General features: G+C 70.5%; 210 protein-coding genes, 3 tRNA genes, 4 pseudogenes and 1 riboswitch (2 of these 218 only partly in view). Of the genes and pseudogenes, 91 read left to right on the forward strand and 126 right to left on the reverse strand.

Features of this window, described 5'->3' with window-relative positions:
• The 5 genes from OHB04_RS13345 to OHB04_RS13365 form a co-directional block, all read right to left on the reverse strand.
• On the reverse strand, positions 1-318 hold the 5' portion of the coding sequence (locus OHB04_RS13345) for an ABC transporter permease (RefSeq protein WP_326807504.1). Its footprint begins 498 nt before the window's first position; the window shows 318 of its 816 coding nt (coding positions 1-318); its start codon is at positions 316-318; its stop codon lies beyond the left edge, outside the window.
• A gap of 1 nt (position 319) precedes the next feature.
• Complete coding sequence (locus OHB04_RS13350) at positions 320-1,222, reverse strand: ABC transporter ATP-binding protein (protein WP_326807505.1); 903 nt, start codon at positions 1,220-1,222, stop codon at positions 320-322.
• 198 nt (positions 1,223-1,420) lie between these two features.
• Complete coding sequence (locus OHB04_RS13355; RefSeq protein ID WP_326807506.1) at positions 1,421-3,856, reverse strand: ATP-binding protein; 2,436 nt, start codon at positions 3,854-3,856, stop codon at positions 1,421-1,423.
• A gap of 101 nt (positions 3,857-3,957) precedes the next feature.
• Positions 3,958-4,374 carry an STAS domain-containing protein gene (locus OHB04_RS13360; RefSeq protein ID WP_405805590.1) on the reverse strand — a complete coding sequence of 139 codons (417 nt, stop codon included), beginning with the start codon at positions 4,372-4,374 and terminating at the stop codon, positions 3,958-3,960.
• Between the two features lie 265 nt (positions 4,375-4,639).
• The gene (locus OHB04_RS13365; protein WP_326687907.1) at positions 4,640-5,488 is read right to left on the reverse strand and encodes a 3-hydroxyacyl-CoA dehydrogenase family protein; all 849 of its coding nucleotides are present in this window, start codon (positions 5,486-5,488) and stop codon (positions 4,640-4,642) included.
• Between the two features lie 480 nt (positions 5,489-5,968).
• Here OHB04_RS13365 and OHB04_RS13370 point away from each other — a divergent pair, with 480 nt between their 5' ends.
• The 3 genes from OHB04_RS13370 to OHB04_RS13380 are packed head-to-tail and all read left to right on the forward strand — an operon-like array spanning position 5,969 to position 8,063.
• Positions 5,969-6,541, forward strand: coding sequence for a cob(I)yrinic acid a,c-diamide adenosyltransferase (locus tag OHB04_RS13370; protein WP_326687908.1), 573 nt, complete (start codon positions 5,969-5,971; stop codon positions 6,539-6,541).
• Positions 6,538-7,152, forward strand: coding sequence for an HAD family hydrolase (locus OHB04_RS13375; protein WP_326807507.1), 615 nt, complete (start codon positions 6,538-6,540; stop codon positions 7,150-7,152). The genes OHB04_RS13370 and OHB04_RS13375 overlap by 4 nt, the downstream gene beginning before the upstream one ends.
• Before the next feature lie 35 nt (positions 7,153-7,187).
• Positions 7,188-8,063 (forward strand): hypothetical protein, encoded by an 876-nt coding sequence (locus OHB04_RS13380; protein WP_326687910.1) that lies wholly within the window; start codon positions 7,188-7,190, stop codon positions 8,061-8,063.
• A 76-nt stretch (positions 8,064-8,139) separates the two neighbouring features.
• Here OHB04_RS13380 and aac(3) read toward each other — a convergent pair whose 3' ends face one another.
• Both aac(3) and OHB04_RS13390 read right to left on the reverse strand, forming a co-directional pair.
• Positions 8,140-8,991: an aminoglycoside 3-N-acetyltransferase gene (gene aac(3), locus OHB04_RS13385; protein ID WP_326807508.1), complete on the reverse strand. Its 852-nt coding sequence runs from the start codon at positions 8,989-8,991 to the stop codon at positions 8,140-8,142.
• 371 nt (positions 8,992-9,362) lie between these two features.
• On the reverse strand, positions 9,363-9,959 hold the full coding sequence (locus OHB04_RS13390; protein WP_326692714.1) for a hypothetical protein: 597 nt from the start codon (positions 9,957-9,959) through the stop codon (positions 9,363-9,365).
• A gap of 308 nt (positions 9,960-10,267) precedes the next feature.
• On the opposite strand from OHB04_RS13390, the gene OHB04_RS13395 reads away from it, so the two are divergent.
• From OHB04_RS13395 to OHB04_RS13405, 3 genes are all read left to right on the forward strand, one after another.
• Entirely contained in the window at positions 10,268-11,647 is a 1,380-nt protein-coding gene (locus OHB04_RS13395; RefSeq protein ID WP_326687912.1) for a sensor histidine kinase, read from the forward strand.
• Between the two features lie 43 nt (positions 11,648-11,690).
• Complete coding sequence (locus OHB04_RS13400; protein WP_326687913.1) at positions 11,691-12,389, forward strand: response regulator transcription factor; 699 nt, start codon at positions 11,691-11,693, stop codon at positions 12,387-12,389.
• Positions 12,390-12,604: 215 nt separating this feature from the next.
• The gene (locus OHB04_RS13405) at positions 12,605-13,525 is read left to right on the forward strand and encodes an AEC family transporter (RefSeq protein WP_326687914.1); all 921 of its coding nucleotides are present in this window, start codon (positions 12,605-12,607) and stop codon (positions 13,523-13,525) included.
• Positions 13,526-13,621: 96 nt separating this feature from the next.
• Here OHB04_RS13405 and OHB04_RS13410 read toward each other — a convergent pair whose 3' ends face one another.
• From OHB04_RS13410 to OHB04_RS13525, 24 genes and pseudogenes are all read right to left on the reverse strand, one after another.
• Positions 13,622-14,080 carry a DUF2550 domain-containing protein gene (locus OHB04_RS13410; RefSeq protein ID WP_326687915.1) on the reverse strand — a complete coding sequence of 153 codons (459 nt, stop codon included), beginning with the start codon at positions 14,078-14,080 and terminating at the stop codon, positions 13,622-13,624.
• Between the two features lie 152 nt (positions 14,081-14,232).
• The gene (locus tag OHB04_RS13415) at positions 14,233-14,616 is read right to left on the reverse strand and encodes a F0F1 ATP synthase subunit epsilon (protein WP_326687916.1); all 384 of its coding nucleotides are present in this window, start codon (positions 14,614-14,616) and stop codon (positions 14,233-14,235) included.
• A gap of 152 nt (positions 14,617-14,768) precedes the next feature.
• The gene (gene atpD, locus OHB04_RS13420; RefSeq protein ID WP_326687917.1) at positions 14,769-16,211 is read right to left on the reverse strand and encodes a F0F1 ATP synthase subunit beta; all 1,443 of its coding nucleotides are present in this window, start codon (positions 16,209-16,211) and stop codon (positions 14,769-14,771) included.
• 2 nt (positions 16,212-16,213) lie between these two features.
• Entirely contained in the window at positions 16,214-17,146 is a 933-nt protein-coding gene (locus tag OHB04_RS13425) for a F0F1 ATP synthase subunit gamma (protein ID WP_326687918.1), read from the reverse strand.
• Between the two features lie 2 nt (positions 17,147-17,148).
• Positions 17,149-18,720 (reverse strand): F0F1 ATP synthase subunit alpha, encoded by a 1,572-nt coding sequence (gene atpA, locus OHB04_RS13430; protein WP_326687919.1) that lies wholly within the window; start codon positions 18,718-18,720, stop codon positions 17,149-17,151.
• Positions 18,721-18,840: 120 nt separating this feature from the next.
• Complete coding sequence (locus OHB04_RS13435; protein WP_326687920.1) at positions 18,841-19,656, reverse strand: F0F1 ATP synthase subunit delta; 816 nt, start codon at positions 19,654-19,656, stop codon at positions 18,841-18,843.
• Positions 19,653-20,192, reverse strand: a complete 540-nt coding sequence (locus OHB04_RS13440; protein WP_326692715.1) for a F0F1 ATP synthase subunit B — start codon at positions 20,190-20,192, stop codon at positions 19,653-19,655. The genes OHB04_RS13435 and OHB04_RS13440 overlap by 4 nt, the downstream gene beginning before the upstream one ends.
• Before the next feature lie 61 nt (positions 20,193-20,253).
• A complete protein-coding gene (atpE, locus tag OHB04_RS13445) occupies positions 20,254-20,511 on the reverse strand; it encodes an ATP synthase F0 subunit C (protein ID WP_016469811.1) in 258 nt (85 codons plus the stop codon).
• A gap of 75 nt (positions 20,512-20,586) precedes the next feature.
• Positions 20,587-21,417, reverse strand: a complete 831-nt coding sequence (gene atpB, locus OHB04_RS13450; protein ID WP_326687921.1) for a F0F1 ATP synthase subunit A — start codon at positions 21,415-21,417, stop codon at positions 20,587-20,589.
• A 246-nt stretch (positions 21,418-21,663) separates the two neighbouring features.
• A complete protein-coding gene (locus tag OHB04_RS13455) occupies positions 21,664-22,131 on the reverse strand; it encodes a hypothetical protein (RefSeq protein WP_326687922.1) in 468 nt (155 codons plus the stop codon).
• Positions 22,132-22,398: 267 nt separating this feature from the next.
• Positions 22,399-23,763: an MraY family glycosyltransferase gene (locus tag OHB04_RS13460; protein WP_326807509.1), complete on the reverse strand. Its 1,365-nt coding sequence runs from the start codon at positions 23,761-23,763 to the stop codon at positions 22,399-22,401.
• Between the two features lie 205 nt (positions 23,764-23,968).
• The gene (locus OHB04_RS13465) at positions 23,969-24,631 is read right to left on the reverse strand and encodes an arsenate reductase/protein-tyrosine-phosphatase family protein (protein ID WP_405805584.1); all 663 of its coding nucleotides are present in this window, start codon (positions 24,629-24,631) and stop codon (positions 23,969-23,971) included.
• A complete protein-coding gene (locus tag OHB04_RS13470) occupies positions 24,631-25,278 on the reverse strand; it encodes an L-threonylcarbamoyladenylate synthase (protein ID WP_326687924.1) in 648 nt (215 codons plus the stop codon). Before OHB04_RS13470 ends, OHB04_RS13465 begins: the two co-directional genes overlap by 1 nt.
• On the reverse strand, positions 25,278-26,123 hold the full coding sequence (gene prmC / locus OHB04_RS13475; protein WP_326687925.1) for a peptide chain release factor N(5)-glutamine methyltransferase: 846 nt from the start codon (positions 26,121-26,123) through the stop codon (positions 25,278-25,280). Before prmC ends, OHB04_RS13470 begins: the two co-directional genes overlap by 1 nt.
• Positions 26,124-26,151: 28 nt before the next feature.
• Positions 26,152-27,228 carry a peptide chain release factor 1 gene (prfA, locus tag OHB04_RS13480; RefSeq protein ID WP_326687926.1) on the reverse strand — a complete coding sequence of 359 codons (1,077 nt, stop codon included), beginning with the start codon at positions 27,226-27,228 and terminating at the stop codon, positions 26,152-26,154.
• A gap of 127 nt (positions 27,229-27,355) precedes the next feature.
• A complete protein-coding gene (gene rpmE, locus OHB04_RS13485) occupies positions 27,356-27,577 on the reverse strand; it encodes a 50S ribosomal protein L31 (protein ID WP_326687927.1) in 222 nt (73 codons plus the stop codon).
• A gap of 293 nt (positions 27,578-27,870) precedes the next feature.
• Positions 27,871-29,040 (reverse strand): LCP family protein, encoded by a 1,170-nt coding sequence (locus OHB04_RS13490; RefSeq protein ID WP_326807510.1) that lies wholly within the window; start codon positions 29,038-29,040, stop codon positions 27,871-27,873.
• 485 nt (positions 29,041-29,525) lie between these two features.
• Positions 29,526-31,643 (reverse strand): transcription termination factor Rho, encoded by a 2,118-nt coding sequence (rho, locus tag OHB04_RS13495; protein WP_326807511.1) that lies wholly within the window; start codon positions 31,641-31,643, stop codon positions 29,526-29,528.
• Between the two features lie 538 nt (positions 31,644-32,181).
• A pseudogene (thrB, locus tag OHB04_RS13500) lies at positions 32,182-33,099 on the reverse strand (homoserine kinase); the annotation flags it as partial.
• Between the two features lie 295 nt (positions 33,100-33,394).
• Entirely contained in the window at positions 33,395-34,510 is a 1,116-nt protein-coding gene (thrC, locus tag OHB04_RS13505) for a threonine synthase (RefSeq protein ID WP_405805580.1), read from the reverse strand.
• Between the two features lie 73 nt (positions 34,511-34,583).
• Positions 34,584-35,882 carry a homoserine dehydrogenase gene (locus tag OHB04_RS13510; RefSeq protein WP_326809443.1) on the reverse strand — a complete coding sequence of 433 codons (1,299 nt, stop codon included), beginning with the start codon at positions 35,880-35,882 and terminating at the stop codon, positions 34,584-34,586.
• Between the two features lie 123 nt (positions 35,883-36,005).
• Entirely contained in the window at positions 36,006-37,424 is a 1,419-nt protein-coding gene (lysA, locus tag OHB04_RS13515; protein WP_326687931.1) for a diaminopimelate decarboxylase, read from the reverse strand.
• A gap of 14 nt (positions 37,425-37,438) precedes the next feature.
• A complete protein-coding gene (locus OHB04_RS13520; RefSeq protein WP_326807513.1) occupies positions 37,439-38,332 on the reverse strand; it encodes a DALR anticodon-binding domain-containing protein in 894 nt (297 codons plus the stop codon).
• Positions 38,333-38,474: 142 nt separating this feature from the next.
• Positions 38,475-39,053, reverse strand: a complete 579-nt coding sequence (locus OHB04_RS13525; protein ID WP_442814833.1) for a response regulator — start codon at positions 39,051-39,053, stop codon at positions 38,475-38,477.
• A gap of 141 nt (positions 39,054-39,194) precedes the next feature.
• On the opposite strand from OHB04_RS13525, the gene OHB04_RS13530 reads away from it, so the two are divergent.
• Positions 39,195-39,266, forward strand: a tRNA-Arg gene (locus OHB04_RS13530).
• A gap of 221 nt (positions 39,267-39,487) precedes the next feature.
• On the opposite strand, the gene OHB04_RS13535 is transcribed toward OHB04_RS13530, so the two are convergent.
• The 6 genes from OHB04_RS13535 to OHB04_RS13560 form a co-directional block, all read right to left on the reverse strand.
• Entirely contained in the window at positions 39,488-40,906 is a 1,419-nt protein-coding gene (locus tag OHB04_RS13535) for a tyrosine-type recombinase/integrase (RefSeq protein WP_326692720.1), read from the reverse strand.
• Positions 40,903-41,094 carry a helix-turn-helix transcriptional regulator gene (locus OHB04_RS13540; RefSeq protein ID WP_326687933.1) on the reverse strand — a complete coding sequence of 64 codons (192 nt, stop codon included), beginning with the start codon at positions 41,092-41,094 and terminating at the stop codon, positions 40,903-40,905. Before OHB04_RS13540 ends, OHB04_RS13535 begins: the two co-directional genes overlap by 4 nt.
• Positions 41,084-42,442, reverse strand: a complete 1,359-nt coding sequence (locus OHB04_RS13545) for a replication initiator (RefSeq protein WP_326687934.1) — start codon at positions 42,440-42,442, stop codon at positions 41,084-41,086. Before OHB04_RS13545 ends, OHB04_RS13540 begins: the two co-directional genes overlap by 11 nt.
• Before the next feature lie 369 nt (positions 42,443-42,811).
• The gene (locus OHB04_RS13550) at positions 42,812-43,006 is read right to left on the reverse strand and encodes a hypothetical protein (RefSeq protein ID WP_326687935.1); all 195 of its coding nucleotides are present in this window, start codon (positions 43,004-43,006) and stop codon (positions 42,812-42,814) included.
• A gap of 20 nt (positions 43,007-43,026) precedes the next feature.
• Positions 43,027-44,412, reverse strand: a complete 1,386-nt coding sequence (locus tag OHB04_RS13555; RefSeq protein WP_326687936.1) for an FtsK/SpoIIIE domain-containing protein — start codon at positions 44,410-44,412, stop codon at positions 43,027-43,029.
• Complete coding sequence (locus tag OHB04_RS13560) at positions 44,409-44,786, reverse strand: SCO3933 family regulatory protein (protein ID WP_326687937.1); 378 nt, start codon at positions 44,784-44,786, stop codon at positions 44,409-44,411. The genes OHB04_RS13555 and OHB04_RS13560 overlap by 4 nt, the downstream gene beginning before the upstream one ends.
• A gap of 170 nt (positions 44,787-44,956) precedes the next feature.
• Here OHB04_RS13560 and OHB04_RS13565 point away from each other — a divergent pair, with 170 nt between their 5' ends.
• The 3 genes from OHB04_RS13565 to OHB04_RS13575 all read left to right on the forward strand — a co-directional run bounded on the left by OHB04_RS13565 (position 44,957) and on the right by OHB04_RS13575 (position 49,020).
• A complete protein-coding gene (locus tag OHB04_RS13565) occupies positions 44,957-45,709 on the forward strand; it encodes a GntR family transcriptional regulator (RefSeq protein ID WP_326687938.1) in 753 nt (250 codons plus the stop codon).
• A 1,025-nt stretch (positions 45,710-46,734) separates the two neighbouring features.
• Complete coding sequence (locus OHB04_RS13570) at positions 46,735-47,385, forward strand: DUF4145 domain-containing protein (protein ID WP_326687939.1); 651 nt, start codon at positions 46,735-46,737, stop codon at positions 47,383-47,385.
• Between the two features lie 201 nt (positions 47,386-47,586).
• Positions 47,587-49,020 carry a hypothetical protein gene (locus OHB04_RS13575; protein WP_326687940.1) on the forward strand — a complete coding sequence of 478 codons (1,434 nt, stop codon included), beginning with the start codon at positions 47,587-47,589 and terminating at the stop codon, positions 49,018-49,020.
• 333 nt (positions 49,021-49,353) lie between these two features.
• Here the strand turns inward: OHB04_RS13575 and OHB04_RS13580 are convergent, their stop codons facing one another.
• The 3 genes from OHB04_RS13580 to OHB04_RS13590 form a co-directional block, all read right to left on the reverse strand.
• Positions 49,354-49,614 carry a hypothetical protein gene (locus OHB04_RS13580; protein ID WP_442814834.1) on the reverse strand — a complete coding sequence of 87 codons (261 nt, stop codon included), beginning with the start codon at positions 49,612-49,614 and terminating at the stop codon, positions 49,354-49,356.
• Between the two features lie 86 nt (positions 49,615-49,700).
• On the reverse strand, positions 49,701-50,003 hold the full coding sequence (locus OHB04_RS13585) for a hypothetical protein (protein WP_326807514.1): 303 nt from the start codon (positions 50,001-50,003) through the stop codon (positions 49,701-49,703).
• Positions 49,993-50,532, reverse strand: a complete 540-nt coding sequence (locus tag OHB04_RS13590; RefSeq protein WP_326809446.1) for a bifunctional DNA primase/polymerase — start codon at positions 50,530-50,532, stop codon at positions 49,993-49,995. Before OHB04_RS13590 ends, OHB04_RS13585 begins: the two co-directional genes overlap by 11 nt.
• 399 nt (positions 50,533-50,931) lie before the next feature.
• On the opposite strand from OHB04_RS13590, the gene OHB04_RS13595 reads away from it, so the two are divergent.
• On the forward strand, positions 50,932-52,185 hold the full coding sequence (locus OHB04_RS13595) for a hypothetical protein (RefSeq protein ID WP_326809447.1): 1,254 nt from the start codon (positions 50,932-50,934) through the stop codon (positions 52,183-52,185).
• Here OHB04_RS13595 and OHB04_RS13600 read toward each other — a convergent pair whose 3' ends face one another.
• The gene (locus OHB04_RS13600; RefSeq protein WP_326807515.1) at positions 52,186-53,082 is read right to left on the reverse strand and encodes a phosphotransferase family protein; all 897 of its coding nucleotides are present in this window, start codon (positions 53,080-53,082) and stop codon (positions 52,186-52,188) included.
• Between the two features lie 1,132 nt (positions 53,083-54,214).
• Between OHB04_RS13600 and OHB04_RS13605 the strand changes: the two genes are divergently transcribed.
• Both OHB04_RS13605 and OHB04_RS13610 read left to right on the forward strand, forming a co-directional pair.
• A complete protein-coding gene (locus tag OHB04_RS13605; RefSeq protein WP_326687944.1) occupies positions 54,215-54,370 on the forward strand; it encodes a hypothetical protein in 156 nt (51 codons plus the stop codon).
• A gap of 232 nt (positions 54,371-54,602) precedes the next feature.
• Positions 54,603-56,375, forward strand: a complete 1,773-nt coding sequence (locus OHB04_RS13610) for a serine/threonine protein kinase (protein ID WP_326807516.1) — start codon at positions 54,603-54,605, stop codon at positions 56,373-56,375.
• Positions 56,376-56,582: 207 nt separating this feature from the next.
• Here OHB04_RS13610 and OHB04_RS13615 read toward each other — a convergent pair whose 3' ends face one another.
• The 3 genes from OHB04_RS13615 to OHB04_RS13625 all read right to left on the reverse strand — a co-directional run bounded on the left by OHB04_RS13615 (position 56,583) and on the right by OHB04_RS13625 (position 58,463).
• On the reverse strand, positions 56,583-56,714 hold the full coding sequence (locus tag OHB04_RS13615; RefSeq protein WP_326687946.1) for a hypothetical protein: 132 nt from the start codon (positions 56,712-56,714) through the stop codon (positions 56,583-56,585).
• 457 nt (positions 56,715-57,171) lie between these two features.
• On the reverse strand, positions 57,172-57,543 hold the full coding sequence (locus tag OHB04_RS13620) for a hypothetical protein (protein ID WP_326687947.1): 372 nt from the start codon (positions 57,541-57,543) through the stop codon (positions 57,172-57,174).
• Between the two features lie 380 nt (positions 57,544-57,923).
• Positions 57,924-58,463 (reverse strand): HAD domain-containing protein, encoded by a 540-nt coding sequence (locus OHB04_RS13625; protein WP_326807517.1) that lies wholly within the window; start codon positions 58,461-58,463, stop codon positions 57,924-57,926.
• A 428-nt stretch (positions 58,464-58,891) separates the two neighbouring features.
• Here OHB04_RS13625 and OHB04_RS13630 point away from each other — a divergent pair, with 428 nt between their 5' ends.
• The 3 genes and pseudogenes from OHB04_RS13630 (at position 58,892) to OHB04_RS13640 (ending at position 60,653) form a co-directional block, all read left to right on the forward strand.
• Positions 58,892-59,416 carry a hypothetical protein gene (locus tag OHB04_RS13630; RefSeq protein WP_326807518.1) on the forward strand — a complete coding sequence of 175 codons (525 nt, stop codon included), beginning with the start codon at positions 58,892-58,894 and terminating at the stop codon, positions 59,414-59,416.
• A gap of 161 nt (positions 59,417-59,577) precedes the next feature.
• A pseudogene (locus OHB04_RS13635) lies at positions 59,578-60,063 on the forward strand (alpha/beta fold hydrolase); the annotation flags it as partial.
• A 221-nt stretch (positions 60,064-60,284) separates the two neighbouring features.
• Positions 60,285-60,653: a hypothetical protein gene (locus OHB04_RS13640; protein ID WP_326687950.1), complete on the forward strand. Its 369-nt coding sequence runs from the start codon at positions 60,285-60,287 to the stop codon at positions 60,651-60,653.
• Between the two features lie 97 nt (positions 60,654-60,750).
• Here the strand turns inward: OHB04_RS13640 and OHB04_RS13645 are convergent, their stop codons facing one another.
• The 4 genes from OHB04_RS13645 to OHB04_RS13660 form a co-directional block, all read right to left on the reverse strand.
• Positions 60,751-61,110 (reverse strand): hypothetical protein, encoded by a 360-nt coding sequence (locus OHB04_RS13645; protein WP_326687951.1) that lies wholly within the window; start codon positions 61,108-61,110, stop codon positions 60,751-60,753.
• Positions 61,107-62,453, reverse strand: coding sequence for a hypothetical protein (locus OHB04_RS13650; RefSeq protein ID WP_326807519.1), 1,347 nt, complete (start codon positions 62,451-62,453; stop codon positions 61,107-61,109). The genes OHB04_RS13645 and OHB04_RS13650 overlap by 4 nt, the downstream gene beginning before the upstream one ends.
• Before the next feature lie 183 nt (positions 62,454-62,636).
• The gene (locus OHB04_RS13655; protein WP_326807520.1) at positions 62,637-63,710 is read right to left on the reverse strand and encodes a universal stress protein; all 1,074 of its coding nucleotides are present in this window, start codon (positions 63,708-63,710) and stop codon (positions 62,637-62,639) included.
• Between the two features lie 210 nt (positions 63,711-63,920).
• Complete coding sequence (locus tag OHB04_RS13660; RefSeq protein WP_326687954.1) at positions 63,921-64,160, reverse strand: chaplin; 240 nt, start codon at positions 64,158-64,160, stop codon at positions 63,921-63,923.
• A 361-nt stretch (positions 64,161-64,521) separates the two neighbouring features.
• Here OHB04_RS13660 and OHB04_RS13665 point away from each other — a divergent pair, with 361 nt between their 5' ends.
• The 5 genes from OHB04_RS13665 (at position 64,522) to OHB04_RS13685 (ending at position 67,508) form a co-directional block, all read left to right on the forward strand.
• Positions 64,522-64,923, forward strand: a complete 402-nt coding sequence (locus OHB04_RS13665) for a rodlin (RefSeq protein ID WP_326687955.1) — start codon at positions 64,522-64,524, stop codon at positions 64,921-64,923.
• A gap of 348 nt (positions 64,924-65,271) precedes the next feature.
• Positions 65,272-65,508 (forward strand): chaplin, encoded by a 237-nt coding sequence (locus tag OHB04_RS13670; RefSeq protein ID WP_326687956.1) that lies wholly within the window; start codon positions 65,272-65,274, stop codon positions 65,506-65,508.
• 157 nt (positions 65,509-65,665) lie between these two features.
• A complete protein-coding gene (locus OHB04_RS13675; RefSeq protein WP_326807521.1) occupies positions 65,666-66,343 on the forward strand; it encodes a chaplin in 678 nt (225 codons plus the stop codon).
• A gap of 312 nt (positions 66,344-66,655) precedes the next feature.
• Positions 66,656-66,958, forward strand: a complete 303-nt coding sequence (locus OHB04_RS13680) for a hypothetical protein (protein ID WP_326687958.1) — start codon at positions 66,656-66,658, stop codon at positions 66,956-66,958.
• 139 nt (positions 66,959-67,097) lie between these two features.
• Positions 67,098-67,508, forward strand: a complete 411-nt coding sequence (locus OHB04_RS13685; RefSeq protein WP_405805570.1) for a rodlin — start codon at positions 67,098-67,100, stop codon at positions 67,506-67,508.
• 103 nt (positions 67,509-67,611) lie between these two features.
• Here OHB04_RS13685 and OHB04_RS13690 read toward each other — a convergent pair whose 3' ends face one another.
• Positions 67,612-68,055, reverse strand: a complete 444-nt coding sequence (locus OHB04_RS13690; RefSeq protein WP_326807522.1) for a hypothetical protein — start codon at positions 68,053-68,055, stop codon at positions 67,612-67,614.
• Between the two features lie 263 nt (positions 68,056-68,318).
• Here OHB04_RS13690 and OHB04_RS13695 point away from each other — a divergent pair, with 263 nt between their 5' ends.
• Positions 68,319-68,816, forward strand: a complete 498-nt coding sequence (locus tag OHB04_RS13695; protein ID WP_326687960.1) for a DUF5949 family protein — start codon at positions 68,319-68,321, stop codon at positions 68,814-68,816.
• On the opposite strand, the gene OHB04_RS13700 is transcribed toward OHB04_RS13695, so the two are convergent.
• On the reverse strand, positions 68,817-69,362 hold the full coding sequence (locus OHB04_RS13700; protein ID WP_326687961.1) for a carboxymuconolactone decarboxylase family protein: 546 nt from the start codon (positions 69,360-69,362) through the stop codon (positions 68,817-68,819). It abuts the gene before it with no gap.
• A 77-nt stretch (positions 69,363-69,439) separates the two neighbouring features.
• Here OHB04_RS13700 and OHB04_RS13705 point away from each other — a divergent pair, with 77 nt between their 5' ends.
• A complete protein-coding gene (locus OHB04_RS13705; protein ID WP_326687962.1) occupies positions 69,440-69,922 on the forward strand; it encodes a MarR family winged helix-turn-helix transcriptional regulator in 483 nt (160 codons plus the stop codon).
• A 63-nt stretch (positions 69,923-69,985) separates the two neighbouring features.
• On the opposite strand, the gene dnaK is transcribed toward OHB04_RS13705, so the two are convergent.
• Positions 69,986-71,986 carry a molecular chaperone DnaK gene (gene dnaK, locus OHB04_RS13710; protein WP_326687963.1) on the reverse strand — a complete coding sequence of 667 codons (2,001 nt, stop codon included), beginning with the start codon at positions 71,984-71,986 and terminating at the stop codon, positions 69,986-69,988.
• A gap of 47 nt (positions 71,987-72,033) precedes the next feature.
• Complete coding sequence (locus OHB04_RS13715) at positions 72,034-73,164, reverse strand: ferritin-like domain-containing protein (RefSeq protein WP_405805566.1); 1,131 nt, start codon at positions 73,162-73,164, stop codon at positions 72,034-72,036.
• Positions 73,165-73,344: 180 nt separating this feature from the next.
• Between OHB04_RS13715 and OHB04_RS13720 the strand changes: the two genes are divergently transcribed.
• The 7 genes from OHB04_RS13720 to OHB04_RS13750 all read left to right on the forward strand — a co-directional run bounded on the left by OHB04_RS13720 (position 73,345) and on the right by OHB04_RS13750 (position 79,456).
• Positions 73,345-74,292 (forward strand): AurF N-oxygenase family protein, encoded by a 948-nt coding sequence (locus OHB04_RS13720; RefSeq protein ID WP_326687965.1) that lies wholly within the window; start codon positions 73,345-73,347, stop codon positions 74,290-74,292.
• A gap of 148 nt (positions 74,293-74,440) precedes the next feature.
• Positions 74,441-75,166, forward strand: coding sequence for a TetR/AcrR family transcriptional regulator (locus OHB04_RS13725; RefSeq protein WP_326687966.1), 726 nt, complete (start codon positions 74,441-74,443; stop codon positions 75,164-75,166).
• 149 nt (positions 75,167-75,315) lie between these two features.
• The gene (soxR, locus tag OHB04_RS13730; protein ID WP_326687967.1) at positions 75,316-75,849 is read left to right on the forward strand and encodes a redox-sensitive transcriptional activator SoxR; all 534 of its coding nucleotides are present in this window, start codon (positions 75,316-75,318) and stop codon (positions 75,847-75,849) included.
• Positions 75,850-75,853: 4 nt separating this feature from the next.
• On the forward strand, positions 75,854-76,147 hold the full coding sequence (locus tag OHB04_RS13735; RefSeq protein WP_326687968.1) for a hypothetical protein: 294 nt from the start codon (positions 75,854-75,856) through the stop codon (positions 76,145-76,147).
• A 182-nt stretch (positions 76,148-76,329) separates the two neighbouring features.
• Positions 76,330-77,229, forward strand: a complete 900-nt coding sequence (locus OHB04_RS13740; protein WP_326687969.1) for a protein kinase domain-containing protein — start codon at positions 76,330-76,332, stop codon at positions 77,227-77,229.
• Positions 77,142-78,140: a protein kinase domain-containing protein gene (locus OHB04_RS13745; protein WP_326807523.1), complete on the forward strand. Its 999-nt coding sequence runs from the start codon at positions 77,142-77,144 to the stop codon at positions 78,138-78,140. Before OHB04_RS13740 ends, OHB04_RS13745 begins: the two co-directional genes overlap by 88 nt.
• 194 nt (positions 78,141-78,334) lie before the next feature.
• Complete coding sequence (locus OHB04_RS13750; RefSeq protein WP_326687971.1) at positions 78,335-79,456, forward strand: C40 family peptidase; 1,122 nt, start codon at positions 78,335-78,337, stop codon at positions 79,454-79,456.
• Between the two features lie 152 nt (positions 79,457-79,608).
• Here the strand turns inward: OHB04_RS13750 and OHB04_RS13755 are convergent, their stop codons facing one another.
• Positions 79,609-80,436, reverse strand: a complete 828-nt coding sequence (locus OHB04_RS13755; RefSeq protein WP_326807524.1) for a protein phosphatase 2C domain-containing protein — start codon at positions 80,434-80,436, stop codon at positions 79,609-79,611.
• Between the two features lie 480 nt (positions 80,437-80,916).
• Between OHB04_RS13755 and OHB04_RS13760 the strand changes: the two genes are divergently transcribed.
• From OHB04_RS13760 to OHB04_RS13785, 5 genes are all read left to right on the forward strand, one after another.
• The gene (locus OHB04_RS13760) at positions 80,917-84,252 is read left to right on the forward strand and encodes a nitrate- and nitrite sensing domain-containing protein (protein ID WP_326807525.1); all 3,336 of its coding nucleotides are present in this window, start codon (positions 80,917-80,919) and stop codon (positions 84,250-84,252) included.
• Complete coding sequence (locus tag OHB04_RS41805) at positions 84,249-84,917, forward strand: roadblock/LC7 domain-containing protein (RefSeq protein ID WP_405805559.1); 669 nt, start codon at positions 84,249-84,251, stop codon at positions 84,915-84,917. Before OHB04_RS13760 ends, OHB04_RS41805 begins: the two co-directional genes overlap by 4 nt.
• Before the next feature lie 4 nt (positions 84,918-84,921).
• Positions 84,922-85,323 (forward strand): DUF742 domain-containing protein, encoded by a 402-nt coding sequence (locus tag OHB04_RS13775; protein WP_326687974.1) that lies wholly within the window; start codon positions 84,922-84,924, stop codon positions 85,321-85,323.
• Entirely contained in the window at positions 85,304-85,915 is a 612-nt protein-coding gene (locus tag OHB04_RS13780; protein WP_326687975.1) for a GTP-binding protein, read from the forward strand. Before OHB04_RS13775 ends, OHB04_RS13780 begins: the two co-directional genes overlap by 20 nt.
• A gap of 101 nt (positions 85,916-86,016) precedes the next feature.
• Positions 86,017-87,246, forward strand: coding sequence for a styrene monooxygenase/indole monooxygenase family protein (locus OHB04_RS13785; RefSeq protein WP_326807526.1), 1,230 nt, complete (start codon positions 86,017-86,019; stop codon positions 87,244-87,246).
• A 9-nt stretch (positions 87,247-87,255) separates the two neighbouring features.
• Here the strand turns inward: OHB04_RS13785 and OHB04_RS13790 are convergent, their stop codons facing one another.
• Positions 87,256-87,726 carry a MarR family winged helix-turn-helix transcriptional regulator gene (locus tag OHB04_RS13790; protein ID WP_326687977.1) on the reverse strand — a complete coding sequence of 157 codons (471 nt, stop codon included), beginning with the start codon at positions 87,724-87,726 and terminating at the stop codon, positions 87,256-87,258.
• A 272-nt stretch (positions 87,727-87,998) separates the two neighbouring features.
• On the opposite strand from OHB04_RS13790, the gene OHB04_RS13795 reads away from it, so the two are divergent.
• Complete coding sequence (locus OHB04_RS13795; protein ID WP_326687978.1) at positions 87,999-88,865, forward strand: lysozyme; 867 nt, start codon at positions 87,999-88,001, stop codon at positions 88,863-88,865.
• 290 nt (positions 88,866-89,155) lie between these two features.
• Here the strand turns inward: OHB04_RS13795 and lon are convergent, their stop codons facing one another.
• The 3 genes from lon to OHB04_RS13810 all read right to left on the reverse strand — a co-directional run bounded on the left by lon (position 89,156) and on the right by OHB04_RS13810 (position 93,192).
• Positions 89,156-91,570, reverse strand: a complete 2,415-nt coding sequence (gene lon / locus OHB04_RS13800; RefSeq protein ID WP_326687979.1) for an endopeptidase La — start codon at positions 91,568-91,570, stop codon at positions 89,156-89,158.
• A gap of 239 nt (positions 91,571-91,809) precedes the next feature.
• A complete protein-coding gene (locus OHB04_RS13805) occupies positions 91,810-92,667 on the reverse strand; it encodes an SUKH-4 family immunity protein (protein ID WP_326807527.1) in 858 nt (285 codons plus the stop codon).
• 255 nt (positions 92,668-92,922) lie between these two features.
• Positions 92,923-93,192 carry a DUF6406 domain-containing protein gene (locus OHB04_RS13810; protein WP_326687981.1) on the reverse strand — a complete coding sequence of 90 codons (270 nt, stop codon included), beginning with the start codon at positions 93,190-93,192 and terminating at the stop codon, positions 92,923-92,925.
• 275 nt (positions 93,193-93,467) lie between these two features.
• On the opposite strand from OHB04_RS13810, the gene OHB04_RS13815 reads away from it, so the two are divergent.
• Positions 93,468-93,677, forward strand: coding sequence for a hypothetical protein (locus tag OHB04_RS13815; RefSeq protein ID WP_326687982.1), 210 nt, complete (start codon positions 93,468-93,470; stop codon positions 93,675-93,677).
• Positions 93,678-93,750: 73 nt separating this feature from the next.
• Here OHB04_RS13815 and OHB04_RS13820 read toward each other — a convergent pair whose 3' ends face one another.
• Positions 93,751-94,161, reverse strand: coding sequence for an RNHCP domain-containing protein (locus OHB04_RS13820; RefSeq protein WP_326687983.1), 411 nt, complete (start codon positions 94,159-94,161; stop codon positions 93,751-93,753).
• Position 94,162: 1 nt separating this feature from the next.
• Complete coding sequence (locus OHB04_RS13825; RefSeq protein ID WP_326692724.1) at positions 94,163-94,516, reverse strand: RNHCP domain-containing protein; 354 nt, start codon at positions 94,514-94,516, stop codon at positions 94,163-94,165.
• A gap of 364 nt (positions 94,517-94,880) precedes the next feature.
• On the opposite strand from OHB04_RS13825, the gene OHB04_RS13830 reads away from it, so the two are divergent.
• The 4 genes from OHB04_RS13830 (at position 94,881) to OHB04_RS13845 (ending at position 101,765) form a co-directional block, all read left to right on the forward strand.
• Entirely contained in the window at positions 94,881-95,621 is a 741-nt protein-coding gene (locus OHB04_RS13830; protein ID WP_326687984.1) for a spermidine synthase, read from the forward strand.
• Positions 95,622-95,689: 68 nt separating this feature from the next.
• Positions 95,690-96,484, forward strand: coding sequence for a response regulator transcription factor (locus OHB04_RS13835; RefSeq protein ID WP_326687985.1), 795 nt, complete (start codon positions 95,690-95,692; stop codon positions 96,482-96,484).
• 28 nt (positions 96,485-96,512) lie between these two features.
• A complete protein-coding gene (locus OHB04_RS13840; protein ID WP_326692725.1) occupies positions 96,513-97,628 on the forward strand; it encodes a sensor histidine kinase in 1,116 nt (371 codons plus the stop codon).
• 225 nt (positions 97,629-97,853) lie between these two features.
• Positions 97,854-101,765 (forward strand): multifunctional oxoglutarate decarboxylase/oxoglutarate dehydrogenase thiamine pyrophosphate-binding subunit/dihydrolipoyllysine-residue succinyltransferase subunit, encoded by a 3,912-nt coding sequence (locus OHB04_RS13845; protein WP_326807528.1) that lies wholly within the window; start codon positions 97,854-97,856, stop codon positions 101,763-101,765.
• Between the two features lie 237 nt (positions 101,766-102,002).
• On the opposite strand, the gene fxsT is transcribed toward OHB04_RS13845, so the two are convergent.
• The 15 genes from fxsT to OHB04_RS13920 form a co-directional block, all read right to left on the reverse strand.
• Positions 102,003-105,014 (reverse strand): FxSxx-COOH system tetratricopeptide repeat protein, encoded by a 3,012-nt coding sequence (gene fxsT, locus OHB04_RS13850; RefSeq protein WP_326807529.1) that lies wholly within the window; start codon positions 105,012-105,014, stop codon positions 102,003-102,005.
• 79 nt (positions 105,015-105,093) lie between these two features.
• A complete protein-coding gene (locus OHB04_RS13855) occupies positions 105,094-106,395 on the reverse strand; it encodes an aKG-HExxH-type peptide beta-hydroxylase (protein ID WP_326807530.1) in 1,302 nt (433 codons plus the stop codon).
• On the reverse strand, positions 106,382-106,723 hold the full coding sequence (locus tag OHB04_RS13860) for a hypothetical protein (protein WP_326807531.1): 342 nt from the start codon (positions 106,721-106,723) through the stop codon (positions 106,382-106,384). Before OHB04_RS13860 ends, OHB04_RS13855 begins: the two co-directional genes overlap by 14 nt.
• A gap of 208 nt (positions 106,724-106,931) precedes the next feature.
• On the reverse strand, positions 106,932-110,216 hold the full coding sequence (locus OHB04_RS13865) for an SAV_2336 N-terminal domain-related protein (protein ID WP_326807532.1): 3,285 nt from the start codon (positions 110,214-110,216) through the stop codon (positions 106,932-106,934).
• 7 nt (positions 110,217-110,223) lie between these two features.
• Positions 110,224-111,282, reverse strand: coding sequence for an AAA family ATPase (locus OHB04_RS13870; RefSeq protein WP_326687991.1), 1,059 nt, complete (start codon positions 111,280-111,282; stop codon positions 110,224-110,226).
• Positions 111,279-113,504: a VMAP-C domain-containing protein gene (locus tag OHB04_RS13875; RefSeq protein ID WP_326687992.1), complete on the reverse strand. Its 2,226-nt coding sequence runs from the start codon at positions 113,502-113,504 to the stop codon at positions 111,279-111,281. Before OHB04_RS13875 ends, OHB04_RS13870 begins: the two co-directional genes overlap by 4 nt.
• Positions 113,505-113,676: 172 nt before the next feature.
• Positions 113,677-117,357, reverse strand: a complete 3,681-nt coding sequence (locus OHB04_RS13880) for an SAV_2336 N-terminal domain-related protein (protein WP_326807533.1) — start codon at positions 117,355-117,357, stop codon at positions 113,677-113,679.
• Positions 117,357-118,517, reverse strand: coding sequence for an AAA family ATPase (locus OHB04_RS13885; protein WP_326687994.1), 1,161 nt, complete (start codon positions 118,515-118,517; stop codon positions 117,357-117,359). Before OHB04_RS13885 ends, OHB04_RS13880 begins: the two co-directional genes overlap by 1 nt.
• Before the next feature lie 193 nt (positions 118,518-118,710).
• Positions 118,711-121,167, reverse strand: a complete 2,457-nt coding sequence (locus tag OHB04_RS13890) for a VMAP-C domain-containing protein (protein ID WP_326807534.1) — start codon at positions 121,165-121,167, stop codon at positions 118,711-118,713.
• Positions 121,164-121,670, reverse strand: a complete 507-nt coding sequence (locus OHB04_RS13895; protein ID WP_326807535.1) for a CU044_2847 family protein — start codon at positions 121,668-121,670, stop codon at positions 121,164-121,166. The genes OHB04_RS13890 and OHB04_RS13895 overlap by 4 nt, the downstream gene beginning before the upstream one ends.
• 206 nt (positions 121,671-121,876) lie before the next feature.
• Entirely contained in the window at positions 121,877-122,986 is a 1,110-nt protein-coding gene (locus OHB04_RS13900; protein WP_326687997.1) for a PadR family transcriptional regulator, read from the reverse strand.
• A 1-nt stretch (position 122,987) separates the two neighbouring features.
• Positions 122,988-124,037, reverse strand: a complete 1,050-nt coding sequence (locus OHB04_RS13905; protein ID WP_326807536.1) for a DUF4097 family beta strand repeat-containing protein — start codon at positions 124,035-124,037, stop codon at positions 122,988-122,990.
• 265 nt (positions 124,038-124,302) lie between these two features.
• Positions 124,303-124,485: a DUF6104 family protein gene (locus OHB04_RS13910; RefSeq protein ID WP_326687999.1), complete on the reverse strand. Its 183-nt coding sequence runs from the start codon at positions 124,483-124,485 to the stop codon at positions 124,303-124,305.
• Positions 124,486-124,605: 120 nt separating this feature from the next.
• Positions 124,606-125,052 (reverse strand): pyridoxamine 5'-phosphate oxidase family protein, encoded by a 447-nt coding sequence (locus OHB04_RS13915; protein ID WP_326688000.1) that lies wholly within the window; start codon positions 125,050-125,052, stop codon positions 124,606-124,608.
• A gap of 85 nt (positions 125,053-125,137) precedes the next feature.
• Complete coding sequence (locus OHB04_RS13920) at positions 125,138-125,350, reverse strand: hypothetical protein (protein WP_326688001.1); 213 nt, start codon at positions 125,348-125,350, stop codon at positions 125,138-125,140.
• A gap of 156 nt (positions 125,351-125,506) precedes the next feature.
• On the opposite strand from OHB04_RS13920, the gene OHB04_RS13925 reads away from it, so the two are divergent.
• Entirely contained in the window at positions 125,507-126,703 is a 1,197-nt protein-coding gene (locus OHB04_RS13925; RefSeq protein ID WP_326807537.1) for a sensor histidine kinase, read from the forward strand.
• 74 nt (positions 126,704-126,777) lie between these two features.
• Here the strand turns inward: OHB04_RS13925 and OHB04_RS13930 are convergent, their stop codons facing one another.
• From OHB04_RS13930 to OHB04_RS13940, 3 genes are all read right to left on the reverse strand, one after another.
• Positions 126,778-127,290, reverse strand: coding sequence for a GNAT family N-acetyltransferase (locus OHB04_RS13930; RefSeq protein WP_326688003.1), 513 nt, complete (start codon positions 127,288-127,290; stop codon positions 126,778-126,780).
• 254 nt (positions 127,291-127,544) lie between these two features.
• Positions 127,545-129,395: a ribosomal protection-like ABC-F family protein gene (abc-f, locus tag OHB04_RS13935; RefSeq protein WP_326688004.1), complete on the reverse strand. Its 1,851-nt coding sequence runs from the start codon at positions 129,393-129,395 to the stop codon at positions 127,545-127,547.
• 355 nt (positions 129,396-129,750) lie between these two features.
• Positions 129,751-130,383: a DUF6928 family protein gene (locus OHB04_RS13940; RefSeq protein ID WP_326807538.1), complete on the reverse strand. Its 633-nt coding sequence runs from the start codon at positions 130,381-130,383 to the stop codon at positions 129,751-129,753.
• A 314-nt stretch (positions 130,384-130,697) separates the two neighbouring features.
• On the opposite strand from OHB04_RS13940, the gene OHB04_RS13945 reads away from it, so the two are divergent.
• Complete coding sequence (locus OHB04_RS13945) at positions 130,698-131,525, forward strand: alpha/beta fold hydrolase (RefSeq protein ID WP_326809448.1); 828 nt, start codon at positions 130,698-130,700, stop codon at positions 131,523-131,525.
• A gap of 56 nt (positions 131,526-131,581) precedes the next feature.
• Here the strand turns inward: OHB04_RS13945 and OHB04_RS13950 are convergent, their stop codons facing one another.
• Positions 131,582-132,223, reverse strand: a complete 642-nt coding sequence (locus tag OHB04_RS13950; RefSeq protein ID WP_326692727.1) for a hypothetical protein — start codon at positions 132,221-132,223, stop codon at positions 131,582-131,584.
• An 82-nt stretch (positions 132,224-132,305) separates the two neighbouring features.
• On the opposite strand from OHB04_RS13950, the gene OHB04_RS13955 reads away from it, so the two are divergent.
• Together OHB04_RS13955 and OHB04_RS13960 are read left to right on the forward strand one after the other, a co-directional pair.
• Positions 132,306-132,668, forward strand: coding sequence for a PadR family transcriptional regulator (locus OHB04_RS13955; protein WP_326688006.1), 363 nt, complete (start codon positions 132,306-132,308; stop codon positions 132,666-132,668).
• The gene (locus tag OHB04_RS13960; protein WP_326688007.1) at positions 132,665-133,348 is read left to right on the forward strand and encodes a permease prefix domain 1-containing protein; all 684 of its coding nucleotides are present in this window, start codon (positions 132,665-132,667) and stop codon (positions 133,346-133,348) included. Before OHB04_RS13955 ends, OHB04_RS13960 begins: the two co-directional genes overlap by 4 nt.
• 55 nt (positions 133,349-133,403) lie before the next feature.
• On the opposite strand, the gene OHB04_RS13965 is transcribed toward OHB04_RS13960, so the two are convergent.
• From OHB04_RS13965 to OHB04_RS41810, 3 genes are read right to left on the reverse strand one after another with little or no spacing between them, the layout of a single operon-like run.
• A complete protein-coding gene (locus OHB04_RS13965; RefSeq protein WP_326807539.1) occupies positions 133,404-134,453 on the reverse strand; it encodes an acyl-CoA dehydrogenase family protein in 1,050 nt (349 codons plus the stop codon).
• A 7-nt stretch (positions 134,454-134,460) separates the two neighbouring features.
• On the reverse strand, positions 134,461-135,738 hold the full coding sequence (locus OHB04_RS13970; protein ID WP_326807540.1) for an acyl-CoA dehydrogenase family protein: 1,278 nt from the start codon (positions 135,736-135,738) through the stop codon (positions 134,461-134,463).
• Positions 135,739-135,745: 7 nt separating this feature from the next.
• Positions 135,746-136,144: a hypothetical protein gene (locus OHB04_RS41810; protein WP_442814837.1), complete on the reverse strand. Its 399-nt coding sequence runs from the start codon at positions 136,142-136,144 to the stop codon at positions 135,746-135,748.
• A gap of 195 nt (positions 136,145-136,339) precedes the next feature.
• Here OHB04_RS41810 and OHB04_RS13980 point away from each other — a divergent pair, with 195 nt between their 5' ends.
• The 6 genes from OHB04_RS13980 (at position 136,340) to OHB04_RS14005 (ending at position 141,980) form a co-directional block, all read left to right on the forward strand.
• Positions 136,340-137,134: an SDR family oxidoreductase gene (locus OHB04_RS13980; protein ID WP_326807541.1), complete on the forward strand. Its 795-nt coding sequence runs from the start codon at positions 136,340-136,342 to the stop codon at positions 137,132-137,134.
• Positions 137,135-137,228: 94 nt separating this feature from the next.
• Positions 137,229-137,936: a TetR/AcrR family transcriptional regulator gene (locus OHB04_RS13985; protein WP_326688011.1), complete on the forward strand. Its 708-nt coding sequence runs from the start codon at positions 137,229-137,231 to the stop codon at positions 137,934-137,936.
• 64 nt (positions 137,937-138,000) lie between these two features.
• Positions 138,001-139,164: an acetyl-CoA C-acetyltransferase gene (locus OHB04_RS13990; protein WP_326688012.1), complete on the forward strand. Its 1,164-nt coding sequence runs from the start codon at positions 138,001-138,003 to the stop codon at positions 139,162-139,164.
• Positions 139,165-139,268: 104 nt separating this feature from the next.
• A complete protein-coding gene (locus OHB04_RS13995) occupies positions 139,269-140,495 on the forward strand; it encodes a DUF1266 domain-containing protein (protein ID WP_326688013.1) in 1,227 nt (408 codons plus the stop codon).
• A gap of 9 nt (positions 140,496-140,504) precedes the next feature.
• The gene (locus tag OHB04_RS14000; protein ID WP_326807542.1) at positions 140,505-141,338 is read left to right on the forward strand and encodes a hypothetical protein; all 834 of its coding nucleotides are present in this window, start codon (positions 140,505-140,507) and stop codon (positions 141,336-141,338) included.
• A gap of 117 nt (positions 141,339-141,455) precedes the next feature.
• The gene (locus OHB04_RS14005) at positions 141,456-141,980 is read left to right on the forward strand and encodes a DinB family protein (protein ID WP_326688015.1); all 525 of its coding nucleotides are present in this window, start codon (positions 141,456-141,458) and stop codon (positions 141,978-141,980) included.
• A 40-nt stretch (positions 141,981-142,020) separates the two neighbouring features.
• Here the strand turns inward: OHB04_RS14005 and OHB04_RS14010 are convergent, their stop codons facing one another.
• Both OHB04_RS14010 and OHB04_RS14015 read right to left on the reverse strand, forming a co-directional pair.
• On the reverse strand, positions 142,021-142,935 hold the full coding sequence (locus OHB04_RS14010) for an SDR family oxidoreductase (protein ID WP_326807543.1): 915 nt from the start codon (positions 142,933-142,935) through the stop codon (positions 142,021-142,023).
• Between the two features lie 44 nt (positions 142,936-142,979).
• A complete protein-coding gene (locus OHB04_RS14015; protein WP_326807544.1) occupies positions 142,980-143,792 on the reverse strand; it encodes an SDR family oxidoreductase in 813 nt (270 codons plus the stop codon).
• A 176-nt stretch (positions 143,793-143,968) separates the two neighbouring features.
• Between OHB04_RS14015 and OHB04_RS14020 the strand changes: the two genes are divergently transcribed.
• Genes OHB04_RS14020 through OHB04_RS14035 form a run of 4 tightly spaced genes read left to right on the forward strand, consistent with a single transcriptional unit; the run spans position 143,969 to position 147,504 of the window.
• Positions 143,969-144,721 (forward strand): enoyl-CoA hydratase family protein, encoded by a 753-nt coding sequence (locus OHB04_RS14020; protein ID WP_326807545.1) that lies wholly within the window; start codon positions 143,969-143,971, stop codon positions 144,719-144,721.
• Position 144,722: 1 nt separating this feature from the next.
• Positions 144,723-145,652 carry a CoA transferase subunit A gene (locus tag OHB04_RS14025; protein WP_326688019.1) on the forward strand — a complete coding sequence of 310 codons (930 nt, stop codon included), beginning with the start codon at positions 144,723-144,725 and terminating at the stop codon, positions 145,650-145,652.
• Entirely contained in the window at positions 145,649-146,425 is a 777-nt protein-coding gene (locus tag OHB04_RS14030) for a CoA-transferase subunit beta (protein WP_326807546.1), read from the forward strand. Before OHB04_RS14025 ends, OHB04_RS14030 begins: the two co-directional genes overlap by 4 nt.
• On the forward strand, positions 146,422-147,504 hold the full coding sequence (locus tag OHB04_RS14035) for an NAD(P)H-dependent flavin oxidoreductase (protein ID WP_326807547.1): 1,083 nt from the start codon (positions 146,422-146,424) through the stop codon (positions 147,502-147,504). The genes OHB04_RS14030 and OHB04_RS14035 overlap by 4 nt, the downstream gene beginning before the upstream one ends.
• 110 nt (positions 147,505-147,614) lie before the next feature.
• Here OHB04_RS14035 and OHB04_RS14040 read toward each other — a convergent pair whose 3' ends face one another.
• Positions 147,615-148,202 (reverse strand): NADAR family protein, encoded by a 588-nt coding sequence (locus OHB04_RS14040; protein WP_442814838.1) that lies wholly within the window; start codon positions 148,200-148,202, stop codon positions 147,615-147,617.
• Positions 148,203-148,429: 227 nt separating this feature from the next.
• On the opposite strand from OHB04_RS14040, the gene OHB04_RS14045 reads away from it, so the two are divergent.
• On the forward strand, positions 148,430-149,257 hold the full coding sequence (locus OHB04_RS14045; protein WP_326807548.1) for a class I SAM-dependent methyltransferase: 828 nt from the start codon (positions 148,430-148,432) through the stop codon (positions 149,255-149,257).
• Here the strand turns inward: OHB04_RS14045 and OHB04_RS14050 are convergent.
• Positions 149,248-149,655, reverse strand: coding sequence for a VOC family protein (locus OHB04_RS14050; RefSeq protein WP_326807549.1), 408 nt, complete (start codon positions 149,653-149,655; stop codon positions 149,248-149,250). The two genes, OHB04_RS14045 and OHB04_RS14050, sit on opposite strands and share 10 nt — an antisense overlap.
• A gap of 113 nt (positions 149,656-149,768) precedes the next feature.
• Between OHB04_RS14050 and OHB04_RS14055 the strand changes: the two genes are divergently transcribed.
• On the forward strand, positions 149,769-150,308 hold the full coding sequence (locus OHB04_RS14055; RefSeq protein ID WP_326688024.1) for a DUF6624 domain-containing protein: 540 nt from the start codon (positions 149,769-149,771) through the stop codon (positions 150,306-150,308).
• A gap of 58 nt (positions 150,309-150,366) precedes the next feature.
• Here the strand turns inward: OHB04_RS14055 and OHB04_RS14060 are convergent, their stop codons facing one another.
• From OHB04_RS14060 to OHB04_RS14085, 6 genes and pseudogenes are all read right to left on the reverse strand, one after another.
• Positions 150,367-151,329: a zinc-binding dehydrogenase gene (locus OHB04_RS14060; RefSeq protein ID WP_326688025.1), complete on the reverse strand. Its 963-nt coding sequence runs from the start codon at positions 151,327-151,329 to the stop codon at positions 150,367-150,369.
• A gap of 71 nt (positions 151,330-151,400) precedes the next feature.
• Positions 151,401-151,986 (reverse strand): annotated as a pseudogene (locus OHB04_RS14065) (Uma2 family endonuclease).
• Between the two features lie 120 nt (positions 151,987-152,106).
• Complete coding sequence (locus tag OHB04_RS14070; protein ID WP_326807550.1) at positions 152,107-153,018, reverse strand: TIGR03620 family F420-dependent LLM class oxidoreductase; 912 nt, start codon at positions 153,016-153,018, stop codon at positions 152,107-152,109.
• 102 nt (positions 153,019-153,120) lie between these two features.
• Positions 153,121-153,882 (reverse strand): amino acid ABC transporter ATP-binding protein, encoded by a 762-nt coding sequence (locus tag OHB04_RS14075; protein WP_326692729.1) that lies wholly within the window; start codon positions 153,880-153,882, stop codon positions 153,121-153,123.
• An 8-nt stretch (positions 153,883-153,890) separates the two neighbouring features.
• Positions 153,891-154,844 carry an amino acid ABC transporter permease gene (locus OHB04_RS14080; protein WP_405805518.1) on the reverse strand — a complete coding sequence of 318 codons (954 nt, stop codon included), beginning with the start codon at positions 154,842-154,844 and terminating at the stop codon, positions 153,891-153,893.
• 40 nt (positions 154,845-154,884) lie between these two features.
• A complete protein-coding gene (locus OHB04_RS14085) occupies positions 154,885-155,829 on the reverse strand; it encodes an ABC transporter substrate-binding protein (protein ID WP_326688028.1) in 945 nt (314 codons plus the stop codon).
• Between the two features lie 686 nt (positions 155,830-156,515).
• Between OHB04_RS14085 and OHB04_RS14090 the strand changes: the two genes are divergently transcribed.
• Positions 156,516-157,712 carry an NAD(P)-dependent malic enzyme gene (locus OHB04_RS14090; protein WP_405805515.1) on the forward strand — a complete coding sequence of 399 codons (1,197 nt, stop codon included), beginning with the start codon at positions 156,516-156,518 and terminating at the stop codon, positions 157,710-157,712.
• Between the two features lie 167 nt (positions 157,713-157,879).
• On the opposite strand, the gene OHB04_RS14095 is transcribed toward OHB04_RS14090, so the two are convergent.
• Positions 157,880-158,665 (reverse strand): class I SAM-dependent methyltransferase, encoded by a 786-nt coding sequence (locus OHB04_RS14095; protein WP_326688029.1) that lies wholly within the window; start codon positions 158,663-158,665, stop codon positions 157,880-157,882.
• A gap of 77 nt (positions 158,666-158,742) precedes the next feature.
• On the opposite strand from OHB04_RS14095, the gene OHB04_RS14100 reads away from it, so the two are divergent.
• The gene (locus tag OHB04_RS14100; RefSeq protein ID WP_326807551.1) at positions 158,743-159,414 is read left to right on the forward strand and encodes a CGNR zinc finger domain-containing protein; all 672 of its coding nucleotides are present in this window, start codon (positions 158,743-158,745) and stop codon (positions 159,412-159,414) included.
• Positions 159,415-159,506: 92 nt separating this feature from the next.
• Here the strand turns inward: OHB04_RS14100 and OHB04_RS14105 are convergent.
• Positions 159,507-159,779, reverse strand: a pseudogene (locus tag OHB04_RS14105) (S24 family peptidase); the annotation flags it as partial.
• Positions 159,780-159,941: 162 nt separating this feature from the next.
• Here OHB04_RS14105 and sodN point away from each other — a divergent pair.
• The 3 genes from sodN to OHB04_RS14120 all read left to right on the forward strand — a co-directional run bounded on the left by sodN (position 159,942) and on the right by OHB04_RS14120 (position 162,451).
• Positions 159,942-160,337 carry a superoxide dismutase, Ni gene (gene sodN / locus OHB04_RS14110; RefSeq protein ID WP_326688031.1) on the forward strand — a complete coding sequence of 132 codons (396 nt, stop codon included), beginning with the start codon at positions 159,942-159,944 and terminating at the stop codon, positions 160,335-160,337.
• 264 nt (positions 160,338-160,601) lie between these two features.
• Entirely contained in the window at positions 160,602-161,678 is a 1,077-nt protein-coding gene (locus tag OHB04_RS14115) for a phosphotransferase (protein ID WP_326688032.1), read from the forward strand.
• The gene (locus OHB04_RS14120) at positions 161,672-162,451 is read left to right on the forward strand and encodes a hypothetical protein (protein ID WP_326688033.1); all 780 of its coding nucleotides are present in this window, start codon (positions 161,672-161,674) and stop codon (positions 162,449-162,451) included. Before OHB04_RS14115 ends, OHB04_RS14120 begins: the two co-directional genes overlap by 7 nt.
• A 37-nt stretch (positions 162,452-162,488) precedes the next feature.
• Here the strand turns inward: OHB04_RS14120 and OHB04_RS14125 are convergent, their stop codons facing one another.
• Together OHB04_RS14125 and OHB04_RS14130 are read right to left on the reverse strand one after the other, a co-directional pair.
• Complete coding sequence (locus OHB04_RS14125; protein WP_326809450.1) at positions 162,489-163,724, reverse strand: class I SAM-dependent methyltransferase; 1,236 nt, start codon at positions 163,722-163,724, stop codon at positions 162,489-162,491.
• A 61-nt stretch (positions 163,725-163,785) separates the two neighbouring features.
• The gene (locus tag OHB04_RS14130) at positions 163,786-164,772 is read right to left on the reverse strand and encodes an EamA family transporter (protein WP_326807552.1); all 987 of its coding nucleotides are present in this window, start codon (positions 164,770-164,772) and stop codon (positions 163,786-163,788) included.
• Positions 164,773-165,035: 263 nt separating this feature from the next.
• Here OHB04_RS14130 and OHB04_RS14135 point away from each other — a divergent pair, with 263 nt between their 5' ends.
• Positions 165,036-165,269: a hypothetical protein gene (locus OHB04_RS14135; protein ID WP_326688035.1), complete on the forward strand. Its 234-nt coding sequence runs from the start codon at positions 165,036-165,038 to the stop codon at positions 165,267-165,269.
• A gap of 54 nt (positions 165,270-165,323) precedes the next feature.
• Here OHB04_RS14135 and OHB04_RS14140 read toward each other — a convergent pair whose 3' ends face one another.
• Both OHB04_RS14140 and OHB04_RS14145 read right to left on the reverse strand, forming a co-directional pair.
• The gene (locus OHB04_RS14140) at positions 165,324-165,854 is read right to left on the reverse strand and encodes an NUDIX hydrolase (protein WP_326688036.1); all 531 of its coding nucleotides are present in this window, start codon (positions 165,852-165,854) and stop codon (positions 165,324-165,326) included.
• 85 nt (positions 165,855-165,939) lie between these two features.
• The gene (locus tag OHB04_RS14145) at positions 165,940-167,295 is read right to left on the reverse strand and encodes a transcriptional regulator (RefSeq protein ID WP_326688037.1); all 1,356 of its coding nucleotides are present in this window, start codon (positions 167,293-167,295) and stop codon (positions 165,940-165,942) included.
• 248 nt (positions 167,296-167,543) lie between these two features.
• On the opposite strand from OHB04_RS14145, the gene OHB04_RS14150 reads away from it, so the two are divergent.
• The 3 genes from OHB04_RS14150 to OHB04_RS14165 all read left to right on the forward strand — a co-directional run bounded on the left by OHB04_RS14150 (position 167,544) and on the right by OHB04_RS14165 (position 171,801).
• Positions 167,544-169,202 (forward strand): hypothetical protein, encoded by a 1,659-nt coding sequence (locus OHB04_RS14150; RefSeq protein WP_326807553.1) that lies wholly within the window; start codon positions 167,544-167,546, stop codon positions 169,200-169,202.
• A 76-nt stretch (positions 169,203-169,278) separates the two neighbouring features.
• On the forward strand, positions 169,279-169,869 hold the full coding sequence (locus tag OHB04_RS14155) for an N-acetylmuramoyl-L-alanine amidase (RefSeq protein WP_326688039.1): 591 nt from the start codon (positions 169,279-169,281) through the stop codon (positions 169,867-169,869).
• Positions 169,870-170,163: 294 nt separating this feature from the next.
• Positions 170,164-171,801, forward strand: coding sequence for a recombinase family protein (locus OHB04_RS14165; protein WP_326807554.1), 1,638 nt, complete (start codon positions 170,164-170,166; stop codon positions 171,799-171,801).
• Positions 171,802-172,471: 670 nt separating this feature from the next.
• Here the strand turns inward: OHB04_RS14165 and OHB04_RS14170 are convergent.
• Together OHB04_RS14170 and OHB04_RS14175 are read right to left on the reverse strand one after the other, a co-directional pair.
• Positions 172,472-172,675, reverse strand: a complete 204-nt coding sequence (locus OHB04_RS14170) for a DUF397 domain-containing protein (RefSeq protein WP_326688041.1) — start codon at positions 172,673-172,675, stop codon at positions 172,472-172,474.
• Positions 172,662-173,546: a helix-turn-helix domain-containing protein gene (locus tag OHB04_RS14175; protein ID WP_326688042.1), complete on the reverse strand. Its 885-nt coding sequence runs from the start codon at positions 173,544-173,546 to the stop codon at positions 172,662-172,664. The genes OHB04_RS14170 and OHB04_RS14175 overlap by 14 nt, the downstream gene beginning before the upstream one ends.
• Before the next feature lie 613 nt (positions 173,547-174,159).
• Between OHB04_RS14175 and OHB04_RS14180 the strand changes: the two genes are divergently transcribed.
• The 4 genes from OHB04_RS14180 (at position 174,160) to OHB04_RS14195 (ending at position 177,506) form a co-directional block, all read left to right on the forward strand.
• Positions 174,160-174,525, forward strand: coding sequence for a hypothetical protein (locus OHB04_RS14180; RefSeq protein ID WP_326688043.1), 366 nt, complete (start codon positions 174,160-174,162; stop codon positions 174,523-174,525).
• 131 nt (positions 174,526-174,656) lie between these two features.
• Complete coding sequence (locus tag OHB04_RS14185) at positions 174,657-175,634, forward strand: 1-aminocyclopropane-1-carboxylate deaminase/D-cysteine desulfhydrase (protein WP_326688044.1); 978 nt, start codon at positions 174,657-174,659, stop codon at positions 175,632-175,634.
• 511 nt (positions 175,635-176,145) lie between these two features.
• Positions 176,146-176,559 carry an anti-sigma regulatory factor gene (locus tag OHB04_RS14190; RefSeq protein ID WP_274040747.1) on the forward strand — a complete coding sequence of 138 codons (414 nt, stop codon included), beginning with the start codon at positions 176,146-176,148 and terminating at the stop codon, positions 176,557-176,559.
• Positions 176,560-176,579: 20 nt separating this feature from the next.
• Positions 176,580-177,506, forward strand: a complete 927-nt coding sequence (locus tag OHB04_RS14195) for an RNA polymerase sigma factor SigF (RefSeq protein WP_326692732.1) — start codon at positions 176,580-176,582, stop codon at positions 177,504-177,506.
• A 64-nt stretch (positions 177,507-177,570) separates the two neighbouring features.
• Here OHB04_RS14195 and OHB04_RS14200 read toward each other — a convergent pair whose 3' ends face one another.
• Complete coding sequence (locus OHB04_RS14200) at positions 177,571-178,014, reverse strand: hypothetical protein (RefSeq protein ID WP_326688045.1); 444 nt, start codon at positions 178,012-178,014, stop codon at positions 177,571-177,573.
• Positions 178,015-178,086: 72 nt separating this feature from the next.
• On the opposite strand from OHB04_RS14200, the gene OHB04_RS14205 reads away from it, so the two are divergent.
• Both OHB04_RS14205 and OHB04_RS14210 read left to right on the forward strand, forming a co-directional pair.
• The gene (locus OHB04_RS14205) at positions 178,087-179,055 is read left to right on the forward strand and encodes a diacylglycerol/lipid kinase family protein (protein ID WP_326688046.1); all 969 of its coding nucleotides are present in this window, start codon (positions 178,087-178,089) and stop codon (positions 179,053-179,055) included.
• A 316-nt stretch (positions 179,056-179,371) separates the two neighbouring features.
• Positions 179,372-179,635: a WhiB family transcriptional regulator gene (locus tag OHB04_RS14210; protein WP_016469673.1), complete on the forward strand. Its 264-nt coding sequence runs from the start codon at positions 179,372-179,374 to the stop codon at positions 179,633-179,635.
• 157 nt (positions 179,636-179,792) lie between these two features.
• Here OHB04_RS14210 and OHB04_RS14215 read toward each other — a convergent pair whose 3' ends face one another.
• From OHB04_RS14215 to OHB04_RS14250, 8 genes are all read right to left on the reverse strand, one after another.
• Complete coding sequence (locus OHB04_RS14215) at positions 179,793-181,283, reverse strand: PAS domain-containing sensor histidine kinase (protein ID WP_326692733.1); 1,491 nt, start codon at positions 181,281-181,283, stop codon at positions 179,793-179,795.
• A 377-nt stretch (positions 181,284-181,660) separates the two neighbouring features.
• Complete coding sequence (locus OHB04_RS14220; RefSeq protein WP_326807555.1) at positions 181,661-182,308, reverse strand: class II aldolase/adducin family protein; 648 nt, start codon at positions 182,306-182,308, stop codon at positions 181,661-181,663.
• The gene (locus tag OHB04_RS14225) at positions 182,305-183,321 is read right to left on the reverse strand and encodes a sugar-binding transcriptional regulator (RefSeq protein WP_326688049.1); all 1,017 of its coding nucleotides are present in this window, start codon (positions 183,319-183,321) and stop codon (positions 182,305-182,307) included. The genes OHB04_RS14220 and OHB04_RS14225 overlap by 4 nt, the downstream gene beginning before the upstream one ends.
• Before the next feature lie 64 nt (positions 183,322-183,385).
• Positions 183,386-184,447, reverse strand: coding sequence for an SIS domain-containing protein (locus OHB04_RS14230; RefSeq protein ID WP_326688050.1), 1,062 nt, complete (start codon positions 184,445-184,447; stop codon positions 183,386-183,388).
• Positions 184,448-184,597: 150 nt separating this feature from the next.
• On the reverse strand, positions 184,598-186,124 hold the full coding sequence (locus OHB04_RS14235) for a glycoside hydrolase family 3 protein (protein ID WP_326688051.1): 1,527 nt from the start codon (positions 186,122-186,124) through the stop codon (positions 184,598-184,600).
• A gap of 54 nt (positions 186,125-186,178) precedes the next feature.
• A complete protein-coding gene (locus tag OHB04_RS14240) occupies positions 186,179-187,018 on the reverse strand; it encodes a carbohydrate ABC transporter permease (protein WP_326688052.1) in 840 nt (279 codons plus the stop codon).
• A complete protein-coding gene (locus OHB04_RS14245) occupies positions 187,015-188,037 on the reverse strand; it encodes a carbohydrate ABC transporter permease (protein ID WP_405805500.1) in 1,023 nt (340 codons plus the stop codon). The genes OHB04_RS14240 and OHB04_RS14245 overlap by 4 nt, the downstream gene beginning before the upstream one ends.
• Before the next feature lie 200 nt (positions 188,038-188,237).
• A complete protein-coding gene (locus tag OHB04_RS14250) occupies positions 188,238-189,506 on the reverse strand; it encodes an extracellular solute-binding protein (RefSeq protein ID WP_326807556.1) in 1,269 nt (422 codons plus the stop codon).
• A gap of 327 nt (positions 189,507-189,833) precedes the next feature.
• On the opposite strand from OHB04_RS14250, the gene OHB04_RS14255 reads away from it, so the two are divergent.
• The 8 genes from OHB04_RS14255 (at position 189,834) to OHB04_RS14290 (ending at position 199,710) form a co-directional block, all read left to right on the forward strand.
• Positions 189,834-190,625, forward strand: a complete 792-nt coding sequence (locus OHB04_RS14255) for a GntR family transcriptional regulator (protein WP_326692735.1) — start codon at positions 189,834-189,836, stop codon at positions 190,623-190,625.
• 309 nt (positions 190,626-190,934) lie between these two features.
• Positions 190,935-193,013 (forward strand): carbon starvation CstA family protein, encoded by a 2,079-nt coding sequence (locus OHB04_RS14260; protein ID WP_326692736.1) that lies wholly within the window; start codon positions 190,935-190,937, stop codon positions 193,011-193,013.
• On the forward strand, positions 193,010-193,210 hold the full coding sequence (locus OHB04_RS14265) for a YbdD/YjiX family protein (RefSeq protein ID WP_326688054.1): 201 nt from the start codon (positions 193,010-193,012) through the stop codon (positions 193,208-193,210). The genes OHB04_RS14260 and OHB04_RS14265 overlap by 4 nt, the downstream gene beginning before the upstream one ends.
• A gap of 158 nt (positions 193,211-193,368) precedes the next feature.
• Complete coding sequence (locus OHB04_RS14270) at positions 193,369-193,662, forward strand: DUF3311 domain-containing protein (protein WP_326688055.1); 294 nt, start codon at positions 193,369-193,371, stop codon at positions 193,660-193,662.
• Positions 193,659-195,341, forward strand: a complete 1,683-nt coding sequence (mctP, locus tag OHB04_RS14275; protein WP_326688056.1) for a monocarboxylate uptake permease MctP — start codon at positions 193,659-193,661, stop codon at positions 195,339-195,341. The genes OHB04_RS14270 and mctP overlap by 4 nt, the downstream gene beginning before the upstream one ends.
• A gap of 62 nt (positions 195,342-195,403) precedes the next feature.
• On the forward strand, positions 195,404-195,904 hold the full coding sequence (locus OHB04_RS14280) for a GNAT family N-acetyltransferase (protein ID WP_326688057.1): 501 nt from the start codon (positions 195,404-195,406) through the stop codon (positions 195,902-195,904).
• Between the two features lie 74 nt (positions 195,905-195,978).
• A riboswitch (cobalamin riboswitch) is annotated at positions 195,979-196,111 on the forward strand.
• Between the two features lie 114 nt (positions 196,112-196,225).
• Positions 196,226-198,673, forward strand: a complete 2,448-nt coding sequence (locus tag OHB04_RS14285) for a ribonucleoside-diphosphate reductase subunit alpha (RefSeq protein WP_442814840.1) — start codon at positions 196,226-196,228, stop codon at positions 198,671-198,673.
• Positions 198,673-199,710 (forward strand): ribonucleotide-diphosphate reductase subunit beta, encoded by a 1,038-nt coding sequence (locus OHB04_RS14290; RefSeq protein WP_405805492.1) that lies wholly within the window; start codon positions 198,673-198,675, stop codon positions 199,708-199,710. The genes OHB04_RS14285 and OHB04_RS14290 overlap by 1 nt, the downstream gene beginning before the upstream one ends.
• Before the next feature lie 71 nt (positions 199,711-199,781).
• Here OHB04_RS14290 and def read toward each other — a convergent pair whose 3' ends face one another.
• The 8 genes from def to OHB04_RS14330 form a co-directional block, all read right to left on the reverse strand.
• A complete protein-coding gene (gene def / locus OHB04_RS14295) occupies positions 199,782-200,426 on the reverse strand; it encodes a peptide deformylase (RefSeq protein WP_326688059.1) in 645 nt (214 codons plus the stop codon).
• 84 nt (positions 200,427-200,510) lie between these two features.
• The gene (locus OHB04_RS14300) at positions 200,511-201,512 is read right to left on the reverse strand and encodes a tetratricopeptide repeat protein (RefSeq protein ID WP_326688060.1); all 1,002 of its coding nucleotides are present in this window, start codon (positions 201,510-201,512) and stop codon (positions 200,511-200,513) included.
• A gap of 184 nt (positions 201,513-201,696) precedes the next feature.
• A complete protein-coding gene (locus OHB04_RS14305; RefSeq protein WP_326807558.1) occupies positions 201,697-202,941 on the reverse strand; it encodes an HD-GYP domain-containing protein in 1,245 nt (414 codons plus the stop codon).
• A complete protein-coding gene (locus tag OHB04_RS14310; protein WP_326807559.1) occupies positions 202,938-204,338 on the reverse strand; it encodes an HD-GYP domain-containing protein in 1,401 nt (466 codons plus the stop codon). The genes OHB04_RS14305 and OHB04_RS14310 overlap by 4 nt, the downstream gene beginning before the upstream one ends.
• Positions 204,339-204,503: 165 nt before the next feature.
• Positions 204,504-204,854 carry a mycothiol system anti-sigma-R factor gene (rsrA, locus tag OHB04_RS14315; protein ID WP_326688063.1) on the reverse strand — a complete coding sequence of 117 codons (351 nt, stop codon included), beginning with the start codon at positions 204,852-204,854 and terminating at the stop codon, positions 204,504-204,506.
• Entirely contained in the window at positions 204,851-205,522 is a 672-nt protein-coding gene (locus OHB04_RS14320; RefSeq protein ID WP_405805488.1) for a sigma-70 family RNA polymerase sigma factor, read from the reverse strand. The genes rsrA and OHB04_RS14320 overlap by 4 nt, the downstream gene beginning before the upstream one ends.
• Before the next feature lie 237 nt (positions 205,523-205,759).
• The gene (locus OHB04_RS14325; protein WP_326688065.1) at positions 205,760-206,437 is read right to left on the reverse strand and encodes an alpha/beta hydrolase family protein; all 678 of its coding nucleotides are present in this window, start codon (positions 206,435-206,437) and stop codon (positions 205,760-205,762) included.
• Positions 206,438-206,591: 154 nt separating this feature from the next.
• Positions 206,592-207,428 (reverse strand): SOS response-associated peptidase, encoded by an 837-nt coding sequence (locus OHB04_RS14330; RefSeq protein WP_326688066.1) that lies wholly within the window; start codon positions 207,426-207,428, stop codon positions 206,592-206,594.
• A gap of 105 nt (positions 207,429-207,533) precedes the next feature.
• Here OHB04_RS14330 and OHB04_RS14335 point away from each other — a divergent pair, with 105 nt between their 5' ends.
• The 4 genes from OHB04_RS14335 to OHB04_RS14350 all read left to right on the forward strand — a co-directional run bounded on the left by OHB04_RS14335 (position 207,534) and on the right by OHB04_RS14350 (position 211,236).
• Complete coding sequence (locus tag OHB04_RS14335; RefSeq protein WP_326688067.1) at positions 207,534-208,247, forward strand: M50 family metallopeptidase; 714 nt, start codon at positions 207,534-207,536, stop codon at positions 208,245-208,247.
• 184 nt (positions 208,248-208,431) lie between these two features.
• Positions 208,432-209,805, forward strand: coding sequence for a 3-phosphoshikimate 1-carboxyvinyltransferase (gene aroA, locus OHB04_RS14340; protein WP_326688068.1), 1,374 nt, complete (start codon positions 208,432-208,434; stop codon positions 209,803-209,805).
• 13 nt (positions 209,806-209,818) lie between these two features.
• Positions 209,819-210,838, forward strand: a complete 1,020-nt coding sequence (rsgA, locus tag OHB04_RS14345) for a ribosome small subunit-dependent GTPase A (protein WP_326688069.1) — start codon at positions 209,819-209,821, stop codon at positions 210,836-210,838.
• A gap of 74 nt (positions 210,839-210,912) precedes the next feature.
• Positions 210,913-211,236, forward strand: coding sequence for a DMT family transporter (locus tag OHB04_RS14350; protein WP_326688070.1), 324 nt, complete (start codon positions 210,913-210,915; stop codon positions 211,234-211,236).
• An 80-nt stretch (positions 211,237-211,316) separates the two neighbouring features.
• On the opposite strand, the gene OHB04_RS14355 is transcribed toward OHB04_RS14350, so the two are convergent.
• A complete protein-coding gene (locus OHB04_RS14355) occupies positions 211,317-211,991 on the reverse strand; it encodes a TetR/AcrR family transcriptional regulator (protein WP_326807560.1) in 675 nt (224 codons plus the stop codon).
• 134 nt (positions 211,992-212,125) lie between these two features.
• Between OHB04_RS14355 and hisN the strand changes: the two genes are divergently transcribed.
• Both hisN and OHB04_RS14365 read left to right on the forward strand, forming a co-directional pair.
• Complete coding sequence (gene hisN, locus OHB04_RS14360) at positions 212,126-212,920, forward strand: histidinol-phosphatase (RefSeq protein ID WP_326688072.1); 795 nt, start codon at positions 212,126-212,128, stop codon at positions 212,918-212,920.
• 267 nt (positions 212,921-213,187) lie between these two features.
• The gene (locus OHB04_RS14365; protein ID WP_326688073.1) at positions 213,188-213,610 is read left to right on the forward strand and encodes a CBS domain-containing protein; all 423 of its coding nucleotides are present in this window, start codon (positions 213,188-213,190) and stop codon (positions 213,608-213,610) included.
• Between the two features lie 102 nt (positions 213,611-213,712).
• Here OHB04_RS14365 and OHB04_RS14370 read toward each other — a convergent pair whose 3' ends face one another.
• Entirely contained in the window at positions 213,713-215,149 is a 1,437-nt protein-coding gene (locus OHB04_RS14370) for a catalase (protein ID WP_326692738.1), read from the reverse strand.
• 162 nt (positions 215,150-215,311) lie between these two features.
• Here OHB04_RS14370 and OHB04_RS14375 point away from each other — a divergent pair, with 162 nt between their 5' ends.
• The 4 genes from OHB04_RS14375 (at position 215,312) to OHB04_RS14390 (ending at position 218,732) form a co-directional block, all read left to right on the forward strand.
• Entirely contained in the window at positions 215,312-215,728 is a 417-nt protein-coding gene (locus OHB04_RS14375; protein ID WP_326688074.1) for a Fur family transcriptional regulator, read from the forward strand.
• Positions 215,729-215,891: 163 nt separating this feature from the next.
• Entirely contained in the window at positions 215,892-216,686 is a 795-nt protein-coding gene (locus OHB04_RS14380; protein ID WP_326688075.1) for an ABC transporter ATP-binding protein, read from the forward strand.
• Positions 216,683-217,549, forward strand: coding sequence for an ABC transporter permease (locus OHB04_RS14385; protein WP_326688076.1), 867 nt, complete (start codon positions 216,683-216,685; stop codon positions 217,547-217,549). The genes OHB04_RS14380 and OHB04_RS14385 overlap by 4 nt, the downstream gene beginning before the upstream one ends.
• Positions 217,550-217,568: 19 nt before the next feature.
• Entirely contained in the window at positions 217,569-218,732 is a 1,164-nt protein-coding gene (locus OHB04_RS14390) for an ABC transporter substrate-binding protein (RefSeq protein ID WP_442814843.1), read from the forward strand.
• A gap of 49 nt (positions 218,733-218,781) precedes the next feature.
• Here the strand turns inward: OHB04_RS14390 and OHB04_RS14395 are convergent.
• The 4 genes from OHB04_RS14395 to OHB04_RS14410 all read right to left on the reverse strand — a co-directional run bounded on the left by OHB04_RS14395 (position 218,782) and on the right by OHB04_RS14410 (position 224,223).
• Positions 218,782-218,855: transfer RNA gene (locus tag OHB04_RS14395), tRNA-Met, on the reverse strand.
• 235 nt (positions 218,856-219,090) lie between these two features.
• Positions 219,091-220,944, reverse strand: a complete 1,854-nt coding sequence (locus OHB04_RS14400) for a tetratricopeptide repeat protein (RefSeq protein ID WP_405805477.1) — start codon at positions 220,942-220,944, stop codon at positions 219,091-219,093.
• 172 nt (positions 220,945-221,116) lie between these two features.
• A tRNA-Met gene (locus tag OHB04_RS14405) sits at positions 221,117-221,190 on the reverse strand.
• 159 nt (positions 221,191-221,349) lie between these two features.
• Entirely contained in the window at positions 221,350-224,223 is a 2,874-nt protein-coding gene (locus OHB04_RS14410; protein WP_326692741.1) for a UPF0182 family membrane protein, read from the reverse strand.
• Positions 224,224-224,365: 142 nt separating this feature from the next.
• On the opposite strand from OHB04_RS14410, the gene OHB04_RS14415 reads away from it, so the two are divergent.
• Positions 224,366-224,938 (forward strand): PPA1309 family protein, encoded by a 573-nt coding sequence (locus OHB04_RS14415; RefSeq protein ID WP_326688078.1) that lies wholly within the window; start codon positions 224,366-224,368, stop codon positions 224,936-224,938.
• Positions 224,939-224,997: 59 nt separating this feature from the next.
• Here the strand turns inward: OHB04_RS14415 and OHB04_RS14420 are convergent, their stop codons facing one another.
• The 4 genes from OHB04_RS14420 to OHB04_RS14435 all read right to left on the reverse strand — a co-directional run.
• On the reverse strand, positions 224,998-226,113 hold the full coding sequence (locus tag OHB04_RS14420; RefSeq protein WP_326807561.1) for a YlbL family protein: 1,116 nt from the start codon (positions 226,111-226,113) through the stop codon (positions 224,998-225,000).
• A gap of 25 nt (positions 226,114-226,138) precedes the next feature.
• The gene (locus OHB04_RS14425) at positions 226,139-226,363 is read right to left on the reverse strand and encodes a hypothetical protein (protein WP_326688080.1); all 225 of its coding nucleotides are present in this window, start codon (positions 226,361-226,363) and stop codon (positions 226,139-226,141) included.
• A gap of 277 nt (positions 226,364-226,640) precedes the next feature.
• Positions 226,641-227,117 carry a molybdenum cofactor biosynthesis protein MoaE gene (locus OHB04_RS14430; protein ID WP_326688081.1) on the reverse strand — a complete coding sequence of 159 codons (477 nt, stop codon included), beginning with the start codon at positions 227,115-227,117 and terminating at the stop codon, positions 226,641-226,643.
• Between the two features lie 40 nt (positions 227,118-227,157).
• Positions 227,158-227,244, reverse strand: the 3' portion of a protein-coding gene (locus OHB04_RS14435) for an SDR family oxidoreductase (RefSeq protein ID WP_326688082.1). The gene runs 1,014 nt beyond the window's last position; only the last 87 of its 1,101 coding nucleotides appear in the window; the start codon falls outside the window, past its right edge — the gene reads right to left on this strand; it ends in the stop codon at positions 227,158-227,160.

Consider the following 227,244-nt stretch of genomic DNA (forward strand, 5'->3'; position numbering starts at 1 on the left):
TCCGGTCAGGACGCCGGGCATCGACTGGATCCCCGCAACGATCATGGCGAGCAAGGCCGTCACGGAGACGTAGAGGTCCACCACCCGCCGCCCACCGAGGTCCTCGGAGGCTTCGCGGAAGGACGGGATCAGCCCGAGGATCGTCAGCAGGGCCGCAGGGAAGACCACGATCCCGAAGAGGGCACCGGGCTCGCGCAGAAAGAGCCGGAACTCCACACGTTGCACGGCCCGCGCCGATGTGACAGCTGAGGAGGCGCCCTCGTCCGGGCGGGGGCGGGGCGAGCGGGCGGGGTCGGCGGAAGGGCGGGTCGTGGTCATATCAGACGTCCTGTTCGGTCAGGTCGAGGAACGCGTCGTCCAAGGTCGCGTCCATGACGCGGAGTTGGCCTGCGGTGATGCGGCGTATTGCCAGCAGGGACAGGAGTGCTTCGACCGTCTCGTCCGTGCCGTTGAGGACCGTCCTGCCGCCTTGCGCACGCACCGAACGGGCCCCCGGCAGACCGGCCAGCTCCGCGTCCTCCAGTGGCTGGGAGGGCGCGAAGGAGATGACTGTGGGGTTCGCGGTGCGGCTGATCAGCTCGGCCGGGGTGCCCTGCGCCGCGATACGGCCCCGGTCGATGACCGCCACCCGGTCACACAGCCGCTGTGCCTCCTCCATGAGGTGGGTGACCAGCACGACCGTGACCCCGGAGGCGCGGATGTCCTCGACCAGCTCCCACACATCGCGGCGGGCGCGGGGGTCGAGACCCGTCGTCAGCTCGTCCAGCACCACGGCGCGGGGGCTGCCGACGAGGGCCAGGGCGATGAACAGCCGCTGCTTCTGGCCCCCCGACAGCTTGCCGAAGCGGGCGTCGAGCCGCTCGCCGAGCCCCAGCCGCGCCGCGAGCGGTCTCCAGTCGGCCGGCCTGCGGTAGAAGGAGGCGTACAGCTGAAGGGCCTCGCGCACGGTGAGCTTGGCCTGAAGCTCGCTCTCCTGGAGCTGGGCGCCGAGGAGCTGGGTGACCTCCGCGTGGTCGGCCACGGGGTTGAGGCCTGCGACGCTGATCTGTCCCTCGTCGGGACTGCGCAGGCCCTCGACGCACTCGACCGTGGTCGTCTTCCCCGCGCCGTTCGGCCCGAGGATGCCGAAGATCTCGCCTTCCTCCACGGCGAAGCTGACGCCGTCCACGACCGCCTTGCCGCCGTACTCCTTGCGCAGCCCGCTGACTTCGATAAGTGGCATGTCACGAGCGTCGCCGAGCGGGCACCTCCCCCACATCGCCCAACCCGATCGTCCTGGCATCAACCATTCGGCGGATGCCGGAACTCCCACCCCCACCACGCACGCGGCTCAACGCTCCCCTGCACCGCCCCCGGTGCGCCTACGCGGCCACGCCCGCCACGCCGTCTTCGCACCGCATTCGCGCCGCCTACCCGCTGCCTACGCCGCCTCGTCCGGCGTTCCCTGCCCGCTCGGCACGTCCCCGCGTCGGGTGCCGCTGTCCGCGCCACCGCCGCCGCCACTCCCGCCGGCGTCACCGCCCGACGTCCCGGACGGCGGCTTCTGCGTCGTCGGGTCGTCGGTCGGCGTGGGCGTGGGGTCGGGGGAGGACGGCGGGTCATCCGGTGAGGACGGCGGGTCGTCGGGGGAAGAGGGCGGGTCGTGGGGCGAGGACGGCGGCTTGCCGGGGTCGTTCGAGGGATCCTCCGACGCGCTGGAGGAATCACGGGGCGAACTCGGCTCACGCGTGTCCGGATTGCTGCTCCCGGCCGAGGTCCGGCCCGCCCCGGGGACGCGCGAGCCGGGTCCGGCCGCGGGCTGCCCAGAGGTGCTGCCGGAGCCGTCTTCCTTGGGCGGGCGGTCGGCCGTGACCCCGTCCTCATCGTCCTCCTGGGAGGTCGAGTGGTCGGGCCGTACGGTGTCGGGCTTACCGTCCTCGGAGGCGGCGCCCAGGGTGACGATGGTGCCGAGCACGGCGGCGAGCAGGGCGCCGGCGCCCGCCGCCGCCACGTTCCGCTTGCTGCTCGTGAAGGCCGCCCAGCGCGACGGCCCTCCGTGCGCCCCACCGCGCTTCCCGGCGCCGCCGGCCGCCATACCGCCCGCCGTGCCACCTGAAGCGGCGACCAGCGTCTCGCTCTCCGGATGCCGGGCGGCAGCGGACGGCACCGAGGCCGTTACTCCGGTGGTCGCGCTGACGGGCACGCCGTCGTGGGGCGTCGGGGCCGTCCCTCCCGCGCCCCCGGGGGCGTCAGCAGCGCTGCCCGTCACCGCCCCGGACGAGTATCCGGACGACGGCAACGAGGCACCGGAGGATGCCGGACCTCCGGTCCGCGCCCCCGCCGTACCGCCCGCGAGCCGGTCGGTCACCAGCGCCAGGGCCCGGCGCCCCGCGACGATGCCGCGCTGTTCCGCGAGCGTCCCGCGCAGCGCTATGGCGGCCTCCAGCTCCGCGCGGGCCCGCTCGGGGTTGCCGGTGGTCAGCGCCAGGACGCCCAGCTCGTGGTGGAAGTACGCCTCTTCGGCGATCTCTCCGGATGCCCTGGCGGACTCCTGGCCGCAGCGCAGCGCGCGCTCCCAGGCACTCCACCGCAGCCCCGCTGCGAGCACCGGCGCCGCGGTGCGGGACAGCAGCACGGCCGCGTTGGGGTTGCCGCCGCGCTGTGCGCCCCGTATGGCGGCGAGAACGGGTGCCGACTCGATGGCGACGCGGCCCGCTGTGACCGAAGGATGGCCCGCCCACCAGGTGTAGTGCTGGGTCGCGGCGAGCGCGTAGTCCTCGGCGCCTTCGGCGTAGCCCGCCTCGGCGAGCTGCTCGGCGACTCCCGGGGCGATCCTGAAGTGGTCCCCTGCCGGGCTGATGAGGCCGTGGGCCAGCAGTTCGGGCAGGCAGTCGTCCGCCTGCTGGTCGCCGGTGAGGGCGGGCAGGTGGGTGGCGTGCGGCAGCTCGCCGCCGAGCGCGAGGGCCAGGCGGAGGGTCTGGAGCCCGGACTCCGGCAGCGCCGCGGCCAGCAGGGGCGCGAGCGCGGTGTCGTCGGTCAGCGCGGGGATGACGCCGGAGCTGCCCTGGAGGCGCAGCAGCGCTCCGGCCTGCACGAAGCGCAGCGCCAGCCCTTCGGAGCCGAACCACAGGTCGCCCGCCCAGTCCGCCTCCTGGTCGGTGAGCGGGCGGTGCACGGCGTGCTCCAGCAGCTCCAGGCAGGCGGTACGGCTCAGCCCGGCGAGGAAGAGCTCCTCGACGCGGGAGTCGGCCGCGGGTGCGGCGACGTCCGGGGTGGCGGCCAGCAGGAACGCGCATTCGGGTGTGGAGCGCAGCACCTCGTCCAGCGCGGCGCCGCCGAATTCCAGGTCGTCCACGACGACGACGGCACCCACGGTGCTCAGCGCCTGGAGCAGTTCGGCCTTGCCAGGGCGGTACAGCGGGGCGCGGTGGACGGCGGAGTACAGCTCGTACAGCAGGTCGCTGGGGGTGCGGTGGTAGCCGCTGAGGCGGACGACGCCGTCGGGGGCGAGGGCGGCGACGTCCTCGGCGACGGCATCCAGCAGGGTGCTGCGCCCGGAGCCGGCCGGGCCGGTGAGCCGTACGGAGCGGCCCCGCGAGAGGAGCCTGGTGAGCCGCTCGCGCTCCTCGTCGCGCTCCAGGAAGGGCGGGGGCGAGGGCGGCACGGGGAGAGCGTGGGCCCCGGCGGGGGCGGGGCGCTGGTCCGGGGGAAGTTTGACGGGCCGGTCGAGCTGTTCACCGGGCGGGCACGGCTCGATCTCGCTGCCGTCGACGGGGTTGACCGTCAACAGGTATTCGTCAGCGACGAGTTGCACGGCTCGTGCGCGCCCCTGGCTGCCCGGTCCGTGCTCGTAACGCTCGCTGCCTTGTGGATCCATGGTGTCGCCCCCAGAGAACGGTGCCGCGCCTCAACAGCCGGGGCGGCGCAGCTCGAGGACCATTGTCCAGGAACCGGCGGCACGCGGTGCGGGCCCGTACGTCATGGCTTTGTGAGGATTCGGACGTCGGACTTCCGGGAACCGGACGAAACAGCTCCGGCCCTTCCGCCGGGTTCCTCCGGTGCCGCGGTTCCTTCCGGCCTCCTCCGGCCGGAGGGTACCGCCGCTGATTCGATCGCGAGAATCCGGTGGAGCCGTGTGGCCATCAGCAGGCGCTGCATCTGCGGGGGCACTTCACGCAGTACGAGCCTCCTGCCACAGCGTCCGGCGCGGCGGTGTGCGCCCATGATGACACCGAGGCCCGTGGCATCCCACGAGTCCAGCTCGGCGAGGTCGAGCACGAGATCGCCGTCGCCCGAGTCGACGGCGGCGTGCAGGACCGTTCGGGCGTCCGCCGCGCTGCGGACGTCGAGACGACCTCCGACGACCAGCTCGGCGTGGTCGCCCCTGATGTGCATATGCGCTCCTGGGTTGATATCCGGTTGGTTTGTTGTCCGGTGCGTGGACCTTTACACGTTGTTGTCCCACCACAACTGACTGCGGCAGCGGCAGTGAAGTTGCCGTCCGTGTCCAGACCGATACCGACTTTCACCCTCGTGGGCGAGGACGGCGGACGGCTGGCGCGGCGGGACACCGGAGTGTCCCGCCGTGCTCGTGGTCTCGGTGCTCGTGGAACGTGGTCTCTGTGCTCGCGGAAGGTCTCAGTGCTCGTGGAAGGTCTTCTCAGTGCTCGTAGAAGCCCTGTCCGCTCTTGCGTCCCAGGTCACCCGCGTCCACCATCCGCCGCATCAGCTCGGGCGGCGCGAACTTGCCGTCCTTGGACTCGGTCCAGATGTTCTCGGCGGCGTGCAGCAGGATGTCCACGCCGGTGAGGTCGGCGGTGGCCAGCGGACCCATGGCGTGGCCGAAGCCGAGCCGGCAGGCGGTGTCGATGTCCTCGGCCGAGGCGACCCCGGACTCGTAGAGGCTGGCGGCCTCGACGACGAGCGCGGAGATGAGGCGGGTGGTGACGAAGCCGGCGACGTCACGGTTGACGACGACGCAGGTCTTGCCGACGGACTCGGCGAACTCCCGTGCGGTGGCGAGGGTTTCGTCGCTGGTCTTGTGGCCGCGCACCAGCTCGCACAGGCCCATCATGGGCACCGGCGAGAAGAAGTGCGTGCCGACGACCCGTTCGGGGTGTTCGGTGGCCGCCGCGATCTTGGTGATCGGGATCGCGGAGGTGTTGGAGGCGAGGACGGTGTGCTCGTCCACCAGCTTGTCGAGGGTGGCGAAGATCTCCCGCTTGACCTCGATCTTCTCGAAGACGGCCTCGACCACGAGGTCGGCTCCGGCCGCGGCCTCCAGGTCCGTGGTGGTGGTGATACGGGCGAGCGCGGCCTCCGCGTCGGCGGATTCCAGCTTGCCCTTGCTGACGAACTTGTCGTATGACGCCTTGATTCCGTCGGTGCCCCGGGCGAGCGCCTCGTCCGTCACATCGCGGAGGACCACGTCCCAGCCCGCCTGTGCGGAGACCTGCGCGATTCCGGAGCCCATGAGTCCGGCCCCGATGACGGCGAGCTTCTTCGCCACGTTCTTCACCCTCACTTCGTCCCACCGGGCGGTCACACCCGCCACGCGTACTCGCTGCGCGCTTCCCGGCCGTACACACCCGTGAATAACCGTCCGTTGGGCGGACATTAGCGCTTCCCGGTAGGGCGTGGGCGGGGAAGAGACACGTATCACGTCTCACATGGCGGACATCACACCGGGGGGCGCTCAGGATGTGCGTGCCGCGTCAGCCGGGCGTGGTCGCGTACTTGAGCGTTTGCCGGTGGCCGGTTTGCCGGCGACCGGCGACCCGGGGCGGCGACCGGCGCCCCTCACCAAGCTCGAAGACGTCGAGCTTGGCGAGGGCTCACGTCCTGCCTGTCCGGGTGAAGCGCTCGCGGCGACGGCGCCCGCCCCGGGCAGCGAGTCCTCGATCACGGGACGCACGCGGCCCGGCACCGCCTCGGCCGTCGGCTGGCCAGGCGCCCTTCCGTGACCGGCCCGGCGGGCTACGCTCGCCTCATGGTTAACCTCACGCGGATCTACACCCGAACCGGCGACAAGGGCTCCACGGCGCTCGGCGACATGAGCCGCACCGCCAAGACCGACTCGCGCATCGCGGCGTACGCGGACGCCAACGAGGCGAACGCCGCGATCGGGGTCGCCCTCGCGCTGGGTGACCTCGGTGAGGAGATGCGCACGGTCCTGGTGCGGGTGCAGAACGACCTGTTCGACGTGGGTGCCGACCTGTCCACACCGGTGGTCGAGGACCCGCAATACCCGCCGCTGAGGGTCGAGCAGAGCTACGTCGACAAGCTGGAGGCGGACTGCGACCGCTTCCTGGAGGACCTGGAGAAGCTGCGCTCCTTCATCCTGCCCGGCGGCACGGCCGGCGCGGCCCTGCTGCACCAGGCGTGCACGGTCGTCCGCAGGGCCGAGCGTTCCACCTGGGCCGCGCTGGAGGAGCACGGCGAGACGATGAACCCGCTGACCGCGACCTACCTCAACCGCCTCTCCGACCTGCTGTTCATCCTCGCCCGCGCCGCGAACAAGGCCGTGGGCGACGTGCTGTGGGTGCCGGGCGGCGAACGGTGAGCGCGGGACGTGCGGCGCTGCTCATCGACCTGGGCGGAGTGCTCGTCGCGGACAAACTGCCCGCCACCGCGGCCAAGTGGGCCGCCAGGCTGGGCATATCCGAGCGGGACTTCATCACGGCCGTCTACGAGGGCAACGACGACCAGGTGCTCATCGGCCGGATGAGCAACGCCGACTGGTGGGCTCTCGTACGCGAGCGCCTCGGGCTGGACGAGGCGGCCGTCGCCGAGGTGCGGGAGGACCTGGCGGGCCGGCCCGTGTGGGACGAGCAGCTGCTGGCGGCCGTGGCGGGGCTGCGGGGCAGGGCGCGCACCGCGTTCGTCAGCAACGCGTGGCCGGATGCCCGGCCCAACCTCGCGGACCGGCTGGGGGCCGCCGACGAGGCCGTGCTCTCCTGCGAGGTGGGATACGCCAAACCGGACCCGCGCATCTACACTCACACTCTGGAGCTGCTGGGCGCCACCGCCGCCGGCTCACTCTTCGTGGACGACGTCTCCGCAAACGTGGAAGCGGCGCGCGAACTGGGCATGGCGGGGCATGTACACACTGATGCCGTCGGCACCCTCGCCGCGCTCGACGCCTTCGCCTCGGGGCTTTCCGAAAACCGCTGAGCCGCCTTGCGGGGTGAGCGGGTAGATTTCGGCGCATGTCGATACCGGGGGCCCAGCCGCAGCAGCCGTACGCACAACAGCCGCCCACTTCCACGGCGATGCCCGCGTACCCCAACCCCTACGCGGGACCTCCTGCCGTCCCCGGTCCGCCCGGTCCGCCCACGCCGCCCCCCGGCCCCCCGTCGCCGCCGTCACAGGGCATGGGGCCGCGCTGGCTGTGGGCGCTCGGCGGTGCGGTGCTCGCCTCGGTCACCTGGGCGGCGACCTTGATGGCGACGGGTACGCCGGCCGACGACAAGGGATCCGGCCGGACCTCGGCCTCAGCTCCGGCCTCACACCCGGATTTCCGGGGCTACCGCTTCCACCGCAACATGTGCGAGGCGGCGGAAATCACGTCGTTCCGTGCGAAGTACGAGATATCCGAGCGGTCGGGTAGATACCCGGACGCCGGCTATTCCTCGCGGCAGAAGGGGCTGGACGTCAGCGACTGCTCGCGCACGCTCGGCAAAGCGGCACGCACTCCCGCGGTCGCGGCGCTGGCCGCTTCCGCGACCTGGCACAAACGGTCGGACCCGAGCCGGGAGTTCGCCTCCGAGCAGCGCACTTGGGAGGACCAGGACACCGGCCCCTACGACTACACGGTCACACCGGTCGGGGGTTTCGGCGACGAGGCGTATCTCGTACGGGAGAAGCGGGAATCGACGCTGGGCAGCGCGACACTGGCCGTACGCGCGGGCTGGATGACGTACGAGATGCGGTGGAGCTGGGTCGGCAGCGGACCGGACGAGAAGATCAAGCCTCCGACGCCGGCAGCCGTGGTCCGGATGCTCAAGACGGACACCCGCGCGACGCTGGCCGCGCTGAAGAAGCCGGATTCCAAGGCGCCCCCGGCCCGCGATCCCAGCGCGTGACCGGGGCCGGCTCGTGAGGAGGGTTGGCGAGTGATGGGGCCCGGCGCATGAGTGGGGCCCGGCGATGGCTCGCCGGTCAGCGCTGGATGTGCCGTTCGATCCAGGCGACAGCGAAGCGGACGAGGTCCGGCGCCTCGAACAGATGGCTTTCGGCGGCACCGACCGTGCCGCGTATGCCGATTCCCGCCGCGAGCGCCTCGCGGGCGATGGCGGTGAACGGCCACTCGCCCTCTGGCACGGGCGCCAGGGTGTAGTCGAACGCCTCGTCCTCCGTGTCGACGTCCCAGTAGCGCTGCCACACCCGTCGGCCCTCCGCGTCCAGGACGGGTACCTCGTAGCTGAGGTACCGCTTGCCGGGGGCGTTGGCCAAGGATTCGGCGTGGTGCAGCACCGTGAGGGTGTCCAGCGGTGCGCCCAGCAGCAGGACCCGGCCACCGGCGGCGACCAGCCGGCCCAGGGCGCCCTTCGGCCCGTACGGGTCGTCCCAGGGCACCTCGCCGACCAGCGCCTCGGCCCGCGTGCCGAGCGCCACGAAGCTGTCGGGGTGCCTGGTGCGCAGCGCACCGGGGGTGTGGCGCAACGCCTCGGGAAGCCGCCCGTTGTCGTGCGTGCCCTCGCTCAGCTCCGGGTCGAAGGCGGGGTGTTCGGCGCGCACCGCCTCCCGCCAGGGCTCGGGCCAGTCCACGAAGTCCACGGGCGGCGCGTCGTTCCAGCCGCTGTAGGCCAGCAGTGTGCCGCTCTCGCCGAGGGCTTCGCGGAGCGCCGCGATGACGGTGAGGGGGCCGCCGGGCACGTAACCGAGCGCCGAGAGGCGGGTGTGGAACATGACGGTGTCACCGCGGGTGAGGCCCAGCGCGGTCAATTCCCGTACGAGGCGGGAGCGGGTGACGAGTCCGTCGGAGAGGGCGAGCAGCGCCCGTTCGTCCATGCGTACGGCCTCCGGATCGGTCGGCTCGGCCAGGCTCGCCGGGTGCGACTCGGCCGGTTCCCCGGCGCGCGCCGGAGCCGGCCGGGCGCCGTGAACGGATCGTGAGCCTACGTGGCCGGACGCCGGATACGCACCGGTTTTCCCCGGTCCTTGGCAGCCGGCGCCCGCCACACCCGGGGCCCGCCACACCCGTCACCCGGCGCCCAGCGCCCAGCACCCGTCACCCAGCACCCGTCACCCGGCGCCCAGCGCCCAGCACCCGTCACCCAGCACCCGTCACCCGGCGCCCAGCGCCCAGCACCCGTCACCCAGCACCCGTCACTCGGCGCCCAGCATCCGGACACACACCGCCCGGCGGAGGAACTCGCCGCCTACCGGAGGACCTTGGCGGAGGAGGGCCGCTCGGCGGGGGGCTCGGCCGCGCTGTCCGCACCGCCCTTGGTCCGCTTCGGCCAGATCGTGTAGCTCATCGCGATGATGACGGCGATCACGCAGACACCGCCCATGCGGGTCTGCCACTCGTGCAGGGGTTCGGTCTGACCGGGGTCGCCGACGTACCAGACCGCGAGCTGGAGCAGCCCGGCGGCGATGGCGGCCCCGCCGATCGCGCGTGCCGACATCTTCCACTCGTGCCATGCGCGCGCCATTCCGTAGCGCGGGGGCTTGGCCGGGCGCGGGCCGCCGCCGAGGCGGTGGGCGGCGTGGCCGTCGGCCCACTTGATCATGTAGTGCCCGTGGGTGGCGGTGAAGCCGACGTAGACGGCGGCCATCCCGTGCTTCCAGTCCGGCTCGGCGCCGTTCTTCAGGTCGATGGCCGTCACCACGAGCAGCACGACCTCCACCAGGGGCTCGCACAGCAGCACGACGGCGCCCGTGCGGGGCATCCGCGCGAGATAGCGCAGCGCGAGCCCCCCGGCGAGCAGCACCCAGAAGGCTGCCTCGGAGATGATGATCAGCGTCACGATCATGGTGAGCGCCCCCTGGTTCTTCCGGTGTCGGTATCCGCCGCTGATCAGCGTCCGGCCTCGGTCGAGCGATGTCCGGTGCGGATCAGGCATCTACAGCGTCACCCGTGAGAGACCCCTCGCACGTCGTCGCACGTGACGATCCCCGGCGCGGCCCACTGCATCGAAGGATGCAGTCGCTCCCTCCCCCGTTCGACCGGGCGAAGGACGATCACCGCACCGGCAGCCGCCTAGTCTGACCACGTCGTACCGCCCGCCCGTTGGGCGCGAGCCGCAGGGGCACGCGCGGGTCCGGGCACGAGGATGGGGCCATGACCGCAGCCGCAGCCGTACGCGCGCTCCGCGCGTACCGCCCGCACCGCGACGACGCGCTGATCGCGCTCGCCGGTGCGGCGGGTGGCCTGCTGCTGTGGTCGTTCGGCCTCACCAGCGCCCCTGCCCTGGAGCGCGGCCCGCGCTGGCTGGTGCTGGTGCCGCTGGCGGCGATGTGCCTGGCGGCGCTCGGGCGCCGTACGTCGCAGCCGTACGCGCTGATACTCGGCATCCTGGCGGAGGTCGCCGACCTGCTGGTGGGCTCGCTGCTGGCGACGCTGGGGCTGTTCACGGACGTGCTGTACGCCGCCGTGCTCTACGGCTCGGCCCGGCTCTCACGGGTGGTGCTGCGCGGCTCGGTGGTCTTCACCATCGTCGTCTCGGCCGGTCTGCTGGCCGCCTTCCAGCGGGCCGACATGCTGCTGATCGCCGGGGCCTGCGGCGCTGTCGTCCTCTTTCCCGCCTGGACCGGTGTCATCATCCGCGATCACCGGGACGAGGCGGCCACCGAGCGGCTGCGGGCCGAACAGACCGCGCTGCTGGCCGAGATGGACCGCACCCAGGCGATCAACGCCGAGCGCTCCCGCATGGCCCGCGAGCTGCACGACGTGGTCGCCAACCACCTCTCGGCGATCGCCATCCACTCCACGGCGGCGCTCTCCTTCCAGAAGGCCGCACCGGAGACCGCAGGCGGGCCCGACGGGCCCGATGGGCTCCACCGAGCCGAAGGCCCCGACGCGACGGGCGACGCCACCAGGGAAGCGCTCGGCGTCATCCGCGAGAACAGCGTGCAGGGCCTCGCCGAGATGCGCCGTCTCATCGGTCTGCTGCGCGACGCCGAGGGCGCGGACGAGCCCGCCACCACCCCCTCCCTCGACGGCCTGGAGGCCCTCCTGGAGCGGGCCCGCGCCGCGGCGGGCGACGGCCGTACCTTCACTCTCCGGGACCGGCGCGCCAAGGCCGGCAGGCTGCCCGCACCCGTGGAGCTGGCGGCCTACCGCGTCATCCAGGAGGCGGTCACCAACGCGCTCAAGCACGCCTCACCCGGACCGGTCACCGTCGAACTCGACCGTACGGACGCGCTGTACCTGAAGGTCACCAGCCCCCTGGACCCGGCCCTCACCGGCAAGGGCGGCGACGGCGATCCCCGCGCCCCGGGAGCCGGCGCGGGGCTCATCGGCATGCGCGAACGGGTCGAACTGCTGCACGGCGAGCTGGCGGCGGGCCCCATGACGGAGTCCACGTCGCAGGCCGCGGCGGAAGCCACAACGGGCGCCGACGAGGGCCCGGCGACCGGCCCCGGCGGCAACCACCTCTGGGAGGTGCGAGCCGTACTGCCCGCCCCCGAGGAGACACCCGAGAGGATCCAGCAGCAGTGAGACCGTCCAACATCGCAGGCCATCAGCACAGGGAGGGGACCCAGTGACGGACTCCGGCGCCGAACACACCGAACGCTCCGCGGTCATCCGCGTCCTGGTCGCCGAGGACCAGCAGTCCGTACGTGCCGGTCTCGTCCTCATCCTCCGCAACGCGCCGGGAATCCAGGTCGTCGGCGAGGCGGGCGACGGCGAGGAGGCGGTGCGGCTCGCGGGCGAACTCTCCCCAGACGTCGTACTGATGGACGTCCAGATGCCCCGCCTCGACGGGGTGACCGCCACCCGCCGCATCACCGGTGACGAGCTGGCCGATGTGCTGGTGCTGACCACCTTCGACCTGGACGAGTACGTCTTCGGGGCGCTGCGTGCCGGCGCCTCGGGATTCCTGCTCAAGGACAGCGAGGCCGCCGCCGTGGTGGAGGCGGTGCGTACGGTCGCCCGGGGCGAGGGCATGATCGCCCCCGCCGTCACCCGCCGCTTGATCGCCGAGTTCGCCTCGGGTGCCCAGGGTTTCGCACGCCCGTCGGCCGAGGCGCCGCCCGGCCTCGACGACCTGACGCGCAGGGAGCGCGAGGTGCTCGGCTGCCTGGGTGAGGGACTGTCCAACGCCGATGTCGCCCGCCGCCTCAGCATGGCGGAGGCCACCGTCAAGACCCACGTCAGCAGGCTCCTCGCCAAGCTGGAGCTGCGGAGCAGGACCCAGGCCGCCGTACTGGCCCAGGAGTTGGGCATCCCAGCGCCCTGAACCACGTCCCGATCCACGCCTCCAGCGGGTCCCGATCCGTCACACCTCCAACGGGTCCCGATCCGCCACAGGCCAACTCACAATCCACCACAGACCGGCCCCTGACCAGCGGCGAACCGGGGGCCCCTGCCGCGGCCCCCTCCCCCGAGCGGACAATTGAGCGAGTCTCGTACGCCGCAGAGGGGTCTCGTACACCGCACAGGGGGAGGTCAGCCGTGTCCGGCGTGATCACCGGCTTCGCCGTCATCGCCGCCGTCATCGGCACCGGCTACGTTCTCGGCCGCTATCGCCTGCTCGGCGACAACGGCCGCGAGGTACTGACGAAGCTCGCGTTCCATGTCGCCAGCCCCGCGCTGATGTTCGAGACCCTCGCACAGGCGGACCTGTCGCTGCTGGTCTCCGCGCCGCTGGCCATCACCGCGCTGTGCACCTTCGCCATGGCCGGCCTCTACGCCGCCGTGGGCGCGCTCCGCCGCTGGCCCCTGGGGCGGACGACGGTGGGCGCGCTGTGTGCCAGCTATGTGAACGCCGGAAACCTCGGCATCCCCGTCGCCGCCTATGTGCTGGGCGACGCCTCGCTCGTCGCCCCGGTGCTGCTCTTCCAGCTGCTGCTGATGACGCCCATCGGCCTGGCCGTTCTCGACGTCTCGGCCTCCGGCGGGGGCGGCAGCGTGCTGCGCCGCGTCACCAGCCCCTTCCGCAACCCGATCGTGCTGGGCTCCCTCAGCGGGGTGGCCGTGGCGGCGACCGGCCGCGAATTGCCCGACCCCGTCATGGAGCCCTTCCAGCTGATCGGCGCGATGTCGGTGCCTGCGGTGCTGCTCGCCTTCGGCATATCGCTGTACGGGAGCGCGCTGCCGGGGCGCGGGAGCGACCGGGGGCCGATGCTGCTGTCCGTCGCGCTCAAGGCCGTCGGCCAGCCGGCCACCGCGTGGCTCCTGGGCACGGCCCTGTTCGGGCTGCACGGCCGGGCCCTGTTCGCGGTGGTCGTCACCGCCGCCCTGCCCTCGGCCCAGAACCTCTTCACCTACGCCAGCCGCTACAACGTGGCCACCCGCCTGGCCCGCGAGTCCATCCTGCTCTCGACGATCCTCTCGGTGCCCATGCTGGTAGTGATCGCGGCGCTGCTCGGCTGAAGGCCGGGCGGGCACAGCGCGCCAGGGACCGGTCGGAAACAACCAGGGACAGCCAGGAACAGCCAGAGATCGCCGGCCGCAGGCCGCCTCGCCTCATCAGGCCACGTTCACGCGCTGCCCGGGAGGCGCCGCCTCCAGCCAGGCCAGAAAGCCCGTCAGGGCGTCCTCGCTGAGCGCCAGCTCCACCCGCGTGTGCTCCGGCCCGACGGCGCAGGCCAGCACGATGGCGTCCGAGAGGAGCGCCTGCTCCTCCTCGCCGAGAGGCGACCTGCGCTCAAGAACGTCAATGGCCCCGCGCACAAGATGGCGGCGGGGCCTGGGGGCATAGGAGAAGACGCGGAACCACTCGATCCGGTCACCGTTGTAGCGGGCGATTCCATAGGCCCACCCTTTGCCGGAGGGCTCCTCCGCCTCCTGCTGGGACACCTCCCACCGCAGGTTGCAGTCGAACGTTCCTCCGGAGCGCTGGATGAGCCGCCTGCGTACCCCGAAGGCGAAGAGCCCCGCCAACACCAGCAGGACGACCGCGCCGCACAGCAACAGAGCGAGGACCATCTTCACCGACCTCCTCGCTTACTCCGGGACCCCGAAACCCGCGGGTCGCTCAACCGCTTCTGTATGGCGTCAGCCGCGGACGGCCCCGGAGAATTCCGGAACCACCCGCGGCTGAGTGTCGTCGTGACGCGACAGTGACGACGCGACAAACGTCAGCGAACGGCCGTCACCGCTCGCAGCCGGACATCGGCACGCAACTCCGCGTCGGCGTCCGCCTGGGACTTGGCCTGTTCCAGCGCGCGCTCCGCCCGCTCGACATCGATCTCGTCGGTCAGCTCCGCGACCTCGGCCAGCAAGGAGAGCTGGTTTTCGGCGAAGGAGATGAAACCGCCGTGCACTGCGGCGACGACGGTGCCGTCGCCGCTCTCACCTGTCGTGCGGATGGTGACGGGGCCGGACTCCAGCACACCGAGCAGCGGCTGGTGGCCGGGCATGACGCCGATATCACCCGAGGTGGTGCGCGCGACGACCAGGCTGGCCTTGCCCGACCAGACCTTACGGTCGGCGGCGACCAACTCGACGTGCAGCTCAGCCACTGTGGCTCCTCAGACTGGGATGGGGAAAGGATAAGGGGTGCGGCGCGGGGGCAGGTACTCACACCCGCCCCCGCAGCGGAGCACAGCCCGCGCACGGCCGCGCACCACGGCGCGCTGAGGCGCGCGGGTGCACGGCTGTGCGCGGAAGGGCGTCAGGAGACGCCCAGCTCCTTCGCCTTGGCCTTGAGGTCGTCAAGGCCACCGCACATGAAGAACGCCTGCTCCGGGAAGTGGTCGTACTCACCGTCGGCGATCGCGTTGAAGGCCGTGATCGACTCGTCCAGCGGGACGTCGGATCCGTCGAGGCCGGTGAACTGCTTCGCCGCGTGGGTGTTCTGCGACAGGAAGCGCTCGATACGGCGCGCACGGCTGACGGTGAGCTTGTCCTCCTCGGACAGCTCGTCGATACCGAGGATCGAGATGATGTCCTGGAGATCCTTGTACTTCTGCAGGATCCCCTTGACGCGCTCCGCGCAGTCGTAGTGCTCCTGCGAGACGAAGCGGGGGTCCAGGATCCGGGACGTCGAGTCCAGCGGGTCGACCGCCGGGTAGATGCCCTTCTCGGAGATCGGCCGGGACAGGGTCGTGGTCGCGTCGAGGTGGGCGAACACGTTGGCCGGGGCCGGGTCGGTGAGGTCGTCCGCGGGGACGTAGATCGCCTGCATCGAGGTGATCGAGTTACCGCGGGTCGAGGTGATGCGCTCCTGGAGCACACCCATCTCGTCCGCCAGGTTCGGCTGGTAGCCCACCGCGGAGGGCATGCGGCCGAGCAGGGTGGAGACCTCGGAGCCGGCCTGGGTGAAGCGGAAGATGTTGTCGATGAAGAACAGCACGTCCTGGTTCTGCACATCGCGGAAGTACTCCGCCATGGTCAGACCGGCCAGCGCGACCCGGAGACGGGTGCCCGGCGGCTCGTCCATCTGACCGAAGACCAGCGCGGTCTGCGGCAGCACGCCGGACTCGGCCATCTCCTCGATCAGGTCGTTGCCCTCACGGGTGCGCTCGCCGACACCGGCGAACACGGAAACGCCCTCGTGCAGCTTGGCCACACGCATGATCATTTCCTGGATGAGCACCGTCTTGCCGACGCCGGCGCCGCCGAACAGGCCGATCTTGCCGCCCTTGACGTACGGGGTCAGCAGGTCGACGACCTTCAGGCCGGTCTCGAACATCTCGGTCTTGGACTCGAGCTGGTCGAAGGCGGGGGCCTTGCGGTGGATGGACCACCGCTCGGTGATCTCCGACTCGGCCTCCGGCTCGTTCAGGATCTTGCCCAGGGTGTTGAACACCCGGCCCTTGGTGACGTCGCCGACCGGCACGGTGATGCTCTCGCCGGTGTCGGTCACCACGGCCTGGCGGACCAGACCGTCGGTGGGCTCCATCGAGATCGCCTTGACGAGGCCCTCGCCCAGGTGCTGCGCGACCTCCAGCGTGAGGGTCTTCTTCTTGCCCTCTTGTGCCGGGTCGGCGACCTCGACGTGCAGGGCGTTGTAGATCTCCGGCATGGCGTCGACGGGGAACTCCACGTCGACGACCGGGCCGATGACCCGGGCTACGCGGCCCGTCGCAGCGGCCGTCTCAACTGTGGTGGTCATGGTTAGCGGTCACTCCCCGCGTTAGCGTCAGCCAGCGCGCTCGCCCCACCGACGATCTCGCTGATTTCCTGGGTGATGTCGGCCTGGCGGGCCGCGTTGGCAAGCCGCGTCAGCGACTTGATCAGATCTTCGGCGTTGTCGGTCGCCGACTTCATCGCCCGGCGCGTGGCAGCGTGCTTGGAGGCCGCCGCCTGGAGCAGGGCGTTGTAGATCCGGGATTCGACATAGCGCGGCAGCAGCGCGTCCAGCACGTCCTCGGCCGACGGCTCGAAGTCGTACAGCGGCATGATCGCGGAGCCGGACTTCGCCGTCTCCACGTCCGCCTCCTGGGCGTCCTTCCCGAAGCTCAGCGGCAGCATCCGGTTGTCCACCGGGGTCTGCGTGATCATCGAGATGAACTCGGTGTAGACGATGTGCAGCTCATCCACACCGCCCTCGCCGGTCTCCGCCGTGATCGCGTCGATCAGCGGCGCGGCGACGGCCTTGGCATCCCCGTAGGTCGGGTTGTCCGTGAAGCCGGACCACGACTTCTCGACCGGCCGGCCGCGGAAGCCGTAGTAGGACACGCCCTTGGAGCCGACGATGAAGCTGACGATCTCCTTGCCCTCGTCGGTCAGCCGCTTGTTGAGCCGCTCCGCCGCCTTGATGGCGTTGGAGTTGTAGCCGCCCGCCAGACCCCGGTCGCTCGTGATGAGCAGCACGGCAGCCCGCGTGGGACGCTCCGCCTCGGTGGTCAGCGGGTGCTTGGTGTCGGAACCCTGCGCGACGGCGGTGACCGCACGGGTCAGCTCCGTCGCGTACGGCTCGGAGGCCGCCACCCTGCGCTGCGCCTTGACGATGCGCGAGGCGGCGATCATCTCCATCGCCCGGGTGATCTTCTTGGTCGCAGTGACGGACTTGATCCGCCGCTTGTAGACCCTGAGCTGGGCACCCATGCTCAGCCCTCGCCCAGGAGCTTGCCGTCCGAGGTCTCGAACTGGGTCTTGAACGCCTCGACCGCTTCACCGAGGGTCTGGACGGTGTCGTCCGACATCTTCGCGCCCTCGCGGATGCTGGTCAGCAGGCCCTGGTTCTCGCGGTGCATGTAGTCCAGCAGCTCGCGCTCGAAGCGGCGGACGTCCTCGACCGGGACATCGTCCATCTTGCCGTTGGTGCCGGACCACACGGACACGACCTGGTCCTCGGTGGCGAACGGCGCGTACTGCGACTGCTTGAGCAGCTCGACCATCCGCTTGCCGCGCTCCAGCGCGCCCTTGGAGGCGTCGTCCAGGTCGGAGCCGAAGGCGGCGAACGCCTCCAGCTCGCGGTACTGCGCCAGGTCCACCCGGAGCGAACCGGTGATCTGCCGGATCGCCCTGTGCTGGGCCGAGCCACCGACACGGGAGACGGAGATACCGACGTTCAGCGCCGGCCGCTGGCCCGCGTTGAACAGGTCCGACTCCAAGAAGCACTGGCCGTCGGTGATGGAGATGACGTTGGTCGGAATGAACGCCGACACGTCGTTCGCCTTGGTCTCGACGATCGGCAGGCCCGTCATCGAACCCTTGCCCATCTCGTCGGAGAGCTTGGCGCAGCGCTCCAGCAGCCGGGAGTGCAGGTAGAAGACGTCACCCGGGTACGCCTCACGGCCCGGCGGGCGGCGCAGCAGCAGGGAGACGGCGCGGTAGGCGTCGGCCTGCTTGGTGAGGTCGTCGAAGACGATCAGGACGTGCTGCCCCTGGTACATCCAGTGCTGGCCGATGGCCGAGCCGGTGTAGGGGGCGACGTACTTGAAGCCGGCCGGGTCGGACGCCGGGGCCGCCACGATGGTGGTGTACTCCAGCGCGCCCGCCTCCTCCAGCGCGCCGCGCACGGACGCGATGGTGGAGCCCTTCTGGCCGACGGCGACGTAGATGCAGCGGACCTGCTTGTCGGGGTCGCCGGAGCGCCAGTTGTCGCGCTGGTTGATGATCGTGTCGACGCACAGCGCGGTCTTGCCGGTCTGGCGGTCACCGATGACGAGCTGACGCTGGCCGCGGCCGATCGGGGTCATGGTGTCGACGGCCTTGTAGCCCGTCTCCATCGGCTCGTGGACCGACTTGCGCTCCATGACCGTGGGCGCCTGGAGTTCCAGGGCACGGCGGCCCTCGGTCTCGATCTCGCCGAGCCCGTCGATCGGTGCACCCAGCGGGTCGACGACACGGCCGAGGTAGCCGTCGCCGACCGGGACCGACAGGACCTCGCCGGTACGGTGCACCGGCTGGCCCTCTTCGATGCCGCTGAACTCACCGAGGACGACGGCACCGATCTCGCGCTCCTCGAGGTTGAGGGCGAGGCCGAGGGTGCCGTCCTCGAACTTCAGCAGCTCGTTCGCCATGACCGAGGGCAGCCCCTCGACCTTCGCGATGCCATCGCTGGCAGCGCTGACCGTACCGACCTCTTCGCGCGAGGCCGCGTCCGGCGTGTACGACTGGACAAAGTTCTCCAGCGCGTCCCGGATCTCATCCGGCCGGATCGTGAGCTCCGCCATCTGGGTTCCCTGCTCTCCTTGTTGGGCCCGTAAGTTCCTTCGGGCTCCGGGGGGCGTCTTCTCCCCCGTCTCCCTTGTACGGCCCAACTCGGGCCGCGTTCATGCTTGTTGAGTTGGTTTTCAGCCGGCCATGCGCCGTTGTGCGTCATCAAGACGGTCGGCGATGGAGCCGTTGATGACCTCGTCGCCCACCCGCACCGTGATGCCGCCGAGGACCTCGGGGTCCACGTCGAGGTTCAGATGAACCTGGCGGCCGTACATCGTGGCGAGTGCGTCGGCGAGGCGCTGCCGCTGGCGGTCGCTGAGCGGCACCGCCGAGGTGACGACGGCGACCGAACGATTGCGACGCTCCGCGGCGAGCCGGGTGAGGGCATCGAATCCACCCTCCAGGCTACGTCCCCGCGGCTGTGTCACAAGGCGCGTCACCAGCCGCTCCGTGGCCGGCCTGGCCCTGCCGCCCAGCAGCGTGTGCAGCAGTGCGGCCTTCGCCTCGGTCCGCGCCGTCCGGTCGGACAGCGCAGAGCGCAGTTCGGTGGAGGAGGTGACCGTCCGGGCGAACCGGAACAGCTCGTCCTCCACGTCGTCCAGCGAGCCGTCCCGCTCCGCGGCCACGAGGTCGGCGTAGTCCGCCAGCTCCTCGACGGCGTCGACCAGGTCGCGCGACGACGACCAGCGGGAGCGCACCATGCCGGCCACCAGGTCGACGGCGGGGCCGCCGACCTGCTCGCCCAGCACGCGGGTGACGAGGCCGGCCTTGGCCTCCCCGTCCCGCGCCGGGTCGGTGAGGACCCGGCGCAGCGAGACCTCGCGCTCCAGCAGCGTGGTCACGGCCGCGAGCTCGTCGGCGAGCGTGGTGGCGTCGACCGGTGTGGAGTCGGTCAGCGCGGTCAGGCTCTCGCGTGCGGCGGCAAGCGCCTCACGGCTCGCTCCGTTCATCGGGCGGCTCCGCCGGCCTCGGCCTTTTCCTCGAGCTGGTCGAGGAAGCGGTCGATGGTGCGGCTCTGCCGGGCGTGGTCCTCAAGGGACTCGCCGACGAGCTTGCCCGCCAGGTCGGTCGCGAGCTTGCCGACGTCCTGGCGCAGCGCCTGCGCGGCCTGCCTGCGGTCGGCCTCGATCTGCGAGTGACCGGCGGCGATGATCTCCTCACGCTGCCGCTGGCCCTCGGCGCGCATCTCCGCGATGAGGGCCGCACCCTGCTCCTGCGCCTCGGCACGCAGCCGCGCCGCTTCGTGGCGGGCCTCCGAGAGCTGGTCCTTGTACTGCTGGAGTACGTCGGACGCTTCCTGCTGAGCCGCCTCGGCCTTCTCGATGCCGCCCTCAATGGCTTCACGACGCTCTTCCAGCACCTTGTTGATGGTGGGGAGGAGCTTCTTCCACAGGAAGAAGAAGACGATGGCGAAAGCGATCAGGCCGATGACCAGCTCGGGAATCGGCGGGATGAGCGGGTTCTGCGGAACCTCGGTCTCCGCCATGTGTACCCAGGCGTTCACGTCAGTGCCTTCCGTCGGAATGTGAGTCAGTGCGCTCGGTGTCTCAGCTACGGAAGATGAAGCCCATGACGATGCCGATGAGGGCCAGCGCCTCACAGAAGGCGAAGCCGAGGATCTGGTTCTGACGGATCAGACCGGCGGCCTCGGGCTGACGGGCCAGGGCCTGCGTGCCGTTACCGAAGACGATGCCGACGCCGATGCCGGGGCCGATGGCCGCGAGGCCGTAACCGACGGAACCGAGGTTGCCGGTGACGCCCTTGGCCTCGGCGGCGAGGTTGACCATTTCGAGAGCAGCGGACATGCCGTTACTTCCTTCTCTGTACGGACCGGCGGGGGTTGGCCGCCGGACATCTAGGGGTGTACGGGGAGGGGTTGCTCAGTGTTCCTCGACGAGCGCGCCCTGGATGTAGGTGCAAGTCAGCAGGACGAAGACGTACGCCTGGATGACCTGGATGAACAGCTCGAAGGCGATCATCACGACCGTCATCACGAAGGAGACGGCCGAGTAGGCGATGCCGATGCCGTTGAGCATGTACCAGGTCGCGATGGTGAAGAGGACCACCAGCATGTGACCCGCGAACATGTTCGCGAAGAGCCGGACCGCGTGGGTGAAGGGGCGCACCAGCAGGTTCGAGAAGAACTCGATGGTCATGACGAGCGGGCGCACCGCACCGGGCAGCGACGGGTCGTAACCGGTGAAGTTCTTGAAGGCGCCGACGAATCCGTGGCGCTTGAAGGTGAGCCCGACCCAGAGGATGTAGACGACCAGCGCGAGACCGAGCGGAATCGAGAAGATCGACGTCACGGGGAACTGCGCGAGCGGGATGACCGACCAGAGGTTCATCACCCAGACGAAGAAGAAGAGCGCCACCACCAGGGGGACGTACTTCTCGCCTTCCTTCTTGCCGATCGTCTCGTAGACCACGCCGCGGCGGATGAAGTCGTAGCCGGCCTCACCGACCATCTGGATCTTGCCGGGCACGAGCTTGGGCTTGTTGAACGCGGCCCAGAAGAACCACACGATGGCGAGCGTGCCCACAAGAGCGAGCAGCATCGGCTTGTTGAAGTCGAATCCGGCGACGCTGAACATCGGCTCGAAGACGAACGAGTGGAGCCCTGGAGCCTCGAAGCCGCAGCCACTGAAAAGGTGGCAGTCGGTCTCAAAGGCGAGCATCTGGTCAGCACTCACCGCGGGCTCCTTCTGCATGGCGCATGAAAACGGCTACCTCGTTGTGTCGGCGCGGCGTGCTGCCACGGAACGGCACTGGTCTGGGTCTTACGAATCGGGGGCGGCGGCTGATCAGGGTGCGAGGGTGTCCGATCCGTCCCGTGTGATCCGGAACTGGTGGAAACCCCGCGGCCCCCGTCTGCTGCGCCGCAGTTGGCACCGGACGATAGCAGTTGCTCGAACGAGCGCTTATCCCGCCCCTACGTGGCCCTGGCGTCAGGGGCCTCACGAATTCGCCCCCGAGGCGGCGGCCTTTGCACCGCCGTCGGTCGCGTTCGCGGCCTTGCCGCCGTTGCCGGAGTCCGGCTCCACGTACATGATCTTCGCCTTCATATGCGCCCTGCCCTGGGCGGCAACCCATACAACGGTGCCGCCGAGCAAGGTGAGAGCGAAGGTCTGGGTGTCGAAAAGGGTCGTATCCCTGAAGACCACCAGCACGACGAAGAGCAGCAGGATCTGCGTCGTATAGAGCAGCAGGCCCATCGCCTGAAAGAGGTGAGGAAAGGATTTGGCTGTCCGCTGGAGGACGTAAAGGCCCAGGCCCATGAAGAGGATCACCACCAGCGCTCCAGCCGCCGCGCCAATCGCTCCCTTACCGCCTGCGAACACGCCGCTGAACACTGCGGCCACGACACCGGCTACGGCGGTCGGGACGGCGCAATGCAGCAGCATGCGAGCGTCGTTCGACTGCATGTGGTGTACTCCGGGGAAATCGGGGGTCGTCTGTCGTCGAGGGACGAGCGTAGCCCCGGCACTGAGGACAAACCTCCCGTCGAAGCGACCGCGAGAGTGCGGTACTTCGGTTGGTCACCGGGTTTCGTGAACGGTATCACAAACTATTTGATGAGGTCTTTACCTACATGGTGTGCCTCCTGTCACACGCACGTGTGAGGAGGCGAGCACGGGCTGACGCCAGTACTTATGTCTGGTATTGCCGGAATGCCGGGGCCACCACCCGTGTCAGCGGCGGTTGTTGATCTTTTTCGGCCGGGTGAAGCTGCGGCGGTCGCCGATGGCGGTGGCACCGTTCAGACCGGCCAGAGCGGGCTCCCGCTCGCCACCGTCCGCCCTCCCTTCCGCGCCGTCCTCGCCCTTCTCCCCGCCGTCCGCGCCCGCCGCCGCGTCCTCGTCCGCCGCGTGTTCCGGCAGCACATCACGCGCACGCCGGTACCGGGGCGGCAGCACCGCCTGGGCCCAGCGGGGCACCCGCGGCGTGAAGCGCGGCAGCAGCAGGATCACCAGCCCCGCGGCGCTGAGCAGCACGATGGCGAGCACGATGGCCAAGCTGGAGGAGCGCACCGAGAAGGCGACGGCTCCGAAGGCGATCAGCGCCGACCAGAAGTACATGATCAGCACGGCACGGCTGTGCGAGTGCCCGATCTCCAGCAGCCGGTGGTGCAGGTGCCCACGGTCCGCGGCGAACGGCGAGCGGCCGTTCCAGGTGCGCCGCACGATCGCCATCACCAGGTCCACGAACGGCACCGCGATGATCGTCAACGGCAGCAGCAGCGGCATGTAGAGGGGCACCATCGTGTGCACGGCCGACTTCTCCGAGCCGGCGTGCTCGACCAGCAGGTCCGGGTCCACCTGACCCGTGATGGAGACCGCGCCGGCGGCCAGCACCAGCCCGATCAGCATCGACCCCGAGTCACCCATGAAGATGCGCGAGGGGTGCATGTTGTGCGGCAGGAAGCCCAGGCACATGCCCATCAGCACGGCCGCGAACAGCGTCGCGGGCGCCGCCGCCTCGACGCCGTAGCCGTACCAGATGCGGTACGCGTACATGAAGAACGCCGCGGCGGCGATGCACACCATGCCCGCCGCCAGCCCGTCGAGGCCGTCCGCGAAGTTCACCGCGTTGATGGTGATCACCACCAGCGCGACGGTCAGCAGCGTGCCCTGGAGGGGGGTGAGCGAGACGTTGCCCACGCCCGGCACCGGCAGCCACAAGATGGTCAGGCCCTGGAGCACCATGACGCCGGCGGCGATCATCTGCCCGCCGAGCTTCACCAGGGCGTCGACGCCCCACTTGTCGTCCAGGACGCCGATCAGCCAGATCAGCCCGGCTCCGGAGAGCAGCGCGCGCGGTTCGTCGGAAAGGGTGAACAGCTCGCCGATGTTGGTCAGTTGCGAGGCGACGAGCAATCCGGCGCACAGCCCGCCGAACATCGCGATGCCGCCGAGCCGCGGCGTCGGCTCACGGTGCACGTCCCGGGCCCGGACGGGCGGCATCGCACCAGCGGCGATGGCGAATTTCCGCGCGGGCCCCGTCAGCAGATAGGTCACCGCAACCGTGACGCACAGCGTCAGCAGATATTCACGCACGGGCTCCCCAGGGGTTTCGCGGGCTGCTCGGACTCACACGATAGGACACGACGACCTGCTCGGTTGCTGTGCGGCGGCCCGCACAGCGGGGCACGACGGCCTGCTCAGCCGGTGTGCGGCGGCCCGCACAGCGGGAGGCGACGGCCTGCTCAGCCGGTGTGTGGCAGCCCACACGGTAGGACACGGTATTTCCTGTCTGCTGGTTCTACGTGTGCGCCGGAACGCCCGTCAAGGCGGTCACCACAGGGTCGAGCGCTCTGCTGATCTCGTCGCCGACCGTGCGGAAGTACGGGATCGGAGCGCCGTAGGGATCGTAGATCTCGTCGGCCTCCGGACTGGGCGCCAGCAGCCAGCCGCGCAGCGCGGCGGCGGCCTGGACCAAGGCGCGGGCCCGCTCCACCACATCTTCGGCGGTGCGCGCGTCGGGCAAGGTGGCTGGATCTATGGCCCGAACGAGCCGGGTGAACTCCTTCAGCGTGAAGGTGCGCAGGCCCGCCGAATGGCCCATGGAGATGACCTGCGCGCGGTGATCACGCGTAGCGGTCAGCACCAGGTCGGCCCTGATCACATGCTCGTCCAGCAGCTCGCGCCCGGTGAACCCCTCGGCGTCCGCGCCGTGTTCGAGCAGCACGGCCACCGCGTTCTCCTCCATGGGCGCGCCCTCGTGTCCCCACGTACCGGCGCTCTCCACCAGGAGTCCGCCCGTGCGGCGGTCTCCGAGCCTGTCGGCGAGGGCATGCCGCGTCAGCCGCTCGGTGATCGGCGAGCGGCACACGTTGCCTGTGGAGACGTGGAGGATACGGAACGCGCCATCGGCGCTGCTTATGCCGCCGGACTCCGCCGGGCCACGCCCTTCGGGGGCGGTCACTACGGGGCCACCTCCAGGCCCGGTACGACCTTGCGCAGCTCGTCCGCGTCGATGGCGCCCGCGCGCAGCAGGACCGGCACCTCGCTGGTGACGTCGACGATCGAGGACGGCACGGAATCGGGGGTCGGCCCGCCGTCGAGGTAGACGGCGACGGACTCGCCCAGCATCTCCTGCGCGGCGTCACAGTCCATCGGCGCCGGGTGTCCCGTCAGGTTCGCCGAGGAGACGGCCATCGGGCCGAACTCGCTGAGCAGCTCGATGGCGACCGGGTGCAGCGGCATCCGTACGGCGACCGTGCCGTGGGTCTCCCCCAGGTCCCAGGTCAGCGACGGCTGGTGGCGGGCGACGAGGGTGAGCGCGCCGGGCCAGAAGGCGTCGACCAGCTCCCAGGCCATCTCGGAGAAGTCCGTGACCAGCCCGTGCAGGGTGTTCGGGGAGCCGACCAGCACGGGAGAGGGCATGCCTCGGCCCCGGCCCTTGGCCTCCAGCAGGTCACCGACGGCGTCGGTGCTGAACGCGTCGGCGCCGATTCCGTAGACGGTGTCCGTCGGCAGCACGACGAGTTCCCCGCGCCGGACCGCCGAGGTGGCCTCGCGAAGGCCGGTCCTGCGGTCGGTCGCTTCGGTGCAGTCGTATCGCCGTGCCATTACGGCACCTCCCTGCGTGCTGTGGCAAAACGGGGCCGGTTGTTCAGGTCGGGGTGGTCCGCGGCGTCAGCCCAGCCGCGGTCCTCGGTGAAGATCCAGGGCACCTGGCCGCCCTGGGTGTCGGCGTGCTCGATGACCACGACACCGCCGGGTCGCAGCAGCCGGTGTGCCGCGCGCTCCAGGCCGCGGATGATGTCGAGGCCGTCCTCGCCGGAGAACAGCGCCATACCGGGGTCGTGGTCGCGGGCCTCGGGAGCCACATACTCCCACTCGGTGAGCGGGATGTAGGGCGGATTGGAGATCACGAGGTCGACCTGGCCGTCCAGCTCAGGGAGCGCGGTGAGCGCGTCGGCGTGGTGCAGGGTGACCCGGGAGCCCTCGACGTTCTTCCGCGCCCAGCCGTACGCTCCCTCGTCCAGCTCGACGGCGTGCACCCGCGAGCGCGGCACCTCCTGCGCGAGCGCCAGCGCGATGGCGCCCGAGCCGCTGCACAGGTCGACGATCAGCGGCTCGGCGACGTCCATGGCCCGTACCGCGTCTATCGCCCAGCCGACCACCGACTCGGTCTCCGGGCGCGGCACGAAGACACCCGCGCCGACCTGGAGTTCGAGGTAGCGGAAGAAGGCGCGCCCGGTGATGTGCTGGAGCGGTTCGCGGGCCTCGCGGCGCGCCACGGCCTCCCAGTAGCGCGCGTCGAAGTCGGCGTCGGCCACGCGGTGCAGCTCGCCGCGTCCGACGCCGTGCACGAAGGAGGCCAGCTCCTCGGCGTCGAAGCGCGGCGAGGGCACGCCGGCGTCGGCCAGCCGCTGTGTGGCCTGGGCCACCTCGGCGAGCAGCACGTTCACTCCGATCCCCCTTCCGGGGCCTGCCGGGTCACTGTGCGGCGGCCAGCTTGGCGGCCGAGTCCGCGTCGACGCACGCCTGGATGACGGGATCCAGTTCGCCGTCGAGCACCTGGTCGAGGTTGTAGGCCTTGAAGCCGACACGGTGGTCGGAGATCCGGTTCTCCGGGAAGTTGTAGGTGCGCACCCGTTCGGACCTGTCGACGGTACGGACCTGGCTGCGGCGCGCGTCGGACGCCTCGCGCTCGGCCTCCTCCTGGGCCGCGGCCAGCAGCCGGGCGCGCAGGATGCGCAGGGCCTGCTCCTTGTTCTGGAGCTGGCTCTTCTCGTTCTGGCAGGAGACGACGATCCCGGTCGGCTCGTGGGTGATGCGCACGGCGGAGTCGGTGGTGTTGACCGACTGCCCGCCGGGGCCCGAGGAACGGTAGACATCGATGCGCAGGTCGTTCGGGTTGATCTCGACATCGACGTCCTCGGCCTCGGGGAGGACGAGGACACCGGCGGCCGAGGTGTGGATGCGGCCCTGCGACTCGGTCGCGGGCACCCGCTGGACGCGGTGCACCCCGCCCTCGTACTTCAGCCGGGCCCACACGCCCTGGCCCGGCTCGGCCTGGCCGCTCCCCTTGGTCTTCACGGCGACCTGGACGTCCTTGTAGCCGCCGAGGTCGGACTCGTTGGACTCGATCAGCTCGGTCTTCCATCCGTGGCGCTCGGCGTAGCGCAGATACATCCGCAGCAGGTCGCCCGCGAACAGCGCGGACTCGTCGCCGCCCTCGCCCGCCTTGATCTCCAGGATGACGTCCTTCTCGTCGCTGGGGTCCCGGGGGACGAGCAGCAGCCGCAGCTTCTCCGTCAGCTCCTCGCGGCGGCGCTCCAGGTCTTTGACCTCGTCGGCGAACTCGGGGTCCTCACCGGCCAGTTCACGCGCGGTGCCGATGTCGTCCCCGGTCCGCTTCCACTCAAGGTAGGTGGTGATGATCGGGGTGAGCTCGGCGTAGCGCTTGTTGAGCCGGCGCGCTCCCGCCTGGTCGGCGTGGATCGCGGGGTCCGCGAGCTGCTTTTCGAGGTCGGCGTGCTCGCCGATGAGTTCCTCGACCGCCTCGAACATCGTGGCCATCCTTAGTGAAGAAGTGAGACGCCCTGACCGGAGGAGGGGCGCCGGAGCGCGGAACACCAAAAGAGCGCCGGCCGGGCTGCCCTACGAGGGGCAGCCGCGGACCGGCGCTGCGGTGTCGCTACTTCTTGGTGCCGGCGCTCTTGCCGAAGCGGGCCTCGAAGCGTGCCACACGGCCACCGGTGTCGAGGATCTTCTGCTTGCCGGTGTAGAAGGGGTGGCACGCGGAGCAGATGTCCGCGCGGATCTGGCCTTCCGACATGGTGCTACGCGTGGTGAACGAGTTGCCACAGGTGCAGCTCACCTGGGTCTCGTAGTACTCCGGGTGGATCTCGCGCTTCAAGGGTCTCTCCTAGGTTCTGGAGGGCACCGGGTCGGGAGACGGGTTGTCACCCGTGAACCGGGGCCGACGGTCCAGTTTGCCACTGGTGACCGCACCCCCCAAAACCGGGGGGAGGAGCCCGTTATTCCGGACTTCCCGGCCTTCGGCCGGGAGGTGCCCCCAGAGCAGGGGAGACCCCGATCAAGGACTTCCGGCCGCCTTGCGATCGCACGCTCCCCCACGCTCGGCTCCGCTCGCACGGGCGGTGCCCCCACGACGACGCTCCTTCCGGGCAAACATTGCCGGTCACGGCACTAGTCCCGAGCCCCTTGCGTCTTCTTCTGGCCATTCTTGTCCTTGACGACGCCCCCTATGTCGGTCTGGTCGCCCGCCGAGCCCTTGGTCGCGGACTTCGGGACCGGCTTGTCCGCCTTGAGGGCCTTCCAGACCTTCTTCGTCTTGGCTTCCAGCGGTATGACGCGGTTCGGGTCGTTGGGGTCGTAATCGACCGGCAGCGTCGTCATCTGGATGTCGTCGGACTTGATGCCCTTGAGCATCTTCGCCATTCCGGTCAGCTCGCTCACCGAGTCCAGGTCGGAGTCGGTGGTGATCGCGGAGGTGGAGGTGTCGGCCAGGTCGTAGAGCTTCTTGGGACTGCTGAAGAGGCCGATGCTGTTGACCTGGTCCATGAGCGCCTTGACGAACGCCTGCTGGAGCTGGATACGGCCCAGGTCGCTGCCGTCGCCGACACCGTGCCGGGTGCGCACCAGGCCGAGGGACTGCTCACCGTCGAGGGTGTGGGTACCCGCCTTCAGGTTGAGGTGGCTGTCCTTGTCCTTGATCGGCTTGGTCGTGGTCATCTCGACGCCGCCGAGGGTGTTGATGAGCTTCTTGAAGCCGGAGAAGTCGACCTCCAGGTAGTGGTCCATACGGACCCCGGAGATGGACTCGACGGTCTTCACGGCGCAGGCGGGCCCGCCGACCTCGTAGGCGGAGTTGAACATCGCGCGCTGTGCCGGAACCTTTTTGTTGCCGACGCTCTCGTCGCCCTGGCAGCTCGGCCGCTGGATGAGCGTGTCGCGCGGTATCGAGATGACGCTGGCCTTGTCGTGCTTCTCGTTTATGTGCACGACCATCGCCGTGTCCGAGCGGGCCCCGCCCTGGTCCTTGCCGTACTTCGCGTTGTCACCCGCGCGGCTGTCGGACCCCATGACGAGGATGTCCATCGAGCCGTTCGGGACGTCCTGGGGCCGGTTCGTGCCCAGGGCCGCGTTGATGTCTACGCCGGAGATGTTGCCGTCCAGCTTGAAGTAGACGAAGCCGAGGCTTCCGCCTCCGAGCACCACGGCACCCGCGACGGTCCAGGCGGCGGCGCGCATGGCTCGCGTGCGCCCGCTGCGTGGCTTGCGACGGCGGCCACTGGCACGTATGCCCCTGGCGCGGCGCTCGGCTGCCGTGTCGCCGTCGTTACTGTCGCCCGCCATGTCACTTCCCTCAGTCCTGCCGTTTGGCGCTGTTGTCCGGTGTGGACGCTGAATCCTCGCGGAAGGGTTGCACAACGAGTCATCAGCACGCGCGAACCACGCATCACGGGACACGGGCACTCCGACGGGGCCGCTACTCCGTACTGGTCCCGTTCTACCTGCGACGACGTACCCGCGCCTGGCGAAAACACGCGGGTTGTCCGGCCCGCCCCTCTGTGGTCAAGCTCTCAGCAGGGAAAACAGACGGCGAGGGCCGTTCCACCGTGTGTGGTGGAACGGCCCTCGCCTGACCCGTCCGGGCGACAGCCCCCCTTCGGGGGGCCTTCCGGGGGCTTGCCCTGGGGCTCTCGGCCCTCAGTCCCGGCCGTTGCCCGGAGCCGGGGTCGCCTTCTGGAGCGACTCCTCCTACCGCGCCCCTCGCAGTGCGAGGCCCCAGGGGGCCTCCCACGCTTCGGGACGCTGCTCCGGGCTCCGACCGTCGACCCTCAGTCCTGGCCGTTGCCCGGAGTCGGGGTCGTCTTCTGGATCTGGAGCAGGAACTCCGCGTTGGACTTCGTCTGCTTCATCTTGTCCAGCAGCAGCTCGATCGCCTGCTGCTGGTCCAGGGCGTGCAGGACGCGGCGGAGCTTCCAGACGATCTGGAGCTCGTCGCTGCCCATGAGGATCTCTTCCTTACGGGTACCGGAAGCGTCCACGTCGACAGCGGGGAAGATCCGCTTGTCGGAGAGCTTGCGCTCCAGCTTCAGCTCCATGTTGCCGGTGCCCTTGAACTCCTCGAAGATCACGTCGTCCATGCGGGAGCCGGTCTCCACCATGGCCGTCGCGACGATCGTCAGGGAGCCGCCGTCCTCGATGTTGCGCGCCGCGCCGAAGAACTTCTTCGGCGGGTACAGCGCCGTCGAGTCCACACCACCGGACAGGATCCGGCCCGAGGCCGGCGCCGCCAGGTTGTAGGCGCGGCCCAGACGGGTGATCGAGTCGAGCAGGACGACCACGTCGTGCCCCAGCTCCACCAGCCGCTTGGCCCGCTCGATCGCCAGCTCGGCGACCGTGGTGTGGTCCTCGGCCGGGCGGTCGAAGGTCGAGGAGATGACCTCGCCCTTGACCGACCGCTGCATGTCGGTGACCTCTTCCGGACGCTCGTCGACGAGGACGACCATCAGGTGGCACTCGGGGTTGTTGTGGGTGATCGCGTTGGCGACCGCCTGCATGATCATGGTCTTACCGGTCTTCGGCGGGGCCACGATCAGCCCGCGCTGCCCCTTGCCGATGGGCGAGACCAGGTCGATGATCCGGGTCGTCAGCTGGCCGGGCTCGGTCTCCAGCCGCAGCCGCTCCTGCGGGTACAGGGGGGTCAGCTTGGTGAACTCGGGCCGTGCCTTGCCGCCTTCGGGCGCCATGCCGTTGACCGAGTCGAGCCGCACCAGCGCGTTGAACTTCTCGCGGCGCTCGCCCTCACGCGGCTGGCGCACAGCGCCGGTGACGTGGTCGCCCTTGCGCAGGCCGTTCTTGCGGACCTGCGCCAGCGAGACGTAGACGTCGTTCGGGCCCGGCAGGTAGCCGGAGGTGCGCACGAACGCGTAGTTGTCGAGGATGTCGAGGATGCCCGCGACCGGGATCAGGACGTCGTCCTCGGCGATCTGCGGCTCGCCGCCGCCACCACCGAAGTCCTCACGGCCGCGCCGGCCGCGCCTGTCGCGGTAGCGGCCCCGACGGCCGCGGCGCCCGCCGGCACCGTCGTCCTCGAAGTCGTCCCTGCGGTTGCCGCCGCCGCCCTGGGCGTTGCCCTGGCTCTGCTGGCCGCCGCCACCGCCGCCGCCCGTGCCGCCGCCCTCGTTCTTGCGGCTGCGGTCGCGGTCGCGCTGGCGGTCGCGCTTGGACTGGCGGTCCTGCTGCTGCTTGCCGTCGGCCTGGCCGCCGCCCTTGTCGGAACGCTCGCCCTTGCCGTCGGACTTGCCGCCCTCGGACTTCGCGTCCGTGCGGCCCTCAGCCGTGTCGGCTGCGGCTTCGGCCTTGGAGTGACGCGGGCGGCCCTCCTGGGCCTTGGCCGCGTCACCCTCGTGCTGGCCGGGGATGTCGATCTGCTGGCTGTCCTGCGCGTCCTGCTGGGCCTCGCCCTCGCCGGTGCGGGCACGGGAGGTGCTGCGGCGCTTCGGCCGGGCCTCCTCGATGCTCTCGTCCGTCTTGGCGGCTGAAGTCTTGGGCTCCTTGGCGCTCTTGGCGTCCTTTGCGTCCTTGGCCTCGGCGGCCTTGGCGCCGTTCGCGCCCTTGGCGTCGCCGGAGGCGGCCTTGGTGCTCTTGGCGGACGCTGAAGTGGCGGCGGCGGAACCGGACTTGGGCTCCGCGCCCCCGCCTGCCTGGCGCTCCTTGATGACCTCGATCAATTGGCTCTTGCGCATGCGCGCTGTGCCCTTGATACCGAGGCCGGAAGCGACCTGCTGCAGCTCGGCCAGAACCATGCCCTCAAGCCCCGTGCCGGAGCGCCGACGCCTGGGTGCGGCACCGGAGGCAGTCGAGGCGGAAGCGTCCGTAGCAGCAGGCGCCGCGGCACCGTCGGCTGCGGCATCGGCGTTCACGCCCATCAGATCGGTGGTGTCGCTCACGAAGGGTCCTTCCCTGGAGCGGACGTCGGCCAGTCTGGCTCGGCGACCGGTTGTGCTGTCCGGCTAGAGTCCTGTGCTCGCGGACCTGACCGGGGCGGTGGTCCCGCCTGGATGTACGGCGGGGAGATCAGTACATGGGTTCGGCGTGAAGCGTAGACAGGGGTGTCTTTCACGTCGGCTCCGGAGCGTGTTCGGCACTGCCCGGCAGTAGTCCAAGCAGTGCGGGAAGCTCTGGGGAGAAGAGGTGGTCCCGACTGGGGCTACCAGGGGAACACTCAAGCACCGCACTCTTCGGACCGTCACACATTTCCGCGTGCGACCCACGAGACTGCGAGTGCAGACTTGAGGTTAACACTACCGGATCCAACAAACATTCCCCCTCTCGAAGACCGGCAATCGACTGTCACCGGGGCGCGCTGCCCGTGCCTCCCGGCGCGCTCCGGTCGTTTTCCGCGCCCCCGGAACGGCCTGTTCCGGAGCCGCCCCCGACCCCTGTTCCGACCCCCGTGCCGGCAGCGGCCGTACCCCCGCCACCTGCGGCGTTGAGCGGCAGCACGCTCGCTCCCACGGTGTCGAGGGCCAACGGGTTCGCGGTCCAGCCCTCGCCCGCGAGGCGGGAGACCTTGTCGGCCTCACCCTGGTTGCCGGCCAGCGCCAGCACCGTCGGTCCGGCGCCGGAAATCACCGCGGGGACCCCGTCGGCGCGCAGCCGGCTCACCAGATCGGCGCTCTCGGTCATCGCCGGGGCCCGGTATTCCTGGTGCAGCCGGTCCTCGGTGGCCGCCAGCAGCAGCTCCGGGTGGCGGGTGAGCGCCTCGACGAGGAGCGCGGCGCGGCCGGCGTTGAAGGCGGCGTCGACATGCGGCACGGTGCGCGGCAGCAGGCCCCGCGCGGTCTTGGTGAGCAGCGGTTTCGCGGGGACGAAGACCACCGGGACGAGGGATTGCGCCGGGTCCAGTCGCAGGGCACGGGCCGCGCCCGCGTCCGTCCAGGCCAGGGTGAAGCCGCCCAGCAGACAGGCCGCGACGTTGTCGGGGTGACCCTCGATCTCGGTGGCGAGCTCCAGCAGCGCGGTGTCGTCGAGCCTGGCCTCTCCCCCGGTGGTCACGGCGCGGGCCGCCATCACGCCCGCGCAGATGGCGGCGGAGGAGGAGCCCAGGCCCCGGCCGTGCGGGATGCGGTTGGCGCATACGACCTCAAGGCCGCGCGGCTGCCCGCCCAGCAGGTCGAAGGCGGTGCGCAGGGAGCGGATGAGCAGGTGGTTCTCGTCGCGGGGCAGGGTCTCGGCGCCCTCGCCCGCGATGTCGATGTGCAATCCGGCGTCGGCCACCCGGACGACCACGTCGTCGTAGAGCCCCAGGGCAAGACCCAGGGCGTCGAAGCCGGGGCCGAGGTTGGCGCTGGTGGCGGGGACGCGCACCCGGACGGCGGCGGCGCGGAACGCGGGACCGGCCATCTCTCGATGACTCTCCTTGGTTTGGTTGCGGAGCACCCCTTTGGACCGCGGCTGTGCCGGACCGGTCACCACTTCCCGCACGGTCCCAGGGTGGACGTACGAGAGCGGGGGTGAAACTCAGCCTATCGAAGGTGGGTTCACTGGCGACATAGGGCGCACAGGAGGCGCACGATGCGTGTCGTGAGCCGCCCTGTGCCCCCCTTGTCCGAACGCGCTCGCCGGACCCGGAAAGAGCAGGTCACCCGGGTGCGGCGGGAGGCCGGGACGGCGGCAGCCGAGGCGCCCGGCCGCGGCGTCAGGCCAGACCGAGGCGCTCGGCTGCGGCATCCGCGTCGACGGGGACCGTGACCGGCTGCGGGGCGCCCGCGACGGCCCAGTCGGGGTCCTTGAGGCCGTTGCCGGTCACGGTGCACACGATGCGCTGACCGGGATCGACCTTGCCCTCCTCGGCCGCCTGGATCAGACCGGCGACGGAAGCCGCCGAGGCGGGCTCCACGAAGACGCCCTCCTGCGCGGCCAACAGCCGGTAGGCGCGCAGGATCTGACGGTCGGTCACCGAGTCGATGAAGCCGCCGGACTCGTCGCGCGCCTCCTCGGCGAGCGTCCAGGAGGCCGGGTTGCCGATACGGATCGCGGTGGCGATGGTGCTCGGCTCCTTGACCGCCTCACCACGCACGATCGGCGCGGCACCGGATGCCTGGTAACCCCACATACGGGGGGTGCGGGCGGCCATCCCGTCCTGCGCGTATTCGCGGTAGCCCTTCCAGTACGCCGTGATGTTGCCCGCGTTGCCGACCGGGAGGACATGGATGTCGGGGGCTTCGCCGAGCATGTCGACGATCTCGAAGGCCGCGGTCTTCTGCCCCTCGATACGGGAGGGGTTGACCGAATTGACCAGCGCCACCGGGTACTTCTCCGACAGCCCGCGCGCGAGGCTGAGGCAGTCGTCGAAGTTGCCCTCGACCTGGAGGATCTTGGCGCCGTGCACCAGCGCCTGGCCCATCTTGCCGAGCGCGATCTTGCCCTGCGGCACGAGGACGGCGCAGACCATGCCGGCCCGTACGGCGTAGGCCGCGGCCGAGGCCGAGGTGTTGCCCGTGGAGGCGCAGATGACGGCCTGGGCGCCGTTCTCCTTGGCCTTGGTGATGGCCATCGTCATGCCCCGGTCCTTGAAGGAGCCGGTGGGGTTGGCGCCCTCGACCTTGAGGTGGACGTCGCAGCCGGTCAGCTCGCTCAGCACCTGCGCCGGGACCAGCGGGGTGCCGCCTTCACGCAGCGTGACGGGGGCCGTGTCCGCGCTCACCGGGAGGCGGTCGCGGTACTCCTCGATGATGCCGCGCCACTGGGGGCGGCCGGCGGTCCGGCCGGGCCGCGCTCCCACGTCGGGCATCTGGGACATCGGAGGTTCCATGACGGTCACTTTTCCTTGGCTCCCTTACTCACCTTTTCCGGTGCCGCTCGGTGCCGCTCACCGGTGTGCGGTCTCATTCGCCCTCGACGCGCATGATGCTCGCGACCCCGCGCACGGTGTCGAGGCCGCGCAGCGCCTCGACCGTCGCGCTGAGCGCGGCGTCGCCGGCGCGGTGGGTGACGACGACGAGCCAGGCTCCGCCGTGCGTCCCCTCCTTGCCCTTCTGGCGCACGGTGTCGATCGAGACGCCGTGCTCGGCGAAGACCGTCGCCACCTGTGCGAGGACGCCCGGCTTGTCCGCGACGTCCAGGCTGATGTGGTAACGGGTGACCACCTCGCCCATGGGGGAAACGGGCAGTTGGGCATAGGCGGACTCGCCCGGCCCCCGGCCGCCGCTGAGCTTGTTGCGGCAGGCGGCCACCAGGTCGCCCAGCACCGCCGAGGCGGTGGGAGAGCCACCCGCGCCGGGCCCGTAGAACATCAGCTGGCCCGCGGCCTCGGACTCGACGAAGACCGCGTTGTACGCCTCGCGCACGGAGGCGAGCGGGTGGCTGAGGGGGATCATCGCGGGGTGCACACGTGCGGTGACCGAGCGTCCGTCGGCGGCGCGCTCGCAGATGGCCAGCAGCTTGACGGTGCATCCCATACGCCGCGCCGAGGCGATGTCGGAGGCGGTGACGTCCGAGAGGCCCTCGCGGTGCACATCGTCCAGGCGTACGCGGGTGTGGAAGGCGATGCCCGCGAGGATGGCGGCCTTGGCGGCGGCGTCGAACCCCTCGACGTCGGCCGTCGGGTCGGCCTCCGCGTACCCGAGCGCGGTGGCCTCGTTCAGCGCCTCGCTGTACCCGGCGCCGGCGGAGTCCATGCGGTCGAGGATGAAGTTCGTGGTGCCGTTCACGATGCCCAGGACCCGGTTGACCGTGTCCCCGGCCAGGGACTCGCGCAGGGGCCGCACCAGCGGGATCGCGGCGGCTACGGCGGCCTCGTAGAAGAGGTCGGCGCCGTGTTTCTCGGCCGCCTCGTGCAAGGTGGCGCCGTCCTCGGCCAGCAGCGCCTTGTTGGCCGTCACCACGCTGGCGCCGTGTTCGAAGGCCGAGGTGATCAGGGCGCGGGCCGGCTCGATGCCGCCGATGACCTCCACGACGACGTCGATGTCCTCGCGCGCGGCGAGCGCGGCGGCGTCGGTGGTCACCAGCTGCTGGTCGATGCCCTCGCGGACCCGGTCGGGACGCCGGACGGCGACCCCGGCCAGTTCGACCGGGGCGCCGATGCGCTGTGCGAGGTCGTCGGCGTGCGTCGTCATGATGCGTGCCACCTCTGAGCCGACAACCCCACAGCCCAGCAGCGCCACCTTCAGCGGACGCGTACGCATCATCTGACCTCTTCTTCCGTCTGGCTCGTCACAGCGCGTTCTTCACAGCGTTTCGTGGTGTCAAGTCTCACTTACCGGAACGGAGATTCCACGCCTGGTCCAGTATGTGGGACATATATCTCGCTAGCCGACATCGAGTCGCAGGAGATCTTCCTCCGTCTCGCGCCGCACGATCGTCCGCGCCTGACCGTCCCTGACGGCCACGACGGGCGGGCGCAGCGCGTGGTTGTAGTTGCTGGCCATCGAACGGCAGTACGCACCGGTCGCCGGTACGGCCAGCAGGTCACCGGGGGCCAGGTCCGCGGGCAGGAAAGCGTCCCGTACGACGATGTCGCCGCTCTCGCAGTGCTTGCCGACCACGCGGCTGAGCATGGGCGGCGCCGCGGAGGCCCGCGAGACGAGAGCCACGCTGTACTCCGCGTCGTACAGCGCCGTGCGGATGTTGTCGGACATGCCGCCGTCCACGCTCACGTAGGTGCGCAGGCCCTCCAGCTCCTTGACGGTGCCGACCTCGTAGAGCGTGAAGGCCGTCGGCCCGACGATGGCGCGGCCCGGTTCGACCGACAGTCGGGGCACGGCCAGCCCGGCCGCCTCGCACTCGCGCGTGACGATGTCGCCGAGCGTCTTGGCGATCTCGTGCGGCTCACTTGGGTCGTCCTCGGGTGTATAGGCGATACCCAGACCGCCGCCGAGGTCGATCTCGGGCAGCTCGACGCCGTGCTCGTCGCGGATCTGGGTGAGCAGCCCCACCACGCGCCGCGCCGAGACCTCGAAGCCCGCCATGTCGAAGATCTGCGAGCCGATGTGCGAGTGGATGCCGATCAGCTCCAGGCTGTCCAGCATCAGCACCCGCCGCACGGCCTCCGCGGCGGGGCCTCCCCCGGCCTCCGGGTGGGAGCTGCCCCCGGCGAGCGCGAGGCCGAACTTCTGGTCCTCGTGCGCCGTCGCGATGAACTCGTGCGTATGCGCCTCGACGCCGACCGTGACCCGGATCTGCACGGGCTGCCGCCGCCCGAGCCCCTTGGCGATGTGCGCGACCTTCGCGATCTCCTGGTACGAGTCGAGCACGATGCGCCCGACCCCCGCCTCGACGGCCCGGGTGATCTCCTCGGTGGACTTGTTGTTGCCGTGCAGCGCGATGCGCTCGGCGGGCATACCGGCGGCCAGCGCGGTCGCCAGCTCGCCGCCGGAGCACACGTCGAGGTTCAGCCCTTCCTCGTGCAGCCAGCGCACGACGGCGCGGGAGAGGAAGGCCTTGCCCGCGTAGAAGACGTCGGCGCCGGGCCCGAACGCCTCGCGCCAGGCCCGGCAGCGCGCCCGGAAGTCCGTCTCGTCCAGCACATAGGCCGGGGTGCCGAACTCCTCGGCGAGCTCTCGGACGTCCAGGCCACCGACGGTGACCGGGCCCTCGTCGGTGCGCCGGACGGTCTGCGCCCATACGTGGGGGTCGAGGCCGTTGAGGTCGGCGGGCGGAGCGGTGTAGTGGCCCTCCGGGAATACGTCACCGTGACGGGGCCCGGCGGGGTGTGCTGAACGGCTCATTTCTGTTCGTGTCCCTAGATGTGTGCGGGTGCGGTGACGCCGAGCCGGGACAGGCCGCCTGCCAGCACCGCTCCGGTGGCCTCGGCGAGGGCCAGCCGGGCGCGGTGGGCGGCCCCGGGTTTCTCGTCGCCGCTGGGCAGCGGCGGACACGCGTCGTGAAAGTCGGCGAAGGCGAGCGCGACGGCATCGAGATGCCGCGCGAGCGCACCGGGCGCGGTGATGCGGGCCCGGTCGGCGAGGAGGGAGAGGAGACGGCGGGGCGCGGGGTGGGTGGCGGTGCCCGAGGAGACGGCGCATGAGGAGACGGCGCCGACCGCCGAGGCCTCGGGGCCGAAGCCGAGGCGCTCGGCACCACGGAGGAGGGAACGGGCACGGGCGTGGGCGTACTGCACGCGGAAGAGCGAGCTGGCGCGCTCGGTGCGTACGGCGAGGACGGCGGGGTCCTCGCCGGTGAGGGCGGCCCAGCGGGGGATGTCACGGGCGGGATCGTCGGCGTCGACGGTGTGCGGCGCGTGTGGCCCTTGCCGTGCCCCTGGTCCTTGGTACTGGCCCTGGCCCTGGCCCTGGTCCGGCTCCGGCTCCGGCCCCGTGACGAGGGAGCGGAGCAGGTCGGCACACGCGCCCGCGTCCAGCGTGACGTTCACGAACCCGCCCCCGACGACCTCGGCGCGCTCGATCCCCGGCTCCTGGCCGAGCCGCTCACACAGCACGACGGCCACCTCATGCGCCGGCCGCCCGGTGTGCGCGGCGACCTGGAAGGCGACGCCGGTCGCGTAGTCCCCCGCGCCCCTGCGAGGCGGCGACTCGACAACGACACGCTGGCTCTCGGGGAGGCTCTGCACCTCCCCTGCCGAGAGCGCGCGGCGCAGCGCGTGCTGAACGGTGCGCGAGAGCTGTGCGGGGGTCACAGAGCAAGCGTATGGGAGACGGGGTGGGTGCACGCGAACAGGTTTCGGCACCTGGACCAACGGGGTGCCGGGCACCCCCGGGAACCGCGTGGATACCGCGGTGCGGCAAGGGCGGTGCGGGCAGGGGAGGCGGAACGCCGTCCTACGGCTCAACGGTCTCGGAGACGGCTCCGAGGGAGTCACCGGCACTGAGGGAATCGTCGGCGCGGGCGGAATCGCCGACGTTGCGAGAATCACCGGCGCTCCGGGCGTCCCCGGCACCGCGAGGGTCGCCCGCACCGCGAGGGTCACCGGCGCTGAGCGAACCGGAGGCCCCCGCTCCGTGGCCGCCGTCCTCCCGGCGGCCTTGCAGCAGCCGCCGAACCAACCGCACCAGCTCCGCGGGCTCGAACGGCTTCGCGAGAAAGGCGTCCACCCCGTGCGACGAGCCGACTCCTCCCCCGCCCTCCAACTCGGTGCACGCGCTCACGAGCGCCAGCGGCAGATGCCGCGTACGCGGATCGGCCCGCAGCCGCTCCGCCGTCCGCAGCCCGTCCAGCCGCGGCATCATGGCGTCGAGTGTGACGACATCGGGCCGGGCGCGATGCACCACGTCCAGGCACTCGGCGCCGTCGACGGCGGTCACCACCTCGAAGCCCTCAAGCTCGAGGTTGACCCTGATCAACTGCCGGATGACCTTGCTGTCGTCGACGACAAGCACCCGGCCGGACATACCTGGCACGCTCCAAAGACTAGGCGCGCCCCTCCACCTGCGTCCGGGTTTTGCCCATTTCCGCCCCGCCCTCCCCCACCCCCACAAACCCGTTCCGGCCCACCCCCACCAAGCTGATAGTGTTCTACCCGTCGCCGCCACAGCGGCCACGCCCCCGTAGCTCAGGGGATAGAGCAACGGCCTCCGGAGCCGTGTGCGCAGGTTCGAATCCTGCCGGGGGTACTTTTCTTTAAGTGCCGAAACGCCTCGTGACCAGGTTGGATGCTGGTCCGGGGCGTTTGTCGTTGTGCAGGGGGATGCGGCTGGGAGCCGCCGTTTGTCGGTGGTCGCGGCGTATTCGCGGGATGAATCTGGGCCCGTTTTCGCAGGTCAGCCCGGCCAACGAGAAAACCCCCGGGATGGCTCCCGGGGGTCTGACTGTAGCTGCTCAGCCCTTAGCTCTCTCAGTCACTCTTATCCGCCTCTGTCTCTGACTCCGCGTCGCCGGGGCCGTCGTCCCAGAGCGCGGCAATCCGCTGGTTGGCCACCTCCTGTCGGCCGTCGAGACACTTCGCGTAGCGGGTCAACAGAACGTCCACGCTGTTGCCCGCGCGCTCCGCCACCTCGGTCGGATCGACCCCGGCGTTCAGCCAGGAGGACAGGGCCGCGTGCCGCAGGTCGTACGGCGTACCGGCCAGGGGCGAGGCGACCTGTTCCGGAGTCAGGGCCAGGGCGCGCGCTTCCTCCCAGGTACGGGAGTACGACGACGAGCCGATGACGCCGCCCCGCTCGTTGAAGAACAGCCGTCCGTCGTCAGCAGTGCCGAACTCGTCCATGTGCTGCCGGACGATGCGCACGAGTTGGGGCGGTACCGGCACCGGCCGGACTTCGTCCTCCGAACGGTTCTTGAGTCCACGGTGATCATGTACCGCACCGGTCCCGGTCCAGCGCTTCCCCACCGTGGGACGAGTTCGGTGCAGATTGAACCGTCCCCATCCCCTCTCCGGAAGTTCGCAGTCCTGGAGGCGGAGGCCGACCGCTTCCGCCGGACGCAGTCCGCCGTAGTACATGCAGGCAAAGAGCGCGACCATTCGACGGCCCCGCGCCCGCTTGTAGAGGCCCACGTATGAAAGCGCGGTCAACAGCTCCCGAGCCTGTACAGGATTGATCACGACCCGGCGGTCCACCTCCTTGGCGAGCTTCGGTGGCTTCCACTGGACCGACGCCACTGGATTCTCATTCAGCTCTCCGAGTTCGACCGCGTACCGGAGCACGTTGGACAGCACCGCGCGCTTACGGCGCACCGTCTCCGGCGCGGCCGGAGTCCCGTCCAGTTTCAGCGTGAGCGCGTTGAGAACACTCCGCATCACAGCCGGTTTCTTCAGGTCGACGAGCGGCAGCGACGCCTTGGCCACCCAGGCGAGCGCGTTACTCACCTTGGCCGGTGGTTCTTCCTTGTCCGCATTCGGCGAGTGCACGAACGCCCAGCCTCGCAGTGCCTTGCGCAACACCGCATCCGCAGGCCGACCAGGCTTCTTGCTCACGAGAACCGTGCTCACCAGCGTCAGCGTCTCGTTCATGCTGTCGCGTGAGTTGGGGGCCGCATGCGGCCACTTCATCGCGAGGTACTTCAGCGCGAACTCGTACCAGGTGAGGGAGGGAGCAGCTTCGATCAACGAGTCCGGAAGACCGGTTTCAGTGTCGAACCCCTCCCCTGCCCGAGACGCCTTCACGAGGCTGGAACGGAAGCTGTCGGCCAGCGCCTTGGTACGGAAGGTCCTGGAGAACGATTTTCCGGCTACCTTCCACCGCACCTCGTAGGAGGGTCGCTTGCTCGACTTGTTCCGTCGGATCTCCCAGATCCGTACGTCTTGCGATTTCATGCGATCTCCTCCTCTCGGTGCCGGAGCCATGCGGTGAATTCGCTGCGCCAGATGCGGATTTCACCGTTCGGCAACTTGAGAGAGGCCGGGCCACGCCCCACCTCGCGCCAGCGGTAGAAGGTGCGTCGGGAAACGCCGCCCAGTTCGGCGAGAACCTGCGGAACGGTCATCAGCTCGTCACGCGCCATATCCGTCACCGCCTCCCCGGACGGAGGCCGCGAGCAGGGCCGCCTCCGGGCTGTAGCCGCGCCCGGCATACCGCCACTGGCCGACGAGGATCGCGTCCCGGTCGTCCAGGCCGAGGGCCGCCCGCTGTTCCTGTGCGCGGTGCTCCGCGCGGGATGAGCGGAGTGCACCCAAGGTGGTGGAGTAGTGGCGGGACTTGGTTGAGAAGTGGCCCCGGTAGCCGAGCATGTGTGCCCAGCGCCGCAGCCTCAGCTCTTCGAAGGACGGCAGCGCGCCGAGCCACCAGCACGTACCGATCATGCGAAGGACGTGATCCCGTACGGGCAGCGTGGCCAGGTCCTTGCCGTGCCGGATACGCCCGTCAACAGCCCCCGCGGACTCCGCGCCCTTGGTGGCGTACTTGGCGATGTAGCCCGCGACTGCCGACGAGGAGAGACCGTCCGCCGAGTCGGCTGGCGGGACCGGGCGAACGTCCACCTGGGAGCCGAACCGCAACACGCGGGGGCCGACTACATCGGAGCCGTACGCGGCGACCCAGACGCGACCGACCGCTTCCCGTACCGCGTCCTCCAGGAGCGCCGAGGTAGCCCAAGCGGGAGGCGGCTCCCCCGGACCGTCCGGCCCGTCGAGACGGACGACGGCATGGAAGTGGACGAGGCCGCGCCGCTGGTACTCCGCCACCTTGGCGTACGAGAGGCGCGCCGCCTCCGCCAGCGCCGTACGGGCCAGCCCGGCACGCCGGGCCAGCACGCGCCGCAGCTCCAGTGTGAAGCGGTGCCACAGCTCACCTGCTTGCGCCTGCCAGAGCACGGCGCCGGCATAGTCGTAGCAGCGCGGACACAGCGGCTCCCCAAGTCGCGGATCATCCGCCGCGTGCCGGACGTGGCACCCCGCCGGGGCACCGTGCGGACAGCGCTCCCCCGCCTTTCGAGGGCGGCAGGCCAGCATCTTGCCGCCCCGCTCCCGCCGCGAGTGGACAGGGCCGAAGCCCGGAGCGGTGAGGGTGACGAACACCCGAGGGTGCCCGCTCACCGTCCCCGCGACCGCCTTACCGCCGACCAGTCCGGCCCGGATGAGCTGGTACGTGTCCGCGCGGTAGAGCTGAGCGCAGGTCGGGCAGACCGTTGCCCGGCGGTTGCCGCACGCGACCAGGAGCCGACCGCCGAGAGCTTCCGAGGTGTACGCGTGGAGCGCTGCCCCGGTGGCCGCATCCACGTACGCGGCGGAGCCGACGAGGTGGATAGGGTTTGTGCACCCGCCGAGGCGAAGGATGGTCCGGCGCCAGGCTTCGAACTCCGGCCGCCCAGCCCGCTCGACCAGGGCCGTGACTGCCTCACTTTGCACGGTCATCGGCCACCCCCGAACGCCTGCCGCATCACAGCGGCGATGGCTTCCGGCGGAGTCTTCGCGGAGAAGCGCAGACTTGGGTCCGTCAGCCAGAGCGAGGCAGCGTGCGCAGGGCAGACGCGCCGCTCAGCGCCCTCACGGTCGGCCAGGACAACCTGTTCCCGTCCCTGGCACGTCGGGTAGCCGTCTTCTTTCAGGTCGCACCAGGGACGGCGCGACGGTTTGCGCGAACGATGCGCGATGGACAAGGTAGGACTGCTCCTTTCACTGCTGACGTAGCGGATGGAGTGGGTTCCTGACGGGGTCGGGTTTGGCGACTTCGCGCCCCGTCGGGAGCCCTTTTTCGTGGAGATCACTTGGCGACTCCTCCTCTCAGAAGCTCAGTTCGCTGAGGAGCCCGCCGACGCCGTCCAGCACTGCTGTGATGACCGGCCCGGCGACGGTCTTCGCCAGGAGAAAGCCGAAGGTCGAACAGATCAGCACTTCGGCCCATCGGAAATACCGGATGCGCAGGAGAAACCAGATCAGGAGGCCGAGCAGCACCACGGCGGACATAGAAACGATCACGGTGATTCACCCCCTCTCTCTCACTCGTTCTCTTCGCCGTCGAGCCGTTCGAGTCGCACGCTGGGAACGTCGTCCGGCGAGGAACCGCCGACCGCAGCGACCAGTTCCGGCAGGTAGGGCGTCAGATGCGCCGACTCGGCCGCCACCCGCTCCGCCTCCGATTCCGAGACCAGGTGCGATCGCGCGCGGTCCCAGCCGTCGGCCGAGGCGAGCACCGCCGTACCGGCCTGTTCGGGCGTGATCGACTGCGCCGCGTGCAGGGCATCCGGATTGAGATCACCCAGCGCCATTTCCGCCGTACCGGGATCGGCCACCCGGTGGCAGACCCGCCCGCCGAGCTGAGCACGGAGGGAGGTGACGCCTGGCCCGAGGTCGGATCCGACCCGCTGCCCGGCGACCACGAGGAACACGCCGAGCGCCGCCCCCAGTTGCGCCAGCCGGATCAGCGCCGTACTCGCCGCCTGCGCTTCGTCCTTCTCGCTGCGACTCGCGACAAGGAAGAGCTCCGCCAACTCGTCCACGATCACGACGATCGGAACGGGCCGCTCGTCTTCCGGCAGTCCCCAGACGTTCCGCACCCGGGCCGCACGGCAGACGGTCATCCGGTCCAAGGTCAGATCGACCAGCGCACCGAGGAGCTTGACCGCTTGAGCGCGGTTGGTCGCCAGCGCGGACAGCCGAGGCCCGTAGAGCGAGAGTTCCATCCCGCCTTTGCAGTCGATGCCGACCAGCGCGACGGGTTGCCGAGCAAGGCCCGCGACGAGGGCATTGATCAGCGTCGATTTACCGGAGCGAGTAGCACCGACGATCAGCCAGTGCGGCACCTTCCGCAGGTCGATGACCCACTGTGCGCCGGTCTCCAGTGCCCCGACTGCGACACGCAGCAGCCGACCCGCACCGCGCTGCTTCGGCATCTGCGGCGCCTTGAGCGGATCACTGGCCGAGGCCACCACCCGAACGAGGCCCGGCTTCCAGGTCGTCACGCGGACCGCGTGCACTTCCCAGTCGTGCGCCATGGCGGGGGCCGCCTTGACGAAGTCCTCCGGCACCTGTCCCGGCAGGAGCCGGACGAGGAACCAGAAGCCGCCCCGTGTCGGCCGCATAAGCCCACGACGGGGCACACAAGGCTGAGGCGGAGGCGCACCATTCCCGACGAGCCCGGAGACGACCATCAACGCCGCCTTACGGCTGACCGCCAGCCCGCACCCGGCCATCAACGGCCGCCAAGTGCGCGCGACGCGTATGCAGGCGAGCGGAAACCCGAGGCACGCCCACCAGGCCACCGGGTAGCGGCGGCGCAGGGCCGGGCCCGCCAGAAGCAGACCCGACACCAGCACTGCGGCCACTACGAGCACCCAGCTCAGCCCAGCGGAATCCGCCGAACGTGTGGAGGCCATGAGGATCACTGTCCGGCCCCCTTCCCGGAGGCCGGCACCGACGAGCCGGAACCGGACGAAGCCGCCGGAGCGGCGAGAGGCTTGATCTCGGTGGCCCGGAACGAGACACCATGCCGCCCCTCGTTCTCCCACGGCGTGGCCACCAGGTCCCGCACCTGAACGGGCACCCCGTTCTGCACGCCCGACGGCTCCCCCGGCACGTTCACCGTGACGACATCCGCTGACCGCCCCGACATGAGGCAGAGGCCCACCTGATAGACGGTCTGGCCGGTGTCCCGGTCGACGCGAACCTGTCCGGTCTCCCGGTTGGCGATGCGGGGTGTAGGGGCTACGGCGCAGATCATCCCCGTGAACTTCGCCGTATCGATCGGTAGAGCTACCACTGTCTGAACTCCTTGTCTGTCGCATCCGAAGGCCGACCCTTCGGATTGCTTTACAACCCGTAGTACGGGTTGCGAGAGTCCAGAGTGACCACCCGTAGTACGGGTTGTCAACCGTGTTGGGATGAGAGACGCTGTGCGAGCTGACGACGAGCCCGAGAACCGGAGACCCGATGCCGAAGCAGAAGCCGCACGAGCAGCAGAAACAGCCCAAGTACCGCCAGATCGCGCACTACTTGCGTGCCGGCATCATGGACGGCACATACCCGTCAGGCCAGCCGCTGCCGTCAGAGGAGACCCTGGCAAAGCAGTTCGGCGTAACGCGCCCGACCGTGCGGCAGGGCATCGCAGAGCTACGGGCATCCGGGCTGGTGGAAGTCATGGCCGGCCGAGGCGGCTTCGTCCGCTCCCCTCACAGCCGCCCGAGCCTCACTCGCCCGCGTGGCGTACGCCGCGAGCCCGACGGCCGCTACGTCGAGGCTGATGGCATCCGCTGGAGCAACGCCGAAGAGCCCACGGCCACGCGTACGGACGCCCCGGTCGCACTCGCGGACCTACTCCGCATCCCGCCGGGCGAGCCGTTGTTCACGTATGACGTTCTTCAGACGGCCGACGGGGGCCGCCTACGCCAGCTCCACCGCACATACGTGCCGTTCTCCGTCTTGACTGGTACCAGGTACGAGGAGAAGCCTCCGCCTCCGGCGCCGGAGCTGTACGGGGCTCTTGCCAAGCTGGGGCATGAACTTCACTTCACGGAGTTCGTACGAACACGGATGCCACTGCCAGACCAGGCGGAGACGCTGCGGTTGCCCGAGGGAGTTCCCACCCTTCACCTCGTCCGTGTGACCCTGGCTTCTGGCAAGCCCCTTGCTCTAGAAGAACTGCACGTCTCTGGTAGCGACTTGGAACTCAGCTATAGATTGTAGGCGGCTTGCTAAGCTGAAGAGGCGATGCCCGGGGGCGGGAATCTCCGGGCTTGCCGCTGTGCTACCGCCTGTGAGTAGAACAGCGAACCACACCGAAAGCCTCAACGTTCTAAATACGCACGCGAGTGCGTCACACCTTGAAGGCCCGGATCACAGGCACGGGAGCTTCAGTTCTAGCGGACCGTTTCGGTCGGCGCGGGATGTCCCGCCACCGAGTTATGGAGCTCTAACTGATGCCCCCTGCTCTTGTTTTCTGGTCGTTCGCCATCATCGTGGCAACCGCTCTGGTGGCCTTCACGATCGTTGCTGTGCTCTCTCTGACAGGTGCCCAGCCAGCCGACCGCCCCGCGATCCTCCGGGCCCTTGCGGAAGTACTCCGAGCGCTCCGAGGCCAACGCCGTTAACCTATCTGGCTCAGACTTTCTCCACGTCTTCAAGGCGGCCCCCTGAAGGGGGCCGCGCGCACTGGCGGGCCGTGGCCGCCGCCCGCTCTTGTCCCCGCTCATGGCGGCCCCAGGCCGCTCAGCGCGCAGCCCCACGCAGCGGCCTTCTTGACCAACACAAGTTGGTCCACCAGGGGACCCCGCCCGTGCCCGAAAGACCACACGCGCGAGGCCAACCAGCCCAGTCCCCAAGGGCGCATCACGCCGCCAAGGACCGTGATGCGGCGCCCACGTTTTCGTCGCGGGCTGCGGATCGGACCCGCCATCGCCCGGTGATCACCTGGGGCTGCGCGGAGGCGTCTGCGAGTCAAAGATCAGAAGCTCAGAAACGTGGCCGATGACGGTGGGTGGCTGAGGGAACCACGTGCGGGTGCTTAGTCAACTGTCCCAGCGCTGTGGCTGACTTTCCCCACCTGAGGTATCAGCAGCACTCGAAGCGCGCGGCCACGTCGGGCACTGCGGGCAGGCGGGCAGCCAGCCCGATCCGCTCGCCAGCGTAAGGACCCCAGCCCTCGGTCCCACACCAAAGCCGCCTCGCCCAAACCCACGCCGCCGGCCTGTTCGTCACGCTAGGCTCTCGGGATGGCTGCTAAATCCGGGGGAAGCAGCGCTTCCCCTCCAGTTCTGATCAATTGCTCGCATTGTAATTCGGCCACCCTGGGAACCCAACGTGGCACCTATGAGCTAATGCCTCAAGGCGAGGAAGAGTTCGAGCCGACGCTCTTTTCTCTTGTCTCCTGCGACGGGTGTAGATCCGCACAGGTGGTCTCTCAAACAGGCGATTTGTTTGGAGACCGCTGGAGTTGGGGCGACTCCCGCACAGAGTGGCCGGATGATCGCGTGGCACCTCTGCATCCCAATATTCCAAAGGCGATAGCGCGTGAGATGCGCGAGGCACAAGAGTGTTTTGGCGCGAAGCTATATACGGCTACTGCTGTCATGGTGCGCCGCAGCCTTGAAGGCATGTGCGAGGACCAAGGGACGACAGAGAAGACTCTATTCAAGGCACTTCACGAGCTTCGAAATTCAGGAAAAATCGAAGGGCGCCTCTTCGACTGGACGCAAGCACTCAGAGTCATCGGGAATCAGGGTGCCCATTTCAGCAAAGAATCCGTGAGCCGTGAGGACGCAGAAGATGCTCTAGCCTTGGCGGAAGCGCTCCTGAATTACATTTATGTATTCACGGCCAAATACGAGGAATTCCAGAATAGGCGAGCAGGGAAATCCAAATAAGCGATCAGTTCGAGATTGATCGGGGCGCGACCACAGACTGCCCGAGACGCCGGACACATTAGATGCAACAGGGCTTACGTTCCGCCCCTAAAAATGACAGCGCGCATAGAATACCGGAGAGGAATCCGAGGCAGACTTTACTTGGCCTCCCATGCAGCTTGATAAACTAGCCACAAAAACTGGCAGAAGTTAGGTATTCAAGTGGATATACCCATCGAAATGTCGACCAGTTCTCCTGCAGAAGATATACTTTGGAATTCCGTTCAGTCTCCCACTCTAGACGCAATTACCAAGATAGGCAAGTACGCACAAGAAGTGGCATCCGGACTGAAAATTAGCGTTAGCGCCACAGAAAAGGAGGGCTACAAAACACTATTCAGTGCACCTTCATCTGGCAGTCACCTAGCCGCCCTTTATGCATATCAAGATCTAACCGGTCTGGGCGAACTGTATCGGCAAGTGCAATCGACCCCCCTAGTGGCACGAAAATTTCTACTTCCAGCAGACCGTGAAGAAGAGCCTCTGGACTCAGGGAAAGTTATGCTCCATGAGGTTGCTATGATTCCGATTCTTCTGGCGGACATGTACGTAGCGGAAACAGGCGACGCCAACAGCGTCGACGTTGGCCTCCTGGAGCTATTGTTCCGGGAACTTGAGAAATACTTATTCGCAGACGATCTGCGAATGGACGTGTTTGTTCCCATATTGGGGGCTGAAGTCGCCGAAGAGGCAGAGTTTGACAGCTTCTCTATTGTGCAAATAAGCGATAACCAACGGCGGCTTCTGTGTGCCACACCGCATGTAGCGCCTCACGATGCGCATAAGCTAAGTGACGCTACGCATGCATTGAATCTCAAGAATGTGCCTGCACTGGCAGGAGGCTGCGGCTCACACTTTGAAGTCGAACCGTACGGACCGACATTCGACATCGTGGATCGGTTCCTGGAGGCGGCTGCGCTGGAATTACCGGGTGCCGTCGGATGCGCACAAATGATTCTCGATCCGAATGGCTGGTTCGGCAATGTGGACACCGAAGGAAATACCAGCTCGGTCTATCTATTCAGGGATTATCCAACCCGCTTGGACACGCTTACACGCCATACCGCAGAGTTGGACCACGACATCCTTGCCCGCATTCACGATCACTTCGATAAACTATCGCGAAGTCACCCTAGCCTAGGCGTCGCCGCACGCCGTCTTAATAGCGCATGGAGTCGTGACAGTGACGAGGACTGCATAGTCGACCTATGCATAGGTTTGGAAGCGCTCCTAGGCGGCGGGTCAGGCTCTGGCGAAATTGTCCACAAGATTTCTATGCGTGCAGGCGCAATCTTGTCTCAGTCAGGGTGGGGCAGTAGCGGAGAGATTCTGAACGCCGTGAAGCATATATATGCTTACCGGTCGCGAGTTGTGCATGGAGTGCCGGGACCGCATAAGAAGCAACTACTACACCTCAACGACATGCCGATACATGCGTCTCGTTACGCACTTTCGGCCCTGCGTGCGGTTTTGCTCATAGCATTGGATGTTGAAGGATTCCATCCGGAAAAAGTAGACGCTATGTTCGTTTACGCTGCGCTTGATATGGCTGCGGATCATCTGCAAGCAAGCGATGCCTCCGCTGACTCTCCGTAGCGGATGTCCGGATGGCATTCAACCGGTGTGGTCATGGCGTTTGAGGCCGCTGATGCGGACCGGTCGCGCTGCACCTAGTCTGAGTTCCGCACCACGACCGCACCAGATCGAGCAGTAAACGCGAGGAATCACGGTGAATTGCAGCCGAGACTCCATAGGTTGGCCATTCGCTTAGGTCAGAGTTTGTAGCCGTTGCAATTGATCGCGGCTTCCCAAGCTCATAGCTCAGTAGACCGGTGGCTCGTCGTTCGGCTCGGGCTGCGGCGCTGGGGCGCCGGTCCCGGCCGACGACGAGCCACCCTTGTCACTGTCAGGCTTACTCAACAGCGGTAGCTACGCCGCAGAGGCTCCAGGAACGCCTCCAGCCCCAGGCCGGCCGCGTTCCTGCCGTGCCATCTCCGCCGTCAGCCCCGTCGTCAGCAAGTCGGCCAGGAGCCGCGCCGCTTCCGGGCGTACCGCGCCGAGGGTGACGACGCCGTCCCCGAAGACGTTCACATCTGCCTTGAGCCCGGGGAAGTCCGCTTCCAGTCCCACCGCGCGCAGCATCTCCGCGAGACCGTCTGCGCCGCGCTTCCCCTCCGCCCAACCACGCACGTAGGCCACACCTGGGGTCAGGCAGTCTGCCGATCGCGCGCATACGCCCGTGGGGTCCGTCACGTCGTCCACCTCATCTACTCTGCTCAGTCGTTCCGCTGCTGACGGCCGCTCGTTCCCGTGCCCGGTTCCTCGTACGTGCTCTCCAACGACCGCCGCAGCAGCTCCGCCAGCCTGCGCGCCGTCTCCGGCGAGATCCGGCCGAGTTCGATCAGCCCGTGCCCGAACGCGTTCAGGTCAGCGCGAAGGTACGGGAAGTCGCATTCCATCCCGGCCGCGATCAGCACGTCCCGGAGCCCGGCGACCGCGTCTCGCGCCGCGTACCACTCCTCGCTGTCGAGCGGTGACCAGCTCGCGCCATCAGGGTCGTACTCCCTATCAGTGGGCATGGGTCGCTCCACCATCTACGGAAGCGGCCGACTGCTCACGCCCGTACCGGTCCGCGCGAGCCACGACTGAGGACGCGGCGACGAACATCGCGGCCAGCGCGGCGATTCGGGGAAGCGATGCCTCCGGCCGCCGCATCGGAGCCCGAAGCCAGATGTAACGGTCTCCGGCCAGCGGCATCGGCCCCGGCACGACCACCACGGAGTTCTCACCCAGGTACCGGTACTCAGGCGCCCGATCTGCCGTCTCCTGCCGGACCATGCGATCGAATGGGCTCTTCGCCCAGGTGGGGAGGAAGAATCCGACCTGTTCGGAAGCCCGGTCTGCCATCACGGGCCCCAACGGCATTCCATGGCGCTGAAGCTGATCGAACGTCTCCAGCCCAACCCGCTGCCCGACCGCCACAACGTCGAAGTAGCGCCCGGCCGGAAGTGCGTGGGGGCTCCGGGGGTCAAGTGCCCAGTGCTCCCGGCACTCTTCCGGGTCATCCGCTGCGGAGGAGATCCACTGAACGCCCCTTCTTGTCATCATCTGCACGTCGAGTCACCTCAGTTGGTCCATGCCTCAGCCGTTTGGCCGCGTGGAACCACCTTCGATCGCACGGCCCTGAACTGGGCAGATGACGAGAGATGACGAGGGGTGACGTGCTCCCCACATCCGCGTCACCCCGGATCACCTGTCAGTGGGGGCGGGTACCTTCGCATTACGACCAGACAGCGAGGGCTCACTGTCCGTAGATTCGAAGAAGGCAGCAGGACAGTGCACGCCACCGATCAGACGGGGGAGGCGATCACGATGACAGCGAACCGGTCCTTCGGGGTCGCACTACGCGAGACCCGTATGGCCCGCGGCTGGGGCCAGCTCCGACTCGTCAGCGAGCTACGGCGGTGCGCGACGCGCCACGGGAAAACGCTGCCCTCCGATGCCAGCGTGAAGCGCCGCATCGCGAGCTGGGAAAACGACCACAGCGTGCCGGATGAGTTCTACGTGCCGCTGATCTGTGAAGCCCTGAACGTCGACCCGGCAGAGCTTGGCTTGAGTTCCGCCACGGGCCAGGATTCCGGCTTGCTGGAGACGCGCTACCCGCCGACCCCAGAGGAGGCGTTTCGAGCTGTCGGCCAGCTATGGCGCGCGGACCTCCACGGCTTCGAGCCTCTATTGCTCTCCGAAGCGTCACAGCACGCGTGGAGCGAAGCGTCGTTGCGTTGGCTGGTTGCTCCGGAACCGTCGTTCCCGTCCGCTCCCAAGACGAATGGCGTATGCGTTGGCTTGACCGACGTGGCGATGATCAAGACGACCAGCGACATGTTCGCGCAGATGGACGACCGGTTCGGCGGCGAGCACGCGCGCCAGTCCGTTGTTCAGTACCTCAGCCGGGATGTGGCGCCACTGCTCACCGGCCAGTACTCGGAATCGGTCGGCCGAGCCCTGTTCTCCACCGTCGCGGAGTCCACGCTGCTGGCCGGATGGATGTCGTACGACGCGTGTCACCACGGCCTTGCCCAGCGGTACTTCCTCCAAGCTCTCCGTCTCGCCCAGGACGGCGACGACCGCCGGCTTGCGGGAAGCATATTGTCCGCGATGAGTCATCAAGCCACCTTCCTCGGCAACTACACCGAGGGCGCAACGCTCGCACGGGCCGCCCGCATGGGCATCTCGGGGGTGGCGACGCCGACGCTGATGGCGCAGTTCCACGCGATGGAGGCGCGCGCACTTGCTCGTACAGGCGATACCCGCGCGTGCGAGATGGCTCTGAGCGAAGCCACCAAGGCGCTGGAGAGCAGCAACCGTAGCGACGAACCGGAGTGGATCACCTACTTCGACGAGGCCGAGCTGGCGGCCGAGGCCGCCCACTGCTTCCGAGACGTGAATGCTGCCCGCCGCGCCGTCGCCCACGCCGAGAACGCTATGAGCGGGAGTCACATCAGGAGCGACTTCTTCGCCACCATGGTTCTCGCGGACGCACATCTCCACGCGGGAGACGCCGAGGAGGCGTGCCGTGTAGCGCTCGATGCTCTCGACCTCGGCGAACAGCTCAAGTCGGCACGGTGCGTCAGTTATCTCCGAGAGTTCCGCAACGGCCTGAAAACGGCGGGAGACACAGCCGCCGTCCGGACGTTCCGGGAGCAAGTCAGCGAGCACCGGCTATGGGTCGCTGCGGAGAATCGACCAGAGAAGCGCTGATCAGAAAGGCTGCCAGTCGGCCCGGCTGCCTCCCGTGCGGATGGTCTCCACGCGTCGTGCAAACTCCTCCGCCGACTTGGCGCTAGTCGTCACTTGCTGTCCGAGCCACAGCGTCATCATCAGTTCGCGCACATCAGCCAGCACCGGGTACCCCGGCCAGTTCATGAGGTCGAACCCATAGTGATGGACGAAGGATTCGTACTCCGACCGTGTGTGCCAGCCGAACCGCTCGTAAAAGAGCGCGGATTGCACCAGGTCCCATTCGCGCGGAGCGAGCGCGAAGCCGTCGAGGTCGATCAGGACGGCCTGTCCCGTACGGCTGCGGAGGATGTTGCCGATGCTCGCATCACCGTGGATCAGGCCGAAGGGAAGGACGAAATCCAAGCGGTCGTACGCCTTATTCAGCTCTCCGGCGCGCTCCTCCAAGAACGATCGGTCCGCTTCGGCCACGCCGTCCAGCGCGCGCAGCGAATCCCGTACCTTGGCGAACGGATCGAAGTACGGCAGCCCCAGCGACTTCGGCTCTTCCAGCCAGTGCAGCCGCTTCAGCAGGTCCGCCAACTCGTCCAGGCGCGCGTACTCGATCTCGTCCTGAAGGTTCTCCCAGTAGGTGACGACCCGGCCACCGAGCACGGTCGGCTGCTCCACGTCGCCCAGCACCCGTGTGGCAGGAAAGTCTTCGGTCTCCAGCCAGCGAGCGACCCCGACGGCCCGCTGCATCTCCTCCAGGGCGTCAGTGTCCCGCGCGATGCGGACGATGACGGAAGCCGTCGACAGCCGGTACACCGCGTTGGAACCGAGGCGCAGCAGCTCCGCGCCCGCAGGGTCGAGCCCCGCCGAACGGCACGCCTCCCCTAGCACCGCACCTGCTGACTCTGCGGTGAACTCCTCCGGCATGCCGTGCGCCTCCCCGGTCCTAGATCACTTGCGACCGTACTACCCCTGACCACCCCCGGGGGCTCCCCCACTGTGCCCCTACAACAGGCCGCTCAGTAGCGGGTTGCGGCGTATTCGCGGCGTGAGTTGCGCGACACAAGGCGTTGCACATCGTCTGACCAGGCCCTCAGTCCCACATCGCGTCGGCCTCCGGAGCCGTGTGCGCAGGTTCGAATCCTGCCGGGGGTACTTTCCTTTAAGTGCCGAAACGCCTCGTGACCAGCCTCTTCGCTGGTGCGGGGCGTTTGTCGTGTGTGCGGGCGGAGGCGGCTGGCTGGGCGCCGCCAACAGCAGGCCGATGACAGTGATCACGCTGTAATAGCGTCATGATCTTGATGGGCCTTGATGGGCATCGGTGCAGTTCAGCTCCGCTTTTCGGCGCATCCGGCACAGTGGCCCGAGCATGACGAAAGCCCCGGATCTCTCCGAGGCTTGGGTCGGTCGCTCACTCGCCGCTCTCTCGTCCTCTGCCACTGAGGCACAAAAAACAGTCCCCGGAGTCCTCACCGTTGCCATCTACCTCAGTCGTCGCTGAAGCTCCGGTAGCGAGGGGCTTCGGGGGCCTGGCCAGAGCCTGCGGGAATCTCTTGTCGGTAGACGTCTCTACCGACGGTGCAATTCTCCGGTTTTCTGGTCTATTGCCCAGTTTCCACGCTATATGGCCTGTGTCAAGGGGTCGCCGTGCTGGTGGGCATCGGTGCAGGTCAGCGCGCTTTCCGCAGATCCGGCGTAGGGGCCCGAGCATGGCGAAAGGCCCGGATCTCTCCGGGGCTTGGGTCAGTCGCTCACTCGCCGCTCACTGGCCGCTCACTCGCCCTCTGCCGCTTCCTCCTCTTCCCAGACCCGTCATGATCCGTTCGTTCATCTCGGCTTCCTGGCCGTCGCCCCACTTGGCGTAGATCTTGAGCAGCACCTCCACCGAGTGACCGGCCCGCCTGGCGACGTCCGGCGTCGGGACGCCGGAGGTGAGTCACTGGGACACACAGGCATGGCGAAGGCCGTACGGCTTGGCCGCCAAGACCGCGGAGGTCTGTTCGGGCCGAAGTCCCATTCCGCGGGCTCGTCCATACGCGATAAAGACGGCAGCACCGCCGTGACCATCCGTACCCAGCACGCCGCAGTGCTGGCCGACGCCTATGCGACCGACCCCCACCGATTCCGCCGGCCCTCGCCCCCGCCCCACCTGCCCAAAGCAGCCTGGATCAACGAACCCACGGAGGAGGAAAACCAGGAAGAACCAGCAGCCTGACCCGTCTCACCAGATTTGACAGGCTCCGCGCCGTCACGCCGGGTACAAAGAGCTCCGTCAATGGGCGACAGCCACGCATTGCGTCACACGATCGAAGTATGATCACCCCTTCGACTGACAGTGCTTCCTTCAACACGCGCTGATCCAGGAGTCGTTGTGCGGCTCTCCGGCCTGATGGGCCCCGTGGTGCCGCTGGCCGGGTCGGTCCTGCGGCAGCAGAAAGGAAACCACGGTGTCCGACGAAGGACGGCTGATCGCCGGCCGGTACCGCATCCTTGACCGGATCGGCCGAGGCGGCATGGGCACCGTCTGGCGCGCCCACGACCAGCTCCTCACCCGCCAGGTCGCCGTCAAAAGGCTCCATCCCCAGCCGCACCTGGAAGACGACGAACTCGCCACCCGCTTCGAGCGAGCCCGGCGCGAGGCCCGCAGCGCCGCTCTGATCAGCCACCCCAATGTCGTTGTCGTCCACGACGTCGTGGACGACGAGGGCCTGCCCGCCATCGTCATGGAGTACGTGCCCGCGACCACCCTCGGTGACCTGATCGAGGCGCACGGCCCGGTCCCGCTCGAAGAGGTCGCCAGGATCGGCCGTGGTGTGATCGCCGCGTTGCGGGCGGCTCACCGGGCCGGGATCCTGCACCGGGACGTGAAGCCGGCCAATGTGCTGCTCTCCGAGGACGGCCGGGTGGTCCTCACCGACTTCGGCATCGCCCGGGCCTCCGACTCCTCGACTCTCACCCGTACCGGCAATCTGGTGGGGTCGATCGACTTCATCGCCCCCGAGCGCCTCATGGGCGCCAAGCCCGCCCCGGAGGCCGACCTGTGGGCGCTGGGCGCCATGCTTTTCCAGGCGGTGGACGGCCGCTCACCGTTCCTGCGGGACACGCTGACACAGACGATGTACGCCATCACCATGGAGCCGGTCCCCGATGTCCGGGGCGCCGGGCCGCTCACCCCGCTGATCCAGGGTCTGCTCGCCAGTAACCCGGCCGAGCGACTTTCGGCCGAGGACGCCCAGCGACTACTGCGGATGCCGGCCGCCGAAATGAGCTCGATCGTCACTCCGCCCGCCGCCCGCGCGGCGGGCGGCGACAACCCGACTCCGACTCCGGCTCCAGCTCCAGCTCCGACTCCGACTCCAGCTCCAGCTCCAGCTCCAGCTCCAGCTCCAGCTCCAGCTCCAGCTCCAGCAGCGGAGCCGGCAGCGGAGCCGGAGCCGAGGCCGGAATCGGGGCACGGAACGCATGAGGCAGCCGCTGCCGGGGCCGCCGGGAAAGGCCCGCAGCCCTCTTCGACCAGCCCACAGGCACAGCGGCCCCCGGCCCGTTCGAGGAAGCTGGTCGTGCTGGTCGCAGCGGTCGCCACGGCGATACTGATTTCGATCGCACTGCTGATCCCCACGACGACGGAGAAGAACAGCACCGTCTCCACGGCGTCGAACGCCCCGATTGTTCCCAACGACACCACCACGCCGCAGTCCCCGGGCACATCCGTGACACCCTCTCCCAGCTCCTCCGCGAGTTCCGGCGCCACGTCGCGGGCGGCGTCCAAGCCCTCGCAAGAGGACGCCGAGCCGGAATCCGGGGGCAAGAACGCGTCCACGAAGAGCGAATCCGGCACATCGGCCGCCCCGGCCGGCCGTGCGCTGACGGTCGCCGCCTCGCGGAAGTGCCTGAGCAGCGGCGACGGGACCGAGGGGACGCAGCTGTTCCAAGCCGCGTGCGACGGCTCCGCGGCCCAGCGATGGCGGACCGGAGCGAATGGGACGCTCAGGTCATCGGGGAAATGCATGACCGTGGCCGGAGGGGCGACCGACGACCGCACCGAGATCCAGCTGTCCGGCTGCGACGGCACCGCCGGCCAACGATTCCACCTCGCCGGTACGGAACTGAGGGCTGATCAGTCGCGGAAATGCGTCGACATTCTTGGGGGCGCGAGCGGAACGGTGGCGGTCCTCTGGGAATGCAACGGGAGGGACAACCAGATCTGGACGCTTCGATGACCGCGCGGTCCACGGGGGCACACCGGGTGCGACACCCAATTCATGCCGTCAGCCACGGCCACCACCGTCCCGGCCGCCGACATCAGCGCCCTGCCCGGCATCCACGCCCGGCTCAAGCGGCGCCGCCTGCTGCCCGCCACGCAACGGCGGGTCCGGGGGTGGCAGGAATGCTGCGCACGTGGTGCTGGTGAACGCCCTGCGTAGGTGTCACATATATGCCTGGATATCGAGCTGCACGTTTTCGAAGTTTCCTTCGGCCAGGTCCCGGGGGTGGATCAGCCAGGATGCGGCGCAGCTGAGGGGAGTGTCCACGAACTGGTAGTCCGCGTGTGCCAGCATGATGACTGCTTCGTCATCGGTGACGGGCCAGGGGGCGGGGTCGTGATGTATCACGGATGGGTATCCGCCCAGGGTGAGTTCGCCGACTCTCCGGAGCACAGGGCAGACCATTGAGCTGCTCGCCGAGATCGATGCCGAGGTGACCCGGCTGTAGGCCGCCGAGGTGGTGATCGTCAGCCGGCGGTTCGTGGCGAAGGAGTCCGTGCCAGACGCGTGCCAGGTCCTGTAGGAGACACGGGGAACACCGAGCGGCAGGCGAGTTGTCTTCGGACAGCGAAACGGCTCCGCGCAGTTCAAGCAGTCAACAAGCCGCAGGGCACCCGAGCTTCCCAAGCTGAGAGCCCGAGTTGCTGAGCGACGCGCGTGGCAACGACGAGCCCGTCGCTCAGTTCCCGTCACCCCGCTCCAACACGAACCCCCGGGTCAGAGGACCCGGGAATTGGCAACCTGATCAGGATCATTCGGTGCCGGCTTCGGCCTTGTACAACATATGGGCCAACAGCAGGGCGCCTCCGGTCGCCGCCCCTGCCGCTCCCGCGGCAAGAAAACCGCGAGAGGAACGCCAGGACAGCACCGACCACCGGGACTGCGCGGAAAACAACGATCCTGTACTCAGCCACGATCCGGTTGAGATCAGCGACAGTGAGGAACCGATCGAGCCGACCGACAGGGCACTTCCGATCGAGCCTACCGACAAGGCCGAACCGACGGACCCCACGGACAGCACCGATCCCACTGAGCCGATCGACAACACGGAGTCCTGTGACCACAACGACAGCACTGAGCCAGAGGGGGCACGACGGACCGGCCGTACGGACAGTTTTGTCATGAGGCCATCTTGCCCGCTGGTCGCTCTGTCCCGGGAGATTGTGGACGGATGACGCGGGTCTCGGGTGAGGACCTTCCGGCAGCCGGCTCGCTGCGCGGCCCAGTCGGGACAGCTCCCCTTGGAAGCAAGGTGTCTACGACAACGCCCTGGCACCCCCAAGCGGTGTCAGGACTGCGGGCTGGAAGCCTTCGCTTCAGAACAGGACGGGTACGGCTACCGTGCGGTGAACACCGTGCCTCGGCCTGCCTGACACCCATACCTGGCCTCAACGACGGCGCACCGCCGCGGCCCTCCGCAACTCGCTGCGCCTTCACATCCTCCAGCGCGGCATGCAGCGAGGCCCCCTTCATCGAACTCCTCATCCGTTTTCGATACACGGCCTAAAGCGGTGCCCAGGGGGGATTGGGCAGGGTGCACCGGAGCCAGCGGGCGAGCTCGGTGAAATCCTCGTCGGTAAGGGCCTCATCCGGGTCAACGCGGTACAGCAGCGACTGTCCTTCGTGCTGCGCGGAAACCCAGAGGCGGTCCATGGCACTGATCTCGTCATCGACCCAAATGAACGAGCGGTGGCCGGCCCACTCGACAATATGGCGAGTCTTCCAGTGCAATCCGCCTGGACCCTCGTCGGCGAGCTCCTCCGGCCACCTGACCACAGGCAGCGGCGGCAGCCCGATCCGCGGGGCGATCACCTCATTCGCCTCGTCCATCCATGTCGAGGCCCACACCAAATCGCACCCCAGAGCCAGCAGGCGCGGCCCAACGGCGGGGTCGAGGCGCTCCAGCAATGGGTTCCCCGAACAGGAGGAAACCTCAGATCTGGAAGTGCGGGCCTTTCGAGGACGACCGGACCGCGACCCGAACGGGATGAGTGGTCCGTCGACGTCGAGGAAGAGAATCGGACGCTCCGCTGAGCCAGTCACAGCGGAACGATAGCTTGCGGCGTCGATGAGGGGGGTGGAGCGTCGACGAGGGGTGGAGCACTGACAGCGCCCCCGCGTCTGCGGTCGGCACCAACTCCGGCGCGTGCGCCAGACGCGCGCCGGGAGGCCGTTCGCCGTCACCTTCGTTCGTGACCTTCTACCGCTCAGGCCGTACGAGCTTGTCCAGCCCGGCGGCGACCTCGGTTCGTAGCTCTCTCACGAAAGAAAGTCGGCTTCCGTACGTGAGTGGCGTCATCGCCGCGGCGAACTTGCTGGATAACGCTGTACAACCCCTTGCCTGTGGCGCGTGTCTTCTCAGGTGATCGGAGTTTTTCGGGCCGGTGTCCCCTTCGGACGCGTACGGAGGGATGACCTACACCTGTGCCCCGCTCCGAGGACAACGCACAACAAGAGGGGAAGATCAACACATGCGTTCACGCATGATCGCAACGGCGGCCATCGCCGCTGCCTTCGTCATGGTCCCGGCAGGCAACGCTCTCGCGGGCAGCGGACCGGCTCCCGCACCTTCCGAGCGTTCCGCGCCGGGGTCCACCGCCCCCACACCCAAGGGCAATCCCTTGAGCGCGAAGGCACAGGCCAGCGACGTCTGTGGCGACGCCTACCAGATCGGCAAGACCGGCTACGTCAAGCGCGGCGGCGAGACCATCGCCTCGGTGAAGCAGTTCTACTCGCCCGAGTGCAAGGAGAACTACAGCTACGTCTGGCTCTGGCAGGACTTCGTCGACAAGGAAGACACCTACACCGTCAGCGCCGGTGTCTACAGCCACACCCGGGGCAAGGAGCTCGGTACCGTGAACTGGGCGGCGGACAAGGGCCAGGAGTACTGGTCCGAGGGCACCGACACGGTCGACGACTGCACCTCCGCGGTCGGCACCGTGATCCCGGAAGGATCCCCGGACAGTTTCACGGGATCCAGCGACAAGCGCTGCTGACCGTTCGCTCAACCGCGCGCGCCAGAGCGCACGTGCAACTGAGCCCTTGACCGCGCGCGTAGGACCACCAGAGCCCCCCGGCTGTCCGCCAGACGGCCGGGGGGCTTCGCTGTGCGGCTCATGCCGGGGCGGCCTGGTCCACCACATCGGCCACCGGGCGGCAGGTGGGCCTGCGCTTCTTCGCCTGGGTCTTCGTCAGTCTCTTCGCCAGCTTCGCCCCCAGGGCGCTGCGTCCGCGCCTCGCCTCCTGGCTGGAGCAACCGGCCATCGCCGTTCCCGAGTTGCGGACATGGATCCAGGCGGGCGCCCGCGCCTTCCGGATCCGCCGCCCCGCGCCGCTGCCTCTGACCGAGGACGCGCTGCGCTCCATCCGGACCCCGCTCTACCTCATCATGGGCAGGCGCAGCCTGCTGGTACACCCGCAGCGGCAGCTGGAACGGGTGCCGCCGCTGATCCCCGGAGCCCGCGCCGAGATCGTCGCCGCGACGGGCCACGGCCCGCAGATCGACCACCCCGACGTGGTCAACGCCCGGATGCTGGGCTTCATGGGAGATGTCGACACCCTCGCCCCGGCCGCGGTCGACGGCGTGGTCTCAGCAGGTCGGCCGACAGCCGTACCGCCTCCGGACGTGCCGCACCAGGAGTGACGACGCCGTCCCCGTCCCCGTCTCCGAAGACGTTCACGTCGCCAAGGAGTTCCCCGCCTCGCCAAGGCGCGGCCATGACCGATGTCGACGTACCTGTCCTGATCGTCGGCGGAGGGCGGGTGCGGGGGCTGGGCTGGGCTGGGGCGTTGTCGTGTGGTGGGGGCGTCACCCCTCGCGCCCCGACCGCCGGGCGGGCTTCGGGTCCATGGAAAAGTTGCGCCATGTTTCTACCGCGAGAGAACGTCCGCTTCGTGTCCGGCTCCACCCCGGTTCTGCTGTTGGAGGGCGCGCCGATCAATGAGGCGTTGCCTGTGCTGCGTGTCGCTGACGGTGTGATGCCGGCGTGCGAGGGGTGGCAGGTCGACGCGAAGCTGACCATGTCTGTTGTGGACGGGCCGGGGGATGCGGGATGTCTGGTGCAGGGAGCTCGTTCGGCGGAGGAAGCCGAGGAGATGTCCGCCTGGTGCGGTGCCGTGGAGGAGGCCGGCGGGGCGGTTGTGATCTCGCTCGGCACTCTTCCCGAGCAGCTCGACTGGGACCACCTCTTCAGCAGCGGCCAGTCCCGCGGGGGCTTCATGACCTCCGCCTGACCTCCACGTGCCACCCGCACCGCTGAGCGGTTCGGGCCCGGCGGGTCGGCGACTCAGCGGCTCAGCGGTCGTGGCATTGGTGCGGTCGTGGCAGTGGTCAGCGGTCGTAGCAGTGATAGGAGCCGTCCGTCTGACGGGCCACCGCCGTGTGGCCCGCACAGTCGAGCAGGGGCTTGAGGGTGTACGCGCGGTAGGCGGAGCCGGCCGTCAAAAGCACGCACAGTACGACCACCGGCACCACAAAGCGGCGCCTGGCGCGGCGCACCAGAAACAGCGCGAGCACCGTCGCGACCACCGAGAAGCGGAGCCCGAAGAGCGCGACATCTCCCGTGTTGTCCCGCAGTCCGGGAAAGTCCTCCGGTGACTCGGCCTCGGTCGTCACCATGCAGCTGAAGCCCAGCAGCAGCGCGGCGAACGGCAGCAGCAGGACGGCCAGACAGCCTGCCGGGCGGCTCAACGGGATCCCACCAGCGCGTACTTCGCAGCCAGCACCCTGGGCAGACCGTGCCGGGGCAGCTGGGCGAGGGCCTGTCCGTGGAAGGTGGTGAGGATGGCGGTACGCGGCGCCGCGTCGTAGACGGCTTCTTCGGCGGACGGGGTGATCTGGAGCCCCGGGCGGGTGACGCGCAGCCGCTGTTCGTGCGCGAGGGGCACGAGCGCGAGTACTCCCCCGTCGGCGGTGCGCAGCGCGTAGCTGTCGTCGTAGCGGGGCGCGCGTGGAACGAAACGCTTGTGCGCTCCCTGCGCGCCAAGTGCCTCGTCGCGGTTCCGGTAGGTCGAACGGGCCTCCCTGGTCACGGGGTTCCGTGCCAGCGCCGCCGCCTCCTTCTTGCCGCCGGTCTGCCAGAGGTCTTCGTACGCGGCGGGGATGTCGTCCGCGCTCAGCTTGCCGATCTTTGCGGTGGCGGGAACGGCGGTGGCCAGGCCTCCGTCGTTCCTGGCGATACGGGGGAGCCGCCCGGTCTGGAGTTCGAGCGCCGCGCGCAGCCGCCAGTGGCCGTTCCGCTTGGCGAACAGGAGCACGCTGCTGGGCCGGGAGGCCGCTGTCGGCGCCGCCGACGACGGCTCGGCGTAGGACTTGGCGTGGGACTTGCCGTGGGACTTGGCGTGGGAGGCCTCGCTCTTGTGGAAGGCGTCGGGCTCGCGGGAGGCGTCGGACTTACGCGGGTCGCGAGGTTGGGGTGCTTGGTGATTCTGGTGTCTCTGATGCTTCTGGTGTCTCTGATGCTTCTGGTGTTTCTGATGTCTCTGGCTGTGGCGACGTGATTCACGCGGCTGACGAAGCTTGCCCGACGGCTCAGCAGCGTCATAAGGCGCTCGGCCCTCTCCCGCCCCACGCGTCCCCCGCGCACCTCCCTCGTTCCGGGCCACCCGTGTGGCGGTGGCCAGGAACCAGTTGGTGCCGGAGGGGATGTGGAAGGCGCGGTGCCGATAGCTGAAGGGCCGTACTCTCTCCGCCCGTTCGCGCCGTGAAAGGGTCTTGTGCTGCTCGTATCCGGCCCGGGAGCGCTCCAGCGCGTTGCCCGCCTCGGCCTTGGCCAGGAGAGCGGGATCCCGGGTTCTGTTGGCCTTGTTGACGAACTGCTCGTAGCGGTCGAGGAGCCGGTCGGCCTGGGTGACGGTCACCACTCCGCGCGCGCGGTCCTGCCCACTGGCGCGGGGCGCCCCGTGCCGCTCGGTGTCCCGCCCCGACGCGCTCCGCTCCGTCCGGCCCTCGCTCCCGCCGTCGCAAGCGGCCATCCCCAGGGCGACGGTGACCACGAGGACCACGGCGAGCGCGGGGAGACGTCGGCGCGGCATGGCGTAGCTCCTGTGTCCTGGGACGTGGCAGGTGGGGGGAGGCAGGACGGTCGGGTTCCGGATCCCGGAACCCCAGAGTCCGCGTCCCGGCAGAATGCCTCACCTGTGCCGCGTGTTCAGGGGATCAACGAGAATTGACCTACTCGTGATCAACTCCGCTCCGCCCCTGGGACGTCCGGCCCCTCACCCCTCCTCGTTGTCCCCGCCCTCCCCACTCCCGCCGCGCCCTTCCCGGACCCCGCGCCCCCTGCGCCCCTCGCCCCCGCCGTGCCACGGGCCGCGCCGGTGGCGCTCCTCCTCGTGCCCCCGCCCGCCCTCGTGACCATGGGAGCGCCCACTCCCCTCCCCCTGTCCACGCCCCTCCCCGTGTCCGTGCTCCCTGTGCACGCGCACGACCGCCACGGGGCAGTGCGCGTGATGCAGGACCGCCTGGCTGACCGAGCCGAGCAGCAGCCCCATAAACCCTCCCCTGCCGCGCGCGCCGACGACGATGAGCTGGGACTCCTCGCTGGCCTCGATCAGGGCCTGCCTGCTGTAGTCCTGTACGAGGCGGGACGTGACCGTCACCTCCGGGTATTTCTCGCGCCATCCGGACAGCGCCAGCGACAGGACGCGTTCTTGCTCGTCCCTGAGCTTGACGGGGTCGTAGACGGAGGGCACCTGGACGCCGGGGCCGACCGCCACCGGAAGACCGGTCCAGTTGTCCCAACTGTGCAGCGCGACGAGTTCCGTCTCGCGCCGCGCGGCCTCGGCGAAGGCCCAGCCGACCGCCTCGTCACCGGCCTCGGAACCGTCCACGCCCAGCACCACCGGCCCCGTCGGGCTCTTCCTGCCCCGGGCGACCAGCACAGGACAGGCCGCGTGCGCGGCGAGATGTACCCCCACGGATCCGACGAGCAGGCCGGTGAAGCCGCCCAGGCCACGGGTGCCGACGACGACCAGACAGGCATCCTGCGACTCCTCGGTGAGCACGGACACCGGCGCACCCGGGACGACGGAGTAGGTGACCCCCACCTCCGGCTGGGCCTTCCTGGCCCGTGCGACGGCATCCTGTGCGGTCTTGTCGGCGAGATTGCGCAGCCCGCCTTCGGGCGAGCCCATCACGGAGGGGCCCAGCGGCACCTTCAGCATGGGCCAGACGAACGCGTACACGACGCGCAGCGAGGTCCCACGGAGCCTGGCCTCGCGGGCGGCGACGTCCACCGCCTCCAGGCTCGAAGAGGAACCGTCCACGCCCACCACGACTGACGCGCTCACGACCGCCCTCCTCCCGCGCCCGTCCCTGCCGTACGGCCGCTCTTCTCAGGCTTACAGCCCCGCGAGCCGTCCAGCAGGTACGGATGAGCCGAACGGGGCGGGTGACAAACACGGCGGTGGACCCGCGCCCGGAAAACCCGAAGGGCCCCGCACCTGGTGCGGAGCCCTTCCCCGTCCGTCCGCTCCCTCAACGGGGAGCGCGGGCACTGATCAGTGGTTGATCCCGGTGTTCCCGAAGGCCGGGTTCAGCAGCCCGATGACGTCGATGGTGTTGCCGACGACGTTCACCGGGATGTCGATCGGTACCTGAATGTCATTGCCGGAGACCGCGCCAGGCGATTTGACGGCCGCTCCGGAGGCACCCGAGTCGGCGGACGCGGCACCGGCGGCGGCGCCCACGGCCATGCCCGCGGCTGCCATGACCAGAGCGGCCTTCTTCGTGGTCTTCATGGAGTGCTCCTCCAAAATCAATCGCGGCCCCTACCTGGCGCCGCGATCTGCTGAACGCGGCGCCCCGGGTACGGGCACGGCCATTCGGCCGCCTTCCGCCGATCGGCCCAGCCGCACACCAGAGCGCGTAAAAGCGTGACCGGATGCCACGAACCTGGTGTCGCCAACCGGATGCCGCGAGAAAACAACTCCGCGGGGTCCGGCGGCCCAAGGGAGAAACCCGGGGCGGAAAAAATCCGGGGTAATGAACGGATGTATCGGATCACCTCATGTCGTCCGGGTGAACCTGCGCAACCAACCGCGTCCGGTCGAGTTGTCCAGTGCGCTCCGCGTCTGAGCTCCACATCAGGAGGACTAACTAATGATCAAGAACGCGCTGGCCGCCGCAGCGGCTGCGACCGCCATCGTCGGCATTGCCGCCCCCCAGGCCATGGCCGTGGGCAACGACCACGGCACCACGACGGTCAACGGCAATGGCGCGGCCCAGACATACGGCAACTCCGCCACGCACGGCAACATGAGCCCTCAGTTCGCGCTGATCCAGGGTTCGCTCAACAAGCCCTGCATCGGCCTGCCGGCCAAGATCAACGCTGGGTCGATCGCGGGCGCCGTGCCGATCGCGGTCCAGGACATCAACGTCCTGTCCAGCCCGCAGAACCAGCAGTGCACCGAGAACTCCACCCAGGCCAAGGGTGACGAGCCGCTCTCGCACATCCTGGACGACATCCCGATCCTCTCGGGCAACGGCGCCGGCAACCACTGAGCCCACCCCGGCACAGGCCGGACAGAAAACGCGGGCGAGGCCCGGAGCGCTTCAGGCGCTCCGGGCCTTCCGCCATTTCTGCGTACATATTTCACGCGCATCGCCCGGAAATAGCACTATCCCAATTCCCGGTCATCCGCCGGGCGCTCCGCATCGCATTGAGTAAGGAGTCGCCGAAATACCATTACGCCATCTGAGCGAGACGGCTGGGAATCCCGCATTATTCGTGTCGTACGGAACCTGGCCTCGTTACGAATGGCGACAGCGGAGTTGCGGGCGATCAGCCAGCACTCGTGGACCTGCGAAATCCGTGGTCCTACGAAACCCGCTCACGAAAGGACTCCCCACGTGAAGTACACGAAGATCGCGACCGTCGCCGCAGGCACCCTGATGGCCCTGGGCACCGCCGCTGCGCCGGCCCTCGCCGACTCCGGCGCCCAGGGCGGCGCCGCGAACTCCCCCGGCGTCATCTCCGGCAACGTCGTCCAGGTTCCGGTGCACGTCCCGGTCAACGTCTGTGGCAACACCATCAACCTGATCGGCCTGCTCAACCCGGCGTTCGGCAACACCTGCGTCAACGACTGACGCTCCCCCGCCCCTCGTGCGCGGGACCAGCTCGGACCGGCTCCGGTGCGTGGGGCGTGGAGCCCACGCACCGGAGCCGTCCGGTTTCCTGAGACGCGGATACGGGACATCTGAGGATTCCGCGCCTTCCGCAACACACTGAGAGCAGGAAGAGACCATGCGAAAGGTCTTGAGCAGGAGCCTTCTGACCGCCGCGGCCACCACCGGCGTTCTCGCCGGGGTCGCCGGATACGCACAGGCCGACTCCCAGGCCGACTCCGGCGCTGCGGGCTCCCCAGGAGTACTGTCGGGCAATTCCGTCCAGACGCCGGTGCATCTCCCGGCGAACGCCTGCGGAAATTCCGTGAGCGTGGTCGGGCTGCTGAACCCGGCATTCGGCAACAGCTGCGTCAACCACTCCTCCGCCCAGCACACTTCCGGGCACCACCAGCGCGAACACGGTCAGGGTGGGCACCACCAAGGCGGACACCACCAACGCGAACACCACCAGGGCCAGGAGAAGCCCGTCGGCGATCCCGCCCAGGACCCCGCCGCAAAGCCCGCGGAAGCGCCGGAGCGCACGCGGGAGCAGCCTGCGGACAAGCCCGCGACGCAGTCCCCCGGGCACCCGGACACCGAGCGCGCCCCGGCCGCCCAGCCCGCGCAGGAACGCCCTGCCGACCCCGCGCAGCAGGCCGCGCCCCGCGCACCCGAGCAGCCGGAAGAGGTGGGCAGCGCCGGTGATGTCCTCGCCCGGACGGGCTCGTCGGGCACCGGTATCGCGGCGGCCCTCGGCGCCGGCACGCTGCTGGGCGGCGTGCTGCTCTACCGTCGCTCCTCCCACCGCCGGGGCTGATTCCCTCCCCGCGTCCGGGCCTTGGCCGCGATCGCGGAACGGGCCCCCCGGGGACCGTTCCGCGACTCTTCGCACCGGGATCTCTTTCCGGCCGCCAAGCCCTCTGCAAGTACGAGAAGTTCGGGTGCCGCCTCCCGCGTACGGATACTCCCCCGCTTGGGGGTTCCGGCCGAGAAAAGCGGGGACGCACAGTTTCCGGCAAGCTGTGGAGTCGTTATCAAGGGCGACGCCGGAGGCGCCGGGCCTGCGAATTCCCGGATTGTTCCGTCGTATTGCTGGACACTCGATACTTCTCCGGGGAGAAGCGCCAATATGAAGCACCAGAAGACCGCCGCCGTTGTCGCCGGGTCCGTGATGGCCCTGGGCTCCGCGGTCCCCGCCTTCGCGAACGAGCCAGCCCCAGGACCGGGCTTCAGCCTCAACGGTGGTCTCGACAAGGCACTCCGGAGCGACACCCTGGATGTGGCTCCGGTGGACGGGCCGCAGTTCGACGCCGTGGTGAACACCGTGAAGGGCGCCACCAAGAGCGGTGAACTCCAGACGGGCAAGAGCCTGCTTGGCGCCGAAAAGGCCCCGCAGCTTCCCCTGCTGGGCGGTCTTCCCCTCGGCGTGTGAGCGGCCCCGCCCGGCGCGAATTCCCCGCGGTCGCGGCGCATTCACCATTCAGGTGAAAAAGAAAAACTCAGCGGGCGGAAGATAGTTGAACCCGACGTCCCAGGCTTCCGCCCCCCTTCAAGGAAGAACGGTAGAACTCATGATGAAGAAGGCACTGTCCACCGCCACGGTGGCAGTTTCGCTCGTCGGCATCTCCGCGATGGCTGCCCCGCAGGCGCTGGCCGTCGGCAACGACACCGGCACCACCTCGGTGAATGGCAACGGCGCCAACCAGAGCTTCGGCAACGCCGTCACCAAGGGCAATGGCAGCCCGCAGTTCCAGGCCGTCCAGGGCTCCCTGAACAAGCTCTGCCTCGGTCTGCCGATCAAGGCCAACCTCGGTTCGCTCCTGGGCGCCGCGCCGATCGCGGTCCAGGACGTCAACGTCCTGTCCTCGCCGCAGAACCAGCAGTGCGCGGACAACTCCTCGCAGGCCAAGGGCGACGAGCCGCTGTCCCACCTCCTCAACGACATCCCGGTCCTGGCCGGGAACGGTGTGGGCAACCAGTAAGCATCCCCGGGCTCTCCAGCCCGCATGAAGAAGCCACCGGCCGGGCGCCGGTGGCTTCTTCGTGTGCGCTCGCGCACGACCGTGCGCGAGCGCGGCAGTGGATTCAGTGGGGCAGCGTGTCGATCGCCGTACCGACCACGGGGCCCACCAGGGGGAGTTCGGTCAGCGTGGCACCGCGCGCGAGCGGTCCCGTGAGGGCCGCCGTGCTCACCTCGCGGAAGTCGGCGACCTGGGTGGCGACGGCGTTGTTGAGCGGGTCGGAACCGGTATTCGCCATGGGGTTGAGAGGCAGCTTCTTGACCACGGTGAGGGACTCGCCCAGTCCGCGCCCGGTGCCGGACACCGTTCCGGAGACCGGCGCCGTGAGGCCTTCGGCCGCGGCCTTGAACCCCGCCGCGGTGTCGGACGCGCCGCTGCCCTGCTCGGCTGCCGTGGCCGCCGGCCCGCTGGAGGCGAGGGCGGCTCCGACGACCGTGGCGAGCAGCCCCGCGCGCAGGAAGGCGCGCTGGGCCGGGATTTTCTGAGATGCGGGGCGGGAGTTCAACATGTGTCACCACCGTGTACGAGTAAGGAGAACGCGGCACACGATGTGTAACCGCTTGACTCCATACCGTAGTCCAGTGGTGTGCGGGGTTCCAGCGCGCCGGGCCATGGCGACAGCACGCGCGACACCGGGAGGACGGGCGTCAGCACGGCGACGACGCACGGATGAGCGAATGTGCCCCCGGTGGCGTACTCGCGCCACGAGTGTGGTCATTGAGGGTGATTCGGGTGCTGTCGTCACCCGTTTCGCCGCTAGGGTGCCGGTCCATGACCACCCCCCAAACCGCCCAGGGCGGCCTTCGGCAGCAGCAGTTCGGCACCCTCACTGTGATCGGCTGGACCGGCGCGTACGCGGATGGAAGGGATATGTCATTCCTGCTGGCCTACTCGCTCGGCGACGGACCGGCGGGCCCCGAGGGCACCCGGGCGGCGACCCGGCAGATCCTGGCCGAGGCGGGGCTGCCCGTGGGCGGGGAACTGGTGGACGGCTCGGTACAGCGACGGCTTCCGGTGACCTTGCTGGTCGAGGCCGGGCAGGCGGTGCTGACGATGCCGAAGCTGACCGCGCAGTATCCGGCACCGCCGGAGTGGGTGATCGCGGCGCGTGAGCGTGGGCAGGTCTACTTCATGTTCTCGACCGAGCCCTGGCCCGAAGCCGCACCGGGCGCCGCCGTCAGCGAGGACGCGCTCCGGGCGTTCGTGAGCGAGGAGATGATGACCTCCGCCGCGCACTGCATGCTGCCTGTGCGCAGCCTGGCCGGCTGATCAGGCGAAGGGCACCAACCCGGGGTCGACGGGCGCACCGGTGAGCTTGTTGGCGAGCGTGGAGAGGGTGTAGACCCCGATCCCGAGGACGACTTCGAGCGCCTGCTGAGATGTGTGGCCCTGCGCGAGGAAGGCGTTCAGCCGCTCCTCGCCCACGTCTCCGGACCGGTCGAGCACCTCGCACGTGAAGACACGCACCGCTTCGAGGCGTTCGTCGGGCAGGGGCGACTGGGCGCGCAGGGCGCGCGTCAGCTCCTCATCGGCACCCAGCGCCTGGAGCTTGCGGGTGTGCATGGCGACGCACACATGGCACTCGTTGCGTACCGCGACAGTGAGGATGACGGTCTCCCGGGCGAGCGGCTCCAGACTCGTGGTCTCGAAAAGCGCGCTCATCCGGTGGAAGGCTTCCAGCAGTTCGGGCGAGCCGGCCAGGCGGGCCATCGCGGCGGGAAGGAAGCCGAGCTGCCGGGTGGTGGCCTCCATGATGCGGCGGGCGCCCTGCGGTGCTGACTGGGGGGTGTGATCGGTGAACGCGGTGACGGACACGGAGGATCCCTCTCCTAGAGTGGACAACGTGGTTGTCGAAAACGTAAACCAGGTTGTCGAGTTTGTCGAGGGCTCTCGTGGCTGAGCGGAACGAGCATCCGGAGCGCTGGGGGTTCGAGCTGCCGCTGCTGCTGTTCGCCGGATTCCGCTCGCTGATCGACCAGTTGCACGAGGAACTGGCCGACCACGGGCATCCCCAGCTGCGCCCGGCCCATGGCTTCGCGATGCAGGCGATCGGGCGGGAGGGGGTCACCGCGAGTGAACTGGGCCGTCGACTGGGGGTCTCCAAGCAGGCCGCCGGCAAGACCGTCGACAAGCTCGCCTCGCTCGGCTATGCCGAGCGCGTCGCCGACCAAGGCGACGCGCGGCGCAAGCTGGTACGCCTCACTCCGCGCGGGGTCGACGCGCTGGTCCTCTCCGGCGCCGTCTTCGAGGAGCTGCGCGGCCGGTGGGCCGACCGGCTGGGAGAACAGCGGCTACGGGAGCTGGAGGAGGGCCTGGAGGCGGTTGTCGGCAAGGCGGCGTTCCGACTGGACGCCGCGGGGTGGTTCGGGGACTGAGGGACCCGGGGCCGCCGCTGTCGGCCCCGGGCCGTGCATGACGCCGGGCGGGGTTCGCCGTCCTCAGCGCTGACCGGGGCCCTGGGCCGAGCCCGGCTCCGGACCGGGGCCGGGCTGGTCGGCGGGGCCCCCGGACGTGCCGTCGTCGACGATTTCAGCCTCCACGACCTCATCCTCCGGCCTCGCTCCGCCGCCCCCGCCCGGGGGTGCGCTCTCGCCGTCTGCGCTTTCGGTGCCGCCCGTGCCGCGCGGCTCCTCCGGGCCGTCCGCCGGGCCCTGTTGGTGCTCGCGGGACTGGGCGTACATCGCGGTGCCGGCCTTCTGGGCCGCCGCGGCGGTTCGGTCGGCGGCCTCGCGCAGTGCCACGGTGTAGGCGTGCGTCGCCGCCGCGTCCTGAGGGGACTCGGCCAGCTTCGCCTTGAGCTCCGCCAGGGCCGCCTCGACATCGGTGCGGGACTCGGCCGGGATCCGTTCGGCGTGGTCGGCCAGCAGCCGTTCGGTCTGGTAGGCGAGCTGTTCGGCCTGGTTGCGGGTCTCGGCGGACTCGCGGCGCTTGGCGTCGTCGTCGGCGTACTGCTCGGCCTCGCGCATCATGCGCTCGATGTCGTCCTTGGGCAGGCTGGAGCCGCCCGTGACCTGCATCTTCTGTTCCTTGCCCGTGCCCAGGTCCTTCGCGGACACGTGCATGATGCCGTTCGCGTCGATGTCGAAGGTGACCTCGATCTGCGGCACGTTGCGCGGCGCAGGCGGCAGCCCCGTCAGCTCGAACATGCCCAGCTTCTTGTTGTACGCCGCGATCTCCCGCTCACCCTGGAAGACCTGGATCTGCACCGACGGCTGGTTGTCCTCCGCCGTCGTGAACGTCTCCGAACGCTTCGTCGGAATCGTCGTGTTCCGCTCGATCAGCTTCGTCATGATCCCGCCCTTGGTCTCGATACCAAGCGACAGCGGAGTGACGTCCAGCAGCAGGACGTCCTTGACCTCGCCCTTGAGGACACCCGCCTGGAGGCCGGCACCGATGGCCACGACCTCATCCGGGTTCACACCCTTGTGCGGGTCGCGGCCGGTGAGGTCCTTGACCAGCTCCGTGACGGCGGGCATACGGGTCGAGCCGCCCACGAGGATCACGTGGTCGATGTCCGCCACCTCCACGCCCGCGTCCTGGACCGCCTGCCGGAAGGGGGTCTCGCAGCGCTCCAGCAGGTCCTGGGTGAGCTGCTGGAACTGAGCGCGCGTCAACTGCTCGTCCAGGTGCAGCGGGCCCTCGGCGGACGCCGTGATGTAGGGCAGGTTGATCGTCGTCTCGGTGGACGAGGACAGCTCGATCTTCGCCTTCTCCGCCGTCTCGCGCAGGCGCTGGACGGCCATCTTGTCCTTCGACAGATCCACGCCATGGCCGTTCTTGAAGCGTTCGCTCAGGTGGTCGACGATCCGCTGGTCCCAGTCGTCGCCGCCCAGACGGGTGTCGCCCGCGGTGGCCTTGACCTCCAGAACGCCGTCGCCGATCTCCAGCAGCGAGACGTCGAACGTGCCGCCACCCAGGTCGAAGACCAGGACGGTCTGTTCGTCCTGCTTGTCGAGCCCGTAGGCGAGCGCTGCGGCCGTGGGCTCGTTGATGATGCGCAGGACCTTCAGACCCGCGATCTCGCCGGCCTCCTTGGTGGCCTGGCGCTGAGTGTCGTTGAAGTACGCGGGGACGGTGATCACCGCGTCCTTGACGTCCTGGACGAGGTAGGACTCCGCGTCCCGTTTGAGCTTCTGGAGCACCCGCGCGGAGATCTCCTGCGCGGTGAAGGTCTTGCCGTCCACGCTGCCGGTCTCCGGGAAGCGCCAGCTGGCCTCTCCCACATGACGCTTGACGGAGCGGACGGTGCGCTCGACGTTGGTGACGGCCTGACGCTTGGCGATCTCCCCCGTCAGGATCTCGCCGCTCTTGGCGAAGGCGACCACGGACGGTGTGGTCCGGGCGCCCTCCGCGTTGGCCACGACCGTGGGGTCGCCACCCTCCAGAACGCTGACAACAGAATTGGTCGTACCGAGGTCGATGCCGACAGCTCGTGCCATGGTCGTCCCCCTTCAGAGGAGCCGCCCGGGGCCGCGCGGCTGTACCGCTACATCTGACTCCTGCCCTCCTCGATGGCCTCGGCCACCTCCGCGGTGCGTTCAGCCTCTTCGGCGGCGAAGCGCTCGGCGTCCAGCTTCTCCGCCATCTCCTCGTCCTGGGCCATGAGCAGGTCGAGATTCTGGTTGCCCATCTCGAAGACGCCCATGTCGACGTAGGCGCGCTGGAGGCGCTCGCCCCACAGTCCGATGTCGCGGACACAGGGCACGATGCGGCTGAAGAGCAGCTGGCGGAACAGCTTGAGGTGCTCGGACTGCTCGCTGAAGGACTCGGCCTCGGCCTTGGGGATGCCGAAGTTCTCCAGCACTTCGGCTCCCTTGAGGCGGTCGCGCATCAGATAGCAGCCCTCGATGACGAACTCCTCGCGCTCCCGCAGTTCGGCCTCGGACAGCTGCTTGTAGTAGTCGCGCAGCGCCATCCGGCCGAAGGCGACATGGCGTGCCTCGTCCTGCATGACATAGGAGAGGATCTGCTTGGGCAGCGGCTTGTCCGTGGTGTCGCGGATCATGCCGAAGGCGGCCAGGGCCAGCCCCTCGATGAGTACCTGCATGCCCAGGTACGGCATGTCCCAGCGGGAGTCGCGCAGCGTGTCGCCCAGCAGCGACTGGAGGCTGTCGTTGATCGGGTAGAGCATGCCGACCTTCTCGTGGAGAAAGCGGCCGTAGATCTCGGCGTGCCGGGCCTCGTCCATCGTCTGGGTGGCGGAGTAGAACTTCGCGTCCAGGTCGGGTACGGACTCCACGATGCGTGCGGCGCACACCATCGCGCCCTGTTCGCCGTGCAGGAACTGGCTGAACTGCCAGGAGGTGTAGTGCCGGCGCAGCTCGCCGCGCTCGGTCTCGTTCATCTTGTCCCAGTAGGACGTGCCGTAGAGGGTCATGGCCTCATCGGGCGTGCCCAGGGGGTCGTACGGGTCGACCTCCAGGTCCCAGTCGATGCGCCGTTGGCCGTCCCACTGCTTGTCCTTGCCCTTCTGGTAGAGGGCGAGGAGGCGGTCGCGGCCAGAGCCGTCCTTCTGACCGGGGAACATGGCTTCCCAGCTGAAGCGCGCGTTCCCCGAGGCAGGCACCTGCCAGAGAGGGCTGTCGGTTCTGTGCACATAGAGATCGTGTGTGGACACGGACATCTCCTTCGAGTCACGGACCGCCCGCTAGGGGTGAGTAGTTGGCAGGCTCACACGCGTGTTACCGCGCGGTCAACAAGGGGCACGAGGGGGATTGACGTCCTTGCTGACAAGCAGTCTCATAAGAGCGAGCAGCAGACGTGACCGCCGGTAACACCGACAAAGAGGTGCCCCAGCATGACGACAGCGCCTGACATCGCCCCCGAGGAACGCGAGGTGCTCAGGGACGCCCTCGGCCTGCTCAAGGACCGTGAGCAGGTCGCCGAGCGGCTCCTCGAATCCTCGAGGAAGCACTCCTTCGACCCGGACACCGAGCTGGACTGGGGCGCGCCGTTCGAGGACGGCAAGTGGTTCTGGCCCCCGGAGCTGGTCTCGCTCTACGACACCCCGCTGTGGAGGCGGATGTCCGAGGAGCAGCGCTTCGACCTGGCCCGCCACGAGGCGGCCTCGCTCGCGTCGCTGGGCATCTGGTTCGAGGTGATCTTGATGCAGCTGCTGGTGCGCCATATCTACGACAAGCCGCTGACCAGCAACCACGTGCGCTACGCACTCACCGAGATCGCGGACGAGTGCCGCCACTCGATGATGTTCGCTCGCATGATCAAAACCGGCGGCGCGCCCGCGTATCCGGTCTCGCGGCTGCACCACAACCTCGCGCGGGTCCTCAAGACGGTCTCCACGACGCCCGGTTCGTTCACCGCGACACTGCTGGGCGAGGAGATACTCGACTGGATGCAGCGGCTGACCTTTCCCGACGAGCGGGTGCAGCCGCTGGTGCGCGGGGTGACGCGTATCCACGTCATCGAGGAGGCCCGGCATGTGCGCTACGCGCGCGAGGAGCTGCGCCGCCAGATGGTCAAGTGCCCCCGCTGGGAGGCCGAGCTGACCCGGGTCAGCTCGGGCGAGGCGGCCCGGGTCTTCTCCATCTCCTTCGTCAACCCACAGGTCTACGAGAACGTCGGCCTGAACAAGCAGGAGGCCATGGCCCAGGTCAAGGCCAGCGGCCACCGCCGCGAGGTCATGCAGTCCGGCGCCAAGCGCCTGACGGACTTCCTGGACGAGATCGGCGTCCTGCGCGGGGTGGGCCGCAAGCTGTGGGTCAGCTCGGGGCTGCTGCCCACGTGAGGGCGGGCTTTCCGAGAATCGTGGTGAGGCGGTTTTCGGGGAGCATCCGGTGGAGGGATTTTCCGGTGAGCATCCGGTGAAGCGCGCGGGCGGGGCCCGGGGCACAGGGGAACACCTGTGCGCCTCAAGGGCGGATACGCTGCTTTCCATGAGCAGCAGCGGCGCCCCGGCCTATCGCAGACTGAGCGTGGACGAGCGGCGCAGCCAACTGCTCGTCCACGCACTGGGCCTGTTCGCTCACCGCCCGCCCGAGGACGTGTCGCTGGACGACGTGGCGACCTCGGCCGGGGTCTCCCGGCCGCTGGTGTACCGCTACTTTCCCGGCGGCAAGCAGCAGTTGTACGAGGCGGCGCTGCGCAGCGCCGCCGACCAGCTGGAGCGGTGCTTCGCCGAGCCGCACACCGGGCCGCTCACCACTCGCCTGGCCCGTGCGCTGGACCGCTATCTCGCCTTCGTGGACGAGCACGACGCGGGCTTCATGGCGCTCCTCCAGGGCGGCAGCGTGGTGGAGACCTCGCGCACGGAGGCGATCGTGGACGAGGTGCGCAGGGACGCGGCGGAGCAGATCCTGGCCCATATGGGGGCGAGCGGACGCCCCCGCTCCCGGCTGCGGATGGCCGTGCGCACCTGGATCGCGGCGGTGGAGGCCGCGTCCTTGATCTGGCTGGACGAGGGGAAGCAGCCGCCGCTGCCCGAGCTGCGGGACTGGCTGGTGGACCACTTCGTGGCCGTACTGACCGCGACGGCGGCCGGGGACGCGGAGGCCGCGGCGGTGACGCGGGGCGCGCTGGAGATGGAGCTGCCGGAGGGCCCCGTAGGGGACCTGGTGCGCAGAGTGCTGCCGGTGGTCGCGGACGCCACCCACCTCCTGTGACGGAGGCTCGCCGTGCGGATACCTCCGGGGGCGCTGAGGCTCCTGGGGGTTCGGAGGACTCGAAGGCCGTGAAGACCTCGGAGGACAGGACGAAGCTCATGGAGGACAGGACTTAAAGGCTGCTTGAAGGCCGGGCTAGGCTGGGACCCATGGCGACTCAACTGTCCTGGAAGGCCAAGGAAGCCACTGTCGGAGAGCTGGCGGAGCGGGCGGGCGTGGCCACCTCCGCGCTGCGTTTCTACGAGCGCGAAGGGCTGATCAAGAGCCGGCGCACCTCGGGCAACCAGCGCCGCTACAGCCGTGACACCCTGCGCCGCGTCGCCTTCATCCGGGCGTCCCAGCGGCTCGGCATCCCGCTCGCCGCCATCCGGGACGCGCTCGCGTTGCTGCCCGAGGGGCGTACGCCCACTCGGGACGACTGGGCGGCCGTCTCCGAGTGCTGGCGCGAGGACCTCAACCAGCGGATCGCGCTCATGGAGCAGCTGCGCGACCACCTCACGGACTGCATCGGGTGCGGCTGTCTCTCGCTGACGACCTGCGCGCTGGTCAACCATCACGACCGCCTCGGCGAGGAGGGCCCGGGCGCCCGCGCGCTCGCCCAGCCCTGCGGGCCCGACACCGCGCGGACGGGCGGCGGGCCGGGCTGCCTGGCCGGGGACACCCCCGACGACAAGGCGGTCTGAGCGGATGCGCAGCGAGGACACCTCCTTCAGCGGCGGGCCGCTGGACGGCCGGACGCTGCCCGTACCGCTGGGCCCGACCGGCAGACCGCCGCGCAGCTACGAGGTGCCCGTCCCGGACACCGACGGCGGCACTCCGACGGTGTACGTGTACCGGCTGGAGCCCGCGAGGGTGAACCGGCTGGGTCTGCCGCGCGGCTGGAAGTACGTCTACGAGCCGGACGGGCGCCCGGACGGTGGGCCACTGTCGCGGCTGCCGTGGCGGATGCGGCAGCTCCGGGCGAGGGACCGGCACCCCTGACGGCCGTCACCCTCTTTAGTCCATACCATTGACAACAGTGGTCTAGTCCGATTTCCTCGCTGGGCGGGTGGCGCCGCCCCGGCCCCCTCCCCCGCTTCGTCACTTCACTACGGGCGGCGCCCCTTTCTTCTGTTGCGCCGTGACCTGGACAGGGCGGCGCATGACGCGCTTACCTGCTGAACGTGATCGATCCCATCGTCCGCCTAAGCGAGACCGACCCGTCCCATTTGGGCCCGTACCGGCTGTACGGCGTCCTCGGCGGCGGCAGCGCGGGCACCGTCTACATGGGCAGAGGCGCCCCCCGGCGGGGAGCGCGCAAGCAGCTGGCCGCGATACGCGCCGTACGCCCCGAACTGCTGCGCGACCGCCAGTTGCGGGCGCTGGTGCGACAGGAGACCTCGCGGGTCGCCGACGCGGTGGACAGCCCCTTCGTCGCCGGTGCGCTCGGCTGTGAGCTGGACAGCGAACAACCCTGGATCGCGAGCGCGTTCGCACCCGGTCACTCGCTTGCGACGCTCGTATCCCATTTCGGACCGCTGCCCGAGATGTCGGTACGCGCCCTTGGTGGCGCCCTTGCCCGCGCGCTGATCGCACTGCACGCGGCGGGGGTCGCGCACCGGGATCTGCGAGCCGCGAACGTACTGCTGACGGCGGACGGACCGCGCCTCGTCGACTACGGCACCGGTCTGGGACGTCCGGCGGCCGGACCGCCGCCGGGCGGTGCGCTCGCCGGAGGCTTCGGCGGACTCGCGCGCTCGGCCGACGACGTGTTCGAGCTGGGCGCGCTGCTGGTGCTGGCCGCCTGCGCGCGGCAGCCCTTCGCGGGGAGCCCGCTGCCCGCGGCGCGCGAGGCCCCCGACCTGACGGGCGTGCCAGATGCCCTGCACACACCGCTGCTCTCCTGTCTCCACAAGACCCCGGAAGCCCGGCCGGGCCCCGAATCCCTGGCCCGCATCCTCGACCTGTCCGCCACCGCGGACCGCCCGGCCACGGAATGGCTGCCGGACTCCTACCTCCACGAGATCGGCAACCGCGCGGAGGAGGCCCGGACGCTGGCGGGGCGGCGGCTGTTCGGGCGGTGACGGGGGCGGGGCGGGAGACAGCGGTGGGAAGGGAGACGGGAGCGCGGCCGGAGGCGGGCGCGGGGGCGGAGAAGGGGGCGTGGCCGGAAGCGGGGCGGGTGGGGCCCTATCGGCTGTGGGGGCGGTTGGGGGTGGGGGCCGGCGGGAGCGTTTTTGTGGGGCAGGCGCGGGGGCGCGGCCGGCTTGTCGCGGTGAAGGCCTTGCACGGTGGGGCCGAGGGGCTCGGCGAGCGGGTCGCGAAGGTGCGTGAGCTGCTCGCCGAGAGCGAGGTCGCCGCGCGCTGCTTTCCCGCTGTGGACGGTGCGGAGGCGGCGGGCGAACGGCCGTGGGTGGCCTCGGAACTGGTGGATGAACCCGGGCTGGAGGCGACTGTCGTGTCGGCCGGGCCCTGGCCCGTGCATGCCGTGCGGGCGCTGGGAGCCGCGCTTGCCGCCGGACTGGCGGCGGCGCACCGGGTGCGGCTCGTGCACGGCGGAGTGCGGCCCTCACACGTTCGGGTGACGGAGGATGGGCCGCGGCTGCTGGACCTTGGTACCTCGGATCTGGAGACGGGCGTATCAACCCGCGTTTCGGATCGCCTTCGGGCCTACACCGCGCCGGAACAGCTCGCGGGACACCGTCCGACGCCGTACGCCGACGTGTTCGCACTGGCAGGCGTGCTGGTGTTCGCGCTCTCCGGGCACCCGCCGTCCGAGCAGGAGAGCGACGGCCGAGCGGTGCGGGACCCTGCGCTGCGGAGGCTGCTGACGCGTTGCCGTTCGCACACCTTGACGGACCGTCCGACGGCGGCGGAGCTGTCGCGGTTGCTGCTGCCCGACGATGTGGACGCACCGCCGTTCTCGGCGCTGCTGCCGCCATCTGTGCGCGAGGCCGTCGCCCGGCGCCGCTCAGGCGGTCCAACTATCGGGTGAGGGCTGTGCACCCACCCGCTTCGTTCGCCCTGAGCAGGTGTGCTTGCCCGTGCCACGATCGCCACAGAGCGGCCGAGTACGGGGAGCCCGGATACGGGAGCAGCCGCTCGGAAACGAGGTGTGCGGTGTCGAGGACGAAAGCGGTACGGGGGCCGGGGCCGACTCGTGCGGGGTGCGTGGGGCGCCCAAGGTGTGTGGGGCGCGCGGGGGCTGAGGGGCTGGCGCTGCTGGTCGCGGTGTGCGCGGTGCTGGGGGTGATGGCGCCGCCGGGGCTGGCCGCGCCCGGCACTCCACCACCGGGACCCGGTCCCTCACGGAGGACGGACGCTCCGGCGCCCGGGCCGGGGGCAGCGGGGGGCAAGTCGGTCAGCACGCTGCTGGGTGAGCTGCGCTCGCTGTATCAGCGCACCGAGGCCGCTTCGGAGGCGTACAACGGGACGGAGGAGAAGCTGAAGGCGCAGCGTGCGGAGGTGCGGCGGGAGCAGTCAGGGCTCGCGCGGGCCCGGGGTGCGCTGGCGGCGGGGCGCTCGCGAGCGGGTGAGCTGGCGCGGCAGCAGTACCGGGGTGACGGGGCGGGGCTGCCACCCACGCTCCAGGTGCTGCTCGCACCCGACCCCTATCGCCTGCTGGAGCGGGGCCATCTGCTCAAGCGCGCGGCCGGCGACCAGGCAGTGACGATGCGACGGCTGTCCGGCGGGGAGCGCAGGCACGCAGCGGCGGTCCAGCGCGAACAGAAGGCGCTGGACCGCCGGCGAAAACTGACGGAGCGCAAGAAGAGCCAGCGCGATCAGGTGCGGGAGCGGCTGAACGAGGTCGAGAAGCTGCTCTCCTCCCTGAACGGGGATCAGCTGGCCCAGCTGCGCAGGCTGGAGCGGGACCGTACGGACGCGGCGCAGCGCAAACTGCTGGCCTCCGGCGCGCTGGGGGATCCACAGGGCGGGACCCGGGACCCGTCGGCGCAAGGTAAGCGGGCACTGGACTACGCGCTGGGGCAGCTCGGCAAGCCCTACGTCTGGGGCGCGGAGGGGCCGGGCTCCTTCGACTGCTCGGGGCTCACCTCGCAGGCGTGGCAGCAGGCACGCCGGGCCATCCCCCGCACGAGCCAGGAGCAGTGGCGACGGCTCCCCCGAGTTGCGCTGGACAAGCTGCGTCCGGGCGACCTGGTGATCTATTTCGCGGGCGCGACGCATGTGGGGATGTACGCGGGAGCGGGGCGCGTGGTGCAGGCGCCGAGGCCCGGAGGCGTCGTCAAGATCACGCCGCTGGCGGCCAACCCGCCGATCGGCGCGGTACGCCCCGACGGCAGCCGGGCGTGAGCCCACTCCTCGGCGCGGGTCCAGCCGGCCGACGCCCGCCCCGTCCTCCCGTCATGGCCGGCTCAGCTGAGGCCAACCGGGCTCAAGCCGGCTCGGCTCACGTCAGCTCGACTCGGATCGGCCCAGCTCAAGTCGGCTCAGCCCAGGTTGGCTCAGCTCAAGTCGGCCAGGAGGACGGTGGCGTCGTCGTGGGGCTTGCCCCGGGGCTGCCGGACCGCGGCCTCCGCCGTGCGGACCCGGGCCACCAGCGCGCGGGGGCCCTCCTTGCGGACGAGGGTGAAGAGGGCGGACCAGTCGCCGAGGTGGAAGGTCTCCGTCCAGCGCGTGGCCCCGTCGGTGAGGGCGAGCAGGGTCCGCACCTCCGGCCGTGGGTGACTGCCTGTCACCGCGCGTGCGGCGACGGAGGGTTCGGCCGCGGCCGTATAGAAGCCACTGCCGTCGGCAGCGTTGCGCAGGCCCTCGACGGCGCGGACGTAGGCGTCGCGGTCCGCCGCGTCACCGGTCGCCCGCACACGGTCGCGCAGGCTCCGCACGGAGGGCGGGAGTTCGGCGAGACGCCGGTCGAGGACGGGGAACACAGTCCCGTTGTCGGTCTCGACGAGGAGCGCGGAGTCGGAGAGAACGAGATGTTCGACCTGATGGTCGTCCCAGCGAGCGACGACCACGGTCGCCTGAGGGGTACGCGGGTGAGAAAGATCACAGGTCTCCCGGTGAATATCGGCCACCCGTCCGATCGCGGCGGCGAGGCATTCGGCCAAGGTCAGGTCCCGGCGTGCGCCGGACAGTTCGACCAGGGAGCCGCCGAGCCGGGCCACGAACCAGGGCACTCCGTGCACACAGCCGTCCTCGCCCACCGGCGGAGTGACCCCGTCGAGCACCACGAGCGCTCCCCCGGAGCCGGAGGCGGGGAGGGCGGCCGACGCGTAGTCCTCGTTGGGACGTTGAGGATCACTTGGCTCGGAGATCATCTCGATACGCATGGCAGCAGTCTGCCGGAGGGGCGGATGCCGACTCCCTCCACCCGCCGAATGCCGGGTGGAGGGAGTCGGCGGGCGGGACATCCGGAGCACGCGGCGGGTCGGCCGGGGCTCCTGCCTCATTCGGAGCAGCGCGTACCGCGCACACGGCAAAGAGGCTCCACAACGACCGGAATCAAGTCCTCCGAAGATGTGCGGCGGGCATCCTGCCAGGACGTCGCAAGGATTTCCAACCCATGCCCGGGAGGCGGACAGCGCCCGTCTCAGGCTGAGTTGTTCCTCAACTGAGGAGTGATGTTCACTCCTTCGGGTGGCCCGGCAGGGGATTCACACCCGCCTCATGAGCGCGCTGCAATGGTCTGTCGTCGAGTCAGGCGGAAGGTCGAAGGAGTGCCGGAGCGGGCGGGGTCAATCTCTTGCCACACACGTTGGACTGTGCCCCCCGGGCCCTCCGGGACAGGCGGGACGAGATTGCGAGCACGGGTGCGGAAGAAGCAACTTCGGAAACCGGACGTTCTCCAGGCCACGGCCACCACGACTGACGCCACGAGCGCCAAGGACGCCAACGCCGCCGCCGAGGCGGCTGCCACCGCGGACACCACCGGAGCCACCTCCGCCACACCCTCTCCGGGGCCCGCGTCACCGACCGGTGCGACGCCCACGACGGGCGCCACGCCCACCACTGGGGCCGGTCACACCACAGAGACCGCGCCCTCGGCAGCCTCGCCCGCCGCCGGGGTCGTGTCATCCGCCGGAGCCGGGGCGGGAGCCGTCCCTGCGAGTGGTGCCGGGCCGCTGGGCGATGCCGCGCACACCACCCCCACCACGGCTGCCTCCGAGGCCGCACCCGCAGCGGAGTCCGGGCTCGCTTCGCAGGCCGCTCTTGCGTCACAGGCCGCGCTCGCCGCTGAGGTCGCGCCGCCGGCCGGCGCCACGTCCCCGGCGGATGTCGCGCCCCCACCCGGCGCGGGCGCGGGCACGGGCGCGGGCACGATTCCCCCGCCCGGTGGAGGCTCACCGGAGTCGTCGGCCTCGCCGGTCTCATCAGGCGCGCCCGCCTCATCAGGCGCGTCCGCGCCCCCGCGTAAGCGCGCGCGGGTGCGCAACAGGCTGCTCGGCTCCGTTCTCCTGTGTGCCGTCGCCGTCATCGCGGCGGGTACGCCGAACGTCGTGGCGGCCTCGCGTGATGCCGCCGACGCGCAGGAGCTGGTCTCCCTCGCGCGTCTTAACCAGCAGGCCATCGCGCTCTCCCACTCCCTGGCCGACGAGCGCGACGGGATGGTGGAGTACGTCGCGGCCGGCCGCACCAGCAAGGGCGGAGCCGGGGTCAGCGAGGCCCAGCGTGCCCGGGTCGACCGTCAGGCGCGGGAGATCCGCGCCTCGACACCCCCCGCGTATGTCGGCAAGGCCCTCAAGAAGCTTCGGGGGACACGGCAGCAGGCGATAGCGGGGCACGGTGGCGCGTTCGACGTGCACGAGTCGTACACCGACGTCATCCGGGCCCTGCGCGGCGTCACCCAGCAGGTGGCCAACGACCTGCCCGCGCGCGCCCAGGACCCGACGGCCGCCGCGCTGCCCAGCCTCGCTCGCGCCATCGACCAGGCCTCCGCCACCCGCGGCCTGCTGCGCGGCGCGCTCGCCGGCCGTGGGACGCAGCACCAGCTGACGGCGCAGGCGCAGCAGGCGCGCGTGCGCGAGGAGGCTGCCCTCGCCGACTTCGACGAGTCGGCGGGTGCCAAGGCGCGCGACAGCTACAGCACGACCGTCAACGGCACGGACGTCAACGTCGCGGAGCGCTACCTCAAGCGCGTCACCGCGCGTGCCTACCTCACGCCCTCGGTGCGCTCGATGAACCGGGACAGGATCGACTCCTCGGTCTCGGCGCGTATCGCTCATATGCGCGGCGTGCAGTCGTCGTTCGCCGCCGAGGAGATCAAGCGGCTGGAGGGACTGCGGGACGACGATGTGACGGCGTTGCAGTTGCGGGGGGCGCTGCTGGGTGTCTGTGTGCTGCTCGCGCTCGGCGTCAGCATCTCGACGGCGCGTTCGCTGACCCGTCCGCTGTCCGTGCTCAAGCGGGGCTCGCGGCGGCTGGCCGGCGACCCGGCCGGTGAGGAGCCGATCACCTTCAAGGGCAGGAACGACGAGTTCGCGGATGTCGTCAGCTCACTGAACTCGCTGCGCGCGGCGGCAGCCGACCTGCGCCGCCGGGCGGCCTGTGCGGAAAGCGAGCAGGACCAGCTGGCCGTGGAGAAGGCCGAGCTGACCGAACGCCACCAGCTGCTGGGCGACGATTACGCCGCTCTCATGGCCGAGCTGGAGGAGGCGCGCGAGGAGCTGATCGCCGCGCTGGACGCCCCGCAGGGCACCTTCGTCAACCTGGCCATGCGCACCCAGGGACTGGTGGAGCGGCAGCTCGGCGTCATCGAGGGGCTGGAGGAGAAGGAGACCGACCCCGACCGGCTCGCCACCCTCTTCAAGCTCGACCACTTGGCTACCCGGCTGCGCAGGCACAGCGAGAATCTGCTGCTCCTCGCGGGCGCCGAGCACTCCGGCAGCCACCAGCAGGGCCCGGTCGCGCTGCTGGACGTCCTGCGCGCCGCGGTCAGCGAGATAGAGCGCTACGAGCGCGTCGAGCTGGGCTCGCTGCCCCCGCACACCCAGATCAGCAGCTTCGCCGCCGACGATCTGAGCCACCTGGTCGCCGAACTCCTCGACAACGCCGCGGCCTTCTCCGCTCCCGACTCCGAGGTGCGGCTTACCGGCTGGATGCTGGAGAACGGCGAGGTCATGCTGTCCGTCCAGGACGACGGCATCGGGGTGAGCGATGAGCGGCTCGCGGGGCTGAACGCACGTCTGAGCGAACCCGAGACGCAGCGCCCGCCGTTCGCCCCGGACGGCAGCCCCACGGAGGAGGACGAGACCGACGGGCTCGGGCTGGGACTGTACGTGGTCGCCAAGCTGGCGGCGCGGCACCGGCTGCGGGTGCAGCTGCGCAAGCAGAAGCAGGGCGGGCTCGCCGCCGTCGTCATCGTCCCGCGCACGATCCTCCCCGACCGTCCGGTCCCGGCCGCGGCTCCGGCCGGAAACACGGGCCGGGCCGACGCGCCCCGGCTGCCGGGCTCGATGGCCGAGGCCAACTCGAACACGCTCCCGGGTCGCAGAAGGCGCCATGCGGCGACGCCGTACGAGGCCGACGACGACGCCCGGGAGCCGGAGAGCCCCCAGGGGCCGGGGAGCCCCGAGGAGCCGGAAGGCCACGAGGAGCGCGGGGGCGGCGCAGAGGGGGATGCTTCCGTCCCGACGGAAGCACAGCACGAGCCCGAAGCCGGGCCGGAGACTGAAGCCGAGCCCGAAGCCGAGCCCGAGCCTGACGCCAGGACCGGGACCGGGAACGAGCCCGGAAGCGAGACGGAAGCCGGGCCCGAGACTGGACCCGAGCCCGAGGCCGGACCCGAGCCCGGGGCCGCCGACGAGCACTCCAAGGTTGCGGACGAGCACCCCAGGGCCGACGACCAGGCCCCTGCCCCCCACAGCGACGGCGAGGACGACGCGCAGCCGGTCATCACGGACAAGGGCCTGCCCAAGCGCACGCCCAAGGTCACGGCGCCGGAGGCGACCGCTCCGCGGCAGCGCAAGGCCGGGCCCAACGCCGAGGAGCTGCGCCGCAGGCTCGGCGGCTTCCAGCAGGGCGCACGAGAGGGTCTGCGTGACGCGGCGGCGCAGGTCGCCGCTGAAGAGGGTGCGACTGAAGAAGGTGCGGAAGAGCGAGCGGGGGCGCAGGTTGACGGTGGTACTGCCGAGGAGGCACGCAAGTGAACGCGCCCGCCACGCGTACGGCCAGCAGTTCGGAAGCGCGAAATCTGCGCTGGCTGCTGGACAATCTGGTCGAAGAGGTGCCCGGGGTCCGCTCCGTGGCCGTCGTCTCGTCCGACGGTCTGCTGCTGCTGGCTTCCGATCCGACGCTCGGTACGGAGTACGGCGACATCGGATCGGGCAGCCTCGGTTTCGGCGGTCCTGGGACCGGCTTGCCGGACACCGGATCCGCTCCGGGGCAGAGACCGGCCCAGGCGTCGCCAGCGGACCAGGCATCGGCACCCGCATCGGCACCGGCCCCCGGTGAGGAGCCCAGAGAGAAGGCCCCGACGAGACCGTCCAACGACGGGCCGGACGAAGCGGACAGCGGGCCGAAGGGCTCCAGCGCCGATCTGGCCACCATCGTCTCCGGCCTCGGCTCACTGACGCTGGGCGCCGCCAAGCTGATCGACGGCGGTGAAGTGCGCCAGACGATGGTCTCCATGGAGGAGGGCTCACTCTTCGTCATGACCATCGGGGACGGCTCGCTGCTCGGCGTCCATGCCACCCCGGACTGCGACATGAACGTCGTCGGCTATCACATGGCGCTCTTCGTCGGCCGCGCCGGACACGTCCTCACCCCCGAACTCCGCAGCGAGTTGCGCGAGTCCATGGAGCTGGAGCAGTGAAGCAGTGAAATCGCACTCTCCCTTGCCGATACGCAAGGCCCCCGGCAGAGCGAAACGCGTCCGCCCGTACGCGCTGACGGGCGGACGCACCGACTACGGCCCCGTGCTGCTGGTGGAGACGTTCGTCGCCGCCATCGAGGCCCCCGAGGAACTGCCCGAGCTGACCTCGGGCGGGCTGCGGGACCGCGTGCTGCCCGAGATGCGGGCCATCGTGGAGCTGTGCCGCAAGATGCGTTCCGTCGCGGAGATCTCGGCGCTGCTGAGGATGCCGCTCGGCGTGGTGCGCGTGCTGCTCAGTGACCTCGCCGAACAGGGAAGAATTCGGGTCTTCGGCACCGGCCACGGCGCCGAAAGCCCCGATCGCGCGCTGTTGGAAAGGGTGCTCGGTGGACTTCGCAGGCTCTGAACCCGACCGGGGCCGGGCCCCCGCATGGCAGACGGATCTGAGTCGCGCCCCCATATCCACGAAGATCGTGGTGGCCGGCGGCTTCGGGGTCGGCAAGACGACTTTCGTCGGTGCCGTCTCGGAGATCGAGCCGCTCAAGACCGAGGCGCTGATGACGCAGGCGAGCGAGGAGACCGACGACCTCACGGCGACGCCGGGGAAGACCACGACGACGGTCGCGATGGACTTCGGCAGGATCACCCTCGACGCCGATCTGGTGCTCTATCTCTTCGGCACCCCGGGTCAGCAGCGGTTCTGGTTCATGTGGGACGACCTGGTGCGCGGCGCGATCGGTGCCGTCGTGATGGCCGACACCCGCCGCCTTGAGGACTGCTTTCCCGCACTGGACTATTTCGAGAGCTGCGGTCTGCCCTACGTCGTCGCGGTCAATCACTTCGAGGGGACACCGGCCTACGACGCGCAGGACGTACGCGAGGCCCTGTCGGTGCCCGGTTACGCCCCCATTGTGAACATTGACGCGCGCAAGCGGGAGAAGGTCACCGAGTCGCTCCTCTCACTCGTCGCGCACGCGCTGGACGCGGCCCCCGCCTGAGCGGGCGGCGGGGACCCCGGTGCCCGAGTGTTCGCGAGGCGGCGTCCATGCGCCGGGTGCGCCCGCCGACACGTACGAAACGGAAGATGGAGAGCGCCGCCATGCGGAAGATACTCATAGTCGGAGCTGGGCAGGCCGGCCTTCAGCTCGCCCTCGGGCTCCAGCGGCACGACTACGACGTGACACTGATGTCCAACCGCACGGCGGACGAGATCCGGGGCGGGCGGGTCATGTCGACCCAGTGCATGTTCGACACGGCGCTCCAGCACGAGCGTGACCTGGAGATCAACTTCTGGGAGAGCCAGGCCACGAAGATCCGGAAGCTCGGCGTCTGCGTCGCCGCGCCCGACCACTCCCGTGCCATCGACTGGCTCGGCGAGTTGGACGGGTACGCGCAATCGGTCGACCAGCGGCTGAAGATGGCCGGCTGGATGGAGACCTTCGCGCAGCGCGGCGGACAGCTGGTGATCCACGGCGCCGCGGTCTCCGACCTCGACTTCTTCGCCCGCAACTACGACCTGGTGCTCGTCGCGGCGGGCAAGGGCGAGCTGGTGTCGATGTTCGAGCGGGACGCGGAGCGCTCCCCGTACAAGACGCCGCAGCGCGCGCTGGCGGTCGCCTATGTGAACGGATTGGGCCCGCGCCCCGAGCACCCCGAGATGGAGGACGCATACTGCAACATGGTGCCCGGCGTCGGCGAGCTGTTCGTGACGCCGACGCTCACGACGACGGGCCGGGCCGACCTCCTCTTCTGGGAGGGCATTCCCGGCGGTCCCCTGGACGCGTTCCAGGGCATCAAGGACCCCCAGGAGCACCTGGCCAAGACGCTTGAGCTGATGGAGGAGTACCTCCCCTGGGAGTACGCGCGCTCCACGAAGGTCGAACTGACTGACGCGGGCGGCACACTGGCCGGCCGCTACGCGCCGACCGTGCGCAAGCCGGTCGGGCGGCTGCCCGGAGGCGGCACGGTGCTCGGTGTCGCAGACGTGGTCGTCGCCAACGACCCGATCACGGCTCAGGGCTCCAATTCCGCTTCCAAGTGCGCCGCCTCCTACCTCGACTCCATCCTGGAGCGGGGGGACCGTGACTTCGACGCGGAGTGGATGCAGGGCGCGTTCGACCGGTATTGGGACATTGCCCGGCACGCCACGAAGTGGACCAACGCGATGCTGGCGCCTCCGCCGGAGCATGTGCTGCGGATCATCGGGGCCGCCGGGGAGGCCCAGGCGGTCGCCGACCGGTTCGCCAACGGGTTCGACAACCCGGCCGATTTCGAAGAGTGGTTCTTCGAGCCTGAGAAGGCCGAGGCGTATCTGTCGCGGGTCAGCTGAGCCGGGCGCTCACTCTTCCTGCTCCGCCGTGACATTGAGGCGGTGGAGGAGGCGGGCCAGTTCGGCGATTTCGCCGCGGTCCCAGGCGGCGAGTTTGCGGGCGTAGGAGAGGCGGCGGGCGTCCCGTACCCGGGTGAAGCGGGCCCGCCCCTCTTCCGTGAGCCCCACCAGGGAAGCGCGCCGGTCGCCCGGGTCCGGTACGCGGTCCACGAGGCCGAGTGCCACGAGCGCGTGCAGCTGCCTGCTCATGGTCGCCTTGCCGACCCCGAAATACGCCGCCAGATCCGTCGCCCGCTGCGGGCCGGCGTCCTCCAGCCGTACGAGAAGGCCGTATGCGGCGGGCTCCAGGTCGGGGTGGACCTGCCGCGCCATCTCGCCGGAGGAGGCACGGGCCCGGCGGAGGAAGACCGCCAACTCGCGCTCCACGTCGAGACATTCGGGCCCGAAGAGCCCGTCGGGGTCCGTGTCGGCCTTGTGCACGTAAGCGCCCTCTCCGGCGTTTTCCTTGAAGAAACTTTCTGCCAGCGTCCGCGATCGTCGCAGCTCCTCCAGTATTTCGCAGGATTAGACCAACGGCAGACGGCGGGGCACCTTCCGCCTGCCCGGTCTACGCGCGTACCTTCAGCCTGACATGACCACACCAGTGGCATGCCACCTCTCGCGCGTCGCAGTATGAAAACCCCCCACATAGCGACATACTTCGCACGTACGCACGTACCAGACCCCCACCACCAGAGGCTCCGGAGGCAGCGATGCCCAGCTTCAGATCCGGTACGGCCCGTCGCAGACGCGGAATCGCGGCTGCCCTCGGGATGATCTTGTCCCTGCTCGCTCTCGTCCTGGCTCTGCCGGGCACCGCCTCGGCATCCCCTGACGCCGGTGCCAAGGCCCCGGTCAAGCCCGGTGAGGCATGGATGGGCGCGGGCATCCAGATGCACGAGGGCGACTCGACCGACGGGACCCCGCCCAACAGGGAGCGCGCGGGACTGGCCGCGACGGTCCACGGCGTGGATGTCAGCAGCCACCAGGGCAACGTCGCCTGGTCGACCCTGTGGAACAGCGGCGTCCGCTTCGCCTACACCAAGGCCACGGAGGGCACCAGCTACAAGAATCCGTACTTCGCCCAGCAGTACAACGGTTCGTACAACGTGGGCATGATCAGGGGCGCGTACCACTTCGCGACGCCCAACTCGTCCAGCGGCGCCACCCAGGCCAACTACTTCGTCGGAAACGGCGGCGGCTGGAGCAAGGACGGCAAGACGCTGCCGGGCGTGCTCGACATCGAGTACAACCCCTACGGCGCGACCTGTTACGGCCTGAGCAAGAGCGCGATGGTCAACTGGATCAAGGACTTCACCAGCACGTACAAGGCCAAGACCGGGCGTGACGCGGTGATCTACACCACCACGAGCTGGTGGACGCAGTGCACCGGCAACAGCGGCGCCTTCGGCAACACCAACCCCCTGTGGATCGCCCGCTACGCCTCCTCGCCGGGCACGCTCCCGGCCGGCTGGGGCTTCTACACCTTCTGGCAGTACACCTCCACCGGCCCGACCGTGGGGGATCACAACTACTTCAACGGAGCGATCGACCGCCTGAAGGCGCTGGCCAACGGCTGAAACAGCCACCACCCCCGGCCGGGGGCGTGGGGGTCGCCCCCCACACGACAACAGCAACGGAGCGATCGACCGCCTGAAGGCCCTGACCAACGGCTGAAACAGCCACCACCCCCGGCCGGGGGCGTGGGGGTCGCCCCCCACACGACAACAGCAACGGAGCGATCGACCGCCTGAAGGCCCTGGCCAACGGCTGAAACAGCCTGACGGCCACTCGCCAACGGCTGCCGCTGTCGCACGAGTGGCCCCCGCCCTGGAGGCGGGGGCCACTCTCTGTGCGCCGGGCGCGTCCGTCACGCCGCGACCGGCGTCTCCCGGGCGGGGGTCTGCGCGGGGGTCAGCGCCAGCTCCAGGACCTGGCGGACGTCGGAGACGGGGTGGACGTCGAGGCCGTCCAGCACCTCCGCGGGGACGTCGTCCAGGTCGGGCTCGTTCCGCTTGGGGATGATCACGGTGGTCACCCCGGCGCGGTGAGCCGCCAGCAGCTTCTGCTTGACGCCGCCGATGGGCAGCACCCGCCCTGTCAGTGAGACCTCGCCGGTCATCGCCACCTCGGGCCGCACCTGACGCCCGCTCAGCAGCGAGGCCAGCGCGGTGGTCATGGTGACACCGGCGCTCGGTCCGTCCTTTGGTACGGCGCCCGCGGGAACGTGCAGGTGGATGCCGCGTTCCTTCAGGTCGCCGACGGGCAGCTCGACCTCGGCGCCGCGCGAGCGCAGGTAGGAGAGCGCGATGTGCGCGGACTCCTTCATCACGTCGCCGAGCTGTCCGGTCAGGGTCAGCCCCGAGGCTCCCGTCTCGGGGTCGGACAGCGACGCCTCGACGAAGAGCACGTCGCCGCCCGCGCCCGTGACGGCCAGGCCGGTGGCCACGCCCGGCACCGCGGTGCGGCGCTCGGCCGGGTCCTGTGCGGACTCGGGGGTGTGGTGCGGGCGGCCGATGAGCTCGCGCAGCTCTTCGGTGCCGACGGTGTAGGGCAGCTCCAGCTCGCCGAGCTGCTGCTTGGCCGCGACCTTGCGCAGCACCCGTTGGACGGCGCGCTCCAGGCTCCGTACGCCCGCCTCGCGGGTGTACTCGGCGGCCAGCTTGCGCAGGGCCTCCTCCTCGAAGGTCACCTCGCCGCTCTCCAGCCCCGCGCGCTCCAGCTGACGGGGCAGCAGGTGGTCGCGGGCGATGGTGATCTTCTCGGGCTCGGTGTACCCGTCGAGCTGGACGACCTCCATACGGTCGAGCAGCGGCTGCGGGATGGACTCCAGGACGTTGGCGGTCGCGAGGAACACCACGTCGGACAGGTCGAGCTCGACCTCCAGGTAGTGGTCGCGGAACGTGTGGTTCTGGGCCGGGTCCAGGACCTCCAGCAGCGCGGCGGCCGGGTCGCCCCGGAAGTCGGAGCCGACCTTGTCGACCTCGTCCAGCAGGACGACCGGGTTCATGGAGCCGGCCTCCTTGATGGCGCGGACGACGCGGCCGGGCAGCGCCCCGACGTAGGTGCGCCGGTGGCCGCGGATCTCGGCCTCGTCGCGGACGCCGCCGAGCGCGACGCGGACGAACTTGCGGCCCATCGCGCGGGCGACGGACTCGCCCAGCGAGGTCTTGCCGACGCCGGGCGGGCCGGTCAGCGCGAGCACCGCTCCCCCGCGCCGCCCTCCGACGACGCCGAGGCCGCGCTCCTCGCGCCTCTTGCGGACGGCGAGGTATTCGGTGATGCGCTCCTTGACGTCCTGAAGGCCTGCGTGGTCCTCGTCCAGGACGGCCTGGGCGCCGCTGATGTCGTACGCGTCCTCCGTGCGCTCGTTCCAGGGCAGCTCCAGGACGGTGTCGAGCCAGGTGCGGATCCAGCTGCCCTCGGGGGACTGGTCGCTGGAGCGCTCCAGCTTGTCGACCTCCTTGAGGGCCGCCTTGCGGACCTCCTCGGGCAGGTCGGCGGCCTCGACGCGGGCGCGGTAGTCCTCGCCCTCGTCCTCGGGGTCGCCGTTCAGCTCGGCCAGCTCCTTGCGGACGGCCTCCAGCTGACGGCGCAGCAGGAACTCGCGCTGCTGCTTGTCGACGCCCTCCTGGACGTCCTTGGCGATGGACTCGGCGACGTCCTGCTCGGCGAGGTGCTCACGCAGCGCCTCGGTGGCGGCCTTGAGCCGCTCGACGGGGTCGGTGGTGCGCAGCAGCGCCAGCTTCTGTTCGGTGCTCAGGAACGGGGAGTATCCGGCGTTGTCCGCGAGCTGGGAGACGCCGTCGATCTGCTGCACCCGGTCCACGACCTGCCATGCGCCGCGCTTGCGGAGCCAGTCGGTGATGAGCGCCTTGTACTCCTTCATCAGCTCGCTCACCGCGCCGGGCAGGGGGTCTGGCACGCTCTCCTCGACCTCGGTGCCCTCCACCCACAGCGCGGCGCCCGGGCCCGTCGTACCGGCGCCGATCCGGACGCGGCGTACACCGCGGATCAGCGCACCGGGGTCACCGTCGGCGAGCCTGCCGACCTGCTCGACCCGGCCGAGCACGCCGATGCCGGGGTACTGCCCCTCCACCCGGGGAACAAGCAGCACCCGTGGCTTGTCTCCCTGGGGTGCGGCGGCCTGCGCGGCCTCCACAGCCGCACGTACGTCGCTCTCCGAGAGATCCAGCGGCACCACCATTCCCGGCAGAACGACGCCGTCGCTCTCGGCATCCAGGGGCAGCACGGGCAAGGTGAGCGGGGTGGACTCGGTAGCCATGATCTCTCCCTCTGCAAGCAACTTGAGTAATACCCACTCAATGCTTGTGAGGGCGAGGATGTTCCCCCGATTCCGGGATGAGGCGTTCGCCGTGAGCGATCAGCGATCAGCTGTCCTTCGCAGGTGCACCTTGCGAGGTCCGGTTCAACATTGCGAGGGGTCTCGCATGCCCCGGGCTGCTCCGCCCGGCGGCAGGACGGGGCGGCGATGGTGGTCGGCTGCCGTCCGACCGATCGACGTCACTCGTTGTGGAGCACGTACGACCAGGCGGGCTGCTCACTGCCCGGCTCGTCGACTTCGGCCAGCGATCCCAGGACCCAATAGGTGATCTGTCCTCGCTCGGAATTGGCCGGGGGCAGAATACTGCGCGTACGCAGCCCGGTGACCCACAGTGCGACCATGGTGAGGAAATCTTCGAGGCTGTGCGCGGCGGGAAGGCCGGCGAGGTGGTCCTGGCGCGGCTTCGTGGGAACGCGCAGGACGTGTCCGGTGGACCCGTCGACGACGAGCTTGCCGCCCATCCACTTGCCGATCTGGAAGAAGGGCCCGCTTTCCGGGACAGGCTCGATTCCCTCGGGCCAGGAGGGCAGTTCGTCGAGAATGCCGATCTCCCAGTCGCCGAACGGGAAAAGCCCCATGGCTCCTTCGCGCAGGTATGGCAGCCCGAATTCCAGGAGAAGTTCGCGGGTCGCCGCATGGGTGAGCCGATCCGGGAAATCCTCGACCTCGATGGGATAGATCGCGTCCTCGCCGAACAGGGTGATGACGTCCTCGTGACTCGGGGCCGGCGCGTCGCTCGGACTGCTCGCGCCCGCGTCCGTGTAATCCCAGCTCAGGGGCTGCTGCCGGGCACCGAAGTCGGAGATGTCCACACCGTCAGCAGGCCGGATGGCGAGCAGTCCCAAGCCGCCCCCGAAAACGACGACTTCATCCACGGCCAATGGGGCGCAAGGCAGTACAACAGCCTGCTCGCTTCGCCGGGGGGACGACGAGCCGAACAGTTCCCGGGCGAGAGCGGGCGAAGCGGAGCCGTCCGTGGGTGACGCGGGCCAGGTGAGATCCGCACGATGCTCCTGCGGAATCTCGTCGTTTTCCATGGAGACAAAAAGGCCACTTGGCCACCGAGCCCACCCTCACGCCACCATGCGCCGACGCGACCGGCGACCTCTTCCTCGGGGATTCCGGGGGTGCCGGTGGTTGGCTCGGGCATGATCCCCCTCAGTTGCGCGATGACTCCTCGACCCTGTGCGTGGCTGCGTGCGAATGGCCTGGCCTATTTGCGCATGGCCTGGCTATTGCTGTCGCATGACCCGGGCAGGCGGTGTCGCCCGCAGAAGTGGGCGGTGGCGGTCTCAGGCCGGGGCGGTCGCGACGCGGCACAGCACCACGATCCAGTCGTCCTCGCTCGGCCAACCCGTCAAGTCGGCGAGCTGCCACGTCTCGTCGCCCACGGGGAAGTTCTCACCAACGCGGAGGATGTGAGTCTGCTCCTCGGTGGCGAAGGTCACGAGCCGAACCCTGACCGCGGCGTCGGACTCCCTGTAGATGTCGTTCACTGAGAAGCTGGCGTGCTCAAGATTTCGCTGAATTCCGTGCCAGAGGTGAATCGTGTCAGCACTCACTTCTCATGCTCCAAAGATGCGCACTGGTTGCTGCGGTATTTCATGAATTCCTTGATGGTCAGCGGCTGGGGACGCCTCGAGTTGCGCGGACTGCGCAACTGAATCAGGCCCTTGTCGTCGACCGAGACGATCTCGTAGGCGTGGGAACTCAGGAGGTCCGTCTCGATCTTGTTCTCCGCACCAGTGCCCCTGGGAGGGTGCCGACAACGACCGGTCTGCTGGCATTCCGTGAGCTCCCGCAGGTGGGCCGGGAGTTGCTTTCCCGGGCTGCGGCCGTGCGTATCGTACTGCGTCGGGAATTCGTGACGGACGCGGAATGGGCGGGCGTCCGGCCGCTGCTGCCGATGCCGGCCTGGCTCCAGGGACATGGCAGACGCGCCGTTTCCTCCTCCGCCCCGGTCACGGCCGTCGTCTCTGCCGATGAGGCGGCCAACGCCTCGGACAGCTCCTACCAGTCGATCCCCTCCCCCAAGGGGATCGACTGATCGGCCGAGGACGGCGGAGTGCGGACAGGCCGTAGCGGACGGACAGCAGCGGCCGGGCGAGTGGGCCTGGCCGCTACAGCGCCAGCAGCGCCCGAACCGGTATCCGGGGGTCCGAGAGGGGGCGGACGGCCATGCGGAGCAGGGCCAGCGGGTTGTCGTCGCCCGCGATGCGGTTGGCGCTCAGTTCGCCGCAGGTGTGGCAGAGGTGGATCAGCATCCACTCCCCGTCGTCCCGCGCCGACAGGCACAGCGCGGCCATCCGCCCCCGGCACCCGGCCGCCCTGTCGCCGGGCACCCGCCGGTCGACGTGGAGGCTGGTCAAACAGTGCGGGCAGTGGTTGCGGTGGGCGGTGCCCGGCGCCGCCATGGGAACGTCCAGCCGGCAGCCCGCACAGCGGAACGCGTCGCCCCGCTCGCCGGGCAGCGCGTGCGCGGGCTCCTTGCGCCGCTGGGGGCGTGCGGTACGGGTGTGACGTCTGGCCATGTCACACCTCCCCGAACACTTCGAGCGGGAAGGGCGGCTGGGCAAGCGGACGCACGGCCATCCTCATCAGGATGAGGTGGTTGTCGTCCGGCGAGACGGGACTGGAGGTCAGCTCGTCGCAGCGGGTGCAGCGGTGGATGACCCTCCAGTCGCCGCCGCGCAGCACGGCGATGGCGATCGGACTCATCCGCGAACGGCAGTCCGAGAGCCCGCCCTCGACGTGGTCGGTGACGTGCTGGGAGTACAGACAGCTGGGACAGTGGTGACGCAACTCGCCGTCGGGCCCGAACTGAGTGACAGTCAGGCCGCAGCGTACGCAGGTGAAGGTGTTGGTCCGCAGGGACGCCGACGCCATGGAGGCGGGGCGTGCGGAACCGGAGTCGCTGGTGGACACCGGAGGTCTCCTTGCTGGGAGTGGTTTCTCAGGGCAGCAAGGGAGCGCCGAGCGGTCCTCGGTCGGATTCTGGCTCAGGCACCACGCGGGTCGGGGACATCACGCGGGGCGTGGAGCTGAAGAGGCGCGCTCGGCGCTTGCGGGAACATCAACACCGACTTCCAGGGTGCGGGCACCCGGTACGAGGTGGACGAGACGCCGGAACCGTAGCAGCGGGCCGGTCCGCTGAGCGAAGGAATTTCCGCCCGCACCGCGCCGTCGCGGGGGCCGGAAGCGGGCCCCAAGTCGATTGCCCCGCCGCCCGCCTCCGGCCGAGGATGGCCGCATGCTCGACCACACGCATCAGCCGGACCGGTCCTCTCAGCCCTACCGCTCCTCACTCCAGCCGGTGCCCGACGAGCCCGTGCTGCTCGACCGCCGGGAGGGCCCGTACGGCGAGGTGGTGCTGCGCCGACGGGGCGAGCACCACGAGATCATCGCCAACGGGTGCTTCCTGATGGACACCTCCGACGGCCGCTCCGAGCGGCTGCTCGTACGGGCCGCGCTGGCTGAGCTGGACGGGCGGGAGCGCCCGCATGTGCTGATCGGCGGCCTCGGCGTCGGCTTCTCGCTCGCCGAGGCGACGGCCGAGCCACGCTGGGGCCGCATCACCGTGGTCGAGCGCGAGCCCGCCGTCCTCGACTGGCACCGCGAGGGCCCGCTGGCCGCCGTCTCGCGCGACGCGCTCGCCGACGGGCGCACCGAGCTGGTGGAGGCCGACCTCGTCGCCCACGTACGAGAAGCTTCCGGCACAGGGTGCCGTTTCGACGCGCTGTGCCTGGACATCGACAACGGTCCGGACTGGACGGTCACAGAGGACAACACCGGCCTCTACTCCCCCGAGGGGCTCGCCGCGTGTCTTCGGGCCCTCACTCCGGGTGGTGTGCTGGCCGTCTGGTCGGCCCAGCCGTCGTCCACATTCGAAGGTTCCCTGTGGAATGCGGGGTTCTGCCGTGTTCGGACCGATGAGATCCCCGTCGCCCGAGGCGTCCCCGACGTGGTCCACTTCGCAGCACGACCGGCGTAGCCTAGGCCTGTAGCAGGCCCTTACGCTGCATTCCGAAGAAGTCGGAAAGAGCCACAGGGCGGGGTCGCATGGACCAGAAGAACACCACTCAGACACCTGGCGGAGCAGCCGCCGCGACCACCCCCGGCGCCCAGCGGCGCATCCTGGTCGTGGAGGACGACCCGACCATCGTGGACGCCATCGCCCGACGGCTGCGTGCGGAGGGCTTCCAGGTGCAGACGGCCGGTGACGGTCCCGCCGCCGTGGACACCGCCGAGGCCTGGCAGCCCGACCTGCTCGTGCTGGACATCATGCTCCCCGGCTTCGACGGCCTGGAGGTCTGCCGCCGCGTCCAGGCACAGCGCCCCGTTCCGGTGCTGATGCTGACCGCGCGGGACGACGAGACGGACATGCTGGTCGGCCTGGGAGTCGGCGCGGACGACTACATGACCAAGCCGTTCTCCATGCGCGAGGTGGCGGCCCGCGTGCACGTCCTGCTGCGCAGGGTCGAGCGCGCGACGCTGGCGGCACACACGCCCCGCAGCGGGATACTCAGGCTCGGGGAACTGGAGATCGATCACGCCCAGCGCCGGGTGCGGGTGACCGGCGAGGACGTGCACCTGACCCCGACGGAGTTCGATCTGCTGGTGTGCCTGGCGCACTCCCCCCGCGCCGTCCTCTCGCGCGAGCAGCTGCTGGCCGAGGTGTGGGACTGGGCCGACGCGTCGGGCACCCGCACGGTCGACAGCCACATCAAGGCCCTGCGCCGCAAGATCGGCGCCGAGCGCATCCGCACCGTCCACGGCGTGGGATACGCGCTGGAGACCCCGGCTCCGGGCGGCGCCGCCGCGCCGGTGACGGGTGCCGCCGCCGAGGGTTCCTGAGAACGCGGGCGGACGGCACGAGGTGTCCATTTCCGAGGGCCGCTGGCAGCGCGCCGCGACCCGGCTGTGCAGCAACGCGTGGGACCGCCTGTGGGAGGGCCTGCGCCCGCTGGATCCCTACCGTTCCGTGAAGGCGGCGCTCGGCGCGCTGGTGATCGTCTCCGTGGTGATCACCACGCTGCTGGCGCTGTTCGCCGTGCAGTCGGCGACCGAGCTGCGGGTCATCACGATCATCTCGATCGTCGCCTCACTGCTGATCACCCAGTTCGTGGCGCAGTCGCTGACGGCGCCGCTGGATGAGATGACGGACGCCGCGAAGGCGATGGCACACGGTGACTACTCGCGGCGGGTGCGCGGCGGGCGGCGGGACGAGTTCGGGGAGCTGGCGGAGAACTTCAACCGGATGGCCGCCGACCTGGAGGCCGTCGACCAGCACCGCAAGGAGCTGGTCGCCAACGTCTCGCACGAGCTGCGCACCCCGATAGCGGCGCTGCGGGCGGTGCTGGAGAACGTCGTGGACGGCGTCTCGGACGCCGACCCGGAGACGATGCGCACCGCGCTGTCGCAGACCGAGCGGCTGGGCCGGCTGGTGGCCCACCTGCTGGACCTCTCCCGGCTGGACAACGGCGTGGTGCCGCTCCACTCGCGCCGCTTCGAGGTGTGGCCGTACCTGGCGGGCGTGCTCAAGGAAGCCAACATGAGCAAGGGCTCCGGGCACGCCCGCAAGGACGTCCACCTGCACCTGGACGTCTCCCCGCCGGAGCTGACCGCCTACGCCGACCCCGAACGGCTGCACCAGGTGGTGGCCAATTTGATCGACAACGCGGTCAAGCACAGCCCGCCGCACGGCCGCGTCACGGTCCGGGCCAGACCCGGCGAGCCGGCCGTCGGCGAGGGCAGCATGGAGGTCGAGGTCCTCGACGAGGGGCCCGGCATCCCCGAATCCGAGCGCCACCGGGTCTTCGGGCGCTTCAGCCGTACCCAGAGCGCCGAGGCGCTGGGCGGCGCGGGCGGCACCGGCCTGGGCCTGGCCATCGCGCGCTGGGCGGTGGATCTGCACGGGGGCTCGATCCGGGTGGCCGAATCTCCCCGCGGCTGCCGCATCCAGCTCACCCTTCCGGGCGCGGGCAGGAGCCAGGGTTGACGTAGGGTCGCCGGTGGGGCCGCGCGGACGCGGAATGAGGGCCGTCCGGTTCCGGGACAAGGCCGAAACCGTGAGTGATTCCCGCCAAATCCACGACTGAAACCGCGCCTTTGATGTGACTTGCGCGACCAAGAGGCGGCCCGGACTCCACCAATCGTCCAGAGACGAGTAGCCTTTATTTCCGCTGTCCACCATCTAAGGAAGCGGAAGAGGGCGGTTGCCGCCGTGTCGTCACAGTCCCCCAATAGCTCACCGAGCACCTCTACGGAACGGAAGGACGCGCAGGGCACAGATCCTGCCGCCACGTTCGGACCGAACGAGTGGCTCGTCGACGAGATCTACCAGCAGTACCTCCAGGACCCCAACTCGGTAGACCGAGCCTGGTGGGACTTCTTCGCTGACTACCAGCCGGAGTCCTCCGACGGGGCCACGACGCCGGCCGGCGCCGGTACCCCGCGGGACACCTCCCCGGCTCCCGCGCCCAGCGGCGCGCAGCCGGCTCCCGCCGCACCGGCGCAGAGCGCCACCGAGGCCCCCGCGGCACAGCAGGGCGCGCCCGCACAGGGTGCCCCGGCCGCCTCCGCGGGCGCACCGGCCAAGCCGGCGCCCGCGAGCGCGCCTGCCGCCAAGCCCGCCGCACCGGCGCAGCCCCAGGCCAAGCCGGCACAGCCCGCCCCCTCGGGCGGCGCCAAGACGGCGAAGGCGGCAGGGGAAGCCGGGGAGGCCCCCGCGGAGGGCCCGGAGTACGTGGCTCTGCGCGGTCCGTCCGCGGCCGTCGCGAAGAACATGAACGCTTCCCTGGAGCTGCCCACGGCCACGTCCGTGCGCGCCGTCCCGGTGAAGCTGCTGTTCGACAACCGCATCGTCATCAACAACCACCTCAAGCGCGCCCGCGGCGGCAAGGTGTCCTTCACGCACCTCATCGGCTACGCGATGGTGCAGGCGCTGAAGGCGATGCCCTCGATGAACCACGCGTTCACCGAGAAGGACGGCAAGCCCACCCTGGTCAAGCCCGACCATGTGAACCTCGGCCTGGCCATCGACCTGGTGAAGCCGAACGGCGACCGCCAGCTGGTCGTGGCCGGGATCAAGAAGGCCGAGACGCTGACCTTCTTCGAGTTCTGGCAGGCCTACGAGGACATCGTCCGGCGCGCGCGGAACAACAAGCTGACGATGGAGGACTTCTCCGGCGTCACCTGTTCGCTGACCAACCCCGGCGGCATCGGCACCGTGCACTCGGTGCCGCGTCTGATGCCGGGCCAGGGCCTGATCATGGGCGTCGGCGCGATGGAGTACCCCGCGGAGTTCCAGGGCACCTCGCAGGACACCCTGAACCGCCTGGGCGTCTCCAAGGTCATGACGCTGACCAGCACCTATGACCACCGGGTGATCCAGGGTGCGGCCTCGGGCGAGTTCCTGCGCCAGGTGGCGAACCTGCTGCTGGGCCAGAACGAGTTCTACGACGAGATCTTCAAGGCGCTGCGCATCCCCTACGAGCCGGTCCGCTGGCTCCAGGACATCGACGCCTCGCACGACGACGACGTCACCAAGGCGGCCCGGGTCTTCGACCTGATCCACTCCTACCGGGTGCGCGGCCACATCATGGCCGACACCGACCCGCTGGAGTACAAGCAGCGCAAGCACCCCGACCTGGACATCACCGAGCACGGGCTCACCCTGTGGGACCTGGAGCGGGAGTTCGCGGTCGGCGGCTTCGCCGGCAAGTCGATGATGAAGCTGCGCGACATCCTGGGCGTGCTGCGCGACTCGTACTGCCGCACCACCGGCATCGAGTACATGCACATCCAGGACCCCAAGCAGCGCAAGTGGATCCAGGACCGGGTCGAGCGCTCCCACGCCAAGCCGGAGCGCGACGAGCAGCTGCGCATCCTGCGCCGCCTCAACGCGGCCGAGGCGTTCGAGACCTTCCTCCAGACGAAGTACGTCGGCCAGAAGCGCTTCTCGCTGGAGGGCGGCGAGTCCGTCATCCCGCTGCTGGACGCGGTCATCGACGCGGCGGCCGAGTCCCGGCTGGACGAGTGCGTGATCGGCATGGCCCACCGCGGCCGGCTGAACGTGCTCGCGAACATCGTGGGCAAGCCGTACGCGCAGATCTTCCAGGAGTTCGAGGGCAACCTCGACCCCAAGTCGATGCACGGCTCCGGCGATGTGAAGTACCACCTGGGCGCCGAGGGCACCTTCACCGGTCTGGACGGCGAGCAGATCAAGGTCTCGCTCACCGCCAACCCTTCCCACCTGGAGGCCGTCGACCCGGTCGTCGAGGGTGTGGCGCGCGCCAAGCAGGACATCATCGGCAAGGGCGGCACGGACTTCACCGTCCTGCCCGTCCAGCTGCACGGTGACGCGGCCTTCGCGGGCCAGGGCGTGGTGGCCGAGACGCTGAACATGTCGCAGCTGCGCGGCTACCGCACCGGCGGCACGGTCCACATCGTCATCAACAACCAGGTCGGCTACACCGCGGCGCCCGAATCGGCGCGCTCGTCGATGTACTCCACCGACGTGGCCCGGATGATCGAGGCCCCGATCCTCCATGTGAACGGCGACGACCCCGAGGCCGTCGTGCGGGCGGCCCGGCTGGCCTTCGAGTACCGCCAGGCGTTCAACAAGGACGTGGTCATCGACCTGATCTGCTACCGCAGGCGTGGCCACAACGAGACGGACAACCCCTCGTTCACCCAGCCGCTGATGTACCACCTGATCGACAAGAAGCGCTCGGTGCGCAAGCTCTACACCGAGTCGCTGATCGGCAGGGGCGACATCACCCTGGAGGAGGCCGAGCAGGCGCTCCAGGACTTCCAGGGGCAGCTGGAGAAGGTCTTCACGGAGGTCCGTGACGCCGCCGCGACGCCGCTCCAGACGGAGGTCCCGGCCCCGCAGGCCGAGTTCCCCGTGGGCCTGGACACCGCGATCTCCCAGGAGGTCCTCAAGCGGATCGCCGAGTCCCAGGTCAACCTCCCCGACCGGGTCACCGTCCACCCCCGGCTGCTGCCGCAGCTCCAGCGGCGGGCGCAGATGGTCGAGGACGGCACGATCGACTGGGCGATGGGCGAGACGCTGGCCATCGGCTCACTGCTGATGGAGGGCACCCCGGTCCGGCTGTCGGGCCAGGACTCCCGGCGCGGCACCTTCGGCCAGCGGCACGCGGTGCTGCTCGACCAGAAGTCCGGGGACGACTACACCCCGCTGCTGTACCTCTCGGACGACCAGGCGCGCTACAACGTCTACGACTCGCTGCTGAGCGAGTACGCGGCGATGGGCTTCGAGTACGGATACTCCCTGGCCCGCCCGGACGCGCTGGTCATGTGGGAGGCGCAGTTCGGTGACTTCATGAACGGCGCGCAGACGGTGATCGACGAGTTCATCTCGTCCGCCGAGCAGAAGTGGAACCAGACCTCCGGGGTCTCCCTGCTGCTGCCGCACGGCTACGAGGGCCAGGGCCCGGACCACTCCTCGGCCCGGATCGAGCGGTTCCTCCAGCTGTGCGCGCAGAACAGCATGACGGTCGCGATGCCCACGCTGCCGTCGAACTACTTCCACCTGCTGCGCTGGCAGGTCCACAACCCGCACCACAAGCCGCTGATCGTCTTCACCCCGAAGTCGATGCTCCGGATGAAGGCGGCGGCCTCGAAGGCGGAGGAGTTCACCACCGGCGGCTTCCGTCCGGTCATCGGTGACACGCTCGTGGACAGCGGAGAGATGGACCCGGCGAGCGTTCGCAAGGTCGTCTTCTGCTCCGGCAAGGTCTACTACGACCTGGACGCCGAGCGGCAAAAGCGCGGTCTGAAGGACCCTGGTTCTGCTGGTGACACAGCGATTATCCGGCTGGAGCGGCTCTACCCGCTGCCCGGCGCGGAGATCCAGTCCCAGATGGCCCGCTTCAGCGGCGCGGAGAAGTTCATCTGGGCCCAGGAAGAGCCGGCCAACCAGGGTGCGTGGCCGTTCATCGCGCTCAACCTGGTCGACCACCTCGACCTGATCATCGGCTCGGAGCCGGTCCCGAACGCGGACAGGCTGCGCCGGGTCTCGCGTCCGTCCTCGTCCTCGCCCGCCGTGGGCTCGGGCAAGCGGCACGCGGAGGAGCAGGCGGAGCTGGTCCGGGAGGTCTTCGACATCTGAGGCCGCTGGTCCGGTAATTCCGGAAGCAACGAGTGCCCCCGCCGCGATCGCGGCGGGGGCACTCGTCTTCGCACACGGCGCGCGCCGAAGCGCGGGGCAGAGCGGCAGCGGGAACGGAACCTGGTGCCTCCCTGCTCGAAGAGCTTGGGGGAGCACCCGCCCTCCGCTCAGCACAGGCAGAGGCAGCCCCTGCTCAGCCCCAGGAAAGAGGTCGACGGAAGATCCGCCGGACAGGCGCTAGCCCAGGTAGGGCTCGTAGTCCCAGTGGGGGCGGGTGCGCTGGCGTGCCGCGAGGGTGTGGTGGTGCTGGGCGCCGAGCGAGCGGGTGAGCCGCTCCAGCGCCTCGGCCTCCACCTCGCGGGCCTCCTCACGGCGGCGCAGGGAGCGCAGATCGGCGGCGTTCGCGATCATGCAGGAGAGGGTGAGCGGGTGGTCCTCGCCCAGCGTGGCGCGGGCCCGGAGGTGGGCATCGTGGCTCAGCGCGTAGGCGTCGTCCAGCGCCTCGCCCAGGTTGCGCCCGCCGCTGGTGTTCAGGGCGCAGCCCAAGGTGGCCGGATGGTCGGGCCCCAGCAGCGAGGTGAGCCCGGCGAGGGCCTGCTCGAACATGGTGAGCGCGCCGTCCCGGTCGCCCTCGGCCTGGAGGACGAGGCCCGCGTTGGACTGCATGGCCGTGGAGACCGGGTGGGCGGGGCCCAGCAGTGCGCGGAAGCCGTACTCGGCCTCGGTGAGCAGCTCACGCGAGAGGGTCAGATCGCCGTGCTCGCGCAGGAAGTTGCCGTAGTCGGTCAGCAGCGCCAGCGTGGAGTAGTGGCCACGGCCGTGCACCTGCTCCTGCTGTTCGAGCAGGGCCGCCATGGCGGTGGCCATGTCCTGGCGCGAGGTGCCGGACCTGCGCTGGCACAGCAACAGGTTGTGCCGCGCCAGCAGGGTCTGCGGGTGCTGCGGGCCGAGCACCTGGAGATGCAGCCGCATGCCCAGGTCCTGGCGGGCCACCGCTTCCTGGTAGCGGCCCATCAGGCGCAGGTCCCGGGCGCAGGCGTTGCCGGAGGAGAGGGTGTTGAGATGGCGGGCGCGCAGCACCTGTTCGCGCTTGCGGAGGGTGTCCAGGTCGATCTCGTACGCGTCCTCGTAGCGGCCCAGCAGGCGCAGCCCGACGGCGAGGTTGTGCTGGGCGAGGAGGCTCGTCCACTCCGCGGGCCCGTACAGCCCCCGGGACACCTCGACGACCTCCTCCTGGAGCGTCAGCGCCTCGTCGTACTGGCCCAGCAGGCGCAGGTCGGAGGCCAGACAGCTGGTGGCCTCCATGACGGCTTCCTCGTCGGCACCGGGGATCTCCCGCAGCCGCTCCAGTCGGGCGCTGTCGAGGCTCTGCGCCTCGCGGAAGCGGCCCGCCATGCGCAGCAGGTCGCCCTGGAGGGTGGTGAGGGCGCGCAGGGGCTGGTCACCGGCGTCCAAGAAGCCCTCCCATTCCTGCCGGATGCTGTCGGCCAGCTCGGTGCCGAGGGTGTACTCGCCGCTGGCGTAGCAGTACCGCAGGCAGTTGAGCAGCATGCCCTGGACGCGACGCTCCTTGCTGGCGGGCGCGGCCGAGGCCAGCAGATGCGGGAGGAGTTCGGCGTAGCGGCCCCACTGACGGCTGTCGTTGGGCGCGCCGGTGTCGGCCTCGACCAGCAGCCGGTGGACGGTGTCGCGGTAGACGTCGCTCTCCCGGCCCTGGGTCAGCTCGCTGACGACGCTGTGGACGACCTGGTGCATATGCACCGAGTCCTCCTGATCGCCGTCGCCGACGGAGGGGCCGCGGGACTCCCGGGTGAGCACGGAGTAGTTGACGAGGGAGTCCAGCGCTCGGGCCCAGCCCGCCCTGTCACTGCTGATCCACCGCAGATGTTCGGGGAGTTCGGCGGAGGGGATGCCGCGCGCGAGGCCCAGCGGGATGCGTCCGGGCGAGAAGACCGCGCACAGGGAGAGGAGTTCGACGGCGCGGGGCTCGGATTTGCGCAGCTTGTTGAGCAGCAGCGACCAGGAGGTGAGGGAGGAGTAGGGGTAGTCGTCCGGCATGGAGCGGGTATCCAGCCGGATGAGCCCCACGCCGCGCACCATGCGCAGGTATTCGGGCACCTCCATGCCCTCCTCGCCGAGCCAGGCTGCCGCCTGGGCGAGCTGGAGGGGCAGGTCCTGGAATTCGCCGGCCACCTGGTCGGCCTGCTCGACGGTGATGTGCGGGGCCCGGCGCATGAGGTAGCCGGTGGACTCGGCACGGCGGAAGGCCGAGATGCCCTTGATGTCGGTGCTGGCACGCCAGTTCTGGTTCCGGGAGGTGATCAGCACGTGTCCCGTGCCGCCCTGGGGGAGGTAGGTGACGGCTTCCTCCGGCTCCTCCCAGCCGTCGAAGATGAGCAGCCAGCGGCCGGACGGCTCGTTCCTGCGCAGCGCGTCGCGTACGGCGCGCACCCGCTCGCCGACCTCGGCCACTCCACCCAGGCCCAGCTCGGAGGCGAGCGAGCTGAAGGTGTCGCGCTGGGTGTTGCGCTGGTCGCAGTTGACCCACCACACGACGTCGTAGTCGGGCGCGAAGCGGTGCGCGTACTCGGCGGCGATCTGGGTCTTGCCGATACCGGCGGTGCCGACGAGGGTGCACACGGCGGCGCCGTGCTCGGCGTCCATGAGCTGCTGCTGGAGGTCGCCCAGGATCACGTCACGGCCGGTGAAACGGGCGTTGCGGCGGGGGATCTCGCCCCAGACCCCGGGCGGGTCGTTGGGGTAGCGGCTGGTGTAGGCGGGCAGCGGGGCGCGAGTGCGGCGGGCGCGCAGTCCCAGCCGGTTGAGCAGCCTGCGCTCGGCCTCCTCCTCGCCGACCCCCCACAGGTTGACCGGCTCCAGCACCGCGGTGGCGGGCAGCAGTTCGCGGTTGGTGAGGTTGACGGCGGCGAACCGCTCGGCGTTCTCGGCGACGTAGCCGCGCAGCACCGCGTTCCAGTCGGTCTCGGTGCGCGGCCCGAGCTGGAAGAACACGTCGCTGATGACGAGCAGGACGCGCCCTGTGGCGAGCTGGAGGTCACCGAGCGCCTCGTCGAGCGGCTGTTCGCGGTCGGGGTCCCAGCGCTGGAGGGTGGTGCGGTGGCCGTGGCTCTCCAGCCGGTGGGAGATCCAGGTGCCCCACGCTCGGTGGTAGCCGGGAAAGACCACCACGAAGTGCTCGGACTCCGGCCCCGCCCCGCCGCCGTGCGACTGTTCCCGCTGAGCGACCATGCGTACGTTCTCCCTCGTCCAGCAGCCGCGCCACCCGGGGGTGACTCCATGCGGCAAGATTACCCAAAGTGACTGTCTGTTAGCTTGTGGGCGAGGGTGCCGGGCCTCGCCGTGCGGGTGCGCACAGCCGCGCGTGGTGGCGGCGCATCCCTTCCACGAACTCTGTGCCTTCTGCGGTCAGTTGGCCAGAGTCCAGAAGGAGGGAAAGGGCGTCGTCGACCTGTTCACGGTACTTCTCACGGCGCGCTTTCGCCGCCACGCGCTCCTCGGTACCGGCTCCGGCGCGCCGCGCGAGGCGGTCCCACAGATCGGCCAGGGCCAGGTGCGCGTACGTGCCCTGGAGGACGGCGCCCAGCGGCCGGGGGTCGGCACGCCAGCCGACGCGGAAGACCGCTTCGCCACCCTCGTGGTACAGCCGCACCATGTCGCCGAGGACGGCCAGCTTGCTGTGCTGCACCTCGTGGACGAGGACCTCGGCCATCTCCTCCGCCGACTCGGGCAAGGTGGTCAGCACCGCCCAGGGCGCGGCCAGCCGGGTGGCACTGGCACGGCCCGACGGCTTCCACCACACGGGTACGACGGCGCGGACCCGGCCGGTGACCTCGGCGGCCCGCTCGGGGTCGGCGGCACCGAGAAGGCGGAGCGCACGGGTCCACAGCTCACGCCAGGCGTGTGCTTCGTCCGCCGTCACGGTGGCGGGGCGCAGGCCCGCGATGCCTCCGGCGTCGCGGCCGAGGTGGGGGTCCTGGTCGTCGAGGAGGGCACGCGCGCCGGGCAGTGCGCGGACCGGCAGCCAGCCGCCCCCGCCGCCCTGGCCTCCCGGCGGGACGGCCAGGGCTTCTGGCGCTGCGGGACGGTGGGGGTGCGGGAGCGTGGTGGGCTCGCCGCCTTCGGGGGTCAGGATGAGGGTGTGAGACGTGGCCTCTATGTGCAGCAGGGGCGCGGCGGTCGCGTACGCGCCCAGGCCCGGCAGCGTCAACAGCCCCTCGCGCACCGGCAGGGTGAGCCGGAACGCGCGTGCGGCGCCGGTGGCCACAACGGCGGCGACGGCTCCCAGCCCCTCCAGCGCCCGCTCGAACCCAGCGCCTTCCCCGGCGGCGAGCGCGTGAGCCAGCCAGTTGCCGACGGCCGGATAGCCCAGTGCCTCGCGGGCGGCGGCCGGGGCGTGGGACTCGGCCTCCTCCAGCAGCCGCCAGTCGCGCCGCAGGGCGCGGGCCGCGTCGTCGCTCAAGGGAACGCGCCCGGCTCTCGTCAGCAGGGTCTTGAGGAGGACGAGGCGCCTGCTGTGCAGTCCGGCGCGTAAGAGCGCGGCCTCACGGGGCACCGGGCGGGTCTCCCCCATCCCGCGCAGTGCCGGGCCGGTCAGTTCAAAGGGCTGCATCGTGGCCCGTGCTGTCGCCTCCCGGGCCGCAGGTTGACCGGAACGCGCCCCGTCCGCCGGATGTCGCGTCCCGTCCGCCGGACATCCCGCCTCTGTTCACCCGCGCGGCGGCCGTCTCCCGCTTGCCGCTTCCTCCTTGGCCGCCGGTCGAGCGCCACACGCGCGAGAGCGCTTCAGGAGTGTGCAGAGCGCTCTCCACCGCCGCGGTGACGGCTGCGTCGTCGCAGGTCTTGAGCATGCGCAGGGTCACGCCCCGCAGATCGGGCAGGGGCGGTGCGGCGAACTCCTGACCCGGGCTGCGGGACGTGCCATCGGTCCACTTCGGCACGCTCTTCTCCTCCCTCGAACCCCGCCCGGGGGCGGTAACCACGGATGTCTTCTCTTTCCCGGGGGCCGTAACCGGAAACACGTTCGGACTTCGGGGCCGTCGCATTCGGCCGTCCCTCATCCCACGGCCGCCTCCCCCTCGTGACACCTCGTTCCCCCCCCGTCGTCGCCGATCTCCCCGCCGTGTCCGGCCGGTCCGGCCTCCGCTCTCATCCGGCCAGTTCGGCCACGCGCTCCCGGGTCTCGCGGACCTCGGCCCAGGGCACGTCGGCCAGGTGATTGGCCAGCACCTGCCATTCGGCCGCGGCGGCGCGGTAGTCGGCCAGCGCCTCGGCGGTGCGGCCCTGGGAGCGCTGGAAGTCACCGCGCGCGTGCAGGGCGCGGGCGGCCGTGGCCGAGCCGCCCTCGCGCCGCTCCTCGGTCTCCTCCAGCGCTCTGGTCAGCTCGGCGCCCGCCTGCTGGAACTGCGGGGCCTCGGCGGGGAAGAGCGCGCGGGCGCGGCCGAGCCTGAGCCATGCCTGCGCGCGGCCCTCGGGGTCCGCGTCCTGCCGTGCCGCCTGCTCCAGCAGATGACAGCCCTCGTACAGGTCGGGCCGGAACCCCCCGCGCTCGTAGCGCAGCAGCAGGACGCGGCCCAGCAGTGCCGCCGCCTTGGCCACCACCGGACCGGAAGGCGCGCGGGTGAGGGCCTCGCGCAGGATGCTCTCCGCGCGCGGAAGGTCGGCCACGTCGGTGAGCAGCATCTCGCCCCATTCGCTGAGCAGTTCGCCGCGCTGCACGCCGTCGGGAGCGGTGAGCCGTACGGCTTCGGCGTACGCCTCGGCAGCGCCTTCCCAGCCTCCGGTCTCGCGCAGCGTTCTGGCCCGCTCGCGGGCGCAGCGCAGCCGCAGCGCGGACCGCTCGCCCGCCGCTTCGGCGGCCTCCTGGAGGACGTCCAGCCGCTCCTGGGCCGCCGCCCCGGTCAGCCGAAGCGCGGCGACCAGATCGAGGAGGGCGGCGCAGCGCTGTGCGGCGGCGTCGGCCGGGTGGCCGGCGGGCCGCCGGGTGGTCGCTGTCGTGGATGCGCCGGAGGGGTCGGGGCCTCCGGCCGCGCGGTCTGCCAGCATGTCGCTCGCCTCGCGGAGTTCGCTGACGGCCTCGGGGGCCGCTCTGGGGCGGTGTTCGGGTGCGGCGTGGGCGAGCGCGAGCAGCACCCGGCCAAGCCGGAGTTTACGGGTGGTCTCGGCATCCTCCGGGAGCCCGGCACCGCCCGTGTCCCCGTCGTATCCGGCGGCCCCGCTGTCCCCGTCGTCCTTGCTTCCCCCGTCGTCCCCGTCGTCCCCGTCCGCGTCGGTCCTGCTGTCGCGGCCGTCTCGGCCGGCCGCGTCTCCGTCCCTGGCTCCGTTCCTTGCCCCGGTCCCGGTCCCGGTCCCGCCGCCCAGGCGGCCTTCGAGGGCGCGCAGGAGGCGTTCGGCGTGCAGCAGGTGGCCTGTTCCGCCCTGTACCTGCCACAGGTCGTGCTCGACGGCGGCGCGCTCCAGCGAGGTGGCGGGCGCGTCGCCGGTCAGCAGGACCGCCGCGTCCCGCAGCAGCGACTCGGCCCCCTTGGGCGTACGCCGCACCGCCGCCGTGCCCGCGAGGGCGTGCAGCACCTGGGCCAGGGCGAGCCTGGCGCGCTCGCTGTCGCCCTCGGCCGCTCGTGCCGCCTCGGCCACCGAGCGGGCCTGGTGGAGGAGTTGGGCGTCACCTTGGGCCCGCCACTGGCGCAGCAGCCGTTCGGCCTCGCCCACCTGGTCGGTCGCGCTCTGTTCGGGCAGGTAGAAGCGGACGACCTCGGCGGGGATCTCCGCGAACAGCTCGTCGCCGCCCTCGTCCTCCTCGTCGGTGCCGTCGGCTTCTCCTTCGGTGCCCGGCTCGCGGACGCCCGGCATCCGCTCGGCGCGGCCCGTCAGCTGGGCGACGGCCACCGCCGCGAAGTTGCGGGTGCCCTTACCGAAGCGCTGCGCCACATACCCGGAAAGGTGCTTGAGGATGAGGACGGCGGCGCCCTGGTCGAGGGATTGGAGCAGCAGCTCGCGCACGCCGGGCGCGAAGGTGTAGCGCGGCCCGGCGCCGGAGGTCTCGTCCCGGTCGGGCAGCCGCTCCAGCAGACCGGACAGCAGCACCTCGGCCAGCTCCATGGGGCCGGTGTCGGGGAGCATCGCCTCCTGGACGAGGTGGATGACCGGAAGCAGCAGCGGCACGACCGCCAGATGCACGGCCAGGTCCAGGGCGCCCGGCGAGGCGGTGTTGCGGAAGTCCCGCAGCAGTGTGCGGGGCGGCACCGTGCCCGGCACGGTGCGCGGCGGCGGCATCGCGGGATGGCGGGGCAGCACCCAGGCGGCGGCCCCGGGAACGGCGCGCTCCCCGCCGCCGCCCAGCAGCCGCGCCCAGTTGCCCAGCGCCTCGGGGGTGGGCAGCAGGACCGGCACCGGCAGGGCCTCCGCCGCCGGGCGCGGGCCGTACTCGTCCGTCCGGAAGCCGATCCGGCCGCCCGCGCCGCGCTCCCGGACGAGCGTCCCGGCCTCGGCGGGCAGCGCCGTGCGGGGCCACAGCCGGGGCGGCAGCGGCTGGATGACGGCCAGCGGGGAGCGGCCCGACCAGTGGTGCAGCAGCCGCTGGGCACGGCCGTCCTGCCACAGCGGACCCACGCAGTCGCTGACGACGAGCGTGAGGCGGCGGCCCGTCGTGTCGCGGTACTCATCGGCGGGGCGCAGCCGTGTGGTGCCGTCGGCCGGGCCCGTGCCGATGAGCGGGGAGCCGTCCTTGGCGCGGTGCAGATAGCGCACCTGCACATCCCGGAAGGCACCCAGCTGTTCGAAGGTCTGGCGCAGCCGCTCCAGCGTCGGCTGCCACACGGAGGCGGTGGCCGAGGCGTCCATGAGGAGCTGGATCTCGCTGTAGCGGCGGGCCTCGGTGCCGAAGACCGGCTGGATGGTGGCGCTGCGCGCGCTGAGGTCCGCCGTGGCCTCCTCGTCCAGCGCTCCGGTGGAGGGCGGCAGCGGCGGGCGGTAGCCGTGCAGGGGGCGCAGCGCGTGCTGGAGCTGGAGCAGGCCGGAGAGGGCGCCTGCGGCGGGCGCGCGCACCGGGAAGCCGCCACGGGTGGCCCCGCCGTGCCGGCGCGGCGCGTACAGCGACACGGGCGCGGTCCGCTCCGGGCCCATCGGCTGTACCTCGGCCGGGTCCTGCGGGTCGGCGGGTGTGGGCATGGAGGGCTCCGCGTGAGGCGTCCGGATCCCGGGATAGCGGGGACCGGTGGAGCCCGTGTCGCGTTCCTCCTGAGAGCGCCGGCCCGTCCAGCGGGCCAGCCACACGGCCTCCGCGACCTCCTCGGAGGAAGGCTCCCACCCGGTGGCGCGCAGGCGTGCCACCAGCTCCGCCAGGTCCTCGGCCAGTTGGTCGGGCCGAGGACCTGCGGAGGACCGCTCGCGGCCGGTGGGCCGCGGCGGGGGCGGAACGGGCGAAGGCGAACTCATCGTCTTGCTACCTCGGCCGGTCGAGGGGGCGCAGCAGCATCTCGGCGAGCCTTTCGCGGGTGACGCGCTCGACGCCAGAGGCACGCTGGGTCAGGAACAGGGCATTGAGCAGCTGGTCGGTGGCGATGACCTGTCCGGGCTCGCGCCGCAGGAATCGCTGGACCAGCTCGGCGCCCTCCTCCAGCGCCTCCTCCCCCAGGTGTGCGGAGACCATGGCCGCGAGCTGTTTGTCGCCCGGCGGCTTGAGTTCGAGCTGGATGCAGCGGCGCAGCAGCGCGGCGGGGAAGTCCCGCTCGCCGTTGGAGGTGAGCACGATGAACGGGAAGACCGTGCAGCGCACCTTGCCGCCCTCGACGGGCACCTTGACGCCGTCCTCCGTGAGCACCTCGGTGACCGGCTCACGCTCGGCGATGCGCTCCAGCTCGGGGATGGTGAACTCGCCCTCTTCCAGGACGTTGAGCAGGTCGCTGGGCAGGTCTATGTCGCTCTTGTCCAGCTCGTCGACGAGCAGCACCCTCGGGGGCGGCTCCTCGCCGGGCGTGGTGGCCGCGGCGGGCAGCAGCGCCGTCCCCAGCGGGCCCAGCCGCAGGTACGAGCCGATGGGCGGGCGCTCGGAGGGCGCGGTCTGCCCGGCGACGGCGCGGTCCAGCTGGACGTCCTGGAGTCTGCCGATCGCGTCGTAGTGGTAGAGCCCGTCCTTGAGCGTGGTGCGGCTGACGATGGGCCAGCGCAGCACCTTGCCGAGGCCCAGCTCGTGTGCCACGGCGTGCGCCAGGGTGGACTTGCCGGTGCCGGGGTTTCCGGTGACCAGGAGCGGACGGCGCAGGTACAGCGCCGCGTTGACCGCCTCGACCTCCTCGGGACGCGGGTGCAGGCTCTCCACCAGCCGCCGTCGCGCGCCGAGCCGCCGCGCCGTGTCTCCGCCGACTCCCCCGGCGCCGTCCCCCTCGTCGCCGTCCGTGTCCGACTGCGCGCGGGTGAAGTCGCGCCACGGCGGGGGCTCGGGCAGCCCGCGCACGCCTTCGTGCGGCACGCCCGCACCCCGGTAGATGCGCCAATCGCTCACGGTGTGCTCCTCACGGCAGTCGGCTGTCTGTGCATGAGCGGTGGTTCGCGCAGCGGTCCGTCCCCCGGGGCCCTGTGGGGCGGATCGTAGAGCAGGACGATGTGCCGTGCCCAGACAGCTGTGGGGTCGGGTGCGTCCTCGTCCGCGTTCCCGTTCCGCAGCGTCCTGATGCGCACCGGCAGCTGACGTGCCGCGTGGGCCTCGCGCAGCAGTTCGGCCGCGCGTGCGTGGAATTCCGCACAGTCGGTGTGGCCGCTGTCGGTGTGCCGCCACAGCGCCACCGCGTGCCCCGCGGCCAAGGCCGCCGCCATGGCGCGCGCCCCCGGCCCGCTGCCCGTGCGCGCGCAGTAGACGGGAACGGCGCCGGGCGGGGCCGCCAACAGCCGTCCGTACGCGGCCTGTCCGCCCTCGGCGGGCGGCTCGTCGTGCCCGGTGCCGGGCACGTCACGCCGCAGGGGCACGGCCTCCATGGGCCCGGCGGCCACGGCTCCGGCACGGGCTCGCCACTCGGGGGTGACACCGTGGTCCTTGCGCAGCCGGTCGCGCAGGACGACCAGCCTGCGCTGGCCCAGCGGCAGGGTGTGCGGGTTGAACGGGTCGGCCGGGTCGTAGGGGCGGGCCCGCCACTGGTCGACCGGCTCGTCGAACAGGGCGCGGGGCAGCATGAATTCGACCGCCGCCAGATGCTCGTCCACGTCGCACTGGTCCAGCGCCAGGGAGAGCGCGCTGCGTACGGCCTCCTCGAGCGCGGTGCGGGGCGCGTCCTCGCGGCTCTGGGCGACGGTGGTCGCCGACCGCTCGGGCTCGCTCTCGGATGCCGCTTCGAAGCCCGCTTCGGATGCCGGTGCCGCAGGCGGCTCTCCGGATGCCCCGAAGTCTCCGCCGGCCGCCGCGAGGCTTCCGGCGGCGCCGACGGCTTCCGCTGTTCCGGTCTCCAGGAGCGCCACCCGCCAGGCGTGCCGCCCCGTGCCGTAGATGTCCGGGTCGATCTCCACGAGGACGTCGGCACGGGCCGCCACCGCCGGACGGTGGCCCTCCAGGACGCGGGGCACGCGGGCCCGGACGACATCGTTGCGCAACGTCAGCGCGGTGGCCTCCACCCAGCCGCGCAGGTCGGCCACGGCGCGCGCCGCCTGGGGGGAGCGGGGCATACCCGAACGGGTGAGGGCCGCGCACACCTTGGCGGCGTACAGCACCACGGCCTCCAGGGCCAGGTCACGCGAGGGCTCGTCGTCCGGGGCCCGTCCGTCGCGCGGGTCGTAGAGCAGCCCGGCTCCCTCGCGCCAGCTGCGGGGATCGTGCTCGCGCAGCGTGTAGGGCGACTGGAGGACGAGATTCCGTGCCTCGTTGGCGAGTTGGAGCACCTGGCCGGCGCCCGTTGGCGGCTCCAGGTCGGCGAACAGCGCGTAGAGCTGCGCCCTGCGGTCGGCGGTGAAGCCGTGCGCGGGCTCTCCCGCCGGGGGGCCGAGCCTGGCGTGCAGCCGGGGCCAGCTGGCGCCCAGGCCGTGGTAGCGCTTCAGATGGTGGCGGTCGTGTGCCGTCAGCACCTCGTGCAGCACGCGGGCGCCCCGGGGGCCCGTGTCGCACAGCTTGCGCAGGGCCGTCACGGGCGTGGCCAGCCCGGAGCCCTGCTGCCGCCCCTTGCCCTTGCTCACCCCGATGACCGCGCCGCGCCGCACATCGACAACCGGGCCGCCCGAACACCCCTCGGTGAGCTGGCCGCCGCTGAGCATCACGGGGCCCGCGCTGCCGCCGGTGGCGGTGCCGCCCCCGGAGAAGAACATCGGCTCGCCCTTGACGGGCCCCGGCATCCATCCGTACAGCCCGATCTCGGCGGGCGTCAGCGCGGAGCGGTCGCTCAGCCACAGGCAGTCGGCGTCCTCGGCTCCGGGCACGCGCACCAGGGCCAGGTCGGGAAAGGGCCAGGGGGACGGTGGTGTCAGCGGATCCTCGGGCAGGGGCAGCCCGAACGCCAGCTCACCGCTGTGGACTTCCTCGTCCCCGATCGTGATGCCGATGGCGCGCTCCCCTCTCCATACGGCCGCGGCGCCCTTACCCACGACATGGGCGCATGTGAGGACCCATCCTGGCGCGACGAGAAAGCCGCTCCCCCAGAACATTCGCGGGCTGCCGTCGCTGGATCCGTCATACCCGTCGCCGGGTGCCCCGATGCGCACGACGGACGCGCGGACGGCGCCCTCGAAGCCCGTGGGGGCGTTCACGCGGCACAGGGCGCGCACCGCAGCACGCCGAATCGTGGTGTCCCGCACTTCGCGGCTCGCACTCCGGTCACAGCCATCCCCCCGTACGCCCTGTCCCTCTGCGGCTTCTCTCTGTGAAACATCTGAGGTAGCAGGCTAGTCGCCGGGTACGACAGGCGGGAGAGGCAGCCCCTCAACGGGGCCCACCGTGCCGTGAGTTGCCCCTGCGCAGCCGTGGTGCGGACAGCGGCCACGAGTCCTCCCCGCGCGCGTCCGGCGGGTCGTACAGAACCACCAGTTCCCGCCCCCACAAGGTGTCCGGATGGCGTTCGCCGTGCAGGTGCCTGCGCAAGGAGTGCACCAGGTCCAGCAGGTCGTCGGCGTCGGCGGCGCGGCGAACCAGGTCGTACGCCTCGGTCCGGAACTCCTCGCGCCCCTCGTGCGTGCCACCGTGGCGGCGCCACAGGACGAGGCCGTAGCCGGCGGCGAGGGCCACCTGTAGCGCTTCCGCCCCCTCCCCTGTGCCGTCGTCCATGGAACCGCAGTGGACCGGGACGGCGTTGGCGGGCGCTCCGGTGAGACGGCCGTAGACCGCGCGGATGTCCTCGTCGTCCGATCGCAGTGGCACAGGCACCAGTTCGGGGCCGAGCCCACGCTGGACGCCGTCCCAGCGGAAGGTGCGGTCGGACGCGCCGTCGCGGGTCCTGGGGGCCACGGCGACGGGATACCGCGCGCCGAGGGGCGGGCCGTCCGGCGGGACCCGCCATTGATCGACCGGGAGTTCCAGCAGTTGCGTGGGCACCACGAAGCGCACCCCTGGACCGGGCTCGCCGATGTCGGCGAGCGCGAGCGCGGCGGAGAGGGGCTCCGCCAGCGCGTCGCCCAGCGCCTCCCTCGCCCGCGGCCGGTCACTGCCGTGAGTGGTGGTGGCGCTGTGATCGCCGTGCAGCATTCTGACCCGCCAGGTGTGGCTGGGCTCGCCGCTCTCGTAGGCGTCGGCGGGGTCGATCTCGACGAGGACGCCGCGGTATCCCCGTTCGGGGGCGGTCCCGGTCTCCAGAACCCGCAGGAGGCCGCGCTCGTCGCCGTCCTCGCCGGGGACCATGGCACCCAGCCGCTCCACCCAGGCGTGCAGTTCGTCGCACGGCCCCTGGGGGCCACGCCTTTCGTTCGCCGCCCACACGTGTGCCGCGTACCGGGCGAGAAGGCCGGGTTTCGTGTCTCCGTCCAGGGAACGCAGCAGAGCGGCGCCGTCCCGCCAGTTGGCTCCCCCGGCGCCCTGGCCGGGAGAGTCCGGCAGGTGAGCGGCCGGTGCTGCTCGCCGCAGAGCGGTGAGGACGGCCGCCCCGTCGGCCGGTGGCTCCAGCCGGGCGAGGATGCCGTACAGGTCGGCGCGCGTTCTCGGGGTGAGGACCGGCGGCGGGAACGTGGCCGTGGGCCCGCTGCTGTGCCGGTTTCGTGCCCCGGAGGCCAGGCGGCCCGCGTGGTACAGGTCGTGTTCCCGCAGCGCCGTGCCCCAGGCGGCAGGGTGCCTTTCCAGCAGGGCCATCGGCACCGCGCTCCAGTGCAGCGGGTCGGACACGGAGCCCAGCATCCCCACGACCACGCCCTCCCGGGTATCGACCAGCGGGCCCCCGGGGTGCGGCCTGCGGTCGTACCGGGAGTCGCTGGAAACGGCGCGGAAGACGGGCCCGCCCCCCGGCAGCCCCAGCCCCTCCTCCTCCGTCCATCCGAACACCGTCAGTTCGGGCGAGGCGATGGCTGAATACTCGGAGAAGTCCGCCAGCCACAGACACTCCGGGGCGTCGGCGCCCGGCACGTGGAAGAGGCCGAAAGAGCCATCCTCCAGTGGTCCGGCCGAGTCCGCCCGCAGTCCCCTCCCTTGGGCCGTCATCACGGTGACGGCCTCCCCGGAGCTGTCCGGCGGCGGAAGGGACACCACCCACTCCGGGGCGATGAAGAACCCGTTCGCCCAAGAGGGGTCACCCTCCGGCCGCTCGATACGCACCATGGCCTCGCGCACCGCGTCCCGTACCGGATCCTCACGCACGCGCGGCATCGGCACGATCGGCGGCCTGGAAGGGCCCCTGACGACGCTCCTGCGGGCTCCGCCCTCGAAGCGGCGGACGACGGCCGCCGGGACCTCCGCGAAGGCGGGCGGGAGGGCACTGGCCGCCACGGTTTCGGTGTGCCGGATGGTGCGGGTTTCGGTGTGGGTGAGGCGGGCGAAGGCGTAGGCGGGGAAGTTGCGCGCGCGGCGGCCGAAGTGCCGCAGGACGTACTCCGACAAGTGCTTGAGGATCAGCACCGCCTCGCCCTTGGGGAGGGAGCGCAACAGCGTTTCGCGCACGCCCGGGACGAACTCGTACCAGCCCTCGTCCGCGTCGTACCAGCCCTCGTGCGTGTCCTCGGCCCGTCGCAGCAGCCCGCTCAGCACGACCTCGGCCATGACCTCGGGACCGGTCGCGGAAAGCATCGTGCGCTGGACGAGCTGCATCACGGGCAGCACCAGCGGCACGGCCGAGAGACAGACGGCGAGCTGAACGGCCTCGCGGGACGCGGTCGTGCGGAAGGCGCGCAGGATGTCGGCCGGCTCGCGGCCGGCGGCAGGCGGCCGAGGCCCCGCCGAGGGATGCCCGGGGAGCACCCAGCCGGCGGCTCCAGGCCGGCTCAGCCCGGTGCTGCCGGACAGCAGGCGGGCCCAGGTGCCGAACGCGTCCTGGTTGAGGGCGAGCACGGGCACCGGCAGCGCGTCCCCCCGCGGGGCGGATGCGGCATCCGAAGGGGCGAAGGCGAGCCGCGCGACGCGGCCTTCGCGCCGCCGGAGGATGCCAGGGCGTGCGGGCAGGTGCGAGCGTCGCCACATGCGCTGGGGCAGCGGCTGGACGAGTGCGACGGGGACCGTCAGCGACCAGTGGTGCAGCAGCCGCTGCATCCGGCCGTCCCGCCACAGCGGGCCCGCGCAGTCGCTGAGGACGAGCGTGAGCTGCCGTCCGGTGGGGTCGCCCAGCCGGGCCGCGGGCCGGGCCCGTCCGCGCCCTGTCCGCTCGGGGCTCGCGAGGAGGGTGCCGTCCGGTCCTTCGCGTACGTACTGGGTGTGCACCTCTGTGAAGGCCCCGGTGACGGTGCAGATCTGGGCCAGCTCGTTGAGCGCCTCCTGCCACAGCACGGTGGAGCTGGAGAGGTCCATCACCAACTGGAGGCGCACGGCACGCCGTTCGGAAGGGCGCAGCACGGGCAGCACCAGCCCGGTCTCCGCCGCACGCTCGGCCGTCGCCTGCTCGTCCAGTCGCCGGGCGGGGCCCCGGCCGGGCGGCTGAAAGCCCTGAAGGGGGCGGAGCGCCCGCTGGAGCGGCAGCGTACGGGGCAGCGCGGTGGCGGCGGGAACGCGTACAGGCACGGCCCGCCCGGTCCCGTACGCGCCGCGCGAGGCCCCGTGGGGCGCCCTGGACGAAGACCGCCCGGTATGAAGACTGGCGGTATCCGGTGGGCCGGTTTCCTCCTCGGGGGCAGCGCGGCTTCCGGCGGGATCATCGGCGGTATCCGGCAGTCCTGTGGGGGCCTGGCCGGATGCGGGCACCGACTGGTCCGGGCCGGGAGCGCCGGAGGGATCGCTGTCCGCCGGGTGCGCCGTCTGTGCCGGGGGGACGTGACGGGCCAGCCACAGGGCATCCGCCAGCTCCCGCGCGGTGATGCTCCCGTCCGGGCCGCCCGGCCCCGGGACCCCGGCCGCGCCCGCGCCCGTGCGCGGCCCCGTCCCCGTTCGCTCCGTCGCGCGGCGCAGCCGTTCGGCCAGCTCGGCGAACGGGCCGAGGGAACCGGCCGGTTGGCGGGACCCGGGCGACGGGGGTGGCGAGGGCGGCGGCCGGGTCATCAGCGCGGTCCGCGCTCGCCGGAGTCGAGGGGGCGCATGAGCAGATGGGAGAGCCTTTCCCGGTCGATGTCCCGGCCTGTCGCGGCCTGCTGGGTCAGGTAGACGGCGTTGAGCAGCTGGTCGGCGGCGCGCAGTGAGCCGGGGCTGCTCGTGAGGAACGAGTGGATCAACTCCTCGCGTTCCGCCGCTCCCTCGTCCCCGAAGTGCGCGTGCACCATGGCGGCGAGGCGGTCGGCGCCCGCCTGGTCGTTGCCCGGCGAGGGCAGGTCGAGGTGCAGACAGCGGCGCAGCAGCGGCGCGGGGAAGTCACGCTCTCCGTTGCTGGTCATCACCACGAGGGGGAAAGCGCGGCACTGCACCCGGCCACCGGTGACCGTGGCGTGTACGCCGTCGTCGGTGAGCACCGGCGTCTCCGGCTCGCGGTCGGCGATCCGCTCCAGCTCGGGGAGGGTGAACTCGCCTTCCTCCAGGACGTTGAGCAGGTCGTTGGGCAGGTCGATGTCGCTCTTGTCCAGCTCGTCGATGAGCAGCACGCGTGGGCGCTCATAGGGGAGCAGGGCGGTGCCGAGGGGGCCGAGGCGCAGATAGCGGCCGATGCTCTGCCCGCCGCCGGGTCCGCCGCCCGCCTCTTGCCGGTGCTCGCGCTGTTGTCGGTGCGCGGGCTCTTGCTGCCGGTGCTCGCGCTGTTGCCGGTGCGCGGGCTCTTGCTGCGCCCCGGGCCCGTCCGCGGGCTCTGGCGCGTGGGTGCGGGCGAGCTGGCTGTCCTGGAGGCGGGCGATGGCGTCGTAGGCGTACAGCCCGTCCCGCAGCGTCGTACGGCTGACGACGGGCCAGCGCAGCACCCGGCCCAGCCCCAGCTCGTGCGCGAGCGCGTGCGCCAGCGTGGACTTGCCCGCGCCGGGGTCGCCGGTGACCAGCAGCGGACGGCGCAGATACAGCGCCGCGTTGATCAGCTCCAGCTCCTCCTTCCGCCAGGCGGGGCGGGCCCCGGAGCGCGCGTTGAGACCGAGCCGACGGGTGGACTCCGTCCCGAGGGGCGGCACCTGCGTGAGCGGCGGGCCGCCGTCGAAAGCGCGCCACGGGGGCGGCGGCGGCAGCCGGTCGATTCCTTCGTGGGGCTCTGCGGTGCCCCGGAAGACGAACCAGTCGGGGACGCTCACGGATGGCTCCTCGTCGTTCGGTGCCGCTCTTGGCGGCCGGTGTGCGGAAATACGTGACGGCGGGTGGACGGATGCGCAACGTGGCGGGTGGGCGGGTGCGCGTGACGGCAGGGGTGCGGGTGCACGTGACGGCAAGGGTGCGGGTGCGCGTAACGGCAGAAGTGCGGGTGCGCGCGCGGATTCTCCGGCCGGTTCACGGGGAGTCCAGCGGCTCGGTGAGGCCCGGGATGGGGCGGCGGGGGTCGTCGTAGAGGAGCGCCATGTGCTCGGCCCAGTACGCCGTCTCGTCGCCTCGGCTGACGCGCTCGCGCAGTGCGCGCAGCCGCTCCGGGAGCGCCGGGGCGTGCCGGGCGTCGCGGACCAGCTGTGCCGCTTTGTCGAGAAGCGGGCTGCAAACCTCGCCCTCGCACTCGTCCGGGTGAGGCTCGTGGTCGCTCCAGAGCGCGAGGCCGTAACCGGCGCTGAGGACTTCCCGCAATGCCTCCGGGCCGCCACTGCTCGTACGGCACAGCACCGGTACGGCACGGTCGGGCGCGCCCACGAGCGGACCGTGGTCCGGGGGCAGGTGCAGGGTGAGGGCTTCGAGGGCACCTTCGAGTGCGGCGTGCCAGCGCTTCTCCCAGGCGGCGCCGGGCGCGAGGTGCGACCCTCCGGACGCGGGGTGGGCTCCCCCGATCGCTTGGCGGGTCCCTCCGGCCGGGTGCGATCCTCCGAACGCGCCGTACACCGCCTCCCCCGCGCCGGGCACCTCCTCGTGCGGCTCCCCCACGCGGGCCGCGTCGCGCAGCACGACCTGCCGGTGCACGCCGAAGAGCCGGTCCTCGGGGCGGGGGCGCAGTCCGCGCGGGACCAGGTCGGGCCGCCACAGATGGACCCCGAGGCCGAAGTGTTCGACGGGTGCCGCCAGTTCGAGGCGGGCGCGCCGCCGGTCGGTGTCCACCCGGGCGAATGCCTCCCGCAGCGGCTGCGCGAGCTGGAGCGGCAGCTCCTGGCGGGTGGCGCCCTGCCCCGACTCCCGCCGGGCACCGGCGCGCACGCTCTCGGGGCCGCCGGTCCAGGTCCATATGCGCCAGTAGAAGCGCGTGGTCTCCCGCGTCGGGCCCTCGCCGCGCGGGTAGATCGCGCGCTCCAGCTCGACGGCCACCACGGGCCCGCCGTCCCGCGCGTCGGCTTCCCGCAGGACAGGGCAGGGCACGGTGGGCGGCTCGGACAGCGGCCCTGGCTCCTCGTACGGCGCCCGCGGCTCGGCGCGGGCATCCGGTCCCGCGTCGGCATCCGGCTCCGTGGAGGGGCCCGGCTCGATGGAAGGATCCGATTGCGCGTGGAGCCCCGATGGTGCCGCGTGAACACCCGGCTCCTCGTGAACACCCGGCTCCGCGTAAGCGTCCGGCTCCGCATAGGCGTCCGACTCCAGCTCCGCCGCCCAGGCGGCCCGCTCCAGTGCCGCGCGCCGCGCCGGGGGCAGCCGCTGGGCCCTCTCGTGCACCCAGTCCAGCAACGCGGCGGACTTCCCGGGCGCTTCGGCCGCGCACTCGGCCGCGACCGAGGACAGGTAGTGCAAGAAGGCCATTTCCTCGCCCTCCGGGCTCTCGTAGAGCCAGCCGTGGCCGTCCCGCCAGTCGTGCTGGGCCGCCGCGTCCATCCACAGCGACTCCTCTCCCAGCACCCTCTCGACGTGGAACGCCACCGCGGAGGGGTGGCCGGGCGGAGGAAGTTCGGCCAGCAGCGCGAGGGCGGTCAGATGGTCGCGCGCGCTCCAGCCGTCCTCGATGCCCTCGCCGTGCCAGCCGCGGTGAAGGGTCTCCTGCGCCGCGGCCCAGGAGACGCTCACCGTCCGGGGCGTCGACTGTCCGTGAAAGCCGCCCGGAGCGCCTCCCGCCCGTCCGCCGGGGCGGCGCGAAGACGGGGAGCGCCGCTCGCGGCGGGCGGCGGGGGCGGGCCGGCGCGGGTCGTGCCACCGGTCGTGCGCGAGGATGAGCGCGCGGTACGGGTCATCGCCCAGGCCGCCCCCGCCGCCTGTGGTCGCGGCGCCCGTGAAGCCGCGCAGGGCGGTCGTGACGATGGCGAGGCCGCCGTCCTTGCCGCGCCGCTGCGCCTTGACGATCCCGGCAACCGCGCCCCTGTCGAGGTCGAGCACGGGACCCCCCGAGGCGCCGGACGGGATCGCCGCGTCGGGCCCGAGCAGCGCCCCGTAGGTGCCGTCGCCGCCGCTGACCGCGCACCGGCCGCTCCACGGCTGCGGGCCGGCGCCGTCCTCCGGCACACGCCAGCCGTGCGCCTCGACCTGGAAGGGCCGGTCGCAGCGGTCGGTCAGCCACACACACGGGTGCGCCACGTCCTCCAGCACCCGTACGAGTGCCAGGTCCTGCTCGGGCGCCTGTGTGGCGGTGTCCGAGAGCAGGTACCCCACGCGTGCGGGGACCCTGCCGTGCGCGCCGTGCACCATGAACGTCCCCGTGTCGCCGACTCCCAGCCGTCCCATCACCACGTGCGCGCAGGTGAGCACCCAGCCGGGCGCGACGAAGAAGCCGCTGCCCCACATGATGTCCTGGGCCCGGCGCGGTGCCCCGGCTCCCGCCTCGGGCGTGGTGCCGGGACCGAGCCATACCGTGGCTCGGCTGACCAGCGCCTCCAGCCTGCCTGCGCTCATCCGCCCTGCGGGGCCGTGGTGCCTTGGGGAGGCGTGCCGTGCGGGGCAGTGGCACCTTCCGGCTGCGGGCGCGGATCCGGAACCGGCGCGGGACCGGCTCCCGGAACCGGACCGGTGTGCGGCGCCACATCCGGTAGCGGCACGGGGTCCCTGACGGTGGCCTTGCGCCAGGTGAGGGTGACGGAAACCGCCGCCTTGGCCTCACCTTCCGCGAGAACCGCCGCGAGTGCCTTGCCCGACTTCACGGCCAGCTCGACGCCGAAGGTGGCGCTGACCTCGTCCGGCGCCGCCTCCTGCGCCGCGGCGAGCACCGCCGAACCGACGCCGCTGATCACCTCGTTGAGCTGTCGGGCCCGTGCGATGAGCTGGTCACGCGTGCCGACATCGTCGAACTGGAATTCCTCCGTCTCCTCAGGCGCCTCGCCGTCGTCCAGGACATGCACCCGAGCCAGCACGGTCTCCCCGCCCGGCAGCGTGATCTCCCTGATCTCCCGCTCCACCACTCCCCCTAGTCCGCCATTCAGGCCCCGACTCCCTTGCCCCGAGCCCATATTGAACATCTCCGCGCCCCCTCGCGCGACCGTGCCGGTACGGGCGGAACACATTCGCGCAGGCGTCAAGCGGCGGGGTACACAGGCGACATGGCTGTATGGGTGAGGTCGCACGACCTCACCCATACGGGTGAATCAAGCCCGGACGAGGGCCGGGGTCAGCTCTGGTGGCCGTTGTTGTGCCGGCCACCGTCTCCGGGGCGGAGTACGGCGCCGATGTGGGCGGCGGCCGTGGACAGGTGACGGCGTACGTCGCGGAGCTGGTCGTCGGTCAACCCGTGGTCGCGGGCCGCGTCTCGGATGTCGTCACGGAAGCGGTCGAGGAGGCGTTCGAGGTCGCGGGCCGGGTCCCCGGAGGCGGGCACGGCGTCCCGCAGGTGCGCTTCAGCCGACGCCTGTGCGGCCTTCTGCGCAGCGGTCCGCGCGGCATCCGGTGCGGCCTCCGGGGGAGCATCCGGTGCGGCGCCCGTGTCGCCGCCGTCGGCCGGGCGGGGGCGGGCGTACGGGGGCCATGCCGTCGCCTGGCCGGTGACGCGGCCCAGGTTGCCCATCTCGCGGGCGAGTTCGGACATGCCGTCGCGGACGGCGCCCGGCCAGTCGCCCGACCGCATGCGGGCCTGGACCTGGTCCTGCACCTGGCGGGCGACCCGCTGGACCTCCTCCACCGCGGCCGTGTGGGCCTCGCGCTCCTTCTTGGCCTGGCGCCTGGCCTGCTGAGCCTCCTCCTTGGCCTTGCGGGCCTGCTCCTTCCACTCGTCCTTGGCCCGCCGCATCTCCTCCTTGGCCTGCCGCCAGGTCTCCCAATCGCCCCAGTCGGCCTCCTTGCCCCAATCACGGTCCCAGGCACCGGAGGACGCGGATTTACGACCCCGGTCCGCGCCGCGCGCGTCGCGGGCCTGCTCGCGCATCTCGCGGCGCAGGTCGCTCGCCGAGCCGCTGACGTCCTCGCGGATGTCGGCGGCGAGCGCCGCGAGCGAGTCCCGGATCTCGACTTCGAGTTCGGCCAGCTCGGCCTGCCTGTCGGCGAGTTCGGCGCGGCCCTCCTTGGTGATCGCGTATACCTTGCGGCCACCCTCGGTCGTGTGACTGACCAGCCCCTCGGCCTCCAGTTTCGCCAGCCGGGGGTAGACAGTGCCGGCGGACGGCGCGTACAGCCCCTGGAAACGCTCCTCCAGGAGCCGGATCACCTCGTAGCCGTGTCGGGGTGCCTCGTCGAGCAGCATCAGCAGGTAGAGGCGCAGACGGCCGTGCGCGAAGACGGGGGGCATTTCACAGGTCCTTCGCGGGAGTGGCGGGTGTGGTGCTGTGGGCGTCGGATGCCCGTGGGGCGGGGGGCTCGCCAAGGTCACCCGCGCCCCCCGGATCGTCAAGGCCGTCCGGGGAACCCGGATCGCCGGAGCTCTCCGGAACACCCGGACCGGGCCGGGCCCACCGGCCGCCGTCGCCCTCCCCGTCCTCGTCCCCGGGCTCCTCGCCAAGGCCCTCCCCCGGGCCCTTGACGGGACGGCGCAGGAGTGCGAGCCCGCCGGAGAGCGTGACGGCGCTCAGGGTGCCGCGGCCTGCGCCCAGGACGCCGGTCGCGTGCTGGTCGCCCCATGAGCCCGAGATCTTCAGCTCGTCGAAGGCACTGGAGAGCGCGCCGCTGGTGGTCTTGGCGTCCACCTCGGTGTCCGCGTCCCCCGGCAGCCGGATCGCCAGTTCGCCGGAGACGCTGGAGAGCCGGATCTCGCTGGGCTCCCCCGCTCCGCTCCGCAGGTCGAGGATCATCGCGCCACTGACGGAGTCGGCCTTGATCGGGCTGCCACTGCCGTCGATGAAGGTCAGGTCGCCCGACACGGAGTGGAAACGCAGCCCGCCGGAGAGTCGCTGGGCCTCCACGCTGCCCGAGACGGTCTCGGTGAAGACCGGTCCCGACAGGCCGACGAGCGTCGCGTCACCGGATACTCCGCGCAAGTCCGTACGGCCGCGCACTCCGGAGACGACGGCGCTGGCTCCGACCACCCCCACCGACAGCCGGGCCCGCGCGGGAACGGAGACCGAGACCTCCACGTCGCGCCGCCAGCCCTTGCGGTCCAGCCACTTGAGGAAGCCCTTCCAGGGCAGGTCCTCATAGGCGACGACGAGCTTGCCGTCCTCGCACCGCACGTGCAGCGGCGGGCCCTCAAGGCGGCTGATCTCGACACGGGTGGTCGGCTCATCGCTGCCGACGACGTTCACGGTTCCGTTGACGACCCGCACATGCAGCTCGTTCACGGTCTCTTCGAAGTCGATCTGCCGAGGTTCGGAGATCTTCCACGAACGGTCCTCGGATACGGGCACGGCTGACTCCCCAGACTTGAGCGCTGAACGCTGAGTGCTTCGGCGTACAGCTGCGCCTCGGCGGACGCGGACTGCGGACGGATACGGAACGCGACAACGACGGACAACGACATATCGCGTCTCCGGGAGACACGATATGTCGCGTATCGCGATATCCGCAAGGCTCGGTCCGCTGCCCGTCAGGCCGGGGGGTTCATCCGAAGGCCATCCGGGAGAGCGCCAGGGCCCGGCCCAGGACGGTGCCGGGAGATTCGCCAGAAGAGGCTCATTCCTCCTCTTCGTCGTCATCCAGCCTGGCCAGCCAGGTGGCCAGGCGCTCCACCGGCACCTCGAAGTCCGGATTCAGATCGACGAACGTCCGCAGCTGCTCGGACAGCCACGCGAAACTGACCTCTTCCTCGCCGCGCCGCTTTTCCAGCTCTTCGATGCCACGGTCGGTGAAGTACACGGTTCTGCTCCTGTGGTCACGTGTGTACGCGCCCGCTCGGGACGCTTCCGCACCAGGGTATGCGGGGCATGCGGACGCTCCACCAGGTGCGCGGCGCGGTCGGGCCGGCGCACCGCCGGGTCAGGCCGGTGTGTAGCTGAGGTCGTTGGCCACCATCCGGTCGGGCCGCAGGCACACCCAGACGGTGCCGCGCTCCGCGGGGTCGTCGTGCAGATACCGCACGAAGCGCCGGTCCCAGAGCGACTCGTCCTCGCCGAGGTACCGGCGGAGTTTGCGCCGCCCGCGCGGCACGTCGAACGGCACGATCTCGGCCCGCCCCCGCGCGATGACCTGCCGCACCAGGCCGGTCGTCAGCTCGCACTCGTCCACGACCAGCGCCAGCCCCGGATCCTGGCGTATCCGCCCCGGCAGTCGCGCCCACGTCCCGGAGAGGATCCAGAACGCCCCGTCCTCCCACAGGAACCAGGTGGGCCGCACCGTCGGCCCCTGTGTCGCAACCCGAGCGGTCAACGGCCGCGCGAGGAAGGCCGCCACATCGAAGTCGTGTTCCGAGTTCGTCGCACTCATCCCCGCATCATCACCCCTTCTGTTGCACCTCACCCCTTCCGTTCACCTCACCCCTTCAGCCTGACCTCGCCTCGTCCGCTCGGCCTCACCCCTTCCGCTTCACCGAATCGCTCGCCGCCCCCACCGCGAGGCCGAGGGCCAGCAGGAGAACGCACACGTAGATCTCGTAGCCGTCCAGGAAAGGGATGCGGTGGACAACGCCCGCCCAGCGGAACCAGCCGCCGGTGATCTCGTGGAGGATGCCGCTGACACCTTGGGCGAGGAGGACGAATGCCACGAAGCCGAGGAATTTCTTCATGGCTTCAGGCTGGCGGGCCGGGGCGGGGGCGCGGATCGGGCGTCCGGCTGTCGTGGGCCGACGGAAGTCGCCAATGTGCGGGCCACTTGTCATACCAAAGTCGAAGCCTGTGGACAGCCGGCATCGGGGCCGCGGCGGGCACCGTAGATTCGCGGCATGGGTCGAATCGACAGCAGCCGCCACACACGGCGCGACACGAAGGACTGGGCCGTCGACACCGGCGCGTTCCTGTTCGCCGCCGCGTTCTCCGTGCTCTCCACCGACTCGGTGGTGATCGACCCCGGCACATCCGAGACAGCACTGTTCTTCGATCAGACGGCGGGCGGGGTGGCGTGCGCCGCGCTGTTCCTGCGGCGCAGATGGCCGGTGTCGCTCACCGTCGTGCTGCTCGTGGCGGGGAAGTTCTCGCACTTCGCCACCGGTGCCATCCTCGTCGCGCTGTTCACCGTCGCGGCGAGCCGGCCGCCGAAGGTGACGGGCTGGGTGACGGCGCTGGCCTTCGCGCCTGTGCCGTTCTTCCTCGCCCAGGGGCCGACAGCCGACGATCCGGCGACGGCGTCGAGCATCACCTACTTCGCACTGGTCGCCGGCGCCCTGGGCTGGGGCTCCTACACCCGCTCGCGACGCCAGCTGGTCGCCTCGCTGCACGAGCGCGCCGAGCGGGCGGCCGAGGACGCGCGGCGTGAGGCGAGAGAGGACATCGCACGGGAGATGCACGACGTGCTGGCCCACCGGCTGTCACTGCTGAGCGTGCACGCGGGGGCACTGGAGTTCAACCCGGGCGGCGAGCCCGCGCAGGTGGCGCGCGCCGCCGGGATCGTCAGACAGAGCGCGCACCAGGCGCTGGAAGACCTGCGGGAGATCATCGGGGTCCTGCGCGCACCGGAGGACGCCGGGGGCCCGCAGCCCGTCCTGGCCGACGTGGAGCGGCTGGCGGCCGAGGCGCGGAAGGCCGGGGCGCGGGTATCCCTCGAACTCACCGTCGAGGGCGGCCCGGAGGCGGCGCCCTCGGTGGCGGGGCGCACGGCCTACCGCGTCGTCCAGGAGGGGCTGACCAACGCGCGCAAGCACGGACCGGGTTCCGGCGCTCCGGTGACAGTGCGGGTGGGCGGCGCACCCGGTACGGGCCTGTCCGTCACGGTCCGCAACCCGGCCGCACGTGAACACGACACCTCCATCCCCGGCACCGGCCACGGCCTGATAGGCCTGGCCGAACGCACGACCCTGGCAGGCGGCCACCTCGAACACGGCTGGGACACCGCACGGCACGGCAGCGGCCCCGCACTCGACGACAAGGGAGGTGAACACAGTGAAGAGTTCCGTCTCTTCGCCTGGCTCCCCTGGCCGGGGTGAGCCCGGCCGGGACAGGACGCGGGTCGGGCGCGGTCCGCCACCACGCCCGGCAACCCGCTTCTCGTGGGGGCCGGTCAGCCGCCCAGCGGGCGTTGCATGAGCACCGTGTCCACCCAGCGGCCATGCTTGTGACCGACGGCTTTCAGAGTGCCGGTTTCGGTGAAGCCGTGGCGGCGGTGGAGGGCGCGGGAGGCGTCGGTGCCGGTGTCGGAGATGACGGCGATCATCTGCCGCACCCCCGCCTTCTCGCTCCGGAGGATCAGCTCGCTGAGCAGTTCGCCGCCGAGGCCGCGGCCCGTGCTGCCGGGCGCGAGGTAGATGGTGTCCTCGGCGGAGTGGCGATAGGCGGGCTTGGGGCGCCATGGGGCCGCGTACGCGTAGCCGTCGACCTCTCCCTCGGTCTCCGCGACCAGGAACGGCAGACCGCGTGCGGCGAAGTCGTCCAAACGCCGCTGCCACTCCGCGACCGTCAGCGGCGTCTCGTCGAAGGTGATCACCGTCTCGGCCACATAGTGGGCGTAGATGTCGGCAACGGCCTTGAGATCGGCGGGGACGGCGGGACGCACCGTCGCTTCGGGCTTGGGCATGGGATCGACCTCGCGGCTGTGGGTGGCTGCTCGTGCCGGGGACGGCGGCTCGTACCCGCCGTACGCATGCACGGCGGTCCCTGAAGGGACCACTCATCTTAAGAAGCCGCTGTTTCAGCGAGGTTTCCCACCCATGTCCGGGCGGCGATGGGGCTGCCGGAGCTGACCCATGCGCGCTTCGACACCGTGCTCATGACGTGCTCCCCACGTCCTCCCGAGTCGCTTCCGCGTTCGCGCGCTCCCGCACGTCGACGCTATGCGGCCCGCCCCGCGTGCAGCGTGAGCTGTGTGCCGGTGAAGCGGGCGCGCATGCGGCGGTCGTGGGTGACGACGACGAGCGCACCCTCGTACGACACCAGGGCCTCCTCCAGTTCCTCGACCAGTGCGGGCGACAGGTGGTTGGTCGGCTCGTCCAGCAACAGCAGGTCGACCGGCTCGGTCACCAGCCGGGCCAGCTCGATCCGCCTGCGTTGCCCGTACGACAGTTCGCCGACGCGCAGTCGCAGGTCCTCCGGGCTGAACAGCCCCAAGGAGAGGAGCTTGGCGGCCAGTTCGTCGGGGTATCCGGCGCGCCCGTACGCGAACGCCTCGGCCACGGTCAGGCCGGACGGGAACGGTGTCTCCTGCTGACGCAGATGGCCCACCCGCCCCGGCACCGTCACCGTGCCGGTGTCCGGGCGCAGTTCGCCCGCGAGCAGCCGCATCAAGGTGGTCTTGCCCGCGCCGTTCGACCCGGTCACCAGCAGCCGTTCGTGCGGGCCGACTGACAGCTGTCCGAGGCACAGCCGCCCGTCCACGCGGATGTTCTCCAGCACGGCGGCCTCACGGGGCACCCCCGTCCCAGCCCCCGTTCCGGTCCCCGCTCTCTCCCCTTCGCCCTCCCCGTTCCCTGCCGTCGCCGTCACCAGATCTGCCGTGAAGGAGAGCGGTTGGGGCGGGGGCGCGACCGGGTTCTCGGTCAGCTGTGCGACGCGCTGCTTGGCGTTGCGGATGCGGACCATCGCGCCGTGTCCGCGTCCCCGTGCCCGGAACGCGGAGCTGCCGAAGATCGAAAGCGGCACCTTGCGCGGGATGGCCTCCAGCCGCGCCACGTTGGACTCGGCAAGCCGCCTGCTGCGCTCCAGTTCCGCGCGCCACTCCTCGTAGGCACGCAGCCTCCTGCGGCGCTCGGCGTCCTTCGCGGCGAGGTACCCCGCGTAGCCGTCGCCGTAGCGGGAGACGCGGCCCTCGCCGACCTCCAGGACGGTCGTGGTGAGCCGCTCCAGGAAGAGGCGGTCGTGGGTGACGGCGACGACCGTGCCCCGGTGGGCGCGCAGCCGTTCTTCGAGCCATGCGACGGCCTGGTCGTCCAGGTCGTTGGTCGGCTCGTCCAGCAGCAGCAGTTCGGGCTCGGCGGCCAGGGTCGCGGCCAGCGCGAGGCGCGAGCGCTCGCCACCGGACAGGCTGTCCAGGCGGCGGTCACGGTCGAGCCGGGGCAGGCCGAGGCCGTGCAGCGCGACGTCGACGCGCGCGTCCGCCTCGTAGCCGCCCCGCGCCTCGAAGCGTTCCAGGAGCGCGCCGTAGGTGGCGAGCGCCGCGTCGAGGTCCGGGGAGGGACGGTGCCCCTCGGCCGGTCCCGTCGCGCCCTCGGCGCCTCGCTCGGTGACCACGGCGCCTCGCTCGGCGACCTCGGCGTCTTCCCCGGTGACCTGGGCGCCTCCCCTGGCGGCCTCCGCTTCTTCCATGGCGGCCTCGGCGGCGCGCATGTCCTGTTCGATGCGGCGCAGGTCGGCCAACGCGGCGTCGACGGCGTCGCGCACGGTCGCCCCGACGGGCAGCTCCAGCGTCTGCGCGAGGTAGCCGGCACCACCGGGTGCGACGACGCTCACCTCGCCGCTGTCCGGCGTGAGCCGCCCGGCGAGCAGCTTGAGCAGCGTCGACTTGCCGGAACCGTTGTCCCCGACCACGCCAACCTTCTCGCCGGGCCGCACACTGAGCGAGACCTGGTCGAGGACGGCGTGGTCGCCGTACCGCTTGGTGATCTCGTGCAGGGCCAGTTGTGAGGCGGGGCCCGCATGTGCGGCGGGGCATGCCTGTGCGGTGGTGGGTGTATGTGCGGCAGTCATGAAGTTCTCCCACTCCCCGGCTCCACGGAGCCGCTGGCAGTGTTGTCGGTCGATGAGTGGCCCGTGCACCAGGTGCACGGCAGACCGCACCGCCGCGGAGCCATTGCTCAACGCGGCGGCACGCACTCATCGATCACAGAGAACCCATACGACGACCGTACGTTCCCGCCCTCCCGCCGACAACCGGATTCCCGACGCGTCGCGCTCGCCCTGCCGGGCGGCATCCCCCGCGGGCCACCGTGGCATCGGCCGCCCTCGGAGAACGGATCAGGGTACGGCCGTCACCGCCTGAGACGGTGACGACTCGACAAGGCGGCGGGCGGCGGGCGCGCGGCCCGCGAAGCCTCCCCGCCCGTCAGGAACCGGTCGTGACGTGGAAGCCGCACATGGTGATGCGGAACGGGTCCAGCGGGGCGGCCGGGAGGTGCGGGGCCCCCTCGACGACGAAGCCGAAGTCGTGGAGCAAGAACGCCTCCCCCAGGTCCATGGGGTGGAAGGGCGTCGGTCCCGTGTGGTCGGCGTCGTCCCACGGCGGGCGCCTGCCGTCCCAGTACGGAGCCTCGAAGTCGCGCATGCCCCCGGCCTGCCACGCCCCGTCCTCCAGCAGGGCCATGACGAGGCGCAGTTCCTCGCGGCCCGCCCAGGTGCCGGCCATCAGGCCGTCGACGGTGGAGTTCATGTGGTGCACGTACAGCCGCTCCCCGGGTTCGGGCAGCAGGTGCGGGGGCGGAAGCGTGCCGGGGTCCAGACCGCTGGCGAGGTCGGTGCAGCACAGCACGTCCAGGCCGGGGAAGGAGGCCGCGTAGACCATCCCCGGGCCGGGATACAGCACCTCGGCGAGCGGCAGTTGCCCGGCCGGGGTCAGCTCCGCGCCGGGCAGCGCGCGGGCAGCGACCCGCCGGGCGGTGCCGGGGTCGGCCACCAGCCCCTCGCACAGGACCTCGCGCGGCACTCCGCCCCAGGTGAACAGCGCTGTCTTCGCACCCACTTGTCGCCCTCTCTCAGTCGCCTTCGCCACACCGCGCACCACGTGCGGCAATACCGCACGCCGCAAGCCACACGCCGCGGAAACGTCGCACCCGCCGGAGAGGAAGGCACCCGCGCAACCGTAGCCGTAGCGGCACGCACGCGTGCGGGGCGACTGGAGCGGCGTGAGACCCCGAGCAGTGTGAGACCCCGTCCGGCCGCCCGGTCACAAGGGGCCTGCCCTCCCGGACAGTGGATTCACCACTTTTGCATGGTTTTGCGAGCTTTGATGCTGTGCCCTAACGTCGAATGACGGCGAAGCCCCGGGAGGCGTTCATGGCGTACGTGACCGCGCGCGACGGTACGGAGATCTTCTACAAGGACTGGGGCAAGGGCTCGCCCGTCGTCTTCATCCACGGCTGGCCGCTGAACGCGGACGCCTGGGACGACCAGATGAACGCGGTCGCCGGGCGCGGCTTCCGCGGCATCGCGCACGACCGCCGCGGCCACGGCCGCTCGGGCCAGCCGTGGGAGGGGTACGACTTCGACACGTTCGCCGACGATCTGAACGACCTGCTCACCGCCCTCGACCTGCGGGACGTCACGCTCGTCGCGCACTCCATGGGCGGCGGCGAACTGGCCCGCTACATCGGCCGGCACGGCACACAGCGGGTCAGCAGGGCCGTGCTGCTCTCCGCGGTTCCCCCGCTGATGCTCCGGACGGACGGCAACCCCGAGGGCGTACCGGCCCAGGTGTTCGAGGACATCAAGAGCGGCATCCTCAAGGAACGTTCGCAGTTCTGGAAGGACACCGCCCACGGGTTCTTCGGCTCCAACCGGGCGGGTAATCGCGTCACACAGGGCAACGAGGAAGCGTTCTGGTTCATGGCGATGCACCAGAGCGTCAAGGCGGGCGTCGACTGCGTGACGGCGTTCGCGGAAACGGACTTCACCGAGGACCTGAAGAAGTTCGACATCCCCACCCTCATCGTGCACGGGGACGACGACCAGGTCGTGCCCATCGACGCGACCGCGCGGAAGGCGGCACGGATCATCCCGGACGCCGCCTTGAAGGTCTACGAAGGCAGCTCCCACGGCATCGCCCTCGTCCCCGGCGACAAGGAGAAGTTCCACCAGGACCTGCTGGACTTCCTCAAGAGCTGACCCAGTTCTCCGGGGGGCTCACGCTTCCCCGGAGGGGGCACGCCCCCCCCGGAAGCTCAGGCTCCGGTCGTCGACCCCGGCCGGACGATCATCAGGACCACGACGACGGCCCACAGGAGGTTGAAGACGCCCGTCACCATGCCCAGCCGGGTCGCCGCCGCGCGGGCCTTCTCCGGGCCGCCGTCCGCACCCGCCTCCAGGAGCCTCTCCTGCCCCGGCAGGATGACGAGGCCGAGCAGAGCGGCGGCGAGCACCGTCAAGACGAGCGATACGACCAGCCAGACGTCGGTGAGGACGCCCAACTGCTGGCCGGTGGCGATCCCGAAGACCGGGACGACGACCCCGACGACGGCGTACGCGCGGCAGATCCGGTGCAGCAACGCGGCGCCCACGGCGGTCCCGCTCCGTTCCTGCGGGGCCCTCTCGACCGCCCCCTTGCGGGATGCCCCACCCGTCGCCTCGCCGGATGTCCGGCCCTCGTCCTCGCCGAACGCCCGGCCCTCGTCCTCGCCGGATGCCCCACCCGTCGCCTCGCCGATCGCCGCGCCTGTGACCTCGCCGACTCCTGCCCGCACTTCGGGCGCTGCCTGGGCCGCCAGTTGGCGCCCGAAGCGCGGGAAGATCGAGGCGGCGACGGCGATCGGCCCGATGGCCAGGATCGCCGCGAGAACGTGTATGGACAGCAGCAGCTTGGTCACCACGGGCCCCAGAGAGTCGACTTGAATAAGTTGGCTGCCAATAGGTAGCACGCCAAGATAATTATGCATAGGCTGCCTACTCATGAAGACAGATGCGGTGCGAGGGCACCTCGACGGGCTGCTCCTGGCGGTGCTGGAGCCAGGGCCGCTGCACGGATACGCGATCATCACCGCGGTCCAGGAGCGCAGCGGCGGCATGCTGGAACTGCGCACGGGCACGACCTATCCGGCGCTCAACCGCCTGGAGCGGCTCGGCCTGCTCGACAGCAGCTGGCAGTCCCTGGGCGAGCGGCGGCGGCGCTGCTACGAACTCACCGAAGCGGGGCGGCGCACGCTCGCCGGAGAGCGCACGGCCTGGCAGGAGTTCACGACGGCGATCGGCGCCGTCCTGAACCCCACCGCCTCCGCCTCCACCCCGGCCTCCGACCCCAGGCCCGCCACGTGAGCGCCGAGGCCGCCGACGCGGCAAGCGGCAGCGCCGCCGACCCGGGGCAGGGCGGCCAGGGGGACACGACGGGCGGCGACCCGGTCGAGGCGTACACCACCCGGCTGGCGGCGACGCTGCACGGGCCCGCCAAGGACAGGGCCCGCCTCGTCGAGGAGATCCACGGAGGGCTCATGGACGCCACGGAGGCGTACGTCCAGGCCGGGACGCCGCCCGAGGAGGCCCCCCGGCGCGCCGTACGGGACTTCGGCCCGGTGGAGAAGGTGGCGCGCGCCTGCCAGGGTGAGCTGACCCTCGCCCAGACCCGCCACACGGCACGCGCCGCCGCACTGACCGTCCCGCTCCTGCTGGCCTGCTGGTACCTGACGCGCTCCGTGGACGCCCTGGCCGCGCCCTTGGCGGCACTGACGGTCATCAGCGCGATGCTGGCCGGGGCGACGCTGGCCACGACCGGCCTCCTGGCCCGGTGGATGCCGGTCCCCAGGAGCCTGCCGACCGTAGTGGCATGGGCCGGTACGGGAACGAGCGTCGCACTGGCCCTGACCACCTTGACCCTGGCCGTCACCGTCTTCCTGACCGCCGCCTGGCCCCTGCTCCTGCCGGCAGTCGCCCTCACCGCCACCTGCCACGGCATCCTGGGCGCCACCTCCCGAACCTGCCGCCGCTGCGCCACCGCCTGAGACGGCGACGAGGGTTCCCGAGGGGAGGTGCGGCCTGTACCCGCGACGGGCGCGCTCAGCCTGTGGCGGCGAGCACCGCGGCCTCGCACTCCGAAGCCGTGCCCCAAGCCGACCGCAGAGCCCGGGCCTTCCGGATGAGGAGGGTGAGGTCGTACTCGCCCGTGTAGCCGAGGGCACCGTGGACCTGGAGGGCTACGCGGCTCGCCAGGTGGGCGGCACGGGTGCAGGCGAGTTTGGCGGCCGGGAGGTCGCGGGGGTCTGCTGCCGCGTCGCCGCGCACCGTCAAAGCGGCGCCGTACAGCAGCGGAGTGGCGAACTCCAGCGCGATGGCGACGTCCGCCAACTGGTGCTTCACCGCCTGGAAGGAGCCGACGGGACGGCCGAACTGGGTGCGCTGTCCGGCATAGCGCACGCTCCCTTCCAGCAACGCGCGCCCCGCGCCCAGCACCTGAGCTGCGGTGAGCAGCGTCGCGAGGGCGCGCAGACGCGCGGTGTCGGCGGGCACCGGCTGACGGCTTCGCGCGGGTGCCGCCTCGCATCGGACGAGGCGGCGGGTGGGGTCCAGGGAGGTGAAGACCTCCCCCGCCCGCGCGGGGAGGAGCGCGTCCCCGTCGAGGACGAACACGGCACCGGCCAGATGCGCGTCGACGGCGTAAGGACCCGCGGGGCCGGCGTAAGAGCCCGCGGAGCCGGCGTAAGAGCCCGCGGGGCCGGCGACGGTGGCCAGTGTTCCGCCGGAGAGCAGCCGCTCCAACAGCCCCCGTTCCCCCTCGGCCGGGCCGGACGTCCCGGCCGTCCCGGTCAGCCCGGCCGACAGCGCGCCTGCCAGGGCCACGCTCTCCACGAGCGGGCCCGGTGCGCCGGTGCGGCCGATCTCCACGAAGGCGGAGGCCAGTTCGGGCGGGTACCAGCCCATGCCGCCGTGTTCCTCTGCCATTGCCAGCGCGGTGAGCCCGGTGTCCGCGAGCGTGCGCCACAGCTCGCGCCCCGGCCCGTGCTCCCCGGCGGCCCAGGCGCGTGCCGCCTTCACCGGCTCGGCGTCGGCGAGCAGCCTGCGGACGGTGGCGGTGTACGTACGGTGATCCTCGTCGGGCACAAAGCGCATGGCGTCCTCAGCGTCCCCTCGGCAGGCCGAGCACGCGCTCGGCGACGATGTCGCGCTGGATCTCGTTGGTGCCCGCGTAGATGGGGCCCGCCTGGGCGAAGATCCAGCCGTCCAGCCAGGCGGACGCGGACGGCACCACCGAGTCGCCGTCCGCGACCTCGTCCGTGGCCTCCTTCGCGATCTTCTCCGCGATGTCTTCCGCGATGTCTTCCGCGACCTCGTCCGTGATCTCGTCGGCGCCGGGTCCGAGCAGGTCGAGTGCGGTCTCGTGCAGGTCGATGTCCAGCTCGGACCAGAAGACCTTGTTCATGGACGACACGAAGGGCGAGGCCCCCGCCCCTCCCCCCGTCCCCCCCTCCGTCCTCATCCCCGTCCCCACCGAAGCCGCCGCGTACCCCGCGAGCTGATAGGCACGGGCCCGTATCCACGCGTCGGCCACCCGTGCCCCGGTGGCCGTGTCACCGAGGGCGCCCCGCTCCCGCCACAGACGGGTCAGCCGGTCGGCGGCGGCCGTGAAGCGGCCCGGCGAACGCAGCGTCAGCCCCCGTTCGTTGCCCGCCGTGGACATCGCCGCGCGCCAGCCCTGCCCCGCCTCGCCGATCACATCGGCGTCCGGCACGAAGACGCGGTCCAGGAAGATCTCGGCGAACGCGGGCTTGCCGTCCAGCCGGCCGATGGGGCGGACCGTGACGCCTTCGGCGTCGAGCGGGAACATCAGATAGCTCAGCCCCCGGTGCCGCTCCAGCGCCGGGTCCGTGCGGAAGAGCCCGAACGCGCGGTCGGCGAAGGCGGCGCGCGAGGACCAGGTCTTCTGGCCGCTCACCAGCCAGCCCCCGCCCTCGCGGGTGGTCCGTTCGCCGTAGGAGCGCAGCGACGCCAGGTCGGAGCCCGCCTCGGGCTCCGACCACGCCTGCGCCCAGATCGTCTCGCCCGAGGCCATGGGCGGCAGGACGCGGGCCCGTTGCTCCTGGCTGCCGTGGGCGAAGAGGGTGGGGGCCAGGAGGCTGATGCCGTTCTGGCTGACGCGGCCGGGGGCGCCCGCGGCGTAGTACTCCTCCTCGAAGATGAGCCACTCGGTGAGGGTGGCGCCACGTCCGCCGTACTCCCGGGGCCAGGAGACCACCGACCAGCCGCCGTCGTGCAGTTCGCGCTCCCAGCACCGATGCGCGGCGAAGCCCTCGGCGGTCTCCAGGGAGGGCAGCCGTTCGGCGGGCACGTGGGCCGCCAGCCAGGCGCGGGCCTCGGCCCGGAAGGCGTCCTCGGCCGCGCTGAATTCCAGGTCCACGAGTCGATCAGCCCCTCTCGTCCGGAGCGCTCTCGCGTGCCTCCGGGTTCTCCCGCCCCGCCGCGCGCATGGAGCGGGCCTCCATCCCGCGGAGCGGATCGGCGGCGGTCTCGGCGTTGTGCGCGTGCGCGACGTGGTGGAGGCCGAAGGCCGGGTCGAGCCCGGCGTGCAGGCCCATCAGCCCTTCCGCCTGGCTGACGGCGCGCTTGGTGAGGGCGCCCTTGGTGAGGGCGCGCTTGGTGAGGGCGAGGCCGAAGCGGGGCGGTTGAGGGTGACGCGCGGGACGGGGCCCAGGCGCTCGTACGTCACCACGTTCCGGTTCCCGTCCGGCGAATCCGGGCTCTCGTCCCGCACGTCGGGGCCCTCGCCCCGGCATGGGCTCATCCGGCATGGGCTCATCCGGCATGGGCTCGCTTCTCCTCACCGGGGCTTCCCTAACAAGTGTTTGGTAGATTAGCTTGGCCCCGACAGCACGTCGAGAGGGCGGACGGCAGCGCGCACCGCCCCAGCGGGAGGTCGTCGCCATGAGGTCATCGCCATGAGGTCGTGGTCAGTCGTCGCCAGGTCGTCGTCGTGAGGTCGTCGTCGTGAGGTCGTCGTCGTGAGCAGTGCGCAGCCGCCCCGGTGCCCTCCCCCGCACGGGCTGCTGACCGGGCGGTCCGTCGTCGTGACGGCCGCCGCCGGCAGCGGGATCGGCGGGGCGACCGCCCGGCGGGCGCTGGAGGAGGGGGCCGAGGGCGTGGTCCTCGGGGACACCCACGAGCGGCGGCTCGCCGAGGCCGAGCGGTCCCTCGCGCAGGAGTTCGGGGCCGAACGGGTCGGCGCGGTGCGCTGCGACGTGACCGCCGAGGCGGACGTGAGCGCGCTGCTGGCCGCCTGCGCGGCACGGCACGGCCGCATCGACGTCCTCGTCAACAACGCGGGCCTCGGCGGCACCGCCGAGCTCACGGAGATGGCCGACGAGCAGTGGAGCCGCGTGCTCGACGTGACGCTGAACGGCACGTTCCGCTGCACCCGCGCGGGCCTGCGCGCCATGCGGGAGCAGCGGGGCGGCGGCGTCATCGTCAACAACGCCTCCGTCGTCGGATGGCGCGCCCAGCGCGGCCAGGCGCACTACGCGGCGGCCAAGGCGGGCGTCATGGCGCTGACCCGCTGCGCCGCGCTGGAGGCGGCGGACCACGGCGTACGGATCAACGCGGTCTCGCCGTCGCTGGCCATGCACCCGCACCTGGCGAAGGTCACCACTCCCGAGCTGCTGGCGGAGCTGACCTCCCGCGAGGCGTTCGGCCGCTACGCGGAGCCGTGGGAGGTGGCGAACGTGATCGTGTTCCTGGCCAGCGACTACTCCTCGTACATGACGGGAGAGACGGTCGCGGTCAGCAGCCAGCACCCCTGACCGGCCAGAACTCGGAGCGGTCACAGCCCATGAGCGGCCGGCGCCCGTGAACGGCGCGCGACACCACCTCCCGCGCCCGACGGAGAATGGAGGCATGGTGCCCCCGAAGACGAGCCGGTCCACCCCGCCCACCCCGAAGAAGGCCCCGGCGGGCACGGACCGCCGCGCCGAGCTGCTGGCGACCGCCGCCGAGGTGTTCGCGGAGCTGGGCTACAACGCGACGACCGTCCGTACGATCGCCGACCGTGCGGGCATGCTGGCGGGCAGTCTCTATTACCACTTCGACTCCAAGGAGTCGATGGCGGACGACGTCCTCAGCGCCTTCCTGGACGACCTGTGGGCGGGCTACCGCCGCGTCGAGGAGGCGGAACTGGCGCCCCGGCCCACCTTCGAGGGGCTGGTCGCCGAGTCGTTCGCGCAGATGGAGCGGCACCGTCCCGCGGTCGTCATCTACCAGAAAGAGGCCCGCCGCCTGGCCGCCCAGGAGCGCTTCGGCTATCTCACCGACTCCCAGCAGCGCTTCCAGAAGCTGTGGACGCGGACGCTGGAGCGGGGTGTGGCCGACGGCAGTTTCCGTGCGGACCTCGACATCCCCCTCGCCTACCGGTTCGTGCGCGACACCGTGTGGGTGGCGGCGGTGTGGTACCGCCCGGAGGGGCGCAAGAGCGCGGCGCAGATCGCCGAGCAGTACACCTCGATGGTGCTGGACGGGATCGCGACCCAACAGCCGCCCGCGCCACAGCCGCCCTCGCGGCAGCAGCCCTCAGCACACGTGGATCCCTCACCACCAAAGAAGACGTGACGTCACCGGGCCACCTGGCCGGCAAGCCACCTGGCCCACCCAGCCACCAGAAGGAGTGAGCGCCATGGCACGCGGCGAGGCGTACATAGTCGGAGCGGTCCGGTCTCCGGTGGGCAAGCGCGGCGGAGCGCTCGCGGGCGCGCACCCCGCCGACCTCGGCGCGCACGCGCTGCGCGCGCTGATGGAGCGCACGGAGGTGGACCCGGAAGCGGTCGAGGACGTGATCCTCGGCTGTGTGGACGCGGTCGGCCCGCAGGCCGGCGACATCGCGCGCACCGCGTGGCTGGCGGCCGGGCTCCCCGAGTCGGTGCCCGGCGTCACCGTCGACCGGCAGTGCGGCTCCTCGCAGCAGGCGGTGCACTTCGCGGCGCAGGCGGTGATGTCCGGCACGGCCGACCTGGTGGTCGCGGGCGGCGTGCAGAACATGTCGCAGATCCCCATCGCGTACGCCACCCGTCAGGCGGGCGAGGCGCTGGGCCTGACCGGGGGCCCGTACCAGGGCTCGTCCGGGTGGCGGGCCCGCTACGGTGACGCGCCGGTCGACCAGTTCCACGGCGCCGAGCTGATCGCCGAGCAGTGGGGCATCGGCCGCGAGGAGATGGAGCGCTGGGCGCTGCGCTCGCACGAGCGCGCCCTGCGGGCCACCGACGAGGGCCGCTTCGCACGCGAGATCGCGCCGTGGGGCGAGCAGGCCGTGGACGAGGGCCCTCGGCGCGCGACCGGCCTGGCGAAGATGGCCGCCCTCAACCCGCTGGTGGAGGGCGGCAGGCTGACGGCGGCGGTCTCCTCGCAGATCTCCGACGCGTCCTCGGCGCTGCTGCTGGCCTCCGAGGAGGCGGTCGCCGCCCACGGCCTGACCCCGCGCGCCCGCGTGCACCACCTGTCGGCGCGCGGCGAGGACCCGATCCGCATGCTGACGGCCCCCATCCCGGCGACCGCGTACGCGCTGAAGAAGGCGGGGATGACGCTGGAGGACATCGACCTGGTCGAGATCAACGAGGCGTTCGCTTCCGTCGTCCTGGCCTGGCTGGCCGACACCGGCTGCGACCCGGACAAGGTCAACGTCAACGGCGGCGCCATCGCCCTGGGCCACCCCCTGGGCGCCACCGGCGCCCGGCTGATGACGAGCCTCCTCCACGAACTCGAACGCACCGGAGGCCGCTACGGTCTCCAGACCATGTGTGAGGGCGGCGGCCAGGCGAACGTCACCATCGTCGAACGCCTCTGACCCCGGCTCCCCCACACCCCGCCGCGCCCTGTCGAACACTCGTGACACCCTCGTGGCGGCCCTGTCGCCGGCGGGCCGCGGGTCAGTCGTTAGGCTCCCCGCCCATGGGGATACCGACACAGGGGACGGCCGGGAACGCGGCGAGCTGGACGCCGCCGACCGACGTGGAGCGGGCACTGTTCGAGGCCAAGTCACGGGGCGACTGGGACGGCTACCTGCGAGTGCTGCTGGGCGCGGGAGCGTTCGCGTACGCGCGCCGGGAGAAGGTCAAGAAGCTCACCACCACCTGGCTGCCGTACCAGGCCGCCGACGGGCGCGAGTACTTCGCCGTCTACACGCGCGGCGAACTGCTGCCGCGCCGCCCCGATGTCGTCGCCTGTGACATCAGCCTGCCGCTCGCCCCCGAGGAGTGGTGGGGCGAGGAGCTGCGCGGGCTGCTGGTGAACCCGGGCACGCCCACCGAGGCGTTCTTCCCCGACGCACGGCGCAAGCGGCGGCACTGGAAGGCGCTCAAGAAGGACGTGCCCGACCGGGGCCACGACGACGACGCGCTGGTCACCCGGTACGACGGCCCGCTGCACGGCCCCCTCGCGCACGGCCTGGCCTGCGGCACGCACCTGGCGGTGCACAACCAGGTGGTGTGGAACGAGGTCGGCGACGTCTACAAGGACTTCCGCGAGGACACCGAGATCCTGCGCGACTCGTGGGGCACCACCGACCGCGTGGAGTGGACGGGTCAGCTGACGTATCTGCTGGAGGGCCGCAACAGCCCCGCGGAGCCGGAGTTCGCGCTGTGGGTGCGCGAGCAGCTGGTACGGCAGCAGCCGGGCGCGCACACCGACCCGCAGGTCTGGCAGCAGGTCGCGGCCGGCACGCTCCAGGAGCGCGGCGCCCCGCGGGAGACCGCGGAGGTGGTGGAGGGCCTCATCCGTCAGATCGTCCGCTACGAGTCCCGCTTCCGCGCAGACGGCCTCCTGCCGCCGGACGGCTATGTGACCTCGGCGCTCGGCTACGACTACGGCCGGGCGGTCAACTACGCGCGATGGGGCGTCGGCGCCCGCTTCGCCGAGCCCGCCGAGGCCGAACAGGCCATCGTCCGCGCCGGTGAGCTGTGCCAGGAGACCTACACCTCCTGGGAGGACTTCTCGGCGGGCTACATCCTCGGCCGCGCCCTCCGCTTCGACGAGGAGTCCTTCGGCCACATGTACTCCTCCGCCCTCTCCCCGCACCGCATTCTCACCACGGATCCGGGCAGCCCCTGGCGCCACCTTCCGTTCCAGGCCACCGGGCCCGGGGGGCCTGGCGGTCTCGGCGACGGTATGGCCGGTTAGGGGCGCGTCATGTGTCTTTCCATGGCCCCCGCCGAGTTCTCGGGGACCACGCTGTTCCTGGGCCGACGCCACCACCCCGAGCACGGACTCGTACATGTGCTCGGCTACCAGAACACCGCCGTCAACCTCGCCGACGGGCCCAACGCGATGCTGCTGCACCTGCCCGCGGCGCGGATGACGCGGCACAACTTCCTCTCCGTCGGCCGCGACTCCAACGTGCTGGACCGGATGGTGGACGCGGTACGGCCGCGTTCCGTGGCCTCGCCCGACCCGATCGCGTGGATGGGGTGGGGGGCGGCACCGGAGGTGGAGGTCTTCGAGCACGACATCTACACCGTGCTGCTGGCCGCCGACCCGACCGCGCTGCCCGCCGCGCTCTCCCAGGTGCCCGCGCACAAGCGCCCGGCGCTCGATCCGGAGCTGTTGCGGTTCTACGCCGAGCGCTATCCGGGCTGTGCCATGGCCGTGTGCTGCTTCGACAACGCGCAGGCGGGGCGGGCGAAACCGCTGCTGATGTGGTATCAGCCGTACGACGCCGACCTGTTGACGCTCCCCGCGCTGGACTGCCACACCGGGGCGCCGCCCGACCTGGAGGCGGAGGTTCCGGTCGACCACTGGCTGCTGTTCGGCACGGACGAGGCACCCGAGGGCTGGGGCGCGCCGGTGGACTATCCGTACGGCATGCGGCACAAGCTGCGCGCGTTCCTGCCGGACACCGTGCTCGGCACGCACGTCGAGGGATCGCTGCCCAACGGCGACTTCGCCCTCTCCCACCGGGCGCTGCTCGCCGGAGACCTGGACCGTATCGAGCGGGTGCGCGAAATCCCTTTGGCAGCGGGGTAGTCGACCCGCCACTCTGCTGGGATGACTTCTGCGGCACGGCCCACCGGATCAGAAGCACAGGCGACCGGGTCAAGAACGCGGCCCGCCAGCGCGGGAGCGCCCGCCAAGAGGGCCGACATGTTCCTGGCGCTGGAGGACGACCCTCGGGAGAACGGGCCGAGTCCGGGGAACGAGCGCGAGACCCTGAAGGAGTTCCTGCGCTGCCAGCGCCTCACGCTGGAGATCAAATGCTCGGGCCTGGACGCGGAACAGCTCGCCCGGCGCGCCGTCGAGCCGTCCACGATGTCGCTGCTGGGTCTCGTCCGGCATCTGGCCGAGGTGGAGCGCAGCTGGTTCCGGCGCACGATGGCGGGCCTGGACGCGCCCAGGCTCTACCGCGGCCTTGAGCGGCCCGACGGCGACTTCGACGGCGCGGTCGCCGACCCCGCGGTCGTCGAGGAGGCGTGGGCGACGTGGCGCGCCGAGGCCGCCTTCACCGACCGCTTCATCGCCGAGGCCCCCGGACTCGATGTCGTCGGCGCGGACAAGGACGACCCGGTCTCGCTGCGCGAGGTGGTGGTGCACCTCATCGAGGAGTACGCGCGCCACATGGGCCACGCCGACTTCCTCCGCGAGCTGATCGACGGCCGCCTCGGGCAGTGACCGGAGGGGCGGTCGGTGCGGTCGGGCGGCCCGCAGCCGCTCACCCGGCGCCGTACACCGGTTCGGGCTCGGGCGACTTGGCGAGCAGGTCGCGGACGGTGCCGTCCAGCTCCCCGGGCTCCCAGCGCGCGCCCTTGTCGGCCTGCGCCGCGCGCCGCCAGCCGTCCATGACGGTGACGCGGCCCGCCTCCGCTTCGAAGACGCGCCCGGTGACGCCCTCGGAGGCGTCCGAGCCGAGGTAGACGACCAGGGGCGAGACGTTCTCCGGTGCCATGGCGTCGAAGCCGCCGTCCTGGGGCGCGGCCATGTCCTCGGCGAAGGTCCGCTCGGTCATCCGGGTGCGCGCCGCCGGTGCGACGGCGTTGACCTGTACGCCGTAGCGGCCGAACTCGGCGGCCGAGACGAGGGTCAGCGCGGCGATGCCCGCCTTGGCCGCCGCGTAGTTGCCCTGCCCGACGGCGCCCAGCAGGCCCGCGCCCGAGGAGGTGTTGACGACGCGCGCCCGGGGCACGCGGCCCGCCTTGGCCTCGGCACGCCAGTGTGCCGCCGCATGCTTCATGGGCAGGAAGTGGCCCTTGAGATGGACCCGGATGACGGCGTCCCAGTCGTCCTCGCCGAGATTGACGAGCATCCGGTCGCGCAGAAAGCCCGCGTTGTTGACGAGGGTGTCCAGCCGGCCGAAGCGGTCGAGCGCGGTGCGCACGAGGCGGGCGGCGCCGTCGGCTTCGGCGATGTCGTCGGTGGAGACGGCGGCCTCACCTCCCAGCAGCCGTATCTCGTCCGCCACCTGGGCTGCCGGGGTTTCGCCGCCCGCCTCGCCGTCCAGGGCGACGCCCAGGTCGTTGACGAGGACGCGCGCGCCCGCGCGGGCGAACGCGAGGGCGTGCGCCCGCCCCAGGCCCCGCCCCGCACCCGTGACGATGACTACGCGGTCTCGGGCGAGTCCTTGGTTCATCGCTGGCTCCTCGTTGTCGGGGGTCGCAGTGCTCCGGGCCGGGGTCACGCTCTCGCCTCGCCTTCGCTCTGGACCTCGCTGTCTCGTTCGCTCTCGCCTTCGCTCTCTCGTGCCGTCGTCTCGTGCAGGGCAAGCCGTTCGCCGCCGCCGTGGACCGCGAGGGAGGCGCCCGTGATGTAGCGGGCGCGCGGCGAGGCGAGGAAGACGCACGCCTCGCCCACCTCCTCCGGCTCGGCCAGCCGCCCCAGGGGGACGGTGCGGTCAAGGGCGGGGCCCAAGCCCTCCCCGCCTCCGAAGTGGTCCCGCAACCGCTCCGTCCCGACCATCCCGAGCACCAGGGTGTTGACCCGGATCCCGTCCCCCGCCCACTCCGCCGCCATCGAACCCGCGAGCGACGCGAGCCCCGCCTTGGCCGCGCCGTACGCCGCCGTACCCGGCGAGGGGCGGGTGCCGCTCATGCTGCCGATCATCAGGATCACGCCGCCGCCCGGCTGTTGCCGCATGACGGGATGGACGGCGCGGGAGAGGTGCAGCGGCGCGAGGAGGTTCAGCTCGATGACCCGCGCGTGCCGGTGCGGCTCCCCTTCGGCCAGCGGGCGGTACGGCGTGCCGCCCGCGTTGTTGACCAGGACGTCGAGGCCGCCGTGGTCGCGCGCGACGCGGTGGACGAACTCCTCGGCGGCGGCCGGGTCGCGGACGTCGAGCGGCAGATAGCGGGCCTCCCGCCCCGCCGCCGCGAGGGGGCGCTCCGGCGCGTTGCGTCCGCACACGACGACCTCGGCCCCGTCCCGCAGGAACGCCCGTGCGACCCCCGCGCCGACGCCCCGGGTCCCGCCGGTGACGACCACCACGCTCATCGCTCTCCCCTTTTTTCGGTCACCGGCTTGACCGGTGACGCTGCTCCCTGCCGTAGCCGCCGCCCGCTGCCCACCACCCGCTGCCGCCCGCCGTCCACTGCCCTCTTCCACGAGGTGCGGCACGCTGCTAGCTTCTCACCAAACAAACGTTAGGTGGAAAGGTAGCTGATCCCGCCATGACTGTCTCCACCTCCACCCCACGCGACGGCGTCGCCGTGGTGACCGTCGACTTCCCACCGGTCAACGCCCTCCCGGTGCGCGGCTGGTACGACCTGGCGGCAGCCCTCACGGCGGCGGGCCGCGACCCAGGCACCCGTGTGGTCGTCCTCACCGGCGCGGGCAGGGGCTTCAACGCGGGCGTCGACATCAAGGAGATGCGGCGCACCGAGGGCCACGAGGCACTCATCGGTGCCAACCGCGGCTGCTTCGCGGCGTTCGCCGCCGTCTACGAGTGCGAGGTCCCGGTGATCGCCGCCGTGCACGGCCACTGCCTCGGCGGCGGCATCGGCCTCATCGGCAACGCCGACGCGCTGGTGGCCACCGAGGACGCCACGTTCGGCCTGCCCGAGCTGGACCGGGGCGCGCTCGGAGCCGCCACCCACCTCGCGCGGCTGCTGCCCGCCCATCTGATGCGTCCGCTCTACTACACCGGCCGCACCCTCACCGCGCGCGAACTGCACCGGCACGGCGCGGTCTGGGAGATCGCCCCGGACCGGGCCGCGCTGCGGGAGTGCGCCCTGGAGCTGGCGGGGCAGATCGCGGCGAAGGACGGCTATCTGCTGCGGCTGGCCAAGGAGGCGATCAACGGGATCGACCCGGTCGATGTGCGCCGCAGCTACCGCTTCGAGCAGGGCTTCACCTTCGAGGCGAACCTCTCCGGCGTCGCGGCCCGGCACCGCGCCGCCTTCGCCGGCGGGGAGGGGAAGTGAGATGGACACGACGCCGAAACCGCCGAAACCGCTGACACTCGATCAGTTCGCGGCCCGAATCGAGTCCGGGTCGACCCTCGGAATCGGCGGCTGGGGCGCGCGACGCAAGCCGATGGCGCTGGTCAGAGCGCTGCTGCGGACGGACGTCACGGATCTGACGGTGATCTCCTGCGGCGGCCCCGACGTCGGATTGCTGGCGGCGGCCGGACGGATCCGCAAGCTCGTCGCGCCCTTCGTGACGCTCGATTCGGTCCCGCTGGAGCCGCACTTCCGCACCGCACGCCAGTCCGGGGCCTTCGCGTTCGAGGAGTGGGACGAGTCGATGTTCCTGTGGGGGCTGACGGCCGCCGCGCACCGGCTGCCGTTCATGCCCGTACGCGGCGGCCTCGGCTCCGACGTACCGCGCCACAACCCCCGGCTGCGCACGGTCACCTCGCCCTACGAGGACGGCGAGACGCTGATGGCGGCGCCCGCGCTGCGGATGGATGCGGCCCTGGTCCACATGAACCGCGCCGACCGTCGCGGCAACGGGCAGTCGCTGGGGCCCGACCCCTTCTTCGACGACCTGTTCACCGAAGCGGCGGACCGCGCGTACGTGTCCTGCGAGCGGCTCGTGGACCGCTTCGAGGGGCCGCCACAGACCCTGCTGGTGCAGCGGCAGAACGTCACCGGCGTCCTGCACACCCCGCACGGCGCGCACTTCACCGCCTGCGCCCCCGACTACGGCCGCGACGAGGCGTTCCAGCGCGCCTACGTCCGGGCCGCGGCGGATCCCGCGGCCTGGCGGGAGTTCGAGGCCCGCTTCCTGGCCGGGGACGAGGCGGCCTACCAGCGGGCCGTCGACGACTTCGCAACGGACCTCCATGGCGCCCCCGCGGCCGGTCTCCGTGACACCCCCGCAGACCGCCCCGGACGAGAGGAGTCCGCGTGACGAGCACGCGCACGAGCCCCGACACCCTCGCCCACGCCCCCACCCGCGCCGAGATCTGCGTCGTCGCCTGCGCCGAGGCCTGGCGCGGCGACGGGGAGGTGCTGGCGGCGACAGCGGGCACCGTTCCGGCGCTCGGGGCGCGGCTGGCGCGGCTGACGTTCAGCCCCGACCTGCTCCTGACGGACGGTGAGGCCCTGCTGCTGGCCACGCCCGAGGACCCGGAGAGCGTCGAGGGCTGGCTGCCGTACCGCAAGCACCTGTCGCTGGCGGCGCGCGGCAAGCGGCACATGATGATGGGTGCCAGTCAGCTGGACCGTTACGGCAACCAGAACATCTCCTGCATCGGCGACTGGGCACGCCCCGAGCGCCAGCTCCTCGGCTCGCGCGGCGCGCCCTCCAACACCGTCAACCACCCCGTCTCGTACTGGGTGCCCAGGCACTCCACCCGGGTCTTCGTCGAACGCGTGGACGTGGTCAGCGGCGTCGGCCACGACCGCGCCGTCGAGGCGGGCCCGGCCGCCACGCGCTTCCACGGGCTGCGGCGCGTGGTGACCGACCTGGCCGTGTTCGACTTCGCCGCGCCGCGGCACCGGATGCGGCTGGCGAGCGTGCATCCGGGCGTGACGGTGGAGCAGGTGCGCGAGCGCACCGGATTCCCGCTGGAAACCACCGGCGAGGTCCCCCTCACCCGCGAGCCCACCCCCGCCGAACTGCGGCTGATCCGCGAGGTGCTGGACCCGCACGGCGCCCGGGACCGCGAGGTCAGGGCGTGAGCGCGCCGCTGGACCCCGCCCCGCTCAGCACGCCGCTCACCCGGCTGGTGGGCGTACGCCATCCGCTGGTGCAGACCGGCATGGGCTGGGTGGCGGGCCCCCGCCTGGTCTCCGCGACGGCCCGGGCCGGGGCGCTGGGCATCCTGGCCTCGGCGACGATGACGCTGCCGCAACTGCGCGAGGCCGTACGGGAGGTCAAGTCCCGCACCGAGGCGCCCTTCGGCGTCAACCTGCGCGCCGACGCGGGTGACGCGGGCGAGCGCGTGCGGCTGCTGATCGAGGAGGGCGTGCGCGTGGCCTCGTTCGCGCTGGCCCCCTCCCAGGAGCTGATCGGCCGCCTCAAGGACGCGGGGACCGTCGTCATCCCCTCGGTCGGCGCGGTGCGGCACGCCGAGAAGGTCGCCGCGTGGGGCGCCGACGCCGTACTGGTACAGGGCGGCGAGGGCGGCGGCCACACCGGACAGGTCGCCACCTCGGTGCTGCTGCCGCAGGTCGTGGACGCGGTCGGGGTGCCCGTCATCGGCGCCGGCGGCTTCTACGACGGCCGGGGCCTGGCCGCCGCGCTGTGCTATGGCGCGGCCGGCGCGGCGATGGGCACCCGCTTCCTGCTCACCAAGGAGTCGACCGTCCCGGACGCGGTGAAGGAGCGCTATCTGGCGGCGCGGGTCACCGATGTCACCGTCACCACGAAGGTGGACGGACTGCCGCACCGGATGCTGCGCAGCGACATGGTCGCGGCCCTGGAGTCCTCGGGCCGGATTGCCTCGCTGCTGCGGGCCGTGCGGCACGCGGCGGCCTTCAAGAAGCACTCGGGTCTGTCCTGGACGGCCATGCTCCGCGACGGCCGCGCCCTGCGCCACGGCAAGGGCCTGACCCTCAGCCAGACTCTGCTGGCCGCCAACACTCCCATGCTGCTGCGAGCGGCGATGGTCGAGGGCAGCACGGACGCGGGCGTCATGGCCTCGGGCCAGGTGGCGGGCCTCATCGCAGACCTGCCGACCGTCGCCGAGCTGGTGGCGGCGACGGTCGGCCAGGCCACCGCGCGCCTGACGGAGCTGGCCGCACGGGCCGGCCCCTGAGCGCGAAGCCGAGGCCACCGCGAGGCGAGGTCACCGCCGACCGAGGCCACCGCGAGGCGAGGTCACCGCCGACCGAGGCCACCGCGAGGCGAGGTCAGCAGGAGGCGAGGTCACCGCGCCGGCGTCGCGCGGGTCTCCATGAGCGCGAAGCCGAGGAGGTTGAGGCCGCGCCAGCGGTCGGGGTTCGCGGCGCGCGGATCGTCGGCCGCCAGACCGATCCCCCAGACGCGGTCCAGCGGGCTGGCCTCCACCAGCACCCGTCCCGCTGTACCCAGCAGGAACTCCCCCAGCGCCGGGTCCTGCCCGAACTTGGCCATGGACGCCTGTACGACGATGCCGTACCGCTCGCGCTCCCACACCCGCTCGTCGAAGCCGCGCACCTGACGGCCCAGCGCCTTGGCCGCACCCGGATGCGGAGCCGCGAGCACGCGCTCCTCGGTCTCCGCGTCGCCGAACAGCCGGGCCTTCGCGGCCATCATGAAGTGCTCCGCGCTGCTGTATCCGACGCCGTCCGCCGTGAACCGCGCCGGCCACCACTGGCTCAGACACCCGGGACCGAGCCCGCCGCGGCCGGGCGGGTGGTGCCCCCAGAAGAAGAGGTACTTGGCCCGCGGCCCGCTCCGTACGCTGCGGCGCAGCTCCGTCACGTCCCGCGCCGCCGTGGCCCCCGTCCCGCCCACACCGTTCACCTTCCTCACCTCGCTCACCTCCGGACCTCCGGACCTCCGGCCCGCACCCTGGCAGAGCCGGCCCTCCGCCACCAGGCAATTTCGCGGGAAGCCGGACGAGACGCCGAGCGGCCCTCACCCGGGTCGCCCGGCGCGTCGAACTGACGGCGCGTCAGCACATGCGCTCAGACTGGTACCGGGAATCCCGTCCTACAAGCATCCCGGGGCCCGCCACCCCGCCACCCGACGGAGCGCGCATGGCCAGCAGGAAGAACCTCTCCATCGACCGGACCGCTCTCGCCCACAAGGCCCGCTACGCCGTGGCACACCCGCAGCGGATCCCGGCGCACGTCCGGCGCGCGGTCCGGGACCGCTGGCTGGCCCTCAAGCACCGCGACCACGTCGGCTACTACCGCGCCGTGATGGCCTCCGACACCCGGCGCGACCCGGAGGCCGCGGTCGGCAGCGCCACCCACAAGGGCTGGCTGAAGCTGGGCGAGCTGCAATTCGCGTACCTGTGCGAGCACGGCCTCACGCCGCACTCACGCCTGCTCGACATCGGCTGCGGCAACCTGCGCGCGGGCTGGCGCCTGATCGACTACCTGGAGCCGGGCCACTACTACGGCATCGACATCTCGCCCGACGTGCTGATCGCCGCCAAGCGCACCCTGACGACCCACAGCCTCCAGGACAGGCTTCCGCATCTGACCCTCGTCCAGGACCTGACCCTGGACTTCCTGCCCGAGGGGCACTTCGACGTCGTCCACGCGCACAGCGTCTTCTCACACTCCCCGATCGAGATCATCGACGAGTGCCTGGCCCATGTGGGCAGGGTGCTGGCACCCGGCGGCTTCTTCGACTTCACGTTCGACCGCACCGTAGGCCCCGAACACCAGGTGCTGCGCGAGGACTTCTACTACCGCACCGAGACCCTGACGGGCCTCGCCGCACGGCACGGGCTGCGGGCCCGCTTCATGGAGGACTGGGAGCGGCTCGGCCACGGCCAGTCCAAGATCCGTGTGACGGCGGAACCGGCGACCCCCTCCCCCGCACCGGAGCGGGACCGGACCGCCGCTCAGCCGTGAGCGGTGCCGGTGCCCTGAGCCGTTTCGTTGCCGTGAGCGGTGTCGATGACGCAGAAGACGTTGCCCTCGGTATCCGCCAGGACGACGAAATCCGCGTCCTCCGGATAGAGGTCCCACTCGACGCGGCGCGCCCCGAGGGCGACCAGCCGCTCGACCTCGGCCGCCTGGCCGGCGGCGTCCCCCGCGTACAGGTCCAGGTGTATGCGCGGATGCTCCTGGGGCGGCGTCCCGCTCAGACCCAGTGCGAGCTGGACCCCGGACGCCCCGCCCTCGGGCACCAGCACCACCCAGTCGTCCGCCATCTCCTCGCGGGGGACAAGCCCCAGGGCAGCCGTCCAGAACGCCGCCGCACGCGGCACGTCCGAGGCGCCCATCACCACTGATCCGACTCTCAGCATGCGCCCACCCAAGCAGGCCCCACTGACAGCCGCTCCTCTCCTCCACCGCACCGGCCCGTCCTCCGGCGGCCGACCGGGACGCCCACCGGCGCGGAGTTCTTAGGATGAACGGCATGACCGCAGAACAGGACGGCGACAACGCCGCGTTCATCCACGAACTCCGCACCATGAAGGCCGAGGACGAGGCGACCTCGCGCAAGGCAAACAGCGAGAGCCTCACCGAACAGCTCGCCTGGCGGCGGCTGACGGCGCGCAACGGCGACCGGCTGCGCACACTGCTGGAGGAGCGCGGCCGGTGGCCGGCGATCGAGGAGGTCGGCGAGGAGGCGGCGACCGCGGCATGGCTGGTGGCCCAGCACGCCGACCGGCAGCTCGATGTGCAGCGGCTGGCGGTCAAGCTGCTGGAGCGCGCGGTCAAGGACGGGACGGCGGGTCCCGACGGCCGCCGCCACCTCGCCTTCCTCCGCGACCGGCTCCACGTCAACACCGGCCTGCCGCAGCGCTACGGCACCCAGATCCAGGGCGTCACCAGCGACGGCAACCCGATCCCGTGGCCGATGGAGGACGAGGAGAAGGTCGACCTCTACCGTGCCAGGGCGGGCATCCCGACCTTCGCGTCCTACACGTCCCAGCACGCCCCCGACCCCGAGTAGCTCCGCGACGGCCCCCTCCCCGGGGGCCTCAGCAGCGGCCTCAAAATCTGCGGCAGCCTCAGAGCGTCAGGACGACCTTGCCGAACAGGTCGCCCTCCGCCATCTTCGCGAAGCCCTCGCGGGCCCGGTCCAGCGGCAGCGTCGAGTCGATGACCGGCCGCACGTTCTTGGCGGCGCAGAAGCTCAGCAGCGAGGCCAGCTCCTCCTTCGTCCCCATGGTGGAGCCGACGACCTTCAGCTCCAGGAAGAAGATGCGGTTCAGCTCGGCGGCCGGCGGGTTGGGGCCGCTGGTGGCGCCGGAGATGACCAGGGTGCCGCCGGGACGCAGCGACTTGACCGAGTGCGACCAGGTGGCGGCGCCCACCGTCTCCAGCACCGCGTCCGCCCTGCGCGGCAGCCGCGCCCCGGGCTCCAGCGCCGCCTCGGCACCCAGGGCGAGGGCCCGCTCACGCTTGGCCTCCTCGCGGCTGGTCGCGATCACCCGCAGACCAGCCGCCGCGCCCAGCACGATCGCCGCGGTGGCCACGCCGCCGCCCGCGCCCTGCACCAGCACGGTGTCGCCGGGGCTCACCCCGGCGTTGGTGAAGAGCATCCGGTACGCCGTGAGCCACGCGGTCGGCAGGCAGGCGGCTTCCTCGAAGGACAGCTCCTTCGGCTTGGGCAGCACGTTCCACTGCGGGACGGCGACCCGCTCGGCGAAGGAGCCCTGGTAGCGCTCGGTGAGGATCGAGCGGGGCTCGCGGGGCCCGACCCCGTGCCCGGTCTGGCCGATGACGGAGTGCACGACGACCTCGTTCCCGTCCTCGTCCACTCCCGCGGCGTCACAGCCGAGGATCATCGGCAGCGACTCCTCGCTGAGGCCGACCCCGCGCAGCGACCACAGGTCGTGATGGTTGAGCGACGCCGCCTTCACCGTCACGGCCGTCCACCCGGGCGGAACCCTGGGCTCGGGACGGTCGCCCAGCTCCAGTCCGTCGAGCGGCTTTTCCTTGTCGATACGCGCGGCGTAGGCAGCAAACATGACCCCGACGCTACGCCGCCCCGCCGCCGTCCCGACAGACCTCCCCACCAGGAGCGATCCACCTCACGCGCTCAGCGCACGTACCTCTTGAACTCCTCGGTCCCCAACGTGATCCCGACCGGGTCGGGCAGGGCCACCTCTTCGCCGAAGGCGACCGTGTGCGGATCGCGGTACCGGCCGCGATCCGGACCGCTGTGCACGGTGACGGTGCACTCGTCCCGGTCGACCAGCAGACAGACCGGGATGCCGACCGCCGCATAGGCAGCCGGCTTCTCCCGACGGTCGCGACTGTCGGTGTCCTGGTCGTACGAGGTGACCTCCACCGTCATCAGCACGCCTTCGGCCTCCGGCCACTCCCCATGCGCTGCGAAGTGTCCGTCAGGCGCCAGTACTCCGTCGGCCCGCGCACGCCCCTTGCGGTACGCCTCCACGATCAGGCCGCGCGCCGCGTACAACCACAGATCCGGGAGCTGCCGCACGCACCGCGTCAGCAGCCACCTCATGATCTCGGCATGATCTCCGTCCGGCGCCTTCTTGACCCCCAACCGTCCGCTGAGGAACTCCAGCGTGACGGTCTCCGGGGGAGGCAGAGGCGATGGTCTCGAACTCCTCCACCAGCATCTGCGATTCCTGCGTCTCCGCGTTCCGCTCGGCCATAACCGTCCTGGTGCGCCTCCCTGCCTGTCCGGGACAGTCTCGGCAGCGCGTACGGCTCGTCGCACGGATTCGCGCCCCTGATCGCCCATACGGGTGACCAGGGGCGCGCGGGGACGCGGTTCAGGCGTTCACCGGCAGGGTCTCGGCCAGAATGCGCCACTCCGGGAGCGGAAGGTCCTTGCCGGTGTTCGCGGTGACCACCTGGAGGGCGACGTGGTCGGCGCCGGCGGAAAGGAACTCGTCCACGCGGGCGCGGATCTGTTCGGGGGTGCCGATGGCGTACACCGCGTCGATCAGCCGGTCGCTGCCGCCGCCCTCGAAGTCGGCCTCGGTGAAGCCGAGCCGGAGCCAGCTGTTGCGGTAGTTGGCGAAGCCGAGGTACCTGCCCAGGTAGTCGCGAGCGGTGTCACGCGCCGCGTCCCGGTCGCCGCCCGCCGGTACGAGGACCGCCTTCAGCTCGGGCGCGAGCAGCGGGTCGGCGCCGAGGATGTCGCGGGCCTCCGCGGTGTGCTGGGGCGTGATGAGGTAGGGCAGCGCGCCCAGCGAGCGCTCCCTGGCCAGCTCCAGCATCCTGGGCCCGAGCGCGGCCAGCGCACGGCCGGCGGCGGGGACGGGGCGCGGCGCGTTGTCCAGTACGTCGAGGTAGCCGCGCATGGCCGAGTAGGGGCGGTCGGCGAGCGGGTGGCCGGTGCGGTAGTCGTTGCCGGTCGGCTTCTCCTCGTGACTGACGCCCAGGCCGAGGATGAAGCGGCCCTTGTACTCATCGGTCAACTGGGCGTGCCGGGCGGCCATTTCGGGCGCCGCGTGATCCCAGATGCTGAGGATGCTGGTGCCCACGGCGGCCCGGGAGGTCACGGACAGCAGGTGCTGGGCCGCGTCGGGCGAGGGGCTGCCGCCGATCCAGAGCGCGCCGTAGCCCAGCTCGTCCAGTTCGGCGGCGGCCTCGTCGACCTGGGGCTGACGCGCCGGGTCGAAGGCTTGCAGTGCCGCGGCCCAGATGCCGACCCGGCCAAGGAGTGCGTTGTATGCCATGACGGCCACAGCACCACATCGGCGCTCCCTATTCCAGCACCCCGCAGCACCCCGGCACGCAGGGCCCCGGTTGCCGCACCGGGCCCACGTGCCGGCCGCGGGCTACAGCACCTTCGAGAGGAAGGACTTGGTGCGCTCGTGCCGTGGATTGCCGAGCACCTCGCGCGGGCTGCCCGCCTCGACGACGACGCCCTCGTCCATGAAGACCAGCGAGTCGCCGACCTCGCGCGCGAAGCCCATCTCGTGGGTGACGACGATCATCGTCATGCCCTCGCGCGCCAGGTCCCGCATCACATCCAGGACCTCGCCCACCAGTTCGGGGTCGAGCGCGGAGGTGGGCTCGTCGAAGAGCATCAGCTTGGGGTCCATCGCCAGTGCCCGCGCGATGGCGACGCGCTGCTGCTGGCCGCCGGACAGCTGCGCCGGATAGCTGTCGACCTTGTCGCCGAGCCCGACCCGCTCCAGCAGCTCCAGCGCGCGCCCGCGCGCCTCGGACTTGCCCCGGCGCTTGACCTGGAGGGGCGCCTCCATCACGTTCTCCACCGCGGTCATGTGCGGGAAGAGGTTGAAGCGCTGGAAGACCATGCCGATGTCGCGGCGCTGGGCGGCCACCTCGCGGTCGCGCAGCTCGTAGAGCTTGCCGGCCTTCTCGCGGTAGCCGACCAGCGTGCCGTCCACGTACAGCCGCCCGGCGTTGATCTTCTCCAGGTGGTTGATGCAGCGCAGGAAGGTCGACTTGCCGGAGCCGGAGGGGCCGACGACGCAGAAGACCTCGCCGGTGCGCACCTCCAGGTCGATGCCCTTGAGCACCTGTACGTGCCCGAACGACTTGTGGACGGCCTCGGCCTTGACCATCGTGTTCATGCTCTCGGTCATCCCGCCTGGGCCCCCGATCCGGTGCCGCGTCCGAAGGTGAAGATGTTCTGCCGTGCCTTCTGCCACGGTGTGGCCGGAAGCTGGCGGCTGGTGCCGCGCGCGTAGCGCCGCTCAAGGTAGTACTGGCCGATGCTGAAGACCGTGGTGATCGCCAGATACCAGATGGTGGCCACGAGCAGCAGCTCGACCACGGCGCTGGAGTTGTTGCCGATGTTCTGCGCCTTGCGCAGCACCTCTTCGTACATCACCACGGAACACAGCGAGGAGGTCTTCAGCAGGTTGATGAACTCGTTGCCGGTCGGCGGCACGATGACCCGCATGGCCTGCGGCAGGACGATACGGCGCATGTTCTGCGCCTGCGTCATGCCGAGCGCCTGGGACGCCTCGGTCTGGCCCTCGTCGACGGACTGGATGCCGGCGCGGCAGATCTCCGCCATGTAGGCGGCCTCGTTCAGGCCGAGGCCGAGGAGCGCCGCCATGAACGGGGTCATGACGTCGGTCATCTCGTCCTTGTAGATCGGCCCGAGATTGAGGATCGGGAAGATCAGGGCGAGGTTGAACCACAGCAGCAGCTGTACGTAGACCGGTGTGCCGCGGAAGAACCAGATGTAGCCCCAGGCGACCGTGGAGGTCACCGGGTTCTTCGACATGCGCATCACCGAAAGGATGATGCCGAGCACCAGGCCCATGAGCATGGACAGCACGCTGACCACGATCGTGTTCCGGACGCCCACGAGGATCTCGTCGTCGAAGAAGAAGTCGCCGACGGCCTTCCAGCGCAGATCGGCGCCGGCCACGGCGTTCACGAACAGCCCGAGCAGGGCGAGGACGATCACTGCGGCGACGTAGCGGCCATAGTGCCGCACGGGTATGGCCTTGATGGCCTCGGGTGCGCCGGACGACGGGCGGGGCGCGTCGTCGGCGGGCACCTTGTCGGTGGGTGTTTTCACGGGGCTTGCCTTTCAGCGTCCGTTCGGTGTGTCCGCCCGCTCAGGAACCGGAGTTGATCTTGGCTTCGTCGACTCCGCCGTCCTCGACGCCCCACTTCTCCAGGGCCTTCTTGTACGAGCCGTCCTTGATGACCGCGGTCAGCGCCTCCTTGAGGGCGTCGCGCAGCTCGGTGTTCTCCTTGGTGACGGCCATGCCGTAGGGCGCCGATTCCATCTGGTCGCCGACGACCTCGAAGTCGCTGCCCGACTTCGCCGCGTTCGCCGCGACGGGGAAGTCGGAGACGTCGGCGACCACGGCGCCCGTCTTCAGCCGTACCCGGGCCTCGTCGTCGGTGTCGTACGGCTCGATGTCGATCTTCTTCTTGCCGTCCTTGACGCACTTGTCGGTCTGCGCCTTGAGGATCTCGTGCGAGGTGGTGCCGCGCTGGGTGGCCACCTTCTTGCCGCACATCTGGCCGACCTTCTCGATCTTGTCGGGGTTGCCCTTCTTGACCAGGATCGAGGAGCCGGCGGTGAGGTAGTCGACGAAGTCGACGCCCTTGCCCGCCTTCTTGCCCTTGTCGTCCAGGCCCTCCTGGCGGTCCTTGGTGTCCGTCATCGAGGACATGATCACGTCGAAGCGGCCGGTCTGCATGGAGGTGATCAGGCCGTCGAAGGTGCCGTTGGTGAACTCGAAGCGGACGCCGAGCTTCTTGCCCATCGCGTTGGCGAGATCGGGGTCGAGCCCGACGATCTCGGCGCCCTCCTTGTACTCCATGGGCTTGTACGCGGCATCCGTGCCGACCTTGATGACGCCGGCGTCGCGGATCTTCTTCGGCAGCTTGGAGGCCAGCTCCGCCTTGCCACCGCCGGAGTCCGAGCCGCTCTGGGCGCCGTCCGTCTGGTCGCCGCAGCCGGCCAGCAGCAGGGCACCGGATACCGCGAGGGCTACAGGCACGATCCGGGCGCGGAGCGCGGCCACGCGTGGCGTGGGGCTTGCGGTCATGGGCTGGTCCTCCTGCGGGATGAGGGAGTGGGCCAAGGGTCGCGGGGCACACACCTTCGGATGTCGCGACCGTGTCCGATGGATGAACGGATGAACGGATCGGGGGCATCTTGCCATCCGGACAGGCGGGCGCAGGGGCCTGCGAGGTCAAAATCGCATAACGGAGCGGCGATTCCGAATACAGGACGCCGCCTGATGCGTAAAGGCGCTTTGAGCTCCTCAGCCCCACGTCGGCCGGTTCCCCGGACCCGCTCCGACCAGGTCCTCGGGCGCGCTCCGACCGGGTCCTCCGGCACGCTCAGAGCCGACCCTCGGGCACGCTCAGAGCCACCCCTCGGGCACGCGCCGACGCGGCGCCTCCGAGACCCCGCCCGGAGCGTCGCGCCCGCCCGCCGCTGTCTCAGCTTGTGGACTTCTAGCCGGAGTCGAGCGTCTTTGTCCAGCATTCGCCCACGTTGGACACCGCAGAGACGGGAAGTAGGTCGTCCGGGGCGGCCGTTGTCGGGTAGAAAGGTCGATTACACCCCTCACCCGGGGACCAGGGCGCGTGTGCGGCGCGCCCGGCGTCCGCACCTCCCCCCGGGCAGCGGCCAACCGCTGTCCCGGGAAGCGGACGCGGTGCCCGCCCGTTCCTCACAGCAGGGAGCGGTCACCCTCACCACGATTCGACAAAGGGGTTCAACACAGTGGCAGCGGAGATCGTCAATCAGAAGGACGGCCTGGAAGAGGGCGTGATCGACCCGGCCTTCGCCCTGCACCGCGGCGGCAAGATGGCCGTGCAGGCGACCGTGCCCGTTCGCGACAAGGACGACCTGTCCCTCGCCTACACACCGGGCGTCGCCAAGGTGTGCAGCGCCATCGCCGAGCAGCCCGAACTGGTCGACGACTACACCTGGAAGTCGCAGGTCGTCGCGGTGGTGACCGACGGCAGCGCGGTGCTCGGGCTGGGCGACATCGGCCCGGAAGCCTCCCTCCCGGTCATGGAGGGCAAGGCCATCCTCTTCAAGCAGTTCGGCGGGGTGGACGCGGTGCCGCTGGCCCTGTCCACCAAGGACGCGGACGAGATCGTGGACACGGTCGCCCGCCTCGCCCCCTCCTTCGGCGGCGTCAACCTTGAGGACATCTCGGCGCCCCGGTGCTTCGAGATCGAGGCCCGCCTCAAGGAGAAGCTGGACATCCCGGTCTTCCACGACGACCAGCACGGCACGGCCATCGTCACCCTCGCCGCCCTGCGCAACGCGGCGAAGCTGAACGGGCGCGGGCTGGGCGAGCTGCGCGCCGTCATCTCCGGCGCGGGCGCCGCGGGCGTCGCCATCGCCCGCATCCTGGTCGAGGCCGGCATCGGCGATGTGGCCGTCTGCGACCGCAAGGGTGTCGTCTCCCGCGACCGCGACGACCTCACCGAGGTCAAGCGCGAGCTGGCGGGCTTCACCAACAAGGCCGGCCGTACCGGCTCCCTGGAGGATGCCCTGGAGGGCGCCGACGTCTTCATCGGCGTCAGCGGCGGCACGATCCCCGAGGAGAGCGTGGCCAAGATGGCGGAGGGCTCCTTCATCTTCGCCATGGCCAACCCGAACCCGGAGATCCACCCGGACATCGCAGCGAAGTACGCCTCCGTGGTCGCCACGGGCCGCAGCGACTACCCGAACCAGATCAACAACGTCCTCGCCTTCCCCGGCGTCTTCGCCGGGGCGCTTCAGGTCCGGGCGACGGACATCACGGAAGGCATGAAGCTGGCGGCGGCCGAAGCGCTGGCCGCCGTCGTCGCCGACGAGCTGAGCGCCGACCGCGTCATCCCGTCCCCCTTCGACGACCGCGTCGCCCCGGCTGTCACCTCCGCGGTGGCGGCGGCAGCCCGCGCCGAAGGTGTGGCCCGCCGCTGATCCGGCCGCCCGTCTGCGCTGTGGCTCATGTCAGAGCCGCGCGCCAGGGCGCTCGTCCTCAACCGGAGGGGCTCGATCTGAGCCCCTCCGGCGCTTGAGGAGCGGGCGTCCCAGGGGGCGGAGCCCCCTGGAAGAAACGGGGAGGGGAGGGGCCGGGGCAAAGGCACTCAGCGCAAGCCGACGACCATCCCGTCAGTGGGCGAAGCCCACACCGCCCGGGCCTCGGCAAAGCCGGCCGCCCGCAGAGTCTCCGCGTGCCACGCCGCGTTCTGGAACTCCTCGTCGTTGTGATCGTTGTGCACCTCCGCGGGGTTCCCGAACAGCGCGAACCGCTCGCGGGCGACCTCCCCCAGCACCGGGTCGGCGGCCAGCGTGCTCCACCACCCGCCCCAGTCGAGCGCTCCCCGCTCACTCCGTCGCTCACGCAGCGTGTTCTCGAAGAGGTGCACGGCCGCGTTGAGCCGCGGCGTCGACTCCTCGGGCATGTGGTCGGCGTTCATGAAGACGCCGCCCTCCCGCACGAGCCCCGCGAGCTGCCCGTACAGGCCCCGCAGCGGCTCCGTCCGCATCCAGTGCAGCGCCGTCGCGGTCAGTACGGCGTCGAACGGGCCGGCGGGCAGCGTGGAGGTCCAGTCCGGGTCGCTCAGATCGGCCGTGACGAACGTGGCGCGCGCGTCCCCCTGGAAAGAGCCGCGCGCGATCGCCAGCAGCGCGGGGTCGCGGTCGAGCCCGACAGTCGTGGCCTTCGGCATCCGCTTGAGCACCCGGTCCGAGATACTGCCCGTACCGCAGGCGAGATCCAGCACCCTCGGCTCGGGGCCCACCACTGCCTCGACCATGTCGAGCATCACCCGGAACCGCTCCTCGCGGTCGGGCAGGTACCACTCCTGCTGCCGGTCCCAACTGCTCTGCCAGCCGTGCCAGTCGGCCTCGTTCAGTGCGTGGGTCGTCACGGGCACCTCCTTCACGTAATACCCTCGGTTGGATTCAGCCATTACCGACGATAGAACGCCCGCCGTAAGGATCACAAGTGGAACTCAACTATTACTCCGATATGGCCGTGCGGCTGGTCAACACCGAGCAGCCCGAGCGCGGCGCGGACACGCTGACCTCGATCGAGTCCGTACGTGAGCTGTGCGGGCCGAACCAGACCATGTCGCGCAAGGCCACGGAGGCGGACGTGGCCAGGCTCCGCGCCGTGCGCACCCGGCTGCGCGCCGTCTTCGCCGCCGCGTCGGAGGAGGACGACGTACGCGCCGTCAACCTGCTCAACTCACTGCTGATGGAGTTCCCGACCAGCCCGCAGATCTCGGGGCACGAGTCGCTGGACGACGAGGGGCACCCCCGCTGGCACATGCACCTCGCCGAGCACCCGGCGAACGCGACGGCCGCCTACGCGGCGACGGCCTGCATGGGGCTCGCCTTCCACCTCACCGACCTGGGCGTGGACCGGCTGGGGATCTGCCAGGCCACACCCTGCCGCAACGCCTACCTGGACACCTCGACGAATCGTTCCCGCCGCTACTGCTCGGACCGCTGTGCGACCCGCGCCAACGTGGCCGCCTACCGCGCCCGCAAGCGCCTGGAGAACACCCCGGACAGCACGCCGGAAGCAGACGCTCCGCCGCGCGGACGCACCGGGCCGACCAGCGGACGCAGCGCTGAGACCGACCAGCGGGCCACCGAGGCCAGCGAGAGCTGAACGCCGCGCGGCGGGCGCAGCCGCAGCCAGGCGCGGGCCACGACCAGTTCGTCGGGCACCGTGCCGAACTCCCGGCTGTCGTTCATGACCAGCGGATTGTCGCCCCGCACCCACCAGCCACCGGAGCGCCGCTCGACGGCGCGCTTGACGATGAGCAGGTCGTGCTGGAACGGGTGCCGCAGCACCACGATGTCCCCCCGGCGGACGGAAGCGCCGTATTTGACCACAAGCTGGTCACCGGGCAGCAGCGTCGGCTTCATCGAGGGGTTGTAGACCTCCGCCAGACCGATCCTTTTCAGCGGCCCGCCGCGCTCGTCACGCTCCCGGCCCTCCGCATGGCCGTGCTCCCGCGTACGCTCCGGCATCTTTCCGCCTCCGGTCCTCCGGACCGTACCCGGTCCGTTTACTCCAGCAGGTCCAGCCTGTCACTGGACTTTTGTCCTAAGCCCGTGGGGGCACACGCGAAAAGGCTTCCCGCACGGAGTAATCTCGCACGTGAGAAGACGATCACGAGGAAGGACGGATTTATGCTCTCCCGCCTGTTCGCCCCCAAGGTGCAGGTCAGCGCCCACTGTGACCTGCCGTGCGGTGTCTACGACCCGGCTCAGGCCCGGATCGAGGCCGAATCCGTGAAGGCCATTCAGGAGAAGTACCAGGCCAACGACGACCCGCACTTCCGTGCGCGCGCGACCACCATCAAGGAGGAGCGCGCCGAGCTGGCCAAGCACCACATCTCGGTGCTGTGGAGCGACTACTTCAAGCCTCCGCACTTCGAGAAGTACCCGGAGCTGCACCAGTTGGTGAACGACACCCTCAAGGCGCTCAGCACCGCCAAGGGCTCCACCGACCCGGCCACCGGCCAGAAGGCCCTGGACTACATCGCCCAGGTCGACAAGATCTTCTGGGAGACCAAGAAGGGCTGACCTCGGTTCAGTCCCGCGTGACCCGCGATTCCTTGATCGTCCGGTCGCTCTGCTCGCACCCGGCCCAAGGCGCCCTCGTACGGCGCCGAACGGGCCGGGTGCGGTGTTTTCGGCGCACTTCCACGGGACGACGCCGGGCGCGCGGACCGCGCGGTTGCCGGCTCTCCCTCCGCCGGAAGGGGCGGGGGCGGCGCACGGCCCGGCCAAGATCGCAACCGCTTAACCGGTGGCCCCGGCAGGTCACCGCTCACTACCGTGCACAGGGTGTCGAACGCTTCCCGTGAGCATGGCCCTGACCGTGACGATGCGCTGCGCGCCTGGGTCCGCGCGGACTTCTCCCTCGCCCTGACCGCGACCGAGCGCATCGGCCTCGGTGCGGACGCCGCGGCCGACGTATGGCACGCGGTGGGCGAGGACGGACTCAGATACGCGGTCAAGTGGAGCGGCGGCGGCGCCGGCGCGGCACTGCTGGTGCCCGCGCTGCTCGCCGAACGCGGCGTGCCCGGTGTCCCGGCCCCGCTGCCCACCCCCTCCGGCGCCCTGTGGAGCGAACGGCAGGGCCGCAGGCTGTCGGTGGTGCCATGGGTCTCGGACGAGGGAGCGCTGGACGCGGGCATGGCGGAGGACCAGTGGCGTGCCTACGGCACCATGCTGGCCCGTACGCACGCCACCGAGCCGGACCCGGAGGCAGCGGCGGCGCTGCCGCACGAGGACCACACACACGCCGTGGAGGCCGCACAAGTACGGGCCGTTCAACAAGCTTTGGGGGACGTCGCCAAGGGGCGCGTACCCGGTCCCGGGGACGCTCTCGTGACGGAGCTGGCGGAGCAGTGGTCCGCCGCCTCCGACACGGTCGCCGCGCTGCTGGCGGGCGCCGAGGAGCTGGGCGGACGGCTGCGGGGCCGCGCGCCCGCACCGGCCGTGCTGTGCCACGGCGACCCGCACCTGGGCAACGTCCTGCTGCGCGAGGGCCTCCCCTGGCTGATCGACTGGGACGACGCCGTGCTGGCACCGCCGGAGCGCGACCTGCTGTTCGTACTCGGCGGAGTGCTGGCCTTCGCTCCCGTCCGCGAGCACGAACAGGCGTGGTTCTTCGAGGCGTACACCGCCGTCGGCGGCCCCGCGCACCCCGACCCCGAACGCCTGGCCTACTACCGCTGCCGCAGAGCCCTGGAGGACCTGGCGGGGCCCGCGGCGGAGGTCCTCGACCCGAAGACACCCGAGCCCGAGCGCGCGGAAGCCCTCGCGCTCCTGCGCGGAATCCTCTCCCCCACCGGCCTGGCAGCCGCCGCCCTGGATTCCCTCACGAGGACGAACACCGCGAAGGGCGTGACGTGGTAGCCGGCTTCCACAGTTTCCACTGGCACGGCAGCGAGTTGGCCGACGCGGAGCTGGACCGGGCGCTCGACGAGCTGACGAGTCCGACGGAGCGTGACGCGTATCTGCGCGCCTTCAGCTCCATGCTGCACAGCGGGAACACCGTCGCCGCGGGTATCGCGCTCGACCACTTCCAGTACTCGGGCGCGCTGACCCGGTTCGGCGGTGAAAGCGCCCTCGAACAGTACGAGGCGGAAGCGCTCGCCGTGGCCCGCGAGCTGCTGCGCCTGCCGCCCACCCCCGAGGACGACGTCACGTTCGAGGGCGCCAACCACCTGAGCGCGTTGAACACGATCGGGGCCCACGACGCCGAAGCGTCCGACGCCGGGCCGATCTCGGACCTGCTGGAAACCGCGGCCTCGGAAATGGTCCGCCACAAGGCACTCTGGGTTGCCTACGGGGTGTTCAAGAAGGCGAAGTCCCCGGACCCGCGCCTGCTCGGCATCGTCCACGACCTCGTGTCCGGCCCGGCCCTCTCCGGCCACGAGGAACTCGCTCTCCACGTGCTCGGCGACACACTCGGGCCCGAGGCGAACCCCTTCCTGATCCGCGCGCTGGCCTCGGATGACGTCAGCGTCCAGGTGGAAGCGGCCTGGCAGCTGTCCCATCCCCGGCGTATCGAAGGCCACCGCGAGCTGCTCACGGGAGTCGCCGGGAGCTGGCCCGCGCTGACCGGCCGTCCGCGGTTCCTCGCCGCACAGGTGCGGAAGAGAGCGCTCGACGGCGGATCGGGCTGACCCCGCGCGTGCGGGACGCGGGTCGTCCGGGCGAGGGTCAGCCGGTGGCCGCCAGTCGCCACAGCGAGGTCGTCTCGGCGGCGCGGGCCGCGTGGAGCGGCGCCGAGGAGTCGGTGGCGCGGGGGTGCTCGGGGCGGGCGTCCAGCCGCCCCGCCACGCACAGGCCCGCACCGTCGATCCAGCCCAGCAGTTCCTCCCGGGACCTCAGCCCGAGGTGTTCGGCGAGGTCGGACAGGATGAGCCAGCCTTCGCCGTGGGGTGTGAGCCGGCCGGCGAGGCCGTCCAGGAATCCGCGCAGCATCCGGCTGCCCGGATCGTAGACGGCCTGCTCCAGCACGGACGTCGCCTTCGCGGGCAGCCACGGCGGGTTGCACACGATCAGATCCGCGCGAGCGGCGTCCGCGCCGGCCTCCGTCCTTGGGAACAGGTCGGCCGTCCCCGGGAACAGGTCGGCGGAGACGACCTCGACGACGTCCTGGACGCCGAGCCCGCGCACGTTCTCCCGGGCGCAGGCCGGCGCCCGCTCGCCCAGGTCCGTGGCGACCACCCGGCCGACCCCGCGCCGTGCGAGCACCGCGGCGAGGACCCCCGTACCGGTGCCGATGTCGAAGGCGACGAGGGAGCCCGGCTCGCCCGGCGGCAGCGGGGCCCGCGCCACCAGGCCGACGTACTCGCCCCGCACCGGCGAGAAGACCCCGTGGCGCGGGTGCACCCGGTCGCCGCCCAGCGCCTCGACGGGCACCCCCTTGCGGCGCCACTCGTGGGCGCCGAGCACCCCTTGCAGCTCCCGCAGCGAGACGAGCGTGAGCTCCTCCCCGGGCGGCCCGTACGCCTCCTCGCACGCCTGGGCCACCTCGGGGGCGCGGCGCAGCGGCACGCTGTACGCGCTGTGCGTGCCCTCGTGCGAGATCTGGAGGGGCACCAGCAGCATGCCGAGCACGCGGGCGCGCCGAAAGCGCGCCTGGCGGTACAGGTGGAAGCTCTCCTCGGGGGTGGCGCCCTCCTTGGGCGGCTTGCGGTCCACCCGGCGGGCGAGCGCGGCCAGCAGCTGCCGGGCGCCGTGGTAGTCGCCCCGCCACAGCAGCGCGGTGCCCTCGCAGGCGAGCTTGTAGGCGGCGTCGGCCGTCATCCGGTCGTCCGCGACGGCCAGCTTCCCGGGCGGGCGCGCGCCGCTCTCCGAGCGCCACAGCGCGGACCGTTCCGCCCCGTCCTCGCTCCAGTGGACCCGCTCGCCACTCCCGGGGTCCCGCTCGCCCGTCTCCTGCTCGTTCACCGTCTGCACCGCTCAACCCTAGGCCGCCGCGCCGCCCCGCCGCGCACCCGCTGGCCGCGCGCTAGCCGCGCGAGGTGCGGACCGCGCCCATGCTGGCCCCTACCACCAGGGCGATGGCCAGCAGCTGGAGCGCGCCCAGGCTCTGGTGCAGGACGAGGAAGCCGGCGGCTGTCGCGGCGACGGGCATGAGGCTCATCAGCACGGCGAAGGTGGCGGCCGGCAGCCTGCGCAGAGCGAGGAGTTCGAGGGTGTAGGGCAGCCCGGAGGAGAGCACGGCGACGACCGCTCCGAGGCCGAGCGTGACGGGATCGAGCAGCGCCCGGCCCGCGCTCACCATGCCCAGTGGGGCGCTGACCAGGGCCGCGATGCCCATGGCGATCGCCAGCCCGTCGACTTTCGGGAAGCGGGCTCCGGTGCGGGCGTTGAAGAGGATGTACGCCGTCCACATCGCCCCCGCAGCCAGCGCGAAGGCGGCGCCGGGAAGGTTGAGCTGCTCGAAGCCGCCGGCCCCCAGCAGATAGACCCCGGCCAGGGCGAGCGCCGCCCATACGAGGCTGAGGGCGCGGCGGGAGGCGACGACGGACAAGACGAGCGGGCCCAGCAGCTCCAGGGTGACGGCGGCGCCGAGCGGGATCCGGTCGATCGCCTGGTAGAAGAGGCTGTTCATGGTGCCGAGCGCGACCCCGAGCCCGGCCACGGCCACCCAGTCGGTGCGGGAGTACCCGCGCAGCCGGGGGCGGCATATCGCCAGCATCAGGGCGGCGGAGAAGAGCAGCCGCAGCGCGACCACTCCCAGCGCGCCCGCGCGGGGGAACAGCAGGGCTGCCACGGCGGAGCCGAACTGGACGGACAGCGCGCTGCCGATCACCATTCCGATCGCGCCCGCACGCGCCCGCCCGCCCTGGGGAGCGGGCCGGGTACCCCCAGGGGATGGCCGCGCGCCCCCGGAGGCCGGCCGACCGTTGCCGGGAACCCGTCGCCCGCTGCCGGGCGCCGTCGGCCCGGCAGCCGTGGTGGACGTTCCTGGGGTGCGGTCGGCAGCGGTCATACGGCCACGCTAGGCGCCCTCCCCTGATGCGTGAAATGCAACCTCCGCTGCCGCTATGCGTCAGACGCATGACCGGACCAGCGCCCTTCCCCGGATCCGGTGACAGCACCCCTTCCCCGATCCGGTGACAACGGCGCGTCAGGTCCGACCGGCCCGGGGAACCAGCTGATCACCGCATACGTTGACGGAATACGACGGGAGACAGGGCCCGCAGCGCGGGCTCTGTTCCGCACGGCATTCACCGTTCACCGGGAGGCAGGACCATGGCAGGCTTTCTCGACCGCGCCAAGGAGCAGGCACAGCGAGGGCTCAACCAGGGCAAGGAGAAGGTGGAGGAGGTCCAGGCCCAGCGCACGGGCAACGACCTGCTGCGCAAGCTGGGTGCTGCCTACTACGCCGAGCAGCGGGGCACCGGCTCCGCGCAGAACGTCCAGCAGGCCCTCTCCGCCCTGGAGCAGCACATCGCGCAGAACGGCGACGCCTTCTTGAAGAGCTGACCGCCTTCTTGCTGAGCTGTCCCGGGGCTTCTTGCCGAGCTGCCCCCCGGGGCCCTACCCGAAGCGGACGCGGTAGAGCATGAGCAGCGCCGCCGCCGTGTTCGCCGCGGGGACCTCCCCCTTGGCGATCAGGTCGGGCACGTCCTTGAGCGGGACCCATTCGCGTTTCTCGGATTCGAAGTCGTCCTCGGGATGCCCGAGATATTCCGCGCTCTGGGCCCAGTAGATGTGGTGCTGTGCGTCGGTCAGGCCGTTGGACGGCTCGACCGTCATCAGGTGGTGGAGGGGCCCGGGCCGCCAGCCCGTCTCCTCCACCATCTCGCGCGCCGCCGCTTCGGCCAGGTCCTCGCCCTCCTCGACGATTCCCGCCGCCAGTTCCCACCCCCAGCTGTCCGTTATGAAGCGGTGCCGCCACAGCAGCAGCACCTCGTTGCGCTCGTTGACGGTGGTCGCCATCGCGACGGGTCGCAGCCGGATCAGATAGTGATCCAGATGCCGCCCGTCGGGCAGCTCCACATCCGCCAGATTCACCCGAAGCCACTGGTTTTCGTACACAGTGTGTTCACCCAGGTTCTTCCATTGCACGTATGTGCCCCCTTCCTGACGGAGGTTGGGCACATCTCAGCATGTTGTGCTCTCCCTCTGACAGAGGCACTCCGAGTGCCCCGGCTCAGAAGGGCACGCTCAGCGCTTCCTCGATGAGCTTCGCCGCCTCAGCCGCTGAAGTCCCGGGGTGCTGTGCCAGCCGCTGTCTCACCCTGCGCATGCGCCCGCGCAGCCGCTGCGACTCGATACCCTGCGCCGTACCCACCATTTCCGCCGCCGTGACGGCCGCCCGCTCGGGCTCTCCGGCGTGCAGTGCCACGTCGGTGAGGGTGGCCAGCCTGTTGACGCGACCCCGCACGTGCGCCGGCGCACGCGCGGCCTCCTGGGCGTACCTGGCTGCCGCCCGCAGCTCTCCCAGGAGCAGCAGCGCCTCGGCCAACCGCACCTCCACCAGGCCCGGTTGGACGTAGCCGGTCTCCTCGGGCTCCTCCTCGGGGCGGATGCGCTGGGAGTACGCCTCTGCCCTGCGCATGCAGGTGTGGGCCGCACTACGGTCGCCGAGGCGGGCGTACGCCTTCGCCTGCATCGCGTACAGATCCGTGGCGAGCGCGGGGCTCGTGCGCGGGCCCGCCACCCGCAGCACCGCCTCGGCGCAGGCAAGCGCGTGCCTGCTGTCGCCCAGGAAGAGCGCCTGGTTGACGAGGAGCGAGACGACGTAGCCGCCGAAGAGCAGGTCCCCCGACGCCTTGCCCAGCCGAAGTGCCTGGTGGAAGTAGCGCTGGGCCAGGCCTTGCGCGTCGGCGTCGTAGGCGCAGATGCCGCTGATCGCGGCCAGCGACCCGGCGGCCCGGCACAGTTCGCGCCCGGTCTTGTCGTCGTAGCCGCCGCGCAGCAGGGGGGCGACCTCGGCATTGAGGAAACCGACGACGCGGGCGCGTGTGGCGACTCCTCCCGCGTTGCGGTACAGGTGCTCGTAGTGGCCGCGCGCGGCGTGCAGGACCGTGACGTCCGACTCGGTGACGGGCGTCGCGCCGCGGTGCGAGACGTCCCGGTCCTCGGGCGGGTTCTCCCACTCCCACACGGGCGCCACCGCGGCGGCGCCGGTCAGCAGGGAGGGGCCGGGCCATTCGTCGTGCACCTGGTCGGAGCGCCACAGCGAGGCCGCGCGCTCCACGAACCTGTTCAGTCCGTCCCCTTCGGCACCGGGCAGGCACGCGGGGGTGCGCCCGGTCGCGGTCACGCCCATGCCGATGTCACCGAGAGTGAGAGTCCGGTCGAGCTTCTCGCCGAGGACCTCGCAGATCAACTCGGGAACCCTGCCACGCGGACGCTGCCCCCTCAGCCAGCGCGCCACGGCCGTGTGGTCGTAACGCAGAGTGATGCCTGCGTGGTCGCCTAATCGATTGATCCTTGTAGCAAGACCAGCTCGGGATACTCCTGACTGGTCAAGCAGTGCGTCCAGTTGACTGTTGGGCTCCATGCCGCCCTCCGTCGTCCAACGTGTTGTTTCGCAGAGTAACGGACCTGCGTTCACACGGGGTGTGAAACCACCACCTGCGCGTGCGCTCGGCACATGCTCCCGAAGCTTCGAAGAATGCGCTTACCTAAAAACATCCGCGTGCATGACAGCACATACAGCACACGGAGAGCTACGGAGAGGCATCCAACAATCCTCACGGAGAGGCAGTTTCGTGAACGACCCCATCCGACTCCACCCCGGGAACAACCATGCGTCCCTCTGACCTCACCCACACGTCGGCGCACTCCGCCGACCGCCCCCGGACCCGCACTCCGAACCCCGCGCTGCGAGCTCTCCTGGAGGAGACCGAGTGGACGCAGGCGGCGTTCGCGCACGCCATTACTCGTCTCGGCGCCGAGATCGGCATACATCTTCAGTACGACAGGACTTCAGTCGCCCACTGGCTGCGCGGCAGTCGCCCCGACCCCCGGGTGCAGCACCTCATGGCGGAGGCGCTCTCCCGCCGCCTCGGCCGCCGCGTGACGGTGGCCGAACTGGGCATGCGGGGCACCCACGGAGCGCGTGGCGGAGGTGTGGGCGCCGGAGCGCGGCCCCGGGGAGGTGAGGACGGCGACGAGGAGGGGCCACATGCCGGGTACCGGACGTGCGGTGCGGCAGCCCTGGACGCCGTCCTCCCGGGACCCGGCGGATATGCCCACCCGGCCGACCGCCTCACGGCGCTCACGTCCCCTGTGGTCCCTCCGCCCCGTGCCGAGACCCCTCCCCCGGCGCCCTACACCCTGAGACTGCTGGAGGAGTCGGTACGCCACGAGCGGCCCCGGGAGCCCGAACAGCCCCTCGGCCAGGCGCGGTCCGGCAGCCACGAGCCGCCTTCCGCTCCGGCGCGCGTACGCGCCTCGGCTCCCCTGCCCGCCTCCGCGCCGGCCGCCCCGGCGCGCAATACCTGCGCCGCGCGCGGCACGCACCCCACCGCGCCCCCGGGCCCCGGTGAGGTGGCCTCGCTCCACGAGCACGCCCGCTTCTTCGCGCTCCAGGCCGACCGGTACGGCGGCGGCCACATCCGCACCTCGCTGGCGGCATACCTGTCCGGGCTGGTGCGTCCCCTGCGCTCCGGTGAGGAGAGCGCACACCACCGGGGCCTGCTGGCCGGCGGCGCCCGGCTGAGCTACCTGCTGGCGCGGGTCTACGCCGATGAGCAGCGGCACGGGCTGGCCCAGCGCGCGTTCTTGACCGCCGCCGAACTGGCGAGTGAGGCGGGCGATCCCGAGGGCGTCGCGCTGGCCCGCCGCGCGCTCAGCTCCCAGGCCCACCAGCTCGGACACCCGCGCACGAGCCTGGCGCTGGCCGAGGCCGCCTGCGAGGCGGCACCGGCGGACGCCGACCCCTCGACCCGTGCGTTCTTGTACGCGGGCCTGGCCGTGGCCGAGGCGGCCGGGGGCGAGCGCACCCGGGCGCTGGAGGCGCTGCGCCGCGCCGAGCACCAACTGGCCCGTGCGCCCGCGGACTTGACGACCGGCCCGGCCAGCCCCAACGGCGAGCCCGTCGGCTCGTACCAGAGCGCCGCGCTGCTCTACCAGTCCAGTCAGGTGCGTACCGCGCTCGGCGACCGTACGGGCGCCATTCGCGACCTGCGCTCCTCACTGCGCTCGCGGCCCGCGGGCGAGCGCCGCTCGCGCGCGCTGTGCCAGGCGGAACTGGCCGAACTCCTGCTGGCCTGCGGCCGGCTGGAGGAGGCGTGCGCCTCCTGGACGGGCTTCTTGGAGGAGTGCGCGCCGGTCCGCTCGGGCCGCGCCCTGGCGGCCCGCTCACGGATGCCGGGACTGCTGCGCCCGTACACGCGCGAGCGCTGTGTCCAATCGCTCCTCGCACAGACGAGTGCGCCTCCCGCCGAGCGGCGATTCGGCTAGAACCCCCGGGGTTGGGGGTATGACGACTCCACACCGGAACACACCGGCCACAGAACAACCAGAGACGGGGGCGAGGATGGCCACACCCATCACCGCGACCGCTTTCGTCCAGGCCCTCAAGAAGGAGGGCGTACGGATCGAAGAGGTACGCGACTGGCGCAACCACAACCGCAACAAACAGGGGCCGTGGGGCCCGGTGCACGGGATCATGATCCACCACACCGCCACCGAGGGCTCCGCCGAGACGGTCGACCTGATCTACGACGGCCGCTCCGACCTGCCGGGCCCGCTCTCCCACGGCTGCGTCACCAAGGACGGCACCGTCCACCTGACCGGCCACGGCCGGGCCAACCACGCGGGCCTCGGCGACGACGACGTCCTGCGCGCCGTCATCGCCGAGCGGGCCACCCCGTCGCCGAACGAGCAGAACACCGACGGGAACAGGTACTTCTACGGATTCGAGTGCGAGAACCTCGGAAACGGCAAGGACCCCTGGCCCGAGGAACAGCTCGACGCGATCGAGCGGGCCGCCGCCGCGCTGTGCCGGCACCACGGCTGGAACGCACGGTCGGTCGTCGGCCACCTGGAGTGGACGAACCAGAAGGTCGATCCGCGCGGCTTCAGCATGGACGATCTGCGCGAGAGGATCGCCGAGCGCCTCAAGTGAGCGGGTGACCGTTCGCGCCCCGGTGCCCGCACCCACGTCCCGGCCGGGAGCCCCACCGGGCCCCGGCCGGGCACAGTGCCCACAATGGACGCATGGTCCCCCAGCTCGAAGCCCTCGCCCCACGGCTTCCCTCCCCGCTCCAGGAAGTGCCGGCGGAGAGCTTCGCGCGCTCAGGCATACGTCTCCTGCTCAAGCGGGATGACCTCATCCACCCCGCGCTCCCCGAGTACAAGCCGACTGGTGAAAACGGGAGGCGGATAGCCCAGCCTGTCCGTTGTACTTGGGGAGGGGTGTATGAGTCAGATGACCGACGCAAAGGAGCTGTGCGACCTTTACTTGCGGCGTAGCACGTTGCAGGACGACAAGACAACGTTGAAGGCCCATGAACGGGATCTCCGGGAACGGGCCAAGCGTGAAGGGCTGAAAGTCCGCAAGATCTGGCAGGAAGAGCTGTCGGCGTTCAAATCCGGCGTAGCGCGTGACGAATTCGACAAGGCGATTGCCGCTGTCGTCGCCGGGGAGGTTGGTCACCTCCTGGTGTGGAAGCTCGACCGCTTGAGCCGTAAGGGCATGGGTCAAGTCGGCCAAGTCTTGGACCAGTTCGACTCCATGGGCGCGCGCCTGCTTGCGCACATGGATGGGCTGAACAGCAGCATTCCCCAGCACCGGGGCTTGTTCGCCTGGCTGGCGGAACAGGCGCGGGCGGAGTCGTACAACACCTCGGTCCGCACTCGGCGCACGAAGCGAGAGAAGAAAGCCACGGGAGCGTGGCCGGGTGGGCAGCCGCCGTACGGTCTCCGCGTCCGCAAGGGACAGAGGAAAGTCGAACGTCACCCGAAGGAATTCGAGCGTTCGCGCTTCATTGCGGAAGCTCTACTGGCTGGCAAACCGGCGACAGCGATAGCGGCCGAAATGAACGAGCGAGGTTGGAAGACTCGACGCGGTCACCAATGGCGTTCGACCTCGCTCACGCAGCTCGCCCGCTCCCCCGCGTGGGCTGGCCTGATGCCCGAGTATGAGCGCTATAGCGACGGCAAGGGACGAGAGCGCTGCCGCCCAACCGGTGAACCGCTGAAAGGGCCTGACGGCAAGCCTGTCCGTGTCGGCGCAGCGGTCGTCACCGTGGGCGAGCGTGCACGCATCCTCGCCAATCTCCGCTCTCGTACGTCGGAATCCCTGGCGGCCGGGCGACGAGGCAAACCAGCAGCACAGTCCCTCTTGGCCGGGCTGTTGAAGTGCGGGCGCTGCCAGGGGCCCATGTGCAAGGCGGGCCGTTCCTACCGGTGCTATCGCCGGGTCAACCTCGGGAAGACGGCGTGCCGGGGGATGTCCGTGCTCTTGGAAGACATCGACCGGGTAGTTGAAGTGGCCTTTGTTAATCAGATCGGTCGGCTCACGTGGAAGGGAACCGTGTTCCGGGAGCTGGCCGCGCGTTGGCAGGCATACGAAGACCCAGAAACCGAGTCGCATCGTCTGGAGCTGGTAGCCGCTCGGGATGAAGCAAAGGCACGCCTGCGATCTCTGGAGAACGCCTGCTTCGTGCAAGGTCACTTCAAAGGCTCGGAGGGGCAGGAGAGGTACGAGCAACTACGAGAGGAGATCTGCGGGCAGGTAGACACCATCATGAGTGAACTCTCCAAGGTGACGACGATTTCGGACTTCCTCTCAACGCGCGATCCTTTGGCGCTGCGGGAGGCTTGGCGGAAGTCCGGGAACTTGGAGCAAACTCGTGCCCTGCTGCAAATCGTGCTGTGCGACGTAACCCTTCTCCCTCCAGAAGGCACGGGGCCTCGTTCGCTCTTCAAGCTCTACCAACGGTGTTGCTTTCATTGGGCGGGTGAAAAGCCTCAGCCGTTGCGGGTCGATAGTTCGCGGATGGCTGACACCGCCTGGCCTGTCGAGTACCTGCCTGAGTACGCGCGAGCGGCCTAGCTTGAGTGCCTGATCGGGTAGCCAACAGCGCGGGCGGCGGCGGGAGGCTTTGGACGGTAGCTGCCATGGGGCGAGAGGTCAGGGGGCCTTACGCTCACCGCGAATCGGGCTGGCTCCTCGCCTGCCCGCAATAGCCCGATCGGCCCCCTGATCTTAGAGGCTCGCCCCATGGGAGCTGTCTAAAGCCTCCCGCCGCCGTTCGCCCCAGCCATGCGCAGGCAGGCGCTACCGACGCCATCGGCAGAGCATCGAGAAGGGGCCCGTAAGCGAACGGGGCCCCTTCTCGACGTCTCAGGGGTGCTGCGTGCGCCCGGGCGGCGGGCCGCCCGGACAGGACCGGCCGAAGGCCGCACGCCTGGCCGGGGCGGCAGTGAGCCGTTCCGGGCGGCGCGCCGAAGGCGCGCCTTGAACAAGTACAGAAAAGTTAGACCGATTCGGTCTCGGGCTCCCCCAGCGCCTCAGCGGCTGCTGTATCGGTGCTCGAGGGGGCGCCTGTGAAGCCGTGTAGGGGGCGACGCGTCTAGGGGTGGCAGAAGGGGCAGCCAACCACTGGGCGACACACCCAGCGCGTCCGGGCGGTCGGTCGGCCTCTGACTCAGACTCGGCTTCATGACGCAGAGCCGGGCCCCGCCTCCGGACGCGAAGAGACGGGGCCTGTGCGGTTGGGTCGTCACATACGGTCGAACTGACCGAGTGCCGTGCTCCGGATGAACGCCTGCCACTGGGGAGGCGAGAAGCTGAGGGTCGCTCGCTCTCGGTCCTTGGTGTCCCGTGCCGCTACCTCACTGCCGAGGAGAGCCACCTCTACGCAGTTTCCTTGCCCGTCGCTGCGGCTGGACTTGACCCAGGCCGTAGCCGTCTCACGCTCGCTCATGTCTCCCTGCCATTTCTGAGATCAGGGCCAGTGAGTCCTGATCGCTGCGTGCTGCCTGCCAGATGCCCGAGATCGCGTGCTCGTAGCTTTCGATCTCGTGCGGCTTGTCGAGGTACAGGCTGCCGGTGTAGCCGTCCGTGTAGACAGTCGGGGGCTCGCCTGGTGCTCGGTCTCCGCTCGACGGGAACCGCAGAAGCATGAACGCCTTGGTCAACAGGCCCGCGTGCGCCCCGGCCGCATACGGCACAACCCTGATCGACACGTTCGGCATTTTGGATACGTAGACCAGATGCGCGAGCTGCCGTGCCATCACCTCATGTCCGCCTATGGGCCGGTGAAGCACTGCCTCAGCCAAAGCTACGTGCAGTTGGGGAGGCGTCGGCACCCGGCTGAGCAACGATTGGCGCTCGACCCTCAGCGTGACGCGTCGAGCGATCTCGGCTTCGGTCGCGTCGGGGTTGTGCAGCCGGATCAAAGTCTCGGCGTAGTCCTCGACTTGCAGTAGCCCGGGGATCAGCTCTGCCTCGTACGTGAACAGCTCCGAGGCGGCTTCCTCCAGCCCGATGTAGACATCGAATCCCGCCGGGATGATGTCGCCGTAGCTGTGCCACCACCCCTTGGACTTCGACTCGCTGGCAAGCCCGACCAACGCGTGGGTCGTCTCCTCGGATGCCTTGTAGGTCCGGCACATCGCCTCGACGTCATGGCGCTTGAGCGGCGCCTTACCCGTCTCGATCCGCCAGACCGTGGTCTCGGACAGCTCCATGGCACGCCCGGCTGCCTTCTGGGTTAACCCTGCCGCTTCGCGCAATTCCTTCAGATGCCGCCCTAGCTGGCGTCGGGGAACCGTCGATCCGCTCGCGTCTGCCACTGCCTGTGCCTCCTCGCCTCAGTGTCTCTCCGTGGCGTCTTTCAAAGTGAAAGCGTCGGACTCTTCAACCTGAAGGCCGCCCAACAAATTTAAGCCTTCGGAGTGGGATTCCAACTTTGAAAGCTTGCAGATTGACCCTCTCAGTCGACATCGTGGTTTCGCTACCACCAGCGCCCGAACTGCCGTGTAGCCACATGGCGTTGAGCCTTCGGCCGACAAACCGCGTGCTGGTGGTCATCCATCCCGTGCATGAGTTCGCGGGTTCAGTGCTGTTCATCGGGAGGCACCGTGGGTTGCCCATCAGACCTCGGCATCGGCTACCGGGTCGGCGTCGTCGTGGTTGACCGCCGCACGGGCACGCTCGGCCGTGTTGTCGACAGGGACGGCGGCGACCTGCTCTTACATCCCGTTGGCGGCGGCCGTGAATGGACGTGCCCGCCGAAGCACGCTGCGCTCGCTCAGTCTCAGGACACGTGCTGCCTCGGGGTGCCTCCGTCGCCCATGAGAGAGGAGCCCACGCCATGAATGACCGGCCGTCTCAAGTGCTCTATGTCCTGGTGGTGGCCGTGCTGGCTGGCGTTCTGGTCTTCGCTGCCGTGCGAGGTGGGCGACAGTGACCAACCTGTTCATGGACTGTTCCGTGTTGTGCGTGCTGGGCGTGGCGGACCGCGATCGCGCCAGAGCGCTCTTCCCTGCTGTCGAAACTGGCGAACTCCAAGGGCCGCACTGGTGTGAGCTGGGCGGCGGTCACCAGACTCATCAATCGGCGCTGCACCTGTATGACGACAGCACCACCCTGTGGGTGACCTGGACGAGCACGGGTCACCGCCTGGTCGTGCTTCCCGATTGCCCCGTGCACGAGCCTGACCCGATGGGATCAGCCTGCATCCTCTCCCAGCGACATGAGGGGCCGCACTCGTGGGAGTTCCTTGACGACGCCACCCGTCTCCGGTTCTACGGCTTGGAGCTGCCTGGGTAGGGTCCTCCGCCCGCACGCTCAGCCCCGCCTACGCCTGCACTGCGCGCGTGGACGGGGCTTCTTCCAGCTCTGGACACCTGTGAGCTGCACAAACACCCGAAAGCTTCCCAAGGACAAGCCACAATGGACGTGTGGACCACCCCGTAGATCTCGCCACCGCACTCCAGCCCCGCCCTCCCTCTCCGCTCCAAGAGGTCGAGGACGAGCGGTTCACCCGCCGAGGCGTACGCCTGCTGCTCAAGCGGGAAGACCTCATCCATACGACGCTGCCGCGATCGTGGGACATAGCTGCGCTTGGACCAGTGGAGCTGTACCCTCCCGGCAATAAGTGGCGCAAACTCGCCCCTAATCTGCGGGCCGTCGCCGCCTCGGAGCACCGTCGGCTGCTGACGTTCGGGGGCGCCTACTCCAACCATCTGCGGGCCACGGCGGCGGCCGGCAGGCTGCTGGGGCTGCGCACCGTCGGGGTGGTGCGCGGCCAGGAACTCGCCGACCGGCCGCTGAACGCGTCGCTGGCACAGTGCGCGGCGGACGGCATGCTGCTGCACTTCGTCTCCCGCGCCGACTACCGCCGCCGCACCGATCCGGAGTGGCACCGCGAGCTGCTCGACCGCTTCGGCCCGTGCGCGTTGATCCCGGAGGGAGGCAGCAACGCGGCGGCCGTACGCGGGTGCGTGCCGCTGGGCGAGGAGCTGCGCGGGCGCACGGACATCGCGGCCGTCGCCTGCGGGACCGGAGGCACCCTGGCGGGCATGGCGGCAGGCCTTTCCGCAGGTCAGCGGGCACTTGGCGTGGCAGTACTGAAGGGCGGCTTCCTGCCCGGGGAGGTGCGCCGGCTCCAGGCCGAGACCTTCGGCGAACCGCGCGGCGACTGGTCGGTGGAAGAGCGCTTCCACGGCGGCGGCTATGCGCGGACCGGCACGGAGCTGGCCGCCTTCGCGCGGGATTTTTCCGGGCGGCACGGGCTGCCGCCACTGGAACACATCTATGTCGCCAAGCTGCTGTACGCGCTCACACGGCTCGCCGAGGAGGGCACCTTCACCTCGGGCAGCACCGTGACGGCGGTCGTCACGGGGCAGGCGCACCCGTCAATCACTGACACAGAGTGACGAAATTCGCCACTTTCCGTGTTCATCAACTCGCACCCGCCCATGCCCCCTTGACTCTCCGTAATCGAATCGCGGACCCCCACGACCACTCGCGCTCACCACGGCCCCGCCCCCAGGGGCGGGTTTCGGCCCTTGTCGGAGCGTGTGCCTCACGGGGTTATGAACGCATCAGGTGACGGGTACTGAACTGACAGGCCCCTTCTACCGACCACCCCGACCCCGCGGCCGGACACTCACGGTGGCCGAAGGGGCCCGGACTCCCCCGGGAGAAGCTGCCAGTGGCATTCCCACTTTGCCAACGCAGCGTAATCGCCAAGGATTTGAGGGCTCCAACCCCTAGCCACAGAAAGTGCCCATGTGTTTACTATGGGTGACGCTCGTGGGATGAGGCGGCATAGATCTATGCGTGCGGCATCGTGACACGGATCGCGATAGCGTCGCTGACGAAAACGAACCAGCAGCCGCTTCGGCCCGCGAAGGCCCAACGGCTCGTGTCACCTTGGAGGTGAGGGTGTCCCAGATCGCAGGCGAGCCCGCATCGCAGGACTTCGTCGAGGTCCGGCTGCCGGCCGCGGGTGCCTATCTGTCGGTGCTGCGGACGGCCACAGCCGGGCTCGCGGCCCGCTTGGACTTCACCCTCGACGAGATCGAGGATCTGCGGATCGCCGTGGACGAGGCGTGCGCGATCCTGCTCCAGCAGGCCGTCCCCGGCTCCGTACTCAGTTGTGTCTTCAAGCTCGTCGGCGACTCGCTGCGCGTCACCGTATCGGCGCCGACGACCGATGGCCGTGCCCCGGAACGCGACACCTTCGCGTGGACGGTGCTCTCGGCCCTGGCCGGTGAGGTGGATTCAACAGTGTCGGACGACCGAACCGTCAGCATCAGCCTGCACAAGAAGCGCGGTGCGGGCCCCGGAGCGTCGTGACCGAGCACGAGGCAAGGGAGATGTGGGCAGGCCGCCACAGCGCGGTCCCCCTGGGCATTCCTGAGCAGCAGGCCCGGCCGCACCCGGCCGACCCCGCGAGTCAGCGACCGGAGCAGGCAGATCGGGCGGACGCGATGGACCAGCAGCACGAGAAGCGCGAGCGGCCCGGCCACGGCGATCCGCGCGGGCTGGACCCGCACGACCGCAGTGGCGCGCGGGCGCTCTTCATCGAACTGCGCAAGCTGCCCGAGGGCTCCGAGCGCTCGGAGCTGCGCAACCACCTGGTGCGCATGCACCTGCCGCTGGTGGAACACCTTGCCCGCCGCTTCCGCAACCGGGGCGAGCCGCTCGACGACCTGACCCAGGTCGCCACGATCGGCCTGATCAAGTCCGTGGACCGGTTCGACCCCGAGCGGGGCGTCGAGTTCTCGACCTACGCGACCCCGACGGTCGTCGGCGAGATCAAGCGGCACTTCCGCGACAAGGGTTGGGCGGTGCGGGTGCCCCGCCGGCTCCAGGAACTGCGGCTGTCCCTCACCTCCGCGACGGCGGAGCTGTCCCAGCAGCACGGGCGCGCCCCGACCGTGCACGAGCTGGCCCAGCGCCTGTCGATCTCGGAGGAGGAGGTCCTGGAGGGCCTGGAGTCGGCCAACGCCTACAGCACCCTCTCGCTGGACGTGCCCGACACCGACGACGAGTCGCCGGCCGTCGCCGACACGCTCGGCGCGGAGGACGACGCACTGGAGGGTGTGGAGTACCGCGAATCCCTCAAGCCGCTGCTGGAGGAACTGCCGCCGCGCGAGAAGAAGATCCTGCTGCTGCGGTTCTTCGGCAACATGACCCAGTCCCAGATCGCACAGGAGGTCGGCATCTCCCAGATGCACGTCTCCAGGCTCCTCGCCAGGACCCTGGCCCAGCTACGGGACAGGCTGCTCGTCGAGGAGTGATCTCTGTCGTTCTCATGCGGCTGGGGAGGGCATCCGCCCTCCCCAGCCGCATGAAGAGCGCAGCTCAGTTCCTCGGGCCGATACCCAGAGCCTGGGTCGCCGTCGGGTTCACCAGGCAGACCAGCACGGCCACGGCCGCGACGGCCGTCGCCACCGCGGCTGCGGTGAGGGCGCCACCGTTCTGGACCATCGTCCAGCTCACCGGCAGGGCGATGAGCTGGACGATCATCGAAGGGCCCCGGCTCCAGCGCCGCCGCAGCCACAGCCCCCGCGCGGCAGCCAACGGCAGCGCGGACAGGGCGAGCACGGTCACGGCGAGCGTGGCCGCCTGCGTCATGTCGTCCGGCTTCCCGGTGACCAGCATCACCAGCGAGACGACCCCGAACCCGGCCACGACCAGCCCCTCCAGACCCGTCAGCACGGCGGCTGCCAGGATCCTGCGCGGCCGGGCGGTCCCCGGGCTCTCCGTATCCGTCACAGTCTCTGTCTCGGTCAGGCTCTCGCTCACACGGGAAGCCTAGCCCTCCCCCGCGAGGCGAGGACTGGGCCGCCGTACCCCGCGGTAGGTACGCTTCACCCCATGCGCGCACTCCTCGTGGTCAACCCGGCAGCCACCACCACCAGCGCGCGGACGCGTGACGTGCTGGCACACGCGCTCGCCAGCGACCTCAAGCTGGAGGTCGCCACCACGGAGTACCGCGGCCACGCCCGCGACCTCGCCCGCCAGGCCGCGCAGAGCGGCAGCGCGGAGCTGGTGATCGCGCTCGGCGGCGACGGCACCGTCAACGAGGTCGTCAACGGGCTGCTGCACGAGGGCCCGGACCCCGAACGCCTGCCGCGCCTGGCGGTCGTGCCCGGCGGCTCCACGAATGTCTTCGCACGCGCCCTGGGCATGCCCAACCACGTGGTGGAGGCGACGGGCGCGCTGCTGGACGCGCTGGAGTCGCGCAGTGAGAGAACTGTCGGCCTGGGGCTGGCCGGCGGTGTTCCGGGAACGGACGACGCCGAAATCCCGCCGCGCTGGTTCACTTTCACAGCAGGGCTGGGATTCGACGCCGGAGTGATCGGCAGGGTCGAGCAACAGCGCGAGCGCGGAAAGCGATCGACGCACTCCCTTTATGTGCGTCAGGTCATGCGGCAGTTCCTGAAGGAACCGCACCGCAGCAAAGGAACGATCACACTGCGCAGGCAGAGTGAGGATCCGATCGAAGACCTGGCGCTGTCGATGGTGTGCAACACCGCGCCGTGGTCGTACCTGGGCAACAAGCCCCTGTACGCGGCCCCCGAGGCATCCTTCGACACCGGCCTTGACGTGCTGGGACTCTCCCGGCTGACCCCCGCGGCCGTCAGCCGTTACGCGACTCAGCTGCTCACTTCGAGCCCCGAACGGGGACCCCGCGGTAAGCACGCGGTTACGCTGCACGACCTCACGGACTTCACCTTGCATTCGCAGGTTCCACTGCCGTTTCAGGTGGATGGTGACCACCTGGGGCTGCGTACGAGCGTGAGCTTCACAGGCGTTCGCCGTGCACTGCGTGTGATTGTGTAAGTCGAAGAGCCTAAAGTCCTTCCACTCGAACGTTTAGACCAGGATCCACCCACTGGAATGACGGCTGTGAGCTAGGCGACACCAAGGATTCAAAAAAAACTTTCCGGAAGGGGTTGTATCCGTCGCCGAGGTTTGCGAGTCTCTTCATGGCGATCGGGACGGCCCACTACTTGGGCCCCCTTGAGAGTCCGAATCCCCTCCTTCTCATCTCAGTGGGACCCGCATCACAGTTGTGTGGCCCCTCTTCACCCGTGAGGGGATTCGTGAAAGCGTTCACATTCACAAGCAATGCCACACACGAGGAGAGGTAGCAGCCATGGACTGGCGTCACCACGCCGTTTGCCGCGAGGAAGACCCCGAGCTGTTCTTCCCCATCGGCAACACTGGTCCTGCGCTGCTGCAGATCGAGGAAGCCAAGGCCGTCTGCCGCCGCTGCCCCGTCATGGAGCAGTGCCTGCAGTGGGCCCTGGAGTCCGGTCAGGACTCCGGTGTCTGGGGTGGCCTCAGCGAGGATGAGCGCCGCGCGATGAAGCGCCGCGCCGCCCGCAACCGGGCGCGGAACAACGCCGCGACCGCCTGAAGCGCCGCCCTGCACCTAGCTGCAACCCCCGAGCCGCAGCGCGCAGAGCCCTCGGAGCGCCTAGCAGCAAGCAGAGCGCCCGCACACACAGAGCGTGAAGCGCTGAGCCCCCGGGTCCGTTCGTCAACGGACCCGGGGGCTCAGTGCTTTTCGTGCGTCAGCGCTTTTCGCGCTTCTCCGTGAGCGGCAGGTCGAACAGCACCCGGGTGCCGCCCTCGGACACCGGCAGCATGTCGAAGCCGCCGCCCAACTCGCCCTCCACGAGCGTGCGTACGATCTGGAGTCCGAGGTTGCCCGCGCTCTTGGGGTCGAACCCCTCCGGCAGGCCACGGCCGTTGTCCTGGACGGTGACCAGCAGCCGGGCTCCGTCGTGGCCCGCGCCGCCCGTGCCGCCGCCGCGTACGGCGTGCACCTCGATGGCGCCCTGCTCCTCCGGTCCGAAGCCGTGCTCGATGGCGTTTTGCAGCACCTCGGTGAGCACCATGGACAGCGGGGTGGCGACCTCGGCGCCCAGGATGCCGAAGCGCCCGGTGCGACGGCCGGCGATCCGGCCGGGTGAGATCTCGGCGACCATGGCCAGGACCCGGTCGGCGATCTCGTCGAAGTCGACGCGCTCGTCCAGGTTCTGGGAGAGGGTCTCGTGCACGATCGCGATCGAGCCGACCCTGCGCACCGCCTCCTCGAGCGCCTCCTTGCCCCGGTCGGAGTCCATCCTGCGGGCCTGGAGGCGCAGCAGCGCCGCCACGGTCTGGAGGTTGTTCTTCACCCGGTGGTGGATCTCCCGGATGGTGGCGTCCTTGGTGATCAGCTCCCGCTCGCGGCGGCGTACTTCGGTGATGTCGCGCAGCAGGATGAGCGAACCGATGCGGGTGCCCTTGGGTTTGAGCGGGATGGCGCGCAACTGGACGACGCAGTCGGTGCCCTCGACCTCGGCGCCGCGCGGGGCCCAGCCGCTGGCGAGCTTGACCAGCGCCTCGTCCACCGGGCCGCGGGAGGGCGCGAGTTCGGCGGTGGCCTGGCCCAGATGCAGGCCCACCAGGTCGGTGGCCAGACCGAGCCGGTGGTAGGCGGACAGGGCGTTGGGGCTGGCGTACTGCACGACGCCGTCCGCGTCGAGGCGGATGAGGCCGTCGCCCACCCGGGGCACGTGGTCCATGTCGACCTGGTGGCCGGGGAAGGGGAAGGTGCCGCCCGCGATCATCTGGGCGAGGTCGGAGGCGCTTTGGAGATAGGTCAGCTCCAGCCGGCTGGGGGTGCGCACGGTCAGCAGGTTGGTGTTGCGCGCGATCACGCCCAGCACCCGGCCCTCGCGGCGCACCGGGATCGACTCGACGCGTACGGGGACCTCCTCGCGCCACTCCGGGTCGCCCTCGCGCACGATCCGGCCCTCGTCCAGCGCCGCGTCCAGCAGCGGGCGGCGGCCCCTGGGCACGAGGTGGCCGACCATGTCGTCCTGGTGCGAGGTGGGGCCGGTGTTGGGCCGCATCTGCGCGACGGAGACATAGCGGGTCCCGTCGAGCGTGGGAACCCACAGGACCAGGTCCGCGAAGGAGAGGTCGGCCAGGAGCTGCCACTCGGACACCAGCAGATGGAGCCATTCCAGCTCGGCGTCCGAGAGCGCGGTGTGCTGGCGTACGAGGTCGTTCATGGAGGGCACCCGGCCGAGGGTACCGGCAGGACGCCGGGGCTCCGGCGGGGGTGGGCGTGGAGGCGCGGGAGAAGTGGGAGAACAGCGGGGGAAGAAGGGGGAACACCGGTGCGAACCGGGGCGTCGACCTGTGCGATTCCATAGACAGAGCGCCGTGGTCTAGTCCACAATCCTCGGGACAGGACTTCTGCCCTCCCCGCACAGGAGGGCAGATCGAGGCCCGTGCCGCTCTCTGCCCTGACAGCGGCGGGCCTTGCAGCTCCGGGCTGCGGTGCCGGGCGGGTTGAGGGTCCCGCCCCGGTGCCGCGGCCCGAAGTGCTTTCCGGGAGCTCTCCGGAGGGCCCGCGCGGCTCAGGCCCGCGGCTCAGGCCCGCGGCTCAGGCGTGCTGGATCGCGTCGTCGGGGGACACGGGGAACGTGGTCGTCCTGTCGCCGAGGGTGAGCGCACGGTAGGTCGCCGTCGCCGCCTCCTCCAGGTTCATGGCGCGGCGGAAGGCCATGCCGACGTCCTCGCCGAGCGCGGAGCAGCCGTGGTTGCCGAGGATCACGCAGTTGTGGGCCTTGGCCTGTTCGGCTGCGGTGTCGGCCAGCTCGTCGGAGCCGTTGGGGTGGAAGTCGGTGCGGCCGACGGAGCGGACATAGACGGCGTGGTCCAGGGTGAGCAGGCGGATCTCGTAGCCGAGGGCGTCCACGAGCACGGCGTGCTGCGGGTGTATGTGGACGATCGCGTTCGTGTCCTCGCGCACGCGGTAGGTGCGCTGGTGCAGCTTCCACTCGCTGGATGGCCGCGGGTTGTCGGCCGGGGTGCCGGCGACGACCTCGCCCTGGAGGTTCATCGTGCTGAAGTCCTCGGGGACGAGCCGGTCGAGCCAGGTGCCCGAGGCCGTGACGACGAACTCGTCGGAGCCGGGGAGCCGGGCCGACAGGTTGCCGCCGCTGGCGAGGACGAAGCCCTGCCGTACGGCTGTGCTGCCGACGTCGATGAGCTGCTCGATCAGGCCCTCGACGGTGGTCGCCTTCTTCATGATGCTGTCGCTTTCTGCTCGTGCCGCGCGGGCTGCGCGCTCTGCTTGCCGCTCGGTTTCTTGAGGAGCGCCTTCGCGGTGGTGACGTCGGTGACGGCCATGTTCATCAGCCCGGAGCCGAGTGCGGTGCGCAGCGCCTCGACCTTGTGGGCGCCGAAGGAGACGGCAACGCGGCGCGGGATGGCCGACAGCTCACCGAGTGTGAGCCCGACGACGCGCTCGTCGACGTCGCCGGTGACGGGGGTGCCGTCGCCGGCGAAGAACCGCCCCGAGATGTCGCCCACGGCCCCGGCCTCGTCCAGCTCGGCCTGCTCGCGCTCGCTGAGCCGTTCGATCAGCAGCCCCGACCCGCGGTCCATGCCGCCGACGCCCGCGACGAGCAGGTCGGCACCGCTCGCCAGCCGCAGCGTCTCGCGCACGCCGGGGTCGGCGCGCAGCGCGCGGCCCATCCGGGGGGACGAGGCGAGGACGGGCGCGGGCAGGTGGTAGGTCTCGGCCTGGAAGAACGTGCCGAGTCCGATGACGAGTTCGTGCGGGCTGATGCCCCGGGAGAGCCCGCCCCAGCTACCCGCGAGCGGGACGAGGCCCAGCCCGGGAACGGGTTCGGGGCGCACATGGGGAATGACCGCCGCGACGGTGGAGGAGAGGCCGACGGCGACCGTACGGGCCGAGGGGATGAGCGCGGCCAGGCACTCGGAGCCCGCCATGCCCACGGCGTCGTACGTACGGTCGGCGTCGGAGAAGCTGGGCGCGACCCACGCCTGGCTGAGTCCGAACTCGGCCGTGAGCGCGGCCTCCAGCTCGCCGAAGGGGGCCTGTGGGCTGTGGATGCGGATCTCCACGATCCCGGAGCGGCGGGCCTCGGCCAGCAGGCGGGTGACCTTCACCCGGGAGAGGCCCAGCAGCTCGCCGATCTCGTGGTGGGTCATGCCGTGCTGGTAGTGCAGCCGGGCCACCCGTCCCTGTAGTTCCTTGGCCTCCACGCGTGAACTTCCGTTCCCCTGTGCGAGCATCGGTTCACCATGATGCCTCGCGGGGTGCCGGGCGACAACGTCGGGGCCGGGCGCCTCGCGGCGCCTAGCGGGTCTCGGTGACCTTGGCGAGTGAGCGCGGCGCGTCCGGGTCCTGGCCGCGCGCGATCGTGACCTCGTACGCCAGCATCTGGAGCGGGAGGATCTCCACGATCGGCTGAAGCTCCTCGGGCAGGCCTTCGGTCGGCAGCGCGAATCCGGCCGAGGCGCGGTCCACCTCGTCCTGCTTGCCGATCACGACGAGGTCGGCGCCCCGGTCGCGCAGCCGGTCCAGCACGGGCTGGAGAGCCTCGCCGCCCTTGCCTTCGGCGACCACGGCGATGACGGGCGAGATGTTGTCGACCATGGCCAGCGGACCGTGCAGCAGGTCGGCCCCCGAGTAGGACAGGGCGGGGATGTAGCTGGTCTCCATCAGCTTGAGCGCGGCTTCCTTGGCGGTCGGGTAGCCGTAGCCGCGCGAGGTCAGCACCATGCGCTCGGCGAAGCGGTAGCGGGCTGCCAGCGCCTTGACCTCGTCCCTGCGGGCCAGCACGGACTCGGCGAGGTCCGGCAGCGCCTTGGCCGTCTCGGTGCCTTCCCCACCGCGCAGGCCCTCGACGAAGAGGTAGAGCGCGAGCAGCTCCGCCGTGTACGTCTTGGTGGCGGGCAGCGCCTTTTCGGGGCCCGCGAGGACGTCGATGTGGAACTCGCTGACCTTCGCCAGCGGGGAGTCCGCGTTGTTGGTGACCGCCAGCGTGATCGCGCCCGCCTCGCGGGCCGCCTCGGTGGAGGCCACCAGGTCGGGACTGCCGCCGGACTGGCTGATGGTGATGACCAGGCAGTCGGTCAGATCCGGCTGCGCGCCGTACGCCGTGGTCGTCGACATGGAGGTCAGCCCGCAGGGCTTGCCCAGCTGGATCTCCAGCAGGTACTTCGCGTAGAGCGCGGCGTTGTCGGAGGTACCGCGGGCGGTCAGCAGCACGAAGCGGGGGTTCTTGGCAGCGATCCGCTCAGCTACCTCGCGGATGGCCCCGGCGCCCTCGTCCAGGATGCGGCGCAGCACGGCCGGCTGCTCGGCCATCTCGCCGGACATGATGGTGCCCGGCGTGGACGGAGCGTTCGAGGACATGCGGGGTGCCTCCCAGGGGGGTCGTGCGGTGGTGTGCGGTCGCGCTTCGATCCTACGGTGCGGTGCTACAGCCCGATTTGCCCCTGCCCCTCCCCCAGCCTTCGGCTGGGGGAGCTCGAGGACGAGCGCCCCGGCGCGATGCGTGATCGGTCACCCTCCAGCGATCACCTCAGCCGCGGCTCGGCCGCACACCCGCGCCGCGCCATGTGTCGCGACGTGGAGCGCGCCGCGGGGCGGGGCCTGGGGGACGCCCATCTCGACGACCACCGTGTCGGCGCGCGCGGCCACCAGCTTGTCGACCGCCGCCGCCATCCAGGGGTGACGGTGCAGGTCACGGACGACGGCGACCACAGGCCGCTCCCCCGCGGCAGCGAGAATCGCCGCGCCCGCGTCGTCGTCGGTGCTCCCGTACGTCGCCGTACGGGTCCCCGGAACCATCCGTTCCAGCTCGGCCGCAGGGCCCCACGGCGTCTCGTCGCCGACGGCGATGTTGGCCAGCGGCGTCAGCGCCGCGACGAACAGCGGGCCCGTCGGGCGGGTGTAGCCCTCCAGCCCCGTGATCACCAGGGCGCGGCGGGCCGCCGCCACGCCGATACCGGGGTCGGAGCGGAGCGCGGGGCCGGTCGGACCCCCCGTCTCGGACCGCCTCGCGCTCCGCGTCCATTCGGCCAGCGCGCGGACCCGCGCCGCCGCGTCGGCCAGCCGCTCCTCCGTCAGCTCTCCGTCGCGGACGGCCGTCACCAGCGCGTCGCGCAGCCGCAGCACGGTGTCCTCGCCGGCCAGTCCGCCGCCCACACAGATCGCGTCGGCCCCGGCGGCCAGAGCCAGGACGCTGCCGCGCTCCAGGCCCCAGTTGGCGGAGATCGCCTGCATCTCCATGCCGTCGGTGACGATCAGCCCCTGGTGGCCGAGGCCTCCCTCGCTCTCGGGGGCGCGCAGCAGCCCGGTGAGCGCGGCGGGGCTGAGGGTTCCGGGGCGGGCCTCGTCCAGCGCCGGCAGCAGGATGTGGGCGCTCATCACACACTTGCTGCCCGCCCGCACGGCGGCCTTGAAGGGCACCAGTTCGCGGGACCTGAGCGTCGCCAGGTCGGCGTCGATGCGCGGCACCGCGTGGTGGGAGTCGACGGCGGTGTCGCCGTGCCCGGGGAAGTGCTTGACGCAGGCGGCGACCCCGGCGGCCTGGAGCCCTTCCACATAGGCGACGGTGTGGCGGGCGACCAGCTCGGGGTCGCCGCCGAAGGAACGCACGCCGATGACGGGGTTGTCCGGGTTGGAGTTGACGTCGGCGGAGGGCGCCCAGTTGAGGTTGACGCCCGCTGCCGCCAGCCTGCGGCCCAGTTCGTGGGCGACGGCCCGGGTGAGGCCGGGGTCGTCGATGTGGCCGAGGGCCAGGTTGCCGGGGAAGGAGGAGCCGGACCGCGCCTCCAGCCGGGTGACGTCGCCGCCCTCCTCGTCGATGGCGACCAGCACGTCGGGGCGCACCTCGCGCAGCTGCTCGGTCAAGATGGTGAGCTGTTCGGGCGAGTCGATGTTGCGCCCGAACAGGCCGACGGAAGCGAGCCCTTCGTCGAGCCGGCGCAGCAGCCATGCGGGCGCCGAGGTTCCGGTGAAGCCGGGCTGGAGCACGGCCAGGGCGTCGCGGGTGAGGGTGTCGGAGTCTCGTACTGATGTGGTCATTCGGCGCGGTGTCCCTTCACTTCACTGGTGTGGCGTCACGGCGGCGAGCGGCCCCTATCCCTTCACCGCACCGGAGGTGAGGCCGCCCACTGCCTTCCGCTGGAGGTAGATGAAGAGCAACAGGATCGGGATGGCGAAGAGCGAGGCGGCTGCCATCGTGGCACCCCAGTCGTCGCCGAACGCGGTCTGGAACGTCGACAGCCACAGGGGCAGTGTCTGCGCTTCCGCGTCCTTGTTGAGGATGAGGACCATCGGGAACTCGTTCCAGGCCGTGATGAAGCCGAAGAGCGAGGTCGCCATCAGGCCCGGGGCCAGCAGCGGGAAGATGACCTTGAGGAACGCCTGGGTGCGGGTGCACCCGTCGACCATCGCGGACTCCTCCAGGTCCTTGGGGACGGCCGCGACGTAGCTGCGCAGGGTGAGCACCGTCAGCGGGAGCACCATAACGGTGTAGAAGAGCGTGAGCGGGACGAGGCTGTTCAGCATGTCCGCGTCGCGCACGATCATGTAGATCGCGATGACCATGACCTCCCAGGGGGCCATCTGGGCGATCATGAAGGTCAGGATGATGCCCTTGCGCCCCTTGAACCGCATCCGCGCGATGGCGAACGAGGCGAAGAGGGCGAGCAGGAGCGAGATTCCCACGGCGAGGACGGTGACGGTGACCGAGTTGCGCACCAGCGTCCAGAAGTTGTCCGCGTTCACCGCCGTCTTGAAGTGCTCGAAGGTGGGCGAGGTGGGGAACCAGACGGGGTCCTCGCTGAGGATCTCCCCGCTGGGCTTGAACGCCGTGTTGAACATCCAGTACACGGGGAAGACGAGCACCACGAACAGCACCAGGGCTGTGGCGTTGGGCCAGATCCGGCCGGTGAGAGACTTTCGCGAGCGGCTCATCGCAGCCCTCCAGCGGCGGTGTGGGTCTCAAGTTCCCCCGCCTCGTCGTCGTCTTCCTGCCGCAGCGCCATGCGCAGGTAGTACGACATCAGCGCGAGCAGGATGAGGATGGTGAGCACCGAGATCGCCGCGCCGGCGCCGTAGTGCTGGTTGCCGACGCCCTCGACGAAGGCGTAGACGGGCAGGGTCTCGGTCAGCCGGTCGGGGCCGCCCTGGTTGACGGCGAAGACCTGCGGGAACGCCTTGAAGATCCAGATGACTTCGAGGAACGTCGCGACCATCAAGAAGGGCTTCAGAAAGGGGAACGTCACGTTCTTGAAGCTCTTCCAGGCCCCCGCGCCATCCAGCGACGCCGCCTCGTACAGCTCCCGCGAGATGGTCGTCGTCGCGGCGTAGAGGTTGATGGCGACGAACGGCACGGACATCCACACGATCAGCAGGGAGATCACGAAGAACGTGGACAGCTGGGTGCCGGTCCAGTTGTAGTCCGCCATGGAGCTGAACCCGATCTTGGCGAGCACCCAGTTGACGACGCCGAACCGCTGCGCGAACAGCCACTGGTAGACGGTGGTCGCCGCGATGGGGGGCATGGCCCAGGCGAGTACCAGCCCGCTGGAGAGCAGCAGCCGCATCTTCGTCCCGAGCCGGGCGAGCAGCAGACCGATCAGGATGCCGGCCACCATGATCAGTACGACGTTGACCGCCGTGAAGATCACCGATCGCAGCGTGACCCGCCAGAAGGTCTCGCTGGTGAGCGTGTCGGTGTAGTTGCTGGGCCCGGTCCACTCGGTGACGCGCTGGATCAGCTGCGTCATGTTGAGGTTCTGGAACGACAGCATGCCGTTCATCACCAGCGGATAGCCGAGGAAGACGACGGTGAGCGCGAGCGCGGGAAGCAGCAACAGGTAGGGCATACCGCCCTTCACCCTGCTCCGGCCGCCCTCGGGTGCCGCGGCAACCGCCGCGGGCCTGACCGGCACCTTCTCACCCGGCGGTGCCTCACCGGTCTGCACAGACATCGTGGCTCCAGCTCCAAGTCGTTCAGGTTGCGGCAGGCGTTCCGCGAGGCGTGGGGCACCTCCCGGCCGGAGACTGGGGGAGGGGGCCCAACCGGCCCGCAGACGCCCGCCGACAGAGTCGGGTCCCACAGGAGGCGTGGCCCCGGGAGGGGGCACAAGAAGTGCTCCCTCCCGTTGTCAGCGGCAAAGCCGGCGCGGCGTCACTGCTTCTGGGACAGCCTCTTGTTCAGCTCGCCCTCGACACCCTTGGCAGCCGCTCCGTGCGACTTCCCCTTGAGCACGGACGTCATATAGGTCTTGATCGGGTTGGGCGGGTTCTCCACCCCGGCCCACTCGGGGATGAGCGGGGTCAGTCCGCCGTCGGCGACGGCCGGGGCAGCGGCCTCGGCCGCGGGATTGCCCTTGAGCCGGCCTTGGAGGGCGTCCTTGTTCGGGATGACGCCACCCTCCTTGGCGAGGGCGCCCTCGAACTTGTCGGACATCGCGATCTTCAGGAACTCCTTGGCCAGTTCCTGCTTCTCGCTGCCCGCGGCGATCGCCAGGTTGGAGCCGCCGAGGAAGACGCCCTCGGGCTTGCCCGCGGTCTCACCCGGAATGGTGAAGTAGCCGATGTCCTTCTCGATCTTCTTGTTGTTCTCGATCGCGGTGGCCGCCTCCCAGCTCAGGCCGATGAAGGCGCCGGTCTTGCCCTTGGCGAAGACCTCGGCCTGCTGCGGGGTGGCCTCGTCCTTGTCCTTGGGGGCCTGGGAGTAGGAGGCGTACTTCTTGTAGGTCTCCATCGCCTTGCCGACCTTGAGGTCGGAGAGGTTGGAGACCCACTTGCCGCCCTTCTTCTTCACCAGGTCGGCGTCGCCTGCGATAAGGAGGCCGTCGAAGAAGTACCAGTTCTGGCCGGGCATGTAGATCGGCTCGGCGTCGGTCTTCTTCTCGATCCGGTCGAGCGCGTCGAAGAACTCGTCGCGGGTCTTGGGGGTGCCCTTGATGCCCGCGTCGGCCCAGATCTTCTTGTTGTAGATGACCGTACGGTTGACGGCGAACCAGGGGGCGGCGTACTGCTTTCCGTCGTAGACCGCCGACTTGTTGATGGAGGGGGTCCAGTCCGCGCCGACCCCCTTCTTCAGGTCACTGAGGTCGGCGAGTCCGCCGGTCTTGGCGTAGGCGGGGGTCTGGGTGTTGCCGACCTCGATCACGTCGGGCGGGTCGGACTCGGACAGGGCGGTGGTGATCTTCTGCTGGATGCCGTTCCACTGCTGGACCTCAAGCTTGAGCTTGGCTCCGGTCTTCTTCTCGAAGGCGGCGCGTACGTCCTTCTCCCACTGCTTGGGCGTCGAGCCGTCCATCGCCCAGAGCGTGAGGGTCTGACCCTTGAAGCTGTCGGGCCCGGACTTGTCGCCGTCGTCGGACCCACAGGCCGCGACGTTCACCACCAACGCCGCGACACCGGCCGCGGCTATGAGTCCACGTTTCACAGCATCCTCCCCTGCCCACTGGATGTGGTCCTGCCTGCGTATTTCCGGAGGGCGTCCCCCCGGTCCTCCAGCCGGATCCCCGAGCCGCGCGGCGAACCCGTCGAAGACTCAGCAAGCGCATCCGAATGATGGTTTAGACCAATGCGCAGAGCTTGGCCTAGACCTTTAGGGGTGTCAACGGTGTATAAAGCTCGCTGTCGGTTCCGTTATCGGAACGACATCTGAGCTGGGGCGCCCGACCGGGCCGGGCCCGTGCCACGATGTGAGCCGCTATACAGACGGAGGAAGCCGGTGACGGCAGCACGACACGAGTCGGGAAGGCGGGCCATGGGCACGGAAGGGGGCGGCGGCACGCCGGCCGCCGCGGAGACCGGGTCCGCCGCGGGCAACGGGTCGGCGGCCCGCACCGCCCGCGTGCCCAAGTACTACCGTCTGAAGCGGCACTTGCTGGAGATGACCGAGACGCTGCCGCCCGGCACGCCGGTGCCCCCCGAGCGCACCCTGGCCAGCGAGTTCGACACCTCGCGCACCACCGTGCGCCAGGCCCTCCAGGAGCTGGTCGTCGAGGGGCGCCTGGAGCGCATCCAGGGCAAGGGCACCTTTGTGGCGAAGCCCAAGGTCTCCCAGGCGCTGCAACTCACCTCGTACACCGAGGACATGCGCGCCCAGGGCCTGGAGCCCACCTCGCAGCTCCTGGACATCGGCTACGTCACCGCCGACGACCGGCTCGCGGCGCTGCTGGACATCCCCGCGGGCGGGCGCGTGCTGCGCATCGAGCGGCTGCGGCTGGCCAGCGGTGAACCGATGGCCATAGAGACCACCCATCTGTCCCAGAAGCGCTTCCCCGCGCTGCGCCGCAGCCTGGTGAAGTACTCCTCCCTCTACACGGCACTGGCCGAGGTGTACGACATCCACCTCGCCGAGGCCGAGGAGACCATCGAGACCTCGCTGGCCACCCCGCGCGAGGCCGGGCTGCTGGGCACGGATGTGGGGCTGCCGATGCTGATGCTCTCCCGGCACTCGCGCGACAGCGACGGCGAGCCGGTGGAGTGGGTGCGCTCGGTCTATCGCGGCGACCGCTACAAGTTCGTGGCCAACCTCCAGCGCCCGGTGCGGTGACCGGGCCCGCGGGCGGGGCAGTGAGCGAGCGGCGACCGGGGCAGTGAGCGGGCCCGCGGGCGGGGCAGTGAGCGGGCCGGCGGAAAATAGATCGGTGCACGTCCAAATCACCTGTACCGCGGTGTAGCCGCGGATCACGTGGCTGTTCTACGGTCCTAGCCGTTGGGCTGTGCTCACCATCACCCGTGGTGGGCGGGTGGGGTCGAGGAGGACACGCGCGTGCGCACTGGCGAACAGACCAGGAAGCTCAATCCACGTTCCATCGCCGTCTGGGCTGCCGTCGCGCTCGTCGGCGCCGTCGGCTGGGGCATGCTCGCGCTGGCGCGCGGGGAGGAGATCTCGGCGGCCTGGATGGTCGCCGCCGCGCTCGGCTCCTACGCCATCGGATACCGCTTCTACTCGCGCTTCATCGTCACCCGCGTCCTGCGCGTCGACAAGTCGCGGGCCACACCCGCCGAGCGGCTCAACAACGGGATCGACTTCCACCCCACCGACCGGCGGGTGCTGCTCGGCCACCACTTCGCCGCGATCGCGGGCGCCGGGCCGCTGGTCGGGCCCGTCCTCGCCGCGCAGATGGGATATCTGCCGGGCACCATCTGGATCGTCGTCGGCGTGATCTTCGCGGGCGCCGTGCAGGACATGGTGACCCTCTTCTTCTCGATGCGGCGGGACGGCAAGTCGCTGGGGCAGATGGCGCGCGAGGAGATCGGCCCGGTCGGCGGGGCCGCCGCGCTGCTCGCCGTCTTCGCGATCATGATCATCCTGCTCGCCGTGCTGGCGCTGGTCATCGTCAACGCGCTGGCCGAGTCGCCCTGGGGCACGTTCTCGATCGGCATGACCATTCCGATCGCCCTGTTCATGGGCTTCTACCTGCGGGTGCTGCGGCCCGGACGGGTCACCGAGGTCTCCCTCATCGGTGTCGCGCTGCTGCTGCTCGCGCTGGTGTCCGGGCGGTGGGTCGCCGAGTCGTCCTGGGCGGACACCTTCACGCTGGAGCCCAGCACGCTGGTCATCTGGATCGTGGCCTACAGCTTCGTCGCCTCCATCCTGCCGGTGTGGATGCTGCTGGCGCCGCGCGACTATCTGTCGACGTTCATGAAGATCGGCACCATCGGCCTGCTGGCCGTCGGCGTCATCGTCACGCTGCCCACCCTCAAGATGGAGGGCATCACCGACTTCGCCGGCGTCGGGAACGGGCCCGTGTTCGCCGGCTCGCTCTTCCCGTTCGTCTTCATCACCATCGCCTGCGGCGCCCTGTCCGGCTTCCACGCGCTGATCTCCTCGGGCACCACCCCGAAGATGATCCAGAAGGAGACGCAGGTCCGGATGATCGGCTACGGCTCCATGCTGATGGAGTCGTTCGTCGCGATCATGGCGATGGTCGCCGCCTGCATCATCGACCCCGGGCTCTACTTCGCGATGAACGCCCCGGCCGGTGTCATCGGCGACAACGTGCAGGCCGCCTCCGAGGCCGTGAAGGGCTTCGGTTACACCATTTCCCCGGACCAGTTGGCGGCGGCGGCCAAGGCCGTGGAGGAGCAGTCCCTGCTCTCGCGTACGGGCGGTGCCCCGACCCTGGCCATCGGCGTCTCGGAGATCTTCTCCAAGGTCGTGGGCGGCGGCGGCATGAAGGCGTTCTGGTATCACTTCGCCATCATGTTCGAGGCGCTGTTCATCCTGACGGCGCTCGACGCCGGTACCCGCGTGGGCCGCTTCATGCTCCAGGACATGCTGGGCAACGTCTACAAGCCGTTCCGGCGGGTCAGCTGGTGGCCGGGGCTGCTGGTCTCCAGTGCGGTGGTCGTGGCGCTGTGGGGCTACTTCCTGTGGGTCGGCGTGCACGAGCCCCTCGGCGGGATCAACCAGCTCTTCCCGCTCTTCGGCATCGCCAACCAGCTCCTGGCGGCCGTCGCGCTGGCGGTCTGTACGACGCTGCTGGTCAAGTCCGGGCGGCTCAAGTGGGCCTGGGTGACGGCCGTTCCGCTGGTGTGGGACGCGGTGGTCACGCTGACGGCGAGCTGGCAGAAGGTCTTCTCCAGCGACCCGAAGGTGGGCTTCTTCCAGCAGCGCTCCAATTACCAGGACGCCATCGACCAGGGCAAGATCCTCCCGCCCGCCAAGACGATGGACGACATGCACACCGTCGTCACCAACTCCACGGTGGACGGCGTGCTCTCCGCGCTCTTCGCCGTGCTGGTGATCGTCGTCCTGGCGGACTCCGCCCGCACCTGCCTGCGCGCGATCCGCGACCCGGAGAGCGCGAAGCTGACGGAGGCGCCGTACGTGGAGTCGAAGCTGATCGCTCCGGCGGGGCTGGTGGCCACGAAGGAGGAGAAGGCCGAGCAGGCCGCCGGCGCCGGGAGCGCCGGGGAGGGGGCCGCGCGGTGAACGGGGTGCTGCGGGCCGGGCGCTGGGTGCGCTGGTACGTGCGCGAGCTGACGGACGAGAGCGCCTACGACCGCTACGTCGCCCATGTCCGGCAGCACCAGGGGCCGGACGCCGCCGTGCCCAGCAGGAGAGAGTTCGAGCGGCGCCGCACGGACGCACGGGAGGCCGATCCGCGCGAGGGCTTCCGCTGCTGCTGAGGCGTGGGGTCTACCGCTGCCGCTGAGGGACGCCGTCTGGGTGCTGAGCAACGCCCCCGAAAACTGTCCGCTATACGGACAACCGGTGACGGAGAGCGAATCCCTCACCTAGGTTTCATGCGCATTACATGAAGCCTGAGCGAGGGACGGAGCCCAGCATGTCCGCACCACCCCCAACAGCCGGGAGAAAACACCCGGTTGTGACCCCCGCGCGCACAGTGGCGGGACTCTGCCTCCTCGCGCCTTTCGCCGGAATTCTGTGGGTGGATTCCTATGCCCGCGTCGAGCCGACCCTGATAGGAATCCCGTTCTTCTACTGGTACCAGATGCTCTGGGTGCTGATCTCGGCCCTGCTCACCGTCGTCGCGTACCGGATCGTGCGCCGCGAGCAGGCCGCAGCGCCGGTTCAGGCGGAATCGCCGCGTACCCCCGAAAGCGGTGAGGAGCGGTGAACGGCGGCGTGAACGGCGTCGCACTCGCCGTCTTCATCTTCTTCTTCGTGGCCGTCACGGTCATGGGATTCCTCGCCGCGCGCTGGCGCAAGGCCGAGAACGAGCACAGCCTGGACGAATGGGGCCTCGGCGGCAGGAGTTTCGGCACCTGGATCACCTGGTTCCTGCTGGGCGGCGACCTGTATACGGCCTACACCTTCGTCGCCGTACCCGCCGCCATCTACGCGGCGGGCGCCTCGGGATTCTTCGCCGTCCCGTACACGATTCTCGTCTATCCCCTCATCTTCACCTTCCTGCCGCGCCTGTGGTCCGTCTCGCACCGCCACGGATACGTCACGACCTCGGACTTCGTCCGCGGCAGGTTCGGCTCCAAGGGCCTCTCACTGGCCGTGGCGCTCACCGGAATCCTGGCGACGATGCCGTACATCGCCCTCCAACTGGTGGGAATCCAGGCGGTACTGGACGTCATGGGCGTGGGCGGCTCCGAGTCCACCCACTGGTTCATCAAGGACCTGCCGCTGCTCATCGCCTTCGGCGTGCTTGCCGCCTACACCTACTCCTCCGGGCTGCGCGCTCCCGCGCTGATCGCGTTCGTCAAGGACGGGCTGATCTACCTCGTCATCGCGGTCGCCATCATCTACATCCCCATCAAGCTCGGCGGATTCCACGAGATCTTCGAGCGGGCGGGGCACGCCTTCGCCGAGAAGAACCCCGCGACCGGAAAACCACGCGGTGAACTCGCCAGCGGCGAGAACGCCCAGTGGGCCTACGCCACCCTCGCCTTCGGCTCCGCGCTCGCGCTCTTCATGTATCCGCACTCGATCACGGCCACGCTCTCCAGCAAGAACCGCAACGTGATCCGCAGGAACACCACGATCCTGCCGCTGTACTCGCTGATGCTGGGATTCCTCGCACTGCTCGGCTTCATGGCGATCGCCGCGGGAATCAAGGTCGAAAACAACCAGCTCGCCATTCCGCAGCTCTTCGAGACGATGTTCCCCGACTGGTTCACCGGAGTCGCCTTCGCCGCCATCGGCATCGGCGCCCTGGTGCCCGCCGCGATCATGTCGATCGCGGCGGCGAACCTGTTCACGCGCAACATCTACAAGGACTTCATCCGGCCCGACGCCACCCCCGCGCAGGAGACGAAGGTCTCCAAGCTGGTGTCGCTGCTGGTGAAGGTCGGCGCGCTCGTCTTCGTCCTCGGCATGGACAAGACCGTCGCCATCAACTTCCAGCTCCTGGGCGGCATCTGGATCCTCCAGACCTTCCCCGCGCTGGTGGGCGGCCTGTTCACCCGCTGGTTCCACCGGTGGGCGCTGCTGGCGGGCTGGGCCGTGGGCATGGTCTACGGCACCGTCGCCGCGTACGGCGTCGCCAGCCCGACCCAGAAGCACTTCGGCGGCAGCAACGCGCTGATCCCCGGCATCAAGGAGATCGGCTACATCGGAGTGACCGCGTTCGTGCTGAACGTCCTGGTCACCGTCGTCCTGACGGTGGCGCTCCGCGCCGTGGGGGCGCCGGACGGTGTGGACGAGACCCGGCCCGAGGACTACACGGCGGACGCGCCCGACCAGCGCCCCGCAGGCCCGGTACACGCCGAGGCGCCTTCGGCAGCCGGAGCCGCCCCGTCCGGTCCGGCGTCCTCCACCGCTCCCGCGGCCACCGGGGCCGACTGACCGTCCACCGGGCACGCGATATCCATGGCGGCCATCGTGCGCGGCGGCGCATGATGGCCGCCATGGATATCACGGTCAGAAGGGCACGCGAACAGGAGTACGCCGAAGCCGGGGAGTTGACGGCCGCGGCGTATCTCGACGGAGGACTGCTGGACTTCGGCGCGGAGGACCCTTACCTGGAGCGCCTGCGGGACGCGGCCGGACGCGCGGCGCACGCGGAACTGCTTGTCGCGCAGGACGACACGGGCACGCTGCTGGGCACCGTCACCTTCGTCGGCGGCGGCGGGCCCTTCGCGGAGCGCGCGGGCGCCGGTGAGGGCGAGTTCCGGATGCTCGCCGTACGTGCCGAGGCCCGGGGGCGCGGGGTGGGCGAGGCGCTGGTGACCGCCTGCGTCGAGCGGGCGCGAGCCCGGAAGCTCACCGCGCTCGTACTCTCCACCCAGCACCGGATGCTGCCCGCACACCGGCTGTACGAGCGCCTGGGATTCGCGCGGACTCCCTCCCGCGACTGGTCGCCGGTGCCCGGCCTCCCGGCACTGTGGGCATACGTGCTGGCGCTGTGACCGTCCCTCGGAGGTCTCCGCCTTCGACAGGCCGACACACAATATGTGGGGGCACTGGCACATCCGGGCACTAGATGTATGCTCTTCCCGACCGCCAGCGATGCAGGGGAACCCGGTGCGATTCCGGGACTGTCCCGCAACGGTGTGCGGGCGCCCATGCCGTGTGCGCCCGCGAGTCCGAGCACCTGCGGCGGCTTCGAGGAACGCCCGGGTCTCGTGGGTTGGACCGGCGGTCCGTCGCGTCATGCCCTGACGCGACGTGCCCTGCCCTCCCCTGCGATCGCCCGTGCGGCAGCGAGCAGCAGCGAGGGAGAGCACCGAGTGACCATCGCACCGACCGTACCGGCACCCAGTCAGACGGATGCCGTACCGGAGAGCGACCCATCAGGCACAGGCGACCCGTCCGGCACGCCCCGGAGCGGCGGGGACCCGGCCGCCGAGAGCCTGCGCAGCACGCTCGCCGCCCTCACCGCCGACCTCCCCGCCGCCGTCCCCGGCCCCGTCGAGGCCGCCGCGCTGCGCGGCCGGGCACCGCAGGCGTCCGCCGCTGAACTGCGCACCCTGGCCATCGAGTCGGCCGCGGGGCTCATCAGCGAGGAGCCCTCCTACTCCCGCCTGGCCGCCCGGCTGCTGACCCTCGCGATCCGCGACGAGGCGGCCTCCCAGGGCGTCACCTCGTTCTCCGGGTCGGTGGCGCTGGGGCACGCCGAGGGCCTGATCGCGGACGGCACGGCGGAGTTCGTCGCCGCGCACGCCGCCCGGCTGGACGCGCTGGTCGAGACGGCCGTGGAGGACGGCGCCGACGACCGGTTCGGCTACTTCGGACTGCGCACGGTGCACTCGCGCTATCTCCTGCGCCACCCCACCACCCGGGTGCCCGTCGAGACGCCTCAGCACTTTTTGCTGCGGGTGGCGTGCGGGCTCGCCGCCGACGGCTCCGAGCGGGCTCTGGAGGAGGTCGCCGAGCTGTACGCGCTCACCAGTTCGCTGGCGTATCTCCCCTCCTCGCCCACCCTGTTCAACTCCGGCACCCGCCACCCGCAGATGTCCTCCTGCTATCTGCTGGACTCCCCCATGGACGAGCTGGACTCGATCTACGAGCGCTACCACCAGGTCGCACGGCTGTCCAAGCACGCGGGCGGCATCGGGCTCTCGTACTCACGAATCCGCGCGCGGGGCTCGCTCATCCGGGGGACGAACGGGCACTCCAACGGCATCGTCCCGTTCCTGCGCACGCTCGACTCCTCGGTCGCCGCCGTCAACCAGGGCGGCCGGCGCAAGGGCGCGGCCTGCGTCTACCTGGAGACCTGGCACGCCGACATCGAGGAGTTCCTGGAGCTGCGCGACAACACCGGCGAGGAGGCACGCCGGACCCACAATCTCAACCTCGCGCACTGGATCCCGGACGAGTTCATGCGCCGGGTGGCCGCCGACGAGGAGTGGTCGCTGCTCTCCCCCTCGGACGCGCCCGAGCTGGTCGACCTGTGGGGCGAGGAGTTCGACGCCGCCTACCGCAAGGCCGAGGCCGAGGGCCGCTACCTCAAGCGGCTGCCCGCGCGGCAGCTCTACGGCGCGATGATGCGCACCCTGGCGCAGACCGGCAACGGCTGGATGACGTTCAAGGACACCTCCAACCGCACCGCCAACCAGACCGCCGAGCACGGGCACACCGTGCACTCCTCGAACCTGTGCACGGAGATCCTGGAGGTCACCGACGACGGCGAGACCGCCGTGTGCAACCTCGGCTCCGTCAACCTCGCGGCCCACCTGGGCGAGGCCGGCGCGATGGACTGGGAGCGGCTGGACGCCACCGTGCGGACGGCGGTGACCTTCCTGGACCGCGTCGTGGACATCAACTTCTACCCGACGACGCAGGCCGCGAGCTCCAACTCCCGCTGGCGGCCGGTGGGTCTGGGCATGATGGGGCTCCAGGACGTCTTCTTCCGGCTCGGGCTGCCGTTCGACTCGGCCGAGGCCCGCGAGCTGTCCACCCGGATCGCCGAGCGCGTCATGCTCGCCGCCTACGAGACCTCGGCCGACCTCGCCGAGCGGCACGGCCCGCACGCCGCCTGGGAGCACACCCGTACGGCCCGTGGCGTGCTGCACCCGGACCACTACCCGAACGCCGAGCCGCACTGGACGGACCGCTGGGCGGCGCTGCGTGCCCGTATCGCGGCGACCGGCATGCGCAACTCCCTGCTGCTGGCCATCGCCCCGACCGCGACCATCGCGTCCATCGCGGGCGTCTACGAGTGCATCGAGCCGCAGGTCTCCAACCTCTTCAAGCGCGAGACCCTCAGCGGCGAGTTCCTCCAGGTGAACGCCTATCTGGTGGAGGAGCTGAAGCGGCTGGGGCTGTGGGACGGGCGGGCCAGGGAGGCGCTGCGCGAGGCCAACGGCTCGGTGCAGGACCTGGAGTGGGTGCCCGAGCACGTGCGCGCGCTGTACCGCACGGCGTGGGAGCTGCCCCAGCGCGCCCTGATCGACATGGCGGCGGCCCGCACCCCGTACCTGGACCAGAGCCAGTCGCTGAACCTGTTCCTGGCCTCGCCCACCATCGGGAAGCTCTCCTCGATGTACGCGTACGCCTGGAAGAGCGGCATCAAGACCACGTACTACCTGCGCTCGCGCCCCGCGACGCGTATCGCGCAGGCGGCCACCTCCCTGCCCCAGCAGCCTTCCGTGCCCCAGCAGACGACGGGCGCCCCCACCGAGGACGCCGTCGCCTGCTCCCTGGAAAACCCCGAGTCCTGCGAGGCATGCCAATAATGACCACCCCTGCCACCCCCAAGAATCTGCTCGACCCGGGCTTCGAGCTGACCCTGCGCCCCATGCGCTACCCGCACTTCTACGACCGCTACCGGGACGCCATCAAGAACACCTGGACGGTCGAGGAGGTCGACCTCCACTCGGACGTCGCCGACCTGGCCAAGCTCACCCCGGGCGAGCAGCACATGATCAGCCGCCTGGTGGCCTTCTTCGCCACGGGTGACTCGATCGTCGCGAACAACCTGGTGCTGACGCTCTACAAGCACATCAACTCCCCCGAGGCGCGGCTGTATCTGTCGCGGCAGCTCTTCGAGGAGGCCGTGCACGTCCAGTTCTATCTGACGCTGCTGGACACCTACCTTCCCGACCACGACGAGCGCGTCGAGGCGTTCGCCGCGGTGGAGAACATCCCCTCCATCCGGGAGAAGGCGCAGTTCTGCTTCCGCTGGATGGCCGCGCTGGACGGTGAGGAGGGGACGACGACCATCGACAAGCTGGAGTCGAGCGCCGACCGGCGCCGCTTCCTGCTGAACCTGATCTGCTTCGCCGCCTGCGTCGAGGGGCTGTTCTTCTACGGCGCGTTCGCCTACGTCTACTGGTTCCGCTCGCGCGGCCTGCTGCACGGCCTCGCCACGGGCACCAACTGGGTCTTCCGTGACGAGTCGATGCACATGTCCTTCGCCTTCGACGTGGTGGACACCGTGCGCGAGGAGGAGCCCGGCCTCTTCGACGAGGAGTTGGAGAAGGAGGTCACCGCGATGCTGGAGGAGGCCGTGGAGGCCGAGCTCCAGTTCGCCCGCGACCTGTGCGGCGAGGGGCTGCCGGGCATGAACACCGAGTCCGTGCGCGAGTACCTCCAGGCCGTCGCCGACCAGCGGCTGTTGCGGCTGGGCTTCCCCGCGCGCTACGGCTCCAGCAACCCGTTCTCCTTCATGGAACTTCAGAACGTGCAGGAGCTGACGAACTTCTTCGAGCGCCGGGCCTCGGCATACCAGGTGGCGGTGGAGGGTTCGGTGTCGTTCGACGACGACTTCTGAGCCGGCCCGGGAAAACCCCGGACGGGGGGCCAGGTGGCCCAGGCCCCCCGTCCGGTCCTGGCCGCGTACGGCTACTCGTTCGGGACCGTCTCGTAGCGCGGCGTGCTGTCGGCCATCTGCTGGAGCACGTCCTTGCGCTCCCGCTTGGAGAGCCGGTCGATGTAGAGGTAGCCGTACAGGTGGTCGGTCTCGTGCTGGAGGCAGCGCGCGAAGTATCCGGTCCCCCGGACGACGATCGGCTTGCCCTGCGCGTCCTGGCCGCGCACCACGGCGTAGTCGGGGCGCGCGAGCGGGTGGTACGCGCCCGGCACCGACAGGCAGCCCTCGCTGCCGTCGTCCAGGACCCGCTCCTCGGCCGGGAGTTCGTCGAGCACGGGGTTGCAGACGACGCCGACGTGCCGGACGCCCTCGTCGTCGGTGCAGTCGTAGACGAAGACCTTCAGGTCCACCCCGATCTGGTTCGCGGCCAGGCCGACACCCTCCGCCGCGCGCTGGCTGGCGAACATGTCGTCGACCAGGGCGGCCAGCTCGTCGCCGAACTCCGTCACCTCGCGGCACTCCCGGTGCAGCACGGGATTGCCGACGACCGTGACGGGCCGGGCGGTACCGCGTGTGGTGTGCGCTTCCTCACGTGCGGCGGCGTCCGTCGTGTCGTCGACGAACTCCTCACCGTCCGTACGGGCCGACTGGGCCTTGGATTCCTGCTGCTGCGCCATGCCGTGGTAAGCCTTCCTGCGACCCGGTCTGCCGACTGTCTGCTGACTCGTCGCCCTACAGGGTACGGGGCCAAGCGGGCGCGCTCAGCAGACCTCCTCCAGATCCCGCCATTCACGGGTGTCCGGGCTGTCCGCGACCCAGCCGTCCAGCATCCCCCGCACCAGCGCGGACGGCGCGGCCAGGCCGCACTCACGCTCGGGCACCCACAGCTCTCCGGGCCCGCCCTGCGTCATGTGGCCCAACGGCCCCGGGTGGCCGGGCGAACTGTGGTCGTGCGGGTCCAGGTGGACGCTGCCGTCGCCCTCGTCGGCGGGCATGGCGCTCTCCGAGCAGGCCCTGCACAGCAGCCGCACGGAGGAGGACCAGTCCTCGGCGGCGAAGCCCGCGTCGGCCGCCAGGCGCTCCAGCGCGTCCCTGTCGCTCTCCGTCGCCGCCTCCAGGAGCACCACCCAGGTGGGCACCGGAGAGGGCGCCCACAGCTCGATCTCGTCGAAGACCGGGTAGGAGGGCCCGGCGGCCGTGGTGCGCTCGCCGTGCGGAACGCCGTCGTGCAGCACCACCTCGCCCCAGCGGCGGCCCGAGGAGGGCAGCGGGATGCTCTGGATCTCCATCCGGGCGGGGTCGATGCGACGGCCCCACACGACCTCCGCCTCGCCCTCGGGCGAGAGGCGCACGGCGGCGCTTCCCAGGTGCATTCCGCTGGGCTCGTCGGCGGCGGCTGCCGTCTGTGCCTGGCCCGGCACCCGCAGTCCGTACGCCTGCCAGGCCCGCCGCGCCAGCGGCCAGTCCTGCAAGGCGGTGGCCGCGATGCCCACGTTCCACCAGTCGGGCGCTCCGGTCTCCCGGTCCAGCAGCGCGACCGCGCGCAGCCCCGCCGCTCGCGCCTGCTCCCAGTCGTGCCGGAACTTGTGCAGCAGCGCGAGGTTGAACCATGACTCCGAGAGCCACGGTTCCAGGTCGGCGGCGCGGGTGAGCAATGCGCCCGCGTCCTCGTAACGTCCGTCGCCGATAAGCGTGAACGCACGGTCTGTCGCCTGCCGCCAAGAGGCGGAGGGACGATGCCTCACCTTGCTGAAGATCCTCACTGTGTTCCCGCCGAATCCGCCGTTTCCGCTGGCTTCCCGCCTGACTTCCCGCCTGTCGCTGAGGTCCTGCGCGCTGGGCGCCGGGCGCCGTGCACGCCTTTCGCGGTTCCCCCCTTCGCATCCAACCATGCCCGCTCGGGTGCCCGCTCATTACCCGTGCGTCACGCGTCCACGCAGCTGTGCGTCACACATCGGCGCCTCGCGACACAACGCGTGACAACGCCTCCACCACGCGTGGTTCGTGGTCACACGCGGTGGCCAGGCGCAGTTGCTCCAGTGCCCGCTCCCGCGCCCCGGACCCCACGTGACCGCTGCCCGCCGTGAGGTCCTCGTACGCGTTGACCGTACGGACGACACGGGCGGTGACCGGTTGCTCCCGGTAGGGATCCGCCTGGCGTTCCACCACGGTGGCCACCTGCCCGTGCACGCCGGTCTGGCGGACGACGGCGCCGCCCAGCAGGGCGATACGGCGCTGCTCGGCGGGGTCCAGCCCCGCGGTGGCCCCGCCGGGGACGGGGTCGACCAGGGAGAGCTGGCCGATGTCGTGCATCAAGGCGGCGTACTCCAGCACAGTGAGTTCCGGCCCCGGCAGGCCCAGCTCGCGCCCCACGGCCCGGCTGAGGTCGGCCACGGCCCGCGCGTGCCCGTGCGGGGTGTATCCGGCCACCTCTGTCGCACGTGCGAGGGAGGCGATGGTCTGCCGGTATGTCGCCCGTACGGAGGCGTAACGGCGGAAGGAGAACTGGGTGAGCAGCAGCGGTACGCAGAAGACCGGCAGCGCCCACAGCCCGGCCACGGCGACGGCCAGCGCGAGCACGCATCCGGTCGCGGCGATGGCGGGGACGATGCCCAGCCGGATGCGCAACTCCTCACGCAGCAGCGGCCACAGAGGCCACGCGCTGCGCCCGGCAGCGATGGCGGCGCCCAGGAAAGCGTCGAAGCATCCGGTCAGCAGGGTGATGGCCAGCAGGCACAGCGCGTACAGCGGCCCCGGGCCGATGCTGCCGCCCAAGGTGCCGCTGTTGTAGAGCGGTTGGAAGCAGAAGGCCGCGAAGCCCACACCGAGCACCGTGCGCGCCGCCATGTCCAGACCGGGCGCCCTGCCCAGCGCGACGTGCGGGATCAGCCCCACCAGGGAGGCGACGACGACCACCGCGATCACCTGGAGCGCCCCGTGATGGGTGGGCGTCCCGCCGACCTCCCCGAGCATGGCGTAGCCGAGCGCCCCGGCCCCGCCGAGCGGGCCCGTGCTGCGGCTGCCGCCGTCGGCCGCCGGCAGCCGCACGCGCGCCAACTCACCGACGACGATCACCAGTCCGAAGACCAGCGCGATACCGGGTTCGGCCGGCCCTCTCCACAAGGTGGCGCACAGCGCGGTGGCCGCGAGCACCGCCGCTGCCGCGTACGCCACGGCCACCGGACGCGTCATACGGCGGACACGCTTCCGCTCGGGCTGGGCCGCGCCTGCGGGCCCGGCGTCTGCGGATCCAGCGCCTCCAGGGGCACGTTGTACGCCGCGGGGATGTGCGAGAGGTCGGCGGAGACGGCGGCGGGCCACTCGTGCCGCCTCAGTGCCCGTACCAGGGCCGCGACCATCCGGGGGTCGAACTGGCTGCCCGCGCACCGCTCCAGCTCCTCCAGCGCGGCGCTGACGGGCCTGCCCCGGCGGTAGCTGCGGGTGGAGGTCATCGCGTCGAAGGCGTCGGCGACGGCCACGACCCGCGCCGCCTCGGGAATCTGCCCGCCCACCAGCCCATACGGGTATCCGCTGCCGTCCATGCGCTCGTGGTGGTGCAGGATCGCCGCGCGTGCCTCGCCCAGGAATCCGATGCCCCGCACGATCTCGTGTCCGTACTCGGGGTGCAGTTCGATGACGCGCCGCTCCTGCGGGGTGAGGGGCCCGTCCTTGCGCAACAGGCGGGTGGGAACGCCGAGTTTGCCGAGGTCGTGCAGGATGCCGGCGAAGCGCAGAGTCTCGGTGCGCTCCTCGTCCATGCCCAGTTCGCGCGCGATGAGCACCGAGGCACGGCCGACGCGCTCCCCGTGGCCGCGCGTGTAGCGGTCCTTGATGTCCACGGCGTGCGCGAGCGCCCGGATGGTGGCCTGGTGCGCGGTGCGTTCGCGGTGGTACTGCGCGAAGATCCAGGAGCAGATGCACATCGGCAGCAGCAGGAACAGCGCGGCGACGGGCCCGTAGGCGCTGCGCCACAGCACCGCCATCATCAGCCCGGTCACCCCGTGCACCAGGTGCGGCCCCGCCTGGCGGGCGAACTGTCCCCGCCAGGCGGTACGCGGCGAGCAGCGCTCGGCGGCGACGAGGATCCAGCCGTCCAGCGCGCCGAGGACGGCGCACATCGCGAGCGCGGCGGCCACGGCGGGCACCAGAGCGAGGGGAAAGACCGCCTGCCGTACGGAGCCGCCGAGCAGCCCGTACACATGGGAGGCCGCGAACAGGGCGAGGGCGAGCCGGGACGCCTGCCACATTCGGCGGGTGGAGGCGTGCCGTGGCTCCACCCGGCCGGCCAGCGCCCCCGGCAGCGCGCCGAGCGCCGCTGCGGAGGGCGGCAGCAGACAGGCGGCGGCCAGGAGGACGGGAAAGAAGACGGGCCGCAGCGCGGCGGCGCCACCGGGCGCCCGTCGGCCCATCAGCGGGCAGCGCGGGGCGTATTCACACACGGCGTAGAGCGCGGCGAGCGGCAGCAGCACCGCCCATTCGGTCTCTTTGTGCCCCTCCAGGGCCGGTGCGGCGCACAACGCGGCGGCGAGCGCAGCGCTGACGACGGTCGCGCGCGCCACTGCCGGCAGTTCCGCTCCCCGAGCACGCATCGTGACCCTCCTCCCCAACTCGCACAGGACGGGGAGGATATGGCGGCACGCGCACCAGGTGGCGCTGTGGCGGAACGTTCCCCCTTACGTGCCGGAAGTGCTCACACAAAGGGGTGAGGTATGACGGAAGCGGTCGCGCTCGTGCGCCCGATGTGAACTCCCGTGTCAGGCGGGGTTCTTGCCCGCCGCGGGCGACGGACCGCTCCCCTCGGCCGGAGCGGTCTCTGAGGCCGCGTCGGAGGCCTCCTGGGGGGCACCCTGGCCCTGGCGGATGACCTCGATGCGGCTCATCACCTTGGCCCGCAGGTCGGTCGGCACGTCGTCCTGCCCGCAGCAGCGCTTGACGAGCTTCTTGACCTCGCGCTCCAGACCGTACTTCTCGAAGCACGGGGAGCACTCGTCGAAGTGTTCCTTGTACTTCTCGCAGTCGCTGTCGGGCATCTCCCGGTCGAGATACTCGTAGAGGTGGTCCAGGACCTCAGAGCAGTCCGTCTCGTGCGGCTCTCCGCAACTCATGAGCCCGAGCCTTTCCGGTCTTGCGGCCCGTCTGCCACGGCACCGGCCGGGACGAGGCCGCGCTCTTGCGCGTAGCCCTCCAGCATCTCGCGGAGCTGACGCCGTCCACGGTGCAGACGCGACATCACCGTGCCGATGGGTGTCCCCATGATGTCGGCGATCTCCTTGTACGCAAAGCCCTCGACGTCGGCGAGGTAGACGGCGATGCGGAACTCCTCGGGGATCGCCTGGAGCGCTTGCTTCACGTCCGAGTCGGGCAGGTGATCGAGCGCCTGCGCCTCGGCCGAGCGCAGCCCGGTCGACATGTGCGACTCCGCGCGCGCCAGCTGCCAGTCCTCGATCTCCTCCGCGGCGCTGCGCTGGGGCTCGCGCTGCTTCTTGCGGTAGGAGTTGATGAAGGTGTTCGTGAGGATGCGGTACAGCCACGCCTTGAGGTTGGTGCCCTCGCGGAACTGGTGGAAGGACGCGTACGCCTTCGCGTAGGTCTCCTGCACCAGGTCCTCGGCATCAGCCGGGTTGCGCGTCATGCGCAACGCGGCGGAATACATCTGGTCGAGGAAGGTAAGGGCGTCCCGCTCGAAGCGCGCGCTGCGCTCCTCCACGGTCTCCGACGCCTGTGTCTCCTGCTCGGCACTTGAGCCGCCTTCGGTCCCGGTGACCGGACCCACCTCCTCCAACGTCGTGACGAATCCGAAAGAGGACCCGCTCGAATCGGAGAATAGACGACGATCCGCACCGTCCGCCGCTCGAATGCTTGAGCCCCTGGACAGCGCCATGGTGGCCCAGTCCAGGTCAGCGGCCCGCGGGCGCTGGGGGCAAGCGACAGAACCCATGGGGGCTGCTCCCTTTCCTCGTCCTTCTGTACCGGTGTACCGACACCCCGTGCAACCGTGGGCCTCCCTGTCTCATTCCCGGCCGGAGACTCCCTTCCGGTGAATGTCTCCTTGCCGGCCGAGCCACTGGGAGACGGAGCCGGTGATCACGCCCATCGCCTCGTACTCGGTCAGCTCGGCGGACTTCGGAAGGGCGAAGCCGTGGTCGGCGTACGGCACCTCCACCAGCCGCGTTCCCCCGGGAAACTCCTCGGGGCGCCCGAACGGGTCACGCCCGCCCTGCACCACCAGTACCGGAAGCCCCACCCCGGTCAGCTCGTCGGCGCGGGACTTGTCCGGCTTGCCCGGAGGATGCAGCGGAAAGGACAGCGCGAGCACCGCGTGCGCGCCCAGTTCCCCGGCCGTACGGCACGCCACCCTGGCTCCCGCGCTGCGCCCGCCCGCGACGACCGGCAGCCCAGGCCCGGCCAGCGCGGGCCACAGCGCCGTCCAGGCGGCGTCCAGGGTCTTGGGGGCGGGGGCGAGCTTCTTGCCGGCCACCCGCCAGGGCTGCTCCACCAGAGCCACGCTCACGCCTTCCGAGGGCAGCGCCGCCGCGAGGGCCCGCAGGTCACGGGCCTCGATGCCGCCGCCGGCGCCATGGCCGAGCGCCAGCACCGTGTGCGCCTTCTTCGCGTGGTGCCAGGTGATCCGGGCCTCCCCCGCCGGGGTCCCCACCACTTCCGCCGTTCCGCCTGTCTGCGCGTTCATAGGCGCATCCTGCATCCTGGCGACCGGATGCCGCACGGAAGCCCGGCGGCCGGATGCCCGCCGGAAACGCGGGTGGCCGGATGCCGGCCGGAAACCCGGCGACCGGATGGTGCACCGAAAGCGCCATGCGCTGGAAGCCGCCCTGGACGCCGCCCTAGAAGAGGGTTTCCTCCTCCGGCGCGGCCAGCTCCTTGAGCAGCTCGGGCCCGTTGTTGCGCACGTTGCTGACGTCCGTGGAAACCGGGTAGGCGCGCATCAGGCCCTCCGGCGGCGGGGCCAGCAGCTCCCGGAGGCTGCCGCTGTCGGCGTGGGCCGGGTCCAGCCAGGCGTCCCAGCGGTCCGGCGGAAGCATCAGCGGCATACGCGGATGGATGTCGGCCAAAGAGCGCGGGCCGCCCTCACCGGTCTCCCCCGCGTTGGCCAGCGGCGCGGTCTCGGCCTCGGTGGTGATCACGGAGCAGGTCGCCCACCACGCCAGGGGGTGGTCGTCGGGAAGGGTCTTGTCCCGCCAGAACTCATACAGCCCGGCCATCGCCATGACGGGGCCCGCCCCCGCCTCTTCATCCGGTGTGACGAAGTAGGGCTGCTTACGGGGGCGCTTCTTCCTGCCCTCCTGCTCCAGCTTCAGCTCGCCCTGAGCGGTGACCCACTCGTAGTAGCCGTCGGCCGGGATCAGACAGCGGCGCGCGGTGAAGGGGCGGCGGTACGCGGGCTTCTCGTGGACCGTCTCGGCCCGCGCGTTGATCATCTTCACGCCGACGTCCGGCGTCTTTGCCCAGCCCGGCACCAGCCCCCACTTGAGCACCCGCAGCTGCCGCACGGGGCGGGGGTCGTCGCTGCCCTTGACGGGCCGCTCCAGGACCGCGTGCACCTGCTTGGTCGGCGCGACGTTCCAGTCGGGCGCCAGGGCCTCCGCCGGGTCCCACTTCTCTATCTCGAAGAGCCCGACGAGATCCTCGGCCCCCCGGCTCGCTGCATACCGTCCGCACATGCTGCAAGACTGCCACGGCACGCGGGACAGGCGCCGCGCGTTGCCAGGGAAGGCACAGCTTGCCCTGGGAAGGCACAGCGAGGAAGAGAAGAGACCAGAGGAGACATGGACAACGCGAGCATCATGGATGTCTGGGACCGCGTCTTCGGCAGCCAGCCGGACCCCGACCAGTGGCTGGTGTTCGTCACCGGCCTCGTCGCGCTGCTCGCGGTGCTGCCGCACGGGGTGTGGCGGGTCTCCCGCAACGCGGTCACGATCGCTCACGAGGGCGGGCACGGGCTCATAGCCCTGGTATCCGGACGGCGCCTGGACGGCATCAGGCTGCATTCGGATACCTCAGGACTGACCGTCTCGCGCGGGAAACCGACCGGGATCGGCATGGTTTTGACCGCCGCTGCCGGATACACCGCTCCCCCGCTGCTCGGCCTGGGGGGCGCCTGGCTGCTCGCGGCGAACCACATCACGGCCCTCCTGTGGCTGGCGACGGCGCTGCTGATCGTCATGCTCGTGATGATCCGCAACGCCTACGGAGTGCTGACGGTCTTCCTCACGGGCGGGGCCTTCCTGCTGGTCTCCTGGATGACCGACTACCAGGTGCAGGCGGCCTTCGCCTACGTCGTGGTGTGGTTCCTGCTCCTGGGCGGCCTGCGCCCCGTCTTCGAGCTTCAGTCCAAGCGGCGGCGCGGCGGCGCCCCTGACTCCGACGCCGACCAGCTCGCGCGGCTGACCCACGCCCCGCCCGCCATGTGGCTCCTGCTCTTCCACGCCGTCGCGCTGCTCTCCCTCATAGGCGGGGGCCGCTGGCTGCTCGGGCTCTGAGCCGGGGAGCGCGGCCCGTCCGATGCTCCGCGCGGGGGCGTGCCGCTTTGCTCCGCGGGAGGCGTGCCGCTTCCGGAAGTCGTCCGAGAAGACGCTTCTGGCTCTTACCAGTGTCATGTTTCCCTGGTATTTCTCCACATCTGATCGAGATTCGGTCCCCACCCCAACCACTAAAGTGGCCACCATGACCGACCAGCGCACCAGTTCCGCAGACTCTCTCCTCTGGCCCGCTCCCACCGCCCCTGGCCCGGTCGACGCGACCGTCACCGTGCCGGGGTCGAAGTCGGTCACCAACCGGGGTCTGGTGCTGGCGACGCTCTCCTCGGAGCCCGGCTGGCTGCGCCGTCCGCTGCGCTCCCGCGACACCCTGCTGATGGCCGAGGCCCTGCGCACGATGGGGGTCCAGATCGAGGAGACGCTCTGCTCGGCCTCCTCCACCACCAGGGCCGAGGGCGAGCGCGCCACCGGCGAGGCGTGGCGGGTGATCCCGACTCCGCTGCGCGGCCCGGCCACCGTGGACGTCGGCAACGCCGGCACCGTCATGCGCTTTCTACCGCCCGTCGCCGCGCTGGCCGACGGCCCCGTCCGCTTCGACGGCGACCCCCGCTCCTACGAGCGGCCCCTGCACGGCGTCATCGGAGCGCTGCGCGCGCTCGGAGCCCGGGTCGAGGACGAGGGCCGCGGCGCGCTCCCGATGACGGTGCACGGCACCGGCTCACTGACCGGAGGCGCCGTGGAGATCGACGCCTCCTCCTCCAGCCAGTTCGTCAGCGCGCTGCTGCTGTCCGGGCCGCGCTTCCACCATGGCGTCGAGGTCCGTCACACCGGCCGCACCCTGCCCTCGATGCCGCACATCCGGATGACCGTCGACATGCTGCGCGCCGCCGGCGCGCAGGTGGACACCCCCGAGGACGGCGGCGAGCCGAACGTCTGGCGGGTCACCCCGGGCGCCCTGCTGGGCCGGGACCTGACCGTCGAGCCCGACCTGTCCAACGCCCAGCCCTTCCTCGCCGCCGCGCTGATCACCGGCGGCCGGGTCACCATTCCCGACTGGCCCGAGCACACCACCCAGCCGGGTGACGCGCTGCGCGAGATCTTCACGCGCATGGGCGGCTCCTGCGAGCTGGACGAGCGGGGCCTCACCTTCACCGGCGGCGGCCGGATCACCGGCATCGACGTCGATCTCGGCGACGTCGGCGAGCTGACGCCGGGCATCGCCGCCGTGGCCGCGCTCGCCGACAGCGAGTCGGTGCTGCGCGGTGTCGCCCATCTGCGGCTGCACGAGACGGACCGGCTGGCGGCGCTCGTCAAGGAGATCAACGGACTGGGCGGCGACGTCACCGAGACCGAGGACGGCCTGCGCATCCGCCCCCGTCCGCTGCACGGCGGGGTCTTCCACACCTACGACGACCACCGGCTGGCCACCGCGGGCGCCCTGCTGGGCCTGGCCGTCGAGGGCGTCGAGGTGGAGAACATCGCGACGACGGGCAAGACGCTGCCCGACTTCCCCCACCTGTGGGAGGGCATGCTCGGCTCCCCGGTCGGTGAGAGAGCCTGAGAGGGCTCGGACGATGCGCCGCTACGGCAAGCACACCGACGAGGACGACATCCGTGTCCGCCCCTCCCGCCGCGGCACCCGCCCGCGCACCCACACCCGCCCCAAGCACGAGGACGCCACCGAGGGCCTCGTCCTGACCGTCGACCGGGGCCGGCTGACGGTCCTGGTCGAGGGCCGTACGGTCACCGCGATGAAGGCCCGTGAGCTGGGCCGCAAGGGCGTGGTCGTCGGTGACAGGGTCGCGGTGGTCGGCGACCTGACCGGCGCCAGGGACACGCTGGCGCGCATCGTGCGCGTCGAGGAGCGCACCTCGGTGCTGCGCAGAACGGCGGACGACAACGACCCTTACGAGCGCATCATCGTCGCCAACGCCGACCAGCTCGCCATCGTCACGGCCCTGGCCGACCCCGAGCCGCGCCCCCGGATGATCGACCGCTGTCTGGTCGCCGCCTTCGACGCGGGCCTCGAACCGCTGCTCGTCCTCACCAAGTCCGACCTGGCCCCGGCCGGGCCGCTGCTGGAGGTCTATGCCCCGCTGGGCCTGCGCTACGTGGTCACCAGCAGGGACGAGCTGGCCGCGGGGCCGGGCACGGACGCCGTCCGCGAGCTGATGCGCAATCAGATCACTGTGTGCGTAGGGCACAGCGGAGTCGGCAAGACGACGCTGGTCAACGCGCTGGTTCCGAAGCGCCAGCGCGCCGTGGGCATCGTCAACGCCGTGACGGGGCGCGGGCGGCACACCACCACCTCGGCGCTCGCCCTTCCGCTGCCGCCCTCCGCTTCCGGCGAGGACGGCTGGGTCATCGACACTCCGGGCGTGCGCTCCTTCGGTCTGAATCACGTTCAACCGTCGCGGGTCCTCCAGGCGTTCCCCGACCTGGCGGAGGGCGCCGCCGGGTGCCCTCGCGGGTGCGGTCACCACGAGCAGGACTGTGCGCTGGACCAATGGGTCGCCGACGGCCACGCGGATCCCGCCCGTCTCCAGTCGCTGCGCCGCCTGTTGGCGACGCGCGAGAGCCGCGAAGAGGATTGATCGCTTCCGTTCGCCCGCCCCGGCATACTGTTTGCCTGCGCTTGACCCCAAAGGGAGTAACGGGAGGCTGAGCAATGGCGTGGCTGCTGGTCATCGTCGCAGGGCTGCTGGAGACGGGCTTCGCGGTGTGTCTGAAGCTCTCCCACGGCTTTACCCGTCTTTGGCCGACAGTCGCCTTCTGCGCCTTCGCGCTCGGCAGCTTCGGGCTCTTGACCCTGGCCCTGCGCCGGCTGGACGTCGGCCCCGCATATGCCGTCTGGACGGGCATCGGCGCGGCAGGCACCGCCATCTACGGAATGGTCCTGCTCGGCGATGTGGTCTCCACGCTGAAGCTGGTCTCCATCAGCCTGGTCATCATAGGCGTCATCGGCCTCCAGCTCTCCGGCAGCGCCCACTGAAGCGAACCGGACCCCGAACGCAAAAGCCGCCAGGCATCCGGGCACCCCGAGCGACTCAGCAGTGCCCGGCGGCCGGCTCCCTAACCACTCCCCAGCAACGCCCTGACGATCTCGTCGATCCGCCCGCACGGCTCCTCGTCCGGCTCCTCCCCCGGTGCGACGACGTACGACAGGGCGACCCGTAACCCCGTCTCGTAGGCCCGCTCAAGCTCTCGCTGCCCGGCCCCCGCCGCCATCGGCCCCACGCCCGTCGCGCCGTTGTGCGCGGCACCGCTCGCCGGGCCGCCGACCGGGAGCCACCCCACCTCCTCCAGCCCGGAGATCGCCCGGTGGCGCAGTAAAAGGGCGAGCCGCGCGGGCTCCCCGGCGATCCCCGGGCCGCTCCCCGGCGGCAGCGCGCTCCCCGGCGGCAGCGGCATCCGCGCGCCCCAGCATCCGGTGAGCGCCGCGTGGACGATCGGCTCCTCGCGGGCCGCACGCAGCATCCAGTGCGCGGCAGCCGCGCAGCAGGCCGCGGGGTCCGCGCCGTCGCGCCCCGCCTCGGCGACGGCACGCGCCGTGCCGTCCAGGAAGTCCTCTACCAGCCGGTTGACGAGCGCCGCGCCAAGGCCCTCCTTACTTCCGAACTCGTTGTAGAGGGTCTGCCGCGACACACCGGCGGCAGCGGCCACATCGACCATCCGGACCCCCGCCCAGGGCCGCGCCCTGACCGCCGCATGGGCGGCTTCCAGCAAGGTCTCGCGTGCAGTAGGCATCGTCGCCTCCCCACCCCGAAGCCCCTCAGCCCGGCGGTGCGGCACAGAATTGACGCACCGCCACAAGGTGTCAATACACCGCGCACGCGCATGGCCCTGTGGCCGGGGATAACCCCGCTCGATACTGTTCGCACATGCCGGACTACCACGATGATCTGCGTCTCGCCCACGTGCTGGCCGACGCCGCCGACGCCGCGACCATGGAGCGGTTCAAGGCTCTCGACCTCAAGGTCGAGACCAAGCCCGACATGACGCCGGTGAGCGAGGCCGACAAGGCGGCCGAGGAGCTGATCCGCACCTCGCTCCAGCGCACCCGCCCGCGGGACTCGGTCCTGGGCGAGGAGTTCGGCTCCGAGGGCCACGGCCCCCGCCGCTGGGTCATCGACCCGATCGACGGAACGAAGAACTACGTGCGCGGCGTCCCGGTGTGGGCGACGCTGATCGCGCTGACCGAGCTGGGCGAGGGCGGCGACCGCCCGGTGGTCGGCGTCGTCTCGGCGCCCGCGCTCCACCGCCGCTGGTGGGCCGCATTGGGCGGTGGCGCCTACACCGGCCGCAGCCTGACCAAGGCGACCCGCATCGGGGTCTCGCAGGTCGCGGAGGTACGGGACGCCTCGTTCGCCTACTCCTCGCTGCACGGCTGGGAGGAGCGGGGCATGCTGGGCGGCTTCATGGATCTGTCGCGGGATTGCTGGCGCACGCGCGGCTACGGCGACTTCTGGCCGTACATGATGGTCGCCGAAGGCTCCGTGGACATGTGCGCGGAGCCCGAGCTGTCGCTGTGGGACATGGCCGCGAGCGCGATCATCGTGGAGGAGGCGGGCGGCGTCTTCACCGGCCTGGACGGAAACCCGGGCCCGCACAGCGGGAACGCGGCGGCGTCCAACGGCCTGCTGCACGAGGCGATGCTCAGCTACCTGACGTCATAGGCGGCTGCCGAACGTCGCAGGCAGCCACCTGACGCCGCAGACGTCCGGCGAACGTCGCAGCGGCCACCGAACATCGAAGCGGCTGCCTTAACCCGTAAGGGGACGGCCTGAGCTCGTCAGCGCCGGCCCGGCCGGCCGCGAGGACATCCCGGGGCGTGGGGCCCTTGTTGAGGGCCCTTCCGCATGTGAACATGAGAATCCGACCGCTTGTGACGTTGTGAATTCCTTCTCGAGGAGCGGGAATTCCATCACGGAGGTGGCACCCTCATGCCCGGTCATGTCCACGAAGCGATGACCACCCTGATCCTCACCATCGGACCCGAGCACACCCTCCGCCAGGCAGCTCAGCTCATGTCGGCGCGCCGCGTGGGCGCGGCCGTCGTCCTCGACCCCGACACCAGCGGGCTCGGCATTCTCACCGAGCGCGACATCCTCAACTCACTCGGCTCGGGCCAGGACCCCGACGAGGAGCGGGCGCACGCCCACACCACCACCGACGTCGTCTTCGCCACCAGGGCCTGGACCCTGGACGCTGCGGCCGAGGCCATGACCCGCGGCGGCTTCCGACATCTGATCGTGCTCGACGAACGCGAGCCGGTGGGTGTCCTGTCGGTGCGCGACATCGTCCGGAACTGGTCGGACAGCAACATCCCGGTGGCCCCGGACGCGCCAGGGACGGTGACCGTCTGACCGTCTCGCTCACCGGCCCTCCGGTGGCGCACAACGCACCGGAGGGACCGGAGCCCCATGGCGTCCGGTCCCTCCGGGCTCGTACGGCGAGCGGTCGGTCGATCAGCCGCGAAGGGCCTGGACCGCGGCCTCCAGCCGCTTGCCGTAGTCGGGGTCCGCCTTGCGGAAGTTCTCGATCGCTCGCTGGGCGATGTCATCGCGGGAGACCGCCGCGAGGCCACCCGCGAGGTTGTCGATCAGCCTCTGCTTCTCGTCCTCCGACATCAGCCGGTAGAGGTTGCCCGCCTGTACGAAGTCGTCGTCCTCGGCGTGCGCGGGGGCGGGGTGGTCCTCGGTGGTGCCGCTGACAGCGAGGGGCTGCCAGCTCGCACGGCCGGTCTCGGCCGGGCCGCCGAAGCTGTTCGGCTCGTAGTTCTTCGCACCGCCGTGGCGGCCGTCGTACATGACACCGTCCCGGCCGTAGGTGCGGGCCACGGTCGCCTTCGGCTCGTTCACCGGCAGCAGGTCGGCGTTGATGCCGACGCGGTAGCGGTGCGCGTCACCGTAGGCGAAGAGGCGGCCCTGGAGCATCTTGTCCGGGGAGGGACCGATGCCCGGCACGAAGTGGTGCGGCGAGAAGATCGACTGCTCGGTCTCGGCGAAGATGTTCCGCGGGTTGCGGTTCAACTCCAGCTTGCCGATCTCGATCGTCGGGTAGTCCGCGTGCGGCCAGACCTTGGTCAGGTCGAACGGGTTGAAGCGGTAGTTCGCCGCCTCCGCCGCGGGCATGACCTGCACAGACACGGTCCAGGTCGGGAAGTCGCCCTGCTCGATGGACTCCCGCAGGTCACGCTGGTGGCTGTCGGGGTCCTTGCCGGCCAGCGTGTCGGCCTCGTCGGCGGTGAGGGTCTTGATGCCCTGGTCGGTCTTGAAGTGGTACTTGACCCAGAAGACCTCGCCGGCCTCGTTCGTCCACTGGAAGGTGTGCGAGCCGAAGCCGTCCATGTGGCGGTAGGACGCGGGGATGCCGCGGTCGCCGTGCAGCCAGGTCACCTGGTGCGTCGACTCGGGCGACAGGCCCCAGAAGTCCCACACGTTGTCCGGCTCCTGCGAGCCGGTGTACGGGTCGCGCTTCTGGGTGTGGATGAAGTCGGGGAACTTGATGGCGTCCTTGATGAAGAACACCGGGGTGTTGTTCCCCACCAGGTCGTAGTTGCCCTCTTCGGTGTAGAACTTCAAGGCGAAGCCGCGGGGGTCGCGCACCGCGTCGGCCGCGCCCAGGTTCCCCGCCACCGTCGAGAAGCGCAGGAAGACCTCGGTCTCCTTGCCGATCTCGGACAGGAACTTCGCCCTGGTGTACTTCGTCACGTCCGCGGTGACCGTGAATTTGCCGTACGCACCCGCGCCCCGGGCGTGCACGATGCGCTCCGGGATCCGCTCGCGGTTGAAGTGCGCGAGCTTCTCCAGGAGGTGCTGGTCCTGCACAAGCACCGGGCCACCGGCTCCGGCCGTCTGGCTGTTCTGGTTGTCCGCGACCGGAGCGCCGGCTTCCGTCGTCATCGGACCGGTTGTCTCGTCCTGCACGGTCACGTGTGCCTCCTGTGCCTCAAAGCTGTTCTTGGCCAACCCTTCGCCACCCTACATTGGACATTGTCTAAGTCAAGATGAAGCCGAAACCCGTACCGATTCTGCCCATGGACATGGCGCTGCTAGTCTGGATTCATGAGTGACCTGCTGGAACGGCTCCGTGATCGCGGCTGGCGCCTCACCGCGCAGCGGCGAGTCGTCGCCGAGGTACTCGACGGCGACCATGTGCACTACACCGCCGACGAGGTCCACGCCCGCGCGACCGAGCGCCTCCCGGAGATCGCCCGTGCGACGGTCTACAACACGCTCAGCGAGCTGGTCGCCATCGGCGAAGTCCTCGAAGTGAGCACCGACGGCCGCGCGAAACGCTACGACCCGAACGCGCGCCACACCCACCAGCACCTGGTCTGCTCCCACTGCGGGACGATCCGCGACGTCCACCCCACGGGTGACCCGCTGGCCGCCCTCCCGGAGGCCGAGCGCTACGGCTTCGCCATCGCGGACGCCACCGTCACCTACCGCGGCACCTGCCCGAACTGCGCCGGGTCCTAGCCCCCCTCCCGGCGCCCCGGCGGTCGCCCGCCCGCACGACCCTCACGGCCCGCACCCGCACGGTGCGGGCCGTTCGCGTTCCCGCACGACCCTTGCTGGAATCTGACGGCCCGTCATATCGTCGAGAACGCACCGCTTCCCCCAGACATGACGGGGAGTCACCATGCCCAAAATCCGCGCCAGCGGCCTCACCCGCACCTTCGGGCGGGGCTCCCACCTCCTCACCGCACTGGGCCCGGTCGAACTAGAAGTCGCCAGGGGCGAGTTCGTCTGCGTCGTCGGACCCTCCGGCTGCGGCAAGTCCACCCTCCTGCGCATCGCGGCCGGCCTGCTGCGCCCCTCGGCGGGCGAGCTGGAACTGCGCACCGACGCCCGCCACCCCGCCGCCATGATCTTCCAGGACTACGGCATCTACGGCTGGAAGACCGTCCTGGCCAACGTCCGCTTCGGCCTCGACGTCCAGCGCGTCCCCCGCAAGGAGGCCGACACACGCGCCCGGGAGTGGCTGGGCAGGATGGGTCTGGCCGAATTCGAGGGCGCCTACCCCGCCGCGCTCTCCGGCGGCATGCGGCAGCGCGTGGCCATCGCCCGCGCCCTCGCCGTGGAACCGGAGATCCTCCTGATGGACGAGCCCTTCGCGGCCCTGGACGCCCAGCTGCGCACCATCCTCCAGGACGAGCTGCTCGCCCTCACCCAGGCCACCAGCACCACCACCTTGTTCATCACCCACAGCCTCGAAGAGGCCCTCGTGCTCGGGGACCGCGTCCTGGTGATGTCCGCCGGACCCGGCCGGATCATCGCCGAACGCCGACCCCCCTTCGGCCGCCCCCGCACGGGCGAGGTCCGCTCGGATCCGGGCTTCACCGCCCTCAAGGACGAGCTGTGGGAGCTGCTGCGGTACGAGGTCAGGCAAGCCGGGCAGACCGCTCGGCCGGGGCAGCAGGCGGCCCTCGCATGAGCACCCTGGAGAAGCCCGCGTCCGAAGAGGGCCGCCTCATACGCAGGCCAGGGCCCCGCGAGACCCGCCCGGAGTCCGCACACCGGCGCCGTCGCGCCCTGGAGCTGTCGCTGGCCGTGGCCGTGCCCGTCGTCCTCGTCCTGCTGTGGCAGCTGGCCGCCACCCAGGAGTGGATCGACGAGCGCGTCTATCCCGCGCCGTCCGCCATCCTGTCCGACGGCTGGGAGCGCGCCGTGGAGGGCGAGCTGTGGCCGGACGTGTGGGCCACCCTCAAGCGGGTGCTCGCCGGATACGCCATCGGCACCGTTTCCGGCTATCTGCTGGGCCTGCTGATGGGCGCGCTCCCGCTGGTGCGGGCCGCGCTGGAGCCGATGATGGACGCGCTCTACGTCGTGCCGAAGCTGGCGCTGCTGCCCATCTTCTTGAACATGTTCGGACTGGGCGAGGGCCCGCAGATCGCGCTGGTCGCCGCCACGGTGTTCTTCTTCGTCTGGATCTCCACCATGGCCGCCGTGCTGGCGGTGCCCGAGGGCCACAGGGACGCGGGAGCGGTCTTCGGCGCCGGCCACTGGCAGATGTTCCGGCACGTGCTCCTGCCGGCCTCGCTGCCGTCCGTGCTGGTCGGGGCCCGCATCGCCGCGGGTGTCGCGGTGCTGGTGATCGTCGCCTCGGAGTCCATCGCCGCCTCCGACGGCCTGGGCCACCTGATCTTCGACTCCCGTGCGCTCTTCCAGAACGACGTGATGTTCGTGGGCATCGTCTGCGTCGCCGTCCTGGGCGTGATCTTCTCCGAGCTCGTACGGATCGCCGGGCGCGTGCTGACTCCCTGGGCGCCCCGCGACCGGGGCCGGGGCCAGTCCTGACCACTCACCGGAGGTTCCCTTGCGCACCCCTGCCTTCGCCCGGACCGCCCGCCCGGCCCCGCTGCCCACCCTGGTCCTGACCGTGACGCTCTCCCTCGCCCTGGCGCTGACCGGATGCTCGGCCCAGCAGAGCAAGGCGGTCAACACCGCCGGCCGCACCATAAAGCCTGTGCCTGGCTGCGGCGAGAAGTCATGGACCGACCCGGCCCAGCTCGGCGGCGACCGCTCCCCCGCCCGCTGCGACAAGGGCGCACCCGCACCCGAGCGCCTGAAGAAACCCCGCAAGCTCACCATCGCCACCGGCACTCTGACGGCCGAGTACGTCGCTCCCCTCCAGATCGCCATCCGGAAGGGGGAGTTCAAGAAGGAGGGCCTGGACGTCGAGCTGAAGGTCCTGCCCACCCCCGAGGCGCTCCCGCTGCTCGCGAAGGGCGAGATCGACGCGCTGTGGGCCGCCCCCGAGGCGGCCGTCATCAACGGCATCAACGGAGGCTTCGACATCCGCTGGGTCGCGGGCAACTTCTCCCCCGACCCGTCTTCCAAGAGCGGCCTGTGGACCAGGGTGCGCAAGGGAGAGAAACCTACGTCGGTGCGACTGGCCGACCGAAAGATCGGCACGCTGATCGGCAAGGGGTCGGTGATCTCGTACCCCATGGACAAGATCATCGCGGCGCACGGCGCCGAAATGAAGTCGATGTCCTTCCAGCAGCTCGGCTCCTCGGACGTCCTCAGCGCCTTCACCAGCGGCGGCGTGGACGCCGCCTGGCTGCTCGACCCGGTGTGGCGCAGGGTCGACGGCGACAAGCGCTACGCGTTCCTGGGCGGACAGCCCGTCGGGGAGCCGCTGGGCGGGGCGCTGTTCGGTCCCAACCTGCTGAGCGACGACGTGGACGCGGGTGTGGCCCTGCTGCGCGGCTACATCCGCACCATCAACACCTACTTCCCCGGCGACTACAAGAAGAGCGCGCCCTTCGTGTCCCAGCTGGCCAAGGTGCTCAAACTGGACGCCAAAGTGATCAAATCCGTTCCCTCGCTCCGGATGGACTGGGAAATACGCAAGGGAACAACCGACCGGCTACAGAAGTCGTACCGCGACGCCGGAGTCACCGAGGGCAAAGCACTACCGGAGGAACGACTGGTCGACCGCAAGCTGTACGCGGAAGCGGTGGGCCACAAATCCTGACCGCATGGCGAAGGCCCCGGATCCGAGGATCCGGGGCCTTCGCCTTCAGTAGCGGGGACAGGATTTGAACCTGCGACCTCTGGGTTATGAGCCCAGCGAGCTACCGAGCTGCTCCACCCCGCGCCGTTGTGTTCACAACTCTAACCCGCCCCATCGACCTGTGCAAATCGAGCCCCGAAGGCCGCACTGGCCCCCGCGCAAAGGCGCCTCGACGGGCTCCCAGGCCGGGACAGCCCCGCCCGGGGCCCCGTCCCCGCTCGGAACGGGGCCCGGAGGCCACGCGGCGCGCGGCCTCCCCCGGGTCGTGTCTTCAAAGTCCCGTCCGCCCGGCGGGCGGGCGGGACTTTGAAGACACTCCCTAGGCGGTCAGCTCGGCCCGGAGGGCGTCGCGGAGCTTGGCGGCGCGTTCGGCCACCTCCACGGGCCCCAGCTCCACCGCGCGGGCGCACCAGAACTGCCCTTCGGACAGCTCGCCGCCCCGCGCGCTGATCAGCGCCAGCCGCAGCGCGGCCCTGCCGTGCCCGGCCTCCGCCGCCCGGGTCCACCACTGCACGGCCTCCGGCTCGCTGCCCTCGCGGGCCAGCAGCAGGCCGAGGTTGAACGCGCCGTTCGGGCTGCCCGCCTCCGCCGCCGCGCGGTACCAGCGCGCCGCGTCGACGACCTCCCCGCGTGCCGCCGCGCACATGCCCAGGCGCACCTGGGCCCTGCGGTGGCCGCGCTCGGCAGCGCGTTCATACCACTCCTCGTACTCGGGCCTGTTCGCGCTGTCGGCCGCGCCCAGCCGGTGGGCCGAACCCAGCTCGCCCCTGCGGGCGCCGCCCCGGGTGACGCGCTCCAGCAGCGCGCCGAGGCGGAAGGCGCCCTCGACGCTGCCGCCGCCCGCCGCGCACCGCAGGTGTCGCTCGGCGGTGTGCAGCTCACCCTCGCGCAGCAGCGCTATACCCACCTGGAGCGCGGCCTCGGTGTGCCCGGAGGCCGCGGCGCGCTCGTACCAGGCGCGCGCCGTACGCTCCTTGCCGCGGCCCGCGTGCAGGATGCCGAGGTTGAACGCCGCGTCGACGCTGCCCGCCTCCGCAGCCTTGGAGAACCACGGCTCGGCGCCCTCCGCGTCTCCCCGCTGGAGCAGGAGGACGGCGAGCGCGTTGGCGGCCTCCGTGTGCCCCGCGTAGGCGGCACGGCGGTACCACTGCTCGGCCTGTGCGGTACGGCCTTGGGCCGCGCACAGCAGACCGAGGTTGAAGGCGCCGTTGTCGCTGCCCGCGTCGAGCGCCACTCGGTACCAGCGCTCGGCCGCCTGCCGCTCACCGCGGTCGGCGTGCAGTGCGCCCAGCGCGTTGGCGGCGTTCCCGTCGCCGTCCTCGGCCGCGCGGCGCCACCACACGGCGGCGCTCTCCTCGTCGCCCGCGTCGCGCAGCAGGAACCCGAGCGCGCAGGCGGCCCGCGCCTCCCCGTCCTTCGCGGAGGTCAGGTACCAGCGGCCGGCCTCCTTCAGCTCGCCCCGGCGCTCCAGGATGGCTCCGAGCCGCAGTGCGGCCCGGCGGTGGCCACGCGCGGCGGCCTGCCGGTACCAGCGCTCGGCCTCCTCCTCGGCCGCGCGTCGCTCCACGGCGCCGCTGTCCCCCTTGGCGGCGGCCCGCTCGGCGCTGGTGGTCACCAGTTGCGCGACGCGGTAGGCGGCCTCCCTGTGCCCGCACTCGGCGGCGGCGCGGAACCATTCCTCCGCTCCCGCCTCCCCCCGGTGTTCGAGCAGGTCGGCGAGCGCGTAGGCGCCCAGCGGGTGCCCGGACTCGGCGGACTGCCGAAGCCAGTAGTGCGCGGCCGGCTCGTCGCCCCGCTCCCTGTGGTGCCTGCCGAGCGCGTGCGCGGCGGCTGCGGAGCCGGCGACGGCGGCAGTCCGCCACCATCCGGCGGCCTCTTCCGCGTACCCCCTCTGGTGCAGCAGGACGCCGAGGTTGTTGGCGGCGGCGCGGTCTCCCGCCGCCGTGGCGGCGCGCAGATGCGGCTCGGCGCCGTCCAGGTCCCCCCGGCGCAGCAGTTGAGCGCCCAGGACGCTGGCTGCGGTCGACTTCTCGTCGGTCGCGGCGTGCACACCGGTCTCGGTGTCTGCCGCGGTTCGCGGCGTATCAGCTTCCTCGGCGTATTCCTCCACACTCAGGCTCGGACCGGGACGCACCGGGCCCTTCAGCCTTGACTTGTCCCCCATAAGCTCCATCGTCGCACCACCTGCAACCCGCGTACACCTGGTATACCGCAGCCAGTGAGGTCACTTCAGCGGTTTGTCGACTTCCCGACGAAGAGATACCCCAAACGCGAACGTCCATGCAAACCCCGGCACAAGCGAAGAGGCCCGGAGTCTGTTGACTCCGGGCCTCGTTCGATTCAAGTAGCGGGGACAGGATTTGAACCTGCGACCTCTGGGTTATGAGCCCAGCGAGCTACCGAGCTGCTCCACCCCGCGCCGTTGTGTTCACAACTCTACACCACGATCCGGGCGGCTCTCACCACGGTTTCCCTGCTCGGAGCCCAGGGACAAAACGAACGGGCGACACGGGCGGTCAACTCGACCGTCCATGCCGCCCGTTCGGGGGCCTTCACAGGCCCGGGGCTGCCACCAGGGCTATCCGTTCTTGCCGGATCCGCCCTTGTCGGCCTCGGACGCGTCCTTCAGCGCCTCCTCCAGGGCCTTCTGCTGCTTGCCGTACTCCTGCCAGTCGCCCTTCTCCAGAGCCTTCTGACCGGCGTCGTACGCGGCCTGGGCGTCCTTGAGCGACTCATCGACCGAGGCGTTGGGCGGGTTCTTCTCCTTCTCCCCGTCCTCGCCCGGGCCCGTTCTCTCGCCGCTGTCGCCGGCTCTGCCCTTGGTGTCGAAGACCTTGTCCAACGCCTTATCGAGACTGTTCTCGAAGGCGATCTGCTCGCCGTAGGTGACCAGAACCTTCCGCATCCGCGGGTAGTTGGTGCCGGCACCGCGGACGTAGACCGGCTCCACATACAGGAGGCCGCCCTCTAGTGGCACGGTCAGCAGATTGCCGTACTCGATCTCCGAGTCCCCCCGTTTGAGGAGGTTGATCGACTCGGCGATCTCCGGATCCGAGTTGAACTTGCTCTGCACCTGCGAGGGTCCGGAGACCGTCGTATTGGGTGGCAGTCTCAGCATTCTGATCTTGCCGTACTGGTCACTTCTCGCGTCGGCGTCGATGGCCATGAAGGCCCCGAGGGTCTCGCGTTTGTTCGGGTTGAAGGTCGTCGTCAGCTGGAAGCGCTGCGCCTTCTGACCCGGCATCTTCATGCTCAGGTAGTACGGCGGGACCGCGTTGCCCTTGTGCGTCGGGTCGTCCGGGATCTGCCAGCGCTCACTGCCGCTGTAGAACTGCGACGGCGAGGTCACGTGGTAGGTCTGGAGCAGGTCGCGCTGCACCTTGAACAGATCCTGCGGGTAGCGCAGGTGATCCATCAGGTCGTCGCTGATCGCGGTCTTGGGCTTGACCGTGTGCGGGAACGCCTTCATCCACGTCTTCAGCACCGGGTCCTTCTTGTCCCACTGGTACATGTCGACGTCGCCGGTGTAGGCGTCCACCGTCGCCTTGACGGAGTTGCGGATGTAGTTGACGCGGTTCTGCTGCGCCACCACCGCTCGCTGGCCGTCGGTCAGCGAGTCCGCCGTGGTGTCACCCAGGGTGGTGCGCGAGGAGTACGGATAGCCGTTCGAGGTGGTGTACGCGTCGACGATCCACTTGATGCGGCCGTCGACCACCGCCGGGTACGGGTCGCCGTCGATGGTCAGCCAAGGGGCGACCGCCTCGACGCGCTCCTTGGGCGTGCGGTTGTACAGAACCCGCGAGCCCTTGCCGATGGCCCCCGAGTAGAGGATCTGGGGCTCGTTGAAGTTCACCGCGTAGGCGGCGCGGTTGACCGGGTTGGAGAGGTTGACGCCGCTCTTGCCCTTGTAGGTGTACGTCTTCTCGCCCTCGTCGTCGGCGTAGTCCAGCTCCCTTTGGGGGCCGCCGACGATGGAGTACTGCGTGGTCTTCTCGCCGTAGTAGACACGGCCCTCGTACTTGCCCTTGTCGCCCTTGGGCGGCAGGTCCTTCTCGGTGAAGTCCGGGGAGCCGTCCTTGTCGACCGCGGTGCCCTTGGCGGCGACCATGCCGTAGCCGTGGGTGTACTTGAAGTGCTCGTTGATCCAGTTCTTCTCCGGGATGCCGTTGGTGTTGATCTCCCGGAGACCGACGACGGTGTCCTGCTCCTTGCCGTCCTTCTTGTACCGGTCCACATCCAGCGTCGCGGGGAACTGGTAATACCCGCGCACCTGCTGCTTTTGCTGGAAGGTCGGCGAGACCACGTTCGGGTCCAGCAGGCGCATGCTCGCGGTCGTGTCGGCCGCGTCGCGCAGCTTCTGGTTGCCGGCTTTGCTCGTCCCCGTGTAGTCGCGCACATTGGAGTCGTCGATGTCGTACGCGTCGCGCGTGGCCTCGATGTTCTTCTTGATGTACGGCGCTTCCTTGGCCTGCTCGTTCGGCTGGACCTGGAACTTCTGCACGATCGCGGGGTAGAGCCCCCCGATGAGGATCGCGGACAGGACCATCAGCCCGAAGCCGATCACCGGAAGCTGCCAGGTGCGCCGCCAGATGGTGGCGAAGAACAGCAGCGCGCAGATGATGGCGATGATGAACAGGATCGTCTTCGCCGGCAGATAGGCGTTGGCGTCGACGTACTTCAGGCCCGTCCAGTTGTCCGTCGCCTTGAAGTCGCCGGATTTGACCGCCAGTCCGTATCTGTCCAGCCAGTAGGCCACGGCCTTCAGCGCGACGAAGACGCCGAGCAGGACCGACAGATGGCCGGTGGCCTGCGCCGTCGCGCGCGCGCCCGGTGTGGTGACGCGCAGCCCGCCGTAGAGGTAGTGCACCAGCGCGGCTGCCAGCAGCGAGAGCACCGCCGCCGCGAAGCCGAAGCTCAGCAGGAAGCGGTAGAAGGGCAGGTCGAAGGCGTAGAAGGAGACGTCCTTGTGGAACTGCGGGTCCTTGGTCCCGAACGGGACGCCGTTGACCCACATCAGCCAGGTGCGCCACTGGCCGGCCGCCGAGGCGCCGGAGATCAGCCCGACAAGAGCGGTGATGGCCAGCAGCACCCACTTCTTGTACGGCGCTAGGCCCATGCGGTAGCGGTCGAGGCTCTGCTGCTCCAGCGACATCGCGCTGAGCGGCGGGCGCAGCCGGTGGGCCAGCCAGATGTTGAAGCCCACGGCCCCAGCCATCAACAGACCGAACACGGCGAACAGACCGACCTTGGTCCACAGGGTCTTGGTGAAGACCGAGCTGTAGGCCACCGAGCGGTACCACAGCCAGTCCGTCCAGAACCCGGCGAACATGACAAAGAGCATCGCCAGAACGGCCAGCACGCCCGCTGTCATCAACAGCGTCCGGGCACGCCGGGATGGCCGGCCCACTCTGATCCGTGGCCCGGAGGGACCCCCTGAGCCCCGGTCCGGCATCTGGAAAGCCAAGGTGCGCACCTCGAAGATTCGCAGTTTATGAAGCGATGAAGCTGGGCCCGCATCGTAAGGCCCACCTAGGCAACTTACTCAAGCTTTACTCAGTTCCCGTTTCCGGGGTCGAAGGCTGCACGATATGGACATGAACAACCTCCCCTCTGATGGCACACCACTCGCCTCCGGCCCGCTGACCCGCGCGGTGCTGGAGATCGACGAGTACACCTCCGGGCTCGGCTGGGACCAGCCCGCACGACTCTTCGCCCTGGTGAACACCGCGCGACTGCGGGCCCAGGAACCGGGCCTCGCGGGGCAGCTGGGACTGACCGGCGACGAAGCACCGGACGGCGCGGGCGCCTCGTCCCTGACCCCCGTGGAGCAGGACGAGGTCCCGGCGGGCACGCCCTTGGACGAGTTCCTGGGGAGGATCGCGTGGCCGGGAACGGTCGACGGCTGTGCGATCACCGTGGAGCGGCTGATGCTGCCGCCGTCGGCCGAATCGGCCGTCCCCGATGACCTGGACGAGGGCCAGCTCGCCAAGTGGGTCGCCGAGCATCCGGAGCGCCGCGAGGTCCGGATGACCGTCGCCGTGCTGCGGAACGGCGAGCGCGAATCGGCGCTGCGGCTGCGCGAGAAGGACACCTCCACCGAGGTGCTGACGGGGGCCGACCTCGTACCTGGGCTCGCGGAGGCGCTGACGGCCACCTTCGAGGAGTAACCCCGGACGATCGCCGGGAGCGGCACCGGAGGCGGTGCCGCGCCTGGCAGCTCGTCGGGTCAGCCCGGCTTGCACTGGGTGAGCTGGCCCGTCTTGCCGCTGCGGATCTTCTTCAGCGAGTCCAGCGCGTTGTGTATCGAGCTGGTCTTCACCAGGGTCAGACCGTCGGGCTTGTCCTTGGCCGCCGAGGGACAGTTGCCCGCGGGGGTCAGGAAGAACTTCGCGCCCTTGGCCCGCGCGGCGACCGTCTTCATCTGGATGCCGCCGATCTCGCCGACCTTGCCCTTGTCGTCTATCGTGCCGGTCCCCGCGACGAACTTCCCGCCCGTCAGGTTGCCCAGAGTGAGCTTGTCGACGATGCCCAGGGCGAACATCAGTCCGGCGCTGGGGCCGCCGATGTCGGCGAGCTTGATATCGATCTCGAACGGGAAGGAGTGGCCGATCCCGGGCTGGATACCGACCACGGCCCGCCCGTCGTCCTTGGCCTTCTCCGTGGCGAGCGTGACCTTCTTGGCGTCCTTGGGAGAGGGCTTCTCGCCCTTCTTCTGGGAGGCGGCCACCTTCGCGGCGGGGACCACGGTGAAGGTCGTCTTCTGCCCGGGCTTGTGCTGCGTCACCACCTCGGCCACGCTCTCCGGCTTGCCCACCGGCTTGCCGTCCACCGCTGTGATGACGTCGCCCGCGTGCAGCCTCTTCTCGGACGGGCCGCCCTTGAGGACGGAGCTGACCAGCACATGGGAACTGACCGGAGTCCTCAGCTCCTTGAGGGCCGCGACCTTGGCGCTCTCCTGGGAGGCGCTGAACTCTTCCGCGTTCTCCTGATCGACCTGCTGGGCCGACTTGTTGTCCGGATAGAGCGTCGAATGCGGGACGACCACACCGTCGTGACGCAGCCAGCCGGATACCGCCTCGACGAGGTTCATCCGGTATTCCGAGCCGGTGACGCGGACCGTCGTCATGTTCAGGTGGCCGGAGGCGCCGTACTGCTTGGGCTCGCCCTTGTGGCCCGGCTCGTCCTTGATGTTCAGCACCGGATCGCCGTCGTGCTTGCCCAGCGTGTTCACCGTCGGGCCCGGTGACATCTCGGAATAGGGCACCTTGATGAGCACCCCGGCACAGAGCAGCGCTATGAGCAGCAGTGTGGATGCGAGCAGGGTCGCGGTGCGGCGAGGCATGGCACGACAGTACGGGACGGGTCTGTCAGTCGCCCGCCCGGGCCGCTTCCTCCGCGTCCGCGTGGACCCCCGCTCGGGCAGGGGTCAAAACTTCCTCGCCGGAGCGCTCCATGGCAGCACGGAAACGCTCGTACCCGGCGACGCCCGCGGCGTCCGGCGTGGTGGTGCGGCGGCGACCCGCCCAACTTCCCCACAGGCTCGCGACGACAACGGCGGCAACCGGAATCAGCAGCCAGGCAAGAGCCGCCATCGAGACCTCCCGACCCCTCGTACGCGCATCCCATCGATCCGGCTGGTAGACCGGCCGATGAGCAGATTAACCGTCTCAGGCTCAACGGTCGGCGCCAGGGCCCGGTTACGCAACCGGAATCAAGCCCACCGCTCTGCGCCGTCGCAATACGGCAATCGGGTCCCCCGTCGGCGGACTCTTACACTCCGGATGCCTGGTCTCCGGATGCCTGGTCTCTCCGGGCGCGCTGGATGCCCGGAGCCCTGGGCTCTCGGGCACTCCGCGCGGGTGGGCGTCCTCAGACGCCCACCCACTCCTCGGTGCCGTCGGAGAAGGTCTGGTGCTTCCAGATCGGGACCTGGTGCTTGAGGTCGTCGATCAGCTTGCGGCAGGCGTCGAACGCCTCGGCACGGTGCGGGCAGGACACGGCCACGACCACGGCCAGATCCCCCACTTCGAGGTCCCCGACGCGGTGCACCGCTGCCAAAGCCCGCACCGGATGGTCGGCGGCGACCTTCTCGGCCACCTTCCGCAGCTCCTGCCGCGCGCTGGGGTGCGAGGAGTACCCCAGACGGGCGACATCGGTGCCACCGTCGTGATCACGCACCGTGCCCACGAAGAGCGCCGTCCCGCCCGCCGCGTCGTCGCCGACAGCGGCGAAGACCTCATCCACGGAAAGCGGCGTCTCGCGGACGTCCAGCAGCCGGATGGGGTCCTGCGCGGCGCGCTCTCCCGGGTGGTCGGGGCGCCCTGCGGCGTCGTCCGTGTGTGACATGGCGGTCATGCTGCCCTACCTGCCCGGATTCCGGAACACTTCACAGACCGCGCCGCTTGCGCGCCCTGCGGACGAGGGCCGCCGTGCCCAGCAGCGCCACGGTCGCGCCCGCCGCCCCCGCCGCCGT

The sequence above is a fragment of the Streptomyces sp. NBC_01775 genome (assembly GCF_035917675.1).
Classification (GTDB): domain Bacteria; phylum Actinomycetota; class Actinomycetes; order Streptomycetales; family Streptomycetaceae; genus Streptomyces.

Excerpts from the sequence above, each read along its gene's own strand:
- OHB04_RS13350 (WP_326807505.1), bottom strand. The coding sequence starts at position 1,222 with ATGCCACTTATCGAAGTCAGCGGGCTGCGCAAGGAGTACGGCGGCAAG.
- OHB04_RS13355 (WP_326807506.1), bottom strand. The coding sequence starts at position 3,856 with ATGGATCCACAAGGCAGCGAGCGTTACGAGCACGGACCGGGCAGCCAG.
- OHB04_RS13360 (WP_405805590.1), bottom strand. The coding sequence starts at position 4,374 with ATGCACATCAGGGGCGACCACGCCGAGCTGGTCGTCGGAGGTCGTCTC.
- OHB04_RS13370 (WP_326687908.1), top strand. The coding sequence starts at position 5,969 with ATGGTTAACCTCACGCGGATCTACACCCGAACCGGCGACAAGGGCTCC.
- OHB04_RS13380 (WP_326687910.1), top strand. The coding sequence starts at position 7,188 with ATGTCGATACCGGGGGCCCAGCCGCAGCAGCCGTACGCACAACAGCCG.
- OHB04_RS13390 (WP_326692714.1), bottom strand. The coding sequence starts at position 9,959 with ATGATCGTGACGCTGATCATCATCTCCGAGGCAGCCTTCTGGGTGCTG.
- OHB04_RS13395 (WP_326687912.1), top strand. The coding sequence starts at position 10,268 with ATGACCGCAGCCGCAGCCGTACGCGCGCTCCGCGCGTACCGCCCGCAC.
- OHB04_RS13410 (WP_326687915.1), bottom strand. The coding sequence starts at position 14,080 with ATGGTCCTCGCTCTGTTGCTGTGCGGCGCGGTCGTCCTGCTGGTGTTG.
- atpD (WP_326687917.1), bottom strand. The coding sequence starts at position 16,211 with ATGACCACCACAGTTGAGACGGCCGCTGCGACGGGCCGCGTAGCCCGG.
- OHB04_RS13425 (WP_326687918.1), bottom strand. The coding sequence starts at position 17,146 with ATGGGTGCCCAGCTCAGGGTCTACAAGCGGCGGATCAAGTCCGTCACT.
- atpA (WP_326687919.1), bottom strand. The coding sequence starts at position 18,720 with ATGGCGGAGCTCACGATCCGGCCGGATGAGATCCGGGACGCGCTGGAG.
- OHB04_RS13435 (WP_326687920.1), bottom strand. The coding sequence starts at position 19,656 with ATGAACGGAGCGAGCCGTGAGGCGCTTGCCGCCGCACGCGAGAGCCTG.
- OHB04_RS13440 (WP_326692715.1), bottom strand. The coding sequence starts at position 20,192 with ATGGCGGAGACCGAGGTTCCGCAGAACCCGCTCATCCCGCCGATTCCC.
- atpE (WP_016469811.1), bottom strand. The coding sequence starts at position 20,511 with ATGTCCGCTGCTCTCGAAATGGTCAACCTCGCCGCCGAGGCCAAGGGC.
- atpB (WP_326687921.1), bottom strand. The coding sequence starts at position 21,417 with ATGCAGAAGGAGCCCGCGGTGAGTGCTGACCAGATGCTCGCCTTTGAG.
- OHB04_RS13455 (WP_326687922.1), bottom strand. The coding sequence starts at position 22,131 with ATGCAGTCGAACGACGCTCGCATGCTGCTGCATTGCGCCGTCCCGACC.
- OHB04_RS13470 (WP_326687924.1), bottom strand. The coding sequence starts at position 25,278 with ATGGCACGGCGATACGACTGCACCGAAGCGACCGACCGCAGGACCGGC.
- prfA (WP_326687926.1), bottom strand. The coding sequence starts at position 27,228 with ATGTTCGAGGCGGTCGAGGAACTCATCGGCGAGCACGCCGACCTCGAA.
- OHB04_RS13490 (WP_326807510.1), bottom strand. The coding sequence starts at position 29,040 with ATGGCGGGCGACAGTAACGACGGCGACACGGCAGCCGAGCGCCGCGCC.
- thrC (WP_405805580.1), bottom strand. The coding sequence starts at position 34,510 with ATGGAACCTCCGATGTCCCAGATGCCCGACGTGGGAGCGCGGCCCGGC.
- OHB04_RS13510 (WP_326809443.1), bottom strand. The coding sequence starts at position 35,882 with ATGCGTACGCGTCCGCTGAAGGTGGCGCTGCTGGGCTGTGGGGTTGTC.
- lysA (WP_326687931.1), bottom strand. The coding sequence starts at position 37,424 with ATGAGCCGTTCAGCACACCCCGCCGGGCCCCGTCACGGTGACGTATTC.
- OHB04_RS13535 (WP_326692720.1), bottom strand. The coding sequence starts at position 40,906 with ATGAAATCGCAAGACGTACGGATCTGGGAGATCCGACGGAACAAGTCG.
- OHB04_RS13540 (WP_326687933.1), bottom strand. The coding sequence starts at position 41,094 with ATGGCGCGTGACGAGCTGATGACCGTTCCGCAGGTTCTCGCCGAACTG.
- OHB04_RS13545 (WP_326687934.1), bottom strand. The coding sequence starts at position 42,442 with ATGACCGTGCAAAGTGAGGCAGTCACGGCCCTGGTCGAGCGGGCTGGG.
- OHB04_RS13565 (WP_326687938.1), top strand. The coding sequence starts at position 44,957 with ATGCCGAAGCAGAAGCCGCACGAGCAGCAGAAACAGCCCAAGTACCGC.
- OHB04_RS13570 (WP_326687939.1), top strand. The coding sequence starts at position 46,735 with ATGGCTGCTAAATCCGGGGGAAGCAGCGCTTCCCCTCCAGTTCTGATC.
- OHB04_RS13585 (WP_326807514.1), bottom strand. The coding sequence starts at position 50,003 with ATGCCCACTGATAGGGAGTACGACCCTGATGGCGCGAGCTGGTCACCG.
- OHB04_RS13590 (WP_326809446.1), bottom strand. The coding sequence starts at position 50,532 with ATGATGACAAGAAGGGGCGTTCAGTGGATCTCCTCCGCAGCGGATGAC.
- OHB04_RS13600 (WP_326807515.1), bottom strand. The coding sequence starts at position 53,082 with ATGCCGGAGGAGTTCACCGCAGAGTCAGCAGGTGCGGTGCTAGGGGAG.
- OHB04_RS13615 (WP_326687946.1), bottom strand. The coding sequence starts at position 56,714 with ATGCTGGCACACGCGGACTACCAGTTCGTGGACACTCCCCTCAGCTGC.
- OHB04_RS13620 (WP_326687947.1), bottom strand. The coding sequence starts at position 57,543 with ATGACAAAACTGTCCGTACGGCCGGTCCGTCGTGCCCCCTCTGGCTCA.
- OHB04_RS13630 (WP_326807518.1), top strand. The coding sequence starts at position 58,892 with ATGCGTTCACGCATGATCGCAACGGCGGCCATCGCCGCTGCCTTCGTC.
- OHB04_RS13640 (WP_326687950.1), top strand. The coding sequence starts at position 60,285 with ATGTTTCTACCGCGAGAGAACGTCCGCTTCGTGTCCGGCTCCACCCCG.
- OHB04_RS13650 (WP_326807519.1), bottom strand. The coding sequence starts at position 62,453 with ATGCCGCGCCGACGTCTCCCCGCGCTCGCCGTGGTCCTCGTGGTCACC.
- OHB04_RS13660 (WP_326687954.1), bottom strand. The coding sequence starts at position 64,160 with ATGAAGACCACGAAGAAGGCCGCTCTGGTCATGGCAGCCGCGGGCATG.
- OHB04_RS13665 (WP_326687955.1), top strand. The coding sequence starts at position 64,522 with ATGATCAAGAACGCGCTGGCCGCCGCAGCGGCTGCGACCGCCATCGTC.
- OHB04_RS13675 (WP_326807521.1), top strand. The coding sequence starts at position 65,666 with ATGCGAAAGGTCTTGAGCAGGAGCCTTCTGACCGCCGCGGCCACCACC.
- OHB04_RS13680 (WP_326687958.1), top strand. The coding sequence starts at position 66,656 with ATGAAGCACCAGAAGACCGCCGCCGTTGTCGCCGGGTCCGTGATGGCC.
- OHB04_RS13685 (WP_405805570.1), top strand. The coding sequence starts at position 67,098 with ATGATGAAGAAGGCACTGTCCACCGCCACGGTGGCAGTTTCGCTCGTC.
- OHB04_RS13690 (WP_326807522.1), bottom strand. The coding sequence starts at position 68,055 with ATGTTGAACTCCCGCCCCGCATCTCAGAAAATCCCGGCCCAGCGCGCC.
- OHB04_RS13695 (WP_326687960.1), top strand. The coding sequence starts at position 68,319 with ATGACCACCCCCCAAACCGCCCAGGGCGGCCTTCGGCAGCAGCAGTTC.
- dnaK (WP_326687963.1), bottom strand. The coding sequence starts at position 71,986 with ATGGCACGAGCTGTCGGCATCGACCTCGGTACGACCAATTCTGTTGTC.
- OHB04_RS13720 (WP_326687965.1), top strand. The coding sequence starts at position 73,345 with ATGACGACAGCGCCTGACATCGCCCCCGAGGAACGCGAGGTGCTCAGG.
- OHB04_RS13725 (WP_326687966.1), top strand. The coding sequence starts at position 74,441 with ATGAGCAGCAGCGGCGCCCCGGCCTATCGCAGACTGAGCGTGGACGAG.
- soxR (WP_326687967.1), top strand. The coding sequence starts at position 75,316 with ATGGCGACTCAACTGTCCTGGAAGGCCAAGGAAGCCACTGTCGGAGAG.
- OHB04_RS13735 (WP_326687968.1), top strand. The coding sequence starts at position 75,854 with ATGCGCAGCGAGGACACCTCCTTCAGCGGCGGGCCGCTGGACGGCCGG.
- OHB04_RS13745 (WP_326807523.1), top strand. The coding sequence starts at position 77,142 with ATGGCTGCCGGACTCCTACCTCCACGAGATCGGCAACCGCGCGGAGGA.
- OHB04_RS13755 (WP_326807524.1), bottom strand. The coding sequence starts at position 80,436 with ATGCGTATCGAGATGATCTCCGAGCCAAGTGATCCTCAACGTCCCAAC.
- OHB04_RS13785 (WP_326807526.1), top strand. The coding sequence starts at position 86,017 with ATGCGGAAGATACTCATAGTCGGAGCTGGGCAGGCCGGCCTTCAGCTC.
- OHB04_RS13795 (WP_326687978.1), top strand. The coding sequence starts at position 87,999 with ATGCCCAGCTTCAGATCCGGTACGGCCCGTCGCAGACGCGGAATCGCG.
- lon (WP_326687979.1), bottom strand. The coding sequence starts at position 91,570 with ATGGCTACCGAGTCCACCCCGCTCACCTTGCCCGTGCTGCCCCTGGAT.
- OHB04_RS13805 (WP_326807527.1), bottom strand. The coding sequence starts at position 92,667 with ATGGAAAACGACGAGATTCCGCAGGAGCATCGTGCGGATCTCACCTGG.
- OHB04_RS13820 (WP_326687983.1), bottom strand. The coding sequence starts at position 94,161 with ATGGCCAGACGTCACACCCGTACCGCACGCCCCCAGCGGCGCAAGGAG.
- OHB04_RS13825 (WP_326692724.1), bottom strand. The coding sequence starts at position 94,516 with ATGGCGTCGGCGTCCCTGCGGACCAACACCTTCACCTGCGTACGCTGC.
- OHB04_RS13830 (WP_326687984.1), top strand. The coding sequence starts at position 94,881 with ATGCTCGACCACACGCATCAGCCGGACCGGTCCTCTCAGCCCTACCGC.
- OHB04_RS13835 (WP_326687985.1), top strand. The coding sequence starts at position 95,690 with ATGGACCAGAAGAACACCACTCAGACACCTGGCGGAGCAGCCGCCGCG.
- fxsT (WP_326807529.1), bottom strand. The coding sequence starts at position 105,014 with ATGGTCGCTCAGCGGGAACAGTCGCACGGCGGCGGGGCGGGGCCGGAG.
- OHB04_RS13855 (WP_326807530.1), bottom strand. The coding sequence starts at position 106,395 with ATGCAGCCCTTTGAACTGACCGGCCCGGCACTGCGCGGGATGGGGGAG.
- OHB04_RS13865 (WP_326807532.1), bottom strand. The coding sequence starts at position 110,216 with ATGAGTTCGCCTTCGCCCGTTCCGCCCCCGCCGCGGCCCACCGGCCGC.
- OHB04_RS13880 (WP_326807533.1), bottom strand. The coding sequence starts at position 117,357 with ATGACCCGGCCGCCGCCCTCGCCACCCCCGTCGCCCGGGTCCCGCCAA.
- OHB04_RS13890 (WP_326807534.1), bottom strand. The coding sequence starts at position 121,167 with ATGAGCGCAGGCAGGCTGGAGGCGCTGGTCAGCCGAGCCACGGTATGG.
- OHB04_RS13900 (WP_326687997.1), bottom strand. The coding sequence starts at position 122,986 with ATGCCCCCCGTCTTCGCGCACGGCCGTCTGCGCCTCTACCTGCTGATG.
- OHB04_RS13915 (WP_326688000.1), bottom strand. The coding sequence starts at position 125,052 with ATGAGTGCGACGAACTCGGAACACGACTTCGATGTGGCGGCCTTCCTC.
- OHB04_RS13920 (WP_326688001.1), bottom strand. The coding sequence starts at position 125,350 with ATGAAGAAATTCCTCGGCTTCGTGGCATTCGTCCTCCTCGCCCAAGGT.
- OHB04_RS13925 (WP_326807537.1), top strand. The coding sequence starts at position 125,507 with ATGGGTCGAATCGACAGCAGCCGCCACACACGGCGCGACACGAAGGAC.
- OHB04_RS13930 (WP_326688003.1), bottom strand. The coding sequence starts at position 127,290 with ATGCCCAAGCCCGAAGCGACGGTGCGTCCCGCCGTCCCCGCCGATCTC.
- abc-f (WP_326688004.1), bottom strand. The coding sequence starts at position 129,395 with ATGACTGCCGCACATACACCCACCACCGCACAGGCATGCCCCGCCGCA.
- OHB04_RS13945 (WP_326809448.1), top strand. The coding sequence starts at position 130,698 with ATGGCGTACGTGACCGCGCGCGACGGTACGGAGATCTTCTACAAGGAC.
- OHB04_RS13955 (WP_326688006.1), top strand. The coding sequence starts at position 132,306 with ATGAAGACAGATGCGGTGCGAGGGCACCTCGACGGGCTGCTCCTGGCG.
- OHB04_RS13965 (WP_326807539.1), bottom strand. The coding sequence starts at position 134,453 with ATGCGCTTTGTGCCCGACGAGGATCACCGTACGTACACCGCCACCGTC.
- OHB04_RS41810 (WP_442814837.1), bottom strand. The coding sequence starts at position 136,144 with ATGCCGGATGAGCCCATGCCGGATGAGCCCATGCCGGGGCGAGGGCCC.
- OHB04_RS13985 (WP_326688011.1), top strand. The coding sequence starts at position 137,229 with ATGGTGCCCCCGAAGACGAGCCGGTCCACCCCGCCCACCCCGAAGAAG.
- OHB04_RS13990 (WP_326688012.1), top strand. The coding sequence starts at position 138,001 with ATGGCACGCGGCGAGGCGTACATAGTCGGAGCGGTCCGGTCTCCGGTG.
- OHB04_RS13995 (WP_326688013.1), top strand. The coding sequence starts at position 139,269 with ATGGGGATACCGACACAGGGGACGGCCGGGAACGCGGCGAGCTGGACG.
- OHB04_RS14000 (WP_326807542.1), top strand. The coding sequence starts at position 140,505 with ATGTGTCTTTCCATGGCCCCCGCCGAGTTCTCGGGGACCACGCTGTTC.
- OHB04_RS14005 (WP_326688015.1), top strand. The coding sequence starts at position 141,456 with ATGTTCCTGGCGCTGGAGGACGACCCTCGGGAGAACGGGCCGAGTCCG.
- OHB04_RS14010 (WP_326807543.1), bottom strand. The coding sequence starts at position 142,935 with ATGAACCAAGGACTCGCCCGAGACCGCGTAGTCATCGTCACGGGTGCG.
- OHB04_RS14015 (WP_326807544.1), bottom strand. The coding sequence starts at position 143,792 with ATGAGCGTGGTGGTCGTCACCGGCGGGACCCGGGGCGTCGGCGCGGGG.
- OHB04_RS14020 (WP_326807545.1), top strand. The coding sequence starts at position 143,969 with ATGACTGTCTCCACCTCCACCCCACGCGACGGCGTCGCCGTGGTGACC.
- OHB04_RS14025 (WP_326688019.1), top strand. The coding sequence starts at position 144,723 with ATGGACACGACGCCGAAACCGCCGAAACCGCTGACACTCGATCAGTTC.
- OHB04_RS14045 (WP_326807548.1), top strand. The coding sequence starts at position 148,430 with ATGGCCAGCAGGAAGAACCTCTCCATCGACCGGACCGCTCTCGCCCAC.
- OHB04_RS14050 (WP_326807549.1), bottom strand. The coding sequence starts at position 149,655 with ATGCTGAGAGTCGGATCAGTGGTGATGGGCGCCTCGGACGTGCCGCGT.
- OHB04_RS14055 (WP_326688024.1), top strand. The coding sequence starts at position 149,769 with ATGACCGCAGAACAGGACGGCGACAACGCCGCGTTCATCCACGAACTC.
- OHB04_RS14060 (WP_326688025.1), bottom strand. The coding sequence starts at position 151,329 with ATGTTTGCTGCCTACGCCGCGCGTATCGACAAGGAAAAGCCGCTCGAC.
- OHB04_RS14070 (WP_326807550.1), bottom strand. The coding sequence starts at position 153,018 with ATGGCATACAACGCACTCCTTGGCCGGGTCGGCATCTGGGCCGCGGCA.
- OHB04_RS14075 (WP_326692729.1), bottom strand. The coding sequence starts at position 153,882 with ATGAACACGATGGTCAAGGCCGAGGCCGTCCACAAGTCGTTCGGGCAC.
- OHB04_RS14085 (WP_326688028.1), bottom strand. The coding sequence starts at position 155,829 with ATGACCGCAAGCCCCACGCCACGCGTGGCCGCGCTCCGCGCCCGGATC.
- sodN (WP_326688031.1), top strand. The coding sequence starts at position 159,942 with ATGCTCTCCCGCCTGTTCGCCCCCAAGGTGCAGGTCAGCGCCCACTGT.
- OHB04_RS14130 (WP_326807552.1), bottom strand. The coding sequence starts at position 164,772 with ATGACCGCTGCCGACCGCACCCCAGGAACGTCCACCACGGCTGCCGGG.
- OHB04_RS14135 (WP_326688035.1), top strand. The coding sequence starts at position 165,036 with ATGGCAGGCTTTCTCGACCGCGCCAAGGAGCAGGCACAGCGAGGGCTC.
- OHB04_RS14145 (WP_326688037.1), bottom strand. The coding sequence starts at position 167,295 with ATGGAGCCCAACAGTCAACTGGACGCACTGCTTGACCAGTCAGGAGTA.
- OHB04_RS14150 (WP_326807553.1), top strand. The coding sequence starts at position 167,544 with ATGCGTCCCTCTGACCTCACCCACACGTCGGCGCACTCCGCCGACCGC.
- OHB04_RS14155 (WP_326688039.1), top strand. The coding sequence starts at position 169,279 with ATGGCCACACCCATCACCGCGACCGCTTTCGTCCAGGCCCTCAAGAAG.
- OHB04_RS14165 (WP_326807554.1), top strand. The coding sequence starts at position 170,164 with ATGAGTCAGATGACCGACGCAAAGGAGCTGTGCGACCTTTACTTGCGG.
- OHB04_RS14170 (WP_326688041.1), bottom strand. The coding sequence starts at position 172,675 with ATGAGCGAGCGTGAGACGGCTACGGCCTGGGTCAAGTCCAGCCGCAGC.
- OHB04_RS14195 (WP_326692732.1), top strand. The coding sequence starts at position 176,580 with ATGTGGGCAGGCCGCCACAGCGCGGTCCCCCTGGGCATTCCTGAGCAG.
- OHB04_RS14205 (WP_326688046.1), top strand. The coding sequence starts at position 178,087 with ATGCGCGCACTCCTCGTGGTCAACCCGGCAGCCACCACCACCAGCGCG.
- OHB04_RS14210 (WP_016469673.1), top strand. The coding sequence starts at position 179,372 with ATGGACTGGCGTCACCACGCCGTTTGCCGCGAGGAAGACCCCGAGCTG.
- OHB04_RS14215 (WP_326692733.1), bottom strand. The coding sequence starts at position 181,283 with ATGAACGACCTCGTACGCCAGCACACCGCGCTCTCGGACGCCGAGCTG.
- OHB04_RS14220 (WP_326807555.1), bottom strand. The coding sequence starts at position 182,308 with ATGAAGAAGGCGACCACCGTCGAGGGCCTGATCGAGCAGCTCATCGAC.
- OHB04_RS14225 (WP_326688049.1), bottom strand. The coding sequence starts at position 183,321 with ATGCTCGCACAGGGGAACGGAAGTTCACGCGTGGAGGCCAAGGAACTA.
- OHB04_RS14230 (WP_326688050.1), bottom strand. The coding sequence starts at position 184,447 with ATGTCCTCGAACGCTCCGTCCACGCCGGGCACCATCATGTCCGGCGAG.
- OHB04_RS14235 (WP_326688051.1), bottom strand. The coding sequence starts at position 186,124 with ATGACCACATCAGTACGAGACTCCGACACCCTCACCCGCGACGCCCTG.
- OHB04_RS14240 (WP_326688052.1), bottom strand. The coding sequence starts at position 187,018 with ATGAGCCGCTCGCGAAAGTCTCTCACCGGCCGGATCTGGCCCAACGCC.
- OHB04_RS14245 (WP_405805500.1), bottom strand. The coding sequence starts at position 188,037 with ATGTCTGTGCAGACCGGTGAGGCACCGCCGGGTGAGAAGGTGCCGGTC.
- OHB04_RS14255 (WP_326692735.1), top strand. The coding sequence starts at position 189,834 with ATGGGCACGGAAGGGGGCGGCGGCACGCCGGCCGCCGCGGAGACCGGG.
- OHB04_RS14260 (WP_326692736.1), top strand. The coding sequence starts at position 190,935 with ATGCTCGCGCTGGCGCGCGGGGAGGAGATCTCGGCGGCCTGGATGGTC.
- OHB04_RS14270 (WP_326688055.1), top strand. The coding sequence starts at position 193,369 with ATGTCCGCACCACCCCCAACAGCCGGGAGAAAACACCCGGTTGTGACC.
- OHB04_RS14280 (WP_326688057.1), top strand. The coding sequence starts at position 195,404 with ATGGATATCACGGTCAGAAGGGCACGCGAACAGGAGTACGCCGAAGCC.
- OHB04_RS14290 (WP_405805492.1), top strand. The coding sequence starts at position 198,673 with ATGACCACCCCTGCCACCCCCAAGAATCTGCTCGACCCGGGCTTCGAG.
- def (WP_326688059.1), bottom strand. The coding sequence starts at position 200,426 with ATGGCGCAGCAGCAGGAATCCAAGGCCCAGTCGGCCCGTACGGACGGT.
- OHB04_RS14305 (WP_326807558.1), bottom strand. The coding sequence starts at position 202,941 with ATGACGCGTCCGGTGGCCGTGGCGTACGCGGCAGCGGCGGTGCTCGCG.
- OHB04_RS14310 (WP_326807559.1), bottom strand. The coding sequence starts at position 204,338 with ATGCGTGCTCGGGGAGCGGAACTGCCGGCAGTGGCGCGCGCGACCGTC.
- rsrA (WP_326688063.1), bottom strand. The coding sequence starts at position 204,854 with ATGAGTTGCGGAGAGCCGCACGAGACGGACTGCTCTGAGGTCCTGGAC.
- OHB04_RS14325 (WP_326688065.1), bottom strand. The coding sequence starts at position 206,437 with ATGAACGCGCAGACAGGCGGAACGGCGGAAGTGGTGGGGACCCCGGCG.
- OHB04_RS14330 (WP_326688066.1), bottom strand. The coding sequence starts at position 207,428 with ATGTGCGGACGGTATGCAGCGAGCCGGGGGGCCGAGGATCTCGTCGGG.
- OHB04_RS14335 (WP_326688067.1), top strand. The coding sequence starts at position 207,534 with ATGGACAACGCGAGCATCATGGATGTCTGGGACCGCGTCTTCGGCAGC.
- aroA (WP_326688068.1), top strand. The coding sequence starts at position 208,432 with ATGACCGACCAGCGCACCAGTTCCGCAGACTCTCTCCTCTGGCCCGCT.
- rsgA (WP_326688069.1), top strand. The coding sequence starts at position 209,819 with ATGCGCCGCTACGGCAAGCACACCGACGAGGACGACATCCGTGTCCGC.
- OHB04_RS14350 (WP_326688070.1), top strand. The coding sequence starts at position 210,913 with ATGGCGTGGCTGCTGGTCATCGTCGCAGGGCTGCTGGAGACGGGCTTC.
- OHB04_RS14355 (WP_326807560.1), bottom strand. The coding sequence starts at position 211,991 with ATGCCTACTGCACGCGAGACCTTGCTGGAAGCCGCCCATGCGGCGGTC.
- hisN (WP_326688072.1), top strand. The coding sequence starts at position 212,126 with ATGCCGGACTACCACGATGATCTGCGTCTCGCCCACGTGCTGGCCGAC.
- OHB04_RS14365 (WP_326688073.1), top strand. The coding sequence starts at position 213,188 with ATGCCCGGTCATGTCCACGAAGCGATGACCACCCTGATCCTCACCATC.
- OHB04_RS14370 (WP_326692738.1), bottom strand. The coding sequence starts at position 215,149 with ATGACGACGGAAGCCGGCGCTCCGGTCGCGGACAACCAGAACAGCCAG.
- OHB04_RS14375 (WP_326688074.1), top strand. The coding sequence starts at position 215,312 with ATGAGTGACCTGCTGGAACGGCTCCGTGATCGCGGCTGGCGCCTCACC.
- OHB04_RS14380 (WP_326688075.1), top strand. The coding sequence starts at position 215,892 with ATGCCCAAAATCCGCGCCAGCGGCCTCACCCGCACCTTCGGGCGGGGC.
- OHB04_RS14385 (WP_326688076.1), top strand. The coding sequence starts at position 216,683 with ATGAGCACCCTGGAGAAGCCCGCGTCCGAAGAGGGCCGCCTCATACGC.
- OHB04_RS14400 (WP_405805477.1), bottom strand. The coding sequence starts at position 220,944 with ATGGAGCTTATGGGGGACAAGTCAAGGCTGAAGGGCCCGGTGCGTCCC.
- OHB04_RS14410 (WP_326692741.1), bottom strand. The coding sequence starts at position 224,223 with ATGCCGGACCGGGGCTCAGGGGGTCCCTCCGGGCCACGGATCAGAGTG.
- OHB04_RS14415 (WP_326688078.1), top strand. The coding sequence starts at position 224,366 with ATGAACAACCTCCCCTCTGATGGCACACCACTCGCCTCCGGCCCGCTG.
- OHB04_RS14420 (WP_326807561.1), bottom strand. The coding sequence starts at position 226,113 with ATGCCTCGCCGCACCGCGACCCTGCTCGCATCCACACTGCTGCTCATA.
- OHB04_RS14425 (WP_326688080.1), bottom strand. The coding sequence starts at position 226,363 with ATGGCGGCTCTTGCCTGGCTGCTGATTCCGGTTGCCGCCGTTGTCGTC.
- OHB04_RS14430 (WP_326688081.1), bottom strand. The coding sequence starts at position 227,117 with ATGTCACACACGGACGACGCCGCAGGGCGCCCCGACCACCCGGGAGAG.